This is a genomic window from Paraburkholderia dioscoreae, from assembly GCF_902459535.1.
Taxonomy (GTDB): Bacteria; Pseudomonadota; Gammaproteobacteria; order Burkholderiales; family Burkholderiaceae; genus Paraburkholderia; species Paraburkholderia dioscoreae.
Window position 1 is genome coordinate 395,362 of record NZ_LR699553.1, and the last position, 230,686, is coordinate 626,047.

The 230,686-nt window shown below is 63.5% G+C and carries 198 protein-coding genes, 1 tRNA gene and 1 pseudogene (2 of these 200 running past the window's edge); 98 read left to right on the plus strand and 102 right to left on the minus strand.

The features are described from left to right. Both cydP and rpoH read right to left on the minus strand, forming a co-directional pair. Positions 1-67: the 5' portion of a cytochrome oxidase putative small subunit CydP gene (gene cydP / locus PDMSB3_RS01865; RefSeq protein WP_007179433.1), read on the minus strand. It extends 194 nt beyond the left edge of the window; the window shows 67 of its 261 coding nt (coding positions 1-67); its start codon is at positions 65-67; its stop codon lies off the left edge, out of view. A gap of 350 nt (positions 68-417) precedes the next feature. Continuing rightward, positions 418-1,353 (minus strand): RNA polymerase sigma factor RpoH, encoded by a 936-nt coding sequence (rpoH, locus tag PDMSB3_RS01870; RefSeq protein ID WP_007179432.1) that lies wholly within the window; start codon positions 1,351-1,353, stop codon positions 418-420. 363 nt (positions 1,354-1,716) lie between these two features. On the opposite strand from rpoH, the gene PDMSB3_RS01875 reads away from it, so the two are divergent. Together PDMSB3_RS01875 and PDMSB3_RS01880 are read left to right on the plus strand one after the other, a co-directional pair. Further along, positions 1,717-2,280, plus strand: a complete 564-nt coding sequence (locus PDMSB3_RS01875) for an acyloxyacyl hydrolase (RefSeq protein ID WP_007179431.1) — start codon at positions 1,717-1,719, stop codon at positions 2,278-2,280. 43 nt (positions 2,281-2,323) lie between these two features. Beyond that, positions 2,324-2,707, plus strand: a complete 384-nt coding sequence (locus PDMSB3_RS01880; RefSeq protein WP_007179430.1) for a nuclear transport factor 2 family protein — start codon at positions 2,324-2,326, stop codon at positions 2,705-2,707. A gap of 227 nt (positions 2,708-2,934) precedes the next feature. Here the strand turns inward: PDMSB3_RS01880 and ybiB are convergent, their stop codons facing one another. Continuing rightward, a complete protein-coding gene (gene ybiB / locus PDMSB3_RS01885) occupies positions 2,935-3,906 on the minus strand; it encodes a DNA-binding protein YbiB (RefSeq protein ID WP_165184383.1) in 972 nt (323 codons plus the stop codon). A 228-nt stretch (positions 3,907-4,134) separates the two neighbouring features. On the opposite strand from ybiB, the gene PDMSB3_RS01890 reads away from it, so the two are divergent. Together PDMSB3_RS01890 and maiA are read left to right on the plus strand one after the other, a co-directional pair. Continuing rightward, complete coding sequence (locus tag PDMSB3_RS01890; protein WP_007179428.1) at positions 4,135-4,833, plus strand: fumarylacetoacetate hydrolase family protein; 699 nt, start codon at positions 4,135-4,137, stop codon at positions 4,831-4,833. A 26-nt stretch (positions 4,834-4,859) separates the two neighbouring features. Then, positions 4,860-5,504 (plus strand): maleylacetoacetate isomerase, encoded by a 645-nt coding sequence (gene maiA, locus PDMSB3_RS01895; protein ID WP_007179427.1) that lies wholly within the window; start codon positions 4,860-4,862, stop codon positions 5,502-5,504. Between the two features lie 85 nt (positions 5,505-5,589). On the opposite strand, the gene ftsY is transcribed toward maiA, so the two are convergent. Further along, complete coding sequence (ftsY, locus tag PDMSB3_RS01900) at positions 5,590-6,747, minus strand: signal recognition particle-docking protein FtsY (RefSeq protein WP_165184386.1); 1,158 nt, start codon at positions 6,745-6,747, stop codon at positions 5,590-5,592. A 241-nt stretch (positions 6,748-6,988) separates the two neighbouring features. Between ftsY and rsmD the strand changes: the two genes are divergently transcribed. The 3 genes from rsmD to PDMSB3_RS01915 all read left to right on the plus strand — a co-directional run bounded on the left by rsmD (position 6,989) and on the right by PDMSB3_RS01915 (position 8,551). Next, positions 6,989-7,603, plus strand: a complete 615-nt coding sequence (gene rsmD, locus PDMSB3_RS01905; RefSeq protein ID WP_007179425.1) for a 16S rRNA (guanine(966)-N(2))-methyltransferase RsmD — start codon at positions 6,989-6,991, stop codon at positions 7,601-7,603. Positions 7,604-7,714: 111 nt separating this feature from the next. Next, entirely contained in the window at positions 7,715-8,230 is a 516-nt protein-coding gene (coaD, locus tag PDMSB3_RS01910; protein ID WP_007179424.1) for a pantetheine-phosphate adenylyltransferase, read from the plus strand. A gap of 63 nt (positions 8,231-8,293) precedes the next feature. Then, a complete protein-coding gene (locus PDMSB3_RS01915) occupies positions 8,294-8,551 on the plus strand; it encodes a YfhL family 4Fe-4S dicluster ferredoxin (protein ID WP_007179423.1) in 258 nt (85 codons plus the stop codon). A gap of 84 nt (positions 8,552-8,635) precedes the next feature. Here the strand turns inward: PDMSB3_RS01915 and hisC are convergent, their stop codons facing one another. The 8 genes from hisC to PDMSB3_RS01955 form a co-directional block, all read right to left on the minus strand. Beyond that, positions 8,636-9,715, minus strand: coding sequence for a histidinol-phosphate transaminase (hisC, locus tag PDMSB3_RS01920; protein WP_007179422.1), 1,080 nt, complete (start codon positions 9,713-9,715; stop codon positions 8,636-8,638). Positions 9,716-9,785: 70 nt separating this feature from the next. After that, on the minus strand, positions 9,786-10,388 hold the full coding sequence (pth, locus tag PDMSB3_RS01925; protein WP_007179421.1) for an aminoacyl-tRNA hydrolase: 603 nt from the start codon (positions 10,386-10,388) through the stop codon (positions 9,786-9,788). 147 nt (positions 10,389-10,535) lie between these two features. Further along, on the minus strand, positions 10,536-11,153 hold the full coding sequence (locus PDMSB3_RS01930) for a 50S ribosomal protein L25/general stress protein Ctc (RefSeq protein ID WP_007179420.1): 618 nt from the start codon (positions 11,151-11,153) through the stop codon (positions 10,536-10,538). 160 nt (positions 11,154-11,313) lie between these two features. Next, positions 11,314-12,270 carry a ribose-phosphate pyrophosphokinase gene (locus tag PDMSB3_RS01935; protein ID WP_006048037.1) on the minus strand — a complete coding sequence of 319 codons (957 nt, stop codon included), beginning with the start codon at positions 12,268-12,270 and terminating at the stop codon, positions 11,314-11,316. Between the two features lie 46 nt (positions 12,271-12,316). Beyond that, positions 12,317-12,393, minus strand: a tRNA-Gln gene (locus PDMSB3_RS01940). A 52-nt stretch (positions 12,394-12,445) separates the two neighbouring features. After that, the gene (ispE, locus tag PDMSB3_RS01945) at positions 12,446-13,327 is read right to left on the minus strand and encodes a 4-(cytidine 5'-diphospho)-2-C-methyl-D-erythritol kinase (RefSeq protein ID WP_007179419.1); all 882 of its coding nucleotides are present in this window, start codon (positions 13,325-13,327) and stop codon (positions 12,446-12,448) included. Between the two features lie 76 nt (positions 13,328-13,403). Continuing rightward, positions 13,404-14,039 (minus strand): lipoprotein insertase outer membrane protein LolB, encoded by a 636-nt coding sequence (lolB, locus tag PDMSB3_RS01950; RefSeq protein WP_007179418.1) that lies wholly within the window; start codon positions 14,037-14,039, stop codon positions 13,404-13,406. Further along, complete coding sequence (locus tag PDMSB3_RS01955; protein WP_007179417.1) at positions 14,039-15,880, minus strand: tetratricopeptide repeat protein; 1,842 nt, start codon at positions 15,878-15,880, stop codon at positions 14,039-14,041. The genes lolB and PDMSB3_RS01955 overlap by 1 nt, the downstream gene beginning before the upstream one ends. 87 nt (positions 15,881-15,967) lie before the next feature. On the opposite strand from PDMSB3_RS01955, the gene mutM reads away from it, so the two are divergent. Together mutM and mutY are read left to right on the plus strand one after the other, a co-directional pair. Continuing rightward, positions 15,968-16,798: a bifunctional DNA-formamidopyrimidine glycosylase/DNA-(apurinic or apyrimidinic site) lyase gene (gene mutM / locus PDMSB3_RS01960; protein ID WP_007179416.1), complete on the plus strand. Its 831-nt coding sequence runs from the start codon at positions 15,968-15,970 to the stop codon at positions 16,796-16,798. 7 nt (positions 16,799-16,805) lie between these two features. Further along, positions 16,806-17,933: an A/G-specific adenine glycosylase gene (gene mutY, locus PDMSB3_RS01965; RefSeq protein WP_007179415.1), complete on the plus strand. Its 1,128-nt coding sequence runs from the start codon at positions 16,806-16,808 to the stop codon at positions 17,931-17,933. A 26-nt stretch (positions 17,934-17,959) separates the two neighbouring features. Here mutY and PDMSB3_RS01970 read toward each other — a convergent pair whose 3' ends face one another. The 11 genes from PDMSB3_RS01970 to kdsD all read right to left on the minus strand — a co-directional run bounded on the left by PDMSB3_RS01970 (position 17,960) and on the right by kdsD (position 27,492). Further along, complete coding sequence (locus PDMSB3_RS01970) at positions 17,960-18,592, minus strand: LON peptidase substrate-binding domain-containing protein (protein WP_007179414.1); 633 nt, start codon at positions 18,590-18,592, stop codon at positions 17,960-17,962. A gap of 39 nt (positions 18,593-18,631) precedes the next feature. Continuing rightward, the gene (gene rapZ / locus PDMSB3_RS01975; RefSeq protein WP_035517717.1) at positions 18,632-19,525 is read right to left on the minus strand and encodes an RNase adapter RapZ; all 894 of its coding nucleotides are present in this window, start codon (positions 19,523-19,525) and stop codon (positions 18,632-18,634) included. A gap of 96 nt (positions 19,526-19,621) precedes the next feature. Next, positions 19,622-20,590, minus strand: coding sequence for an HPr(Ser) kinase/phosphatase (gene hprK, locus PDMSB3_RS01980; RefSeq protein ID WP_007179412.1), 969 nt, complete (start codon positions 20,588-20,590; stop codon positions 19,622-19,624). Positions 20,591-20,729: 139 nt separating this feature from the next. After that, the gene (gene ptsN / locus PDMSB3_RS01985; protein ID WP_007179411.1) at positions 20,730-21,245 is read right to left on the minus strand and encodes a PTS IIA-like nitrogen regulatory protein PtsN; all 516 of its coding nucleotides are present in this window, start codon (positions 21,243-21,245) and stop codon (positions 20,730-20,732) included. 291 nt (positions 21,246-21,536) lie between these two features. Next, complete coding sequence (gene hpf, locus PDMSB3_RS01990; protein ID WP_007179410.1) at positions 21,537-21,896, minus strand: ribosome hibernation-promoting factor, HPF/YfiA family; 360 nt, start codon at positions 21,894-21,896, stop codon at positions 21,537-21,539. A 248-nt stretch (positions 21,897-22,144) separates the two neighbouring features. Further along, positions 22,145-23,662 (minus strand): RNA polymerase factor sigma-54, encoded by a 1,518-nt coding sequence (locus PDMSB3_RS01995; RefSeq protein WP_007179408.1) that lies wholly within the window; start codon positions 23,660-23,662, stop codon positions 22,145-22,147. A 207-nt stretch (positions 23,663-23,869) separates the two neighbouring features. Next, on the minus strand, positions 23,870-24,655 hold the full coding sequence (gene lptB, locus PDMSB3_RS02000) for an LPS export ABC transporter ATP-binding protein (RefSeq protein WP_007179407.1): 786 nt from the start codon (positions 24,653-24,655) through the stop codon (positions 23,870-23,872). After that, entirely contained in the window at positions 24,652-25,323 is a 672-nt protein-coding gene (gene lptA / locus PDMSB3_RS02005) for a lipopolysaccharide transport periplasmic protein LptA (protein WP_007179406.1), read from the minus strand. Before lptA ends, lptB begins: the two co-directional genes overlap by 4 nt. Before the next feature lie 20 nt (positions 25,324-25,343). Beyond that, entirely contained in the window at positions 25,344-25,952 is a 609-nt protein-coding gene (lptC, locus tag PDMSB3_RS02010; RefSeq protein ID WP_007179405.1) for an LPS export ABC transporter periplasmic protein LptC, read from the minus strand. Then, entirely contained in the window at positions 25,949-26,509 is a 561-nt protein-coding gene (locus PDMSB3_RS02015) for a KdsC family phosphatase (RefSeq protein ID WP_007179404.1), read from the minus strand. The genes lptC and PDMSB3_RS02015 overlap by 4 nt, the downstream gene beginning before the upstream one ends. Continuing rightward, complete coding sequence (gene kdsD / locus PDMSB3_RS02020) at positions 26,509-27,492, minus strand: arabinose 5-phosphate isomerase KdsD (RefSeq protein ID WP_007179403.1); 984 nt, start codon at positions 27,490-27,492, stop codon at positions 26,509-26,511. Before kdsD ends, PDMSB3_RS02015 begins: the two co-directional genes overlap by 1 nt. Before the next feature lie 161 nt (positions 27,493-27,653). Here kdsD and PDMSB3_RS02025 point away from each other — a divergent pair, with 161 nt between their 5' ends. The 4 genes from PDMSB3_RS02025 to purU all read left to right on the plus strand — a co-directional run bounded on the left by PDMSB3_RS02025 (position 27,654) and on the right by purU (position 32,215). Further along, positions 27,654-29,654, plus strand: a complete 2,001-nt coding sequence (locus PDMSB3_RS02025) for a monovalent cation:proton antiporter family protein (protein WP_007179402.1) — start codon at positions 27,654-27,656, stop codon at positions 29,652-29,654. Positions 29,655-29,740: 86 nt separating this feature from the next. Beyond that, positions 29,741-30,307 carry an adenine phosphoribosyltransferase gene (locus tag PDMSB3_RS02030; RefSeq protein ID WP_007179401.1) on the plus strand — a complete coding sequence of 189 codons (567 nt, stop codon included), beginning with the start codon at positions 29,741-29,743 and terminating at the stop codon, positions 30,305-30,307. An 89-nt stretch (positions 30,308-30,396) separates the two neighbouring features. Next, on the plus strand, positions 30,397-31,245 hold the full coding sequence (locus PDMSB3_RS02035) for an NUDIX hydrolase (RefSeq protein ID WP_007179400.1): 849 nt from the start codon (positions 30,397-30,399) through the stop codon (positions 31,243-31,245). 100 nt (positions 31,246-31,345) lie between these two features. Further along, on the plus strand, positions 31,346-32,215 hold the full coding sequence (gene purU, locus PDMSB3_RS02040) for a formyltetrahydrofolate deformylase (RefSeq protein WP_007179399.1): 870 nt from the start codon (positions 31,346-31,348) through the stop codon (positions 32,213-32,215). 78 nt (positions 32,216-32,293) lie between these two features. Here the strand turns inward: purU and PDMSB3_RS02045 are convergent, their stop codons facing one another. Next, entirely contained in the window at positions 32,294-33,520 is a 1,227-nt protein-coding gene (locus PDMSB3_RS02045; RefSeq protein WP_007179398.1) for a PepSY-associated TM helix domain-containing protein, read from the minus strand. A 320-nt stretch (positions 33,521-33,840) separates the two neighbouring features. Here PDMSB3_RS02045 and PDMSB3_RS02050 point away from each other — a divergent pair, with 320 nt between their 5' ends. After that, complete coding sequence (locus PDMSB3_RS02050; RefSeq protein WP_165184388.1) at positions 33,841-36,009, plus strand: TonB-dependent siderophore receptor; 2,169 nt, start codon at positions 33,841-33,843, stop codon at positions 36,007-36,009. A gap of 60 nt (positions 36,010-36,069) precedes the next feature. Here the strand turns inward: PDMSB3_RS02050 and PDMSB3_RS02055 are convergent, their stop codons facing one another. Continuing rightward, positions 36,070-37,155 carry an AI-2E family transporter gene (locus tag PDMSB3_RS02055; RefSeq protein ID WP_007179396.1) on the minus strand — a complete coding sequence of 362 codons (1,086 nt, stop codon included), beginning with the start codon at positions 37,153-37,155 and terminating at the stop codon, positions 36,070-36,072. Between the two features lie 34 nt (positions 37,156-37,189). Continuing rightward, complete coding sequence (gene uvrA, locus PDMSB3_RS02060) at positions 37,190-40,063, minus strand: excinuclease ABC subunit UvrA (protein ID WP_165184391.1); 2,874 nt, start codon at positions 40,061-40,063, stop codon at positions 37,190-37,192. A gap of 331 nt (positions 40,064-40,394) precedes the next feature. Between uvrA and PDMSB3_RS02065 the strand changes: the two genes are divergently transcribed. Both PDMSB3_RS02065 and PDMSB3_RS02070 read left to right on the plus strand, forming a co-directional pair. Then, entirely contained in the window at positions 40,395-41,582 is a 1,188-nt protein-coding gene (locus tag PDMSB3_RS02065) for an MFS transporter (protein ID WP_041743926.1), read from the plus strand. Between the two features lie 135 nt (positions 41,583-41,717). Next, positions 41,718-42,257, plus strand: coding sequence for a single-stranded DNA-binding protein (locus tag PDMSB3_RS02070; RefSeq protein ID WP_007179393.1), 540 nt, complete (start codon positions 41,718-41,720; stop codon positions 42,255-42,257). Between the two features lie 135 nt (positions 42,258-42,392). On the opposite strand, the gene PDMSB3_RS02075 is transcribed toward PDMSB3_RS02070, so the two are convergent. Further along, positions 42,393-43,706 (minus strand): MFS transporter, encoded by a 1,314-nt coding sequence (locus PDMSB3_RS02075; RefSeq protein ID WP_007179392.1) that lies wholly within the window; start codon positions 43,704-43,706, stop codon positions 42,393-42,395. A gap of 132 nt (positions 43,707-43,838) precedes the next feature. Continuing rightward, the gene (locus PDMSB3_RS02080; protein ID WP_007179391.1) at positions 43,839-44,270 is read right to left on the minus strand and encodes a VOC family protein; all 432 of its coding nucleotides are present in this window, start codon (positions 44,268-44,270) and stop codon (positions 43,839-43,841) included. A 339-nt stretch (positions 44,271-44,609) separates the two neighbouring features. Here PDMSB3_RS02080 and PDMSB3_RS02085 point away from each other — a divergent pair, with 339 nt between their 5' ends. After that, complete coding sequence (locus tag PDMSB3_RS02085) at positions 44,610-45,350, plus strand: GntR family transcriptional regulator (protein ID WP_165184393.1); 741 nt, start codon at positions 44,610-44,612, stop codon at positions 45,348-45,350. Positions 45,351-45,426: 76 nt separating this feature from the next. Here the strand turns inward: PDMSB3_RS02085 and PDMSB3_RS02090 are convergent, their stop codons facing one another. The 4 genes from PDMSB3_RS02090 to PDMSB3_RS02105 all read right to left on the minus strand — a co-directional run bounded on the left by PDMSB3_RS02090 (position 45,427) and on the right by PDMSB3_RS02105 (position 49,591). Beyond that, positions 45,427-45,978, minus strand: coding sequence for a GlcG/HbpS family heme-binding protein (locus PDMSB3_RS02090; RefSeq protein WP_007179389.1), 552 nt, complete (start codon positions 45,976-45,978; stop codon positions 45,427-45,429). 105 nt (positions 45,979-46,083) lie between these two features. Further along, positions 46,084-46,821: an MmgE/PrpD family protein gene (locus PDMSB3_RS02095; RefSeq protein ID WP_165184395.1), complete on the minus strand. Its 738-nt coding sequence runs from the start codon at positions 46,819-46,821 to the stop codon at positions 46,084-46,086. Positions 46,822-46,823: 2 nt separating this feature from the next. Beyond that, positions 46,824-48,179 carry an MmgE/PrpD family protein gene (locus tag PDMSB3_RS02100; RefSeq protein ID WP_007179387.1) on the minus strand — a complete coding sequence of 452 codons (1,356 nt, stop codon included), beginning with the start codon at positions 48,177-48,179 and terminating at the stop codon, positions 46,824-46,826. Further along, a complete protein-coding gene (locus PDMSB3_RS02105; protein ID WP_007179386.1) occupies positions 48,176-49,591 on the minus strand; it encodes an MFS transporter in 1,416 nt (471 codons plus the stop codon). Before PDMSB3_RS02105 ends, PDMSB3_RS02100 begins: the two co-directional genes overlap by 4 nt. Before the next feature lie 215 nt (positions 49,592-49,806). Here PDMSB3_RS02105 and PDMSB3_RS02110 point away from each other — a divergent pair, with 215 nt between their 5' ends. The 8 genes from PDMSB3_RS02110 to PDMSB3_RS02145 all read left to right on the plus strand — a co-directional run bounded on the left by PDMSB3_RS02110 (position 49,807) and on the right by PDMSB3_RS02145 (position 58,237). Continuing rightward, positions 49,807-50,499, plus strand: a complete 693-nt coding sequence (locus PDMSB3_RS02110; protein ID WP_007179385.1) for a GntR family transcriptional regulator — start codon at positions 49,807-49,809, stop codon at positions 50,497-50,499. A 230-nt stretch (positions 50,500-50,729) separates the two neighbouring features. Beyond that, positions 50,730-51,230, plus strand: coding sequence for a MaoC family dehydratase (locus PDMSB3_RS02115; RefSeq protein ID WP_165184398.1), 501 nt, complete (start codon positions 50,730-50,732; stop codon positions 51,228-51,230). Positions 51,231-51,404: 174 nt separating this feature from the next. Then, a complete protein-coding gene (locus tag PDMSB3_RS02120) occupies positions 51,405-52,811 on the plus strand; it encodes an MFS transporter (protein ID WP_165184400.1) in 1,407 nt (468 codons plus the stop codon). 6 nt (positions 52,812-52,817) lie between these two features. Continuing rightward, positions 52,818-54,230, plus strand: coding sequence for an MmgE/PrpD family protein (locus tag PDMSB3_RS02125; protein WP_007179382.1), 1,413 nt, complete (start codon positions 52,818-52,820; stop codon positions 54,228-54,230). 10 nt (positions 54,231-54,240) lie between these two features. Next, positions 54,241-55,404, plus strand: coding sequence for an acyl-CoA dehydrogenase family protein (locus tag PDMSB3_RS02130; protein WP_165184403.1), 1,164 nt, complete (start codon positions 54,241-54,243; stop codon positions 55,402-55,404). Then, the gene (locus tag PDMSB3_RS02135; protein ID WP_007179380.1) at positions 55,401-56,591 is read left to right on the plus strand and encodes a CaiB/BaiF CoA transferase family protein; all 1,191 of its coding nucleotides are present in this window, start codon (positions 55,401-55,403) and stop codon (positions 56,589-56,591) included. The genes PDMSB3_RS02130 and PDMSB3_RS02135 overlap by 4 nt, the downstream gene beginning before the upstream one ends. Before the next feature lie 46 nt (positions 56,592-56,637). Continuing rightward, positions 56,638-57,390, plus strand: a complete 753-nt coding sequence (locus PDMSB3_RS02140) for a GntR family transcriptional regulator (protein WP_007179379.1) — start codon at positions 56,638-56,640, stop codon at positions 57,388-57,390. A 34-nt stretch (positions 57,391-57,424) separates the two neighbouring features. Continuing rightward, positions 57,425-58,237: an HpcH/HpaI aldolase/citrate lyase family protein gene (locus tag PDMSB3_RS02145; RefSeq protein ID WP_007179378.1), complete on the plus strand. Its 813-nt coding sequence runs from the start codon at positions 57,425-57,427 to the stop codon at positions 58,235-58,237. 45 nt (positions 58,238-58,282) lie between these two features. Here the strand turns inward: PDMSB3_RS02145 and PDMSB3_RS02150 are convergent, their stop codons facing one another. Further along, the gene (locus tag PDMSB3_RS02150) at positions 58,283-59,086 is read right to left on the minus strand and encodes a bestrophin-like domain (RefSeq protein WP_007179377.1); all 804 of its coding nucleotides are present in this window, start codon (positions 59,084-59,086) and stop codon (positions 58,283-58,285) included. Between the two features lie 298 nt (positions 59,087-59,384). Between PDMSB3_RS02150 and PDMSB3_RS02155 the strand changes: the two genes are divergently transcribed. Continuing rightward, entirely contained in the window at positions 59,385-61,034 is a 1,650-nt protein-coding gene (locus tag PDMSB3_RS02155; RefSeq protein ID WP_007179376.1) for a methyl-accepting chemotaxis protein, read from the plus strand. Positions 61,035-61,106: 72 nt separating this feature from the next. Here PDMSB3_RS02155 and PDMSB3_RS02160 read toward each other — a convergent pair whose 3' ends face one another. The 7 genes from PDMSB3_RS02160 to PDMSB3_RS02190 form a co-directional block, all read right to left on the minus strand. Further along, positions 61,107-61,916 (minus strand): c-type cytochrome, encoded by an 810-nt coding sequence (locus PDMSB3_RS02160; protein ID WP_007179375.1) that lies wholly within the window; start codon positions 61,914-61,916, stop codon positions 61,107-61,109. After that, positions 61,913-63,538, minus strand: coding sequence for a b(o/a)3-type cytochrome-c oxidase subunit 1 (locus PDMSB3_RS02165; protein ID WP_007179374.1), 1,626 nt, complete (start codon positions 63,536-63,538; stop codon positions 61,913-61,915). Before PDMSB3_RS02165 ends, PDMSB3_RS02160 begins: the two co-directional genes overlap by 4 nt. Next, positions 63,525-64,097, minus strand: coding sequence for a cupredoxin domain-containing protein (locus PDMSB3_RS02170; RefSeq protein WP_007179373.1), 573 nt, complete (start codon positions 64,095-64,097; stop codon positions 63,525-63,527). Before PDMSB3_RS02170 ends, PDMSB3_RS02165 begins: the two co-directional genes overlap by 14 nt. 2 nt (positions 64,098-64,099) lie before the next feature. Then, positions 64,100-64,276: a hypothetical protein gene (locus PDMSB3_RS02175; RefSeq protein WP_007179372.1), complete on the minus strand. Its 177-nt coding sequence runs from the start codon at positions 64,274-64,276 to the stop codon at positions 64,100-64,102. A 24-nt stretch (positions 64,277-64,300) separates the two neighbouring features. Further along, positions 64,301-65,698, minus strand: coding sequence for a c-type cytochrome (locus tag PDMSB3_RS02180; RefSeq protein WP_007179371.1), 1,398 nt, complete (start codon positions 65,696-65,698; stop codon positions 64,301-64,303). Beyond that, complete coding sequence (locus tag PDMSB3_RS02185) at positions 65,695-66,411, minus strand: c-type cytochrome (RefSeq protein ID WP_007179370.1); 717 nt, start codon at positions 66,409-66,411, stop codon at positions 65,695-65,697. Before PDMSB3_RS02185 ends, PDMSB3_RS02180 begins: the two co-directional genes overlap by 4 nt. A gap of 497 nt (positions 66,412-66,908) precedes the next feature. After that, a complete protein-coding gene (locus tag PDMSB3_RS02190; RefSeq protein WP_007179369.1) occupies positions 66,909-67,796 on the minus strand; it encodes a LysR family transcriptional regulator in 888 nt (295 codons plus the stop codon). Positions 67,797-67,891: 95 nt separating this feature from the next. Here PDMSB3_RS02190 and PDMSB3_RS02195 point away from each other — a divergent pair, with 95 nt between their 5' ends. The 8 genes from PDMSB3_RS02195 to PDMSB3_RS02230 all read left to right on the plus strand — a co-directional run bounded on the left by PDMSB3_RS02195 (position 67,892) and on the right by PDMSB3_RS02230 (position 79,422). Further along, positions 67,892-69,211, plus strand: coding sequence for an MFS transporter (locus PDMSB3_RS02195; RefSeq protein WP_165184405.1), 1,320 nt, complete (start codon positions 67,892-67,894; stop codon positions 69,209-69,211). A 358-nt stretch (positions 69,212-69,569) separates the two neighbouring features. After that, positions 69,570-70,235, plus strand: a complete 666-nt coding sequence (locus PDMSB3_RS02200; RefSeq protein ID WP_007179367.1) for a response regulator transcription factor — start codon at positions 69,570-69,572, stop codon at positions 70,233-70,235. A gap of 139 nt (positions 70,236-70,374) precedes the next feature. Beyond that, on the plus strand, positions 70,375-71,064 hold the full coding sequence (locus PDMSB3_RS02205) for a response regulator transcription factor (protein ID WP_007179366.1): 690 nt from the start codon (positions 70,375-70,377) through the stop codon (positions 71,062-71,064). Positions 71,065-71,170: 106 nt separating this feature from the next. Continuing rightward, positions 71,171-71,815: a response regulator transcription factor gene (locus PDMSB3_RS02210; RefSeq protein WP_165184408.1), complete on the plus strand. Its 645-nt coding sequence runs from the start codon at positions 71,171-71,173 to the stop codon at positions 71,813-71,815. A gap of 253 nt (positions 71,816-72,068) precedes the next feature. After that, complete coding sequence (gene aqpZ, locus PDMSB3_RS02215; protein ID WP_007179364.1) at positions 72,069-72,815, plus strand: aquaporin Z; 747 nt, start codon at positions 72,069-72,071, stop codon at positions 72,813-72,815. Positions 72,816-72,836: 21 nt separating this feature from the next. Further along, positions 72,837-77,309: an ATP-binding protein gene (locus PDMSB3_RS02220; RefSeq protein WP_007179363.1), complete on the plus strand. Its 4,473-nt coding sequence runs from the start codon at positions 72,837-72,839 to the stop codon at positions 77,307-77,309. Between the two features lie 595 nt (positions 77,310-77,904). Then, the gene (locus PDMSB3_RS02225) at positions 77,905-78,339 is read left to right on the plus strand and encodes a CHRD domain-containing protein (RefSeq protein ID WP_007179362.1); all 435 of its coding nucleotides are present in this window, start codon (positions 77,905-77,907) and stop codon (positions 78,337-78,339) included. A 126-nt stretch (positions 78,340-78,465) separates the two neighbouring features. After that, on the plus strand, positions 78,466-79,422 hold the full coding sequence (locus PDMSB3_RS02230) for an alpha/beta hydrolase (RefSeq protein WP_007179361.1): 957 nt from the start codon (positions 78,466-78,468) through the stop codon (positions 79,420-79,422). Here the strand turns inward: PDMSB3_RS02230 and PDMSB3_RS02235 are convergent. Further along, complete coding sequence (locus tag PDMSB3_RS02235) at positions 79,392-80,234, minus strand: EcsC family protein (protein ID WP_007179360.1); 843 nt, start codon at positions 80,232-80,234, stop codon at positions 79,392-79,394. The genes PDMSB3_RS02230 and PDMSB3_RS02235 overlap by 31 nt on opposite strands. Positions 80,235-80,372: 138 nt before the next feature. On the opposite strand from PDMSB3_RS02235, the gene PDMSB3_RS02240 reads away from it, so the two are divergent. Both PDMSB3_RS02240 and PDMSB3_RS02245 read left to right on the plus strand, forming a co-directional pair. After that, positions 80,373-81,968 (plus strand): MDR family MFS transporter, encoded by a 1,596-nt coding sequence (locus tag PDMSB3_RS02240; RefSeq protein ID WP_007179359.1) that lies wholly within the window; start codon positions 80,373-80,375, stop codon positions 81,966-81,968. Positions 81,969-81,998: 30 nt separating this feature from the next. Next, positions 81,999-82,511: a MarR family winged helix-turn-helix transcriptional regulator gene (locus PDMSB3_RS02245; protein WP_007179358.1), complete on the plus strand. Its 513-nt coding sequence runs from the start codon at positions 81,999-82,001 to the stop codon at positions 82,509-82,511. 143 nt (positions 82,512-82,654) lie between these two features. Here the strand turns inward: PDMSB3_RS02245 and PDMSB3_RS02250 are convergent, their stop codons facing one another. Then, positions 82,655-83,932: an amino acid deaminase gene (locus PDMSB3_RS02250; protein ID WP_007179357.1), complete on the minus strand. Its 1,278-nt coding sequence runs from the start codon at positions 83,930-83,932 to the stop codon at positions 82,655-82,657. Positions 83,933-84,088: 156 nt separating this feature from the next. Here PDMSB3_RS02250 and PDMSB3_RS02255 point away from each other — a divergent pair, with 156 nt between their 5' ends. The 3 genes from PDMSB3_RS02255 to PDMSB3_RS02265 all read left to right on the plus strand — a co-directional run bounded on the left by PDMSB3_RS02255 (position 84,089) and on the right by PDMSB3_RS02265 (position 86,922). Further along, complete coding sequence (locus tag PDMSB3_RS02255; protein WP_007179356.1) at positions 84,089-84,976, plus strand: MurR/RpiR family transcriptional regulator; 888 nt, start codon at positions 84,089-84,091, stop codon at positions 84,974-84,976. Between the two features lie 3 nt (positions 84,977-84,979). Then, entirely contained in the window at positions 84,980-86,461 is a 1,482-nt protein-coding gene (locus tag PDMSB3_RS02260) for an N-acyl-D-amino-acid deacylase family protein (protein ID WP_007179355.1), read from the plus strand. A gap of 74 nt (positions 86,462-86,535) precedes the next feature. Next, on the plus strand, positions 86,536-86,922 hold the full coding sequence (locus PDMSB3_RS02265; RefSeq protein WP_007179354.1) for a RidA family protein: 387 nt from the start codon (positions 86,536-86,538) through the stop codon (positions 86,920-86,922). Between the two features lie 75 nt (positions 86,923-86,997). Here the strand turns inward: PDMSB3_RS02265 and queF are convergent, their stop codons facing one another. The 3 genes from queF to ilvA are packed head-to-tail and all read right to left on the minus strand — an operon-like array spanning position 86,998 to position 90,436. After that, complete coding sequence (queF, locus tag PDMSB3_RS02270; protein WP_007179353.1) at positions 86,998-87,822, minus strand: NADPH-dependent 7-cyano-7-deazaguanine reductase QueF; 825 nt, start codon at positions 87,820-87,822, stop codon at positions 86,998-87,000. Continuing rightward, entirely contained in the window at positions 87,819-88,721 is a 903-nt protein-coding gene (locus PDMSB3_RS02275) for a 5'-nucleotidase (RefSeq protein WP_007179352.1), read from the minus strand. The genes queF and PDMSB3_RS02275 overlap by 4 nt, the downstream gene beginning before the upstream one ends. Positions 88,722-88,750: 29 nt before the next feature. Then, positions 88,751-90,436 carry a threonine ammonia-lyase, biosynthetic gene (gene ilvA / locus PDMSB3_RS02280; protein ID WP_407670518.1) on the minus strand — a complete coding sequence of 562 codons (1,686 nt, stop codon included), beginning with the start codon at positions 90,434-90,436 and terminating at the stop codon, positions 88,751-88,753. Between the two features lie 341 nt (positions 90,437-90,777). Here ilvA and PDMSB3_RS02290 point away from each other — a divergent pair, with 341 nt between their 5' ends. The 19 genes from PDMSB3_RS02290 (at position 90,778) to PDMSB3_RS02380 (ending at position 115,375) form a co-directional block, all read left to right on the plus strand. Continuing rightward, positions 90,778-94,872, plus strand: coding sequence for a DUF3683 domain-containing protein (locus PDMSB3_RS02290; RefSeq protein ID WP_007179350.1), 4,095 nt, complete (start codon positions 90,778-90,780; stop codon positions 94,870-94,872). Between the two features lie 34 nt (positions 94,873-94,906). Further along, positions 94,907-95,335 (plus strand): HIT family protein, encoded by a 429-nt coding sequence (locus PDMSB3_RS02295; protein WP_007179349.1) that lies wholly within the window; start codon positions 94,907-94,909, stop codon positions 95,333-95,335. A 79-nt stretch (positions 95,336-95,414) separates the two neighbouring features. Further along, entirely contained in the window at positions 95,415-95,828 is a 414-nt protein-coding gene (locus PDMSB3_RS02300) for a gamma-butyrobetaine hydroxylase-like domain-containing protein (protein ID WP_007179348.1), read from the plus strand. 66 nt (positions 95,829-95,894) lie between these two features. Further along, positions 95,895-96,626, plus strand: coding sequence for a bifunctional demethylmenaquinone methyltransferase/2-methoxy-6-polyprenyl-1,4-benzoquinol methylase UbiE (gene ubiE / locus PDMSB3_RS02305; protein ID WP_007179347.1), 732 nt, complete (start codon positions 95,895-95,897; stop codon positions 96,624-96,626). Between the two features lie 38 nt (positions 96,627-96,664). After that, on the plus strand, positions 96,665-97,657 hold the full coding sequence (locus tag PDMSB3_RS02310) for a Tim44 domain-containing protein (protein WP_007179345.1): 993 nt from the start codon (positions 96,665-96,667) through the stop codon (positions 97,655-97,657). 153 nt (positions 97,658-97,810) lie between these two features. Next, a complete protein-coding gene (locus PDMSB3_RS02315) occupies positions 97,811-98,455 on the plus strand; it encodes a ubiquinone biosynthesis accessory factor UbiJ (RefSeq protein ID WP_165184410.1) in 645 nt (214 codons plus the stop codon). A 15-nt stretch (positions 98,456-98,470) separates the two neighbouring features. Then, complete coding sequence (ubiB, locus tag PDMSB3_RS02320; RefSeq protein WP_007179343.1) at positions 98,471-100,048, plus strand: ubiquinone biosynthesis regulatory protein kinase UbiB; 1,578 nt, start codon at positions 98,471-98,473, stop codon at positions 100,046-100,048. A 23-nt stretch (positions 100,049-100,071) separates the two neighbouring features. Then, on the plus strand, positions 100,072-100,695 hold the full coding sequence (locus PDMSB3_RS02325) for a class I SAM-dependent methyltransferase (RefSeq protein ID WP_007179342.1): 624 nt from the start codon (positions 100,072-100,074) through the stop codon (positions 100,693-100,695). A 182-nt stretch (positions 100,696-100,877) separates the two neighbouring features. Next, positions 100,878-101,279 (plus strand): FmdB family zinc ribbon protein, encoded by a 402-nt coding sequence (locus tag PDMSB3_RS02330; RefSeq protein ID WP_007179341.1) that lies wholly within the window; start codon positions 100,878-100,880, stop codon positions 101,277-101,279. A 75-nt stretch (positions 101,280-101,354) separates the two neighbouring features. Then, on the plus strand, positions 101,355-102,008 hold the full coding sequence (locus PDMSB3_RS02335) for a DUF502 domain-containing protein (RefSeq protein ID WP_007179340.1): 654 nt from the start codon (positions 101,355-101,357) through the stop codon (positions 102,006-102,008). 76 nt (positions 102,009-102,084) lie between these two features. Beyond that, positions 102,085-103,884, plus strand: coding sequence for an aspartate--tRNA ligase (gene aspS, locus PDMSB3_RS02340; RefSeq protein ID WP_007179339.1), 1,800 nt, complete (start codon positions 102,085-102,087; stop codon positions 103,882-103,884). Positions 103,885-104,065: 181 nt separating this feature from the next. After that, positions 104,066-104,569: a dihydroneopterin triphosphate diphosphatase gene (gene nudB / locus PDMSB3_RS02345; RefSeq protein WP_035518411.1), complete on the plus strand. Its 504-nt coding sequence runs from the start codon at positions 104,066-104,068 to the stop codon at positions 104,567-104,569. After that, entirely contained in the window at positions 104,566-105,825 is a 1,260-nt protein-coding gene (gene clsB / locus PDMSB3_RS02350) for a cardiolipin synthase ClsB (RefSeq protein ID WP_007179337.1), read from the plus strand. Before nudB ends, clsB begins: the two co-directional genes overlap by 4 nt. 356 nt (positions 105,826-106,181) lie before the next feature. After that, entirely contained in the window at positions 106,182-107,816 is a 1,635-nt protein-coding gene (locus PDMSB3_RS02355; RefSeq protein WP_165184413.1) for a tetratricopeptide repeat protein, read from the plus strand. A gap of 387 nt (positions 107,817-108,203) precedes the next feature. Next, a complete protein-coding gene (locus tag PDMSB3_RS02360; RefSeq protein WP_007179335.1) occupies positions 108,204-108,803 on the plus strand; it encodes a TetR/AcrR family transcriptional regulator in 600 nt (199 codons plus the stop codon). Between the two features lie 100 nt (positions 108,804-108,903). Then, positions 108,904-110,691 carry an acyl-CoA dehydrogenase C-terminal domain-containing protein gene (locus PDMSB3_RS02365; protein ID WP_007179334.1) on the plus strand — a complete coding sequence of 596 codons (1,788 nt, stop codon included), beginning with the start codon at positions 108,904-108,906 and terminating at the stop codon, positions 110,689-110,691. A 114-nt stretch (positions 110,692-110,805) separates the two neighbouring features. Continuing rightward, complete coding sequence (locus PDMSB3_RS02370) at positions 110,806-113,241, plus strand: 3-hydroxyacyl-CoA dehydrogenase/enoyl-CoA hydratase family protein (RefSeq protein WP_165184415.1); 2,436 nt, start codon at positions 110,806-110,808, stop codon at positions 113,239-113,241. Positions 113,242-113,261: 20 nt separating this feature from the next. Continuing rightward, entirely contained in the window at positions 113,262-114,461 is a 1,200-nt protein-coding gene (locus PDMSB3_RS02375; RefSeq protein WP_165184418.1) for an acetyl-CoA C-acyltransferase, read from the plus strand. Between the two features lie 143 nt (positions 114,462-114,604). Then, positions 114,605-115,375, plus strand: a complete 771-nt coding sequence (locus PDMSB3_RS02380) for an enoyl-CoA hydratase (RefSeq protein WP_035517709.1) — start codon at positions 114,605-114,607, stop codon at positions 115,373-115,375. Positions 115,376-115,508: 133 nt separating this feature from the next. On the opposite strand, the gene fdhD is transcribed toward PDMSB3_RS02380, so the two are convergent. Then, positions 115,509-116,348, minus strand: coding sequence for a formate dehydrogenase accessory sulfurtransferase FdhD (gene fdhD, locus PDMSB3_RS02385; protein ID WP_007179330.1), 840 nt, complete (start codon positions 116,346-116,348; stop codon positions 115,509-115,511). Between the two features lie 148 nt (positions 116,349-116,496). On the opposite strand from fdhD, the gene PDMSB3_RS02390 reads away from it, so the two are divergent. Together PDMSB3_RS02390 and PDMSB3_RS02395 are read left to right on the plus strand one after the other, a co-directional pair. Then, a complete protein-coding gene (locus PDMSB3_RS02390) occupies positions 116,497-116,973 on the plus strand; it encodes a nitrate reductase associated protein (RefSeq protein ID WP_007179329.1) in 477 nt (158 codons plus the stop codon). Between the two features lie 173 nt (positions 116,974-117,146). After that, entirely contained in the window at positions 117,147-120,257 is a 3,111-nt protein-coding gene (locus PDMSB3_RS02395; protein WP_007179328.1) for a sensor domain-containing protein, read from the plus strand. A 19-nt stretch (positions 120,258-120,276) separates the two neighbouring features. On the opposite strand, the gene PDMSB3_RS02400 is transcribed toward PDMSB3_RS02395, so the two are convergent. Further along, positions 120,277-120,891, minus strand: a complete 615-nt coding sequence (locus tag PDMSB3_RS02400; RefSeq protein WP_007179327.1) for a glutathione S-transferase — start codon at positions 120,889-120,891, stop codon at positions 120,277-120,279. Between the two features lie 159 nt (positions 120,892-121,050). Between PDMSB3_RS02400 and PDMSB3_RS02405 the strand changes: the two genes are divergently transcribed. Next, positions 121,051-121,983 carry a LysR substrate-binding domain-containing protein gene (locus PDMSB3_RS02405; RefSeq protein WP_007179326.1) on the plus strand — a complete coding sequence of 311 codons (933 nt, stop codon included), beginning with the start codon at positions 121,051-121,053 and terminating at the stop codon, positions 121,981-121,983. Between the two features lie 188 nt (positions 121,984-122,171). Next, positions 122,172-122,504 carry a DUF4148 domain-containing protein gene (locus PDMSB3_RS02410; RefSeq protein WP_007179325.1) on the plus strand — a complete coding sequence of 111 codons (333 nt, stop codon included), beginning with the start codon at positions 122,172-122,174 and terminating at the stop codon, positions 122,502-122,504. Between the two features lie 119 nt (positions 122,505-122,623). Here PDMSB3_RS02410 and PDMSB3_RS02415 read toward each other — a convergent pair whose 3' ends face one another. Next, on the minus strand, positions 122,624-123,019 hold the full coding sequence (locus PDMSB3_RS02415; RefSeq protein WP_007179324.1) for an acyl-CoA thioesterase: 396 nt from the start codon (positions 123,017-123,019) through the stop codon (positions 122,624-122,626). Between the two features lie 284 nt (positions 123,020-123,303). Between PDMSB3_RS02415 and PDMSB3_RS02420 the strand changes: the two genes are divergently transcribed. Continuing rightward, positions 123,304-125,193 carry an ABCB family ABC transporter ATP-binding protein/permease gene (locus PDMSB3_RS02420; protein ID WP_007179323.1) on the plus strand — a complete coding sequence of 630 codons (1,890 nt, stop codon included), beginning with the start codon at positions 123,304-123,306 and terminating at the stop codon, positions 125,191-125,193. A gap of 137 nt (positions 125,194-125,330) precedes the next feature. Here PDMSB3_RS02420 and murU read toward each other — a convergent pair whose 3' ends face one another. Next, positions 125,331-126,056: an N-acetylmuramate alpha-1-phosphate uridylyltransferase MurU gene (gene murU, locus PDMSB3_RS02425; protein WP_007179322.1), complete on the minus strand. Its 726-nt coding sequence runs from the start codon at positions 126,054-126,056 to the stop codon at positions 125,331-125,333. Between the two features lie 3 nt (positions 126,057-126,059). Then, a complete protein-coding gene (locus PDMSB3_RS02430; RefSeq protein WP_007179321.1) occupies positions 126,060-127,139 on the minus strand; it encodes an aminoglycoside phosphotransferase family protein in 1,080 nt (359 codons plus the stop codon). 222 nt (positions 127,140-127,361) lie between these two features. Between PDMSB3_RS02430 and PDMSB3_RS02435 the strand changes: the two genes are divergently transcribed. From PDMSB3_RS02435 to rsmA, 4 genes are all read left to right on the plus strand, one after another. Next, complete coding sequence (locus tag PDMSB3_RS02435) at positions 127,362-129,731, plus strand: LPS-assembly protein LptD (RefSeq protein WP_007179320.1); 2,370 nt, start codon at positions 127,362-127,364, stop codon at positions 129,729-129,731. 67 nt (positions 129,732-129,798) lie between these two features. Next, positions 129,799-131,160, plus strand: coding sequence for a peptidylprolyl isomerase (locus tag PDMSB3_RS02440; protein WP_165184420.1), 1,362 nt, complete (start codon positions 129,799-129,801; stop codon positions 131,158-131,160). Positions 131,161-131,165: 5 nt separating this feature from the next. Next, positions 131,166-132,176, plus strand: coding sequence for a 4-hydroxythreonine-4-phosphate dehydrogenase PdxA (pdxA, locus tag PDMSB3_RS02445; RefSeq protein WP_007179318.1), 1,011 nt, complete (start codon positions 131,166-131,168; stop codon positions 132,174-132,176). Between the two features lie 170 nt (positions 132,177-132,346). Then, the gene (rsmA, locus tag PDMSB3_RS02450; protein ID WP_007179317.1) at positions 132,347-133,180 is read left to right on the plus strand and encodes a 16S rRNA (adenine(1518)-N(6)/adenine(1519)-N(6))-dimethyltransferase RsmA; all 834 of its coding nucleotides are present in this window, start codon (positions 132,347-132,349) and stop codon (positions 133,178-133,180) included. Positions 133,181-133,290: 110 nt separating this feature from the next. On the opposite strand, the gene PDMSB3_RS02455 is transcribed toward rsmA, so the two are convergent. Beyond that, the gene (locus PDMSB3_RS02455) at positions 133,291-134,226 is read right to left on the minus strand and encodes a DMT family transporter (RefSeq protein ID WP_007179316.1); all 936 of its coding nucleotides are present in this window, start codon (positions 134,224-134,226) and stop codon (positions 133,291-133,293) included. A 353-nt stretch (positions 134,227-134,579) separates the two neighbouring features. Here PDMSB3_RS02455 and PDMSB3_RS02460 point away from each other — a divergent pair, with 353 nt between their 5' ends. From PDMSB3_RS02460 to PDMSB3_RS02470, 3 genes are all read left to right on the plus strand, one after another. Next, on the plus strand, positions 134,580-135,701 hold the full coding sequence (locus PDMSB3_RS02460; RefSeq protein WP_007179315.1) for a porin: 1,122 nt from the start codon (positions 134,580-134,582) through the stop codon (positions 135,699-135,701). A gap of 87 nt (positions 135,702-135,788) precedes the next feature. Further along, a complete protein-coding gene (gloA, locus tag PDMSB3_RS02465) occupies positions 135,789-136,175 on the plus strand; it encodes a lactoylglutathione lyase (protein ID WP_007179314.1) in 387 nt (128 codons plus the stop codon). Positions 136,176-136,202: 27 nt separating this feature from the next. Further along, positions 136,203-136,601 carry a hypothetical protein gene (locus tag PDMSB3_RS02470; protein ID WP_165184423.1) on the plus strand — a complete coding sequence of 133 codons (399 nt, stop codon included), beginning with the start codon at positions 136,203-136,205 and terminating at the stop codon, positions 136,599-136,601. A 122-nt stretch (positions 136,602-136,723) separates the two neighbouring features. Here PDMSB3_RS02470 and PDMSB3_RS02475 read toward each other — a convergent pair whose 3' ends face one another. The 5 genes from PDMSB3_RS02475 to glyQ are packed head-to-tail and all read right to left on the minus strand — an operon-like array spanning position 136,724 to position 142,157. Continuing rightward, on the minus strand, positions 136,724-137,626 hold the full coding sequence (locus PDMSB3_RS02475; protein ID WP_165184425.1) for a M48 family metallopeptidase: 903 nt from the start codon (positions 137,624-137,626) through the stop codon (positions 136,724-136,726). Between the two features lie 44 nt (positions 137,627-137,670). Then, positions 137,671-138,429 (minus strand): lysophospholipid acyltransferase family protein, encoded by a 759-nt coding sequence (locus PDMSB3_RS02480; RefSeq protein ID WP_007179311.1) that lies wholly within the window; start codon positions 138,427-138,429, stop codon positions 137,671-137,673. Positions 138,430-138,469: 40 nt separating this feature from the next. Then, a complete protein-coding gene (gene gmhB / locus PDMSB3_RS02485; protein ID WP_007179310.1) occupies positions 138,470-139,024 on the minus strand; it encodes a D-glycero-beta-D-manno-heptose 1,7-bisphosphate 7-phosphatase in 555 nt (184 codons plus the stop codon). Between the two features lie 10 nt (positions 139,025-139,034). After that, positions 139,035-141,134 carry a glycine--tRNA ligase subunit beta gene (glyS, locus tag PDMSB3_RS02490; protein ID WP_007179309.1) on the minus strand — a complete coding sequence of 700 codons (2,100 nt, stop codon included), beginning with the start codon at positions 141,132-141,134 and terminating at the stop codon, positions 139,035-139,037. Positions 141,135-141,149: 15 nt separating this feature from the next. Continuing rightward, positions 141,150-142,157, minus strand: a complete 1,008-nt coding sequence (gene glyQ, locus PDMSB3_RS02495; RefSeq protein ID WP_007179308.1) for a glycine--tRNA ligase subunit alpha — start codon at positions 142,155-142,157, stop codon at positions 141,150-141,152. Between the two features lie 523 nt (positions 142,158-142,680). On the opposite strand from glyQ, the gene PDMSB3_RS02500 reads away from it, so the two are divergent. Continuing rightward, entirely contained in the window at positions 142,681-142,920 is a 240-nt protein-coding gene (locus tag PDMSB3_RS02500; RefSeq protein WP_007179307.1) for a hypothetical protein, read from the plus strand. A 280-nt stretch (positions 142,921-143,200) separates the two neighbouring features. Here PDMSB3_RS02500 and PDMSB3_RS02505 read toward each other — a convergent pair whose 3' ends face one another. From PDMSB3_RS02505 to PDMSB3_RS02515, 3 genes are all read right to left on the minus strand, one after another. Next, positions 143,201-144,811, minus strand: coding sequence for an FMN-binding glutamate synthase family protein (locus PDMSB3_RS02505; RefSeq protein WP_007179306.1), 1,611 nt, complete (start codon positions 144,809-144,811; stop codon positions 143,201-143,203). A gap of 231 nt (positions 144,812-145,042) precedes the next feature. After that, positions 145,043-146,188: a tRNA 2-thiouridine(34) synthase MnmA gene (mnmA, locus tag PDMSB3_RS02510; protein WP_165184428.1), complete on the minus strand. Its 1,146-nt coding sequence runs from the start codon at positions 146,186-146,188 to the stop codon at positions 145,043-145,045. A 69-nt stretch (positions 146,189-146,257) separates the two neighbouring features. Next, positions 146,258-146,737 carry an NUDIX hydrolase gene (locus PDMSB3_RS02515; RefSeq protein WP_165184430.1) on the minus strand — a complete coding sequence of 160 codons (480 nt, stop codon included), beginning with the start codon at positions 146,735-146,737 and terminating at the stop codon, positions 146,258-146,260. Between the two features lie 241 nt (positions 146,738-146,978). Between PDMSB3_RS02515 and PDMSB3_RS02520 the strand changes: the two genes are divergently transcribed. From PDMSB3_RS02520 to PDMSB3_RS02530, 3 genes are read left to right on the plus strand one after another with little or no spacing between them, the layout of a single operon-like run. Further along, positions 146,979-148,121: a Re/Si-specific NAD(P)(+) transhydrogenase subunit alpha gene (locus PDMSB3_RS02520; protein WP_007179303.1), complete on the plus strand. Its 1,143-nt coding sequence runs from the start codon at positions 146,979-146,981 to the stop codon at positions 148,119-148,121. 11 nt (positions 148,122-148,132) lie between these two features. Further along, the gene (locus PDMSB3_RS02525; protein WP_007179302.1) at positions 148,133-148,465 is read left to right on the plus strand and encodes an NAD(P) transhydrogenase subunit alpha; all 333 of its coding nucleotides are present in this window, start codon (positions 148,133-148,135) and stop codon (positions 148,463-148,465) included. After that, the gene (locus PDMSB3_RS02530) at positions 148,465-149,919 is read left to right on the plus strand and encodes an NAD(P)(+) transhydrogenase (Re/Si-specific) subunit beta (protein WP_007179301.1); all 1,455 of its coding nucleotides are present in this window, start codon (positions 148,465-148,467) and stop codon (positions 149,917-149,919) included. Before PDMSB3_RS02525 ends, PDMSB3_RS02530 begins: the two co-directional genes overlap by 1 nt. Before the next feature lie 51 nt (positions 149,920-149,970). On the opposite strand, the gene PDMSB3_RS02535 is transcribed toward PDMSB3_RS02530, so the two are convergent. The 8 genes from PDMSB3_RS02535 to PDMSB3_RS02570 all read right to left on the minus strand — a co-directional run bounded on the left by PDMSB3_RS02535 (position 149,971) and on the right by PDMSB3_RS02570 (position 158,809). Beyond that, positions 149,971-150,711, minus strand: a complete 741-nt coding sequence (locus PDMSB3_RS02535; protein WP_007179300.1) for a helix-turn-helix transcriptional regulator — start codon at positions 150,709-150,711, stop codon at positions 149,971-149,973. A 66-nt stretch (positions 150,712-150,777) separates the two neighbouring features. After that, positions 150,778-151,161 carry a VOC family protein gene (locus PDMSB3_RS02540; RefSeq protein WP_007179299.1) on the minus strand — a complete coding sequence of 128 codons (384 nt, stop codon included), beginning with the start codon at positions 151,159-151,161 and terminating at the stop codon, positions 150,778-150,780. A gap of 237 nt (positions 151,162-151,398) precedes the next feature. Continuing rightward, positions 151,399-152,691: a THUMP domain-containing class I SAM-dependent RNA methyltransferase gene (locus PDMSB3_RS02545; protein WP_007179298.1), complete on the minus strand. Its 1,293-nt coding sequence runs from the start codon at positions 152,689-152,691 to the stop codon at positions 151,399-151,401. A 131-nt stretch (positions 152,692-152,822) separates the two neighbouring features. Next, on the minus strand, positions 152,823-154,988 hold the full coding sequence (locus PDMSB3_RS02550; RefSeq protein WP_007179297.1) for a site-specific recombinase: 2,166 nt from the start codon (positions 154,986-154,988) through the stop codon (positions 152,823-152,825). Position 154,989: 1 nt separating this feature from the next. Further along, on the minus strand, positions 154,990-155,748 hold the full coding sequence (locus PDMSB3_RS02555; protein WP_007179296.1) for a PqiC family protein: 759 nt from the start codon (positions 155,746-155,748) through the stop codon (positions 154,990-154,992). Further along, positions 155,745-157,403 carry a PqiB family protein gene (locus PDMSB3_RS02560; protein WP_007179295.1) on the minus strand — a complete coding sequence of 553 codons (1,659 nt, stop codon included), beginning with the start codon at positions 157,401-157,403 and terminating at the stop codon, positions 155,745-155,747. The genes PDMSB3_RS02555 and PDMSB3_RS02560 overlap by 4 nt, the downstream gene beginning before the upstream one ends. Continuing rightward, on the minus strand, positions 157,396-158,046 hold the full coding sequence (locus PDMSB3_RS02565) for a paraquat-inducible protein A (protein ID WP_007179294.1): 651 nt from the start codon (positions 158,044-158,046) through the stop codon (positions 157,396-157,398). The genes PDMSB3_RS02560 and PDMSB3_RS02565 overlap by 8 nt, the downstream gene beginning before the upstream one ends. A 7-nt stretch (positions 158,047-158,053) precedes the next feature. Then, a complete protein-coding gene (locus PDMSB3_RS02570) occupies positions 158,054-158,809 on the minus strand; it encodes a paraquat-inducible protein A (protein ID WP_007179293.1) in 756 nt (251 codons plus the stop codon). 417 nt (positions 158,810-159,226) lie between these two features. Between PDMSB3_RS02570 and PDMSB3_RS02575 the strand changes: the two genes are divergently transcribed. The 4 genes from PDMSB3_RS02575 to PDMSB3_RS02590 all read left to right on the plus strand — a co-directional run bounded on the left by PDMSB3_RS02575 (position 159,227) and on the right by PDMSB3_RS02590 (position 162,550). Next, positions 159,227-159,787: a cytochrome b gene (locus PDMSB3_RS02575; RefSeq protein ID WP_007179292.1), complete on the plus strand. Its 561-nt coding sequence runs from the start codon at positions 159,227-159,229 to the stop codon at positions 159,785-159,787. An 8-nt stretch (positions 159,788-159,795) separates the two neighbouring features. Continuing rightward, complete coding sequence (locus tag PDMSB3_RS02580) at positions 159,796-160,359, plus strand: YceI family protein (RefSeq protein ID WP_007179291.1); 564 nt, start codon at positions 159,796-159,798, stop codon at positions 160,357-160,359. Between the two features lie 66 nt (positions 160,360-160,425). Next, positions 160,426-160,995, plus strand: coding sequence for a YceI family protein (locus tag PDMSB3_RS02585; RefSeq protein ID WP_007179290.1), 570 nt, complete (start codon positions 160,426-160,428; stop codon positions 160,993-160,995). A gap of 277 nt (positions 160,996-161,272) precedes the next feature. Then, positions 161,273-162,550, plus strand: a complete 1,278-nt coding sequence (locus PDMSB3_RS02590) for an MFS transporter (RefSeq protein ID WP_007179289.1) — start codon at positions 161,273-161,275, stop codon at positions 162,548-162,550. Positions 162,551-162,679: 129 nt separating this feature from the next. Here the strand turns inward: PDMSB3_RS02590 and secF are convergent, their stop codons facing one another. From secF to queA, 5 genes are all read right to left on the minus strand, one after another. Then, positions 162,680-163,630, minus strand: a complete 951-nt coding sequence (gene secF / locus PDMSB3_RS02595; RefSeq protein ID WP_007179288.1) for a protein translocase subunit SecF — start codon at positions 163,628-163,630, stop codon at positions 162,680-162,682. A 20-nt stretch (positions 163,631-163,650) separates the two neighbouring features. After that, positions 163,651-165,705, minus strand: coding sequence for a protein translocase subunit SecD (gene secD, locus PDMSB3_RS02600; RefSeq protein WP_165184433.1), 2,055 nt, complete (start codon positions 165,703-165,705; stop codon positions 163,651-163,653). A 118-nt stretch (positions 165,706-165,823) separates the two neighbouring features. Next, positions 165,824-166,153: a preprotein translocase subunit YajC gene (gene yajC / locus PDMSB3_RS02605; RefSeq protein WP_007179286.1), complete on the minus strand. Its 330-nt coding sequence runs from the start codon at positions 166,151-166,153 to the stop codon at positions 165,824-165,826. A 209-nt stretch (positions 166,154-166,362) separates the two neighbouring features. Continuing rightward, a complete protein-coding gene (gene tgt, locus PDMSB3_RS02610; RefSeq protein WP_007179285.1) occupies positions 166,363-167,553 on the minus strand; it encodes a tRNA guanosine(34) transglycosylase Tgt in 1,191 nt (396 codons plus the stop codon). 118 nt (positions 167,554-167,671) lie between these two features. Further along, entirely contained in the window at positions 167,672-168,730 is a 1,059-nt protein-coding gene (gene queA, locus PDMSB3_RS02615; RefSeq protein WP_007179284.1) for a tRNA preQ1(34) S-adenosylmethionine ribosyltransferase-isomerase QueA, read from the minus strand. Between the two features lie 148 nt (positions 168,731-168,878). On the opposite strand from queA, the gene recG reads away from it, so the two are divergent. The 7 genes from recG to ubiA all read left to right on the plus strand — a co-directional run bounded on the left by recG (position 168,879) and on the right by ubiA (position 176,175). Beyond that, positions 168,879-171,263, plus strand: coding sequence for an ATP-dependent DNA helicase RecG (recG, locus tag PDMSB3_RS02620; protein ID WP_165184435.1), 2,385 nt, complete (start codon positions 168,879-168,881; stop codon positions 171,261-171,263). Between the two features lie 110 nt (positions 171,264-171,373). After that, entirely contained in the window at positions 171,374-172,333 is a 960-nt protein-coding gene (locus tag PDMSB3_RS02625) for a LysR substrate-binding domain-containing protein (RefSeq protein ID WP_007179282.1), read from the plus strand. Between the two features lie 183 nt (positions 172,334-172,516). Then, positions 172,517-172,654: a hypothetical protein gene (locus PDMSB3_RS02630; protein WP_007179281.1), complete on the plus strand. Its 138-nt coding sequence runs from the start codon at positions 172,517-172,519 to the stop codon at positions 172,652-172,654. A gap of 91 nt (positions 172,655-172,745) precedes the next feature. After that, on the plus strand, positions 172,746-174,200 hold the full coding sequence (locus PDMSB3_RS02635; RefSeq protein ID WP_007179280.1) for a catalase: 1,455 nt from the start codon (positions 172,746-172,748) through the stop codon (positions 174,198-174,200). A gap of 85 nt (positions 174,201-174,285) precedes the next feature. Beyond that, positions 174,286-174,447 (plus strand): hypothetical protein, encoded by a 162-nt coding sequence (locus PDMSB3_RS02640; RefSeq protein WP_007179279.1) that lies wholly within the window; start codon positions 174,286-174,288, stop codon positions 174,445-174,447. A gap of 152 nt (positions 174,448-174,599) precedes the next feature. After that, positions 174,600-175,097, plus strand: coding sequence for a Dps family protein (locus PDMSB3_RS02645; RefSeq protein WP_011486838.1), 498 nt, complete (start codon positions 174,600-174,602; stop codon positions 175,095-175,097). Positions 175,098-175,311: 214 nt separating this feature from the next. Further along, positions 175,312-176,175 (plus strand): 4-hydroxybenzoate octaprenyltransferase, encoded by an 864-nt coding sequence (ubiA, locus tag PDMSB3_RS02650; RefSeq protein WP_007179220.1) that lies wholly within the window; start codon positions 175,312-175,314, stop codon positions 176,173-176,175. A gap of 95 nt (positions 176,176-176,270) precedes the next feature. On the opposite strand, the gene proC is transcribed toward ubiA, so the two are convergent. The 6 genes from proC to PDMSB3_RS02680 all read right to left on the minus strand — a co-directional run bounded on the left by proC (position 176,271) and on the right by PDMSB3_RS02680 (position 183,333). Then, a complete protein-coding gene (proC, locus tag PDMSB3_RS02655) occupies positions 176,271-177,086 on the minus strand; it encodes a pyrroline-5-carboxylate reductase (protein WP_007179219.1) in 816 nt (271 codons plus the stop codon). Positions 177,087-177,143: 57 nt separating this feature from the next. Continuing rightward, a complete protein-coding gene (locus tag PDMSB3_RS02660) occupies positions 177,144-177,842 on the minus strand; it encodes a YggS family pyridoxal phosphate-dependent enzyme (protein ID WP_007179218.1) in 699 nt (232 codons plus the stop codon). A 37-nt stretch (positions 177,843-177,879) separates the two neighbouring features. Further along, complete coding sequence (gene glcF / locus PDMSB3_RS02665; protein ID WP_007179217.1) at positions 177,880-179,106, minus strand: glycolate oxidase subunit GlcF; 1,227 nt, start codon at positions 179,104-179,106, stop codon at positions 177,880-177,882. Between the two features lie 8 nt (positions 179,107-179,114). Continuing rightward, positions 179,115-180,203 carry a glycolate oxidase subunit GlcE gene (glcE, locus tag PDMSB3_RS02670; RefSeq protein ID WP_007179216.1) on the minus strand — a complete coding sequence of 363 codons (1,089 nt, stop codon included), beginning with the start codon at positions 180,201-180,203 and terminating at the stop codon, positions 179,115-179,117. A gap of 149 nt (positions 180,204-180,352) precedes the next feature. Next, entirely contained in the window at positions 180,353-181,846 is a 1,494-nt protein-coding gene (locus PDMSB3_RS02675) for an FAD-linked oxidase C-terminal domain-containing protein (RefSeq protein ID WP_007179215.1), read from the minus strand. Between the two features lie 71 nt (positions 181,847-181,917). After that, positions 181,918-183,333 carry an FAD-linked oxidase C-terminal domain-containing protein gene (locus tag PDMSB3_RS02680; protein WP_007179214.1) on the minus strand — a complete coding sequence of 472 codons (1,416 nt, stop codon included), beginning with the start codon at positions 183,331-183,333 and terminating at the stop codon, positions 181,918-181,920. 239 nt (positions 183,334-183,572) lie between these two features. Here PDMSB3_RS02680 and PDMSB3_RS02685 point away from each other — a divergent pair, with 239 nt between their 5' ends. Further along, a complete protein-coding gene (locus PDMSB3_RS02685) occupies positions 183,573-184,127 on the plus strand; it encodes a cob(I)yrinic acid a,c-diamide adenosyltransferase (RefSeq protein WP_007179213.1) in 555 nt (184 codons plus the stop codon). A gap of 75 nt (positions 184,128-184,202) precedes the next feature. Here the strand turns inward: PDMSB3_RS02685 and PDMSB3_RS02690 are convergent. The 5 genes and pseudogenes from PDMSB3_RS02690 to PDMSB3_RS02710 all read right to left on the minus strand — a co-directional run. Continuing rightward, a pseudogene (locus PDMSB3_RS02690) lies at positions 184,203-184,388 on the minus strand (helix-turn-helix domain-containing protein); the annotation flags it as partial. Between the two features lie 104 nt (positions 184,389-184,492). Continuing rightward, a complete protein-coding gene (gene aroG / locus PDMSB3_RS02695) occupies positions 184,493-185,566 on the minus strand; it encodes a 3-deoxy-7-phosphoheptulonate synthase AroG (RefSeq protein WP_165184438.1) in 1,074 nt (357 codons plus the stop codon). Positions 185,567-185,944: 378 nt separating this feature from the next. Further along, a complete protein-coding gene (gene tldD / locus PDMSB3_RS02700) occupies positions 185,945-187,411 on the minus strand; it encodes a metalloprotease TldD (RefSeq protein ID WP_165184441.1) in 1,467 nt (488 codons plus the stop codon). 120 nt (positions 187,412-187,531) lie between these two features. Continuing rightward, positions 187,532-188,383, minus strand: a complete 852-nt coding sequence (locus tag PDMSB3_RS02705) for a carbon-nitrogen hydrolase family protein (protein WP_007179210.1) — start codon at positions 188,381-188,383, stop codon at positions 187,532-187,534. 125 nt (positions 188,384-188,508) lie between these two features. Next, the gene (locus tag PDMSB3_RS02710; protein WP_035517670.1) at positions 188,509-192,699 is read right to left on the minus strand and encodes a YhdP family protein; all 4,191 of its coding nucleotides are present in this window, start codon (positions 192,697-192,699) and stop codon (positions 188,509-188,511) included. A 183-nt stretch (positions 192,700-192,882) separates the two neighbouring features. Between PDMSB3_RS02710 and glnE the strand changes: the two genes are divergently transcribed. Continuing rightward, positions 192,883-195,678 carry a bifunctional [glutamate--ammonia ligase]-adenylyl-L-tyrosine phosphorylase/[glutamate--ammonia-ligase] adenylyltransferase gene (glnE, locus tag PDMSB3_RS02715; RefSeq protein WP_007179208.1) on the plus strand — a complete coding sequence of 932 codons (2,796 nt, stop codon included), beginning with the start codon at positions 192,883-192,885 and terminating at the stop codon, positions 195,676-195,678. 54 nt (positions 195,679-195,732) lie between these two features. Here the strand turns inward: glnE and recN are convergent, their stop codons facing one another. Further along, a complete protein-coding gene (gene recN, locus PDMSB3_RS02720) occupies positions 195,733-197,403 on the minus strand; it encodes a DNA repair protein RecN (protein ID WP_007179207.1) in 1,671 nt (556 codons plus the stop codon). 71 nt (positions 197,404-197,474) lie between these two features. Next, positions 197,475-198,377 (minus strand): NAD kinase, encoded by a 903-nt coding sequence (locus PDMSB3_RS02725; RefSeq protein ID WP_007179206.1) that lies wholly within the window; start codon positions 198,375-198,377, stop codon positions 197,475-197,477. Between the two features lie 330 nt (positions 198,378-198,707). Between PDMSB3_RS02725 and hrcA the strand changes: the two genes are divergently transcribed. The 8 genes from hrcA (at position 198,708) to pabB (ending at position 208,474) form a co-directional block, all read left to right on the plus strand. Further along, positions 198,708-199,727, plus strand: coding sequence for a heat-inducible transcriptional repressor HrcA (gene hrcA / locus PDMSB3_RS02730; protein WP_011486855.1), 1,020 nt, complete (start codon positions 198,708-198,710; stop codon positions 199,725-199,727). Between the two features lie 174 nt (positions 199,728-199,901). Then, on the plus strand, positions 199,902-200,972 hold the full coding sequence (hemH, locus tag PDMSB3_RS02735; protein ID WP_007179204.1) for a ferrochelatase: 1,071 nt from the start codon (positions 199,902-199,904) through the stop codon (positions 200,970-200,972). Positions 200,973-200,980: 8 nt separating this feature from the next. Continuing rightward, positions 200,981-201,388 (plus strand): RNA-binding S4 domain-containing protein, encoded by a 408-nt coding sequence (locus tag PDMSB3_RS02740; RefSeq protein WP_007179203.1) that lies wholly within the window; start codon positions 200,981-200,983, stop codon positions 201,386-201,388. A gap of 521 nt (positions 201,389-201,909) precedes the next feature. Next, entirely contained in the window at positions 201,910-202,494 is a 585-nt protein-coding gene (gene grpE / locus PDMSB3_RS02745; RefSeq protein ID WP_007179202.1) for a nucleotide exchange factor GrpE, read from the plus strand. Between the two features lie 44 nt (positions 202,495-202,538). Further along, the gene (locus PDMSB3_RS02750; protein WP_007179201.1) at positions 202,539-202,997 is read left to right on the plus strand and encodes a thioredoxin family protein; all 459 of its coding nucleotides are present in this window, start codon (positions 202,539-202,541) and stop codon (positions 202,995-202,997) included. A 153-nt stretch (positions 202,998-203,150) separates the two neighbouring features. Next, positions 203,151-205,112 carry a molecular chaperone DnaK gene (gene dnaK, locus PDMSB3_RS02755; RefSeq protein ID WP_007179200.1) on the plus strand — a complete coding sequence of 654 codons (1,962 nt, stop codon included), beginning with the start codon at positions 203,151-203,153 and terminating at the stop codon, positions 205,110-205,112. Between the two features lie 271 nt (positions 205,113-205,383). Next, positions 205,384-206,526, plus strand: a complete 1,143-nt coding sequence (dnaJ, locus tag PDMSB3_RS02760) for a molecular chaperone DnaJ (protein ID WP_007179199.1) — start codon at positions 205,384-205,386, stop codon at positions 206,524-206,526. Between the two features lie 25 nt (positions 206,527-206,551). After that, a complete protein-coding gene (gene pabB, locus PDMSB3_RS02765) occupies positions 206,552-208,474 on the plus strand; it encodes an aminodeoxychorismate synthase component I (RefSeq protein WP_165184443.1) in 1,923 nt (640 codons plus the stop codon). A gap of 217 nt (positions 208,475-208,691) precedes the next feature. On the opposite strand, the gene panB is transcribed toward pabB, so the two are convergent. The 7 genes from panB to PDMSB3_RS02800 form a co-directional block, all read right to left on the minus strand. Further along, on the minus strand, positions 208,692-209,507 hold the full coding sequence (gene panB / locus PDMSB3_RS02770; protein ID WP_007179197.1) for a 3-methyl-2-oxobutanoate hydroxymethyltransferase: 816 nt from the start codon (positions 209,505-209,507) through the stop codon (positions 208,692-208,694). 38 nt (positions 209,508-209,545) lie between these two features. Further along, positions 209,546-210,226 carry a deoxynucleoside kinase gene (locus tag PDMSB3_RS02775; protein ID WP_007179196.1) on the minus strand — a complete coding sequence of 227 codons (681 nt, stop codon included), beginning with the start codon at positions 210,224-210,226 and terminating at the stop codon, positions 209,546-209,548. Next, a complete protein-coding gene (folK, locus tag PDMSB3_RS02780; protein WP_007179195.1) occupies positions 210,223-210,771 on the minus strand; it encodes a 2-amino-4-hydroxy-6-hydroxymethyldihydropteridine diphosphokinase in 549 nt (182 codons plus the stop codon). Before folK ends, PDMSB3_RS02775 begins: the two co-directional genes overlap by 4 nt. A 48-nt stretch (positions 210,772-210,819) precedes the next feature. After that, entirely contained in the window at positions 210,820-212,406 is a 1,587-nt protein-coding gene (pcnB, locus tag PDMSB3_RS02785; protein ID WP_165184446.1) for a polynucleotide adenylyltransferase PcnB, read from the minus strand. Beyond that, positions 212,403-213,089 carry a histidinol-phosphatase gene (locus PDMSB3_RS02790; protein ID WP_007179193.1) on the minus strand — a complete coding sequence of 229 codons (687 nt, stop codon included), beginning with the start codon at positions 213,087-213,089 and terminating at the stop codon, positions 212,403-212,405. The genes pcnB and PDMSB3_RS02790 overlap by 4 nt, the downstream gene beginning before the upstream one ends. Next, positions 213,082-213,852, minus strand: coding sequence for a DnaA regulatory inactivator Hda (gene hda / locus PDMSB3_RS02795; protein WP_007179192.1), 771 nt, complete (start codon positions 213,850-213,852; stop codon positions 213,082-213,084). Before hda ends, PDMSB3_RS02790 begins: the two co-directional genes overlap by 8 nt. A gap of 73 nt (positions 213,853-213,925) precedes the next feature. Continuing rightward, complete coding sequence (locus PDMSB3_RS02800) at positions 213,926-215,002, minus strand: AI-2E family transporter (protein WP_007179191.1); 1,077 nt, start codon at positions 215,000-215,002, stop codon at positions 213,926-213,928. 99 nt (positions 215,003-215,101) lie between these two features. Here PDMSB3_RS02800 and purM point away from each other — a divergent pair, with 99 nt between their 5' ends. After that, on the plus strand, positions 215,102-216,169 hold the full coding sequence (purM, locus tag PDMSB3_RS02805) for a phosphoribosylformylglycinamidine cyclo-ligase (RefSeq protein WP_007179190.1): 1,068 nt from the start codon (positions 215,102-215,104) through the stop codon (positions 216,167-216,169). Positions 216,170-216,240: 71 nt separating this feature from the next. Here the strand turns inward: purM and miaA are convergent, their stop codons facing one another. Continuing rightward, entirely contained in the window at positions 216,241-217,188 is a 948-nt protein-coding gene (gene miaA, locus PDMSB3_RS02810) for a tRNA (adenosine(37)-N6)-dimethylallyltransferase MiaA (protein ID WP_007179189.1), read from the minus strand. A gap of 33 nt (positions 217,189-217,221) precedes the next feature. Further along, on the minus strand, positions 217,222-219,285 hold the full coding sequence (gene mutL / locus PDMSB3_RS02815; RefSeq protein WP_165184448.1) for a DNA mismatch repair endonuclease MutL: 2,064 nt from the start codon (positions 219,283-219,285) through the stop codon (positions 217,222-217,224). A 206-nt stretch (positions 219,286-219,491) separates the two neighbouring features. Here mutL and PDMSB3_RS02820 point away from each other — a divergent pair, with 206 nt between their 5' ends. Further along, complete coding sequence (locus PDMSB3_RS02820) at positions 219,492-220,163, plus strand: DedA family protein (protein ID WP_007179187.1); 672 nt, start codon at positions 219,492-219,494, stop codon at positions 220,161-220,163. A 157-nt stretch (positions 220,164-220,320) separates the two neighbouring features. Here the strand turns inward: PDMSB3_RS02820 and PDMSB3_RS02825 are convergent, their stop codons facing one another. The 5 genes from PDMSB3_RS02825 to PDMSB3_RS02845 form a co-directional block, all read right to left on the minus strand. Beyond that, positions 220,321-221,133 (minus strand): mechanosensitive ion channel family protein, encoded by an 813-nt coding sequence (locus PDMSB3_RS02825; RefSeq protein WP_007179186.1) that lies wholly within the window; start codon positions 221,131-221,133, stop codon positions 220,321-220,323. Between the two features lie 222 nt (positions 221,134-221,355). Further along, on the minus strand, positions 221,356-221,730 hold the full coding sequence (locus PDMSB3_RS02830; RefSeq protein ID WP_165184451.1) for a hypothetical protein: 375 nt from the start codon (positions 221,728-221,730) through the stop codon (positions 221,356-221,358). A 276-nt stretch (positions 221,731-222,006) separates the two neighbouring features. Then, complete coding sequence (locus PDMSB3_RS02835) at positions 222,007-223,806, minus strand: chloride channel protein (protein ID WP_165184453.1); 1,800 nt, start codon at positions 223,804-223,806, stop codon at positions 222,007-222,009. Between the two features lie 48 nt (positions 223,807-223,854). Next, the gene (locus tag PDMSB3_RS02840) at positions 223,855-224,268 is read right to left on the minus strand and encodes a MarR family winged helix-turn-helix transcriptional regulator (RefSeq protein ID WP_165184456.1); all 414 of its coding nucleotides are present in this window, start codon (positions 224,266-224,268) and stop codon (positions 223,855-223,857) included. Between the two features lie 85 nt (positions 224,269-224,353). Beyond that, complete coding sequence (locus PDMSB3_RS02845) at positions 224,354-225,517, minus strand: HPP family protein (RefSeq protein ID WP_165184458.1); 1,164 nt, start codon at positions 225,515-225,517, stop codon at positions 224,354-224,356. Between the two features lie 231 nt (positions 225,518-225,748). On the opposite strand from PDMSB3_RS02845, the gene PDMSB3_RS02850 reads away from it, so the two are divergent. Beyond that, positions 225,749-226,600, plus strand: a complete 852-nt coding sequence (locus PDMSB3_RS02850; RefSeq protein WP_232064240.1) for a Crp/Fnr family transcriptional regulator — start codon at positions 225,749-225,751, stop codon at positions 226,598-226,600. A 58-nt stretch (positions 226,601-226,658) separates the two neighbouring features. Here the strand turns inward: PDMSB3_RS02850 and PDMSB3_RS02855 are convergent, their stop codons facing one another. The 3 genes from PDMSB3_RS02855 to PDMSB3_RS02865 all read right to left on the minus strand — a co-directional run. Further along, on the minus strand, positions 226,659-227,966 hold the full coding sequence (locus PDMSB3_RS02855; protein ID WP_007179180.1) for an NRAMP family divalent metal transporter: 1,308 nt from the start codon (positions 227,964-227,966) through the stop codon (positions 226,659-226,661). A 294-nt stretch (positions 227,967-228,260) separates the two neighbouring features. Beyond that, positions 228,261-229,391 carry a PAS domain-containing sensor histidine kinase gene (locus PDMSB3_RS02860; protein WP_165184461.1) on the minus strand — a complete coding sequence of 377 codons (1,131 nt, stop codon included), beginning with the start codon at positions 229,389-229,391 and terminating at the stop codon, positions 228,261-228,263. Between the two features lie 674 nt (positions 229,392-230,065). Then, positions 230,066-230,686, minus strand: the 3' portion of a protein-coding gene (locus PDMSB3_RS02865; RefSeq protein ID WP_165184463.1) for a porin. Its footprint extends 429 nt past the window's final position; only the last 621 of its 1,050 coding nucleotides appear in the window; its start codon lies off the right edge, out of view; the stop codon is at positions 230,066-230,068.

Consider the following 230,686-nt stretch of genomic DNA (forward strand, 5'->3'; position numbering starts at 1 on the left):
CCCAGCCGTCGAACCTTTTACGCAGGCTCGGGCGGCGGATGGTATTGCGATTGAGGGCTAGGGTCATGATCGGTAGAAAGCAGCTTCACACCGGTGAATCCGGCTGGCGCCAGGCCGCTTCAACGGTCTGGCGAGTGCATCCCGATTCTAGGAGCAGAACCTCGCGCGTAACGGTTCGCTACTGCGGCATTGGGTCGCGAGACTTGCCCCGTTTGGCCTGTATTGCCAGGTGGTTTGTGTTACGTCAAGAAACGCGTTGACCGTGCATCCCGGTGTACGAAGGTGTGCGAACGTGCGTGTGCGATCAACGCGCGGCGCGGCGTGGGCGAAAAAAAGCCCCGCCGTCTTTCGAAGGCGAGGCTTGGCGGCGTGGCTACCGCGCGCCGGACAAACCGGCGTGCTGAAACGCTTCAGGCTTTACGCATACTCGGTGAGTGCACCGCGCATCTTCTTCATTGCGCTCGCCTCGATCTGGCGAATACGTTCGGCGGATACACCGAATTCGTCGGCCAGTTCGTGCAGCGTGGAGCCGCCTGAACCGTCGTCTTCCACCTTCAGCCAGCGTGCCTCGATGATACGGCGGCTGCGGGCGTCCAGTGCGTCCAGCGCGCTCGCAATACCGTCGCTTTGCAGCTTGTCGCGCTGACGCGAAGCCAGCACGGCGGTCGGTTCGCTATGCGAGTCGGCCAGATAGGCGATCGGCGCGTACGACTCTTCGCCGTCTTCAACCTGGCCTTCCAGCGCGATGTCGCCGCCCGAGAGGCGCGTTTCCATTTCGGAGACTTCTTCGCGCTTCACATTCAGCTCTTTGGCGAGACCTTCGATCTCGTCCGGCGTGAACGCGCCCAGCCCTTGCTTGTGGCTGCGCAGGTTGAAGAACAGCTTGCGCTGCGCCTTGGTCGTGGCGACTTTCACCATCCGCCAGTTGCGCAGAATGTATTCGTGGATCTCGGCCTTGATCCAGTGCATGGCGTACGACACGAGGCGCACGTTCTGCTCCGGATCGAAGCGCTTCACGGCCTTCATCAGGCCGATATTGCCTTCCTGAATCAGGTCGGCGTGCGGCAGTCCATAGCCCAGATAGTTGCGCGCGATCGACACGACCAGCCGCAGGTGCGACAGGACGAGGCGGCGCGCGGACTCAAGGTTGTCCTGCTCGCGAAATTCGGTGGCGAACTGGCGTTCTTCCGCCGGCGTCAGCATCGGAATCCGATTTACGGCCTGGATGTAGGCGTCGATATTGCCCAGTTGGCCGGGCAGCAGCGAGGAATGCGAGAGCGCCAGTGCACCTGCCGAAGCGGCCTTAGCCGACGACGGGCTCAAAGTACTCGGAAGGGTCATTGCGTGGCTCACGTAGGAAACTCCTTTGGAATCAGACAAAAGCTTGTTCAGGTAACGACTCCAGCGTTGGATGTTAGCACTCTGATTTGCCGAGTGCTAATGCTTAGAGGCCGTAAGGGCATCTAGGTTCCGTAAATCCCTATTGAAATTCACGATTCAATAGCCATGGTACGCCTTCTTGGCTATCTTTGTGCGCGACGTAGAAGTTACCTGACAAATCGCCTTCGTGATGCAAACTGCCCGATTTTTGCCACTTTTGAAGTGACTAATTGCGAAAATTGAGAATCCTTCATACGATCCGCCAAATCGAGATAGACCTTAGAATACGTAGAACTGTTACTAATTGTTCAACGTTCGACGGAACTCGGGTGTTAGATGAACAACAAAAAGAATACTTTGCGTGGCCTGGCGCTAAAAATTACGGCTGGAGCCGTGCTGGCGGGAGCGTCGGGATTGACGTCGGCCGACCAGTTTGGCGTGCAGGTGGCCGGTGGACTGGGTGATCGCCACGTCAAGAAGCTTGATCTCGGCTTCGTCTGGGATCCGGATCTGAACTGGTGGCAGATCGGCGACTGGCATTTCTCGCTGATCGGCGAAGCGCACGTGGCATGGTGGCACACCAATGAAGGCAACGTGCACGACAATATCGGCGAAATCGGCGTGACGCCGATCATCCGCTTCATCAAGGAGTCAGGGCCGATCCGTCCGTATGCCGAACTGGGCGCGGGCATCCGCCTGCTCTCGAGTCCCCGTATCTCTTCGACCTTTACGCTAGGCACCGCGTTCCAGTTCGCCGACATGGCGGGCGTGGGCATGCAGTTCGGCAACCGCCAGCAGTATCAGGCGGGCTATCGCTTCCAGCATATTTCCAACGGCGGTATCAAAGAGCCGAATCCTGGTATAAATTTCCACCAGCTATATCTGCAATATAACTTCTGACGACCGTGGCCACGTTCGGCTCACCGGTGCGAGGGGCTGAGCGATGGCGGCAAAGATAATCGAAGCGATTCGCGGGCTCGAGCGAGAGCGTTTCCGGGCGATGGTCGACGGCGACGGCCCATCGCTCGACACGCTGCTCGCGGAGAACGTGAGTTACGTTCACACGAACGGCAAACGGGAAACGAAGCGGCAGTTCATCGACGGGATTGTTGCGGGTCGCCGCCGCTACCGTCAGATCGAGGTGCAGTCGCAAGACGTGTTGCCGGTTGGGCGGGAGACCTGCGTGGTCACCGGCAGGGCGCTGATCGAAATGGAAGCGAACAACGGGGCGCTGCTGTTTCCGATCGCCTACACGGCGATCCATACGCAGGAAGACGGGCAATGGCGTCTGATTGCCTGGCAGGCCACGCGTTGCGCAATCGAGTGAGCCTTTGGAGGTCACTCCAACCACCCGGTTGCGCGTTGTGGGCATCTGGATGCCACGAGCATGCGGGTTACGCGCTGGTGGTTCGCGTGTGCCTCGCCTAAGCGTTCGCTCATGCGTCACCGCGGCCTGATTCTCAGGCCGCGACGCTCTTCCGATCTATACGAGTTCTACTCGCGACTATCCGCCGCACCGGTTCGGGCCAGACTACTGGCTCCCGCACCGCGCCGTCACACCGGCGTTTTCGCGACGTCCACGATCAGTTCGACCTGCCGTTCAATCGCGCTCGGCACGGGCGCTTCGCCGCGCAGTACAGCGCTGATCCAGGCGGCGGTCGTCGGCGCATCTTTGGCTTCAGGCAAGTCGACTTCCGGCGCATCGGGCGACGAGCGTTCGTGCGGCACACGCGTTTCGCAGATGCCGTCGTGCAGCCAGTCGACCTGCACCTGACGGCGCGTGTCGGCCACCGCTTCGCCTTCGGTGCCGCGCGCGAGCAGGGCGCCGCCGGCGGCCGCGTCCGGATGCGTGTTGAACAACTGCGTCAGACTGTCGCGATACGGTGGGTGCGTGTAATTCACGAGGCGCAAGCCCGCCGGCGCGAACGGTTGCAGAATTTTCACCAGTGTGTGCGTCGAATTACGCACGCCCATGCGCCGACGCAGCCCGAGAAGGCGCGCAAGCTTCGGCGCGAGCACGTCGATCGGCGCAAACGCAAGACGGCGCTCGGCGAGACCGTCCTCGATGTCGGCGTGCGATTGCGCGTGAGGAATCTGCAAATGCGTGAAGATTTCCGCGCTCGTCACGCGGCCCGGATCTTCGGTTACGCCATGCACCAGCACCGGCACGCCTTCGCGCGCCAGCAGCAGGGCGAGCAGCGGCACGAGATTCGGCTGCTTGCGCGCGCCGTTGTAGGTGGGTATCGACACGGGCCGAAACGCGCCGTGCGGCAGATGCACCGGCTCGAACGACGCATGCGCGCCGGCCAGCATTGCCGCGAGTTCGTCGGCGGTTTCGCCCTTCACGCGGTATGCGAGCAGCACCGCACCGAGTTCGAGATCGGCCACGCGGCCGTCGAGCATGGCGGTGTAGAGCGCGCGCGTATCCTCGGCGGTCAGCGCGCGGGCGCCGTTCGGGCCGCGGCCGATTTCCTTGATGAAGCGGGCGCAGGGGAAGGGATTGGCGGTGTCGGCGGAGTCGGTCATCGGGTGCAGAGGGACGTATTGGCACGCCGCCTCAGAGCGGTCAGCCACGGTATTCAAGGGACGCTATCCGGTGTGAGTATCGCATCTATAGCGATCCGGCGAGACACCGCACTCGCGGCGCCAACCTTGCCGGCCCACGTGGAACTGCCGCGCGCGGGGCTTTGCTGCGCGTTACACTCGATGTTTTATCGCCGCGCTGGCGGCACACATCAAGGAACGGAGAACGGGATGAGTTACGTATTTGCACCCGCACCGGTGGTCGCGGTGCCGGTTGTGGGGTCCAGCGAGCAGTTCGCGGTGCGTCGCATCTACTGTGTGGGCCGCAATTACGAGGCGCACGCGCGGGAGATGGGACACGATCCTGATCGCGAACCGCCGTTCTTCTTCACCAAGCCGGCTGACGCGGTGCTGTACGTCGCGCCCGGCGCCACCGGCGAGTTTCCTTATCCGCCGCAGTCGAAGAACGTCCACTTCGAGATGGAAATGGTGGCGGCGATCGGCAAGGGCGGCAAGAACATTCCGGCCGAAAGCGCGCTCGATCACGTCTACGGTTACGCGCTCGGTCTCGATATGACCCGCCGCGATCTGCAGGCTGAAGCGAAAAAGCTCGGCCGCCCGTGGGATACCGCGAAGGGCTTCGATCACTCGGCGCCGCTAGGCCCGATTCATCCGGCAGCGACGGTGGGCCATGTCGACAAGGGTGCGATCTGGTTGTCGGTGAACGGCGAGGAAAAGCAAAGCTCGGACGTGTCGCAACTGATCTGGTCGGTGGCCGAGACGGTTGCGTATCTGTCGACGCTGTTCGAACTGCAACCCGGCGATCTGATTTTCACCGGCACACCGGAGGGCGTCGGCGCGGTGGTGCCGGGCGATCTGATGAAGGGCGGCGTGGACGGGCTCGGCGAGCTCAGCGTGCGCGTCGTCTGACGGCTGGTTTGGGGGAGACAGACAACATGAAGCTCTACAGCTATTTCCGTAGCTCGGCGTCCTATCGCGTGCGCATTGCGCTGAACGTGAAGAATCTGCCGTACGACTACGTGCCGGTGCACCTCGTGCGCGACGGCGGCGAGCAGCTGAAGCCCGAATACCGCAAGGTGAATGCGGACGGCATCGTGCCGACCTTCATCGACGGCAATGAGGTGATGCCGCAGTCGCTCGCGATCATCGAATATCTGGAAGAGACGCATCCTGAGCCGCCGCTTCTGCCCAAAACGCCGGTCGATCGTGCCTATGTGCGGGCGCTGGCGTTGCAGGTGGCGTGCGAGATCCATCCGCTGAACAATCTGCGCGTGCTGAAGTATCTGAAGCACACGCTGGGCGTCGACGACTATGCCAAGGACGCGTGGTACCGGCACTGGGTGGAAGCGGGTTTCGCCACGTTGGAAGCGCATCTGGCCGGCGATTCGCGCACCGGCAAGCTGTGTTTTGGCGATGCGCCGACAATCGCCGATACCTGTCTGATTCCGCAGGTGTTCAACGCGCAGCGCTTCAAGGTCGACACGGCGAAATTTCCGACGATCCAGCGCATCTACGATCACGCAATGCAACTCGACGCGTTTGACCGCGCGGCGCCGGGAGCGCAGCCCGACGCAGAGTAAGCTGGCCTCACTTGCCAGGCAGGATGCAAAAAGGGCACTCCGCGGAGTGCCCTTTTTGCCGCCTGAACCGCAAACGCCGTGGCGTTCAACCGCCCAGTAATGCGTCGGAAAACTCTTCCGCGCTGAACGGCTGCAAGTCCTCGACCTTTTCGCCGACGCCGATGAAGTACACCGGGATCGGACGCTGCCGTGCGATCGCGGCCAGAATGCCGCCTTTCGCCGTGCCGTCGAGCTTGGTCACGATCAGGCCGGTGAGGCCGAGCGCGTCGTCGAAAGCCTTTACTTGCGCGAGCGCGTTCTGGCCGGTGTTGGCGTCGATCACCAGCAGCACCTCGTGCGGCGCGCCTTCTTGCGCCTTGCCGATCACGCGCTTCACCTTGCGCAGTTCTTCCATGAGATGCAGTTGGGTCGGCAGGCGGCCGGCCGTATCCGCCATCATCACGTCGATTTTGCGGGCCCGTGCGGCGCCGACCGCGTCGAAGATCACCGCCGCCGGGTCGCCGCTTTCCTGCGACACCACGGTCACGTTGTTGCGCTGGCCCCAGATGGCCAGTTGCTCGCGCGCGGCGGCGCGGAACGTGTCGCCCGCGGCCAGCAGTACCGACTGATCGAAGCTTTGCAGATGCTTGGCGAGCTTGCCGATACTGGTGGTTTTGCCCGCGCCGTTGACGCCGGCGATCATCATCACGAGCGGCTGGGCGCGGCCCAGCATCAGCGATTTTTCCAGTGGCCTGAGCAGGTCGACGAGCAGTGTGCGCAACGCCGCTTTGACCTGTTGCGGATCGGTGAGGCGCTCGGCGCGCACTTTTTCGCGCAGCGCTTCGAGCAGGTATTCGGTGGCGTCGACCCCCGCGTCCGACATGAGCAGTGCAGTTTCGAGTTCTTCGTACAGGTCTTCGTCGATCTTCGCACCGACAAAGATGCCGGTCAGGCTCGAACTCGTCTTCGACAAGCCGGTTTTCAGGCGCGTCAGCCACGAGCGCTTTGCGCCCACGTCCGGCCGCGGCGGCGGAACGATTTCGACGGTCTCGGGCGCGGATTCTTCCGGCTCGGGCTCGATTGCGGACGGAGCGGGTGTTTCGACGCGAGCCGGAGCAGCCGCGGGGCGCGGGGTGGCCGGCGCGACAGGCGCAGGCGCCTGCACGGCGGCTCCGGGCGTCGAGCCTTCTGGCGCGGTTTGCGACTCTTCGGGCGCGTTATCGGACTCTTTCGAACCCTTGAATCGTTTGAAAAAGCTGAACATGATCTGGCGTGGTGAGAGCGCGCGCCGATGCGCGCAGCCGGCACAAGACCGGCGGGAGCGGCAGGCAGCGTTGCGATGCGGGATGCAAGGCGCTGGAAGCCGCACATTTTATCAGGCGCGCCGCTGCCCGTCGTATCGGCCGAACGGCCAGGCTGGACGCGCGGCGTCGCTGTGGTAACGTTGGCGCTCCGGCCCTCACGTATCGACGTCGCGGGCGCTTTCAAAACGTAATCGAAACTGCATGCCCCGTTCCGCACCTTCGCGCGCCCAAGGCGCTTCATCCAAAGGCGGCAAGCCGCACGCCATCCGCATCATAGGCGGCGACTGGAAACGCACGCCGTTGCCCGTGCTCGATCTCGACGGTTTGCGCCCCACGCCCGATCGCGTCCGCGAGACGCTGTTCAACTGGCTCGGCCAGAATCTGGCGGGCCAGCGCTGTCTCGATCTGTTCGCCGGCAGCGGCGCGCTGGGCTTCGAGGCGGCGTCGCGCGGCGCGGCCCGGGTATTGATGGTGGAGCGCAATGCGCGGGCCGTCGGCCAGTTGCGCGCCAACCAGGAACGCCTGTCGGCGCGCACGATCGAAATTGCTGAAGCCGACGGTTTGCGCCTTGCCGCGAGTCTCGCGCCCGGATCGTTCGACGTGGTGTTTCTCGACCCGCCGTTCGGCGCGGATCTGCTCGGCAAAGCGCTTGCGCTGGCAGTGCCGCTAGTGAGCGCTGACGGATTTCTGTATGTGGAAGCAGGCGAGGCGCTCGAACTCGAGGACAACGAGACGCTCGCCGGCTGGGAAATCGTGCGGCAAGGTAAAGCGGGCGCTGTCCACTTTCATTTGCTGCAGCGCGAAAATAAGGAATAATGCGCGTTCCAAAACAAGCGCCGGGCGGTGTGCCGTCACGCGCGCGGTCGGTGCCAAATGCGTCGCGTGGACGCTTTGACGTGCCCTTTGTCTGAAGAGAGGAGAAATCTCATGGTAGTCGCCGTGTACCCGGGCACGTTCGATCCGCTGACACGCGGTCACGAAGACCTCGTTCGGCGCGCGTCGAGCATTTTCGACACGCTGGTGGTGGGCGTTGCCGACAGCCGCAACAAGAAACCGTTTTTCACGCTGGAAGAGCGCCTCGACATCGCTCATGAAGTACTTGGGCACTATCCGAACGTTCAGGTCATGAGTTTCAAGGGGCTGCTGAAGGATTTCGTACGCAGCAATAACGCGCGGGTGATCGTGCGTGGCCTGCGGGCCGTGTCGGACTTCGAATATGAGTTCCAGATGGCCGGCATGAATCGCTATTTGCTGCCCGACGTCGAAACCATGTTCATGACGCCGTCCGATCAATACCAGTTCATTTCGGGCACGATCGTGCGCGAAATTGCGCAGCTAGGCGGCGACGTCAGCAAGTTCGTGTTCCCGTCGGTCGAGCAATGGCTGAAGGAGAAGGTTGCCGCGCTGGATCCGGCCAACGGTGCTTCGGCGGCGCAACCGTAACCGGCGTAAACTGTCGGTTTGACGGATCAAAGCCGGCTGCGGCCGGCGTGAAGTGAGAGAAGTATGGCCTTGATGATTACCGACGAGTGCATCAATTGCGACGTCTGCGAGCCCGAGTGCCCGAACAACGCGATTTCGATGGGCCCGGAAATCTATGTGATCGACCCGAAGAAGTGTACCGAGTGTGTCGGGCATTTCGACGAACCGCAGTGTATTCAGGTGTGCCCGGTCGAGTGTATTCCGCGCGATCCGGAGCATCTGGAGACACCCGGTGAGTTGATGGCGAAGTACCACGCGCTACAGGCTGCGAAGGGCGAGTGAGGTGCGAAGTCTGGAAAAACGGCGAGACCTTTTGGCCTCGCCGTTTTTTTGCCGCAACGTTTCTGCGCTGCGCTGTTCGTCGTGTTAACCGACGTACGCGCTGAAGATGTCCCGCAGCGCGTCCAGAAGAATGTCGCATTCGGCGTCGGTGCCCACTGAGATCCGCAAATGCTGGTCGATTCGCGGAGCCTTGAAATGGCGCACGAAAATTTCCTTGTCCCTCAACCGCAATGCGAGCGTTGCGGCGTCGTAACCTTCGTGGCGTGCGAACAGCAGATTGGCCGCCGACGGCAGCACCTCGAAGCCCAGCGCCGTCAGTCCCGCGGCCAGTCGTTCACGGCTTGCAACGACCTTGGCGCAGGTGTCGCGAAACCATGTGTCGTCTTCGTACGCCGCCGCGGCGGCGGCCTGCGCGAGGCGGTCCAACGGATAGGAGTTGAAACTGTCCTTCACGCGGTTCAGTGCGCCGATCAGATCCGGATTGCCAAACGCGAAGCCGACGCGCATTCCCGCTAGCGAACGCGACTTCGACACGGTCTGAACGACCAGTAGATTCGGATAGCGATCGATCAAACCGATGGCCGACTGGGCACCGAAATCCACGTACGCTTCGTCGATCACCACCACGGACTCGGGACTGCTCGCCACCAGTCGCTCGATATCGGCAAGCGGCAGCGGACGGCCGGTCGGCGCATTCGGATTCGGGAACAGGATGCCGCCGTTCGGCGACATGTAATCGTCGACGTTGATCGCGAAGCTATCGTCGAGCGGGATGGTCCGGTAGTCGACTTCGAAAAGCCGCGCATACGTCGGATAGAAGCTATAGGTAACGTCCGGAAACAGCAAAGGTTTGTCGTGCTTGAGTAGTGCCTGGAACGTGAGCGCGAGCACTTCATCCGAGCCGTTGCCCGCAAAGACCTGCTCGGCGCGGATGCCGTGGTACGCGGCAACTGTTTCGCGGAGCTTCTGCGCCGTAGGATCGGGGTAGCGGCGCAGCGATTCGGCTGCGTCGCCCAATTCCTGCCGGATCGCTTCGAGCACACGGGGCGACGGCGGATACGGATTCTCGTTGGTATTCAGTTTCACCGGATGCGCAACCACGGGCTGCTCGCCAGGCACATATGGCGTCAGACGGTGAACGATGTCACTCCAATAGCGGCTCAAGCGATTCTCCCCATGCAAGAAAGTTACGGTCGATGGCGGCACAGCAACCCGGTTCCCGCAGCGGGGCGGTCTACGGATTGCGGTGCAGTTGCATCATCGCCCGTTCGAGCTCGCCTTTGATGACTTGCGGCATCACGGCGAGTGCACGTTCGATCGAGGCATCGATCACGTCTTGCTCTTCCCGTCGCGGCGGTTTCAGCACGTAGTTGGCGACGTCCGGCTTGGCGCCGGCGCGCGCGCTCTCGGGAATCAGGTCACGCGGATGGCCGATGCCGATCCGCAACCGCCAGTATTGCTGTGACGACAGATGCGCGGTGATGTCCTTGAGCCCATTGTGGCCGCCGCTGCCACCGCCCAGCTTCAGCTTGACGCTGCCGGGCGGCATGTCGAGTTCGTCGTGCGCGACCAGAATTTCGTCGGGGAGAATCTTGAAGAACTGTGCAACCGCTACGACCGACTGGCCCGAGCGGTTCATGTACGTTTGCGGTTCCAGCAAGTGCACCTCCTCGCCGTGAAGCCGTGCCTTGGCGTAGAAACCGTGGAAACGCCGCTCGTCGCGCAGCGTTGTGCCGGCTTCGCGCGCCAGTTGATCGACCAGCCAGAAGCCGGCGTTGTGGCGCGTCGCGGTGTATTCGGCGCCCGGATTGCCGAGGCCAACGATCAGCTTGATCATGATTGCGTAGGTCCATCTGGCCCGGAAGCGGAACGCGGCCGAGCCGAAAAAAACCAAAAAAAACCCGCCGGGGCGAACCGCGGCGGGTCACATCGACCGTTTCATGGAAACGGATCGAGAGGATACTTGCTCAGTGCCTCGTGGCGCTCAAGCAGCCGGCGTTTCGCCTTCAGCAGCAGCGGCCTCGCCTTCGGCGATCGCACCAGCCGGGATCGTTGCAGCTGCGATCACCGGGTTTTCTGCTTCGACGTGAGCGACCAGCGTCACACCTGCCGGCAGCTTGATGTCCTTGGCGTGAACCGAGTGACCCGCTTCGATGGTCGCCAGATCGACTTCGAGGAATTCCGGCAGTGCCGACGGCAGGCACTCGATTTCGATTTCGTTGATGACGTGCGAGATCACTGCGCTCGCCAGCTTCACTGCCGGGTTCGATTCCTGGTTCAGGAAGTGCAGCGGCACCTTGGTGTGCAGCTTCTTCTTCGCGTCGACACGTTGGAAGTCCACGTGCAGCACGAGCTGACGGAACGGGTGGTATTGCACGTCGCGCAGCAGAACCTGTTGCGACTTGCCTGCCACTTCCAATTCGAGGATCGACGAATGGAAAACTTCTTTCTTCAGCGCGTGCCACAGCGCGTTGTGGTCCAGTTCGACCAATTGCGTTTCAGCACCCGCGCCATATACGATGCCCGGGGTCTTGCCCGAGTTACGCAGGCGGCGGCTCGCACCCGTACCTTGCAAAGAACGCTCGAAAGCGACTACTTTCATGTTGAATCTCCATTGCACTGCCCGCGACCAGGCAGTAAAAACGGGGCCTCCAAGCCAGATGGCTGAGGCCCCAGAGCTGCGGCACGAACCTTCGTTCGTTCATGCCGATTGTGCAAAAGCGCAGTGTGCCGCCTGAAGCGGCGCGCGCCTTCGCAAATACTTAACTTTCAGCGAACAGCGACATCACCGAATCGCCGCGGCGAATCCGCGAGAACGTTTCGGCTAGCAGACCGGCGCTCGTCAACGAACGGATCTTCGCGCACGAGCGGGCTTCTTCGCCGAGCGGGATCGTGTCCGTGACAACGAGTTCGTCGAGTGCGGAAGCCGCGATACGCTCGCCTGCGCCGCCCGACAGAACCGGGTGAGTGGCGTAAGCGAACACCTGCTTCGCGCCGCGTTCCTTCAGAACCTGAGCTGCCTTGCAGAGCGTGCCGGCGGTATCGACCATGTCGTCCATGATCACGCAGGTACGGCCTTCGACTTCACCGATGATGTTCATCACTTCGGCAACGTTGGCCTTCGGGCGGCGTTTGTCGATGATCGCGAGATCGCAATTCAGCTGCTTGGCCAACGCCCGGGCACGCACCACGCCGCCGACGTCCGGCGAAACGACCAGCAGGTTCTCGTAGTTCTGCTTGCGCAGATCGCCGAGCAGCACGGGCGTAGCATAGATGTTGTCGACCGGAATGTCGAAGAAGCCTTGAATCTGGTCGGCGTGCAGATCCATCGTGATGATCCGCTCGACGCCGGCGATTTCCAGCATGTTCGCCACGATCTTCGCCGAGATGGCGACGCGCGCGGAACGCGGGCGGCGATCTTGACGGGCATAACCGAAGTAGGGGATGGCTGCGGTGATCCGGCCGGCGGATGCGCGCTTGAGCGCATCGACCATGATCATCAGTTCCATCAGATTGTCGTTCGCCGGTGCGCACGTGGACTGCAGGACGAAGACATCCTTGCCACGCACGTTTTCCTGAATCTCGACCTGGATTTCACCGTCCGAGAAACGGCTAACCATTGCTTTGCCGAGGGGAATACCGAGGATTTTGACGACTTCCTGTGCAAGCGCGGGATTTGCGTTGCCAGTAAAAACCATCAGGCCGTCATGGCTGCTCATCGTGCACCTACTTCAGGCTGGGGGCGAGGGGAAATGCGAGAAATTTTGGCAGGGGAGAAAGGATTCGAACCTTTGCATGCCGGAATCAAAATCCGGTGCCTTAACCAGCTTGGCGACTCCCCTACACTAACTCTGAGCTCCGCCGAACGTGGAGTTTCGTTCGACGATGCAAAACTTACGACGCGAAAGTAAAGAGTGGATGCTGATCGAGACTTGGGGCCGCTGCGCTGTTCCATTCGGCTGGCAGTTTGGCTTGCACCGCTTCTGCTTCAGCTTTACTACGGAACGCTGCAAAGACACTTGCACCTGATCCAGACATCCGCGCTGGCGCGACATTTTCAAACCATCGCAGCACTTGCGCTACTTCCGCGTACTTTCCTACGACAACCTGCTGCATGTCGTTCCGGCCGAAACTTTCTGGCCATTCAGTGTTGCAGCTAAGTTCTGCAGGAAAGTCCGTAATTGTGAGGGGTTTTGAATCTCTTGTCAACGCTTTTTCAGAGAAAATCGCTGCAGTCGGAACATGAACCCTCGGCGTCACTACCAGGAAATGGCGCGGCGGCAATTGTACAGCGTCTAAAGCCTCTCCGACACCCTGGGCGAACGCATTTTTTCCAAACACAAAAAACGGTACATCCGCACCGAGTTTCAACGCCAGCGCCTGCAATTCGAGGCGAGGCAGGTCGAGCTTCCACAGACGGTTCAGCGCGAGCAGTGTCGTCGCTGCGTCGGAGCTGCCGCCGCCGAGACCGGCGCCCATCGGCAGGCGTTTGTCGATTTCGATATCGACGCCTTCCGGCGAGCCCGTATGCGTTTTGAGCAGCGTCGCGGCGCGCACGGTCAGGTCGTGTTCCGGCGGCACGTCGGCGATCTCGGTGCGGCGCGTGATGAGCCCGTCGTCGCGCCGCGTGAAGTGCAGCGTGTCGCCCCAGTCGAGCAGCTGGAACACCGTTTGCAGCGTGTGATAGCCATCCGGCCGGCGGCCGGTGATGTGCAGGAAGAGGTTGAGTTTCGCGGGCGCGAGGCAATCGCGCAGCGAATCGGTCGTTTCAATCATGAGTCGGGGCTACATGCGCCAGGTGGCGCTGAAGAAGCGGCAAGGTCGCGCGAAAAGGTGCGTGAAGCGGCGCGGGTTACTGATGATCCAGGACGAGCTTGATGTCGAGCGGCGGCTCAGAGCGCGTCAGGTTGACGCGCTTCACGCCGGTGGCCGGTGCCTCGGCATACGCCAGGTAGTCGATCGTCCAGCCGTCTTGCGTGATCTCTTTCAGCCGCGACGGTTGGTCGGGATCCTTCTCGGTCCTGGCGCGCGAAGTGGGTGCCGGCGACGGTTGCAGCCAATAGCGCAGCCCCTCGACCGGCAGTGCGAAGCCGAGCGCATTCTGCATCAGTGTGGAGACGTTATCCGCTGTGAGCGGCTGGCGATTCGGCAACTCCAGCGTGGCCGAAGCCGGCGACGACGTCACCACCGCCAGCGTCTGGCCGAGCGGATTGCGCAACTCCAAGGTCACTGTGTCACCGGTTTCCTGCCAGCTGAAATTGCCGTAGGCGTTGCGCTGCTGGCCGTTCTGATCGTCGTACTGGACCGCGAAACGGCCTTGGTAAGAACGGCTCGTCTGCGCGGTGACGGAGGTTGCGGCATTCGACGTGGACGGCCCCTGCGGTTTCACCGACGCACAACCGGCCAATGCGACAACCACCGCCGCTGCGAATCCGAGCGCCGCGCCACGCGGCGCCCGGGGAAAGGAAATCAGACGGGAAAGACGCATCAAAGATCGTTCACCTGAAGACGTTGGAGCGTTTTGACCAGCGTATCGTTGTCCGGTTCGAGCTTGCGCGCATCGCGGAACGCGGCGCGGGCCTGATCCTGATTGCCCGTTTTCCACAATACCTCGCCGAGGTGCGCGCCGATTTCGGCGTTCGGCTGCATGTCGTAGGCTCTGCGCAGCAGCTTGATCGCATCCGACGTATCGCCCATCCGGTATTTGACCCAGCCGACGCTGTCCATGATGAACGCGTCGTTCGGTGCCAACGAGGATGCCTTCTCGACCAGCTTGTCCGCCTCGGCGAGGCGCTGATTGCGATCGGCCAGCGAGTAGCCGAGCGCGTTATACGCTTGCGGATTGTCGGGCTGCGTCTGGATCAGCTTGCGCAACTGCGCTTCCATCACGTCGTAATGGCCGGTTTTTTCGGCGGACATTGCGTAGTCGTAGGTCAGATCGGGGTCGTCGGGGAACTGCGCCGTGGCTTGCTGCAGGCGCGTTTCGGCCTCGGGGTAACGCCTGGCGTCGAACAGGATCGCCGCGTCCGTGCGCGCGATCAGCGCCTGGTCGCGCGGGTCCGGCGCCGACAGATTGGCGAGCAGCTTGCGCGCGTCGTCGGCCTTGCCCTGCTTGGCGAGCAGTTGCGCGCGCGTGATCTGCGCGGGCACATATTGCTGGCTCGACGGCGAGATTTTGTTCAGCCAGTCGCTCGCGGCCGCGTCGTTCTTCTGTTCGAGCGACAGTTGTGCAAGGTAGATATACGCCTGACCGGGATCCGCGCCCGGCGTTTTTTCGGCTTGCTGTGCGTACTGGGTCAGGTACGTTTGCGCTTCGTTGAAATTCTTCTGCTGGATCTTGATCAGCGCCAGCGCCATGAGCGGCGTGAGATCGTTCGCGTTGTTCCTGTGCATGATCTCGAACTGCTTCTGCGCGTCGTCCAGACGGTCGCTCGCAAGATACATCTGGGCGAGCGCGAGACGGGCGTCATGCGATTTCGGATTCTGCTGCACGTACTTTTCGAGCGAGGCGATGCCTTCCTTGCGCTCTTCCGGGCCCATTTGCGACAGCATCAGCGCGGCCGGCAAATAGTCGGGCTTGAGCGCGAGCGCCTGTTCGAGCGACTTGCGCGCACCCGGCGCGTCGTCCGATACGAGCTGCTGGCGTGCAAGTGCCAGTTGCGCTTCCGGCCGGTTCATGTCGTTCTTGAGCAGATCCTGCAGCACGTGCAGGCCGCCGATCCGGTTTGGGCCGCGCGAGAGCAGCAACTGGAGCGCCAGAATCGCGCTGCCGCGATTGTCGGCGGGCACCCGTGCGAGTTCGCGGGCGAGGATCTGCTCCGCGTCGTCAGGCCGGCCGGACAGCACGAGCAGCGACGCGTCGAGTTGCGCGGCGCGTTCCGAGTTCGGTGCATACTGCTGCCACAATTGCGCGGCGGCCAATGCGTCAGACGGGCTCTGCGCGGCCAGCGCGATTTCGGTGGCGCGTTGCGCCATGCGCGGATCGTGCGTGTCGCGTGCAAGGGCGAGGTAGGTCTGATAGGCCGGCGCCGGCTGGTCGCGCTGCAGTGCGACTTCGGCGGCGAGCACCTGGAATACGATCTGGCTCGTCAGCGGCACACCGGGCAGCGACTTCTGATCTTCCGCCGAGGCCGGGCCGAGCGGGTCCGGCAGGGTGACGGAGGTGTCATCCGAGTCCGGCGATGAATCCTGCGCGTGCGCGGGAACGGCAGCCAGCGCCCAGACGGCGAGTGCCGCCGCGCCGAGCATCCGGCGAGCGGACACGGCGTGCGGTACGCGGAATGCGCTAGCCGGGCGCTTCAAAAACAGCTTCACGAAGGACAAGTTCATGGAAATCCGTTCAATGTTTCGGACGATTGTAACGCGCTCGCTACAATACGCGCACAACCACTCACGCAAGTTGCAGACCAGTTAGACATGCCAGAGTTGCCAGAAGTTGAGGTTACCCGACGGGGAATCGAACCGTATGTGTCCGGGCGCAAGGTTGAACGCGTCGATGTGCGTACGCCCGCGCTGCGCTGGCCGATTCCGGCGGATCTTGCGAAAACCTTGCGCGGCCGCGTGGTGCGCAAGGTCGAGCGGCGCGGCAAGTACCTGTTGTTCGAGATCGACGCGGGCTGGTTCATTGTGCATCTTGGCATGACTGGGACGCTGCGGGTGCTGCGCCATGTACCGCATCCGCCGGCCGCGGCGAAACACGATCACGTCGACTGGATCTTCGACGAGTTCATTTTGCGCTATCGCGATCCGCGGCGCTTCGGCGCAGTGCTGTGGCACCCGCGCGAAGCGGGCGACGTGCTCGAGCATCCGCTGCTCGCGGGCCTCGGCGTCGAACCGTTTTCGCCTGCGTTCTCCGGCGCGCTGATGCACCGGCTCACGCGCGGGCGCAAGGTGTCGGTGAAGCAGGCGCTGCTGGCCGGGGAAATCGTCGTGGGCGTGGGCAATATCTATGCATCGGAAAGCCTCTTTCGCGCCGGCATCCGGCCGACTACCGCGGCAGGGCGCGTTTCGCTCGTGCGCTATGATCTGCTGGCGGACGCCGTGCGCGTGACGCTCGCCGCCGCGATCGAGAAGGGCGGCAGCACGCTGCGCGATTTCGTCGGCAGCAATGGCGAGAGCGGCTACTTCCAGCTCGACTATTTCGTCTATGATCGCGCGGGGCTGCCGTGCCGCGTGTGCGGAACGCCGATCAAACAGATCGTACAGGGGCAGCGTTCAACGTATTTCTGTCCTACCTGCCAGCGCTAAACCGTCAATGCCTTCTCGCTTAACTCCGCGTTCAACCTCGTCCGGCCCACCTGCGGCGGCTGCTTTTCCGGCCATGCCCGATTTTTCCTCGCGTCTGATCGCATGGCAGCGTCAGCATGGCCGCCATGATTTGCCGTGGCAGAACACGCGGGATCCGTACCGCATCTGGCTGTCGGAAATCATGCTGCAGCAGACCCAGGTGTCGACGGTCATTCCCTACTATGCGAAGTTCCTCGCGCGTTTCCCGACCGTCGCCGCGCTCGCCGCCGCGCCGTCTGACGACGTGATGGCGTTGTGGGCCGGCCTTGGCTACTACACGCGCGCGCGCAATCTGCATCGCTGCGCGCAAGTCGTGGTCGAGCAGCATGGCGGCGCGTTTCCGGCATCGGTCGAGGAACTGGCCGAGCTGCCGGGCATCGGTCGTTCGACGGCGGCGGCGATTGCATCGTTCGCATTCGGCGCACGCGCGACGATTCTCGACGGCAATGTAAAGCGCGTGCTGGCGCGCGTGTTCGGCGTCGAAGGTTTCCCCGGCGAAAAGAAAGTCGAAAACGCAATGTGGACGCTGGCGGAGTCGCTGCTTCCGTCGAATGCATCGGATGCCGAAGTCAGCGCGTACACGCAAGGCTTGATGGACCTCGGCGCGACCCTCTGCGTGCGCGGCAAGCCCGACTGCCTGCGTTGCCCGTTCGCCGTCGACTGCGTTGCGAACGTGACGGGACGTCAGCGCCTGCTGCCCACGGCACGTCCGAAAAAGACCGTGCCGACGCGCCGAACATGGATGCTGGTGCTGCGTGACGGCAACGCGGTGATGCTTGAGAAGCGGCCGCCGTCGGGTATCTGGGGCGGCTTGTGGAGCCTGCCCGAAGCCGCCGACGAAACCTCGCTCGCCGAGCGTGCGCGCGCTTTCGGCGGCGACGGTGCGGTCTCGCCACTCGCGCCGCTCACGCATGTGTTCACGCATTTCAAACTGGATATCGAGCCGCGGCTCGCGGAACTGGATCGCGGCGTGGGCGCGCTGGGTGCGTTAGGCGATGCGGACACGGCGTGGGTCGCGCTGAGCGATCTCGATTCGTTCGGTGTGCCCGCGCCGGTGCGCAAACTGCTGGACAGTTTGCAGGGTTCGCTGATCTGAGCAATCCGGCCGGATTGCGGCCGCCGTCAGAGCAATTGATGTTGCTGCATGTAGTGGTGAACGACATCGATCCGCGCGCCGGCGTCCTGCAACTCCATCAACTTCTGGCGAGCGCGCAGCGCAATCGGCAGCACTTCGGCGAGACGGTTCGACACCCACGAGGGATCTTCGAGCCTGAACGGTTCTGCAAACGGCAGACTTTCCGGATCACGTTCGCGGATCGTTGCGATGATCCGTTCGAGCACTTCCGCGCATGCGCCGAATCTGGCCAACTGCTCGTTGCCTTCGAGCGGTCTGTCTTCGCCGAGCGGTTCCGCCATGCCGACCAGCAAGCCGCTCGATTCGACACGGTGCGAAAGCAGGCGAAATCGCCGCGTGCCGCGTGCGCGAATCAGCAGCATGCCGAACGCTTCGACATCGCACTCCTCGATTTCGGCGAGGCAGCCGATTGCTTCGGGCACCGAAGGCTCTTCTTCGCGCGCCACTTCCGCGCCGCTTTTCAGCAGACACACGCCGAACGGAGTTTTTTCACGCAGACAGTCGCGCGCCATGTCGAGGTAGCGCGCTTCGAAAATCTTCAGCGGCAGCAGTCCGCCGGGAAACAGCACCGTATGCAGCGGAAACAGCGGCACATCGGCAAGCACAGTAGAAGAAGACATGGCGCAACGCTTCGAGTTGAGGCCGCGCGGTGCGGCCGGTTAAGCCACTAACTTCGATGATTCGCCGGCTTCGACCGGCGCATCGCGGTGTCGCACAATGACATTCGCCGACGCCGCGAGACGCGCGGCGAGCGTCTCCGCAATGAATACCGAGCGGTGCTGGCCGCCCGTGCAACCGATCGCGACGGTGAGATAGCTGCGGTTGTCTTCGCGGAAATGCGGAAGCCATTTGGCGAGAAATTTCTCGATGTCGTCGATCATTTCATGCACCACCGGCAGCGCATCGAGAAAATCTATCACCGGTTTGTCGAGGCCCGTGAGCGGCCGCAACTCATGATCGTAGTACGGGTTCGGCAAGGTGCGCACGTCGAAGACGAAATCCGCGTCGAGCGGCACGCCGCGCTTGAAGCCGAACGACTCGAACATCAGCACGAGCCCGGAATCCTTCTGCTCGATGAAGCGTTTGACCCAGGCGCGCAGCACGTTCGCGCGCAGATTGCTGGTGTCGATCTGATGGCCGAATTCGGCCAGCCCCGCCACGAGTTCGCGTTCGCGTTCGATCGCCTCGGCAAGCGAGTTGAGCAACCCGACATCCGCGTCGTGCGAGGTGGAACCGGACAGCGGATGGCGGCGGCGTGTTTCGGAAAAGCGTTGAATCAGCGACTGTGTGCTCGCGTTCAGGAACAGCACCCGCACGTCGTGAGCACGCGACAGGTCGCGAATCATGGCAGGCATTTCGTCGAGCGAGGCGCTCGAGCGCGCGTCGATCGCGACGGCAAGGCGATCTTGCCCGTCCTCGGCGAGATAGGAAGCCAGCTGCGGCAGGAAACGCGGCGGCAGGTTGTCGACGCAGTAGTAGCCTGCGTCTTCAAGCGCGTTCAGGGCAACTGATTTGCCGGAGCCGGATATACCGGTGATCAGGATTATGCGCATGGAGTCGTCGAAACCGTAGATTTCATCATAGCATCTGGTCCCCATGCGCGTACCCGCACCCGCCGCTGGCCGCAGTCACGGCATGGTCTTATCGACTCAGATCAGTTTGCCCGGAAACTGGCTGTCGGGGTCTTGCATCGCGAGGCGCTGGCGATCCATGAAGTCGCGCAGCGTGTCGATGCCGCGCAGTTGCAGGATCGTATTGCGCACGGCGGCTTCGACCAGCACGGCGAGGTTTCGGCCGGCAGCCACCTGAATCGTGACTTTGCTGATGGGCAAGCCGAGCACGTCCACAGTCTGGCTCTCCAGCGGCAGCCGCTGGAATTCGCCATCGGGACGGCGGACCAGTTGCACGATCAGCTTGAGCTTCATTTTCCGGCGTACCGCGGTTTCGCCGAAAATCGTCTTGATGTCCAGCAGGCCGAGGCCGCGCACTTCCAGCAGGTTTTGCAGCAGCGGCGGGCAACGCCCTTCGACGAAGTCGGGACCGAGGCGCACGAAGTCCACTGCGTCGTCGGCCACGAGACCGTGGCCGCGGCTGATCAGCTCCAGCCCGAGTTCGCTCTTGCCGAGGCCCGAGTCCCCGGTGAGCAGCACGCCCATGCCGAGGATGTCGAGAAACACGCCGTGCAACGTGGCGCGCGGCGCGAGAATGCGCGACATGTAGAGGCGCAGGCTGTCGATCACCGCGGCGGCGGACATCGGCGTGGTGAATAGCGGCGTGGACGAGCGCGTGCAGCGCAGCACCAGCTCCGGCGGCGCGGCAACGCCGCCCGCCACCACCAGAAACGGCGGTTCCAACGCGATCAGCTCGGCCATGTGGCGCGAGCGGTCTTCGTCGGTTTGGCGCTTGTAGTAGTCGATTTCGGCGTCGCCGAGCACCTGGATCCGGTTCGGGTGGATCAGGTTCAGGTGGCCGACGAGGTCGGCGCTCGACGTGGCATTGGCGACCGATTCCGAGGAAAAGCCGCGCTCCCAGCCTTCATGCCCCGTCAACCAGCTGAGCTTCAGCGTGGCGGCGTTATCGTCGAAAATGCTCTGGGCGTTGATGCTGGACGTATCCATGAGTCAGTGACTCCAGTGTGGGCCGCTTGCCGGGCAACATGACGGCCGCGCTAGCGCGGGCCGTTTGCGTTGCCGGACTGTATCCGCATGCGGGTTGATGACCGGGCGGATAACCGGCGTGCGGATAACCGCCGATGCATCAAGGTTGCCACTGAGTGAGCAGGCGATGCAACGTTTCGCGGTCCTGTTCCGTGTGCAGGCGCTCGCGGGTTTCGCGATCGGACAGCAACTGGGCGATTTCCGAAAGGATTTCGAGGTGTTGCTGAGTGGCCTGTTCAGGCACGAGCAGGAAGATGAGCAGCGAGACCGGCTGACCGTCGGGCGATTCGAAGGGAATGGGTTCGGCAAGGCGGACGAATGCGGCGAGCGGCTGCTTCAAGCCTTTGATCCGGCCATGCGGAATCGCCACGCCTTCGCCAAGGCCCGTCGATCCGAGGCGCTCACGCGCGAACAGATTGTCAGTGACCGTGCTACGGGCGATGCCGTTCTGGTTCTCGAAGATCAGGCCCGCTTGCTCGAACACGCGTTTCTTGCTGGTGACCGATAGACCGACGACGACGTTCTCGAGGGGAAGAAATTTGGCTAAACGATTCATGTTGACAGGCGAAAACGTGGCCTGGGTTCTCCTCGCAGGGGCATTTGAGTGGCGTTCCATTCGTTTGATGCTCACGACGGCGAGCGTGTAAGTCCAAAAACACAGGACTCCGGCCGACCGATTTTCCGCTTGAGCTAACTTTGACCCCGATGGTAACCGGAACATTATAGAACAGGGCAGCCACGGATGGTGCGACGCGCCATCAATGCGCAGTGAGTTCGTTCAGGCATGGGCATATGCTGCGCCGCCGTGGGGGCAACGGCGCCCGGAAACAAAAAACCGCCCGGTTTCGGGCGGTTTCGCTGGCTAAGGGAAAACGAAGATCTGCGGAAGAGAACCTTCTGATTTCCCTTATTGCGGCGGCACGTCGAGTTGCGGCGCCGGTTGATACTTGATCGCCTCATGCGCATGGCCTTGCAGGCGATCCTTGTGGCGAATGACTTGCCGGTCGAGCTTGTCGATCATCAGATCGATCGCAGCGTACAGGTCGCTGTCACAGCTCTCGACAAAGAGATCCTTGCCCTTGAGATGCAGGTTGATTTCAACCTTTTGACGCTTTTCCTTTTCCTTGTGGTTGTTGTCGACCGAGAGGACCACACTGCCGTCGATGACCTGATCGAAATGTCTTAGCACCCTATCCAGTTTGGTGATCACGTATTCGCGCAACGCAGGCGTTACTTCGAGGTGGTGTCCACTGATCTGCAGATTCATAGTGCTTCTCCAAGCTAATGGCCGCTTGTTCCGCACGATGACGAAGGTCCGGTCGATCTGTCGGCTTGCCTGAGTCGCCCCCCGGTGACTGACTTCTGGCAGGTCGCATCGGCCGGCCTGTCCGCCAACTGCGGAGCGGCCGGTAAATGCCCGCCACGGAAGGCGACGGGCTCAAGACAAACGCCGGGCCGCCCCAAGTTGTCTTGCCCCTTGAGGGGCTGGCGCGAAGCAACAGCTTTGGGGGCGCGCTATAAAGACTTGCGCAGGTTGACTGCCGGAATCTTGAGCGCTTCACGATATTTCGCGACGGTACGCCGTGCGACCACGAAGCCCTGTTCCGCCAGCAGTTCGGCTATGCGGCTGTCTGAAAGAGGAGATTTCGGGTTTTCCGCTCCTATCAGTTGCTTGATGAGCGCACGGATCGCCGTTGAAGACGCCGCGCCGCCCGTGTCAGTCGAAACGTGTGATCCGAAGAAGTACTTAAATTCAAGCGTCCCGAATGGGGTCAGCATGTATTTACCGGTTGTCACACGCGAGACAGTTGACTCGTGTAGGCCCAGCGTATCAGCAATTTCCCGCAAAACCAAGGGGCGCATGGCAATTTCGCCGTGCACAAAAAAGCTCTTTTGACGCTCCACAATAGCTTGCGCCACTCTGAGGATCGTCTCGAAACGCTGCTGGATATTTTTGATCAGCCAGCGCGCTTCCTGCAGTTGCTGGCGCAACGAACCGCTGCCCGGGTCGCCCCGGTTATTGCGCAGAATATTCGCGTAAAGATGGTTGATACGCAGCTTCGGCACGACTTCGGGGTTCAGCTCGGCCTGCCAGCCCTGTGCCGTTTTACGCACCATGATGTCCGGCACGACATAGTCCGCTTCGGCCTTGCCGTAGGCGGCGCCGGGGAACGGTTCGAGCGAGCGGATCAGCACGTGTGCGTCGCGCAGATCGTCGTCGTTGGCCTTCAGATGCTTGCGCAGACGCGTGAAGTCGCGCGCCGCGAGCAATTCCAGGTGGTGCGCAACGATTTCGAGCGCGAGCGTGCGGGTAGGTGAGGCATCGAGCCGCAGCAATTGCAGCTTGAGACATTCCGACGCGGAGCGCGCGCCGACCCCGGCCGGGTCGAAGCTATGCAGCAGCGCAAGCGCGGCATTCAGTTCGTCGAGATCCACTTCGAGCTCTTCGGGCAGGTCGGCCAGCACTTCTTCGAGTGTGGCGGCAAGGTAGCCGTCGTCGTCGAGCGATTCGATCAGGAAGGTGACCAGCGCGCGGTCGCGCGGACTCGCCTGGGTGACGCGCAATTGCGCCATCAGGTGATCGCGCAGCGAGGTGCTCGATTCGTGGATTTGCAGCGGCGGCAGGTCGTCGTCGTCCGAGGCGTTGCCCGAGCGGCCGTAGTCGTCGAGATTCCATTGCGACGCGTCGCCGTTACTGTCGCCCGCGAGGCCGTTGTATTCGTCCACGCCCTGCGGCTCGCCGTTCTCGGCGCGCTCGCTGCTGCTGCTGGACGATGACGACGTGCTGCCGCCCATCTGGTCGGGCGGAGCGGAAGAATTGGGCGCCTGGGCGATCAGCGAGCCGTCGGCCGCCACGCGCAGCGGGCTCGCGATCCAATCGTCCTCGTTCTCGAGGAGCGGATTCTGCGAGATCGCCATTGCGACTTCCTGCTGCAATTCGAGCGTAGACAACTGAAGCAGCCGGATGGACTGCTGCAGTTGCGGCGTCAGCGCAAGATGCTGCGATAGGCGGAGTTGGAGGCTGGCTTTCATGGCAAGTTGAGATTCATTGTAGAGAGTTTGCCACGACCGCGATACATTGCGACATTCGCAATTACACGTGCGCCTCTCGCGTGCGCCCTGCATGAGTTCCTTCAGGCGGCGCTGGGCGCGAAGCGGCCCGGGTCAAAACGGGGTGTGCGGTTGCCGCACAAGGAGCCGGCGGGTGCGCGCTCGCACAGCCGGCAATCCTTTGTGCGCTTACATGCGGAAGTGCTCGCCCAGATAGACGCGCCGCACGCTTTCGTTTTCGATGATTTCGCCCGGTGCGCCGGCCGCCAGCACACTGCCGTCGCTGATGATATACGCGTGATCGCAGATGCCGAGCGTTTCGCGCACGTTGTGGTCGGTAATCAGCACGCCGATATTGCGCTGCTTCAGAAACTTGACGATCTTCTGGATTTCCAGCACGGCGATCGGGTCGACGCCGGCGAACGGTTCGTCGAGCAGAATAAAGCTCGGATTGGTGGCCAGTGCCCGGGCAATTTCGACCCGGCGGCGCTCGCCGCCCGAGAGCGACAGCGCCGGATTCGCGCGCAAGTGCGCAATCTGCAATTCGTCGAGCAAGGCTTCCGTGCGGCTCGTGATGGTGTCCTTGCTGAGCCGCTTGCCGTTGTCTTCGTGCTGCAATTCCAGCACCGCGCGAATGTTTTCTTCGACGCTGAGCTTGCGGAACACCGAAGCTTCCTGTGGCAGATACGAGAGCCCAAGCGAAGCGCGCTTGTGGATAGGCAGCAGGCTGATCGACTTACCGTCCAGATCGATTTCACCGGCGTCGAGCGGCACGAGGCCGACGATCATATAGAACGAGGTGGTCTTGCCCGCGCCGTTGGGGCCGAGCAGACCGACCACTTCGCCGCTTTTCACGTCGAGCGACACGTCTTTGACGACCGTGCGCGAACCGTAACGCTTTTTCAGGTTGCGCACCACCAGTGAACTACTGGTGCCGGCGGGCTTGCGATTGGGGAGAGACGCAGAGGTGCTCACTGGTTCGGCGCTCCCTGGATCGTCGTGGACGGCGCGAGCGTGGCCGATGCGCCGTTCAGCGGCGCAGCGCCGCCGTTGCGCGGCGCCAGCATGGCGCGTACTCGACCGGTGGGGTTGCCGGGGCCGGCGACGTCCTTGCCTGCCTTCGCGGTATAGAAGTCGCTCTGGCCGTCATACGTAATGACGCTGCCGTGCACCTGGTCCATCACCGTGGAGAGGCCTTGCAGGCGTTTCACCGTGGCGTTGGTGGTGAGCGTGGTCAGATCCTGCTTGCCGTCGTAGTCGATACGAATGGCCGTGCCTTCGATGTATTCGTCGAGGCCTTCGCGCTTCTGGCGGAAATACGACAGATTGCCGCCGCTCGACGTGCCGGTGGCGTACTGATAGCCCTGCGGGTCTTGCGTCACTTCGACGCGGTCGGCCTTGATCACGATCGTGCCTTTGGTCGCAACCACATGGCCCGTGAAGATGTTGACCTGCTTGAGGTCGTCGTAAGTCATGTTGTCCGCTTCGATGTTCAGCGGCTTGTCCTTGTCGGCGCGGTCCGCGTGCGCGAGCGGCGCGAAGCCGGCGAGAGGCAGCGCGACGATCAGCGCGGCGAGTCCGGCGCGGCACGCGGACAGGGAGCGCGAGCGGCCGGTGTCAAAACGGGGGAACGATTCGTTCATGCAGTCACGCCTGGAATGGATTACCCGGGTTGCTTGGGCGAGCTGCCGCCTGCTTCGGACGGGGCGATCGAGCCTTTTACGTTGCCGAACAGCTGCATCACCCGGGTGACGTTGTTGTAGTTCATGCCGCTGGCAGTCATCACCGACATGCCGCGCTGAAGTTTAACCGGCTTTTCGGTCTCGATCACATCGTCGTTGACCAGCACCCTAAAATGCTGGGAATCCGCCTGCATCTGCGGATCTCCGTAGCCGGGCGCCCGCAGGATGCGCGCGTTGTCGTACAGATCGACGATGGACGCGTCGCCGTTCACCTTGCCGGTGTCGCCGGTTGCGGTGACGATCGGCTTGCCGGGCTGGAACGCGCGCATGGCCGGCTTGACGAGGTCGCTCAGTTCGTCGTCTTCGTAGTGGATCAGCGACTGGGCGGTCAGCCGGTATTGCGTCGAGCCCGACTGGTCGAGTTCGGAAATCGAGAAGTTGTCGGCGAAGTAGTCCGGCGTGTGTTCCTTGGGACGCACCACGCCTTCGTTCTGCCGGGGCAGGGTAGCTTGCAGCAGCCACCACGTGATACCGGCGAGCGCGGCCATCGCGACCAGCGGAATCAGCGAAGTCAGGCGAAACTGGTTCATCCGACGAGGCCCCGCTGTTCGCCGCTACAGGCGGCCGCCAGCAACGCCTCATACTTATGTTGTGCACGCAGCAGCGTGTCGCAGACTTCGCGCGCCGCGCCGTGGCCGCCGCGCGCTTCGCTGACCCAATGGGCCCGCGCGATCACTTCAGGATGCGAGTTGGCCGGCGCCGCCGCAAAGCCGACCTTCAGCATCACGCCGAGATCGACCCAGTCGTCGCCCATATAGCCGCATTCTCCCGCCGTCATGCCGGTTTGCTGCAGCAGGTCCGCGAACGCCTGGGGTTTGTCCTGCACGCCCTGATAGACGTGCGTGATGTTCATTTCCTTCGCCCGTGCCGCCACGATGCCCGACTTGCGCCCGGTGATGATCGCCGTTTCGATGCCGGCCTGGCGCAGCAGCTTCATGCCGTGGCCGTCCATCGAATTGAAGCCCTTCATCGTGTCGCCTTCCGCCGTGAACAGCAGGCCGCCGTCGGTCAGCACGCCGTCGACGTCGAAAATCATCAGCTTGACGCGGCTTGCGCGCTCGGTCGCGGTAGCAGGGGCGAGGGCCATCAGATCACCTTCTTCGAGAACAGGTCGTGCATGTTGAGTGCGCCGATCAGCTTGCCTGCTTCGTCGACGACCAGCATCTGATTGATGCGGTGGCGCTCCATCAGTTCCACGGCTTCGACCGCCAGTTGATCCGGGCCGATGGTGCGCGGGCCGGCGGTCATCACGGAGGAGATCGGCAACTGACGGAAATCGCCGTCGCGTTCGAGCACGCGGCGCAGGTCGCCGTCGGTGAAAATGCCGGCCACGTGGTCGTCGTGATCGACGATCGCGGTCATGCCCATGCGCTTGGCGGTCAACTGGAACAGCGCGTCGCGCACGGTGGCCTCAGGTGTGACCTTCGGCAGATCGTCGCCGGTGCGCATCACGTCGCGTACATAAGTGAGCAGACGCCGGCCGAGCGCGCCGCCCGGATGCGAGCGGGCAAAGTCGTCGCGGCCGAAGCCACGCGCGTCGAGCACCGCGAGCGCGAGCGCGTCGCCGAGCGCGAGCGCGGCGGTCGTGCTGGCGGTGGGCGCGAGGTTCATCGGGCAGGCCTCTTTCGCCACGCCGGAATTCAGGTGCACGTCGGCCAGTTGTGCGAGACTCGAAGACGGACGGCCTGTCATTGCAATCAGCTTCGCGCCGAGCCGCTTGATGAGCGGCAGGATCGCCATCAGTTCTTCGGTTTCACCGGAGTTGGACAGCGCGATGAACACGTCTTCGGCGGTGACCATGCCGAGGTCGCCATGACTGGCTTCTGCGGGGTGCACGAAGAACGCCGGCGTGCCGGTGCTGGCGAGCGTGGCCGCGAGCTTGCGGGCCACGTGGCCGGATTTGCCGATGCCGGAAACGACTACGCGCCCGCGGCAACCCAGGATGAAGTCGACCGCCCCGACGAAGCCGTCGTCGAGTTGATCGCGAAGCGCGCGCACGGCGTCCGCTTCGATGTCGAGCACGTCGCGAGCGAGCGCGAGTGCCCGGTCGCCATTGATTTTCGCTATCATTCGCGAAGTATAGCAAAGGCGCCTGTTCGCCGCGCCGGGCCTGCTGTGCCAAGCCGCTGTCTTTATTGCTGACTTTAACGGCCCCTCAACCTTGTCGCACGGCGTTTGGCGTGCGCGGTTCCGCTGACGAACGAGGACGCTTTACCCATGCGTTTTTGCCGATGATTTCCCCGCTCGAAATGACGCTGTTCCTGCTGCTGGCATCGGTAGCGGGCGTGGTGACCTTTCGCTTTCTGAATCTTCCGCCAATGCTCGGCTATCTGACGGTGGGCATCGTCGTCGGGCCGCATGCGTTCGGTTTGATTCCCGACTCGGCGGGCGCGCAGAACCTGGCGGAATTCGGCGTCGTGTTCCTGATGTTTTCGATCGGGCTGGAGTTCTCGCTCGCCAAGCTGCGTTCCATGCGCCGCCTCGTGTTCGGTCTCGGCCTGCTGCAGGTGCTCGGCACGATCGCGGTGGCGGTCACGCTCGGCTTCGTGCTGGAGCGCTGGGTGCATATCACGTGGCAGGCGAGCGTGGCGCTGGGCGGCGCGCTCGCCATGTCGTCGACGGCGATCGTCAGCAAGATGCTGGCGGAGCGGCTCGAGATCGAGACCGAGCACGGCCGCAATATCTTCGGTGTGCTGCTGTTCCAGGATCTGGCGGTGGTGCCGCTGCTGATCATCATCGCGGCGCTGGGCGGCAGTTCCAGGGATCTCGTGAGCTCGCTCGGCGTGGCGGCCATCAAGATCGTCGTGGCGCTGTCGCTGCTGCTGATCGTCGGGCAGCGCTTCATGACGCGCTGGTTCAACGTGGTGGCACGGCGCCGTTCGCAGGAATTGTTCATTCTGAACCTGTTGCTGGTGACGCTCGGTTGCGCGTTCATCACCGACAAGTTCGGGTTGTCGCTCGCGCTCGGCGCGTTCATCGCCGGCATGTTGATCGCCGAGACGCCTTACCGGCATCAGGTGGAAGAAGATATCAAGCCGTTTCGCGACGTGCTGCTCGGGCTCTTCTTCATCACCACCGGCATGCTGCTCAATCCGCGTGTGATCTGGGAGCATCCGCTGATCGTGCTCGGCTTCCTGGTTGGGCCGATCCTGCTGAAAGCAGTCATGGTGACGGGCCTCTCGCGGCTCTTCGGCGCGTCGCCGGGCGTCGCGATGCGCACCGGCATCGGCCTCGCGCAAGCGGGCGAGTTCGGCTTCGTGCTGCTGAATCTGATTCTCGACAAGCATCTCGTCGACGCCACCCTGCTGCAGGCGATTCTCGCCGCCATGCTGCTGTCCATGCTGGCCGCGCCGTTCCTGATCCAGAACGCGGACCGCATCGTGCTGCGCCTGTCGTCGACTGAATGGATGATGCAGTCGTTGCAGATGACGCGCATCGCCACGCAGAGCCTGAAACAGAGCGGCCACGTGATCATTTGCGGCTATGGCCGGGCCGGGCAGAATCTGGCGCGCATGCTGGAGCACGAAGGGTTGTCGTACGTCGCGCTGGACCTGGATCCCGACCGCGTCGCGGCGGCGGCGGCGGCGGGCGAGTCGGTCGTATTCGGCGACGCCGGGCGCCGCGAGTCGCTGCTCGCCGCCGGTATCCACCGCGCGGCCGCCATTGCGATCACCTACGCGAACACGCCGTCGGCACTGCGCGTGCTGCACAACATTCACGAACTGGAACCCACGCTGCCGGTCATCGTCCGTACCGTCGACGACTCCGATCTGGAAAAGCTGCTGGCCGCGGGAGCGACCGAAGTGATTCCGGAAATCGTCGAAGGCAGTCTGATGCTCGCCTCGCACACGCTCGTGGTGATGGGCGTGCCGATGCGGCGGGTGGTGCGCCGGGTCGAGGAAATGCGCGATGAGCGCTACGCGCTGCTGCGCGGCTATTTCCATGGCGCCGACGACGTGGACGACGACGACGGTCACGAACAGGTGCGGCTACAATCGGTGCCGGTCGACGAAAACTCGGACGCCGTGGGCCGCACGCTCGCGGAACTAGGCCTTTTCGAGGTGGGCGTCGAAGTGACGGCGATTCGCCGGCACGGCATTCGCGGCGTCGAGCCGGATCCGTCCACCAAGCTGCGCTCGAGCGATATCGTGGTGTTGCGCGGTTTGCCCGAACAGCTGGCGGAGGCCGAGGAACGGCTCTCGAAGCATCGGCGCGCGGGCGCCGCCGCCTAGCGCCTGTACCCCGGCGGGGCGCGTTCCTGCCGTGGCGTCCTGGTTTGGTTTTTCATCGGACCTGTCGAGGTCCATCCGGAGACATCATGTCCAACGCGCTTCCGAGCGCGCCGCTCGATGCGGCCGATTACATCAAAAGCCACATTCGCACCGTGCCTGACTGGCCGGAGCCGGGCGTGCAGTTCCGCGATATCACACCGCTCCTGCAGGAGCCGAAGTCGCTGCGCGTGCTGATCGATCTGTTCGTACAGCGCTATATCGAGGCGAAGCTCGACTACATTGCCGGGCTGGATGCGCGCGGTTTCATTATCGGGCCGATTCTCGCGTATGAACTGAACCTCGGCTTCATTCCGATCCGCAAGGCGGGCAAGCTGCCCTACAACCGGCTCGCGCAATCCTATGAGCTCGAATACGGCTGCGCAACCGTCGAGATTCACGAAGACGCCTGCAAGCCGGGCGACCGCGTGGTCATCATCGACGACCTGATCGCCACGGGCGGCACGATGATGGCCGGCAAGATCCTGCTCGAACGGCTCGGCGCGGTCGTGGTGGAAGGCGCGGCGATTATCGATCTGCCCGAACTCGGCGGCTCGAAGCTGCTGCGTGACGGTGGCCTGGCGCTCTATACGGTGACCGGATTCGAAGGGCATTGATCATTGGCGGTCAATCCGCTGTGAACTCGTTCTTTATGCCCACCGAGCAGTGCTCACCCGCCAGGACCGCGAACAGTTTGGAGCTTTACATGACTTTGCCTTGCATCACCGCCGCGCGCCGCTTCGACGTGCAGGCCCACGTGCCGTTCTGGATCGACACCGGACAGGTCGGCTGGATCCGCGCGAGCGACGTGCCGTCACTCGCGCGCTGGCCCGACGTGTTCGACCTGGACAATGCCCGTGTGACGCTGACGCCCACGTTCAATACGGTGGATTTGCGCAGCGCCGCGCTCGGTTCCGTGATCGGCGCGCTCGCCGCCGAAGGCCGCATTCCGGGCTGGCGCAACGAAACCTACGCGATCCGCAATGCGTTCGATGCGCCGCCGCTCGCGTATATCGAACGCGCGGCTTCGCGCTTCTTCGGCACGATGACCTACGCGGTGCATCTGAACGGCGTCGTAGAATACGTAGATGGCGCACCGCAATTGTGGATCGCGCGCCGCAGCGACACCAAGGCGACCGACCCGGGCATGCTCGACAATGTCGTGGCAGGGGGGATTGGCTGGGGCTTTGGTGTCGAGGCGACGATCATCAAGGAGTGCTGGGAAGAAGCCGGCATTCCCGAGGAGATCGCCGCCCGCGCCGTGGCCGGCCGCACCGCGCATGTGCTGCAGTCGTTGCCGGAAGGCACGCAGGCCGAGCAGATTTTCATCTACGACCTCGCGCTGCCGGCGGATTTCGCGCCGCGCAATCAGGACGGCGAAGTGGGCGAGCACCGGCTCGCGCGCATCGACGAAGTGGCGCGCTGGATCGAGGAGGGCGCGATGACGGTCGACGCGAGCCTGGCCACGCTGGATTGCCTGTTGCGCCGCCGCTGGATCGATGAAGACGCATGCGCCGGGATAGAGGTTCTGTTCGTGCCGCCGGTGTTCGCCTGACCGCCGTAAAGGTGCGCATGCAACGAACTTGCCGAAACGCGCTGCATCGAACCATGCACACTGAACAAACCACGCATTGAAGAAGGGAGTCACCCAGGTCATGTCGACCGATCACAGCTTTATCCTCAAACTGTCGTGCGCCGACCGGCCCGGCATCGTTCACGCCGTGTCGGGCTTTCTGTTCGAGCGGGGCAGCAACATTCTCGACTCCGCGCAGTTCGGCGACAGCCGCACGGGCGAGTTCTTCATGCGCGTGCATTTTCAGCAGGTGGGCGGCGATCCGGGTCTGGAGGCGTTGCGCACGTCGTTCGCGACGCTCGCAGAACAGTTCGGCATGCGCTGGGAGTTGCACGACGCGTCGGTCAAGCCGCGCGTGGTGATCATGGTGTCAAAGATCGGCCATTGTCTGAACGATCTGCTGTTCCGTTACCGCACCGGCCAGCTGGGTATCGAGATTGCGGCGATCATCTCGAACCACAAGGAGTTCTATCAACTCGCCGCCAGCTACGACATTCCGTTCCATCACTTCCCGCTGATGGGCGCCACGCCCGACGCGAAAGCCGCACAGGAAGCGCGCGTGCTCGAAGTGATCGACGAGCATCAAGCCGACCTCGTGGTGCTCGCGCGCTACATGCAGATTCTGTCGCCGAAGCTGTGCGAAGCGCTGGCCGGCCGCGCGATCAACATTCATCACTCGTTCCTGCCGAGCTTCAAGGGTGCGAAGCCGTATTACCAGGCGTTCGACCGCGGTGTGAAGCTGATCGGCGCGACGGCCCATTACGTGACGACGGATCTCGACGAAGGTCCGATCATCGAGCAGGAAGTGGAGCGCGTCGACCACAGCATGACGCCGGAGCAATTGACGGCGATCGGCCGCGACGTCGAATGCGTGACGCTCGCGCGCGCGGTGAAGTGGCACGTGGAGCATCGCGTCGTATTGAACGGCAGCAAGACGGTGGTGTTTCGCTAAAGCGGTTGATCGCTTTGCAGTAGAGGGTTGAGGGCAAATGGCGGCGGCCGGATCACTCCGGCGCCGCCATTTTGCCAACTAGGGTCGCGCCGCGGACCGGCCCGCATCCCGCGCGGCACCCGCGTTTTGCGCGGAACGGCGGCGCGCGTTCAGCTTCTTTAGCCAGATCAGCAGTCCGGTCGCGCTCAGCACGGCGACCGCAACGCCGACTGCACTAATCAGAATCCGTCCGCCGAGACCGAGGATACGTCCCGAGTGCAGCGGGAATTGCACCTGCAGGAAGACGTCGCCCGCCGTGCCCTTGCCGGGGATCTGCGCGGCGAGCTGCCTGCCGGTGGCCGCGTCCCAATACATCCACGGATTGCCGAGACCGATGTCGCCGTGGTCATTGCCGGTCGCGTAGAAACCGACGCCATACGCATGCATGAATTCAGCGTAGTAGATGCCGCCCGGCGCGACGCCGAGGTTCCGCGCTTTGCCGGCCTGCTCGGCCAATTGCACGATGCGCTCGCGGCTCAACACCGTGTCGCCGGGTTGCGGCGCGCGGCGGATTTCAGGGTTGTTGACCGGATCCGGCGTGAGCTTCGAGAACAGCGACACGATGGGGCGCACCACCGGCGCTGAAAGATTCATCGATATCGATGTCAGCGCAACGATCATCAGCAGGCCCCAGATCCATACGCCGCCTGAGCGGTGCAGATCGAAAGTGAGCGCATAGCCGCCGCGCCCAAAGCGGAACGCGAACGACTTGCGCCACACCTTGGCGCTCGGAAACGACAGCCACAGCGCGATCACGCTGTCGAACAGCCAGACGATGCCGACGATCCCCATCAGCCACGTACCGATATCGACGCCGCTCGTGAAGGGCAGTTGCAGTGTGTAGTGGAGCTTGTAGATGAACGGGATCAGATTGAGCCGCGCGAGCGAGACGGCGCCCCATTCGCGGCGCCCCTGGATTTCGCCGGTGGCGGGGTCGACGGCGATCTGATTGAAGTCGAGCGGATAGGGTTGCCGCGTGGCCGGGTCGGTACGCGGCAGCACCATCATTTGCAGCGTGTGGCCCGGTTCGGCCGCGAGCGGCAGATAGGTCACCTGCAGACGCGGATCGGCGGCTTCCACGCGGCGCGCCAGTTCCAGGCCCGACAGCGCCGTGCCGGCGGTGCGCGCCTTGAAGAACGACGGGTTCAGCGCCGCATCGAGCTCATGGTCCCACGCGATGACCGCGCCGGTGAGGCCGGCGATGAACAGAAATAGCGCTGTGGCAACACCGAACCAGCGATGCAGGCGGACGAGCTGCCGCCTCATGGGCGAGCCGACGGAGCGGAATTCGAATGGCGTGTCACGACAGAGGCTTGATGTAAATGGGAATTGTTCGCATCTTATGGAATCATGCCACGCGCTGCAAGTTTGTCGTAAGTGCGGCGTAGCGACGCAACACTCCCCAAGCCTTGCGTTTTTCCAGGAGGTCCGGCCAGCAAGGCTTTCCTCACAGATAGGGCAAGCACATGCGACAAAATGTCGCATATCAAAGTTTACAATTCGCATAAATCTTCGGCATCATCGCGGCTCGGTGAATGGGAATTATTCTCATTTGATTGAGGATTCAGGGACTGCGGGGATCAGCGATGAACGTAGAAAACGGCCTGCGAGCGCCGAAGAAAAGAATGACAGTGCGACCATTGCAATGGGCGGCGTGTCTGGCATTTGCCGCGAGTCATGCGGCGTGGGCACAGCAGGCGTCGGGTACGCCGGTGTCGGAGCCGGCCGGCGAAGAAGCGCTGCCGGCCGTCAAGGTCACGGCGGCGCAAGACACCGCGCAGCATCTGAAGGAAGACGTCAGCAGCGGTGCGCTCGGCACGCGTTCCCAACTCGACACGCCGTTCTCGACCACTGTAGTTACGAGTGAAGACCTGCAGGATCGCCAGCCGTCCAAACTCGGCGACGTGTTCGCCACCGACGCTTCCGTCTCCGACAACGGCAACGCCTACAACGCATGGGCCACCTATCTGACGGTGCGCGGCATGCAGCTCGACTGGCAGTCGGGCTTCAAGATCGACGGCATGCCGTTCAACAGTTACGGCATCACGATGCCGTACGAACAGCTCGAGAAAGTGGAACTGCTCAAGGGGCTGACCGGATTCATGTACGGCTTCGGCGCCCCGGGCGGCGTGGTCAACTACGTGACGAAAAAGCCGCCGGTCTCGACGACGCCGGTGCGCAGCGTCGACATCGGCTATTTCACCGACGGCGTGTGGACCGAACATGCGGATCTCGGCGGCCGCGTCGGTCCGGCCGGCATGTTCGGCTACCGTCTGAACGCGACGCACGAAGAAGGCAAGACGTATAACGACGGCAACGTGCGGCGCGACTCGGTGTCGGTCGCGCTCGACGCGCGTATCACCCGCGACCTCACGGCCACATTCGGCGCGCTGTATCAGGAGCGTCATTCGAGCGGCATTACCGGCGCGATCTCGACGGCGCAATATCCGGGCACAGTCCTGCCGCATACGATGAGCGGCGGCACCGGCGACCTCTCCGGTCCCGACCAGCATCTGAACACGAACGTCCAGCTCTATACCGCGGGCTTCCAGTACAACCTGGGCCCGGACTGGACGCTGAATGCGAACTACAGCTACAGCAAAAGCTCACGTGATCGCAACGAGAGCACCTATTACCTTCAGAACAGCGCCGGCGATTACACCGACAGCCGCTTCGCCGGCAAGGAAGGGCATCAGTTGAGCTTGTGGCAAGTGTCGGCGCAAGGCAGCGTGAAGACGGGACCGTTCCAGCACCAGCTCGTGATCGGCGCGGCGTATCAGCGTCAAACGAACGACTACGGCGCGAACAGTTTCTTTGGTGACATCGGTAGCGGCAACCTCTATCAGCCGAACACCAATACCTTCTACAGCGTGCCGAACTACTACACCTATCGCGACAGCGACATCACGCAAAAAGCGCTGTTCGCGAACGATACGATCCAGTTGACGCAACGCTGGTCGGTACTCGGCGGCGTGCGTTACACGAACTACGAGCAGCACGGCTATTCCACCACTGGGGCGACCACGTCGACTTATAGCCAGAACGGCGTCGTGACGCCGACGGTGGCACTGATGTTCAAGCTCGCGCCGACCACGACGCTGTACACGAGCTACGTCGAGTCGCTGGAAGCGGGCACCGTGGTGGGCGACACGTACGCGAACCGCGGTGAACTGCTCAAGCCGTTGCGCAGCAAGCAGTACGAAGTCGGCATCAAGAGCGAGCATGAGCACTGGAGCGCGACGGCCGCGCTATTCCGGATCGAACGCGGCTCGGCTTACGCGAACAGCGCCAACGTCTATACGCAGGACGGCGAGTCGATTTTCCAGGGCGTGGAGCTCGGCGGCGACGTGCGCCTCGGCGCGAGCTGGAACGTCGGCGGCGATCTCATGTGGATCAACACCAGGTACGAGAAGGGCGCGGCCAATAACGGTAACCGTGTGGCCGGCGCGCCGCAGTTCGTGGTGGCGGGTCACGCAACCTACTCGGTGCCGTATGTGCCGGGGCTGCGCATCGGCGCCGACGCGAAGTTCACCGGCAACACCGGCATACGTCCGGCAGGCAATCTGGATGCGCCCGGCTACATGCTCGTCAATCTCGGTGCGAGCTACGCCACGCGTATAGGCGGCTACGATGTGACGTTCCGCGCGGCGATCGACAACCTGCTCAATCGCCGCTATTGGGAGTATCAATACGCGGATTATGTGACGCCGGGCGATCCGCGCACGTTGTCGCTGAATGCGCGCATCGACTTCTGAGCATGAAAAAAGCGGCACCGAAGTGCCGCTCTGGTTCGCCTGGCCGCTCCGCCTGCCGGCTCAAACCAGCCGCAAGTAGATCAATTCCCGCTTGATGTACGCATAGAAGATCGGCGCCGCGACCACGCCGGGAATGCCGAACGCCGCTTCCATGATGAGCATGGCGATCAGCAGTTCCCAGGCGCGCGCCTCGATCTGTCCGCCGACAATGCGCGCGTTCAGGAAGTATTCGAGCTTGTGAATCAGGATCAGGAACACGAGCGACATGACCGCCGCCGGAAAGCTCACCGAGAGCGCCACCGCGACGATGATCGTGTTCGAGATCAGATTGCCGACCACCGGCAGCAGGCCGACGATGAACGTGACCAGCACCAGTGTCTTCGACAACGGCAGCGTGTCGTGGAAGATCGGCAGGATCACCAGCAGGAAGATGCCCGTGAAGACCGCATTGATCGCGGAAATCTTCACCTGGGCGAACACGATACGGCGGAATGCATCGGCGAAACGTGTCACGCGCGTGACGAAGGCCGTGGACAGCGGCAGCCGCTGCATATGCTTTTGCGCGCCGACCGCAATGATCGCGCCGATGATCATGCCGATCAGGATATGCGTGAACGCGCGCGCCGCGGTCTTGCCGCTTTGCTGCAGCATGTTGGCGTGCGTCTGCATCAGCTCCGCCGCCTTGGCCTTCATCTGCTCGGTATCGACTGGCAGATAGTTGGCGACGAATTGCGGAATCCGGCCGCGCGCCTGGTCGATCAGCTGCATGGCCTGATCGAGCAGCTTCTGCACGCTCGGCACGTCGTTCTCGAAATGCTCGATGATGCCGAGCGTGAGCCCCGTCAGCGCGCCCACGATCACCGTGGCGAGAATGACCACTGCGAGCCAGCGTGCCCGCCTGCTCGACATGTGACGCTCGATGCGCGGCGCGATGGTGTGGACCAGCTGGAACACCAGCAGCCCGGCGAGCAACGCGCCGAGCAGTTTGAGTTCGATGACCGCCCACATGCCGAACAACATCACGACGTAACTGCCGATTTCGACTGCCGACAACCTCGGCAGGCTCATGTCGCTAGTCAGCCTGACCGGGCGTGGGCGCAGATCCTGCACTTGCCCGTCTTCGCTCGCCTGATTCCGCTTGGTCATGGCTTATTCCGTCCCCAACCCGAGTTGTGCCGCGTTACTTTTTGCTGGCCGCGCGTTTCAGCAGAGGCGCCAGGTATTTACCGGTAAAACTTGCTTTCGACTTCGCCACCTGTTCCGGCGTGCCTTGGGCAATGATCTGTCCGCCGCCCGCTCCGCCTTCCGGTCCGAGGTCGATGATCCAGTCCGCGGTTTTTATTACATCGAGATTATGCTCGATGATCACGACGGTATTACCCTGGTCCCGCAACCTGTGAATCACTTCGAGCAGCAGCGCGATGTCGTGAAAGTGCAGGCCGGTAGTCGGTTCGTCAAGTATGTATAGAGTGCGACCGGTATCACGCTTGCTCAGTTCCAACGATAGTTTGACGCGCTGCGCTTCGCCGCCGGAGAGCGTGGTGGCCGACTGGCCCAGCCGGATATAGCCCAGACCGACGTCCAGCAACGTTTTCAGCTTGCGCGCGACGACCGGCACCGGCTTGAAGAACTCATAGGCGTTCTCCACCGTCATGTCGAGCACTTCGCTGATGTTCTTGCCTTTGTACTGAACGTCCAGCGTTTCGCGGTTGTAGCGCTTGCCGTGACAGACGTCGCACGGCACGTACACGTCCGGCAGGAAGTGCATCTCGACCTTCAGCACGCCGTCGCCCTGGCAGGATTCGCAGCGGCCGCCCTTCACGTTGAACGAGAAGCGGCCGGCTTCGTAGCCGCGCTCCTTCGCCGCCGGCACACCCGCGAACAGTTCGCGGATCGGCGTGAAGAGTCCGGTGTAGGTGGCCGGATTCGAGCGCGGCGTGCGGCCGATCGGCGACTGGTCGACGTTGATCACCTTGTCGAAGTGCTCGAGACCCTCGATCGACTCGTACGGTGCCGGCTCCGTGGCCGAACCGTACAGGTGATGCGCGACCGCGTGATACAGCGTGTCGTTGATGAGCGTGGACTTGCCCGAACCGGACACGCCGGTCACGCAGGTCAGCAAGCCGACCGGCAGATCCAGCGACACATGCTTCAGATTGTTGCCATATGCCTCGACGATACGCAGACGCCGCTCGTCCGGCGCCTTGCGTTCGTCCGGGAACTCGATGTTGCGCGCGCCGGACATGTACTGCCCGGTCATCGACGCTGCGTTCGCCTGCACCTGTTTGGGCGTGCCTTCGGCGATCACCATGCCGCCGTGTTCGCCCGCGCCCGGTCCCATGTCGACCACGTAGTCGGCCATGCGGATCATGTCTTCGTCGTGTTCGACGACGATCACCGAATTGCCCAGGTCGCGCAGATGCTTGAGCGTGGCGATCAGCCGGTCGTTATCGCGCTGATGCAAGCCGATGGACGGTTCGTCCAGCACGTACATCACGCCGGTCAGGCCCGAGCCGATCTGCGAGGCGAGGCGAATCCGCTGCGCCTCGCCGCCCGACAGCGTTTCCGCGCTGCGCTCCAGCGACAGATAGTCCAGCCCGACATTGTTCAGGAACATTAGCCGCGCGACGATTTCCTTGACCACCTTGTCGGCGATCTCGCGCTTCGAGCCTTCCAGACGCAGCGTCTGGAAATAGCCGAGCGCGTCGCGCAACGGCCAGCCGCTGATTTCGAAGATGCCGCGCGCGTCGCCGTCCGTGCCGATCCGCACGAAGCGCGCTTCGCGGCGCAGCCGCGTGCCGGCGCAGGCCGGGCAGGGCTGGTTGTTCTGATACTTGGCGAGCTCTTCGCGCACCGCGACCGAATCGGTCTCGCGATAACGCCGCTCCAGATTCGGGATGATCCCTTCGAATACATGCTCGCGCACCGAAGTGCGGCCGCGTTCGTTGATATACGAGAACGGGATCTCCTGCTTGCCCGAGCCGAACAGCAGGATCTTGCGGACCTTCTCCGGCAGGTCTTCGACGGCGGTGTCGATATCGAACTCGTAAAACGCCGCGAGACTTTGCAGCATCTGGAAGTAGAACTGGTTGCGCCGGTCCCAGCCTTTCACCGCGCCCGCCGCGAGCGACAGCGACGGATGCGCGACCACCCGCTTCGGATCGAAGAAGGTGATCTGGCCGAGGCCGTCGCATTCCGGGCACGCGCCCATCGGATTGTTGAACGAGAAGAGGCGCGGCTCCAGTTCCTGCAGCGAGTACGAGCAGATCGGGCAGGCGAACTTCGAGCTGAACAGATGCTCCTTGTCCGTATCCATTTCGAGCGCGATCGCGCGGCCGTCGGCGAGACGCAGTGCGGTTTCGAACGATTCGGCGAGGCGCTGCTTCATGTCGGGGCGCACTTTCAGGCGGTCCACGACCACGTCGATGGTGTGCTTGTCGTTCTTCTTCAGCTTGGGCAGCGAGTCGACTTCATAGATTTTCGCGACGCCTTCATTGGCGGTGCCACCGCCCGAGCGCACACGGAAACGGATAAAGCCTTGCGCCTGCATTTCCTCGAACAGTTCGACGTGCTCGCCTTTGCGGTTCGCCACCACTGGCGCGAGGATCATCAGCTTCGTTTCATCCGGCAGGGCGAGCGCCGCGTCGACCATTTGCGAGACGCTTTGCGCTTCCAGCGGAATTTCGTGGTCCGGACAGTAGGGCGTGCCGACCCGTGCGAACAGCAGACGCAGATAGTCGTGAATTTCGGTGACGGTGCCGACCGTGGAACGCGGATTGTGCGAGGTCGCTTTCTGTTCGATCGAGATGGCCGGCGACAGGCCTTCGATCAGATCGACGTCCGGCTTCTCCATCAATTGCAGGAACTGGCGCGCATAGGCGGAGAGACTTTCGACGTAGCGCCGTTGTCCTTCCGCATAGAGCGTGTCGAACGCCAGCGACGATTTGCCCGAGCCTGAAAGGCCCGTGATGACGACGAGCTTGTGACGGGGTAGGTCGAGGTTGACGTTCTTCAGGTTGTGGGTGCGAGCCCCACGAATACGGATTTGTTCCACGGATTTATTCCATGAACTGGCGGAAAGAGGAAGAGGCTAAACCTGCTACTATAACGACTTTTCAAGACCGCCGTTACGGCTTCCTGACAGCCTGAAGAGGCGTCGAAGCGAGCTGTAAGGCAGCGATCCAGCGTCGCGGGCAAGGGGTCTAACTGGGGCCGTTTTCCGCGAGTACAAGGCACCGTGAGGCGTCAGCGGGAATGCCGGTCCGCCCGCCCAACGCCGCGCCGCATGCTGGCCCGCCGTCCTGCGGCAAGCCGCGCGGTCGTGGCCGCCTTGCCGCTGTGCCCGCCCGCGGTGTGCCGCCCAGCTCATTCAAAGAACGCTCCCGATGTCCAATCCGTCCGCCACTTCCTCACGCATGAGCGCGCCTGAACTGCGCGCGACCGTGTCGCTTGCCGCGATCTTCGCGCTGCGCATGCTGGGTCTGTTCATGATCATGCCGGTGTTCTCGATCTACGCGAAGACCATTCCCGGCGGCGACAACGTGCTGCTGGTGGGTATCGCGCTGGGCGCGTACGGCGTGACGCAGTCCATGCTGTACATCTTCTACGGCTGGGTCTCCGACAAGGTCGGCCGCAAACCGGTCATTGCGACCGGCCTCCTGATCTTCGCGCTCGGCAGCTTCGTGGCGGCGGGCGCGCACGATATGACGTGGATCATCGTCGGCCGGGTGATTCAGGGCATGGGTGCGGTGTCTTCCGCGGTGATCGCATTTATCGCCGACCTGACCGCCGAAGAAAATCGCACCAAGGCGATGGCGATGGTGGGCGGCAGTATCGGCGTGTCGTTCGCGGTGGCGATTGTCGGCGCGCCGATCGTGTTCCAGTGGGTCGGCATGAGCGGCCTGTTCACGCTGGTCGGCATCTTCTCGATTCTGGCCGTCGGCGTGGTGCTGTGGATCGTGCCCGATGCGCCGAAACCGGTGCACGTGCGCGCGCCGTTCGCCGAAGTGCTTCACAACGTCGAGTTGCTGCGTCTGAATTTTGGCGTGCTCGTGCTGCACGCGACGCAAACCGCATTGTTCCTCGTCGTGCCGCGCATTCTCGAAGCCGGCGGCCTGCCGGTAGCATCGCACTGGAAAGTGTATTTGCCGGTGATGGGCCTCTCGTTCGTGATGATGGTGCCAGCGATCATCGCCGCGGAAAAGCGCGGCAAAATGAAAATCGTGCTGCTGTCGGCGATCGCTCTTATCCTGATCGGACAGTTGTTATTGGGCGTCGCTCCGCATACGATTCTGAGTGTGGCGGCGATCCTTTTTGTGTACTTTCTCGGCTTCAATATTCTCGAGGCTTCGCAGCCTTCGCTGGTGTCGAAGCTGGCGCCCGGAACCCGCAAGGGCGCGGCCGCCGGTGTGTACAACACCACGCAGTCGATCGGTCTTGCGCTGGGCGGGGTGGTCGGCGGCTGGTTGCTGAAAGCGGACGGTCAGAGCGCCGTGTTCTTCACTTGTTCGGGGCTCGTCTTTTGCTGGCTTATAATCGCCGCAAAGATGAAACAGCCGCCGCGCAAAGCGTAATACGGCGCATCCCGAACTCATCCAGAACTCACCCGGCGGCGGGCAGAGGCGCAGTTCCGGTCTCGGGCCCGCCGGCCCTGAAACGCGAACCGTGTATTGCCGCGCCGCCCGTAACGGAATCAACAGGAGAAACTCATGGCATCCGTGAACAAGGTCATTCTCGTCGGCAATCTCGGAGCCGATCCGGAAGTCCGTTATCTTCCGAGCGGCGACGCAGTGGCGAACATCCGCCTTGCAACGACGGATCGGTACAAGGACAAGGCGTCCGGCGAAATGAAGGAAGCGACTGAATGGCACCGTGTGTCGTTCTTCGGTCGCCTCGCGGAAATCGTGTCCGAATATCTGAAGAAGGGCTCGTCGGTGTACCTGGAAGGGCGCATCCGTACCCGCAAGTGGCAGGCGCAAGACGGCACCGACCGTTATTCGACCGAAATCGTCGCTGAGCAGATGCAAATGCTGGGTGGCCGCGGCGGCTCGATGGGCGGTGGCGGCGACGAAGGCGGTTACAGCCGGGGTGAGCCGTCGGAGCGTAGCGGCGGTGGTGGTGGCGGTCGCGCGGCGTCGGGCGGTGGCTCGCGTGGCGGCAGCGGTGGTGGTGCCGGCGGCGGCGCGAGCCGTCCGAGCGCGCCGGCTGGCGGCGGGTTTGATGAGATGGATGACGATATTCCGTTCTAAGCCTTTGCAGCCGAAGAACGTGAACATCAACCCCGCCTTCGTGCGGGGTTTTTTTTCTATCCGCTCAACACTCGCGGCAAGCGGGCTCGAACACCCCATCCAGCCATCGAACGCGTCGTCCTAACCGGTGTGCCTTCAATAAGCGTCCATCGGCGCCGCAAAACCACCCGCTTCTTCCGTCTCCGCCTCAGGCTCGCCGAGATAAGGACGGTCAGGGCGAATCCAGTGCGCGGCAATCGGTCCGAGCACGAGAAAGAACATCGACAGCGCAAACACCGGCTCCCATGAATGCATCGTATCGACCAGCCAGCCGACGAGCGGCGGCGAAACCGATGCCGCAATCCCAAGCCCGGTGTTCATGATGCTGCTCGACGTTGCCGCGTGATTGGGTGCGAGGTCCATCGCGACGGCCCACAGCGGCGCGGTCACGAGTTCGGAGAGAAACAGCGCGGCAGCCAGCGAGAACGCAGCGAGCGTCGACGACGGGTGCAGGAACATCGGCACGAAGAACACGATCGGTGCGAGAAACCCGATGGTGATCAGCGTCTGGCGCGATCGGCGGATGTTGCCGGTCTTCCTGAACATCAGATCGCTGAGCCAGCCACCCAGCGTGGTGCCGACAACGCCGCTCAGGAAAATTCCCGAACTGAAGACGGCCGAATGCCGGATATCCAGGTGATACGCCTGCGCAAAGAACGACGGCATCCAGTTCAGAAAGAACCACAGAATCCAGCCGTGACAGAAGCTCACCACAGTAGCCGGCCAAAGCGCGCGCAATAGCGGCGCCCAACGCATCGGCACGCGCGTCTTGCCGACCTTCGCGGGCAGCCGCGCAATATCTTCGGGCGTGATACCCGGATGATCGGCGGGATTGTCGCGGTAATACCAGACCCATAGGACGACCCACGCAAGACTCGCCGCACCGAGCAGGATGAACGCGATGTGCCACGAAAACGCGGTGATCAGGCCGGCGACGAGAATCGGCGTGGATGCGTTGCCGAGCCGGGCGCACGCATGCGTGATGCCTTGCGAAAATCCACGGCGCTCGGGCTCCATCCACGCGGTCAGCGCGCGGGCCGATGCCGGCACGATCGGGCTTTCACCCAGCCCGACGACGAAGCGCGCGAGCAGCAGCGTCGCCAGGCCGCCGGCGAAGCCGGTCAGGAGCGTGCCCAGACCCCACAGCACGCCGCACACCGCAAGCATCTTGCGGGCGCCGAGGCGATCGCCGATAAAGCCGCCCGGAATCATCGCGAGCGCGTAGGTCAGTGCAAAAGCGGAAAACACGACGCCAAGCTGCGAGTTGCTCAGATGCAGATCGCGACGGATCGCGAGTGCGGCAGTAGAGATATTCGTACGGTCCACGTACATCAGGAACGACATGATGCACAGGACAACCAGTACGCCTGTGGTCGCGGAAAAGCGGCTGCGCCGGCGGATCGATTCCATCGTGTCTCCTTCTTGCGACTACGCAACGACACGTGCCGTTGCGTCTTGTGTCGCGGCGTCGCGGGAATGGCGTCCGCGCCGCCGTACGTCGAACAGCTCGCTATGAATTGGTTTAATGCGAGCCGGAACGTCTTACTCGAGTACTTCGCCGTGCACGCCGGCCGCGAGCGTCTTCTTTTCCCAGCGCTGCATCGGCACGACTTCGGCAACCGGGCCGTTCGGCGAGCGGAACTTGACCGGCAGATGACCCGGCGCCGTGAGGATCTCGCCGCCGTTTTCCTTGATCTGCTCGATGAACGCGTCGAGGTCTTCCACTTCCATGCCGATGTGATGAATGCACGGCGCCGGACCGGCGAAATCGGCTTCATCGGAATCCGACGACTCATAGTGAATCAGCGTCAGATCCATATAGCCGTCGGTCAGGTGATGCGAAATGTGATCGCCGCTCTTGCCCTTGCGGCGCACCGTATTCACATGCTTGTAGCCAAATACGTTCTCATAAAACGCGCGTTCTTTCTCGACGTCTTCGACCTTGAATGCGATGTGCTTGATGAAATTCGGCATGGTCCATCTCCTTTGATGTAAGCGCGAGCCTGCGCGATGAAGATCAGTCTAGGACGACCCGCGTTTTCAGTCAATCGAATCATTCGAATGATTCGAATTAATGGATAGGTTCGGGTTGATCCCGATTGATTCCGATTGCCGCCGGGCGCCGCTTCCGATGGCGTCCCGGCACGGTCGCGGTGACGCATATAGGTGTCGATCCTGTATCCTTCGGAGAATTCGCCGTGGGGCTGCGAATCGGGGCGGGGCGGCGCATGTCGTACGTGCGCTCGCGGCCATTTCATCGCGGTTCGAGCGGCTCGTTCCGACTTCTTTCTCTTCACTCTGACACTGACCTGAATGCCAGGATTTCGTACTCCGGGAGAGCAACCGCTCTATGAAATCGTCCGCGCCCGTATTCTCGAGCGCCTGCGTACCGGCCAATGGACGGCCGGCGACAAGATCCCCGCGGAGCCGCAACTGGCCGAAGAATTCGGCGTGGGCATCGGCACGATCCGCCGCGCCGTCGAAGAACTGGTGGCCGAGCGCCTGCTGATTCGCCGCGCGGGGCGCGGCACGATCGTCGCGAAGTTCGCCGACGAACACGCGTTCGACCAATACTTCAGCTTTGTCGATACGACCGGCGAGTTGATGAAGGTGACCGCGCGCCTGCTGCGCTTCGGCAAGGAGCGCGCGAGCCCGGCGCTCGCCTCGACGCTCAGGCTCGAGCGCGGCGCACGGCTTGCCACTGCGGATAATCTTCGGCTGCATGACGACGTTCCGGTCATGCTCGATCGCTTGTGGATGCCGCTCGACGTGTTTCCGGACCTCGACGCAGGAAAGTTCGAAGCGCGGCGCGGCTCCATCTACGGTTTTTACCAGGAGCACTTCGGGATTTCAGTCGTGCGCGTGGTGGAAGACCTGGGCGGCGCGGCCGCCGACGAAGAAGCGGCGCGCGCGCTCAACATCGAAGTGGGCGCGCCGGTGCTGCGCATCGAGCGCACGGCTTACACGTTCAAGGACCAGCCGGTCGAATTTCGCGTGCGCCTTGCCGATTCGAGCCGCTGTTCTTATCGGAACGTGCGCGGCTTGCAGGACTGATCGCATACGCGGCCCAGCCGCGTCGCGCGCATACAGGAACCGTCGCGCCTGGCAATCCGCGCGCGTCTCCACGCGCCTACTTCAGCGCGTCCGCGCCCGCCTTGCAGATATCCGCATCCTGATCGCCGCTGCCGCCGCTGCATCCGATCGCGCCGACGATCTTGCCGCCGATCATGAGCGGATAGCCGCCGGGCGAGGCGACCACCGAAGGATCGAGCGTCGCCGAATAGGTGTGGCCGGCTTCGAAGCCGTTATAGAACGTGCGCGTGTCGCGGCGGAAACGCGCGGCGGTCGCGGCCTTGCGCAGCGCGATGTTCGGCGACGAGTTCTGCGTGTCGTCCATCTTCGCGAACGCGACGAGCTCTCCACTCGGATCGGTCACCGCGATGGCTTCGGGCCAGCCGTGCCGGGCGGCTTCGGCTTCAGCGGCCTGGAGCGCCTGATTGGCGTTTTGCAGGCTGATCGGCATGCCGTATGGAATGTCGAACGGCGAGCGCGCCGGCAGGCCGCCGGCCGAAGGCTGGGAGGCGGGCGTCTGCGCGTTGGCGTCGCCCAGTGCCCCGCCCAGTGCGGCGCCGAGCGAGAACAGCGCGAGCAGCGAGGCTTTGATCATTCGCTTGTTGGTCATATTGGGTTTTCCGTGTTGTGGCCGGTCAGGTGTCGAGCGCGTTCAGCAAGACGGCTGGTGAAAACTTCGCCCGCCGTGTCCGGCACACCGGGCGAAGCGCGTCGCTCAGTCGAGCGAAGTCCAGCGCGTGCCCAGCGCGTCGGTAATGGCGGAGGCGTCGAAACGATACGCCATCAGCGCGGCAAAGCCACGCCGTCCGTCGATCGACGCGGCCGCGCTCGTGAACCCGTGCTTCGCGATCATCGCGGCTTCGAGCGCGTCCGCTGCGGCCTTGCCGATCTCGATCGCCTCCATCGCGTGGTCCGCATTGTGCGCGAGTCCCGCTGCCTGGGTTGCCGCGATGCCGAGCGCGTGACGCGTATGCGCTTCGTCGAGTCGCAGCAGGCGCGATACCGCCAGCACCGCACCCAGCAAGCCCACCGACGACGCCACGTTCCAGCGCGCGCGGAACTCGTCGCTATCGACCGCGGCGAGAATGCGCGTGGCGGCTTCGGTACCGATCGCGACGGCGGCGATCGCATCGCTTTCGGACGAACCGAGCTTGTCGCCGGTGGCGATCACGGCGGCGAGCACCGGCATTACCGGCGACGCGGCGGCCTGCGTCGCGAGCGATGTGCCGAGAATCCATGCGCGGGTGCGCGAGTCGGTCGCCGCGCTGCCCTGCGATTGCAGCAGCGCGGTGATCTGCGCGGTGGAGCGCGTCGCCGGATCGGTGAGCAGGCGGGCGTGCGTGAGCGCGTCGCGCGCGGCGCCGAGTGCAGACTCGGCCGAAGCGGGCAGCGCGGCGACGGCGAAGCCGGCGAGCGCGTCGGAGACGACGGAATGTTGAGCGGCGTTATGCATGATCAGTTTCCATTGCGAGAGCGTGTCGGCGCGCACAGGGCAAAGAGCGTGTCGAGATTGGCGGCGGTGTCCAGCGTCGCCACGGCGGCGGCAAGCTGCGCGGCGGTGCCGTCGCCCAATTGCGAATCCACCAGCAGACGGACCTTGTGCATCAGTTCGTCGTTGGTCAACGGGCGCGCAAGGCTGCCGCGCGCATGTTCGACGTGATGTTCGACGACCGTGCCGTCTTTCAGCGTCGCCGTGATAAAGACTTCGTCGCGGTTGACCGCTACGTCGGGCGCCAGCTTCGTCAGCGCGCGCACTGCGGTGACGTCGTCCCGCACCACGCGCGCGTCTTCGTATTGCGCGAGACCCACCTGGCCGTCGCACAGCGCGGCCGCCACGCCGTGAATCGCGCTGAAGCGCGCCTGCAGCCCGTCTTTCGGCTGCGGGTTGCCCATCAGCTCGGGCACGAGCGGATGGCAGCGCAGCGTGATCGACTGGATCGACTGCGCGTCGGCGATCCGCGGCGCGAGCGCGAGGCCCGCATCGATCGCCGGATGCGCGACGATCCCGCACGGATACGGCTTGTACGTGTTGAAAAGCAGTTCCCAGCGCTCACCGAACGCGCCGTTCATCAGATCGAAATCGACCTTGGTCGACAGCGAATGCGAATAGCCGCCGGCGGCTTCGAAAATGTCGGCGGCGGCGCGCTGGCCCTGCTGTGCGAGACGCGCGGCCGCAATGCCGTTCGCCGCCGCCTTGCCGGGGTGATAGGGCTTGGTCATCGTGCCGAACGCTTCGCGCTGGCCGACGAACATCGAGGCGGCGATCGACACCGCTTGCGCCAACTCCGCTTCGTCGAGACCGAGCAGCAGCGCGGCCGTCACCGAGCAACCGATCACGCCGCACGTGCCGGTGATGTGCCAGCCACGGTCGTAGTGTTCCGGCGAGATCGATACGCCGACCCGCAACTGCGCTTCGCAGCCGAGCGTGAACGCCGTCAACGCGGCCGCGCCGGTGGGCCGTGTTGACGGCGCGAGAGCAGTCAGCACGGCGAGCACCGAGGCGGCCGGATGGATGACGGTCGCGAGATGCGTGTCGTCGAAATCGTCGAGGTGGCCGGCAAAGCCGGTCGCGAGTGCCGAAAAATGCAGGTCGACCTTTTCGCTGCGGCCCGGCACCGGCGCGACCGGGGCCACGCCCAGTTCCGCGGCTGCGGCGAGGATCGCGTCGACCCCCGGATGCCGCGACGCACCGATCGAGGTGCCGATGACATTGATCAGCGAACGCCTGGCTTCCTCTGCGACCGGAACCGGCAGCGGACGCTGCGCCAGTGCGAAAAGGCCGTGCGCGAATGCGGCGGCGATGGAACTCATTGAGACAACTCCTCCAGACGAATGCCGTTGGTCTTCGGCCCTAGCAGCCCGACCATCACGACGATCACGAACATGGCTGACGAAATCAGCACGAACACGGCGGGCACGCCCGAATGCTTGAGCAATGCCGCCACCCAGAAACCGACGAAGATCGAACTCAGACGGCTCCAGCTAAACACGAAACCGACGGCGCGAGCGCGAATCCGGGTCGGATACAGCTCGGCCTGATAGGTGTGAAAGATGCCGATCAGCCAGTTGTTCGCGATGGTCACGGCGCTGCCGAACAGCAGGATCAACACCGGCTCGCGCACCATGCCGAACAGTACGCCGGCCACCGCCACGACGATCGCGCAGCCGACCAGTTGCCACTTGCGCTGGATGCGCTCGGCGCACGCCATCGCGCCGAGCGCGCCAAGCGGTGTCGCGAACGCGATCACCATCGTGTAGAGCAGCGAATGCGTGATCGTGATGCCCTTCGTGTACAGCAGCACCGGCACCCACGCGCCGAAGCCGTACACGCCGAAGGTCTGGAAGAAGTTGAAGAACGACAACATGATCGTGCGGCTCAGATAGCGGCCTTTCCACATCTCCGACCAGGAACCGCCGTGCTCTCCGGCCGGCGGTTGCGGCGCACGTTGCGCCGGGGCCTGTAACGCGCGGCCGGTTTCCGCGACCACGCGGGCTTCGATCGCATCGACGATCGAGCGCGCTTCGTCGAGCCGGCCTTTGCTTTCGAGCCAGCGCGGCGACTCCGGCAGGCCGCGCCGCATGAACCAGATCAGCACGGCGCCCGCCGAGCCGATGATCATCACCCAGCGCCAACCCTCGAGCCCGAGGATGGTGTGCGGCACGAGCAGAAACGACAGCACGGCGACGGTCGGCACGGAAGTCAGGATCACGAGGATGCTGAACGCGCTATATCGGCCGCGGGTGTGATGCGGCGTGAGCTCGGAAATATAAGTGTCGACAGTAATGAGCTGCACGCCGATGCCGAGGCCCGCGACGAAGCGCCAGAGATCCATCGCTTGAGGCGAATGCTGGAACGCGGCGGCGAAGGTCGCGACCGAATAGATCAGCATCGCGCAGGTGAACACGGCGCGGCGTCCGAGGCGGTCGGTGAAGCCGCCGAGCGCCACCGTGCCCACGAACATCCCCGCAAAAAACGAGCCGAGAAAACTGGCGAACCCGTCGACGTCGAACAGGCCGGCCGTGGTGGCGCGATACAGGCCGCTGCTGATGAGTCCCAGTGAGATATAGGCCGCCATGAACATTTCATAAAACTCGAACCAGCCGCCGATCGCAATGCGTGCGACGAGGCCGCTGAAATAGCGCGTCGGGGGCAGGCGGTCGAGCCGCGCCGAAACGCTCGCTTCCACGCCGGCGGTGCCGGCGATCTCCTTTTCCATATACATGCCGTCTCCTGGCTGGACTGATGTCCTATATTTATAGTGTCGACACTTTATGTAAGTGTAGGGCGAATGATCGATATATTTCAAGAGAAATTCAATTAACTGTACACACTTAGTGGAATTGAGCGGGGAGCTGGACGGATCTGGCTGGGCGGCGGTTTGCTAGAATCCGTCCACGCAGCGAGGCGGCACGCCAACGGATATCGAGGAATAACGGGATGGACGAAACTGTCGACACACGCGACGACGAGGAGCAGGGCGACGCATCGCCGGTCGGGGAGATCGTCGACTGGGTGGCGCGCGGCATTATCGAAGGCCGGCTGCAGCCGGGCGACGACCTGAATTCGGTCGATCTGGCAAAACGCTTCAACGTCAGCCGCACGCCGGTACGCGAAGCGCTGTTCGTGCTGAACCGCGAACGTCTGGTCGACTGGTCGCCGCGACGGCGACCGCGCGTGTCGTCCATGAGCCTCACGGAAGTGCGCGAGATCTATCAGCTGCGTGTCCTGCTATACGGCCAGGTGTCGCTTGCGATCGCCGAGCATGCCACCGCCGAGGACATCGATTCGTTATGGCGCGCTCACGCGCGTCTCGCCGACGCGGCCGCGCGCGCTGACGTGGACGGCTATTTCTGGGCCAACGTCGCATTTCGCGATGAAGAGCTGCGAGTAAGCCGCAACGGCATCTTCAAGGAAGTGCTCGATTCGATGCGCATGCGCACCAACCGGCTGCGGCACCTCAGCACGTCGCTGCCCGGCCGGATGCAGCGCTCGTGCTCCGATCATCAACGGCTGTGCGAAGCGTATGCGGAGCGCGACGGCACGCTCGCGGCGGCGCTGAACCGCTCGATCGTGCTGACTGCGTTACAGGCGATCGAGCAGGTGTGGGAGTCGGAATCCGGCAACGGTTGATGCACTTGCGGCGGCGCCGCGCGCATCGCTTCTTCTGCACCCGAAACGTCTGCCAGGGATAAACCTGGTCATCAGTCCTGGCGTGCCTCAGCGGCACGTTTGACCGCCCTCACCAATCGGTTCGACGAATGTCGTCTTGACATTCGTCCGCTCGCCGACAATACTCGCATCACAGTTTGTACGGACAAAGTAACAAATAGAGATAAAGTTGGTCGATACAGGAGACAGGCATGGAATCTGACGTCGCAGTCAAAACCCGCATTCGCGCCAGTTACGGGCGCTATCTCGAAGATTTCCAGGTGGGCGATATCTACGAACACCGCCCCGGGCGCACTATTACCGAAGCCGACAACATCCACTTCTCGCTGCTCACGATGAATTTCCATCCGATGCATTGCGATGCCGCCTACGCCGCCAAAAGCGAGTTCGGCCGTCTGCTCGTGAATAGCGGTCTGACGGTTGCCGTGGTGCTCGGACTCTCGGTGAACGACGTCAGCGGCAAGGCGATCGCCAACCTCGGCTGGAAAGAAATCCGCCTGACCGGCCCGGTGTTCTGCGGCGACACGATCTATGCGGAGTCCGAAGTACTCGACAAGCGCGAATCGAAGTCGCGTCCGGGGCAGGGCATCGTCACCGTGCAGACCCGCGCGTTCAAGCAGGACGGCACGCCGATCATGGACTTCGTGCGTAGCGCGCTGGTGCCGGCACGCGGGCATGGCGTCGGCGATTGATTGAAGCCTGGACGCTGCATCGTGCCGATCGCCGCATGAGCGGGCTGAGCGCTCGGGCAGTGTGAAAACGACAAGCAGCACATAGCGCGCAGCTGCCGGCAAGAGCAGTCCGCGCGCGGATTCCGGCGGCGCCCGAACAGGCGCCGCGATGCGGCAAGCGCCTACGCGCACCGCATGCACACCAAGGAGACAAAGGTGGCTATCGGTATCGTCAACTCGGGCGCGCGACTCGATCGCCTGCCCATCGCGTCCTTTCACTGGAAGATTCTCGGGCTCATCAGCGCGGGCGCCTTTCTCGACGCCTTCGACATCTATCTCGCGGCCGGCGCGCTCGGCGCGATGGTGAAAGCGGGCTTTTCGGATCTGAAGCTGAACGCGCTGTTCATCTCGGTGACGTTTCTCGGCATGCTGATCGGCGCAGGCCTTGCCGGTTATCTCGGCGACCGCTTCGGCCGCCGCTCGTCGTACCAGACCAATCTGCTGATCTTCGGTATTGCGTCGATTGCCGCGTGCTTCGTGCCGAACATGATGTGGCTGATCGTGCTGCGGCTGATCATGGGCGTCGGCCTCGGCGCCGAACTGGTGGTCGCGGCCGGCACCTTGTGCGAATTCATCCCGCCCGCATCGCGCGGACGCTGGACGGCCTTGCTCGCGCTCATCATCAATTCCGGCCTGCTGGTGTCGACGGCGGTGGGTTACGTGGTGATTCCGCATCTGGGCTGGCGCTATATGTTCGCGATTGCCGGCATCGGCGCGATTATCGTGTGGGTGCTGCGGCACCGTATGCCGGAGTCGCCGCGCTGGCTCGAATCGGTCGGGCGCAGCGACGAAGCCGAGGCCACCGTTTCCACCATCGAGCATGAGGTGCAGCGACAGAAAGGTCCGTTGCCGCCGGTCGAGCGCATCGAAAATCTGGAAGTGCCGAAAGCGCCGTTCTCCGCATTGTTTTCTCACGCCATGCTCGGCCGCACGCTGGTCGCCATTCTCACGGCGGTTGCCGTGAATATTTCGGTGTACGGCTTTGTTGCATGGCTGCCCACCTTCTTCGTCAAGGAAGGTCTCACCATCGTGCAATCGCTCGGCTTTACGACGCTGATGGCGTTCGGCGCACCGGGCGGCGCGTTGATCGGCTTTCTCTGCGCGGATCGTGTGGGCCGTGCGCGTGGTCTGGTGATCTTCGCGATCGCCACGATCGTGGTCGGCTTCATCTATCCGAACATGCATGCGGGTTGGGCGATCAGCAGTGTCGGCTTCGTGCTCGTCACCTGCATCTATACGGTCACTACGCTCGGCCTGTTCGCCTACATCCCCGAGCTCTTTCCGACCGAACTGCGCCTGCGCGGCACGGGCACGGCGGGCGTATGCGGCCGCGCTGCCTCGATGACCACGCCGTATCTCGCGGTGGTGCTCTACAACTCGTTCGGTGTATCCGGTGTGCTGGCGATGGTGAGCGGTGTTCTCGCGCTGCTGGTGCTCGGCATTCTGCTGCTGCGCGTGGAAACCAATCAGCACGCGCTCGAACGGATCTCGCCGAGCCTCGACACCGATTCCGATCCGATGCCCGCTACCCAGCAAGGTTAAATCACCATGACTTCACTCGACTCCTCCGTCACGCTGTCCGGTCAGTACGCGCGCTTCGGCGTCGGCCTGCAATTGCGCGACGTTCCGCATGCGGTGCAGACGCGCGCCAAGCATCTGATTCTCGACGCCGTAGGCATTGCGCTCGCGTCGCGTGGCTATCCGTATGCGGATGTCTCGTTCGCCGCATTCTCCGAGTTCGGCAACGGCAGCTCGCCGGTGATCGGCTACGGCCGGCGGCTCGGCCTGCGCGATGCCGCGATGATGAACGGCGTGCTGATTCACGGTCTCGACTTCGACGACACACATTCGCGCGGTGTCATCCATTCGACCTCCAGCGCCTTGTCGTGCGTGCTCGCGCTCGCCGATCGCGACGCCGTGAGCGGCGCGGATCTGCTGGCCGCGTACATCGTCGCAATGGAAGTGTCGACGCGCGTGGCGTCGGCGGCCAGGGGCGGATTCCACGACGCCGGTTTTCATCCTACAGGCCTAGTCGGCGCGTTCGGCTGCGCGGTTGCCGCGGCGCGTCTGTTGCAACTGGACGAGGCGCGGGTCGCGCACGCGCAAGGCATCGTGTTGTCGATGGCGGCCGGCAGCCTCGAATTCCTCGAAGACGGCGCGTGGACCAAACGCGCCCATCCGGGTTTCGCGGCCGCCTCGGCCATCACCGCAGCGACGCTCGCGAAGCACGGCTTCACCGGCCCGCGTCTGGCCTATGAAGGACGCTTCGGGCTTTACGCAAGCCACCTCGGCAAGCCGCTCGACGCGGCCGATCGCGAGATCGCCAGCGAAGGCCTCGGCAGCTCATGGCAGATCGATGAAGTGGCGATCAAACCGCTGCCTGCCTGCCACTTCACGCATGCGGTGGCCGATGCGGCGATGGCGCTGCATCGCGAGCATCGTTTTTCCGCCGAATCGCTCGACTCGATCCGGCGCATGGTCGCCAGGGTGCCGCGCGGTACGGTCGAGATCGTGTGCGAACCGGTCGATGCGAAGCGCAAACCGGTTACCGCCTACGACGCGCAATTCAGCGTGCCGTACATCGTCGCCACCGCATTGCTCAAAGGCCGCTTCACGCTCGACGAACTCGAGCCGGCCGCGCTCGCCGACCCCGCGGTGCTGGCGCTCGCTGCACGGGTCGATTACGAAATCGACCCCGACACGACCTTCCCGCGCCACTACACCGGCGAAGTCGTGGTGGAGCACAGCGACGGTTCGCGCGTCGCGCATCGCGAGGCGATCAATCGCGGTTGCGCGGACCGGCCCGTCAGTAACGACGACATCGTCGCCAAGTTTTACGCGAACGCGCAACGCAGTGTTTCGCGCAGCGCCGCCGAACAGATCGCCCGTGCCGTATTGCAACTCGACGAACGGCCGGCCCGCACGCTTGCCGACACGCTCGCCGGACACACCGCATCCTAAGGACGTCATCATGACCGCAACTGAACTCGACACGCTGGAAAACGATCAACTGATTCTCGACATGCTGGACCGCTTCCTCGAAACCGAGGTGCGCCCATACGTCCACAAGTTCGATCACGACGATATCTACCCGGCGGAGATCGTCGAGAAGATGAAGGAGATGGGCCTGTTCGGCTGCATTATCGATCCCGAGTATGGCGGGCTGGGTCTGTCGACGCGGACCTACGCGCAGATCATCGTGCGCATCTCGCGGGTCTGGATGTCGGTGAGCGGCATCATCAATTCGCATCTGATTCTCGCGATGCTGGTGCAACGCAACGGCACGCCGGAGCAGAAAAGCAAATATCTGCCGAAGTTCGCCACAGGCGAGTGGCGCGGCGGCATCGGCCTCACCGAGCCCGATTGCGGCACCGATCTGCAGGCGATTCGCACCACCGCGAAACGCGTGGGCGACGAATACGTGGTGAACGGCAACAAGACGTGGATCACCAACAGCAAGCATGGCAACACTCTGGCGCTGCTGGTGAAGACGGATACGACGGCGCAGCCGCGGCATCGCGGAATGAGCTTGTTGCTGGTGCAGAAAGGGCCGGGATTCGAGGTCAGCCGTCAGTTGGAGAAGCTCGGCTATAAGGGTATCGATACCTGCGAGTTGTCGTTCAACGATTACCACGTATCGACCGACGCGTTGATCGGCGGCGTGGAAGGCCGTGGCCTGCAGCAGATACTCGGCGGCCTCGAACTCGGCCGGATCAATGTCGCGGCGCGCGGCGTCGGCGTTGCGCAAGCCGCGCTCGACGAATCCGTCAGTTATTCGCAGCAGCGCAAAACCTTCGGCAAACCGATCTGCGAGCACCAGGCTATCCAGCTGAAGCTCGGCGAGATGGCGACGCGCGTCGAAGCGGGCCGCCTGCTGGTCGATGCCGCCGCGCAGAAATACGACCGCGGCGAGCGCTGCGATATGGAAGCGGGCATGGCGAAATACTTCGCGACCGAAGCCGCGCTGGAAAACAGCATCGAGGCCATGCGCATTCATGGCGCGTACGGCTATTCGAAGGAGTACAACGTCGAGCGCCTGTATCGCGATGCGCCGCTCCTCACCATCGGCGAAGGTACCAACGAGATGCAGCGCATCATCATCGCGAAGCAACTGATCGAACGGAGTCCGGTATGAGTTTGCCTCTTTCGGGGGTGCGGGTGCTCGCCATCGAACAATATGGCGCAGGGCCGTTCGCTACCCAGCATCTCGCAGACCTCGGCGCGGAGATCATCAAGATCGAGCATCCGACCACTGGCGGCGATGTCGGCCGCGCAGTCGGCCCGTACTTTTTCGGCGACGGCGATAGCCACTTTTTCGAAGCGTTCAATCGCAACAAGTGCAGTCTCACGCTCGACCTGAAGAAGCCCGAAGCGCGCGCGGTACTGCTCGACCTCGTCGCGAAGAGCGACGCGGTGTTCAACAATCTGCGCGGCGATCTGCCGGCGAAACTCGGGCTCACGTACGAGCAACTGTGCGAAGCGAATCCGAAGATCGTGTGCGGGCATCTGTCTGCCTACGGACGCACCGGCAGCCGCGCGGCATGGCCTGGCTACGACTATCTGATGCAAGCCGAGGCCGGCTATCTGTCGGTCACGGGCGAACCCGACAGCCCGCCGGCGCGCTTCGGCCTGTCGATCATCGATCTGATGACCGGCACGACCGCGGCGATGGCGCTGCTCGCCGGACTCGTCGATGCGAAGACCTCGGGCAAGGGACGCGACATCGACGTGAGTCTCTTCGACGTCGCGCTGCATAACCTCGCGTATGTCGCGACGTGGTATCTGAACGGCGGTGTGGTGACGGGGCGCGAGAACCGCTCGTCGCATCCGTCGCTCACGCCGAGCCAGTTGTACAAGACGCAGGACGGCTGGATTTTCCTGATGTGCAACAAGGAAAAATTCTGGGGCGTGCTTGCCGAAGTGCTCGACAAACCGTCGTGGGTGACCGACCCGCGCTTTTGCAACTTCCAGGCGCGTCTCGCGAATCGCGAGCTGGTGCAGACCGAACTCGACGCGGTGCTCTCCGGCGCCACCACGGCGCAATGGCTCGAACGCTTCGGCGGCCGCGTACCGGCGGCGCCGGTGTTCAACGTGAAGGAGGCGCTGGAGAATCCCTTCGTGGTCGAGCGCGAATGCGTGGTGAACGCCGAACATCCGCGTTTCGGCACGGTACGCGGCGTGGCCGCGCCGGTGCGGATCGACGAGCCCTTGCCGACGCGCGCCGCGCCGGATCTCGGGCAGGACACGCAGCGTCTGCTCGACGAGCTGGGCTACGGTGCGGAAAGGATCGCTTTGCTGAGAGAGGCGGGTGTGGTGCAATAAGGCCGGGCGGGCAACCGTCCGCTCTTCCACTTTTTTGCACACCAAGATGGCCACGACAGTCCTCGGGCAACAGCCGCGCTACATGCAACTGGCACAGACGCTCCTCAACGAGATTCAGGGTGGGCAGTTTCCCATCGGCACGTTGCTGCCGACCGAGTTCGAGCTATGCGAGCAGTTCGGCGCGAGCCGCTTCACCGTGCGTCAGGCGATCAAGCAACTGGAGCAGCGCGGTCTGGTGGACCGGCGGCCCGGCATCGGCACCCGCGTGAAGGCCACGCAGAGCGAGACCGCGTACCGTCAGGTGATGGAGCGCCTGAGCGATCTGCACCGCTATACGTCCGACACGGAGCTGGAAATCGCATCGACGCAGACCGTCGAGATCGATGACCCGGATCTGATCGGGCGGCTCGGCGCAAAGCCTGGCGAAACCTGGCTGCTGGCCGAGGGCATTCGTCTCTCACCGGGGAGTGTCGAACCGATCTGCCATACCGAAGTGTATATCCACCCGGCGTTCCGTTCGTTGACGGGTTTGAGCGGCCGGACGCACGTGCCGATCTACACGCTGATCGAAAAGCAGTTCGGCGAGCAGATCGCCGAAGTGCAGCAGGAAATCCGCGCGGTCGCGCTGCCGGCGGCGTTGGCGCAGCGTTTGAACGCAAAGCCGCGTTCGCCCGCGCTGTGGTTGTGCCGCCGTTATCTGAACCGGCGGGGGCAGGTGGTCGAACTGACGATCAGCGTGCATCCGGCGGATCGCTACAGTTATTCCGAAACGTTTCAACGCGACTGGCACGCGAACTAGCAATATCGCGCCGCGTGCCGTTCAGGAGAACAACATGGACGCACGCAGTTATCTGTTCGTGCCGGGCGACCGCCCCGAGCGCTTTGCCAAGGCGCTCGACACTGGCGCCGACGCGGTGGTGATCGATCTCGAAGACGCGGTTGTGCCGGCGGCGAAGCTTGCCGCGCGCGACGCCCTGCAGCGCTGGCTGCCAAAGGTGGGTCCGGCGCGGCTGATCGTGCGCGTGAACGCGGTCGGCACACCTTGGCATCTCGGCGATATGGAGATGGTGCGGGCTTCGGGCGTCTCCGTGATGATGCTGCCGAAGTCGGACAGCGCGCGGCAACTCGCCGAGGTCGCCGCGCGGCTGCCATCAGCGGTCCGGATCGTGGCGCTCATCGAAACCGTAGCGGGCGTGGTGGCGATGCGGGAAATTGCCGGCGTGCCGTCGGTTGCGCGGTTTGCCTTCGGCACGGTGGATTTTTGCGGCGACGCCGGCATTGAAGGGCTCGGCGTGGAACTGAATTATGTGCGTTCGCAGATGGTGATCGAATCGCGCTATGCGGGCCTCGCCGCGCCGATCGACGGTGTGACGCTGGAGCTCGACCATCTGGAGCGCCTGACGGAGCATGTGGCCGGCGCGCGGCGTTTCGGCTTCGGCGGCAAGCTGTGCATTCACCCGCGGCAGGTGGATCCGGTCAACCGCGGTTTCGCGCCCAGCGAGGACGAACGCCGGTGGGCGGCGCGGGTTCTCGCTGCTTGTAGCGAGCATCCGGAAGGCGCGTTCGCGGTAGACGGCAAGCTGGTCGACCGGCCGGTTATCGAGCGGGCGAAGAAGATCGCGGAATTCGACACGCTCATCCACTGACAATGTGGGGCGTTTGGGCCGGCGGCAAGGCGAGCCATGCGGTGCTCACCGGCTTAAGTGGTCCAGCGCATCTCTCATGGGCGAACTGGAGATTACTAGCGGCCCGGTAAACGGCGTATCCAGATCGACGATCACATAGATCGCCGAAGCAATCGACACCGCGCCCAGCGAAATGGTGACCAACGCCAGCGCGTTGCGCGGCGCGATCAGGCCGAAACTCAGAAAAATCACGCCCAGCCAGAATGTCAATGTCTTGAGGAACGGCTGGGAAATCGAGCTGTGCGCTTCCTCGATGAGCTTCCACCGCGCGTCCACCACGCGCCGGTATTGCGCCAATCCGTCGTTGAGCGCGCGCTGTTGCAGCGGGTCATGCGCCCGTAGTTGCCGCAACTCCCTGCCCACGGCGGTCAGCATGTCGCCGAGCCGCGTGTTCTCCAGTTTCTGCGAGTTGCCCTGCGATGGTCCGATGTCTTTCGGATACTCGCCAGTGGGCGGCGTTTCGGTGGGCCACGTCGAGGCAATCGCCGCCGCGGTGTACTGGCGCAACAGGCGCCGGGCCGGATCGGTATCCGTGCCGTATTCGCGCAAGGTCGTGTCGAATTCGATCAGATCGGCCGCGTAGCTGCGCAGATCATTCGATGCCGTGTCGAAGCTGGACTTCGCGGACGCCGTCATCAAGCCGAGTACCAGCGCGGCAAACGTCACCAGCATGCCGATCACCAGCTGGATCAACTGCACGGTTTCATGCGCCTTGTGCTCTTCGGGCAACAGCGGCCGCACCCACACGCCGACACCGGTCGCGGCGAGCAATAGAACGAAAACCACCAGGGTCGAGCCGACTTCAGACATATGAATGCTCCGCAGACGAACCCCCGTCACTTTCCATCAACCGCCTGCCGCTGAAAACCGGGGTAGTCCCGCCACGCCCGGCGCGGGTCGCCGTTCATGTTGGCTCGTATGTTGATGTATCACAAGCGTCGGCGTTATCGACCATCAAGTTTTCGATTATCGCGCCGTAGTCCTTACATGTGGCATTCACTTACATTCGGACAATAGTTGCGGACCTGGTCGATTCGGCTTGGGCGCAGCACGCGTGGCCGAGGCTTTTATCGAGCGTTCGGTCAGGCAGCCCAACGGAGACAAGCCGATGTTGAAAAATCTGTCGATTCGCACCTGTCTGACCATGCTGATCGTGTTCTTCGGTCTCGCGCTGCTGGTCGGCGCCGCCGCTGGCCTGCTGTCGCTGCGTTCGAGCAACGCCTCGCTGCAGCAGATGTACACCGTCGACACACCCGCTGTTGCCGACCTCGAAGGCAGCGCCGGGCAGTTGTTGCGCCTGCGTCTCGCGCTGGCGACATATGCTTCGCTCGTCGACCTGAACGATCAGGACGGCGCGAACGCCGTGCTCAAGCGTTTCGATCAGTACCAGCAAGCCTCCAACGACCGCCTTGCCCACTTTGTGAGCCGCGCGGGCACGGACGCCGACGAACAGCGTCTCATCAAGGACATGCAGGACAAGCGCGATGCCTTTCTGCATGAGGGCGTCGATCCGGCTCTTGCCGCGCTCAGGTCGAACGACAGGACGGCCTTCCAGCAATTGCAGGCGCACAAGCTGCCGTCGCTCTATAGCGGGTACGAAAAGGCCATGCTCGCGCTCGAACAGTTGCAACTCGATCACGGCGCGCAACGCTATCAGGCTGCGCAGGATCTGTTCTACGTGATCTGTGTCGTGGTGGCGGTCGGCATGGTCGTATCGCTGCTCGGCTCGTTGATCGGCCGCGCGGTGCTGGTGCGCGCGATCGTCAGTCCGGTCGACGCCACCATCGCGCAGTTCCAGCGCATGTCCAATGGCGACCTGACGGGCCAGATCGTCGTGAGCAGCAATAACGAAATGGGCCGTCTCGCGGCCGCGTTGCAAAAGATGCAGGAATCGCTGATCGCGACGGTGAACTCGGTGCGTCAAGGCACGGAATCCATCGACACCGGCGTGAGCGAGATTGCCGCGGGCAATACCGATCTGTCGCAACGTACCGAGGAACAGGCCGCGTCGCTCGAAGAGACGGCGGCAAGCATCGAACAGCTCACGTCGACGGTCAAGCAGACGGCGGATAACGCGAAGCAGGCCAGCTCGCTCGCGCAGGGCGCATCCAGTCTGGCCGCGCAAGGCGGCGATCTCACCGGGCAGGTGGTGGGCACGATGCATGGCATCGTCGACGACTCGCGGCGGATTGCCGACATTGTCGGCGTGATCGAAGGGATCGCGTTCCAGACCAATATTCTGGCGCTGAACGCCGCAGTGGAAGCCGCGCGCGCCGGTGAGCAGGGACGCGGCTTCGCGGTGGTGGCGAGCGAAGTGCGCTCGCTCGCGCAGCGTAGCGCAGCGGCGGCGAAGGAGATCAAGGGTTTGATCGACGAATCGACGGCGCGCGTGCAGGCCGGCTCGCAACTGGTTGAACGCTCGGGCTCGACGATGACCGAGATCGTCGACGCGATTGCACGCGTGAGTTCGATCATGGGTGAAATTGCGGCGGCGGCCATCGAGCAGAGCACCGGCATCGATCAGGTCAATCTCGCGGTCGCGCAGATGGACGAGGTGACTCAGCAAAATGCCGCACTGGTGGAGCAGGCCGCGGCGGCGGCGAGTTCGCTGGAGGAGCAGGCACGGCGGTTGACTGCCGCCGTCTCGGTGTTCCAGACGGGGAGCGGCGCGGTGTCGTCTTCTGGGTCTGCCGGGCGGCGTAGCGGCTCGGCGGCCACGCCGAAGACGGCCGATACGGGTGAGTTCGCTACGGCCTGATATGGATGGATGTTCGGCGTTGCGACGCATTTCGTGTCTGGAACATGCGCCGCAGCGCGGCCGATACATCCGTTACTGCATGGCCGCGTAGTACCTGGCCAGGCTGTCGATCTCGGCGGGCGTCATCTGCCGCGCGACGTTGCGCATCTGTTCGTTGATATCGTTGTGTCGTGCGCCGGAAGCAAAGGCGCGCATCTGCGCCGCCAGATAGACCGACGACTGTCCGCCCAGCCACGGCGCCGCACCCTTGCGATCCAGTTGCCCGTGGCATGCGGCGCAAGGCGCGATATTGCGCTGCGGATCGCCCTGCATGGCAAGCTTCACGGCGTTCGCATCCGGTTCCGTGCCGGTGGCCGGCACCTCCGCCGCGGGCGCTCTTGGCAGGGACGCATAGTAAGCGGCCAGATCGTGCAGATCCTGGTCGCTGCGCGCCGCGATGATCGGTTGCATGATCGCGTTCTGGCGCACACCGTTCTGGTAATCGCGCAATTCTTTGTAGACCACGTCGGCATACTGCCCGGCGAGTGCGGGCGCCGTCACCTGCACCGTGCCCAGCACGCCGTGACACATCGAGCAATTTTGCGTGGCAATGGTCGCGCCGCGGCCGATTGAAATCGCGTCGGCGCGCACGCGCCGCAAAGGCGGCAGGACCACCACTTCGCTCGGCGCGGGGCCCGTGAGATTGGTGCCCCCATACCAGCTCGACGGCGCGCCCGCGGCGCTGCAGATCGTCGCCCACAGGCCGCGGTCGCCGAATGCGTTGCTCGCCGAAGGCAGCCAGATGAAGCCGATCAATATCGACACGACGGCAATCGCAATCGTGCCGCCCACGCTCAACGTGAACCACGGGTTGCGCAAGCTGAAGACGCGTTCCTGATTCATCGCTGCGCTCCGACGACGACTGCCGGCACGGAGGTCTGCGGCAATCTGAGCAACTGCACGATCGGCACACTGTAGTTGACGACCGTGAGGCCGATCATCAGCGCCACCCATAAACCGAAGCTGTTGAGCGCGGCCGGCACGCGCTCCACCGGCTGCGTCGCGCTGGCAAAGCGGAAGCTTTGCTGCTGCACCACCGGGCCGAATTGCGACCTGGCGAGGATGTAGACGAACAGCACGCCGGACACCACGAGGATCAATCCGCCCACCGCCGACATGCCGACCCAGAACGCCTGGGATTGCATGCCCGGCGTGTTGTAATCGTAATAGGCCATGCGGCGTGGTGCGCCAAGCAGCCCGACGTAGTGCCACGGCAGTGTCACCACCAGCATGCCGATGAACCACAGCCACAGTTGCGTGCGCACCAGCTTCACTGAAGCGAGCGCGCGGCCTGTCAGTTGCGGCCACAATTCGTAGGCGATCGCGAAGTACATGATCACGATCGCGCCGCCGAAGATCAGATGGAAGTGCCCGGTCACCCACTGCGTGTTGTGCACGGTCGAGTTCAACTGATAGCTCATGTTGATCAACCCGCCCGCGCCGCCCAGACCGAGCATCACGAACGAGAACGCGAGCACGAGCATCATCGGGTTCTGCCAGGGCAGCGCGGTGAGCCAGCCGAACGCGCCTTTGCCGCCGCGCAGCCTGCCGGCGATTTCAACCGACGCGCAGATCGTGAACACCGTGAGCAGCGTCGGCACCGACACCATGCCGGTGAACACCGCATGCAGGAACTTGAAGCCGGAGCCGACCTGCGGATCCGCGAACAGATGGTGGATGCCGATCGGCATCGCGAAGACGAGGAACAGGATGAACGACACCCGCGCCATCGAATCGCTATAGAGCCGTCCGCCGATCGCGCGCGGCACCAGCGTGTAGTACGCGATATACGCGGGAATCAGCCAGAAGTAGACGATCGCGTGCAGCGTCCAGGAGAACAGGATGCGCGACAGGCCGGCGTCGATCGTGTTGGTGAGGCCGAACGCGACCGGCAGGATCTGGAACAGGATTTCCAGCGCAGCGCCGATGGCGGTCCATGCCCACAGATACGCGCCCGCCACGTTGGCGAACATCGCGAGCGGCACCGGCTTGCCGGGGTTGGCGCGTTTCCAGATGCGCAGATTCACATGCATCAGCGCGACCCAGATCCACGAGCCGACCACCACCAGCACCACGCCGAGGTAATAGAAGGGACTGCCGATCATCGGCGGATAGAAGGTGTAGAGCACCGAGGCCTGGCCGAGCGCCACCGGCACCATTGCCATCACCGCGCCGACCGCCAGCATGATGAAAGCGGCCCATGCCCATTTGAGACCCACGAGGCGCTGCGCGAGCGCGAGTTCGACGATTGCGTAGCCGAAGCCCATCGACACCAGAGTGGGCAACACATAAGCCATCACCGTGCCGTGCGCGGTCACCGAACGATAGTAGAGCTCGGGGTCGCCGACCCACGGCAGCAGCGGGCTGCGCACCAGCATCTGCCAGGCGCCGAGCAGCAGCGCAATCAGAAACGCAATGAAGGCGAGCCAGAAATGCGCGAGAACGAGTCGCTTAGCGTGAAACACAGCTCAGCCTCCGTGATTGTCGGGCTTGCTCGAAGAAGGTGGCTTTGTCGATGACTTTCACGTGTGCCCACATGGTCTGATGTCCGAAGCCGCAGAACTCGTGGCACGGCATGGTGTGATCGGCGGGCGCGTCGAAGCGCGTGTTCAGCGTGGCGACGTAGCCCGGCACGACCATCGTGTTGATGTTGGTGTCGGTGACGAGCAGGCCGTGCACGACATCCGCGCTGGTGGTGCGGATCGTGATCGGCGTGTCGGCCGGCACCAGCAGGCATTGCGGCGTGAACGAGTATTGCTGTGCGATGAAGCGCACCACGACCGAACCGTCCGGCTCGACCGCGCTGCCCAGGTTGTCTTCGACGAATTCGCCGGACAGTTGCAGGCGCGACGGGTCGATCGTTTCGACGCGCGAGGGCGGCATCATCGCCCAATGAAGCCCGGAGTACACGATCACGGCCAGCATCAGCACGATCAGCGCGACGGCGAAAATGGCCCAGCGGCGCTCGGCGCGTAAGGCGACTGCGTGGCCGCCGCCCGATTGATGATTGGAATCAGTCGACATGATCAGTGAACGACGCCGCGTGGCAGAAACACGAGAAAGTAGAAGCCGAACCAGATCGCCATGACGATCAGCGTGGCGACGCCGGCCACGGCGATCGCGCCATGCGGGCCGGCCGCGACGACGCGTTCCACTTCGTCGTCCGTGGGTGGGGCCGCGCTACCGGTATCGTTTGCTTCCATCTAAAGGTTCTCCAGTGCGGCGGCTCAATGCAGCGGTGCGTTGCGCAACTCGTTGACCTCGCGGGGCGTCACGGGCTGGCCGTGATTGCCCCACGCGGTGCGGATATAGGTGACCACGGCGGCGGCGTCGGTGTCGTTCAGTTCCTGGCCGAAGGGCGGCATGCCGTACGGTTCCGGATTGCGCATCGTGCCCGGCGGAAACCCGCCGTTCAGCACGATGCGAATCGGGTTGACCGAGGAGTCCATTTCGATTGACTGATTGCCGGCGAGCGGCGGGTAGTGCTGCAACTTTCCTTCGCCCTTTGCGCCGTGGCAGAGCGCGCATTTGTCGGCGTAGATTTTTTCGCCCAGCGCGAACACGTTGGTGTTGGTCGGCGCCGACGGCCCCGACTTACGGCCGCTCTTGTCCGGCAAGGTCTTCAGATAAACGGCCATCGATTTGACGTCCTCTTCCGTCATGTACTGAAGGCTGTGGTACGTGACTTCGGCCATTGGGCCGTACACGGCGCCGCGATCGGAAATGCCCGCTTGCAGCAGATCGACGATGTCCTTGATGCTCCAGTCGCCGAGGCCGCCGTCCTTGTCCGAAGTCAGCGACGGCGCGTACCAGTTCTGCACAGGGATCAGGCCGCCGGCAAACTGTTCGCTTTGCGACGAACCGCCGAGCATGTTGATCTTGGTGTGGCACATCGTGCAGTGACCGAGCCCTTCGACCAGATACGCACCACGGTTCCATTCGACCGATTTGGTCGGATCGGGCTGGAATTCGCCTTCGCGGAAATACAGCGTGCGCCAGCCGTACAGCAGGTTGCGCTGATTGAACGGGAAACGCAGCGTGTGCTTGCGGTTCGGCTCGCGCACCGGCGCGACGGTTTGCAGATAGGCGAAGATCGCGTCCGAGTCCTGGCGCGTGACCTTGGTGTACTGAGCGATCGGCATGGCCGGATAGATGAGCGTGCCGTCCGGCGTGCGGCCGGTGCGCATCATCTTGAAGAATGCGTCCTGACTCCAGGTGCCGATGCCGTACTGCGCGTCCGGGGTGATGTTCGGTGAATACAGCGTGCCGAACGGCGTTTCCATGGCGAGGCCGCCCGCGAACAGTTTGCCGCGCGGCGCCGTATGGCAGGCAACGCAGTCGCCGGCGCGCGCCAGATACTCGCCGCGTTTGACGATGTCGGAGCGCGTGTCGGCGCTGGCGCCCGGCGCGGATGCTGCGGTGTCGGCGGCGCGTGCTTCGGCGATCAACGGTGTATGCGATGCGCGCAGAAGCGCGGCGCTGCCGGCCACGATCACGCCGGCTATCAGCAGGCCGGACACGAACGGTGCTCGCGTGCGTCGGCTCTTCGTCGTGGCGAGCCAGGTGTTGAGCAAAGTGGTGCGCAGCGCGCGCAAAGAACCCGGAGAGCGAAGTGTCGGCTTCATTGCGGTTGGCTCCCGCATGCGAGAGGCAGCCGCTCTCCGGAGGCCGGCGCGGGCCGAGGATCAGCCGGACGCGGCTGACGCGCGAGCCAGCTCGATACGGCGGTGATGTCCTTGTCGGAGAGCTTGACCGCGATCGAATGCATGCAGTCCGGCGCGAGCGCGTGCCGCGTGCCCGAGCGCCAGGTGCCCATCTGCCCGGCGATATAGCTCGCGTGCAGACCCAGCAGGCCGGGGATGCCCGGCTGCGTGCCGGTCATGCGCGCGCCGTGGCACGCAATGCACGCCGGTATCTTGCGGGCCGGGTCGCCTTGCGTGACGAGGCGCTGCCCGGCGGCGAGCACCGCAGGCGCGACGTTGCTTTGATCGGCGTTGGGGTAAGGCGGTTGCAGATCGGCGAAATACTGGCTGATCTTGCGCAGATAGTCGTCGGGCAGGAAGGCGAGCAGATAGCCCATCGGCGGATAGGTACGGCCGCCGTCGCGGAACGCGGTTAACTGATTGAACAGATACTCGGCCGGTTTGCCGGCAATGCGTGGAAAGTAGTCGTTGTTCAGGCCTTGGCCCTGCACGCCGTGACATGAGGTGCAGGCACGCACGCGTTCGTCCATTGCCGAAGGCATGGCACTGGACGCGTCGGTGGCGGCAAGCGCCACGCCGCTCCACAGGACGTAAAACACTAACAGAACCGACGATCCGATAGTTCTACGATGCACGCCAGGCCTCTATTGGGAACGTTCTTTCTTTTCGATTATTTCTCGCGCATTCGCTCGTGGATTTGCTCCTGAATCCGCGTGCGGCGCGTGGCAACTCCGCCAGTTTTTTTCTCGTATAACAACTGCAAAAAGAGCAAATCGAAAACGGACTTATTCTTGAATGGCGAGTGTTGATTTGCTGCGGCGATGCGATTGCTTTCTAGAACGATGATCTGCCTGAATGCACCAGTGGTGGCGGCTTTCGGGCTGCGGGATTAACGCTTGAAACGTTGAGCAGCGTGTGTGAGGTTGCAGGAATTCATTCGGCGCGTCAACAACAAACCAAAGCTTGCTTGACCTAACTCATGTTCATGATAGGCGTCGGCCGGAGGGCTTTCAACGTTTCATTGCAGATCGTCTTGCCCGCCGGCGGTATCTTGCGAATGTGATTGTTTGATGATGGATCACGGGCCTCGGCGAAACTGCGTGGGCCTTGTCGTCCGCGCGGTCGATCGCCGTCAACTGAAGAGCCGCATCAAAGCCGTGCGAGCATTGCTCACACGTTCGCTTTCGCCGATCCGTCCAGGCAACAGATGAAACTCCACGGCGGGTAACGTGGGCAAACCCTCGCTTGCTGGACAGGCCACGACACCGCCGCCGATCGACGAGTCGTTCAGACAGGAAATGCCGAGCCCGGCTTTCAGCGCGAGTTGCAAGCCGGCGACGCCGGAAGCTGAATGCGACACCACATACGGCACTTTGTGCTCGTCCAGCAACTTCACGACGAAACGCTGCAACTGGCAGCTCGACGGCAGCAACACAAGCGGATAAGGCGTAGCGGGCCGCGGAGCTAAATCGGCTGCACTGACCCACAGCAGTTTTTCGCGCCGTACCACAGTACCCGGCGCACCGGTGCGCCGGCCGGCGGCGCGTGTGTTGTGCGTGACGAGGCGCAGCGAGAGACCGATGTCGAACGACGCATCGTCGCCCGCACTGCTGTCGATCACCGCGCTCGGCAACACGGTGACGTGCAGCTTCAGGCGCGGGTGCTGTTCCGAGAACGTTTTGAGAATGCGCGCGATGTCGTGCGGACGGTAGTAGTCCGTAATGGCGATGCGCAACTCGCCGTCGAGCGAGCGGCCTTGCAGGTCTTCGAACGCGGCTTCGCTCATCGCGATGATGCGCCGTGCATGGTCGAGCAGGCGGGTGCCGGCGGGTGTGGCGCTGACGCCCTGCTTGCTGCGTATGAAGAGCGGCTGGCCAGCGCGCTCCTCGAGTTTCTTCAACTGCTCGCTGACGGAAGACTGCGACAGGAACACGCGCTCCGCGCCCGCCGAGACGCTGCCCGATTCGGCGACCGCGACGAAGGTCCGCAACTGCGTCAGATCGAATCCGCGTTGGCTCATGATTCGGTATATCCGATGGACGTCATCTGGATTTCCGGCTTTTCCGATAGAAGGCCCAGCCGTAGGATACCTCCAGATTCTTTGCGGAGGGTGAGATGGGAAACGAATCAATGGCGGCCGTAGGGTTATCCGGCGGGCGTACGGCAAGGCATCGGTGGAAAGTGCTCGGAGTCGGTTTCGCTGCTAACGCGAGCTTTTCGGCGGCATTTTCGGGAATTCCGACTACGGCGGTTTTCCTGCGCTCGGGCTATCACCTGGGCAACGACGGGTTGGGTCTCGTGCTCGGCATGCTCGGCCTCGGCATCGCGGTCAGCGAATTGCCGTGGGGACTGCTGACCGACCGCTGGGGCGATCGGCGCGTGCTGCTGCTCGGACTGCTTTCGACCGCCGCCGCGCTGGCCGGGCTGGCGCTGTTCGTCGTGCCGTCCGCTACGCATGTGCCGGGCGTGACCACGCTCGCGCTCGGCCTGTTGCTGGTTGGATTGCTCGGCGGCAGCGTCAACGGTTCGAGCGGCCGCGCGGTGATGGCCTGGTTTCGCGAAGGTGAGCGTGGGCTCGCCATGAGTATCCGGCAGACCGCAGTGCCTGCGGGCGGCGGTCTCGGTGCGTTGCTGCTGCCGGTGCTCGCGTCGCACTTCGGTTTCGCGAGCGCTTATGCCGTGCTCGCGCTCGCATGCGCGATGACCGCGGCATTCGCGTGGCGCTGGCTGCACGAACCTTCTCATACGGACGCGGACGGCGCGCGTGAAATCCACGACACGGCAGCGGCGAGCGGCGGGCGTACGAGGGTCTCGCCGTTGCGTGACATCGGCATCTGGCGTGTGGCGCTCGGCGCCGGAGCGTTGTGCGTGCCGCAACTTGCGGTGGTGACGTTTGGAACGGTGTTTCTTCACGACTTCAGCCGCGCCGGGGTGCTGGCGATCAGCGTGACGATGGCTGCGGTGCAAGCAGGCGCCGCGATTGCGCGGGTGTGGAGCGGCGGTTGGACCGACCGCCGCGGCAACCGGCGCGCTTACATGCGCGCCTGTAGCTTGCTGACGGCGGTGCTGTTCGCCTCGCTCGCGCTGCTAACGGGTCTCGCCAGCATGCATCGCGCGGCACTGACCGCGGTGTTTGCGCTGACGGTCGTGCTGGGCGGCGTGAGCGCGTCGGCATGGCACGGCGTCGCCTTTACGGAACTCGCCACGCTGGCGGGGACGAACCGCGCGGGTACGGCGCTGGCGATCGGCAACACCTGTGTCTTTCTCACGCTGTTCGTGACGCCGCTGGCGATTCCGCCGCTGTTGACCGCAGGTTCGTGGCCGATGGTGTGGGCCGTGGCCAGCGTGTGCGCATTGATCGCGTTACCGGTGTTTCCGCGTGCAGCGCGTGAACGCAAGCTGAGCGCGGCGCGCATTGGCGATGCAACCCGATGAAATCACGGCGCCGCCTGGCGATATGGCGTGCGGCGCGCTTTTCTCACGCGAGGGGCGCTGCATCGAACTTCGGCGATGAGTGCTGAGCCGTCGAACTTAGGACGGAAATGGGTCGTTTGAAAAACAAAAAAATATCCATTTTGCGTATTTATTCACTGGTTCCTTGATAAATCCGCAATGGGCAATTGGTTTTCTACCGGATTCGGAACGTTCCGATTTTCGTGAAGTTGTGGTGATGGTTTTATGGCCGCCTTGGCACGCCACGCCTCGTCAAGGGGCCGTCGAAGAATGCGTAAAGGGTGTCAGATTTTTTCCGCGCATTTGAAAATAATCCTACAACAAACGAGAGAAAATCCCGGTGAAACTTCGAATTATCCTGGCGGACGATCATCCATTCGTTCTGCTTGGCATTCGCGCGACGCTAAAAATGCATGCCGGCGTCACCATTGTCGATGAGGCGACGAGTCCCGATTCGCTGCTCGAACGCTTGCAGAACACGCCCTGCGATGTACTCGTCACCGACCTCGCCATGCCGGAGCACACGGGCGCGATCGAGGACGGCCTTGATCTTGTCCGGCGAATCCGCTGCGACTGGCCGCAGTTGCGCATCGTGGTGATGACGACGCAGACCAACGCCGCGATTCTTCGCGCCATTGTGTCGGACGGCGCCGTGAGCATGCTCGGCAAGGCTGAATCGATGGACGAGCTTTGGCAGGCGATCGCCGCGGCCCGGCACGGGGAAGCCTACCTCGGACGTTCCATCATCGAAGCGCTGGCGCGCCCGCAGGACCGCGCGTGCGAACGACCGTCAGCGCCGCGTTTATCGGGCATTCATGCCGAAGTCGTCAGGTTGCTTGTAGACGGCCAGTCGATTGCTGAAATCGCAGCGGCGCTCGGCTGCCATCGTCGCACGGTCAGCCGGAAAAAACGCGAAGCAATGGCCCGACTCGGTGTCACCAACGACCCCGGTCTTTTCTCTTACGTTCGTGCATATGGAATTCTTAGTTTTGAATCGTATATCTAAGCAATTTACTTTTTGAATGGAATGAGGTTGTTTCGGACCGATCTTATGTCCATTTTCTGAAAAATGTTTAATGATCGGCACAAGAGCTGGTTTCACTGAAAAGGGCGGCAGCAATCAAGGTATGGAGGAAAAATAGAAGATGCGCGACACCGCAGAGGTAAGCACGCCCGTCCGAGCCATCATCGCGGACGATCATCCCCTGGTGTTACTGGCGATCGAAAATCTGATGGGCGGTTATCCGAATATGCAGATTGTCGGCCGCGCAGCCGACGCCACCGAACTCTTCACGGAAGTCGACCGCAGTTCATGCGATCTGGTGCTCATGGATCTCTACATGCCGGGCGGTTCCGACGGCAGCGGACTGGAAGTCGTCAGGCAGTTCAAGATGCGCTACCCCGGCATTGCGCTCGTCGTGCTGACCATGGAAACCGTGGCGGCCGAACTTCAGAAGGTGATTTCGCTCGGCGCCGACGCCCTGGTGAGCAAGCGCGACCGGATCGATCTGATTCACGTAGCCGTTGTCACGGCGCTGGCACGCGAGTGCTATGTCGGGCCGGCAGTGCGTGCATTGATCGCTGACGCAACGGTGACCCAGCGGCTCGATTTTGTCCGGCAGATGCTGTCGCGCCGCGAACTCGAGGTGTTCACCCAGTATGCATCAGGGTACGGGGTGACCGAGATCGCCGCGCGCCTGGGGCGCAGTGTCAAAACCATCAGCGCGCAGAAATGCACCGCAATGCGCAAGCTTGCCCTGCACAGCGACGCGGAGCTGTTCCGCTTCGCCGTCGAGTACGGTGTGGTTCCAGAGGAGCGCGTGCAGAACCGGTGATGAGCCGGCGGCGTGTCGCGCCGTGGCGCGACGAATATAAGATGCATTGGCACCGCCTGGGGACGCACATCTCGTGCAGGGCATGCCAATCGATAAGACAACAAAAATGAGACAAAAGATTCGCGTCATCGTGGCGGACGATCACGACTGCGTTCGTGTCGGCGTCAAGCAAATGCTGCAATCCGTGCCGCACATCGAATTCATCGGCGAGGCGGCCGACACCCACGGCCTCGCTGAATTGCTCGACGCCTGTGCGTGCGACGTGGTCATTTCGGATATCAACATGCCGGGCATTCACGGCGGCAGTAACGCGGTGCCGTTTCTGCGTCGCCTGTTGCGGGGCCGGCCGCACCCTTGCGTCGTGGTCCTCACCATGATCTGTCATGCGCACATGCTCTCCGGTCTCTTGCATATCGGCGTGGGCGGCATCGTCGATAAACGCGAGACCGTCACCGCGTTGATCGACGCGATCGAGGCAGCCTTTAGCGGCCGCGTCTATTTGTCGGAGTACGCGCGTGCCGCGATCGAGACGGCGGACGCGCCGCCGCAGCTTCGCGCCGGCATGTTGAGCGCGCGCGAGTGGGAGATCTTCCAGCTTTATGTGCAAGGTCTCGCCGTTCACCAGATCGCGGCGCGTTTGCAGCGCAGCGGCAAGACCATCAGCACACAGAAACGTAGCGCGATGCGCAAGCTCGGGCTCGAAACGGAAGCTGACCTGATCGACTATGCACGGCAGATCGGACTGACCTGAAAACACGTGAGCGTATTGCATCGCGCCGCCGAAAAAAAAGGTTTCGGAGAGCGGCGAATTTAAGAGTCTTCCGATTGGTTGCGAGACGTTGCCGTCTCATAGTTCTGAGTTCACTGCGGCTTTATTCCATGCTCCTGTGACGAACGCAGACATTTCGTCGCACTGAGCAATGCCCGAGCCGAGAGAATTCAGGCAGATGTCTTATGGCAGCCATGCAATGCCGTCTGCCCCGTAGACAGAAACAGGAGGCGGGATGGTCGCGTTAGGTAAACGGTTGTTGGTCGAGAGTGCGGGCACGGCGTGGCTGGTCTTCATCGGTTGCGGGAGCATTGTGTTGAACGTCGGTGTGATCCCGCAGGCGGGCGGCGTGCTGGAAGCGGCGTTGGCGTTCGGCCTTGCACTCGCCACGGCCAGCTACTGCGGCGGCAGTCTGTCCGGCGGTCACTTCAATCCCGCCGTCACTGTGGGCTTTACCGTCGCGCAACGTTTTCCGGTCAGGGATCTGCTCCCCTACATTGCCTCGCAGATTCTGGGCGCGATCGTTGCCGCAGCGCTACTCCTATATGTGGCGGGCGGCCGTCCCGGTTTTGACCTGCACGCGACCGAGTTCGCGGCGAATGGCTTCGGCGACCATTCTCCGGCTGACTATCAACTGCATTCGGCGCTGGCAATCGAGTTCGTGCTGTCCTTCTGCTTTGTAATGGCGATCCTCAGGATTTCCCGTCGGCCCGACATGGAGCCGATTGCGCCGCTGGTAGTCGGCGCCTGCATGGCGCTCGTCTATCTGGTGTCGATCCCGGTCACCAACGGCTCCGTCAATCCCGCCCGCTCCACCGCCCAGGCGCTGTTCGTCGGAGATTGGGCGCTGGATCAACTCTGGCTGTTCTGGGCTGCGCCTCTATCGGGTGGCGTTGCTGCCGGCGCTCTGTTTTCGTTTCTGCACGATAAGCCCGACCACAATACCGCCGCGCTCGCAGACGGGCGAGGCGAAGTTGTCTGAGTGTTGCCGGGTGTCATTGTCATGTCTTCCGTCAATTTGCCGCCGGGCGTTGCGATGAGGCGCGCGCTTGAACGCGTGCGGCTCTGTCTGCTCGCATGGTTCCTGTTTGCCGCCGCCCAGACGGCAACGGCAGTCCAACTTTTCGACAATCGTTCGAACAGCCAGGCTGTTGCGGCTTTTCCCGCGAAACTGACTGTCGGCATTCTCGCCGGCGGCTGGATGCCGCTCGACGCACTGCAAGACGGCCGTCTCACCGGTATGAGTGTCGACTATTTGCGCGCACTCGTCGGGCCGAATGTCGTCATCGAAGCCAGGGCGTTTCCAGACGTGTCGCAATTGCTCGCCGCCGCATGCGCCGGAAACGTCGATCTGTTGACGAGCGTTGCGCGCACACCGGAGCGTGAGCGGTGCCTGAGTTTTACCGCACCGTATTTCCGCTCTTCGTCGTCGGCCGTAGTTCGCCGGGACGGCGACAGTTACGCGAGTCCCGCTCTGGTCGCCGGAGCTCGCATTGCGGTAGAAAAGGGCTTTGCGCTCGAGCGCGTGGTACGCGAGCGTTTTCCGCATGCACAGATCAGCGCGTTCGCCACGACGCACGCGGCACTCTCCGCCGTGGTCCGAGGCGACGCCGACGTCTATCTCGGCTTCACCCCGGCTGTGCAATACGCGTTGGCCACCGAGGAGTTTCGCGGCCTGCACGTCGCCTTCGAAGAGAGCAGCCGGGCCGCCAACCTGCGCTTTGCGGTGCCACGCGGTCACGCCGCATTGCGGGACCAGCTCGACGAGGCGCTCGCGTCGATGAACCCGGCCGACGACGCGGCGATTCGTGTGCGCTGGCTATCCGGCAACTTCGACGCGAAGCCCGTGCCCACCGCGCCGCGTCTCGTGCTGACGCCGCAAGAGCAGGCCTGGCTGCGTTCATTGCCGCCGTTGCAGATCGGTTTCGACAACGGCTGGTCGCCGTTCAGCTACGTCGACAGCTCCGGTCGGCCTGCCGGCATTGCCGCCGACTATCTGGCGTATCTGAGCCGCACACTCGGCGTCGTATTCAACCGCGCCCGCACGGCCGACTGGCCCGCCGCTATCGAAGCATTTCAGCGCGGCGAACTGGCCATTCTCGCCACGGCATCGATTCACGATCCACGACTCAAGGGGGCGCGGCATACCGTCGCCTACGAAAGCTATCCGCTGGTGATCGTCGGGCGTGAGGACGAGCCGGCGGCCAGATCGCTGAGCGATTTCGCGTCACGCCGCGTCGTCGTTTCTTCGCACGTCGCCGGTTCGATTCCGCTCGCGTTCGAACGAATTCCGGCAGACCACATTGTTGTCGCGCCCAGTCTCGATGACGCGTTCGAGATGGTCGCGGCCGGCGAGGCGGACGTTCTGGTGGGCAACGTGGCCGCTATCGACGTTCTGCTCAAGCAACGGTACGACGGCGTCCTGAAAATCCTCGGCACGGTTGGCGAATCCGACGCGCTCGACTTTGCCGTGCGCGCGGACCTGATGCCGCTTGCCGGGCTGATCGACCGCGCGTTGCTGGCCATGCCGCCCGCGGAAAAGCAGCGCATCCGGCAGAAGTGGGTCACCGGCAGTGCGCCGGAGTCCGGCATATGGAGCGTTACCGCGGTGCGTCTGCTGCCTTTGCTTATCGGTATCGGCGTCGCGCTGCTGATCACCCTGCGTGCCTATCTGCTGCTGCAACGGGAAGTCAGACTGCGCAAGAAAACCGAACTCGAACTCGAATTGCAACTGAATTTCCAGGAAACCATGATGAAGATGGTGCCGTATCCGCTTGTCGCCATGGACCTCGACGGCCGCTATATCGCCGTCAACGAGGCCTATGAGCAAGCCTGCGGAATGAGTCGCGAGGCGGTGATCGGACGAAACACCATGGACGTTCAGACATGGGGCGAGGCCAACAGCCGGATCCTGACCGACATGACTCGCGAGATGCTGAACGGCCGGGAGACCGCGCAACTGGAGTTGCAGTTCGAGCGCGGTGCGGGCAACGTGCGGCATGGCCTTTTCTGGGCCAGTGTCTGCCGCGGCAGCGACGGTCAACCGGTGTGCGTGCTCGGCACAGTGGTCGATATCACGGATATCCGGCGCGCCGAGATGCGCGCGCGCGAAACCGAACGGCGCCTCTTCGACGTGACGCGCTCGCTGCCGGCGGTGGTGTTTCAACTGCGCCGCACTTCGGACGGCGCGTATTCGTTTCCGTATATCGGCGGTGATACGCGCCATCTGCTCGGCGGGAAAGACGGCTCGTTGAGCAGCAGCGACCACGTCGATTTCCAGCGCGTGTGCGAGGAAGACAGGGCGTTCGTGCTGGCGGAGCTCGAACGCTCGGCTCTTTGCGAGACACCGGTGAACATGGAGTTCCGTTTCGAAGGCGACCAGGAGATCAAGTGGGCGCGCGCGGAACTGGTGCCGCGTCGGGAACCGGATGGCAGCGTCGTTTGGAGCGGCTACTGGGTGGACGCCAGCGTTGAGCACGCCCGCTCCGACGAGCTTGCGCGAGCCCGCGACCTCGCTGAGGCCGCAGCGCGTGCCAAAGACGACTTCTTCGCGATGATGAGCCATGAAATCCGCACGCCGATGAACGGAGTGCTCGGTCTCGTGGAGGTGCTGGAGCGCACGCCGCTCAACACGGACCAGGGTGAAATGCTCGGCATGATCCACGAATCGGCGGGCGCTTTGCTGCAGATCCTCGACGACTTGCTCGACTATTCGAAAATCGAAGCGGGTCGGTTGACGATCGAGGCCGAATCCATCGACATACGTGAGCTGGTGGACAACGCTGTTGGCCTGCTGGCTGGCCGGGCCCACGAGAAGGGTCTGAAAGTGCGCGTGGATATTGCGCCGGATGTTGCAGCCGCCCTGCGGGGCGATAGCGTCCGGTTGCGGCAGATTCTCTTCAATCTGCTTGGCAATGCCATCAAGTTTACGCCGCAAGGCGAGGTCGACGTGCGCGTGTCGGTGTTCGCAGAGGCCGATGACGTCCAGACGCTCGAAATGACTGTCGAGGACACCGGCATCGGTATCGCGCCGGAGGTGCAGAACAGGCTGTTCGAGCCGTTCGTGCAGGCGGAGTCGTCCACCACGCGCCGGTTCGGCGGTACGGGCCTTGGCTTGACGATCTGCCGCAAACTGATCGACCTCATGGGCGGTTCGCTGGCGTTGCACAGCGAACCGGGCCGCGGCACGCGCATGATCGTGCAACTGAGCATGGCTGTCGAGACTCAGCGTTATTCTGTCAACGGTTTGCGTGGCAAGCGCGGGCTCGTGGCAACCGGCGACGCACGCATTGCTCAGGCTCTGATGCACTTCGGCGAGGCGCTTGGACTCACGTTGCGCCGCGTGTCGCCCGACGCGCCCGAACTGCGCGATCGCGTCGCGTTGGCGGATCTGGATTTGCTGTTCGTGAACGAGGACGTGACGTTACCTGCGGGCGTGCGCCCGCGCACACGCGTTATCTGCCTGACCGAGAAGCCGAAGCCGACGGGCTACCGCATTCTCGACGACAACGTGCGCGTCAGCATCAACCCCATTTCATGGCGCGGCCTCGGTGCCGCGTGCGCCGCCGCGATGACAGGGCTGCCTTCGGTGCCGCGCTCGGCGGCCACGCCACGTGCGCCCGAGGGCGGCGCTCCGCCGCCGGACCGCGAGCGGGCAATCGCGAGTGGCCGGCTGATCCTTGTGGCGGAAGATCATCCGGTCAATCAGGAGTTGATCCGGCACCAGCTCGCGTTGCTGGGTTTCGCCTGCGACGTGACGAACGACGGAGCGGAAGCGCTGGCTGCATTGCAGCGCACGAGCTACGGTTGTCTGATCACGGACTGTCACATGCCGAACGTGTCGGGCTATGAACTCACGCGGCGTATCCGTGAAGGTGAAGAGGGGGGCGCGCATCGGCTACCCATTCTGGGTATCACGGCGAATACCGCACCCGAAGACCTGAATCTGTGTCGCGACGCCGGCATGGACGACAGCCTCGTGAAACCAACCCGGCTGGCCACGCTGCGCGACTATCTGAGCCGTTGGTTCGGCTCCGACAGCGCGGGGCACGCCGCGCCTTCGGAGGTCGCCGGAGCGCCGGTGCTTGCCACACCGGATGTTCAAGGTGGCGCCGACCCGTTCGTCCCGGTCGACCTGGGGCACATGACTCAACTGTGGGGTAGTGAATCGACCGTCAAGGCGTTGCTCGACTCGTTTGTGTCGTCGGTGCGCGAAGACGTGCAGTCCTTGTCGCCGTTGCTCGAGCGCGTCGGCTCCGAGCGCACGGAACTGGAGCGCGTGCGCGAGTGGCTTCATCGCGTGGCGGGGGCGGCGAGCGTCCTGCAATATCCGCCGCTGCTCATGGCGCTTGAAGATTACCGTCGCGAAATCAATGTCAAGCCGCCGGAACGTGTGCGCAATGACGGGATAGTTTTAATCAACAAGTGCAACGCCATGCTGGACGGAATCGAACAGCAGGCCGCATTGCTCGTATAACGGTTCGCCGTTCGTCGACTGTTCGAAAGACGAGCCGCATCTATTCCGCATAAATATGACCGCTTCGCAGCGGAGCGGTCCAATGTGGACGCGAACGAGAGGTTCAAACGAAAAAAAACGCGGCCGAAGCCGCGTTAAAGATTTGGAGACATCCTTCGATGAAGGAGTCACTTCTCGCAGTCGGAAGCATAACCGGGATAGTGCGATTGATTCATTACGAAATCCACAATTAACTGTTTGAGAAAATCGCTTAAAACGCCTCCGACGTATCACGTCGGTGTCACGTTTTCATGGGCACTCGTCAGTAGCGACTTCCCGCTGCGGCACTTTCCGAGCGATATCGTGAACGTTTTCTGCTCGTCGGCAGCCTCCAGAGTCACTATGGACAACTACGAAGTCGCCGCGTTTCATTGCCCGAAGGTAGCGCAACCGCACCGCAAGTGGTTCCACGGGCCGAAGCGCGGAGCGTCCGCGCTGGCCATGCATGGTCCCTGCTCACCCCGCTACAAACAGGCTCAACGGATTTGAACTAGTATGTGGTGGCTCCGCGCGACCGAAGTGTCGGTACGGTGGGGCATCAAGTCCGGAGAAGACCATGATTGCGCTTCGAAAAATGAATCTCGCGGTGGTGCTGTGGACATTGGCATCGGGCGTCGCTTTCGCGGATACGGTGGCCTTGAAGGCGGATCTCGAACCGTCGAGCGAAGTACCTCCACGCGTGAGCCACGGACACGGCATGCTGAACGCCACTTTCGATACATCGACCAAATCCCTGCAATGGACGGTCACCTATGAAGGCTTGAGCGGCCCGGCAACCGCCGCGCATTTCCACGGGCCGGCGCCGGTAGGCCAGAACGCGAAGGTTCAGGTGCCGATCGACAAGGGGGCGCTTGCCAGCCCGATCAAAGGATCGGCGGCGCTCACCGAGCAGCAGGTGACGGATCTGATGGCGGGGCAGTGGTACTTCAACGTGCATACCGCACAGAACCCGATGGGTGAAATTCGTGGGCAGGTTTTGCCGGCGAACTAGCGCGGAAAGTCTTACCGGGGCGGCGCCAACCTTTTTGAGATCTTTTTGAGATTAGAAGCCGACGTCCACCGGCGCTGCCGCGAACGCACGTAACATGACAGGACACATTCGAAGGAGCGTGTCCTGATGAGCTGGCAAAGCGCACTCGCGTGCTGGTATCTGCGTAGGCAGTTTCGACCCGAGACCCTCAAGCCGGGCATTAATGTAGAAAGAGCGCGCGCGTTGACCTCCAAACGCGTCTGGTCGCCGCGCGTACCTCGCGGCTGGCATCTGCGTGAGCTGTATGGCCCTGACGATGCGCCGTTACGCGGCGAATGGATCGAGCGCGCGGACGGCGCGCCAGTCGCGGGCACCGGTCCGACCGTGTTGTACTGCCACGGCGGCGGCTACTACTTCTGTTCACCTCGCACGCATCGCTCGCTCGTGTTCGGTCTGGCGACGCGCGCCAACGCGGCAATCTTTTCGCTCGATTACCGCCTCGCGCCCGAGCACCGCTTCCCGGCTGCGTTGAACGATACGACCGCGGCCTATCGTCGGTTGATCGGCGGAGGGATCGCGCCGGAGTCGATCGTGATAGCGGGCGATTCGGCTGGCGGCGGCCTTGCGCTTGCCACGCTCGTCGCACTGCGCGACGCCGGCGACCCCTTGCCGGCCGGCGGCCTGCTGTTCTCGCCGTGGACCGATCTGGCCGCGACCGGCGCCAGCATCCGCACCAACGACGGTTTCGATCCGATGTTCAGCGGCCCCGCGATCGCGCTGGCGGGAAAAATCTATCTAGGTGACACGCCGGCCACGCATCCCTACGCCTCGCCCGTTTATGCCGACCTTCACGGCTTGCCGCCGCTCTTCATCATGGCCGGCAGCACGGAGGTGTTGCTCGACGACTCGCAGCGCGTGGCCGACAACGCGCGCGCGGCAGGCGTCGACTGCGAACTGGAAGTGTGGAAGAAAATGCCGCACGTCTGGCCGATCTTCGCGCCGTTCATCCCGGAAGGAAACCGCGCGCTCGGCCGTGCCGCCGGCTTCGTGCGGCGTGCGACGAGCCGCGCGGCTCAGCCGTCGAGCGCGATGTCGATGGTCTGATACGCGGCCTCGACCGTTTGCTGGCCGTATTGCCGCTCCAACCGCCGCACGGTGAAGTGCGCGTGCGCGACCTGCTGGAAGTGGTCGATGAAAACGGTATTGACCATCGCGCCGAGCACTGCGCCGATCGCCGGAATCGACTTGGCGGCGATCTGCTCGCTCACCTGCACCGAAAAGCGCGCCGCGATCGTGTTGACGAGGCGCAGCAAGGCCGCGGAGCCGTGTGTGGTGAAACCTTTGGTGGCGATCTCGGACGACGCTTTCGACACCGCCTGCGCCAGCGCGCCGCGCATGATGAAGTAGCCGAAGTCGGCGTCGTCGTCGGCGCTCGACGTGCTGCCCATGCCGAGCACCGTCAGACATTGCAGTTGCGTGTCGATCGAGCTCAGATCCTCACCCTCGCTGCGCGCGATGTCGCAGATCGAGCGGAACATCAGCGTGGTCGTGACCGGCAGTTCGACGGGCAGCGCGAACAGTCCGAATGCGCCGCCGGCCGCGCCGGTGGTCGCCACGGCGAACTTGTGCAGCAGGTTGCTCGGCCTCTCGGGCGCCACGAGCGGAAGCGCGCTGTCCCTTCGCCCCAGCGTGCGCAGCGCGATCGCCAGGCATTTGCGCAATGCCAGCTCGGTCGCGTCCGCGACTTTTTCGTTGGCGAACGCCGGCATGCGCGAAAGCAGCTTTTCCAGCGGCGCGCCGACGATGCTGGCCAGTTTCATCGCCAGCGCGGGGCTCTCCAGTTCATGTTTCGCGCGCCGCAGCGCCTTCAGGTCGTCGTCCGATAACGATTGTGCTGCGAGCGAACTCGGCTCCATGTGCCTCCCTGGCGTCATGTGATGTGTGTTCTTCAGTTGTTGCCGCGACGGCGTACCACAGCGGTATGTGCCGATTAGAGCGTCTCGCCGTGGTATGATTCCCGATCGTTTGACGAGTCAACAGTTGCACTATCAAAAATGGCTGTCCATACCGCGGCCCATCACTCGAGTGGGCAAGTTTTACCTTTCCGTGAATCGCTGCTGGCGATGCTCGGCATCTCCTTCGTCACGATGCTGGTCGCGCTCGACCAGACCGTGGTCGGCACCGCGTTGCCCACCATCGTCGCCGAACTCAAGGGTTTCGAGCTGTACGCGTGGGTCGCCACGTCATATTTGCTGACCTCGGTGATTACCGTGCCGATTTTCGGCCGGCTTGGCGATTATTACGGGCGTAAGCCGTTCGTGATCGCATCGATTATCGTGTTCACGGGCGCCTCGGTGCTGTGCGGCGCGGCCAACAACATGCTGTTCCTCGTGCTCGCGCGCGGCCTGCAGGGCATTGGCGGTGGCATGCTGGTCGGCACGGCGTTCGCGTGCATTCCCGATCTGTTTCCCGACTCGGTCGTGCGTTTGCGCTGGCAGGTGTTGATGAGTTCGGCGTTCGGTATCGCGAACGCGGTGGGGCCGTCGCTCGGCGGTTTCCTCACGCAGTACTACGGCTGGCGCTCGGTTTTCTATGTGAATCTGCCGGTCGGTCTGCTGTCGCTGTTTTTTGTCTGGCGCTTTCTGCCGCATCTGCGCCATGTCGAACACGAAGGCAAGATGCGGCTCGACTGGCCCGGCGCCGTGCTGATCGCCGTGGCACTCGGCTCGCTGCAATTGTTCGTCGAGTTGCTGCCCAAGCATGGCGTGACCTTGAGCGTGGCTGCGCTGCTCGCGTTGAGCGCCGCGTCGGCTTACGCGCTGTGGCAGTGGGAAAAGCGCTGTCCGACGGCGATCCTGCCGGTCGACATGTTCCGCAATCGCAGTCTCGCCGCGCTCTTCACGCTGGCCGTGCTGGGCGGCTTCACGATGTTCTCGCTGCTGTTCTACGCGCCGCTGCTGTTCCAGGGCGGCTTCGGCATGTCGCCGAAAGAGGCGGGGCTCGTCATCACGCCGCTGGTCGTATTCATTACGATCGGCAGTATCGCCAATGGGCGCATCGTCTCGCGCGTGCGCAATCCGAATCTGATGCTGTACGTGGGCTTTACGCTGCTCGCGCTGGCGTGTCTGGGCGTGGTCGTCGCGACGCGCGCCATGCCGCAATGGCTGTTGATGTCGTTCATGGTCGTCGGCGGATTGGGACTCGGTTTCGTCATGCCGAACCTGACGATCTTCGCGCAGCAAACGGCCGGCCGCGAGCACCTCGGCATTGCGACGGCGTTGCTGCAGTCGCTGCGGATGATCGGCGGCATGCTCGGCACGGCGCTGACCGGCACGCTGGTCAGCCACATGTACGCGAGCGGCGTGCGCAGCGCGCTCGAAAACGATCACGCGTCGCACTGGTTCGCGGATCTCGGCGACCCGCAAATCCTCATCAATCGCGACGCGCAGACCACCTTGCTTGGCCAGTTGGCGCACGCGGGCCATAACGGCGCGATGCTGCTCGAAAGCGCGCGCGAAGCGCTCGTGTCGGCGATTCATCTGGGACTCGCTATGGCGGCGATCATCGCCGTAGTATCGGTCTGGCAAAGCCGCCGTGTGCCGCCGATCAAGCTCCAGCGCAAGCTCGAACCCGTGATTCACGCGGACTGATTCTTGGACTTATCGTTTTACTGACAGATCATGGAAGAACAGGATCGCGTCGCCGTCATGCAGCAATTCGGCCGCACTTATCGGACGTTCATGTCGGCCTTCGAGGCGCACGTCGGCCACCCGCTGCCGCGCTGGCGCATTCTGCTCGCGTTGCACGAGCAGGGCGGCGAGTCGTCGCAGAAGCGGCTGGTGGAGCGCTTGCGTGTCGACCCGGGCGCGCTGACGCGGCAACTGAAAACGCTGGAAGGTATGGGCTGGATCGCTCGCAGCATGGACACGCGCGACAACCGCGTGACCAACGTGCGGCTGACCGAAGCGGGGCAGTCGGCGACCGAGGCCAGTTTGCCGCGTCGCAATGCGTTTCTGCACGACACGATGGCAGGGTTGCCGGACGAGGCGTTGGGCGCGCTGTCGGAGGCGTTGACGTTGCTTGAGGTGAGAATTGGCGAAGTGGCGGCGATGGCTGGCGCCGCCGGAGCAGGCTCCGCTGATATTCCGCCGCTACCCGGGGCGATGGCGGCCGAAGCACCGCGCCAGCCTTGACTTGCTGCTGGATGCAGATGAACACGGGCGGTTCTTTGGGACCGCTGCGCGATCATTCGCTCCGCGCGTGACGCCACGAAATGCCACAAAATGCCACGAAAGGCGCGCCCCGCTCCCTCAGAGCGTACCCTTCGCAAGAACAATCAGAAAAACGTTTCGATCACTTCCGTGACCCGATACGCCGGATCGACCACCAACACCTGACGCCACTTGTCGAACGTCAGACACGGATGCGAGATGTCGAACGCGATCATGTCGCCCACTTTCAGATCAGCGCCCGCGGGAATCCGCAGATATGCATGCTGATCCATCAAGCCGAAAATCTCCCAGCCTTCGCTCGCCGCGATATCGCGCGGTGCTTCGTTACCCGGACGATAGTGGCGTGCCGGCTCCGGCATGCCCGCATCAAACGCGGAATCGCGCTTGCCCAGACCGATGATCGCGCGATCCGGTTCGGGAATCGACTGCACATACGCCCACAATTGCAGCGCGGGAAGCAGCCCTTCGCCCATTTTCTTCGCGACCGGATTGCGCGCGAAGATGTCCGTCTGCGCCTTGCGATAGATACCGACGTCGTGTGTCAGATAGCAGCCTGGACGCAGCACGACCTCGACCTTGCCGGTCTCCGAGCCCTTCACGAATTCCTCCGCAACCACGTCGTACCAGGCCGACCCCGCGCCTGACAGCACGGCCGGTGTACGCGCAAAGCGCCCTTGCTCGACGAGTTCGCGCGTAACCGCGACCGCGCTTTGCAGGAACTCGCGCACCTCGTGCTCTTCCTTGAGCACGCCTTCATACAACTCGACGCCGGCGAGCTTCAGCGTATCCGGATAGCGTGCAATCTCCTCTAGCACGGCATTGCGTTGCGCGGCGTCGCGCACACCCGTGCGGCCGCCCGGCACGCCGAGTTCGAGCAGCACCTGCAACTGCTTGTTCACCGACTTGAAAAACTCGCCCAACTGCTCGACGCCTTCGACCGAATCGACGAGACAGAAGAATTCGAATTCCGGATCGCTCAGCAACTCGGCGACCATCATCATGTTGCGGCGGCCGACCAGCTGATTGGCCATCAGCACGCGCGAGACGCCGCCGTGATAAGCCGCGCGCACCTGATGCGCGGTGGCGAGCGTGATGCCCCACGCGCCGGTTTCGAGCTGGCGGCGAAACAGCTGTGGCGCCATCGTAGTCTTGCCGTGCGGCGCGAGTTTGACGCCGTATTCCGCCACGAATGCCTGCATCCACTTCAGGTTGTGTTCCACCCGGTCTGCGTACAGCACGGCGGCCGGCAGGCTCACGTCTTCGTTCAGCAGGTTCCACTCCAGGCGCGCGGCATCCGTGAGCTGGATGCTGGTGCCCGGAACCATGCCCAAGCCCTTGCTATAAGGATCAATCGTCGCGCCCTGATAGTTTGTAACTTTCATGTCTCCTTGCTCCATCGTCCAGTTAAATTGAATCAAAGTTGACTTTACCATGTTACAGAAAGTACGATGGATGAAGAAATGTTATTTAGTACCACGGTTTGCCGAAGGCGCGTTGTTAGCCTTTGTTCAGCCTTCGCGCCACATCCACAGTCTGCAATGAATTCAACCGCCGAACCGCTGGCTTTCGATATCGTCGCGCGCATTGCCGAATGCGCGCCCGAGCTACGCTCGGCCGAACGCAAGGTCGCCGCGCTGATTCTCGACGATCTGACCGGCGCCTCGCGCGCCAGCATCGGCGCGCTCGCGCAGCAAGCCGAGGTGAGCGTTGCGACCGTGACGCGCTTTGCCAAGGCGGTAGGTTGCCGCGACGTGCGCGAGCTCAAGCTGCGGCTGGCGCAGGCCGCGGCGGTCGGTCAGCGCTTCCTGCAGCCAGGCCCGAGCGACGCGCCCGAGTCGATCGCGACCCGGGTGTTCGACGAATTGCAGACCACGCTGGCGCACAACCATCAATTGCTGCGCCAGGCGCCGCTCGGCGAAGCGGCGGCCGTCTTGCGCGCCGCGCGCATGATCTACGTGTTCGGCATGGGCGGCGGTTCCACCGCGCTCGCCGACGAGATGCGCTTCAGGCTCGTGCGCCTCGGCCGGCCTGTCGCGACCTATCAGGACGGCTTGCTGCAACGCATGGTGGCCAGCACCGTATCGCGTGACTGCGTGGTGATCGCGCTGTCCACCACCGGGCGTGTGCCCGAGATGGTCGAGAACTGCAAGATCGCGCGCAGCTACGGCGCGACCGTGATCGCGCTGACCGCGCCGGCTTCACCGCTCGCCAGGCTTGCCGATTGGGTGATCCCGATCGTCGCGTTTGAAACCGATTTCATTTACAAGCCGTCGTCGTCGCGCTACGCGATGATGATGGCGCTCGATGTGCTCGTCACCGAACTTGCCGTCAGTCAGGGCGACGAGAGCCGCGAACTGTTGCGCCGCATGAAGCATGCGCTCGACACGCACCGCGGCGGCGGCGATCGACAACCGTTAGGAGACTGATCCATGCATTCGCATCCCGAAGCCGCCGATACGCTGATCGTCGGCGCGCAACTGTATGACGGCACGGGCGAGCCGCCAGTCGAGCGCGATGTCGCGGTTCGTGACGGCCGCATCGTCGCGATCGGCAATCTGTCGAACTGGCTGGCCGAAGAGGTGATCGAGGCCGAAGGCCGCGCGCTGGCGCCGGGCTTCATCGACGTTCATACGCACGACGACACGCACGTGATCCGCTCGCCGCAAATGCTGCCGAAGATCACGCAAGGCGTGACGACGGTGATCGTCGGCAATTGCGGCATCAGCGCATCGCCGGTTGCGCTCAAGGGCGAACCGCCCGATCCGATGAACCTGCTCGGCGAGCGCGACGCGTTCCAGTATCCGACCTTCGCCGCGTATGTCGCAGCGGTCAATGCGGCGCGGCCGGCGGTGAACGTCGGCGCGCTGATCGGACATACGGCGTTGCGCAGCAACCAGATGGACCGGCTCGATCGCGCGGCGACCGGGCAGGAAATCGAAGGCATGCGCGCTCAACTTGAAGAAGCGTTGGCCAACGGCGCGCTGGGTCTGAGTTCGGGGCTTGCCTACGGCTCGGCGTTCGCCGCGCCAACTGAAGAAGTGATGGCGCTGGCCGAACCGCTCGCCGCCGCCGGCGCGCTGTACACCACGCATATGCGCACCGAATTCGATGCGATTCTCGACGCAATGGATGAAGCGTATCGCGTGGGCCGTCACGCGCACGTGCCGGTGGTGATCTCGCATCTGAAGTGCGCGGGGCCGTCGAACTGGGGCCGCAGCGTCGAAGTGCTGAAGTCGCTGGAAAGCGCGAGCCGTTTGCAGCCGATCGGTTGCGATTGCTATCCGTACGACCGCAGTTCGTCGACGCTCGATCTGAAACAGGTGACGGGTGATATCGACATCACGATTACGTGGTCGGAGCCGCATCCGGAGATGGCGGGCAAGCTCGTGAAGGAGATTGCCGCGCAGTGGGGCGTCACGCAGCAGGAAGCGGGCAAGCGCCTGCAACCGGCGGGCGCGGTGTATCACAACATGTCCGAAGACGACGTGCGGCGCATCCTTTCGCATCCCGCGACCATGGTCGGCTCGGATGGTTTGCCGAATGATCCGCTGCCGCATCCGCGCTTGTGGGGCGCATTCCCGCGCGTGCTCGGCCACTATGCGCGCGACGCGGGTTTGCTGCCGCTCGAAGAGGCGGTGCGCAAGATGACCAGCCTGTCGGCGCGGCGCTTTGGGCTGGCGCAGCGCGGCGAGGTGCATATCGGCTATTACGCTGATCTGGTGTTGTTCGACCCGGCCAAAGTGCGCGATGCGGCGACGTTCGAAAAGCCGCAGCAGGCCGCCGACGGTATCGACGCGGTGTGGGTGAACGGCGTGCTGTCGTACCGCGATGGCGAAGTGACGGGCGAGCGCGCCGGTCGCTTCGTGGCGCGTGGGGCGGCGTCGAAGGGTGACGCGCACGGCGCGTTCTGAATTTTTGATCGATTGATTGCGGCGCGCGGGGCGATTCTGCCGAACGCGCGTCGGACCATTTAAGGAGTGGAGTGATGAAGCGATATGGTGTTGAAGGCGGGAAGGGAACGGGCGGTCAGCATATGCCGTTTGCACGTGCGGTCGAAGCGGACGGCTGGCTGTTCGTGTCCGGCCAGACGCCGATGGAAAACGGCGAAGTGATCAATGGCGGCATCGTCGAGCAATCGCACAAGGCGATTCAGAACGTGTTCGCGATTCTGAAGGAAGCCGGCTATGGCGCGGAGCATGTGGTCCGCTGCGGCGTGTGGCTGGACGATCCGCGCGACTTCGCGTCGTTCAACAAGGTGTTCCGCGAGTACTTCGGCGAGAACCCGCCGGCGCGCGCCTGCGTGGTTTCTTCGATGGTGATCGATTGCCGGGTCGAAGTGGATTGCGTGGCTTATAAAAAGCCCACGGCGTGACCCTGAAGATTTAACTGGTTTTCGCTGTTCGCCGCGGATTTGCACCGGCATCCGCGGCGAACAGCCTGCTGCTTCTTACTGTCGAGCCAGCCGCATATTGTCCGGCATCGGCAAGTTGTAGTTCGTGCGGAACGGATTGATGTCCAACCCGCCGCGACGCGTGTAGCGCGCATACACCGCAAGCTTCACCGGCTTGCAGGCCTTCAGCACGTCGACGAAAATCCGTTCGACACACTGCTCGTGAAACCCTGTGTGATTCCGGTACGAGATGATGTAGCGCAGCAAGCCCGCGTGATCGATCTGCGGGCCCACGTAGTGAATCTGCACGCTGCCCCAATCGGGCTGCCCCGTTACCGGGCAATTCGATTTCAGCAAGTTGGAGAACACCGTTTCTTCGACCGGCGCTTCATGCAGCGCCGCTTTCAGCAAAGACGCGTCCGGCTGATAGATATCGGTATCCAGATCCAGCCGGTCCAGCGACAAGCCTTCGAATTCTTCCATTCGCAATTTGCCAAACTCGTACGGCGCCGCCAGATGAACGGAAACCGTCGCGCCGCACGACGCGGACACGTCGCGCCTGATCGTGTCGCGCACCGCGTCCATCGACTCGAATGCGGTCTGCGCGAACGAACCGAGATACAGCTTGAACGACTTCGACTCGACGATATTCGGCGAATCCGCCGGCACGAAGAAAGTCGCCACCGCGATTTGCGGCTTGCCGCGCGCGTTCAGCCAGGACAGCTCATAAGCATTCCAGATGTCCGTGCCGAAGAACGGCAACTGCGCGCCGATGCCGATCGCCTCGCGCGCATTTTTTCGCGCGATCGGAAACAGCAGCGACGCGTCGTATTGTTCGGTGTAAGTGGAGGCCTTACCCAGCGGGGATTGTTCGGGTGTCATGATGCGTTCACGATGCCACTCATCACATGCCCCGTCGCCGTCACGACGCGGGCCGATTCGCAGTGGCCAATTTGGTCGTCGAAGAAAAAGTCCGGCTCGAACTCGCGCAGAAATGCGCTCTTGTCGAGGCCGCCGAGGAACATCGCTTCGTCGATTTCGATGTTCCACGCCATCAGGGTACGGATCGCGCGCTCGTGCGCGGGCGCCGAGCGCGCCGTCACCAATGCCGTACGAATATGCATGGGCGCGGCTTCGTCCGCGAGTTTTTGCAGCCGGTGCAGTGCTTCGAGCAACGGCTTCAGAGGGCCGTCCGCGAGCGGCAGATCCTTGTTGTGAATCTCGTGGCCGACAAAGGCGCGCAAACCGTCTTTCTGGAACACGCGCTCGGCCTCGTCGGAAAACAGTACGGCGTCGCCGTCGAAGGCAATGCGGATCTCGTCCGGATACTTGCTCGCCATTTTCGCCGATTCCGGCAATACGCGCGCGGCGGGAAATCCGGCGGCGAGCGCGTCGCGCACGTCCTGCTGATTCGCCGATAGAAACAGCGACGCGTTCAGCGGCTTCAGGTAGCCGAACGGCGCGCGCCCACGCGTGAACACGCCGCGTTCGATGGCAAGCCCATATTCGCGGCACGAATGGAACGCGCGCAGTCCGCTGATCGGATCGCTGCGCGAGAGAATCACCACTTCGACGCGGTGGCCGCCCGCGTTCAATGCCAGCAGCTTGCGGATTAGCGGGAATGCCACGCCCGGTTTGGCGGGTACGGCGAGGCGGTCGCGCTGCAGCGCTTCATAGGCTTGCAGGTTGCCTTCCTCGTACACGCTGTTCTCTTCCTCGAAGTCGAACAGCGCGCGCGACGAGATTGCCACCACCAATTTGTCGACAAGCGAAAGAGCCATCTGCGCGTTTCAGTCCTAAGTGCGGTTAATCAAGCGAGAAACAGGCGATACACCGGATTCCGCGTCTCTTCCCAGTTCGGATAACCGAGCGTGGCGAGAAACTGTTCGAACGCCGCGTTCTCGCTCTCCGGCACCTGGATGCCGACCAGAATCGAGCTGTAGTCCGCGCCCTGGTTGCGGTAGTGGAACAGGCTGATATTCCAGTTCGGCGCCATCGACGAAAGGAATTTCATCAGCGCGCCCGGACGTTCGGGAAACTCGAAGCGGAACAGTCGTTCGTCGTGCGCCAGAGGCGAGCGGCCGCCGACCATATAGCGGATGTGCTGCTTGGACAGTTCGTCGAACGTGAGATCGACGGTGGCGAAGCCGTGCGCTTCGAACGCACCCGCAATCTGCGCGGATTCGCTGCGATTCCTGATCTGCACGCCTACGAAGATATGGGCGGAATGCGCGTCCGCAATGCGGTAGTTGAACTCGGTGACGCTGCGCGTGCCCACCAGTTCGCAGAAGCGCCGGAAACTGCCGCGCTCTTCGGGGATCGTCACGGCGAACACCGCTTCGCGTGCCTCACCGACTTCGGCGCGCTCGGCCACGAAGCGCATGCGGTCGAAGTTCATGTTCGCGCCCGACGTGATCGCGATCAGCGTCTGGTTCTCGATGCCTTCGCGCTCCGCATACTGTTTCGCCCCGGCCACCGCGAGCGAGCCGGCAGGTTCCAGCACGCTGCGGGTGTCCTGGAACACGTCCTTGATGGCGGCGCATAGGGCGTCGGTATTCACGAGCAGCACGTCGTCGAGATATGCGCGGCAGAGGCGAAAGGTCTCTTCACCGACCAGCTTCACCGCCGTGCCGTCCGAGAACAGACCGACCTCAGTCAGCGTGACCCGCTCGCCGGCTTTCAGTGACGCGGCCATTGCGCACGAATCGTCGGTCTGCACGCCGATCACCTTGATCTCCGGGCGCACCGATTTCACGTATGCGGCCACGCCTGCCGCGAGTCCACCACCGCCGATCGGCACGAAGATCGCGTGAATCGGACCCTGATGCTGGCTCAGGATCTCCATTGCCACCGTGCCCTGGCCGGCGATCACATACGGATCGTCGAACGGATGCACGAAGGTCAGGTCGCGCTCTTCCTGCAGTTTCACCGCGTGGTCATACGCGTCGCTATACGATTCGCCGAACTGCACGACTTCGACGGTCGGGCCGCCGTGCGCGCGCACCGCATCCACTTTCACCTGCGGCGTGGTGACCGGCACCACGATGATCGCCTTCACGCCCATGCGCGCGGCCGAAAGCGCGACGCCCTGCGCATGATTGCCCGCCGACGCGGTAATCACCCCGCGTTCCAGCGCCCCGGCCGGAATATGCGCCATCTTGTTGTACGCGCCGCGCACCTTGAACGAGAACACCGGCTGGTTGTCCTCGCGCTTCAGGTAGACCGGATTGCGCAGACGCGCCGACAGATTCGGCGCGCGTTCGAGTTCGGTCTCGCGGGCCACGTCGTAGACGCGCGCGGTCAGGGTTTTCTTCAGGTAGTCGTGGGAAGCCATGCGGGTGGCGCGGAGCGCTTTGTGAGACGGGAAAGGGTCAATGATAGCGCCAACGGTATGCGCCGAGGCCTTCGGCTTATGCCCCGGAGCCGTGCCGCAAAGCCTCGCCCGACCGTTCGGTCGGTCAATCCGGCATATGGGCTTTGTCACGCGATTCGCCATGAAAGTGGCCAAAGTCCGGCCGCAGCTCCGATTTCAGGCGTCAACGCGTGGCGGGATCATGCGGTAGAATTCCGTTTTGGAATAAGGATCGGAAGATGCACTGGCAGCCTCGGATCGCCCACCTGATGCCCGCCCCGCGTGAGTCTTGCCCCGCGGCGGAGCGTCACGTCCGCCACGCACGATCGTGTAGCTGTATCTGAGCGCCGCGAAGCGACCGATGTGAGTTGGCCGTCGGTCGTGCTTCGCTCCCCTAGAAGATTTCCAGCATTGCGCCCCACGCGCACCGTCAGCCGGCGCCTCGTCGATGAGCGCGTCGGGCTGACCCACCGAGTCGTCCAAACATGAACGCACCTCAAGTTTTCGATCCGCACGGGGCCGCCGCTGCGGTGGCCGCCGATCCCGAAGCGCGTCTGCGCGAAATTCCTTATAACTACACGTCGTTTTCCGACCGTGAAATCGTCATCCGCCTGCTAGGCGACGCCGCCTGGGCCGCGCTTGCCGAACTGCGCGCGGAACGCCGTACCGGCCGCTCGGCACGGATGCTGTACGAAGTGCTCGGCGACATCTGGGTGGTGCGCCGCAATCCGTATCTGCAGGACGATCTGCTCGACAACCCGAAGCGCCGGGCAATGCTGATCGAAGCCTTGCACCACCGTTTGAGCGAGATCGAGAAGCGCCGCCGCGCCGATCTGACCGAACACGGCGACGAAGCGGGCGTGGACCGCGCCGCGCGCGTCGAAACGCTGGTTCAGGCCGCGCGCCGCGCCGTCGACGAATTCGCGAGCGAATTCCAGAAGACCTACGATCTGCGCAAGCGTGCGACCAAGGTGCTCGGCAAGGTCACGGAAAAGGACAACATCAAGTTCGACGGCCTGTCCCGCGTCTCGCACGTGACCGATGCGACCGACTGGCGGGTCGAATACCCGTTCGTCGTGCTCACGCCGGATACCGAAGCCGAGATCGCCGGCATGATCAAGGCGTGTTTCGAGCTCGGCCTGACCGTGATTCCGCGCGGAGGCGGCACGGGTTACACGGGCGGCGCTGTGCCGCTTACGCCGTTCTCGGCCGTCATCAACACCGAAAAGCTCGAACAACTGGGTGCGGTCGAAATGACCGAGCTGCCGGGCGTCGACCGTAAAGTCGCGACGATTTTCTCCGGCGCGGGCGTGGTCACGCGCCGCGTGACCGAGGCGGCCGAGCAGGCCGGCTTCGTGTTCGCCGTCGATCCGACCTCGCTGGATGCATCCTGCGTGGGCGGCAACGTCGCGATGAACGCGGGCGGCAAGAAGGCGGTGCTGTGGGGCACGGCGCTGGACAACCTCGCCTGGTGGCGCATGGTCGACCCGGAAGGGAACTGGCTCGAAGTCACGCGGCTCGAGCACAACATGGGCAAGATTCACGACATCGAAGTGGCGCGTTTCGAGCTCAAGTGGTTCGACGGCAACTATGCGCCGGGCGAAAAGCTGCTGCGCACGGAAGCGCTCAATATCAAAGGTCGTGTGTTCCGTAAGGAAGGCCTCGGCAAGGACGTCACGGACAAATTCCTCGCCGGTTTGCCGGGCGTGCAGAAAGAAGGCTGCGACGGGCTGATCACGTCCGCGCGCTGGGTGCTGCACAAGATGCCCGCGCATACGCGCACCGTCTGCCTCGAATTCTTCGGCCAGGCGCGCGACGCGATTCCGAGCATCGTCGAAATCAAGGATTATCTGTTCGAGACGTCGAAGCAGGGCGGCGCGATTCTCGCGGGCCTCGAACACCTGGACGAGCGCTATCTGCGCGCGGTCGGCTATGCGACCAAGAGCAAGCGCAACGCGTTTCCGAAGATGGTGCTGATCGGCGACATTGTCGGTAATGATGCGGACGCGGTCGCGCACGCTACCTCGGAAGTCGTGCGCATGGCCAACGGCAAGAGCGGCGAAGGCTTTGTCGCGGTCAATGCCGAGGCGCGCAAGCGTTTCTGGCTCGACCGCAGTCGCACGGCGGCGATCGCCAAGCACACCAACGCGTTCAAGATCAACGAAGACGTGGTGATTCCGCTCGACCGCATGGGCGAGTACACGGACGGCATCGAGCGCATCAACATCGAACTGTCGATCAAGAACAAGCTGCAACTGGTCAACGCGCTCGAAGCGTTCTTCCAGGCCGGCAAGCTGCCGCTCGGCAAGAGCGACGACGCCAATGAAATCCCGAGCGCCGAGTTGCTCGAAGACCGCGTGCAGCAGGCGCTCGATCTGCTCAAGCGCGTGCGCACGCGCTGGGAATTCCTGCGCGACAAGCTCGATCTGTCCTTGCGCGAGGCGCAGCATTATCTGGTCGGTCTCGGCTACGAAGCGCTGGCGGAGAAGTTCGCCGACCGCGCGGATGCGCAGCCCGACGCCACCGTGTTCCATATCACGCAGGACCGTACGATTCGCGTGTCGTGGAAACAGGAGATCCGCGCCGAGCTGCGGCAGATCTTCAACGGCGGCGAGTTCAAGCCGATCCTCGAGGAAGCCCAGGCGATCCACAAGCAGGTGCTGCGTGGCCGCGTGTTCGTCGCGCTGCACATGCACGCGGGCGACGGCAACGTTCACACGAACCTGCCGGTCAACTCCGACAACTACGAGATGCTGCAGGACGCCCACACGGCGGTCGCGCGCATCATGAAGCTGGCGCGTTCGCTCGACGGCGTGATTTCCGGCGAGCACGGCATCGGCATCACCAAGCTCGAATTCCTGACGGAAGAGGAGATCAGCGAGTTCCGCCAGTACAAGCAGCGCGTCGATCCGCATGGCCGCTTCAATGCGGGCAAGCTGCTCGAAGGCGCCGACCTGCGCAACGCCTACACGCCGTCTTTCGGCCTGATGGGCTATGAATCGCTGATCATGCAGCAGTCCGACATCGGCGCGATTTCCGAGTCGATCAAAGACTGTTTGCGTTGCGGCAAGTGCAAGCCGGTGTGCGCGACCCACGTGCCGCGCGCGAACCTGCTGTACAGCCCGCGCAACAAGATTCTCGCCACCTCGCTGCTGGTGGAGGCGTTCCTGTACGAAGAGCAGACCCGCCGCGGCGTGTCGATCAAGCACTGGGACGAATTCAACGACGTCGCGGATCACTGCACTGTCTGTCACAAATGCGTGACGCCGTGCCCGGTGAAGATCGACTTCGGCGACGTGACCATGAACATGCGCAATCTGCTGCGCAAGATGGGCAAGAAGAAGTTCAATCCGGGCAATGCGGCCGGCATGTTCTTCCTCAACGCGACCAACCCGCAGACCATCAACCTCGCGCGTACCGCGATGATGGGCGTCGGCTACAAGGCGCAGCGGCTCGGCAACGAAGTGCTGAAGAAGTTCGCGAAGAAGCAGACGGCGCACCCGCCGGCAACCGTCGGCAAGCCGCCGGTCACGCAGCAGGTGATCCACTTCATGAACAAGAAGATGCCGGGCAACCTGCCGAAGAAAACCGCGCGCGCGTTGCTCGATATCGAAGACAACAAGATCGTCCCGATCATCCGCAATCCGAAGACGACCACCGCCGACACGGAAGCGGTGTTCTACTTCCCGGGCTGCGGCTCCGAGCGGCTGTTCTCGCAAGTCGGTCTCGCCACTCAAGCCATGCTGTGGGAAGCGGGCGTGCAAACCGTGCTGCCGCCGGGCTATCTGTGCTGCGGCTATCCGCAACGCGGGTCGGGCCAGTTCGACAAGGCCGAGCAGATCGTCACGGATAACCGCGTGCTGTTCCACCGCGTCGCCAATACGCTGAACTACCTCGACATCAAGACGGTGGTGGTGTCGTGCGGCACATGCTATGACCAGCTCGCCGGCTACGAATTCGAGAAGATCTTCCCGGGCTGCCGGATCATCGACATCCACGAGTTTCTGCTGGAGAAAGGCATGAAGCTCGAAGGCGTGAACGGTGTGCGCTACATGTATCACGACCCGTGCCACACGCCGATCAAGACGATGGACCCGGTCAAGCTGGTCAATCAACTGATGGGTTCGGAGAAGGACGGCTACCAGATCGAGAAGAACGATCGCTGCTGTGGCGAATCCGGCACGCTCGCGGTCACGCGTCCGGACATTTCCACCCAGGTGCGTTTCCGTAAGGAAGAGGAGATCCGCAAGGGCGCCGCGAAGTTGCGCGGCATCCCGCTCGTCGCCGAAGCGGGCGCGAACGGGATCAATCCGGCCAATGCATCGGCCGGCTCGGCGGGTGCGCCGGACGGCTCCGTGCTCAAGGCCGGCGACGGCCCGCAGCCGAAGGGCGCCACCGACGTCAAGATCCTCACGAGCTGCCCGTCCTGCCTGCAAGGCCTGTCGCGTTACAACGAAGATGCGGGCATCGAGGCGGATTACATCGTCGTCGAGATGGCACGTCACGTGCTCGGTGAAGACTGGATGGTCGACTACGTGCAACGGGCGAACAATGGCGGAATCGAGCGCGTGCTGGTTTAATGGCACGACCGACGATTTTTGCCTGAGGACGACGATGGACTGCGTTTTTTGCCGTGAAGACGGCGGCGATGTGCTGTGGCACGACGACACGTTGCGTGTCGTCCTCGCCGACGAACACGATTACCCGGGTTTCTGCCGGGTGATCTGGAACGGCCATGTAGCCGAATTTTCCGACCTCGACGGAAACGACCGCGATCGCGTGATGAAGGCCGTGTATGCGGTCGAGCGCGCGATCCGGCGCATCCTTCAGCCGGCGAAGGTGAACCTGGCGAGCCTCGGCAACCAGGTGCCGCACGTGCACTGGCATGTGATCCCGCGTTTTTCGAACGACGCCCATTTTCCGCTGCCCATCTGGGCGCCGCGCCAGCGCACGGTGTCCGAAGCCATGCTGTCTTCGCGCCGCGCGCAGGCTACCCTGCTGCGCGAAGCAGTGCGGCAGGAAATCGAACAGGCGCTGAGTTGAGCGCCCGCGAACCTGTCGCGTCGCGCCAGGCGTCCGAGGGAGCGGGAAGACTTGAGACGGCGTTTTCTATGAGGTCAATATGAGTGGTCTAACTCCCGACACCCCGGTTCCGACCGGTGTGGTCGTGCATTCCAAATCGCGCGTACTCGAATTGCAGTACGCAAATGGCGAATCGTATCGCCTGCCGTTTGAACTGCTGCGCGTGTATTCGCCGTCGGCGGAAGTAATGGGCCACGGGCCCGGCCAGGAAACGCTGCAGACCGGCAAGCGCGAGGTGACGATCACGATGATCGAAGGTGTCGGCAACTACGCGTTGCAACCGACTTTCTCCGACGGACACGCCACCGGCATCTATTCGTGGGATCTGCTGTACGACATGGCGGTGCGCCAGGATGAACTCTGGCGCGCGTATCTCGCCAAACTTCAGGCGGCCGGCGTCGATCGCGATACGCCCATGGTCCAGGCCGGCGCTGCGCACGGGCACTGTCACTGATACGATTCGCCCCATCGCCGCACTGATGCGGCGCAACATTTCAGAATACGCGAAAGGACGAGCGCGATGAGCAAAACCCACTTCGGCTTTCAATCGGTCGACGAACAGGACAAGGCGCAGAAGGTGGCGGGCGTGTTCCACTCGGTTGCCGCCAACTACGACTTGATGAACGACCTGATGTCGGGCGGGTTGCACCGGGCGTGGAAGATGTTCACGATCGCCCAGGCCAACGTGCGGCCGGGCTACAAGGTGCTCGATATCGCGGGCGGCACGGGCGACCTGTCGAAGGCGTTCGCGAAGCAGGCCGGCGAGACTGGCGAAGTCTGGCATACCGACATCAACGAATCGATGCTGCGGGTGGGCCGCGACCGCTTGCTGGACAAGGGCGTGATCACCCCGGCGCTGCTCTGCGACGCCGAGAAAATTCCCTTTCCGGACAATTACTTCGACGTGGTGACGGTGGCATTCGGCTTGCGCAACATGACGCACAAGGACGTCGCCCTGGCGGAAATGCGGCGCGTGCTGAAACCGGCCGGGCGTCTGCTGGTGCTGGAATTTTCGAAGGTGTGGGATCCGCTCAAGAAGATCTACGACGTCTATTCTTTTAAGGTGCTGCCGTGGTTGGGCGAGCACTTCGCGAAAGATGCCGAGAGCTATCAATACCTCGCGGAATCGATCCGGATGCATCCGGACCAGGAAACTTTAAAAACAATGATGGAACAAGCGGGCCTGGACGGCGTCAAATATTACAATTTGTCAGCTGGCGTGGTAGCTTTACATGTGGGGACCAAATACTAGGGTCCCTAACCCGTCGATTTTTAAAGGAAAGCATGAAAATGTCCGATTCAGGTGCGTTATCTCCCCGTAAGGTTAAGCGGTCGTTGGTGAGAAGAATCGGACTGATCGCGATGGTCGGCCTGATCATGGCCGGCTCCCTCGCTTCGCTCGATGCGGAAGCTCGCCGCATGGGCGGTGGCCGTAGTATTGGCCGTCAGTCGAATAGCGTGACGCAGCAGTCCGCGCCGTCGCAACCTTCCCAAGGCAGTCAGGCCATGCAGCAGCGCGCGCAGCCTGCCCCGGCGCCCGCGCCGACTCCTGCCGCGCAACCTAACCGCTCGCGCTGGCTGGGGCCGATCGCTGGTCTGGCGGCCGGTCTCGGCATCGCCGCGTTGCTGTCGCACTTCGGCTTGGGCGGCGCGTTCGCCGGCGCAATGGCCAATATCATCGTGATTGCGATCATCGCGATGATCGGCGTCTGGCTGATCCGCCGCTTCATGGGCCGCAAGCGCGACACGGCGCAACCGGCGTACGCGGGCGGCTCGCCGTCGCTCAACTCGGGCGGCATGGGCTACTCGCAGGAACCGCGTTATAGCGCGCCGCCCACCGGCTCGTACCTCGAACCGCAAGGCAATCCGCTGAGTACGCCGACCATCAACGCCGCGCCCGCCGTGCCGGCCGGCTTCGATTCGGAAGCGTTCCTGCGTAACGCCAAGGTCTACTTCGTGCGTCTGCAAGCCGCATGGGACGTCGGCAACACGGAAGACATCCGCGAATTCACCACGCCGGAAATGTTCGCCGAGGTGAAGGTCGATCTGTCTTCGCGGGGTGCGGAGACGAATCAGACGGACGTGGTGCAACTGAACGCCGAGTTGCTGGGCGTGGAAGAGCGCGCGAACGAATACTTCGCCAGCGTCCGCTTCTCGGGCCTGATTCGCGAAGCACCGGGCGCGGCGGCGGAGCCCTTCGTCGAAGTCTGGAACCTGTCGAAGGCGAACCGTGCCGGCGAAGGCTGGCTGCTGGCCGGCATCCAGCAGGTGGCGCAGCACTGAGACGAGAGCGCGCCGGGGTCGCGTGAGGACTGCGCGCCCTGACCTGGCTCATGACGTTGGCCGTTCGGCATAGCGAGCCGGGAAGCCAACGGACGTTACAATAGGAACCCGCGCGGGCACCTTGCTCGCGCGGGTTTTTTCTTGCCACTTTCAATGACCCTCGCCGCCAAGCCATTCGCTGCTGCTGTCAATCATCTGCTCGCCCGCGAAACGTGGGCTCGTGAGCGCCTCGCCCCCTACGCGGGCAAGACCGCGAAGCTGTCCTGCCCGCCGGTCGTGCTGATGCTGCTGGTGCAACCGGACGGCTATCTGAGCGCGGTCGCCGCCGCCGAGGCGCAACACTTCGACGTGACCATCGCGGTGCCGTCCGACGCGCTACCCGCTTTCGTGCAAGGTGGCCAGGCGGCGGTGATGAAGCACGTGAAGATCGAAGGCGACGCCGAATTCGCCACCGTGATCGCGAAGCTCGCCGAACATCTGCGCTGGGAGCCGGAAGAAGACCTGGCCAGGCTCATTGGCGACGGTCCGGCGTGGCGGGTGGCGTCGGTCGTGCGCACGGTGGGCGAACAGGTGCAGCGAACCGGGCGCAACCTGCTCGACACCGCCGCCGAATATCTGCTCGACGAGAATCCGCAGCTGGTGCGCCGCGCCGCGCTCGAGAACTTCAACGTCGAACTGGCCCGCGCGCGCGATGCACTAGCGCGCGTGGAAAAACGCATCGAGCGTCTTGAACAGAAGGTCGAAGCCTGCGGCGCCCAAGCGCCGGGCGGCGCCGCCATGTCGCGCGGCACGCGCTAGTCACCGGGCACAACTATGCGTTTTCTGCGTTTCCTCAAGATTTTTTTCACGGTCATCCGCTTCGGTCTCGATGAGATGATGCTCAGCCGCGTCAACGACCGGCGCGTGCGTCTGCTGTTGCGCATCACCACCATCGGCCGCAAGTTCGACGAGCCGCCTGGCGTACGTTTGCGGCTCGCGCTGGAAAGCCTTGGGCCGATCTTCGTCAAGTTCGGGCAGGTGTTGTCCACCCGGCGCGATCTGTTGCCGGTGGATATCGCCAACGAGCTGGCCAAGCTCCAGGATCAGGTGCCGCCGTTCGATTCGGCGGTGGCGATCGGGCTGGTCGAGAAGTCGCTCGGCGCGCCGGTCGACGTGCTGTTCGACGACTTCGAGCGGGTGCCGGTGGCGAGCGCCTCGATCGCGCAGGTGCACTTCGCCACGGTGAAGGCGGGGCAACACGCGGGCAAGGCTGTCGCCGTGAAGGTGCTGCGGCCGAACATGCTGCCGGTGATCGATTCCGACCTCGCCCTGCTGCGCGACATTGCCGTGTGGGCGGAGCGGCTGTGGGCCGACGGCAAGCGTCTGAAGCCGCGCGAGGTGGTCGCCGAATTCGACAAATACCTGCACGACGAACTCGACCTGATGCGCGAGGCGGCCAACGGCAGCCAGTTGCGGCGCAACTTCGCCGGGCTCGATCTGCTGCTGGTGCCGGAGATGTACTGGGAGTTCTGCACACCCACGGTGCTGGTCATGGAGCGCATGGTCGGCGTGCCGATCAGCCAGGTCGAGACGCTGCGCGCGGCGGGCGTGGATATTCCGAAGCTGGCGCGCGAAGGCGTCGAGATTTTCTTTACCCAGGTGTTCCGTGACGGCTTTTTCCATGCCGACATGCATCCGGGCAACATTCAGGTGAGCCTCGACCCGGCGCATTTCGGCCGCTATATCGCGCTCGACTTCGGCATCATCGGCGCGCTGTCGGACTTCGATAAGAACTACCTCGCGCAGAATTTCCTCGCGTTCTTCAAGCGCGACTACCATCGTGTCGCCACGCTGCATCTGGAGTCGGGCTGGGTGCCGCCGACTACCCGCGTCGAAGAACTCGAAAGCGCGATCCGCGCGGTCTGCGAACCGTACTTCGACCGCGCGCTGAAGGATATTTCGCTGGGTCAGGTTCTGATGCGCCTGTTCTCGACCTCGCGCCGCTTCAACGTCGAGATCCAGCCGCAACTGGTGCTGCTGCAAAAGACCATGCTGAATGTCGAAGGTCTTGGCCGCTCGCTCGATCCGGAGCTGGATCTCTGGAAGACCGCCAAGCCGTACCTCGAACGCTGGATGAACGAACAGATCGGCCTGCGCGGCTGGTACGAACGCCTGAAGATCGAGGCGCCGCAGTGGAGCAAGACGCTGCCGCAGTTGCCGCGCCTGATTCATCACGCGCTGGCCGAGCGCCACGACCACACGCGCGGTGCGAACGACGAAATGATCCGCCAGATTCTGCTCGAGCAGAAACGCACCAACCGGTTGTTGCAAGGCTTGCTGCTGTTCGGTGTGGCGGTCGGTGTCGGTGCGGCGCTGGCGCGGGTGTTTCTGGTGCTCGCTTACGGCGGTTGATTGCGATTTCCAGGAGGCATTTGATGAGCGACCCCATCCAACCTGCCGTGCCCGACTTCGAGACACGCGATCCCAACTCGCCTGCTTTCTGGGACGAGCGTTTCGAGCGCCATTTCACGCCGTGGGATCAGGCGGGCGTGCCGGCCGCGTTTGAGTCGTTCGCCGCTCGCCACAGGGGCGCGGCTGTGCTGATTCCGGGTTGCGGCAGTGCGTACGAAGCGGTCTGGCTGGCCGGGCAGGGCAACCCGGTCCGGGCCATCGACTTTTCAGCGGCCGCCGTCGCGGCGGCGCATGAGCAGTTGGGTGCGCAGCACGCGCAACTGGTGGAACAGGCGGACTTCTTCACCTATGAGCCGCCGTTCACGCCCGCATGGATTTACGAGCGCGCATTCTTCTGCGCGTTGCCGCTCGCACGCCGCGCGGACTATGCGCGACGGATGGCGGATCTGTTGCCTGGCGGCGCGTTGCTCGCGGGCTTCTTTTTCCTTGGCGCGACGCCGAAAGGGCCGCCGTTCGGCATCGAGCGCGCGGAACTCGATGCGCTGCTCGCGCCGTACTTCGAATTGATCGAAGACGAAGCCGTGCACGATTCGATTGCCGTTTTCGCGGGACGTGAGCGCTGGCTAAGCTGGCGCCGCTGCGCCTGAAAGTGCGGCAGTGGCGCATCACGGCGGCGCGGACGGGACTTGATTCGACAGCGGCCGCCCCCACTTGAGCGGACGGTGGCCGCGTCGGGCGCTCGTCCCCAAAATCCGGGGAACGGGTATCGTTTGCGGCTATAATTCAAGGCTTTGCAAGCGTTTACACGATTTCAGTAGGGAAAAGGATCATGCCGATCTACGCTTATCGTTGCGAATCGTGCGGCTTCGGGAAGGATGTGCTTCAGAAGATGAGCGACCCCCAGTTGACGCAGTGTCCCGAGTGCGGGAAAGACACTTTTCGCAAGCAGGTCACCGCTGCGGGCTTCCAGTTGAAGGGCTCCGGCTGGTACGTGACCGATTTTCGCGGCGGCAACGGCGGCACGAGCGCGCCTGCCAAGCCCGACGCCAATGGCGCCTCGAATGGCGCCTCCGGCGAGAATGCGGGTGCCGATAATGGCGCAGCGGCGCAATCCGTGGCCGCGGCGGGCGGTACGGCCGCCGCCGGTTCATCGAGCACGGTCGCAACGCCGTCCGCGCCTGCTGCCGCACCGGCCGCTTCGGCGAGTTCGAGCGGCTCCGGCAGCGCCTAGTGGGACTGCCGCCCTGCGGGGCGGCGCACACGCCGCGCGTTGGGCTTCGGCCCGTGCGGCTTTCTGGCGGTACACATGACGACGAAAAAAACGACGCTCAAATCGGTGTTCCTGACTGGCCTGCTGGTGCTGGTGCCTTTGGCCATCACGCTGTGGGTGCTCGGCCTGATCATCGGCACGATGGACCAGACGCTGTTGCTGCTGCCGGCAGCCTGGCAGCCGGAGCGGCTGTTTGGTTTTCGCCTTCCCGGTCTCGGCGCGGTGCTCACGCTGGCGTTCATCTTCGTTGTCGGGCTGTTGACGCAGAACTTCATCGGGCAGAAGCTCGTGAAGTGGTGGGAACTGCTGGTCGGTCACATTCCGGTGGTCGGCCCGATCTACACCAGCGTCAAGCAGGTGTCCGATACCCTGCTGTCGAGCAGCGGCAACGCGTTTCGCAAAGCGCTGCTGATCGAATACCCGCGCCGCGGCTCCTATACGATCGCGTTTCTGACCGGTATTCCGGGCGGCGACGTGCTCAACCATCTGAAAGAAGATCACGTCAGCGTGTATGTGCCGACTACGCCGAATCCCACGTCCGGCTTCTTCCTGATGGTGCCGAGGAGCGAAGTGATCGAGCTCGACATGACGGTCGACGCTGCGCTCAAGTACATCGTCTCGATGGGCGTCGTGGCGCCGTCCGCGCCGCCGGCGCCGGTGCGCCGCACGACAGTCGAGCCTCCGCTGTAATGCCGGCGCGCCACGTTTCACGCAGCGTTTCGCTGCAGCGCGCCGTTCAACCAATGCAAAACGAAAGACAAACATCATGTCGATGAGATCTGAATACTGCGGTCTGGTGACCGAAGAACTGCTGGGCCAATCCGTCTCGCTGTGCGGCTGGGTGAGCCGCCGCCGCGACCACGGCGGCGTCATCTTCATCGACCTGCGCGATCGCGAAGGCCTCGTTCAGGTCGTCTGCGACCCGGACCGCGCGGAGATGTTCAAAGCGGCTGAAGGCGTGCGCAACGAGTTCTGCCTGCAGATCAAGGGCGTGGTTCGTGCGCGTCCGGAAGGCACCACGAACGCTGCGCTCAAGAGCGGCAAGATCGAAGTGCTGTGCCACGAGCTGATCGTGCTGAACCCGTCGATCACGCCGCCGTTCCAGCTCGACGACGACAACCTGTCGGAAACCACGCGTCTCACGCACCGCGTGCTGGACCTGCGCCGTCCTCAGATGCAGCACAACCTGCGTCTGCGTTACCGCGTCGCTATCGAAGTGCGCAAGTATCTGGACGCGCAAGGCTTCATCGACATCGAAACGCCGATGCTCACCAAGAGCACGCCGGAAGGCGCGCGCGACTACCTGGTGCCGTCGCGTACGAACCCGGGCCAGTTCTTCGCGCTGCCGCAATCGCCGCAGCTGTTCAAGCAATTGCTGATGGTGGCGAACTTCGATCGCTACTACCAGATCGTCAAGTGCTTCCGCGACGAAGACCTGCGCGCCGACCGTCAGCCGGAATTCACGCAGATCGACTGCGAAACCTCGTTCCTGTCGGAACAGGAAATCCGCGATCTGTTCGAAGCGATGATCCGTCACGTGTTCAAGGAAACGATCGGCGTCACGCTGGACGAGAAATTCCCGGTCATGCTGTATTCGGAAGCCATGCGCCGCTTCGGTTCGGACAAGCCGGACCTGCGCGTGAAGCTCGAATTCACGGACCTCACGGACGCGGTCCGCGACGTCGACTTCAAGGTGTTCAGCACGCCGGCCAACACGAAAGACGGCCGGGTTGCGGCGATTCGCGTGCCGAAGGGCGGCGAGCTCTCGCGTGGCGATATCGACAGCTATACGGAATTCGTACGCATCTACGGCGCGAAGGGTCTGGCGTGGATCAAGGTCAACGAAGTCGCGAAGGGCCGTGACGGTCTGCAAAGCCCGATCGTCAAGAACCTGCACGACGAAGCGGTCAAGGCGATCATCGAGCGCACCGGCGCGCAAGACGGCGACATCATTTTCTTCGCGGCGGATCGCGCGAAGGTGGTGAACGACAGCCTCGGCGCGCTGCGTCTGAAGATCGGTCATTCGGAATTCGGCAAGGCCAATGGTCTGGTCGAAACCGGCTGGAAGCCGCTGTGGGTGATCGACTTCCCGATGTTCGAATACGACGAGGAAGACAACCGCTACGTCGCCGCGCATCACCCGTTCACGAGCCCGAAAGACGAGCACCTCGAGTATCTGGAAACGGATCCGGCGCGTTGCCTCGCGAAGGCCTACGACATGGTGCTGAACGGCTGGGAAATCGGCGGCGGTTCGGTGCGTATCCACCGTGAAGAAGTGCAGAGCAAGGTGTTCCGCGCGCTGAAGATCAACGCGGAAGAAGCGCAAGCCAAGTTCGGCTTCCTGCTCGACGCGCTGCAATACGGCGCGCCGCCGCACGGCGGTATCGCGTTTGGTCTGGACCGCATCGTCACGATGATGGCCGGCGCCGATTCGATCCGCGACGTGATCGCGTTCCCGAAGACGCAGCGCGCGCAGTGTCTGCTCACGCAGGCGCCGAGCGAAGTGGACGAGCGCCAGTTGCGCGAGTTGCACATCCGTCTGCGTCAGCCGGAACCGAAGGTGTAATCGAAGGCGCAATGGCCTGAAGCCAGTGAGTGCTGTCTGAAAGCGACAGCGGGAGCAACCGGAAAAGGCGCGTGATGCGCCTTTTCCGTTTTTTGCGTTACAGTCGATGCAACCACGTTCGACCGCTCGTCGAACACTCGCCGACATGTACCGCGCAAGCGTTGCGCCCAGCTTTTACGCCATGCCGAAACCGCCGAAGATTCCGCAATCCGTACTCGTCATCATCCATACGCCCACGCTCGACGTGCTGTTGATCGAGCGCGCCGATCACGCCGGTTTCTGGCAGTCGGTCACGGGCTCCAAAGATCAACTCGATGAACCGCTCGGCGCGACGGCGGCGCGTGAAGTCGCCGAAGAGACCGGCATCGTGGTGGGCAGCCAGTTGGTGCCGCAGCGCGCCTTGTTCGACTGGCAATATTCGATCGAATACGAGATCTACCCGGAGTTCCGGCACCGCTACGCCGAAGGCGTGATCCACAACACCGAGCATTGGTTCAGCCTGCAGGTGCCCGAGCAGCTTGAGGTCACGCTGGCGCCGCGCGAGCACACCGCATTCATGTGGCTGCCGTATGACGAGGCGGCGTCGCGCTGCTTTTCGTCGTCGAATGCCGATGCGATCCTGCAGTTGCCCAAGCGGCTGGATGGGCGTGCCGTGGTTGGGCAATCCGGGGAGCTTAACCGGTGAGCGTCGGCGGTGCGCGCCGTTTCGCCCGATTGCGGCAAGCGCTGCTCGGCCGCCGCTATTGGCAGCGTTACCGGTTTACCAGCGGCAACGACGTCAAGCTGCTGCGTTCCGGCGACGAGTTCTTCCGCGCACTGATCGAGCGTGTCGATGCCGCGCAGAGCGACGTGGTGCTCGAAACGTATATCTTCTGCAATGACAACGCCGGCCAGGCGGTCAGCGCGGCGCTGCTGCGCGCCGTCGAACGCGGCGTCAAAGTGCGGGCCATCACCGACGGCATCGGCACCGCGCGTTTGCCGATGTTCAACGAGTGGGCCGCCGCCGGCATCGACCATCGTATCTATAACCCGCACCTGTTCGGCCGCTTCGGCTTTTCGCGCACGCACCGCAAACTGGCGGTGATCGACGATCAGTTCGCGTTCTGCGGCGGGATCAACATCGTCGACGATTACGAGAATAACGGCGAGAAGCTGCCGTACCGGCGCTGGGACTTCGCGGTCGAATTGCATGGGCCGGTGGTCGGCGATATCCGCCAGGCGTTCGAGGTGCAGTGGCGGCGGATTCGCCTCGGGCATCGGCCGCTGGAGTCGATGGCGCCGGATCTCGGGCCGCAGACCGCGGCTTCGCTCGGCAGTCTACGTCGCCGGCGCCGCCGCCGTAACGAGGCGCTGTGGGCGGGCGGTCAGCCCTGCGTGGCGTTCGTCGCACGCGACAACCTGATCAACCGGCGCGCTATCGAGAAAGCGTATCTGGCCGCGATTGGCCAGGCGCGCAATGAAGTGCTGCTCGCCAATCCTTACTTCATGCCGGGGCGCAAGCTGCGGCGCGCGCTGGTGTTCGCGGCGCGGCGCGGCGTCGTGGTGAAGCTGATTATCGGGCGCAAGGAATTCAAGGCGCTCGATTATGCGGTGCCGTTTCTGTATCGCTCGCTGCTCAAGGCCGGTGTGCAGATCGCGGAGTACGAGAAGACGCTGCTTCACGGCAAGGTTGCGGTGGTGGATTCGAACTGGGGGACGGTCGGCTCGTCGAACCTCGACGCGCTGAGCCTGATGCTCAACAACGAAGCCAACGTGGTGCTGGTGAACGATCCCGCGATCGACGCGCTGCGCGAAGCGATCCTCGTCGCCTTCAAGGACTCGCGCCGCATCGACGAGGCACGCTACGACGCCCGCCCGGCCGGCGAACGTGTGCTCAACTGGCTCGCCTACACCACTTATCGGGCTGTGATGAAGCTGCTGACGGTCGGCGGCTACGACTGATTCGCGGTGATGCGCTGACGCGCGGACAAACGCCGGCCACGCGCGGCCGGTGCAAGTGCAACTCAGGTGCAACGCTTGAGCCGCGTTGCTCGCCTTGCGTCACGCATCAAGCCACGGCACACGCAACACGCAACACGCCACACGCAGCACGCCACACGCCACACGCCACACGCCACACGCCACACGCCACGTTTCGGAACGCTCCTAGAGACGGGCCGCCACCCTGGCAAACATAATCTGCGCTCGTCATAGAACGGGCGGCCGGGCGAATTGCACGCGCCACTCCAACCTCTTCCTCTCGTCAAGCCTCGCTGCCGTTTCGACTGCGCGCTCACGGCAACCGGATCGGCGGCGTCATGCTCACGCATCCGGATACGCATTCGCCAACCATGCCCACTTTCCCTTCCTCGCAGGCTCTCGACCATTCAAGTCTCCATGACGAGGCTGTGCAGGCCTATCAAGCCGGCCGCCATGACGTAGTGCGAACACTCGTCGAGCGGATTCTGGCCGGGGACGCGGAGCATGTCGGCGCCATCCACTTGCAAGGCCTGCTCGCACTGGCGTCCGGCCATGCGCAAGAGGCGCTGCGCTGGCTCGAACACGCGATCCAGATCCGGCCGGAGCCGATTCTGTTCAACACGCTCTATGCGATTCGCCTCAACCTGGGAGACTTCGCCGGGGCCGTTCAGAGTATCCGGCAGGGACTCGCGATCCAGCCGGACTTTGCAGCGTTCCACTACAACCTCGCGTTGACGCTGCAACATCTCGGCCATATCGAGGACGCCGCGCTCGGCTATCGGCGCACGCTCGAACTCGATCCGGACAACTCGGCGGCGCATAACAATCTCGGCCGCGTTTGCGCGGACCTCGGCGCAATGGAAGAGGCCGGGCGGCATTACCGGCGCGCTATCGAACTGTCGCCCGCCAATCTCGTCGCGCGTAACAACCTGGCGATGGCTTTGCTTGCGACCGGCCGCTACGACGAAGCGTGGCCGTATTTCGAGGACCGGTGGGTCAGTTTCAAGCTGGCCGATGGCTGGCCCGCACCAGCGCCGGTGGACGTGCCGCTGCCGCGCTGGCTGGGCGAAGACGTCTCCATCGCCCAGGGCGCGCAAGCGACGCGTGCATCGGCGCCATGTCTTCTCGTGCTTCACGAGCAAGGCCTCGGCGACAGCTTGCAGTTCGTACGCTATCTCCCGCTGGCGCTCGCGCACTTTGCTCAGGTCGGCTATGTGTGCCCGCCGGCCTTGCGGCGCCTCTACGAGCAATCGTTGCATTCACGCTGGCCGGGCCTCGTATTGCTCGACGCCGTGCCTACCGATCTGGCCAGGTGGGACCGGTATATTCCGCTGATGTCGCTGCCAATGGCATTCGCCACGCGAGTCGCGACGATCCCTGCCGCGCTTCCTTATCTGTACGCCGACGTCGGGCAAGCCGCCGCCTGGCGCGCGCGGCTCGAAGCGCTGCCGGCTCCGCATCTGCCGCGCGTCGGCGTGGCGTGGGCGGGCGGCCATTCGGGTATTGCCGTGGACCGGCTGCGCAGCCTCGCCGCCGCGCAAATCGCGCCGTTGCTGGCGTTGCCTCACGTGCGCTGGATCAGCCTGCAAAAAACCGACGACCCGGCCAAGCTTCCCGACGCCGCCACCCGGACGCATCTGACCGACTGGACCGACGAAATCGGCGACTTCGCCGACACTGCGGCATTGATCGAGAACCTCGATCTGGTGATTTCCGTCGATACTTCGGTCGCCCATCTTGCCGCGGCGATGGGCAAGCCAGTCTGGCTGCTCAACCGTTTCGCGGGTTGCTGGCGCTGGCTGTATGGCCGGGACGACAGCCCGTGGTATCCCGGATTGCGTCTTTTCACCCAGACGCGGCGTTCCGATTGGCATGACGTGCTGGAGCGGGTCGCCGTTGCCCTTACGCAAACTTTTCCAATGCACGACAACGCGTCCTCTCTCTTGCCGCGCGTCGCTGTCAAGCGCCCTTGAGCGGGCAGTGAACAGCGGGCAGCGTCGGCAGCCCTTTGTCAGCCCTGCATCTCAGGGAGCGAACGAGCGCCGTCCCGGGCTGGAATCCACGGTGCCACTGCGACCTTCCCCTACGCGCAATACGCCAAATCCTCCTGGATTTGCGCCGACTTGCTGCACTATGTCTGCCGGCCACGCTAATCAGAGAAAGGTGCACTTCGGCAGGCAACCGCTGTCTTAAGGCAAGCGCCTCTAAAAAATCTCAATCCTCTGATTGACGGATGCCGCAGAATTGAAACCAGGTTAGAAACCGGTTTCTAATAAAGTCCTTGTTTCGCGGACGGCAGCACTCAATAATAGTACGGCCGTTCGATTTTCTTTCGGTCACATTAGAACGGTAAAAAAGCTATGCGAAAAGGCGAACAGACGCGAGCCGCAATTCTCGACGCAGCACTTGATCTGGCAAGCCGCGACGGACTTGAAGGTCTGACGATCGGGTTGCTGGCCGAGCGTATGCAGATGAGCAAAAGCGGTGTGTTCGCGCATTTCGGGTCGCGCGAGGATTTGCAGGTCGAAGTCGTGCGCGAATATCACCGTCGTTTCGAAGACGAGGTGTTTTTCCCGAGTTTGCGCGAGCCTCGTGGATTGCCGCGCTTGCGCGCGATGATTTCCCGCTGGATCGAGAAACGCATTCAGGAAGTCACTACCGGCTGCATCTATATCAGCGGCGCCGTCGAATATGACGACCGCGCGGATAACCCGGTGCGTGAACAACTGGTGTCGAGCGTGACGATCTGGCGTGCGGCGCTCACGCGCGCGATTTCGCAGGCAATGGAAGAAGGGCATCTGCGTGCCGACACCGATCCGCAACTGATGCTGTTCGAACTGTACAGCTTCACGCTCGGTCTGCATCACGACGCGCGCTTCCTGCATTTGCCGGATGCGGTGCGTCTCACGTGGGCCGCGCTGGAAAAACTGATTGTTTCGTATCAAAGCGAAAGCCGTTAGCAGCGTCGCCGCCAGACAGGCGGATTCAGCGGCGCAGAAAGTTCCGATCCACGGACTCGGCTAACAGCCTGGCTTCTTGTCAAACTTGGGAGAGAGAGTCATGGGACAGTACGCCGCGCCGCTGCGCGACATGCAATTCGTGTTGCACGAACTGCTTAACGTCGAAGCCGAAATCAGGCAGATGCCGAAGCACGCGGATCTCGATGCCGACACGATCAACGCGGTCCTCGAAGAAGCCGGCAAGTTCTGCTCCGAAGTATTGTTCCCGCTCAACCACAGCGGCGATCAGGAAGGCTGCACGTACGCCGGCGACGGCGTCGTGACCACGCCGAAGGGCTTCAAGGAAGCCTATGCGCAATATGTCGAAGCCGGCTGGCCCGCACTGGGCTGCGACCCGGAATACGGCGGCCAGGGGCTGCCCGCGTTCGTCAACAACGCGCTGTATGAAATGCTGAACTCGGCAAATCAGGCGTGGACCATGTATCCCGGCCTCTCGCACGGCGCGTACGAATGTCTGCACGCACACGGCACGCCGGAGTTGCAGCAGCGCTATCTGCCGAAGCTCGTCGCCGGTGTCTGGACCGGCACGATGTGTCTGACCGAACCGCATTGCGGCACGGACCTGGGTATTCTGCGCACCAAGGCCGAACCGAACAGTGACGGCTCGTACGCGATCAGCGGCACGAAGATTTTCATCTCCAGCGGCGAACACGATCTCGCGGAGAACATCGTCCACCTGGTGCTTGCGCGTCTGCCGGATGCACCCAAGGGCACCAAGGGCATTTCGCTCTTCATCGTACCGAAGTTCGTACCGAACGAAGCGGGCGAACCGGGCGAGCGCAACGGCGTGAAGTGCGGCTCCATCGAACACAAGATGGGCATTCACGGCAACGCGACCTGCGTGATCAATCTCGACAACGCCAAGGGCTGGCTCGTCGGCGAGCCGAACAAGGGCTTGAACGCCATGTTCGTGATGATGAACGCCGCGCGTCTCGGCGTCGGCATGCAGAGCCTGGGCCTGACCGAAGTCGCGTATCAGAATTCGCTGGTGTACGCGAAAGAGCGTCTGCAGATGCGTTCGCTGACCGGCCCGAAGGCGCCGGAAAAGGCGGCCGATCCGATCATCGTGCATCCGGACGTGCGCCGCATGCTGCTCACGCAAAAAGCCTACGCCGAAGGCGCACGCGCTTTCTCGTACTGGTCGGCGCTGCATATCGACAAGGAACTGTCGCACGCTGACGAATCGGTGCGCAAGGAAGCCGCCGACCTCGTCGCGCTGCTCACGCCGATCCTGAAAGCGTTCCTGTCGGACAACGCGTTCGAAGGCACCAATCACGCCATGCAGATCTACGGCGGCCACGGCTTCATCGCCGAATGGGGCATGGAGCAGTACGTGCGCGACGCGCGCATCAACATGATCTACGAAGGCACCAACGCGATCCAGGCGCTCGACCTGCTCGGCCGCAAGATCCTCGGCGACATGGGCGCGAAGATGAAGAAGTTCGGCAAGCTGGTGTCCGATTTCGTCGAAGCCGAAGGCGTGAAGCCGGAAATGCAGGAGTTCATCAACCCGCTCGCCGACATCGGTGAAAAGGTGCAGAAGCTGACGATGGAAATCGGCATGAAGGCCATGCAGAACCCGGACGAAGTCGGCGCTGCGGCGGTGCCGTATCTGCGCACCGTCGGCCACCTGGTGTTCTCGTACTTCTGGGCCCGCATGGCACGCGTCGCGCTCGATAAGGAAGCCTCGGGCGATCCGTTCTACAAGGCGAAGCTCGCAACGGCTCGCTTCTACTTTGCGAAGCTGCTGCCGGAAACGGCCATGACGATCCGTCAGGCCCGCGCCGGCTCGAAGTCGATGATGGAAGTCGACGAAGCGCTGTTCTAAGCCACATCGCGGCAAGCGCCACGCGCGGGATAGCGCGTGGCGCTTGCGTCAGCCACCTGTCGCGAAGCGTCCAACCAGGCTTCGCGACCTCGCATAACTCCCCGGAGGAACGACGTGAGCAATCTGATCATTCGCAAGGTAGCCGTGCTCGGCGCCGGCGTGATGGGCGCGCAGATCGCCGCGCACCTGATCAACGCCAAGGTGCCCGTGCTGCTGTTCGATCTGCCTGCCAAAGAAGGCCCGAAGAACGCGATCGCGTTGAAGGCGATCGAGAATCTGAAGAAGCTGTCGCCGGCGCCGTTCGGCGTGAAGGACGACGCGCAATACATCCAGCCCGCGAACTACGACGACGACATCGAAAAGCTCGCCGAATGCGACCTCGTGATCGAAGCGATCGCCGAGCGCATGGACTGGAAGCACGACCTTTACAAGAAAGTCGCGCCGCATCTCGCGCCGAACGCGATTTTCGCGACCAACACGTCGGGTCTGTCGATCACGGCGCTCTCGGAAGGTTTCTCTGACGAACTGAAAGCGCGCTTTTGCGGCGTGCACTTCTTCAATCCGCCGCGCTACATGCATCTGGTCGAACTGATCCCGACCGCGACCACGCGCCCGGAAATTCTCGATCAACTCGAGTCGTTCCTGACCAGCGTGGTCGGCAAGGGTGTCGTGCGTGCGAAAGACACGCCGAACTTCATCGCCAATCGCGTGGGGATTTTCTCGATTCTCGCCGTCGTCACTGAAGCCGCGAAATTCGGCCTGCGTTTCGACGAAGTGGACGACCTGACCGGCGCACGTCTGGGCCGCGCGAAGTCGGCCACGTTCCGCACGGCGGACGTGGTCGGTCTCGACACGATGGCGCACGTCATCAAGACGATGCAGGACACGCTGAAAGACGACCCGTTCTATCCGGTCTACGAAACGCCTGCCGTGCTGGCCGAGCTGGTGAAGAAGGGCGCGCTGGGTCAGAAGACCGGCGGCGGCTTCTACAAGAAGGAAGGCAAGGCGATCAAGGTGCTCGACTCGAAGACCGGCGAGTACGTGGACGGCGGCGCGAAGGCGGACGAACTTGTCGGCCGCATTCTGAAGCGCCCGCCGGCTGAGCGTCTGAAGCTGCTGCGCGAATCCGAGCATCCGCAGGCTCAGTTCCTGTGGGCGATTTTCCGCGACGTGTATCACTACATCGGCGTGCATCTGGAATCGATCGCCGACAACGCGCGCGACGTCGATCTGGCGATCCGCTGGGGCTTCGGCTGGAACGAAGGCCCGTTCGAAGGCTGGCAGACGGCCGGCTGGAAGCAGGTCGCCGAGTGGGTGCAGGAAGACATCGCGGCCGGCAAGGCGCTCTCGAACGTGCCGCTGCCGTCGTGGGTGCTGGAGGGACCGGTGGCCGAGAAGGGCGGCGTGCATACGAACGAAGGTTCGTGGTCGCCGGCTTCGAATACGTTCGTGCCGCGCTCGTCGCTGTCGGTCTACGACAGGCAGGTGTTCCGTGCGCCGCTGGTCGGCGAAACCGCGGCTGATCCGAAGACCTACGGTAAGACGTTGTTCGAAACCGACGCCGTGCGCGCATGGGTCGACGATCGCGCCGGCGAGAACGACGTACTGATCGTGTCGTTCAAGAGCAAGATGAACACGATCGGACCGTCGGTGATCGACGGTCTCACGCAGGCGATCGAACTGGCCGAAAAGGACTACAAGGGTCTGGTGGTATGGCAGCCGACGTCGCTGAAACTCGGCACGCCGGGCGGCCCGTTCTCCGCGGGCGCCAACCTCGAAGAAGCGATGCCGGCCTTCATGATGGGCGGCGCGAAGGGCATTGAGCCATTCGTGAAGAAATTCCAGCAAGGCATGCTGCGCGTGAAGTACGCGAGCGTGCCGGTGATCTCGGCCGTGTCGGGCATCGCGCTCGGCGGTGGTTGCGAACTGGCGCTGCATAGCGCGAAGCGGGTCGCGCACATCGAAAGCTATCTCGGTCTGGTGGAAGTCGGCGTGGGTCTCGTGCCGGCGGGCGGCGGCCTGAAGGAAGCGGCATTGCGCGCGGCGGAAGCGGCGACCCAAGTGGGCGCGACCAACGACCTGCTGAAGTTCGTGCAGAAGTCGTTCGAAAACGCGGCGATGGCCAAGGTCTCGGCCTCCGCGCTCGACGCTCGTGCGATGGGCTACCTGAAGCCGTCCGACACGATCGTCTTCAACGTGTTCGAACTGCTCGACGTCGCGAAGAAGGAAGCGCGCGCGTTGTCGGCGGCGGGTTATCGTCCGCCGCTGCGTGTGACGCAGGTGCCGGTGGCTGGGCGTTCGGCGATTGCGACCATCAAGGCGTCGCTCGTCAACATGCGCGACGGCCGTTTCATCAGCGAGCACGATTTCCTGATCGCAAGCCGTATCGCGGAAGCGGTGTGCGGCGGTGATGTGGAAGCGGGCAGTCTGGTCGATGAAGAGTGGCTGCTGCAACTCGAGCGTCGTGCGTTCGTCGATCTGCTCGGCACGCAAAAGACGCAGGAACGGATCATGGGCATGCTGCAAACCGGCAAGCCGGTGCGTAACTGAGCGACCAGGGAGATTTCCAAATGGCAAAGCAATTGCAAGACGCATACATCGTCGCCGCGAGCCGCACGCCGATCGGCAAGGCGCCGCGCGGGATGTTCAAGAACACGCGCCCGGACGAACTGCTGGTCCACGCGATCAGGTCGGCCGTGGCGCAAGTGCCAGGTCTCGACACCAAGGTGATCGAAGACGCGATCATCGGCTGCGCGATTCCGGAAGCGGAACAAGGCCTCAACGTGGCGCGCATGGGCGCGCTGCTGGCCGGCCTGCCGAATACCGTCGGCGGCGTGACGGTGAACCGCTTCTGCGCGTCGGGCCTGACGGCGCTGGCGATGGCGGCGGACCGCATCCGCGTCGGCGAGTCGGACGCGATGATCGCGGGCGGCTGTGAATCCATGAGCATGGTCCCGATGATGGGCAACAAGCCGTCCATGTCGCCGCATATCTTCGATCGCAGTGAAGACATCGGCATCGCTTACGGCATGGGCCTGACGGCCGAAAAGGTCGCCGAGCGCTGGAAGATCAGCCGCGAAGCGCAGGACGCATTCTCGGTCGAATCGCACCGCCGCGCCGTCGCCGCACAGCAAGCCGGCGAGTTCAACGACGAAATCGCCGCGTACACGATCACCGAGCGCTTCCCCGATCTCGCCACCGGCGAAGTCCGCGTGAAGACCCGCGAAGTCTCGCTCGACGAAGGTCCGCGCGCGGAAACCTCGCTCGAAGGTCTCGCCAAACTGCGCGCAGTGTTCGCGAACAAGGGTTCGGTGACGGCGGGCAACAGCTCGCAGACCTCGGACGGCGCGGGCGCGCTGATCGTGGTGTCGGAAAAGATGTTGAAGGAATTCAACCTGACGCCGCTCGCGCGTTTCGTCAGCTTCGCCGTGCGCGGCGTGCCGCCGGAGATCATGGGCATCGGTCCGAAGGAAGCGATTCCGGCCGCGCTGAAGGCCGCCGGCCTGAAGATCGACGACCTCGACTGGATCGAGCTGAACGAAGCGTTCGCCGCGCAATCGCTGGCGGTGATTCAGGATCTCGGTCTCGATCCGGCGAAGATCAACCCGCTCGGCGGCGCGATCGCCCTCGGCCACCCGCTGGGTGCGACGGGCGCGATTCGTGCGTCGACCGTGGTGCATGGCTTGCGCCGCCGTAACTACAAGTACGGCATGGTGACGATGTGCGTCGGCACGGGGATGGGCGCAGCGGGCATCATCGAGCGCCTGTGAGCGTGATCGCCCCGGTGTTCAGCCCGGCGTTCGCTTCGGTCCACACGGCGAGCCTCGGGGCGACCCGTTAAGCACCGCACAACGGTTCGCAGGCCTTCCGGCTTGCGAACCGTTTTTTACATTCTGAGCAGAAGTACGAGGAGATGACAATGGATATTCTGGTCGAGCGCGCCGACGGCGTGCTGACGATTGCCTTCAACCGGCCCGACAAGAAAAACGCGATCACGGCCGCGATGTACCAGACGATGGCCGACGCGCTGGTTCAAGCGCAAGGCGACGCGGCGGTACGGGCGATCCTGATTCGCGGCGGCGCGGGTATTTTCAGCGCCGGCAACGATCTCGAAGATTTTATGAAGACGCCGCCGATGGGCGAAAACGCGCCGGTGTTTCAGTTCCTGCGCGCGATCAGTTCGGCGGAGAAGCCGGTGGTGGCGTCGGTGGCGGGGCCGGCGGTGGGCATCGGCACGACCTTGCTGCTGCATTGCGATCTGGTCTACGCGGCCGACACGGCGAGCTTCTCGCTGCCGTTCGCGCAGCTCGGCTTGTGCCCGGAAGCGGCGTCGAGCCTGCTGTTGCAGCGGGTGGGCGGCTATCAGGCGGCGGCGGAGAAGCTGCTGCTCGGCGAAGCGTTCGACGCCGCCGAGGCGCAGCGCATGGGCTTCGTGAATCGCGTGCTGCCCGCCGCCGAGGTGGATGCGTTCGCCGCTTCGCAAGCCGCGAAGCTGGCAGCGCTGCCGGCCTCGTCGCTGCGTGTGACGAAAAGCCTCATGAAGCGCGCGAGCCACCAGGAACTGCAAACGCAGATATCGGAAGAAGCCGTGCATTTCGGCAAGATGCTGCTCGCGCCGGAAGCCCGCGAGGCGTTCAAGGCATTCTTCGAGAAGCGCAAGCCTGACTTCAGGCAGTTCGACTGAGCGGCGGGCCTGAGCGCTTGAACCACTTCGGGCGCGAGCGCTCTGGCGTAAAGCGGACTTGCCAGCTTGTGCGGGCTCCAGCTGTTTGCATAGCTGGACGTTCCGCCCGCTCGCAGGTCAGGCGCGCCGCCGTTCAAAGCTGCGCCGGCTGCAACGTGTCGTAGTCGACGTAGCTCTTTTCGCGGCAGAAGCTCACCAGCCGCACGCCTGCTTTGCGGGCAATCGCAATAGCCAGCGAAGACGGCGCCGAGATCGTGGCGACCATCGGCACGCCGACGCGCGCGGCCTTGCGCACCAGCTCGTAGCTGGCGCGGCTCGACAGAAACACGAAACCCTCTTGGGTGTCCACGCGATCGAGCACGAGCTGGCCGATCAGCTTGTCGAGCGCGTTGTGGCGACCCACGTCCTCGAACGCGTAGCGGATCGCGCCCGCCGCGTCGCACCATGCGGCGGCGTGCAAACCGCCGGTCAGCCGCGTCAACGCCTGATGCTCGGGCAACTCGCGGGCGGCGCGCGCGATCGCGTCCGGCGCGAGCCGTTGCAGAAAGCCGGTGTCCGGCACACGTTCGGGTTCCAGATCCAGCAGATCGATGCTTTCGATGCCGCACACGCCGCAACCGGTGCGCCCGGCAAGCGCGCGGCGCTTTTCCTTGAGTGCGACGAATGCCTGCTGCACCACCTGTAGCTGCACTTCGGCGTGCGGCAATTGGTCGTCGTCATGCAGTTCGACCTCGATATCCTGAATGTCGCTGCCGCGCTCCACGATCCCCTCGGAAATGGCGAATCCGACCGCGAATGCTTCCAGATCGCGCGGCGTGCACATCATCACCGCGTGCGAAATGCCGTTGAAGACGAGCGCCACCGGCCATTCCTGACCGACGTGGTCGGTGACGGTTTCGACCTCCGCGCCGCGATGCCGGCGCACCTGGCGCTCCACCGCGCCCGGCTGCCCGGCTGTTTCCAGTTCGTTCAAGCTAGTACTCCTTTGCCATGCTGCGCCCGCGTGAGCGGCCGGCGGGCTCGTGCGTTGCCGCCAGACCGCGCCGCCGTCGCGCGAATAAGGTTCTAAAATACCTCAAGCCGGGCTTGCGCGTTGCCCGCCATCCACGAGGGACACTGTCATGGGACTCAACGAAGCGCCGCTTCTGTTCAACTTCGAGGTCGAGTCTTCGGAGAATTTCACGTTTATCCCGATGTCGGTGCGCTTCAACCTCGACCGGTTCGGGCTGCGCATCTCGCTCCAGCAATGGCAGCAACTGCCGCTCGAAGACCGCAAGCTGCTGGCGCGCTTCCCCGTCGAGGAAGACGCGGAAATCGAGCCGAACTTCGATCATGCCCTGTTCGAAATGCTGCGCACCCACGCGAACGTCGAGCCGGAGTGGTTCACGCCCGAGGAAGCGCCGGCCTGGCGTCGCACGGATAGCGTGCCGGAGGGCATCGCGCATCAGGCGCAACTGGCCGGCATCGCCGCGCCGGGCGTGGCCCGCTGGGCCGAACTGGCGCCGTTCAAGCGCTACGTGCTCGCCAAGCTGTCGCGCAAGCCGGAGGCCAACCACGACTTCGTCCCGGCCATGAAGGAGTTCGGTGCGGTCGGTTAGGTGCAGCCGGCCAGGTGCTGCCGGACACGTTTTTTTCATCCACTACCCTCAACCTGTTCCGAACCCTGCCGTTATCCAAGGGTTGGCGCGTAAAGAAACTCGTATCGATGCGGCCCGATGCATCGAAAGCGACCGCGCGCTCCCGCCGGCAGAACGATTGACGTTCGGAATCCATGACTCCTTTTCTATCGAAGCGGCTGCTGATCAATATAGCGGTCGTCGCCGCGGCGGTCGGCGCGAACGCGTTCGTCGCCTACACGCAGATTTGCGGCCAACGCGATGCCGACGCGCGCATGCTGCGGTCCACGAGCGTGCGCCAGAACCTCGACGCCTACCAGTCGGCGCTCGACGGCGGCCTTGCCGCGCTCGGCCGCTTCGAGACGTCGGGCGAGTCCGCGCCGGCCGGCGCTGCGACCGGCATGGCCGCGACGCTCACGCGTCTGGAGCGCGACCTGCGCAGTGAACTTGCCGGCGAACCCGCCATGCTCGACGCGCTCGCCAAGCTGAGTGCGGACAGCCATGCGTTGCAACACGACATCGACCACGCGCTGCTAAGGAGCGCCGACTCCGGCGCGAGCGCCTCGCGCGCATGGGCGGCCTCGACCTACACCCATCTCGGGCTCGGCCTGGATCGCGTCGAAGCCGCGCTGGCCGCGCTGCGCGGCGAGGAGAACCGCGCCTTGCGGGCCTCGCTCGCGGCGTCGGCGAGCGAAACCCAGCGGGCGATGTTCCTGCTGATCGTGACGATGCTGGCCGGCAGCGTGCTGCTGATCTACACGTTCGGCGCCCGTGAAAACAGCGCGCGCGAGAAGCTGCGCACCGTCCGCGCGCTCGGCCGCAACGACGAACGTTTTCGCGGCCTGTTCGACGATCATCCGGTGCCGATGTATATCGTCGATCGCGAGACGCTGCGCTTTCTAGCCGTCAACGCGGCGGCGATCCAGCAATACGGCTATTCCGAAAGCGAATTTCTCGGCATGACGGTTCGCGCGATCCGGCCGAAAGCCGAAATCCCGCGTCTCGAATCGCATCTGCAGCGCAGCGACGCGACCCACCACGGCCGAACGATGGCGGGTATCTGGCATCATCGGCGCAAGGACGGCTCGACGATCAGTGCCGACATTTCGTATCACGCGCTGAACTTCATGGGCCGCGCCGCGTTTTTCGTGCTGGCCGACGACGTCACCGACCAGATCAACGCGGAAGCCGAAGCGCAGCGTTCGAACCAGATGCTCGAAGCGGTGATCGACAATATTCCGCAGCGCATTTTCTGGAAGGATCTGGAGTCGCGCTACCTCGGCTGCAACATGGCGTTCGCGCGCGATGCGGGACTCGCGTATCCCGAGCAGGTGGTGGGCAAGAGCGACGCCGACATGCCGTGGCGCGACTTCTCCAGTCTGCTGAACGACCACGACAGGGAAGTAGTGAGCACCGGCGTGCCGAAGATGAATTTCGAAGTCGATCTGATGATCGACGGCGTGCACCGCACCACGGTCACGAGCAAGCTGCCGTTCACCGACGGCGAGGGCCGCGTGATCGGCGTGCTCGGTTCGTACACGGATATCACCGAGCGCAAGCGCGCCGACCTTGCCTTGCGCCTGCAAAGCCGTGCGCTCGATGCGAGCGTCAACGCGATTCTGATCACCGCGCCGTCGCCGGCCGGCAACCTGATCGAGTACGTGAACCCGGCGTTCATGCGCATTACCGGCTACGACGCAGCCGAGGCGATCGGCCACGATTGCCGCCTGCTGCAGCGCGACGACCGCGACCAGGAAGGCGTCGCGCTGATCCGCCAGGCGCTCGCGGCGAACCGTGAAGTGAGCGCGGTGGTGCGCAACTATCGCAAGGACGGCGCGTTGTTCTGGAATCAGCTCTTCATCGCGCCGGTGCCGAATCAGGACGGCGTGATCACTCACCACATCGGCGTGATCAACGACGTGACCGATCTGATGCGCTATCAGGAACAGCTGGAATATCAGGCCAACTACGACAGCCTGACGCGTCTGCCGAACCGCAATCTGCTGCGCGACCGTCTGCAGCACGCGTTGATCGTCGCGCAACGGCAGCACAAGGGCGTCGCGGTCGTGTTCATCGATCTGGACGGTTTCAAGAACGTCAACGACAGCCTCGGCCACAGCGTGGGCGACCGGCTGCTGAGCGTGGTTGCCGAGCGCCTGGCACGTTGCACGCGCACGAGCGATACGGTGGCGCGGCATGGCGGCGACGAGTTCGTGATCGTGATGACCGATACCGTCGACGAACAGTCGTTGATCGCGTGGATGGAGCGCGTGCGCGTGTCGATCTCCGAACCGGTCTGGCTCGACGGCACCGAGCTGTACGTCGGCTGCAGCATGGGCGCGAGCCTCTTCCCGCAAGACGGCGAAGATGCCGAAACGCTGATGAAGAAGGCCGATCTCGCGATGTACCGCGCCAAGGACATGGGCCGCAATACGTTCCAGTTCTATCAGCCGGAAATGAATGCGAGCGCGGGCACGCGTCTGAATCTCGAGCGGCGCTTGCGCCGCGCGCTGCGCGACAACCAGTTCCTGCTGCACTACCAGCCGCAGGTGGATATTGTGAGCGGACAGATCGTCGGCACCGAAGCGCTGGTGCGCTGGCGCGATCCGGAAGTCGGACTGGTGCCGCCGTCGTCGTTCATTCCGGTCGCGGAAGAAAGCGGGCTGATCGGGCCACTCTCGGAGTGGGTGCTGCGCGAGGCGTGCCGCCAGAACAAGGCCTGGCAGGATGAAGGCTTGCCGCCGGCGCGCGTCTCGGTGAATCTGTCGGCGCGCGTGTTCCAGCAGCGCGATATCGCCAAGCTGGTCATGCAGGTGCTGGACGAGACCGGCCTCGAGCCGCAATACCTTGAACTCGAACTGACCGAAAGCACCATCATGCGCAACGCCGAAGAAGCCGTGTCGATGCTCAACGAACTGCACGCGCTCGGCATCGGCCTTGCCATCGACGACTTCGGCACCGGCTATTCAAGTCTCAGCTATCTGAAGCGCTTCCCGGTGGACCGCCTGAAGATCGACCGCTCGTTCGTCTCCGACATCGGCGTATCGGGCGACGACGAAACGATCACCTCGGCGATTATCGCGCTCGCGCACTCGCTGAAATTGCAGGTGATCGCCGAAGGCGTGGAGACGTCCGCGCAGCTCGACTTCCTGAAAGAGCGCGCCTGCGACGAGATGCAGGGCTTCTACTTCGCGAAGCCGTTGTCGACGGACGCGATTTCCGAACTGCTGCAGGGCGGCGTGGGGCGCGAACTGGCAACGGTGTGAGCGTTTGCGCCCGGTATGCTCATTGCGCCGGCGTGCTCAGGAAAACCGGCAACGCTTCCGCCATTTCGGAGAACGACTGCAGAACGGGATGCGCCGTCTTGCTGACCATTCCCGGCAGCATCATTTGCGTAAATTGCCAGGCCACCGCTACGGTGACGTCGGCCGCGTCGAACTGATTGGCCGCGACCGGCAGCGTCGCCGCCGCGAGGTCGCGTTCGAGCTCGGCGTAAGCGGCGAACAACTGCGTGCTCACGCGCTCGATCCACGGCTCATGCTGCTTCTCCTCCGGCCGCAGATTGCGTTCGTAGACGATCTGCACGGTCTTCTCGCACGCGGCAAGCGCGAGGCCCGTGAGACGGGCGGCGCGCAAGGCGGCGTCGGGCCGTGTCGGGAAAAGCCGCTGGTCCGCCCCGGCGAGCGTGGCGAGGTACTGGAGAATCACGGTCGAATCCATCACGGTCTGGCCGTTGTCGGCGATCAACGTGGGCGCCTTCACGACCGGGTTGATTTTCGCGAACTGGTCGTAGGTGCTGAACACCGAGATCGCATCGTGCTCGAATTCGAACTTCAGCAGTTTGAGGCAGATAGCGACCCGGCGTACGTAGGGCGAATCCAGCATTCCGATCAGTTTCATCTCATTCCCGTTAGAACATCTATCATGGCGCGCCCGGGCCGCGGTGCTCTCGCGGTTCCCATGCCGGCACGGACCTGGGCGCTTTGAACCGATAGATTAAGCATCTCCGTACATCAAAAAAAGCGACAATTAACGACGATTTACGTCAGAATTTCTTACATGAAACCGATCCCGCCTTTGACCGCGCTGCGCTGCTTCGAGGCCGTCGCCCGCCTGGGCGGCGTGACGCAGGCGGCGCGCGAGCTGCATGTTACGCACTCGGCGGTGAGCCAGCAGATCAAGGTGCTGGAAGAGTCGATGGGTGTCGCACTGTTCATGCGCGAGGCGCGCGGGCTGCGGCTGACCGAGGAGGGCCGGCTTTACGCGCTCGACATCCGCATGGCGCTGCGCGATATCACGCATGCCACGCGCCGCGCGCAGGCGCGACCGCACGAGAGCGAACTGGTGATCACGACCTTGCCGTCGTTCGCTCAGCATTGGCTCGTGCCGCGTCTCGCCGGCTTTCGCGACGCGCATCCGTACTACCGGATCCGCTTGCTGACGAGTTTGCAGGTCGAGGACTTCCGCCAGGGCGTGAGCGATATCGGCATTCGCATGGGCCAGGGGCATTGGCCCGACGTCGCGCAACAGAAGCTGTTCGACGACGAGATGGTGGTGGTCGCGGCGCCGCATTTCGCGCTCGCGCCAGATGGGCGCCTTCCCGTCACCGCCCGGGACGTGATGGCCTGTCCGCTGATTTCGAGTCCCGATACACCGTGGCATGACTGGTGTCAGGCGGCACAGGTGGCAGAGCCGGCCGAAGGTGCCGTGGTGTTGTCGGCGAACGATTCGAATCTCGTGATCGCCGCCGTGCTGCAAGGCCAGGGCGTCGCGCTCGAACGGCGCAGTCTCGTCGCGTATGCGCTCGCGCGGGGCGAACTGCTGCAGATCACCGATATTCGGGTGCCGTACCCTTATCCGTACTGGCTGGTGTGGCAGCAACGCGAAATCCTCAATGCCGCGCAGGCGCATTTCGCGCAGTGGATAGAAGGTGAGGTCGACGCCTATCTGCGCAACGGCAGCGCACCTGTGACGGCGATTCGTGCGGGGTAGCCCGTGCCGGTTCGCATAAACCGTTTTTCGAAAAACGCTTCGGTCGGATATATTCGTGGTTCCCATCTCAGACTGCGCTGGGAACCACGAAGCACCGATTCACGTGGCGTTGCGCCCGCTTTTCGCTGCTCGCACCGGGTCATGGGCGTTTCGCTGTCGACTATTCGCCAATCCGACTGGAGAGAACAATGACGTCGTCACCTGCAAAGAAACTGTCTGTGTTGCTGGCATTGGTTGTACTGAGCGTGGCGTGTGCTGCGCCGGCGTTTGCGCAAAGCGGCGGCGGTGGCCCGGCGGGGAGCGATTCTGACGCGGCCATTCCGTCGGCCGCATCGAAGGCTGCTCCGAGCACCAAGGCTCAGCGCAAAGCCGCGCGCAAACAGGCGCGGGCGAAGAAAAACGCCGAGTTGAAAAAGTTGGAGGCCAACGGCTATCAGCCGTCGCGTAACGATCCGAACTATCCGAGCGACATTCAGAACGCGCAGAAGAAGGCGGGAATCGGCACGGCGGCGAGTCAGTAAGGCATAGCGCCGAAGAAGCCGAAGCCGAAGCCGAAGCCGAAGCCGAAGCCGAAGCCGAAGCCGAAGCCGAAACACAACGAGGCGCCTGAGCGCCTCGTTTTTCGTTTACCGCGAGCCGCTCAATCCAGCACCGGCAGCGCGCGCGGACGCCGGTCGCTGTCCGTGGCGACATAGGTCAGGGTGGCTTCGGTGACTTTCACGAGGTCTTCGGTGAGGCTCATGCGTTGCGCGTAGACCTCGACCTCGACGGTGACCGACGTATTGCCCGTCTTGACGATATCCGCGTAAAAGCTCAGCAGATCGCCGACGAACACCGGCTGCTTGAACACGAACGAATTGACCGCGATGGTCGCCACCCGCCCGTTGGCACGGCGGCTTGCCGGAATCGAGCCGGCAATGTCCACTTGCGCCATGATCCAGCCGCCGAACACGTCGCCGTGGACGTTCGCATCCGAGGGCTGCGGCACCACGCGCAGCGCGCAGTGCTTTGGCGGGAGTTGAAGAAGATCGGTCATCGGGGCACCCTTGAGAAACGTGTTGGTTCGGTCGGCTGGACCAGCAGGCGGGGCAATTCACGACAACGGTACGGCACGAACCGCGCGGCCAACGTGCCACCCACGGCGGGACAACCCATGAAAAGCGGCGCCAGCCGGCTTCTGCGACAATAGAAAGATCAGGAATTGTACGGGAAAGCGCCCAGCCGGGTCGCGCGACAAAATGCAGTGTGCCGGGCCGGCATGCCGCGGTCGGCGCGCCGCTGCGAACTCCGGCACTTCCACACTCTCCCCCAGCCGATCCCATGCGCCGCACGCCCTCGTCCGAACTCTCCCCGATCTCCACCCAGCCGCGCAACGACTGGCAGACGATTCTGTCGCTGCTGCCGTATCTCGCCACGTATAAATGGCGGGTCGGCTTCGCGCTGAGCTGCCTGATCGGCGCGAAGGTTGCCAACCTGGGTGTGCCGATCGTCATGAAGCGGATCGTCGACAGCCTCGCCTCGGTGCAGCATCTCACCGCACTCGGCCGCACCAACGATTCGCCGGGCATCGTTCTGCTGGGCGGCGTCGGCCTGATGGTGGTCGCGTATGCGGTGGTGCGGCTGTCCACGTCGCTGTTCACCGAACTGCGCGAGATTCTGTTTTCGAAGGTGACCGAAAGCGCGGTGCGGCAACTGGCGCTGAAAGTGTTCCGCCATCTGCATGCGCTGTCGCTGCGCTTTCATCTCGAACGGCAGACCGGCGGCATGTCGCGCGATATCGAGCGCGGCACGCGCGGCATCACGCAACTGATCTCGTATTCGCTGTACAGCATTCTGCCGACGCTCGTCGAAGTCGGGCTCGTGCTCGGCTTTTTCGTCGTCAAATACGAGGCGTATTACGCGGTGGTCACGTTCATCGCGCTCGCGGTGTATATCGTTTTCACGGTGAAGGTCACGGAGTGGCGCACGCATTTTCGCCGCACCATGAACGATCTCGATTCGAAGGCGAATTCACGCGCGATCGATTCGCTGCTGAACTACGAGACGGTCAAGTACTTCGGCAACGAAGAGTGGGAAGCGAGCCGTTACGACGAAAACCTGAAGCGCTATCGCACGGCGGCGATCAAGTCGCAGCGCTCACTGTCGGCGCTGAACTTCGGCCAGCAGGCGATCATCGGCACCGGGCTCGTGTTCATTCTGTGGCGCGCCACGCAAGGCGTGATGGCCGGGCGTCTCACGCTCGGCGATCTGGTGCTGATCAACACCTTCATGCTGCAGCTTTATATTCCGCTGAATTTTCTCGGCGTGGTGTATCGCGAGTTGAAGCAGAGTCTCACCGATATGGACCGCATGTTCACGCTGCTCGGCGCGGCGCAGGAAGTGCCCGACCTGGAAGGCGCGCCCGCGCTGCGCGTGAGCGGCGCGCAGGTGCGCTTCGAGCATGTGAACTTCGCGTATGAACCGGCACGCCAGATTCTGCACGACGTGAGCTTCACCATTGCGGCGGGCACCACGACGGCGGTGGTCGGCCATAGCGGCTCGGGCAAATCGACCCTCGCGCGGCTGATGTTCCGCTTCTACGATCTGGACCGCGCGACGGGCGGCGCGATCATGATCGACGGTCAGGATATTCGTGACGTCACGCAGGATTCGCTGCGCGCTTCGATCGGGATCGTGCCGCAGGACACGGTGCTGTTCAACGACTCGATCTATTACAACATCGCTTACGGGCGCCCCTCGGCGTCACGCGACGAAGTGATAGCGGCGGCGCGTGCGGCGCATATTCACGAGTTCATCGAGGGGTTGCCGAAGGGCTATGAGACGCCGGTCGGCGAGCGTGGCCTGAAGTTGTCCGGCGGTGAGAAGCAGCGCGTGGCGATTGCGCGGACCCTCCTCAAGAATCCGCCCATTCTGCTGTTCGACGAAGCGACTTCCGCGCTCGATTCGCGTTCCGAGCGCGCCATTCAGCACGAGCTGGATCAGATCGCCCGCGAGCGCACCACGCTGATCATCGCGCACCGGCTTTCGACGGTCGTGCATGCGCAGCAGATCATCGTGATGGACAAAGGACGGATCGTCGAGCGCGGCACGCATGCCGAACTGTTGCGCGCGAACGGGCTGTTCGCGCAGATGTGGGCTTTGCAGCAGCAGCGCGCGACCGAGGCGCCGGAGTCGGCGGAAACGGTCGGCGCGGGAGACGTTGGGCGATAGACTGGTGCGGCGATTTTTGGGTGGTCGCGTGGTAATCGGTGCGGCGTTAAACTCAGGCGCCGGACGCCGGACGCCGGACGCCGGACGCCGGACGCCGGACGCCGAGGCTCGAGCCTTGAGCGCCGGGCACCCCACGCCTAGCTCCCGGCTCCTGCCGTGCGCAAGCGCTGATCCAACTCCCCCAACTGCGCGGGCGTGCCGACGTTCTCCCACAAGCCTTCGTACAACTCGCCGCTCGCCAGACCGCGTGCAATCGTCTCGCGGTAATACGGCGTCAGCGCGCGCCGCGTGCCGCGCGGCAGATCGCGGAACATGCGGGTGTCGTAAAGACCGATGTTGCCGAACGTGAAGCGCGGCTGGGTCTCGAGCGACAGCGCGCCTTCAGCCAGACCGAAGTCGCCTTCCGGATGGAACGCCGGATTGGGCACCATCACGAGATGCATGCCCGGCTCGGGCAACGCGGCGAGCTTCCTTGCACGCGCATTCAACGTGGCGTAATCGAAGTCCGCGTACACGTCTCCGCTCACCGCGACGAACACTTCGCTCGCTCCGTTATCTTCGAGCAGCGGCAACGCCTGCACGATGCCGCCCGCCGTCTCCAGCGCCTCGCGCTCGGGCGAGTAGCGCAACGCCACCTGCCAGCGCGAGCCGTCGCCGAGCGTGGCTTCGATCTGCTCGCCGAGCCACGCGTGGTTGATCACAATGGTACGAAAGCCCGCCAGCGCGAGCCGTTCGATCTGCCAGACGATCAGCGGCTTGCCGCCCACTTCGAGCAAAGGCTTGGGACGCGTGTCGGTCAACGGACGCATGCGCTCGCCGCGGCCCGCGGCGAAAATCATCGCTTTCTTCAGGTGCATCGTCATCGGTCAGAAGGTGTAGCCGACTTCATTCGCGCGGCCTTCGAGATCGTCGAGCAGCCTCGCGAACGGACGCAGCGGCGCATAGCGTTCGGCGACCTTGCGCGCATAGCCGATGAAACGCGGCAGATCCTTCATGTAGTGCGGTTTGCCGTCGCGGTAGTTGATCCGGCAAAACAGGCCCAGCACCTTGATGTGCCGTTGCAGACCCATCCATTCGACCTGGCGGTAGAACTCGCCGAAATCGGGATCGACCGGCAGACCGGCCTTTTTTGCCCGCTCCCAGTAGTACACGAAGCAATCCAGCTCGAACTCTTCGTCCCAGCTCAGGAACGCGTCGCGCAACAGGGAGGCGACGTCGTAGGTGATCGGGCCGTACACCGCGTCCTGGAAGTCCAGCACGCCCGGGTTGACCGGCGCAGGCTCGGCGGCGACCATCAGGTTGCGCGGCATGAAGTCGCGCAGCATGAACACCTGCGGCTGCGCGCGGGCGCTCGCGATCAGCAGCGCGAACGTGCGGTCCAGCACGCCACGGGTCTTTTCGTCGGCCTCGCGGCCCAGATGCCGGCCGAGAAACCACTCCGGCATCAACTCCATCTCACGGCGCAGGAAGGCTTCGTCGAAGGGCGGCAGCACGCCTTCGCGCGAGGTGAGTTGCCAGCGGATCAGCGCGTCGAGCGCGTCGCGCATCAGCGTGCGGGCGCGGCGCGGGTCATCCCGGTTTTGCGCTTCGGTCAGCGCGCCGAGGTACGAAGCGGCGCCCAGATCCGTGACGAGCATGAAGCCGGCCTCGAAATCGACCTCCAGCACGCGCGGCACGTGCACGCCGGCGGCTTCGAGCAATTGCGCGACCTGCACGAATTCGCGGCACTTTTCGGGCGGCGGGGCGTCGACGGCGATCAGCGTGCCGACGCTTTCGCCTTCCGCCGCCTTACCGGCGAGCCGGAAATAGCGGCGGAAACTGGCGTCGGACGAAGCCGGAACGAGGGTGTCGAGCTCGAGCGCATAGCGCGCCGCGTGGCCTTGCAGCCAGGCTTTGAGCAGTTCGAGACGGGTGTCGGGAGAGTCTTGGAGTGGGGGCAGCGTCATGAAAACCGGCGGCAAATTCAGAGGGGCAACGTCTTGCCATATAATACCCCACGACTTTTTTGACGCGGCTCACGCCGGCTTTCGCGTATTCCGCTTTACCGCCCGCCTCATCGTTCTACAGATTGTAAATATTGATGTGCAGCCGACTGTCACGGTCGGGGTGTGCAGGCGGTGGACCGTGACTGCAGAAGCTGACGGACGAGCCGATTCGCCAAACGATACATGCCGCCTAGACAGCTTTCCCAAACGATTCCCTCTTGTGCCGTAGTGCCGCGCAAAAGGCGGCTCGTCGCGGCGTTGATCGCCGCTCCGGGCCTGATGCCCGCGCTTGCGCACGCCCAGCTGGTGGGGGAAGCTGCGCAGCCGCAACCGATCGACGCGCCTTGGGGCATGCAGCTCGCTCCGCAGCTCGAAGAACGTCCGCTGCAGCCGGGCCAGAAGCCGGCCACGTTCGTGCTCGGCGACACGACGAGCGGCACCACCGACCAGGACATGGCCGCCAAGGGCTCGGCCGAGGTGCGCCGCAATACGGTCGTCATCAAGGCCGACGCGCTGCATTACGACGAAGACACGGACATGGCCGACGCGTACGGCTCGGTCCACGTGGTCAACAACGGCAACTCGTTCGTCGGGCCCGAAGCGCATATGCGCGTGGATTCGAGCGAAGGCTTCATGACCGCGCCGAAGTACCACTTCAACGTGACGGGCGGCTCGGGCAGCGCGGAGCGCGTCGATCTGCTCGACAACGAGCGTTCGGTCTTCACGAAGGGCACGTACACGGCCTGTGCGTGCGCGGACGATCCAGCCTGGTACATCAAGGGCAGCGAGTTCGATTTCGACACCGGCGCGGACGAAGGCGTCGCGCACAACGGCGTGCTGTTCTTCCAGGGCGTGCCGGTCTTCGCCTCGCCCTGGCTGTCGTTCCCGCTCTCGGGTGAACGGCGCAGCGGGGTTCTGCCGCCCACGTTCTCGCTGAGTTCGTCGAACGGCTTCGAACTGTCGGTGCCGTATTACTTCAACATCGCGCCGAATCGCGATCTGACGCTGACGCCACGTCTGATCTCCAAGCGCGGTGTGCAGTTGCAGTCCACGTTCCGCTATCTGTCGCCCACGTATTCCGGCTCGATCACCGGCGAATTCCTGCCGGACGACCATCTGACCAAGACCAACCGCTACGCGCTGTACATCCAGCACAACCAGAACTTCGGCAACGGGTTCGGCGGCTACATCTACTACAACAAGGTCTCGGACAACACCTATCCGGAAGACCTGTCGTCGTCGGTCAACCAGTTCATGAACGGCACCCAGCTCCTGTATCAACAGGAAGCCGGGTTGACCTACAACAACGGCCCGTGGTCGGTGCTCGCGCGCGAACAGCACTGGCAGACGCTCACGCCGTCCGTGGCGCCGTACGGCCGCGAGCCGCAGTTGAACGTGAAGTACGCGAAGTACAACGTCGGCGGCTTCGACTACGGCGCGGAAGCCGACTACTCGAATTTCCGCATCACCACCGCGGACATGACTCAGGGTCAGCGGGTGATGTTCAACCCGTACCTTTCGTATTCGGTGGTCGGGCCGGGTTACTTCGTCACGCCGAAGGTGCAATGGCACTTTGCGTCGTACAACCTGAACCACCTGAGCGCCGCGGACGCGGCGGCCGGCACGCCGAAAAACTTTACCGAATCGATCCCGACGCTCTCCTTCGATACGGGACTGATCTTCGACCGCTCGGTGCGGATCTTCGGTCAGGATTACATCCAGACGCTCGAACCGCGCCTGTACTACGTGTACACGCCGTATCGCAACCAGCAGTCGGCCCCGCTGTTCGACACCGCCGATTCGGACTTCGGGCTGGCGGAAATCTTCACGCCGAACACCTTCGTCGGCAACGACCGGATCGCCGACGCGAACCGCCTGACGGCCGCCCTCACCACGCGTTTCATCGACGCGGCCACGGGCGACGAACGGGCGCGTTTCGTGATCGCGCAGCAGTACTACTTCCAGGATCAGCGGGTCACGCTGCAATCGACTCAAACCAGTGCGCAGGCCACGCATTCGGACCTGATCGCGGGTGCGTCCTTCAAGCTCGGCGCCGGTTTCGCTTCGGAAACGGCGTTCCAATATAATGCCGACAACAACCAGTTGGTGAAGACGAGCATCGGCTTCGGGTTCAGTCCGGCCACCGGCAAGGTGATCAACGTCGCGTATCGCTACACCCGCGCGAACACCACGCTGGACAACACGCCGATCAATCAGGTGCTGATTTCGGGCCAATGGCCGCTCACGCACCGGGTGTACGGGGTCGGCCGCTTCAATTACGACCTGGGCGGGCATCGGATCGTCGACGGCCTGATCGGCCTGCAGTACGACGCGGACTGCTGGACGCTCGGCGCCGGGATTCAGCGCTATGCGAACGGCCTGAACACGTCGGGGCAGAATCAGTCGAGCACGCGGTTTCTCGCGCAGTTGACGTTCAAGGGCTTGTCGAGCGTCGACAACGGGCTGATGACCGCATTCCGCAGCAGCGTGGCGGGTTATACGCCGTTGCCGCCGCCGCCGCCGCCGGAATCGCGTTTCACCAATTACGAATGACGCTCGCCCGATCATTTATAAAGTGCGAAAAGACGGGCCAGGCGCGCCCGACATCATTGGAGTATCTGTGGCAATCATGAAAAAGCTTCGCTTGGCAACGCTTGCGGCCGGTCTTGCGGCCGCGGCGTCTTTCCTGTCGGTTGCGCCGGTGCAGGCGCAGGCGCTCTCCGGCAGTAGCGGCCAGACGGTCGACACCATTGCCGCAGTGGTCAACAACGGTGTCATCACGCGGCGGGAACTCGACGAACGCATGGGCCTGATTACCCGCCGCCTGAACCAGCAGAACGCGCCGGTTCCGCCAATGGACCAGCTGCGCCAGCAGGTGCTCAACCAGATGGTGCTGGAACGCATCCAGTTGCAGAAGGCGAAAGAAGACGGCATCAATATCGACGACGCCACCGTGCAAAAAACGCTCGAACGGCTTGCCGCGGCGAACAACCTGACACTCGACGTGTACCGCTCGCGGATCGAGGCGCAAGGCGTGCCCTGGAGCACGTTCACCGGCGACGCGCGGACCGAACTCACGCTCTCGCGCCTGCGCGAGAAGGAAGTGGATAGCAAGGTCACGGTCTCGGACGCCGAAGTCGCGAACTACATTGCCAGCCAGCGCGGCCCGAACGCCGGCCTGACGAGCGACCTGCATCTACAGCACATTTTCCTGAAGGCGCCGCTGAACGCGTCGGAAACCGATATCGAAGCGGCACAGCGGAAGGCTCAGGCATTGCTCGCCGAAGCCAAGGGCGGCGCCAACTTCGAAAAGCTGGCGAAGTCGAATTCGCAAGCGCCGGATGCATCGAAGGGCGGCGATACGGGTTTCGTTTCGCCGTCCAAACTGCCGCCTGAATTCGTCAAGGCTGCGTCGACACTGCGTCCGGGCGAGATCAATCCGGATCTGATCCGCACCAACGACGGTTTCGAAATCGTGCGTCTGGTCGATCGCCGCACGGGCCAGGGCACCAGCTCGGATGCGCCGAAGCTCGTGCAAACGCACGTGCGTCACATTCTGCTGCGCGTCGGCGACGGCATGTCGGAGCCGCAAGCGCGTCAGAAGCTGCTCGAAATCAAGAACGAGATCGCCGCGGGCGGCGACTTCGCCAAATTCGCGCACACTTACTCGCAAGACGGTTCGTCGTCGCAAGGCGGTGACCTCGGCTGGATCAGCCCGGGCGAGACGGTGCCGGAATTCGAGCGCGCCATGAACAGCCTGCAGGACGGCCAGATCAGCGACCCGGTCCGCAGCGAATATGGCTACCATCTGATTCAGGTGCTGGGCCGCCGTGAATCCGAAGGCTCGGTCGCGCAGCAGATGGATCTGGCGCGCCAGGCCATCGGCCAGCGCAAGGCGGAACAGGCCTACGCCGACTGGTTGCGCGAATTGCGCGACACCGCATACGTAGAAGTGAAGCCCACGCTGTCCAGCACGCAATAACCGTCATGACAACCGCTGCCCAGTCCGCCCGCCCACCGTTGCAGATCGCGATCACGACCGGCGAGCCCGCCGGCGTCGGCCCCGAACTGACGGCGCAGGCACTCGCCGGCGCGGCGGCGCATTGGCCCCACGCGCAGTTCATCGTGCTGGGCGACGCGGACCTGCTGGCCGAACGCGCGCGCGCCGTGGGTGTCGATTGGAGCGCGCTGGTGGCGGACGGCAAGCGCGTGCGCCTGCAACACCGGCCGCTTGCGGCGCCTGCGGTCGCGGGCAAGCTGAACGCGGCCAATGGCCGCTACGTGCTCGATCTGCTCGACAGCGCGATAGACGGAGCGGTGGCCGGCACCTTCGACGCGATCGTGACCGCGCCGCTGCAAAAGAGCACCATCAACGATGCCGGCGTGCCGTTCACCGGCCACACCGAATATCTGGCCGAGCGCACGCATACACCGCGCGTGGTAATGATGCTGGCCGGCACCGGCAAGCGCCCGTTGCGCGTCGCGCTGGCAACCACGCATCTGCCGCTCAAGGATGTTTCCGCCGCGCTGTCGATCGAAGGCATTCTCGAGACGCTGCGCATTATCGATCACGATTTGCGGCACCATTTCGGTTTGCCGGCGCCACGTATTCTCGTGACCGGGCTGAACCCGCACGCGGGCGAAAACGGTTATCTGGGCCGCGAGGAAATCGAGGTCATCACGCCCGCGCTGAAGCTCGCGGATGCTCAAGGCATCGACGCGCGCGGCCCGTATCCGGCCGACACGCTGTTCCAGCCGCGTTACCTGGAGCAGGCCGACTGCGTGCTGGCCATGTTCCACGATCAGGGTCTGCCGGTGTTGAAGTACGCCACCTTCGGCGAAGGCATCAATATCACGCTCGGCTTGCCGATCATCCGCACCTCGGTCGATCACGGTACCGCGCTCGATCTGGCCGGCACGGGCCGCGCCGATGCGGGCAGCCTGATCGCCGCGATCGATACGGCGGTGTCGATGGCGCAGCATCGCCGCGCGGGCTGAATCGGCGCCGCGGCGGCGCAACTCCTTGTGGGTTCGTTGCGCGTTTTTTACCGTGTACGCTGCCGCTGCCGCTGCCGCTGGGCGGGTGTGGCACGGCGCGTTCGTGCCACAAAGCGCATCGAGCAGCAGGTTCTTTTTCTCAAGCAGTTCTCTTTCTTAGCGTTTCTTCGATGTCCACCAGCAGACAGCAACAGGGCCGGCACCAAGGTCATATCGCGCGCAAGCGTTTCGGTCAGAATTTTCTGGTCGACATGGGCGTGATCGATTCGATCGTCGACGTCATCCGGCCGCAGCGCGGCGAGCGCATGGTCGAGATCGGGCCGGGCCTCGGCGCGCTCACCGAACCGCTGATCGAGCGTCTGGCGACGCCGGAAGCGCCGTTGCACGCCGTCGAACTGGATCGCGATCTGATCGGCCGCCTGAAGACGAAATTCGGCGACCTGCTCGAACTGCATGCGGGCGACGCGCTCGCATTCGACTTCGGTTCGCTGGCCGCGCCCGGCGACAAGGCGTCGCTGCGCATTGTCGGCAATCTGCCGTACAACATTTCGAGCCCGCTGCTGTTTCATCTGACGGCGTTCGCGCATTGCGTGATCGATCAGCACTTCATGCTGCAGAACGAAGTGGTCGAGCGGATGGTGGCGGAGCCGGGCACCAAGGCGTTCAGCCGTCTCTCGGTGATGCTGCAATACCGCTACGTGATCGACAAGCAACTCGACGTGCCGCCCGAAGCGTTCAACCCGCCGCCGAAAGTCGATTCGGCGATCGTGCGGATGATCCCGTACGAATTGCATGAACTGCCGGCCGTCGACGAGCGCGTGCTCGGCGAACTGGTGACGGCCGCATTCTCGCAGCGCCGCAAGATGCTGCGTAACACGCTCGCCGCATATCGCGATTCGGTTGATTTCGAAGGGCTGGGCTTCGACTTGCAGCGCCGCGCCGAAGACGTTCCGGTGTCGGAATACGTGCGCGTCGCACAGATCGTGGCGGCCAACAAGGCTTGAGCGGTGGGCGCCGAGGGTTGAACTCCGAACTGGCAGCTTTGACACGCTGGCGCTCGAAGTCGTCCACCGCTGTGGCGGTGCCCGAATTTGTTACCCGTTTCGGCGCGGCCCTAAATCGTCACCCGCTTTGCCGGCGCGTTGACCAGCGCAATGCCGGCCAGCACCAGCACCGCGGCCATCAGAAAACGCAGACTGAACGACTCGCCGAGCAGCAGCACGCCGAAGGTCACGCCGAACAGCGGCGTGAGGAACGAGAACACCGACAGGCGCGACGCGATATAGCGCGTCAGCAACCAGAACCACACCAGATAGCTGACGAACGCCACCACCACGGCTTGATACGCGAGGCTCACCACCGCCAGCGGCGTGACGGTTTCCACGCGCGCCTGGCCGAGTGCGAGTGCAAGCGCGAGCAGGACCGCCGCCGAGACTGTCAGTTGGTAGAACAGCGTCTTGCTGGCGCTCGAATGAGCGAGGCGCGTGGCGCGCACCACCACGGTGGTCGCGGCCCACGCAATGCCGGCCAGCACGCCGAGCACGTCGCCGGCGACACCCGTGAATACCGACCCTTGCGCGGCGTGGCCATGCAGGAAGCCGTCCGCGAATGCGAGCGCCATACCCGCGAACGCCACGAAGATGCCGAGCCACTGAATGCGCCGCATGCGCTCGCCGTCGACGAACCAGTGCAGGCCAAGCGCCGTGAAGCACGGCGCGGTGTACAGAAAGACCGCCATGCGCGACGCGCTGGTCAGCGTCAGGCCGAGAAAAATGCACACGAACTCGCTGGCGAACAGCACGCCCGCGAGCAGGCCGGCGCCAAGGGTGCCGTCGTCGCGAAAGAGCGGCGTGCCGCGTGAGCGCGCCCAGCCCCATACGAGCAGTGCCGCGATCGCCGAGCGCAGGCCGGCCTGAAAAACCGGTGGCAGCGCCACGTTGGTGCTTTTGATCGCGACTTGCTGGAGACCCCAGATCGCGCACAGGCCGATCATCAGGAGGATGGCGACGCTATCCGGGGCGCGGCGTGCGGGCAGTGCAGAGGTGCTCATTGGACGGAGTCGGATCGGGAACAGGTCGTACGATAGCAAACCTGTCCACCTCGCCAACCGATGACCCCACCGCCTACGCGTGCTTCTTACAGGCAGCAAGTTTTTTGCTGATTTCACAACACCCGCGCAACACACCGTCAGACTAATTTCGCACTCTTGCCGTTTCGCGCTAAGGTTCAGCCACAAACGTTTCGTCAGGATATTCGTACCGGCTGCATCCGGTGCGGTGCAAGGCTTCTCAGTACGAAGAATGCGAAGTATAGGCGGACAGCAGCGTGCCGGTTTCGCTGAGGGATCCGCCACGGCAGACGAACCCAAATCCGCGCAATGCGGAGCCTGTACGAGGAAAAGCGATGAAGAACGTAGGCAGGTGGGCCGCGGCGGCAGTGCCTGCGGCGTTGGCGTCGTTGGGGTGTCAGATGGCGCACGCGCAATCCAGCGTGACGCTGTACGGCGTGGTCGACGAGAGTGTGCGCTATCTGACTCACGCCAACAAGGCCGGCGACTCGTCGATCGGACTCGGCAACGGCGGCATGACGCAGAGCCGCTGGGGACTGAAGGGCGTCGAGGATCTGGGCGGCGGATGGTCTACCTTCTTCAAACTCGAAAATCGCATCTATATCAACAGCGGCCAAAGCGATCCCACGCTGCCGTTCTTCAATGAAGCGCAGGTCGGCGTGCGTTCGGATTCCTACGGCCAGATCATTCTCGGTCGTCAGTACAACGTCGTGATCGAAGGCGTCACGGTGGCCGGTTACGGCAGCAATTCCTGGATCCCGTACGACTTCAGCTTTCAACCTGAAGTGACGATGACGGGTGGCATCTGGACCAGCAACCAGGTGCAGTATCAGGCGAAATATAACGGTTTCACGTTCGCGGCCGGTTACGCATTCGGCGGCAATGCGGGGAATTCCTACGGCAGCCAGATCGGCGCGGCCGCGGCTTATAAACCGGAAGGCGGTCCGTTCAGCCTGGGCGGCGCGTATGAAGAGTCGAAAGATTCCGTCAACGGCGCGGCCGCGAAGACGTGGACCTTCGGCGGCGCGTACACGTGGAATCTCACGCGCTTTTCCGCCGGCTACATCGTCAATCAGAACGATGCGGGCTTTTCGAATTTCGCCAACGGGCCGTTCACCGCGCCCGTGCTGGCGGCCCTCAAGTACACGGACTTTGCGCGGCGCCGCATGATCATGGGCGGCATCACGCAACAGGTCAGTAACAAGTGGCACTTTGCCGCGAACATCTGGCGTACGCTGCAGGACGGCAAAACGGCGGCGCAGGACGGCTCCGCCTGGCAGTACCAACTGGTGGCGGACTACAACCTGTCCAGACGCACCGATATCTATCTGGAAGGCGACTATTCGATCTATCGCGGCGATCTGATCGGTGCGCAACTGCAGGGCGTCAACGGCGTCGGGCTTGCGCAAAAGGGCTCGCAGATCGGGTTGATGGCAGGCGTGCGGCATCAGTTCTGAGTACGGCTTTCCGTTTGGCACGCTCTGCAGCGGCGCGTGATTCCGGGTACATTTACGGTCTCGCTATCACGCAACAGGGAGTGCACAATGCGCCTGCTTCACACCATGCTCCGGGTCGGCGACCTGGATCGCTCGATTGCCTTTTACACCGAACTGCTCGGCATGAAACTGCTGCGCCGCGACGACTATCCGGACGGCAAATTCACGCTGGCATTCGTCGGTTACGAAGATGAGCGCGACGGCACCGTGCTCGAACTCACCCACAACTGGGACACGCCTTCTTACGACCTCGGCACCGGTTTCGGCCACCTCGCCGTCGAAGTGGACGACGCCTACGCCGCATGTGACAGAATCAAGGCACAAGGCGGCACGGTCGTGCGCGAAGCCGGCCCGATGAAGCACGGCACGACCGTGATCGCTTTCGTCACGGATCCGGACGGCTACAAGATCGAGTTCATCCAGAAGAAGAAATAAAGCAGGGCGGCGGGGCGAGATCAGATCATGAATAACAGCAATCCCTACTTCAAGGAACTCGACGAGATCCACGTCGAACTCGCGGCCCTGTTCGACGGCTCCGCGGATGAAGGCGCGCTGCAACGAATCATGGCGCGCTTCGCTCCGCAATTCACGCTGGTCATGACGTCAGGCATCGCACTGGATCACGCCGGCTTGCGTGAGACATTCTCGAAGCTGCGCGGCGCGCGTCCAGGCTCGCAAATCAGCATCCGCGACAAGGAGATCGTTGCCGAATATCCGTCAGGGGCGGTGGTGAAATATCGCGAGTATCAGCGCGACAACACCGGCAACGCGAATGTGCGGCGCTCCACGGCGGTGATGGATCGCGACGCGCACGGTAAGGTGACGTGGCGTCATCTGCAGGAAACGTTCTGCTCGGAATGAGCGGGAGAGTGTGACAAGCCGGTGCTTCAGTTTGAAATTGAAGCGCCGGTTTCAAGGCGCGAGGTGCCAGGTGCCAGGTGCCAGGTGCCAGGTGCCAGGTGCGAGGCCCGAGGCCCGAGGCCTTAAAGCGTCGGCAGTAATTCCGGCGGATGCGACTTCAATGTCTGCCGCGCTTCGCGGAATTCCGGAAAAATCGATTCGACGGTTTGCCAGAAACGCGGGCTGTGATTCATTTCACGCAGATGCGCGAGTTCATGAGCAACCACATAATCGATGATGGAAAGTGGAAAGTGAATCAACCGCCAGTTCAGGCGGATCTTGCCGTCACTCGAACAACTGCCCCAACGCGTCGCCGCTGAAGAAAGCGCGTACGCACGATAGTTCACGCCCAGTTTCTCCGCGTAAATCGCGAGCCGCTCGCCGAACAGGCGCTTTGCTTCGCCCTGCAGCCAGCCTTGCACGCGGTCCTTGATCTGCTGCGGGTCCGCTTGCAACGGCAACGGTACTTGCAGTGCCGCGTCTTCCGCGCTGAACGCGAGGATGCCCTGCGGCGAGCCGAGCTTTACGCGCACGGGCTGACCGAGATACGGCACTTCGGCGCCATCTTTCCAGTCGACCTTCGGCAATGCGCGCTGCTCGACACGCGTTTGCCACTCGATCAGCTTCGTGAAAATCCAGCGCTGCTTTTCGGTGATCGCGGTTTCGATATCGGCGAGCGTGACCCAACGCGGTGCGGTGATCGTCAGACCGGTGCTGTCGATCGCAAAGCCGATCGAGCGTCGCGCCGAACGCTTGAGGACGTAATGGAGCGTGCGTGAGCCGATCGCGAGGCTGCGCAGCTTGCTGCCATCCGGTGCGAGCGGCACGGCCGGTTGCTGGCTTCCCGGCGAACTCTGCAACGAGCCAGGCGAAGGTGCGGAAGGTGAAGGGGACGACGACGTCGACCCCGGCTCGGCAAAGAGCGGGAGATCGAGTTGCCGGTTATCGAGCGCCGCGGCGGGCTGCGGCGTAGGAGACTTCTGCATCGGATTCGGCTTCGCGCTAATACGCTTTCGAGGGCGTGGGCGCGTCAGATTGGTGCGGCGGCGGAACTGCTTTCCGCCGCGCGGTACGCGGTAGGATCGATGCGACGCATTTCAGCTTCGATCCACCGTTCGACGCGCGTGTTCACTTCATCGGGCGTGAGCCCCGTCGTCTCGATCGGCTTGCCGATCGACACTGTGACTATACCCGCATATTTGAGAAACGAGTTGCGAGGCCATACACGTCCTGCGTTGTGCGCGATCGGTACGACCGGCGCACCGGTGGCTATCGCGAAACGCGCGCCGCCGGTTTTGTATTTGCCTTGCGTGCCGGTGCGGGTGCGTGTGCCTTCCGGAAACATGATGACCCAGGCGCCTTCCGCCATGCGCGCCTTGCCTTGCCTGATGACGGATTCGAACGCGTACTTGCCTTCCTTGCGATCGATATGAACCATCTTCAGCAGGCCGAGCGCCCAACCGAAAAACGGCACGTACAGCAATTCGCGCTTGAACACGTAGCACAGCGGCCGCGGCATCAACGCCGGAAACGCCAGCGTTTCCCATGCCGATTGATGCTTGGAGAGCAACACGGCGGGGCCGTCGGGGAGGTTCTCCATGCCCTCGATCCGGTAGCGGATACCGTTCAGCCAGCGCACCGTATGCAGCGTGGCGCGACACCAGCCGGCCGCCATCCAGTAGCGGTTGTCGGCGCGCATGAACGGAAATGCGATGAAGCATGCAGTCGCGTACGGCACCGTGAACAGAACGAAGTAGATCAGCAGAAGCAAAGAACGGATGAAGCGCATCGGCGTGGTCAGTGAGGGATGGGGACGCGCTCGGCGCGCGTCACTCTTGAGCGTCGGCGAGGAAGTCGAGCGCGAACGCACGCAGGTCGTCGTGCACAATCGTGCCTTCTGGCAGACCGCCGGCCGCAAGCGTTTTGCGGCCCTTGCCCGTCAGCACCAGGTGAACCGGATGGCCGAGCGCCGCGCCGGCCTGCAGATCGCGCATGGCGTCGCCCACTACCGGCGTATTTTCCGGATCGACCTCGAAGCGCTCGGCGATCATCTTCAGCATGCCGGGCTTCGGCTTGCGGCACTCGCAGTGGTCTTCCGCCGTGTGCGGGCAGAAGAACACCGCGTCGATGCGCCCGCCGACCGCGGCCGCCATGCGATGCATCTTCAGATGCATTGCATTGAGCGCGTTCATGTCGAACAGGCCGCGGCCGATGCCCGACTGGTTGGTCGCGATCGCCACGCGATAGCCAGCCTGGTTCAGACGCGCGATGGCTTCCAGTGCACCGGGTAGGGCAACCCATTCGTCCGGCGACTTGATGAACGCGTCGGAGTCGACGTTGATCACGCCGTCGCGGTCGAGGATCACCACTTTTTTGGTCGGCATGGCGCGGGGCTCAGGCTGCGAGTCGGGAAATGTCGGCGACGCAGTTCATCTGCTGATGCAGTGCGCCGAGCAAGGCCAGACGGTTGGCGCGCAACGCGGGATCTTCGGCGTTGACCATCACGTCGTTGAAGAACGTGTCGACCGGTTCGCGCAACGCGGCGAGCGCGGTCAGCGCACCCGTGTAGTCGCGCGCGGCCAGTTGTGACTGCACGCGCGGCGCGACCTGTTCGAGCTGTGCATGCAAGGCTTTTTCCGCCGCTTCGACGAGCAGCGCGACCTGCACCCCGCCGGTCGCCGCGCCTTCCGACTTCTTCAGGATGTTCGAGATGCGCTTGTTGGCCGCCGCGAGCGAAGCCGCTTCAGCCAGCGATGCGAATTCGCGCACGGCATCCAGACGCGCGACGATATCGTCCAGACGCGTGGGGTTCAGCGCCAGCACCGCGTCGATTTCACCCGGCGCATAGCCGCGCTCGCGCAGCAGGCCGCGCAGGCGGTCCATGCTGAACTCGTAAATGGCCTGCGTCGAATCGACGACGTTCGGCACCGCGGCGAATTGTGCGTAAGCGGTGCGCAGCAGTTCGACGAAGTCGACCGGCAGTTGCTTCTCGACGAGAATGCGCAGCACGCCGAGCGCGTGACGGCGCAGCGCGAACGGGTCTTTTTCACCGGTGGGTTGCAGACCGATGCCCCAGATGCCGACCAGTGTTTCGAGCTTGTCGGCCAGCGCGACGACGGTGCCGGTTGTGGTAGTGGGCAATGCGTCGCCGGAGAAACGCGGCTGATAGTGTTCCGAGCACGCGAGCGCGACTTCTTCCGGCTCGCCGTCGTGGCGCGCGTAGTACGTGCCCATCGTGCCCTGCAGCTCGGGGAATTCGCCGACCATGTCGGTGATCAGATCGGCCTTGGCGAGGCGCGCGGCGCGCTTGGCGAGCGCCACGTCCGCGCCGATCAGTTCGGCAATCGCGCCGGCCAGCGCTTCGACGCGCTCTACGCGTTGCAGTGCCGAGCCGAGCTTGTTGTGATACACGACGTTCGCGAGCAGCGGCACGCGATCGGCGAGCGTCTTCTTCTTGTCCTGCTCGAAGAAGAACTTCGCGTCGGCCAGACGCGGACGCACCACGCGCTCGTTGCCTTCCACGATATCGCCCGGCGTGGACGTTTCGATATTCGACACGATCAGGAAGCGCGAACGCAGCTTGCCGTTCGCATCGGTCAGCGCGAAGTATTTCTGGTTCGTCTGCATGGTGAGGATCAGGCATTCCTGCGGCACTTGCAGGAATTCGTCCTCGAAACGGCACGCGTAGACCACCGGCCACTCGACCAGCGACGTCACTTCGTCCAGCAGCGATTCCGGCATCACGACCTGGTCGCCGTTTGCTTGCGCGAGCAGATGCGTGCGGATGGTCTCCTTGCGATCGGAGAAATTCGCCACTACGCGGCCTTTGTGCAGCAGCGTCTCGGCGTACGAATCCGCGTGCTGGATCTGCACGAAACCTTCGGAGAGGAAACGATGGCCGAGCGTGGTGTCGTCGGCGTCGATGCCGAGCGCGCTCACCGGCACGATCTGTTCGCCGTGCAGCGCGGTCAGCCGATGCGCCGGACGCACGAACTGCACATTGGTGCCGTCCGGGCGCTGATACGTCATGACCTTCGGAATGGGCAGCTTGGCGAGTGTTTCGTCGAGCGCGCTTTGCAGGCCTTCGGCGAGCGTCGCGCCGGGCGCGGCATAGCGCAGGAAGAACGCTTCGGCCTTACCGTCCTGTGCGCGCTCCAGGTCGTTCACCGAGAAATCGGGGAAGCCGAGCGCAGCGAGTTTCTTGGCGAGCGGCGCGGTGGGCTGGCCGTCTTTATCCAGCGCGACGGAAACCGGCAGCACTTTTTCGCGCACGTGTTTTTCCGGCGCAACCGCGCGTACGTTTTTGATCGTGACGGCGAGGCGGCGCGGCGTGGCATAACGTTCGAACGACAATTCGCCTTCGACCAGGTCGCGCGCCGCGAGGCGCTGCGCAATGCCTTCAGCGAAGGCGTCGCCAAGACGCGCGAGCGCTTTAGGCGGCAGTTCTTCGGTCAGCAGTTCGACGAGCAGAGTAGCTTGATGGGGTTGAGTCATTTCTTGATGTTCTCGTCAGTCCTGGTCGATCTTGCGTTCGACTTTCAGCGGCGGCGCCCATGCGGGCATGGCGGCGTCCTGTTCGTCAGTCGTGAGGCCGGGCACGCCGTGCACCGGATTGCCGAGCATCGGGAAACCGAGCTTCTCGCGCGAATCGTAGTAGGCCTGCGCGACCAGCTTCGACAGCGCGCGAATGCGGCCGATGTATGCCGCGCGTTCCGTGACCGAAATGGCGCCGCGCGCGTCGAGCAGGTTGAACGTGTGGCCGGCTTTCAGCACTAGTTCATAGGCGGGCAGGGCGATCTGCGCTTCGATCATGCGCCTTGCTTCGGCTTCGTAGCTGTTGAAGATCGAGAACAGCAACTCGACGTTCGCGTGCTCGAAGTTGTAGGCGGACTGTTCGACTTCGTTCTGATGGTAGACGTCGCCATAAGTCAGGCGACGCAGTTCGGGGCCGTTCGGGCCTTGCTCTTCCCACTCAGTCCAGACCAGGTCGTAGACGTTTTCGACCTTCTGCAAATACATGGCGAGGCGCTCGAGGCCATACGTGATTTCGCCGAGCACCGGTTTGCAGTCCAGACCGCCAACCTGCTGGAAGTAGGTGAACTGGGTCACTTCCATGCCGTTCAGCCACACTTCCCAGCCGAGACCCCAGGCGCCGAGCGTGGGGTTTTCCCAGTCGTCTTCGACGAAGCGCACGTCGTTCTGCTTCAGGTCGAAGCCGAGGGCTTCGAGCGAGCCGAGGTACAGGTCGAGGATATTTTCCGGCGCAGGCTTGAGCACCACCTGGTACTGATAGTAATGCTGCAGACGGTTCGGGTTCTCGCCGTAGCGGCCGTCTTTCGGGCGGCGCGACGGTTGCACGTACGCCGCGCGCCACGGCTCGGGGCCGATCGCGCGCAGGAAAGTATGGACGTGGGACGTGCCCGCGCCGACTTCCATGTCGATTGGCTGGAGCAACGCGCAACCCTGCTTGTCCCAGTAGGACTGCATTGTCAGGATGATTTGCTGAAACGTGAGCATGAAGTGCCTTTCGGGCATGGGGCCGCGCCGTGAACGCCGAAGCGCGCCGGGGTGGCCGTGGAGCGAAGTGCTAAACCAGAGATTTTAACGGAAAGGGAGGGGGGTGTCCGTTTTGCGGGGTGATGAGGTTGATGGGAGCCGTCGAGCGCCCACTTTTTCATTCGGCCAGGATCTGGGTCCAGTCGGTTGTCCCTGGTTGCTCTTTCAGCACTTCCCCTCGTCTGACCGGAAGGCACGGGTGCTGTATTTGTCGTTCTCGTTGTCGCTATCGAAATCGGGTGATATCTGACGGGTGCGTGCGCGGTTTCCTAATGCCGTGAGGGCGACGTGCCGGGCAAAATGTTCGAATAGTTCATTGCCGAGCGGCGATTTCGGATTCAGGTTCTGGAATTGCGTCAATGACTGTGCGGAGCTTAGCGGCTGCCCGAGAATCTAGAGCGCATCTTGCTCCGCATCTGCTTGCCGGGAAGCACGGTGCCCGGCTGTGAAGTGCGAGCCGAATGAATCCGAAGGAGTGAAAAGTATGTTTCAAGATAAAGCAGTGGCACTGGAAGTGAGCAAGCGAATGTTGAAGATAAACGGTTCACTAGACGAGACGATCGCCTTTGTTCAGGCACACTGCTCGAATGAAGAGCTTGAAGATTTCAAACATGCTATGGGAGAGGTCATGTACATGGTGTTCGAAAAGGTACTCATCCCCATATACAAGCGGCACCCGGAACTCATTCCTGAGGGGCAACGGGTAAGCGGAATTACCGACTGAGATATGGAAGGCGTGGTGAGGGGCGATGAGATCCCTTTGCGCCCGGAGCAATGCAGGTCCCTCCGTTACGATGGGAGGGCGCGCTGGACCGACAAGCTGCCCGGCTAAAAGGATGACGAGACGTCCTGGTCCCCAAAGGGGCCAGGACCGAATTGAGACAGGCCGGTCAATACGATCCCGCCAGCCGCCGGAGAACGTCAGTTGGCGCAGAAAAGACCGTGCAAATATATGGTTCGCTAAAGTGCCCGTATGGAGATATGGGGCGAATTCTCGAGCGGAATCACGTCGCCGCCAACTCCACCTTCGGCGAGAACGAATCGCTTTGCGCCACCGGCCAGTACTTCTCGAACAGCGAGTAGCGATAATTGCCGTTGAGCAGATCGTTCGGATCGAGATACTTCAGCAGCTCCGACATCAACTGCACCTCATGCGACGACACGCGCCGCACGATGTGATGCGCGCGCAGTTCAGCCGGATGCTTCAACCCCGCGGCCTGAATGATTTCCTTCAGCGCATGCAGTGTGTTGTGATGGAAATTGAAGACGCGGTCTGCCTTGTCGGGAACCACCAGAGCGCGCTGGCGCACCGGGTCCTGCGTCGCGACGCCGGTCGGGCAGCGCCCGGTGTGGCAGGTCTGCGCCTGAATGCAGCCCACCGCGAACATGAAGCCGCGCGCCGCGTTGACCCAGTCCGCGCCGATAGCGAGCGTTTTGGTGATGTCGAACGCGGTGATCATCTTGCCGCTCGCGCCAATGCGAATACGTTGCCGCAAGCCGATGCCCACCAGCGTGTTATGCACCAGCAGCAGGCCTTCCTGCAACGGCACGCCAACGTGATCCGTGAATTCGAGCGGCGCCGCGCCCGTGCCGCCTTCCGCGCCGTCCACCACGATAAAATCAGGCAGGATGCCCGTTTCCAGCATCGCCTTCGCAATGCCGAAAAATTCCCACGGGTGCCCGATACACAGCTTGAACCCGGTCGGCTTGCCACCCGACAGCGTGCGCAGACGGTCGACGAATTCCAGCAGGCCGCGCGGCGTGGAGAACTCCGAGTGCGTGGCCGGCGAGATGCAGTCGCGGCCCATCGGCACGCCGCGCGTCTCGGCGATTTCCGGCGTGATCTTGGCGGCCGGCAGGACGCCGCCGTGACCCGGCTTCGCGCCTTGCGAGAGCTTCACCTCGATCATCTTCACTTGCGGCTCGGCGGCCTGCTTCGCGAACTTCTCCGCGCTGAAGGTGCCGTCTTCGTTGCGGCAGCCGAAGTAGCCCGAGGCGATTTCCCAGATGATGTCGCCGCCGTGCTCGCGGTGATACTTCGACATCGAGCCTTCGCCGGTGTCGTGCGCGAAGTTGCCTTTTTTCGCGCCGAGGTTCAGCGCCATGATCGCGTTCGCCGACAGCGAGCCGAAGCTCATTGCCGAGACGTTGAAGATCGACATCGAATAAGGCTGCGCGCGATCCGGTCCGACTACGATGCGGAAGTCGTGACTATCGAGCCTGGTCGGCGCGAGCGAGTGGCTGATCCATTCGTGCGCAACGGCCTTGACGTCGAGCTCCGTGCCGTACGGGCGGCTATCGACGTCGTTCTTCGCGCGCTGGTAGACGATGCTGCGCTGGGCGCGCGAGAACGGCTTTTCGTCAGTATCGCCTTCAACGAAATACTGGCGGATTTCCGGCCGGATGAATTCGAACAGGAAACGGAAATGGCCCCACAGCGGATAGTTGCGCAGGATCGCGTGACGCTGCTGTGTCAGGTCGAACAGCCCGAGCGCGACGAGCGCGAGCGGCACGATGATCCAGAACCACGAAATGTGATGCGTGGCGGCGAACGCCGCACAGACCGCGAACAGCGCGGCTGCACACCACATGGCGAGATAACGTCGAGAAAACATGGGAACTCCGGTGCAGTGAGGATCGTCACGGCGGGACCGCCAACGCCGCTGGCGCCAGCGGAATCCGTCGTGAAGGAAAACGGGCGACGGCCTGTCATGGTGACGCGAATGGTGACGCGAGTTGCCGCTTGAAGAGCGAACGCATGGACGCCGCCGAGCAGGTTCAGGCGTGCACGCACAGCGGTGCGCTGCATTGCCGCTCACGGCAATGCTGATCGATTGAATGCATGGTCAACGGGCGGTCAGCAGCGCCGCTTTCTGAGGCTGGCGTGTGACCGGCTGACCGGTCACCGCATGTTCGATGATGCCGCCGCCCAGGCACACGTCGCCATCGTAGAGCACGGCGGATTGCCCTGGTGTGACAGCCCATTGCGCAGTGTCGAAATTCAGTTCGAACAGGCCTTCGCCGGCTCCCGCCGAGCTGAACGTGCACGGTGCATCCGCTTGCCGGTAACGGGTCTTCGCGCCGCAGGCGAAGCCGTCCGCTGGCGGCTCGCCCGCCACCCAGCTCGTGTTGCCCGCGGACAGCGTATGGCTGAGCAGCCACGGATGATCGTGGCCTTGCGCGACGTACAGTGTGTTCGACGGGATGTCCTTGCCGGCCACGAACCACGGCTCGCCGCTGCCGTCCTTGCTGCCGCCGAGGCCGATGCCCTTGCGCTGTCCAAACGTGTAGAACGCGAGGCCGATATGTTCGCCGACCACTTTGCCCTCGGTGGTTTTCATCGGGCCGGGCTTGGTGGGCAGATAGCGATTCAGGAAGTCGCGGAACGGCCGTTCGCCGATAAAGCAGATGCCGGTCGAATCTTTCTTCTTCGCATTGGGCAGCGCGATCTGTTCGGCGATTTCGCGCACTTTGGTTTTCGGAATTTCGCCGAGCGGAAACAGCGTTTTCGACAACTGCGCCTGATTCAGCCGATGCAGGAAGTACGACTGATCTTTCGTATGGTCGAATGCCTTCAGCAGTTCGAAGCGGCCGTTGTTCTCGCGCACGCGCGCATAGTGGCCGGTCGCGATGGTTTCCGCGCCGAGCGATATGGCGTGATCGAGGAACGCCTTGAACTTGATCTCGGCGTTGCAGAGCACGTCCGGGTTCGGCGTGCGGCCGGCCGAATATTCGCGCAGGAATTCGGCGAACACGCGGTCCTTGTATTCGGCGGCGAAGTTGACCGCTTCGACGTCGATGCCGATCAGGTCCGCCACCGAGACCACGTCGATCCAGTCCTGCCGCGTGGAGCAGTACTCGCTGTCGTCATCGTCTTCCCAGTTTTTCATGAACAGGCCGACCACGTCGTAGCCTTGTTCCTTCAGCAGCCACGCGGTGACCGACGAATCGACGCCGCCCGACATGCCTACTACGACTTTCTGCTTGCTCATAAGGTGCTCACTGGGTGCTGCATGACTTCATGGATCGTGGGTGGCCGCTCGTGACGGCTGCCGCGATATTTACTGTTTGGGCCCGACCGAATGCGTGTGCACGAAGTCGAGCGGGAAACGCCGGCCCGCGAGGTAGTCGTCGAGACATTGCATGACGAGCGGCGTGCGGTGCCGTTCTGGACAGGCGCGCAATTCGTCGGCGCTCATCCACAACGTGCGGACGATGTCGGGGTCGAGCGCGCGCTCCGGGTCGGGGCCGCCGCCTGCGCCGCAATAGGTGAAGCGCAGGTAGGTGACACCCTCATTGCCGGGCCGCTCGAAGTGGGTCATGTACAGGCCCACCAGCGCCTCGGGCGCGAACGGATGGGCGGTTTCCTCGAGCGTTTCGCGGATCACTGCTTCGACCAGCGTTTCGCCCGCTTCCAGATGGCCTGCGGGCTGATTCAGGCGCAGGCCGTCGGCGGTATGTTCTTCGACCACGAGAAAGCGCCCGTCACGCTCGACGATGGCCGCGACGGTGACGTGCGGCAGCCAGGTTTCCGGTTTCATGGGTGCGCATTTTACCGTTTATAGGCCTCGCCTGCCGGGAAGCGGGTCGGCGCGGCGCCCTGGTCTGCCGCCTCGCCGGCCCGTCACGACGCAGCCTGCGTCCGCCAAGGCCCCCCGCATTGTCCCCGATTTCGACGCCGCGCCCGTTTCGGTTAAAGTGAGGCGTTAGCCGTTGCACTTGCAAGCCGGCGTGCCTCGTCGGCGGATCTGTCGTAAAACAGGAAGTCGAGGAGGAACAACGATGCACATCGGAGTGCCAGCCGAGACGCGCGCGCACGAAACCCGCGTCGCCGCGACGCCCGAGACGGTCAGGAAGTATGTGAGCCAGGGCCACCGGGTCGCGATCCAGAGCGGCGCCGGCACCGGCGCAAGCTTTCCTGACGACGCCTTTACGGCCGCCGGCGCGGAGATCGTCGACGCCGCGACCGCTTTCGGCGCCGATCTCGTTCTCAAGGTGCAGTCGCCGACCGACGCCGAACTGCCGCTTCTGAAGCGCGGCGCGGTGCTGGTCGGCATGCTCGATCCTTTTAATACCGAAAACTCATCAAAGCTGGCGGCAGCCGGCGTCACCGCGTTCGCGCTCGAAGCCGCGCCGCGCACCACGCGTGCGCAAAGCCTCGACGTGCTGAGCTCGCAGGCCAACATTGCCGGGTATAAGGCGGTGCTGCTCGCCGCCACGCTTTACCCGCGCTTCATGCCGATGCTGATGACCGCCGCCGGCACGGTGAAAGCCGCGCGCGTGCTGATTCTGGGCGCGGGCGTGGCGGGCTTGCAGGCGATTGCGACTGCGAAGCGTTTGGGCGCCGTGATCGAAGCATCCGACGTGCGTCCCGCGGTCAAGGAACAGATCGAATCGCTCGGCGCGAAGTTTCTCGACGTGCCCTACGAAACCGACGAGGAGCGTGAAGCCGCCCAAGGCGTCGGCGGCTATGCGCGGCCGATGCCGCCATCGTGGCTCGCGCGTCAGTCGGCGCTGGTTCATGAGCGCGCCAAACAGGCCGACGTGGTGATTTCCACCGCGCTGATTCCGGGCCGCGCCGCGCCGACCTTGATCTCGGTGGAAACCGTGCAGGCGATGAAACCCGGCTCCGTGCTGGTCGATCTCGCGGCGGGACGCGGCGCGGAGTACGAAGGCCGGCGCGGCGGCAACTGTCCGTTGACCGAAGCGGACCAGGTGGTGATCAGACACGGCGTGACTATCGTCGGCTATACAAATCTGGCCTCGATGGTGCCCGCCGACGCGTCGTCCCTCTACGCGCGCAACCTGCTCGATTTCCTCAAGCTGATCATCACGAAGGAAGGCGCCCTGAACATCGATCTCGCAGACGACATCGTCGCGGCCACGCTGCTGGCCCGCGACGGCGAAGTCGCGCGCAAGGCTTAAGGAGAATGGCGATGGAAGTCATCAACCACACCGTCATCAACCTGATCATCTTCGTGCTGGCGATCTACGTCGGCTACCACGTGGTCTGGAACGTCACGCCCGCGCTGCACACGCCGCTGATGGCCGTGACCAACGCGATCTCGGCGATCGTGATCGTCGGCGCGATGCTGGCCGCCGGCCTGACCCTGGGTGCGCCGGGCAAGTTCTTCGGCACGCTCGCCGTCGCACTCGCGGCGGTCAACGTGTTTGGCGGCTTTCTCGTGACGCGGCGAATGCTGGAGATGTTCCGCAAGAAAGAGCCGAAGAAGCTGATCGCAGATAAGACGGCAAAGGAGAACGCGTAATGAGTCTGAACCTCGTCACGCTGCTTTATCTGGTCGCGTCGGTCTGCTTCATTCAGGCGCTCAAGGGGCTGTCGAATCCGAAGACCGCGCGCATCGGCAATACCTTCGGCATGGCCGGGATGGCGATCGCGATCCTCACCACCATCGCGCTGATCGTCAAGCAGGCTAACGGGCTCGGTTCGAACCTCGGTTTGGGGCTCGGTCTGCTGCTGGTCGCGCTGGTGATCGGCGGCGCGGTCGGCGCGTTCGTCGCCGCGCGCGTGGAAATGACCAAGATGCCGGAGCTGGTCGCGGCGATGCACTCGCTGATCGGTCTGGCCGCCGTGTGTATCGCGTATGCGGTGGTGTCGGAGCCGGCGGCGTTCGGTCTGGTCGATCCGGAGAACACCGCGCCGGGCTTCCTGCCGTATGGCAATCGCGTCGAGCTGTTCATCGGCACGTTCGTCGGCGCGATCACGTTCTCCGGTTCGGTGATCGCGTTCGGCAAGCTGTCGGGCAAGTACAAGTTCCGCCTGTTCCAGGGCGCGCCGGTCGTGTATGCCGGGCAGCATCTGATCAACCTGCTGCTCGCGCTCGCGATGCTCGGCTTTGGCGTGATCTTCTTCCTCACGCAGTCGTGGCTGCCGTTCATCATCATGACGATCATCGCTTTCGTGCTCGGCGTGCTGATCATCATTCCGATCGGCGGCGCGGACATGCCGGTGGTGGTGTCGATGCTGAACTCGTACTCGGGCTGGGCGGCGGCGGGCATCGGCTTCTCGCTGAACAATCCGATGCTGATCATCGCGGGCTCGCTGGTGGGTTCGTCGGGTGCGATTCTTTCGTACATCATGTGCCGCGCGATGAACCGCTCGTTCTTCAACGTGATTCTCGGCGGCTTCGGTAATGAGGCGGGGGCGGCGGTAGCGGGTGGGTCGGCGGAGCAGCGTCCGGTGAAATCCGGTTCTGCAGACGATGCGGCGTTTATGCTCGGCAATGCTGAAACCGTGGTGATCGTGCCGGGGTATGGTCTCGCCGTGGCACGTGCGCAGCATGCGCTGAAGGAGCTGACCGACAAGCTGGTGGAGAAAGGCATCGAGGTGAAGTACGCGATTCACCCGGTGGCGGGCCGGATGCCGGGCCACATGAACGTGCTGCTCGCCGAAGCCGAAGTGCCGTACGACATGGTCTACGAAATGGACGACATCAACGGGGAGTTCGGCCAGGTCGACGTGGTGCTGGTGCTCGGCGCAAATGACGTGGTGAATCCGGCGGCGAAGAACGATCCGAAGTCGCCGATTGCGGGCATGCCGATCATCGAGGCGTACAAGGCGCGTACGGTGATCGTGAACAAGCGCTCGATGGCGGCGGGGTACGCCGGGCTCGACAACGACCTGTTCTACATGGACAAGACGATGATGGTGTTCGGCGATGCGAAGAAGGTGATCGAAGATATGGTGAAAGCGGTCGAATAAACCCGCCTGGAACAGGATCGCGGTTTGCCTCGCAACGGCAAACCGCGATCCTCACTTCGGCCTGGCATTCACATGCCGCAACAGATCCGCAAGGCGCCTGCCTTCCTGATCCGGATACTGTTCGAGCACCTGCAGATTCTGGATCTTCTCCAGTCCGAAATTGCGGAAATCGCTACGCAATTCACACCACGCGCCAAGCGTCCAGCGCGCGCCCCAATAGGCGAGCGCAAGTGGCCAGACGCGTCGTTCGGTCGCCGCGCCATTCACGTCGACGTAAGCAAAGCTCACCACATGCCGCGTATCGATCGCGCGATGCAGCGCGTCCAGTTGCGCCGAAAAATTCCCCTTGATGTGAAACGACGGCGCGAAAACCGCCAGCCTTTCCAGCGCCGCGCGCTTGTCGGCGGGCATGGCCGAAGCGATTTTGGCGAGCGCGCCGCGCGCGCCACCGGCAAAGGCGGCGCCTCCCCACGACTCGAGCATGCGTGCGCCCGCGGCGAGCGCGGCCAGTTCGTCGGCGGTGAAGGTGAGCGGCGGCAAACTCGCCGTGCGGCTCAGCCGGTAGCCGATGCCGGCTTCGCCCTCGATCGGCACCCCTGACAGTTGCAGATCACGCACATCGCGATAGACCGTGCGCAGCGAGATGTTCAGCCAGTCGGCGAGTTGCTGCGCGGTGGTCAGACGCCGTCCGCGCAGCAGTTCGGCGATCTGGAACAGGCGGTCGGCGCGGCGCGTCATCGTGGGCGTGGTGTAGAAGAGGACCGGGACAGTCCCGCGATGATAGCGCCGCATGCCGCGCTCCGGTCAGCGTTCGTGCGCGGTGTCTGGCGCCCGCCGCGCATGAGCGTCGTGACGCGTTTAACCGTTGGTCTGCGAATGCAGGCCGAGGCGGTTGCCTTCCGTATCGGTGAAGAACGCGATATAGCCGATGTCCTTCGGCAGCTTGATCACCGGGCCGTCGGTCTTGCCGCCGGCTTTCTCCACGCGCGCGAGGGTGGCGTCGACGTTCGGCTGCGCGTTCAGGTAGACGAGCACGCCGTCGCCGGTCGGCGTCATCGACGGGCTGTGGACGATCGCGCCGCCGGTGGCCGGTTCTTCGTAGCCGAACACGGCGATCGGCTGGCCGCCGATTTCCTGCACGTTCAGTTTGACGTCGAGCGCGGCTTCGTAGAAACGAACGGCGCGAGCGAAATCGACGGACGGAATCTCGAACCATGCAACAACTTTGGATGATGTGGACATGTCACTCTCCTGGGGATGGCGGGGTAAGCCGTGCAAAGCGCCGGATGGCGTGAGAAGGAGTGTGCGGGGGTGCTGCTGACAGCGTGGTGTCAGTAGGGCGTGGCAGCAGCGATGAAAGAAGCGATGAGAGAAGCGAAGGGGGCCGAAGCAGACAGCAGGCGAAAAAAAAACCGCGAGGCCGGTTCGCGGCTCGCGGTTCTTATCGCCTTGCAGCGGCGGCGCTGAAAGCGCTGTGCGTCAAGCCGCAGGCGTATCAGTTTGCGGCCGCTGCCGCACGCTGCCTGCGATCAGGTCGAAGCGGAACAGCCGGCATTCGAGCGCGCCGTTAAAGAGCGGTGTCTTGGTCGATTCACGCAGGCGCAACTGGCCAGGCAGCTTGCGGTCCGACGTCAGGATAAACGCATGCCAACCGGTGAAGCGTTGCTTGAGCGCGTCGCCTAGCGACTGGAAGAATTCGCTGTCCGGCGTTTCCTCCTGGGCGCGGCGAAAGCCGTCGTCTTCGCGGCTGTCACGATTGCCGCGGCCTTCGCGAAGCTCGCCGCGCGCATTGCGTCCGCGCACTTCGATCCGTTCGCCATAGGGCGGATTCGCGACGAGAATGCCCGCCGCGGACGAGGGCGGCGTCATGTTGCGCGCGTCGAGCTGCTTGAGCGGAATAGACGGCAAGCCGGCACGCTGGAAGTTGGCGCGCGCCTTGTCGAGCATGTCGCCGGAAATATCGCTACCGAAGATCTGCAGATCGGCACGCGAACTGCGCGCGGCGTGTTTCGCGTCGAGCGCGGCGGCCTTGAGCGTTTGCCAGGTCCTGGCTTCGTACTGCTTGAGCTTCTCGAAGCCGAAGCGGCGTTCCGCGCCCGGCGCGATATTCAGCGCCACCTGCGCGGCTTCGGCGAGGAACGTGCCGCTGCCGCACATCGGGTCGTACAGGGGCGTGCCGGCGGTCCAACCGGTCAGACGCAGAATGCCCGCGGCCAGATTCTCGCGCAGCGGCGCCGCGCCCTTGTCGAGGCGCCAGCCGCGCTTGAAGAGCGGGTCGCCCGAGGTGTCGAGATACAGCGTGCAGTCGGTGGCGGTGAGAAACGCGAACACGCGCACGTCGGGCATGGCGGTGTCGATACTCGGACGCGCACCGCTGACTTCGCGCAGACGGTCGCAGATCGCGTCCTTCACGCGCAGCGTGGTGAATTCCAGGCTGCGCAGCGGCGATTTGATTGCGGTGACGTCCACCCGCAGCGTTTCGTTTGCCGAGAACCATTGTTCCCAACGCTGTTCGACCGCGAGCGCGTAAATGTCCTGTTCGCTGCGATACGGACGATGCGCGATTTTCAGCAGCACGCGGCTCGCGAGGCGCGAGTGCAGGTTGGCGGCCATGCCGGCGGCCCAGCCTCCACGGAAATGCACGCCGCCCGGCACTTGTGCGCCGGCCGTGAACGGCGCGCCGTTCAGGTGCTGGGCGGCAATTTCGGCGAGTTCGGCCGCGAGCGAGGCTTCAAGGCCGCGTGGGCAAGGGAGGAAGAAATCGAAGGACATTGAGGTTGCCGGAAGGCGTTGGATAAGGCGCTATTGTACGCGGTCGGGGTGAGCGGCCATGCGCGATTGCCTGGCGGCAAGCCGCGCCCGCCTGCGCGGGCGGTGCGGCGAGCGGTTGCCGCCGCAGGCCGCTACCTGGCTGCGCGTGCCGCTTTTGCCGGCCAGACGAGTTCCAGCGGATGCCGGAACAGCCGTTGCCAGATCGCGCCACGCAGCGAGCGCACCGCGTTGCGCCGCAAGTCGCGCGATTTCACCGCCATGTAGAAGGCGAGCGCGAAACTCACGGCCACGTTGAGTATCGCCATGCTGCCGACACCGGCCACCGCCCACCACAACTCCGGCAGTTTCAGCGCGTCCTTGCCGAGCACGCCGAGCGCGACGCCGATCGAACCGGCGCTGAGCGTGACGTGACGCACTTCGAAGGAAAACGCAAACGCGGTGAGAATCGCCGGCACCAGGCCGAGCATCAGCCCGAGCGTGATATTGCCGACCACCCCCGCCACATTCGCACGGCAAAACCGCGCGATCCGGTCGGCACCGGCCGCGCCCAGCGTCATGCGCAGACGGCGGTTATAGGTGAGCGCGTCGGCAACGCGATGCAGCACGAACCAGTTGTCCGCCCAGCCCGCAAGCAGGCTGGACGACCACAGCAGCACGCCGGTCAACGCGGCGTAGAACGGTGTCGGCCCCCAGAGCGAGAAGGAGTGCAGCGTGGCGTGCGCCTTCTCCGGCGAAATGATGTTGGCGCGAAACAGCGCGTGCCACAGCAATTGCACGCCGAAGCACACGGGAAACACCAGCAGAACGTTGCCGAGCACCGCGGCGGCCTGGGTGCGCATCAGCGCGGTCACCGAACTGACGAAGCTGTCGACCCCTGCCGGCGTGCCGACACCGTCGAGTTCCCGCGCGAGCGTCGGTGCGGTCATGGCCGGCTGCTTGGTGGCGAGCGAGAAGTGCAGGAAGTGCATCAGCAGGAAACTCGCCGCGTAGTTGATGCCGGCCAGCAGGCCTTCGAACATCGCCTGAAAATGCGCGCCGGTAATGGCGAATTTCACGCACACCGTGACGACGGTGACGAGACCGCCGCCGGCCGCCATGCGCAGCATCTTCAGATATTCGGCGCGATCGCGGGCGATGTAGTGCTCGCCGGTATCGGCGCTGTATTCGACGACCTTGCGCGCCAGCAGCGAAAAGTTGCTGCGTACCAGGTGCGCGACGCTCTGGCTCGCATGGTTTGCGTTGACGAGTTCGGCGGTGAGACGCGCGCCGGCGTGCGGATCGTCTTGCGCCATCCATGCATTCAGCAGATGCTCGGCGCGCACGATCCGCATGCGCATCCGTTCGACCTGGAACACGATGTCGACGCTCACGCCGTTGCGATAGAGATGCGCGAAGACGTCGTCCGTCGCGCCGCGGCATTCGTCGAGCAGCAGCCGCAGATAGTTGACCTCGTGCAGCAGCGGTTCCTGCGGGCCGCCGGCCACGAACGCCTGGTGCGCGGCTTCGACGGCGAGCATCGCGCGTGTGAGCCGGTAGAACGGTTGCTTTTCCATCGCGACGCGCACGTCGCTGGCTTCGTGCGTGGCATGGCCGTCGCGATCGCGGTGCGCGTGAGCGAAGCCGCAGTCGTCCGGATCGGCTCGGCCCAGACGGCTGCGCACGGTTTGTGACAGGCCCGTGGAACTGATCTGGCAGGTCAGGTTATGCAGCGCCGCCAGCAGGTCGAGCGAAAACGGTGTGGTGTCGCGCTGTTCGTCTTCGTCCGCCGCGTAATCGAAAAGCACGTGGATGCGGATCAGCAGGTCGGTGGGAAGCGCGCCGATCCATTCGGCGTCCCGCTCCGAGCTGAACATGAGCGTGACGATCGCGGTGAGGTCGCGCCGGTTTGGCGCGGGCGGAATCAACGCGGCTTCGAGCCGTTCGAACAACGCACCGAAGAAGCCCGAATGCACGGGCATGCCGGCGTCGCACAGCAGCGAGAGGCCGTCGCTCTCGCGCAGCAGTGCACGCAGAATACCGGCGACGTTCGCCTTCCAGACGGGGTTGCGGTCGAGCACATGGAGGAGATAGCGGATTCGCGTGTGCGCCGGCGTGGAGTGATGGGCGTTGCCTTCAGCGGCGGCGCCGGCCTGGACTGCGTGGCCCCGGCGAATCCAGTGGGCGAGTTCGATCAGCCACGCGCTGCGCTCCGGATACGGCGCGGTCCGGTCGGCGATCGCCAGCAGCGCATCGAGCTGGTGACCGCCGTCGCGCGAAGCGCGCCATTTCCTGATGAATCGTTTGAGCGAGTCGAACACTTCAGGCGCCGGCTCCCGCAGTGCTGTCCGCTGAAGGACAGGGTGGCACGGCCACACTCACCGCCGTCCCTTTGGTCGAAGCCGAAGAAGCTCCCTTGGGGTTCGGGCTTTGACCTTGCGGAGCAGCGGCAGCCATTGCCTGCACGGCGGAAGCCATCTGCACGGAAATCCGCTGCAGCGCCCGCCGATGCCCGTCGACCAGCGCGTCATACCCGCCGCTCACCGGTTCGCTGACCACGCTGCGGCACGTCATTACCGCGTTGCTGCGTACCGAACGGACGCTCCACACTGCATCGATCAACGCATGCGAGCCGGGCCATGACTCGAAGCGCTGCACGTTCATGCTGACCCGATACACCGGCGTGGCATCCGGTCGCGCGGTGCCGTACACGTCGATGGTGTTCAACTGCTGCGTCAGACTCGTCGACAACGCGCGCCGGATCTCGTCGCCGGGCAGCGAGGCCCAGCGCTCTTCTTCGAGCACTTGGACCTGTGTCGGCCCCGTCTGTATCACCAACTGATTCTTCGACACCTGCGGCGGCACGTCGATCGGCGCGACTTCGATCAGCCACGCCGGCGCAGCCGAGGTCCGGCCGCTGACCGGCGCCGCCGCTGCGGCGGTGCTATCCGATCCCAACGTATAGAAGCGGCTCGACGGCGACGAGCACGCCGCCAGCGCCACCAGTCCGGCCAGCGCGCCGGCAAGAACAGCACCACGCGCGAGCCCGCGCGGCGGACGGGGGAGCCGGGCAAACATCATGGTTTATCTCCTGATTTACCGCGCAACAGCGATTCGGGATGGCGCTCCAGATAATCCGACAGCGCATTCAGCGACTGCAACGTGCGCGTCAATTCCTGCAACGCCTGATGAACATCGGACTGCAACGGCGAATCCTGCTGCAAGGTCGCCTCGGCCGAACCGAAGGTCTGCTTCGCCGCTGCGAGCGTGTCGCGCGCCTGCGGCACCACTTCCTTGTCGAGTCGCGTGAAGAGCTGATCGGCGTTCTTCAGCGCGCTGTTCAGGTTGTTGCCGATCTGGTCGAACGGCACCGCGTCGAGCTTCTTCGCAATGTCGGCGACCTGGAGCTGCAACTCGTCGAGCGTGTTCGGAATGGTCGGCAGTTCGAGCGGATCGCTCGCCACGTCGACGGTTGCCGGCGGCGCCTTCGGGAAGATGTCCACCGCCACGTACAGCTGGCTCGTAATCAGATTGCCGGTGCGCAACTGGCCGCGCAGACCATGTTTGACGAGCTGTTGCAGCATGGTTTGACCCGCCAGGCTGCCCGGTGCCGGCGCGGTCTCGCGGAAGCGTCTGCCAAGCCGGTCCGGATAGAGGTTCATCGTTACCGGCATGGTGAAGCTGCGCGACTTCGGATCGTAGTCGATGCCGATGTTGGTCACCTGGCCCAGCACGATGCCGCGGAAATCGACCGGTGCGCCGATCGACAGGCCGCGCAGCGACTGGTTGAAGTTCATCACCACGCGCAGCGGCACGCCGTCCGGTTCGCGCATCGCATCGGCTTCATCCGAACCGAGGCGGAAGGTCATGTTGTTCGGCGCCTGCGCGCCTACGCCCTGACCCGGCGGCGACTGGAACGACAGGCCGCCTACGATCACCGTTGCAAGCGACTGGGTGTTCAGCTTGAAGCCGCTGGAATCGAGCCGCAGATCGACACCGCTCGCATGCCACCAGCGCGAATTGGTGCCGACATACTGGTCGAACGGCGCGGACACGAAGACCTGCATGGTCACGCCGGTGCCGTCCTTGTCGAGCGAGAAGCCGACCACCTGGCCGACCTGCACGCGCCGGTAGAAGATCGGCGAGCCGATGTCGATCGAGCCGAGCGAGTCGCCGTGCAGGACGAACTGGTGACCCTTCTGGTCGCCGGTAATCGGCGGCGGCGTTTCGAGGCCAACGAAGTCCTTCTCGGTATCCGGCGAATGCCCGGCATCCGCGCCGATATACGCGCCCGAAAGCAGCGTGGTGAGACCGGACACGCCGCTCGCGCCGACGCGCGGCCGCACCACCCAGAAACGCGAATCCTTGACCGCGAAATCTTCGCCTTCCTTGGTCAACTGGACCTGCACCAGCACGTGCGACAGATCTTTCGACAGCGTGATGGTCTTCACGGCGCCGACGTCGACGTCCTTGTACTTCACCTTGGTCTTGCCCGGTTCGAGGCCTTCGGCGCTGACGAAACTGATCGTGATGGTCGGGCCTTTCGCGGTGACGGATTTGATCACGAGCGCGATGCCGATCAGCGCGGCAATCAGCGGAATCACCCAGACGAGCGAAGGCAGCCAGCGGCTGCGCGGTTCAATGTCAGGGTCGGGGAGTTGGGGCGGCAGCTTCGGTCCGTTCGAATCGTTGCGCGGCGCATCGGGAGCGGGCGTCGGTTCTTGCGGGCTAGTCATGTTTGAGATCCTGAGGTTTTGGGGTGCTGCCTTCCACGTGGTCCCAGATGAGGCGTGGATCGAACTGCATGGAGGCCATCATGGTCAGAATCACGACCGAGCCGAAGGCGATGGCTCCGGGGCCCGCCGTAATGACGGCAAGCGATTTGAAGCGCACCAGCGCGACGGTCAGCGTGACGACGAACACGTCGAGCATCGACCAGCGCCCGATCCGTTCGACCATCCGGTAAAGCGTGATGCGCTGATCGGGCCGCCAGCGCGAGCGGCGCTGCGCCGTGATGGTGAGCAGCACCAGCACGCTCAGCTTGAGCATCGGCACCATGATGCTGGCGACAAACACGATCACCGCGAGCGGCCAGTCGCCCGAGGTCCAGAAATAAACGACGCCGCTCATGATAGTGTCGTCTTCGGAACCGAGCAGCGACGAGGTGTGCATGACGGGCAGCAGATTCGCGGGAATATACAGCAGCGCGGCGGCGATCAGCAGCGCCCAGGTGCGCATGAGACTGTCGGGGTTGCGCGAGTGAAGGTGCGCGCCGCACCGTGAACAGTGCTGCGCCGTGACGGAGCGAATGCGCGGCTCGACGCGTCCGCACGCATGGCAACTGACGAGACCCGCGCTTCTCGCGGTAACGTATTTCATGGTGTGCTCACCCTCGACGTGGCGCCGGTGGCACGACCGGCGGCAATGCGGACGGCTCCGCGCCACGCACCTCGGGCGGCGCGGGTGGTCCCGCGACCGAGCTGACTGCGGCCGCCGCGCTGTCTGCTGAAGTGCGCGGCAGCGGCCGTTCGCCGCGGGCGCCCAGTTCGTCGGCGAGATCCCACAGAATGCGCGGATCGAACGTGACCACCACGGCGAGCATCAGCGTGAGCACGCCGAACGCAAACAGCGCCGCTTCGGGAATCACGCGCGCGAGACTCACCATCTTCACGATGGTGATCAGTATCCCGAGCATGAAGACTTCGATCATGCCCCACGGGCGTACGAATTGAATCGCGCGCAGCACGCGGTTGAAGGCGTGCGGCACATAGCCGGCGCGCAGCGGGATCAGCACGTAGAGCAGCGCGACGAGTTCAGTCAGCGGGAACAGAATGGTCGAGCAGAAGACCATGACAGCGACGATCTGCATGTCCTCGTCCCATAGCGCGATGAGCGCGCCGAACAGCGTGGTCTGCGAGGTGATGCCGTTGGTTTCGAGTTCGACGATCGGGAAGCCTTGCGCGATCAGGAAGGTGATCAGCGCGCCGAGCGTCATGGCGCTAATGGCGTCCAGCTTGCGGGAGATGCCGCGGTAAAGCGTGGCCCCACAGCGCGGACAGCGCGCGACCGTGCGCCCGACAAGCCGGGGTTTGCGGAACAGCGTATCGCACTCATGGCACGCAATCAGGTTGTCATGTTCCATAGGGCAAAGGGCTGACAGTGTGAGGGGAAGCGTGCAATGCCCGTTTCTTTGGCAGGTCTGATCAAAGTGTGGAGCAATAGTACCAAACGCGCCCGGCGGTCGCACCGGCCATTGCGCTGAAGCTGGATTGTGAGCCGTGGCGGGCGTTGGCGGACGGTTAATGCTACATCGAATCGCTATAACTCTGACAACCTCCGTCCCTAATTGTTCAATGCGCGCGGCATGTGCGGCGAAAACGCCAGGGGCGGGATCTCTGGCGACCTTCTGCCAGTTTTTTCCGATTGGGGTAGCATGGCCGCCTTGGTGCGTGCCACGGCAGGCATGGTCCGGCCGTCTGCGCTGATGCCTTACGCATCGGCGGCCGGAATATCCGCGCGGGCTGCGCCGTTAACCTCTCTTAGCTTGCGGCGACCTGTCATGGCACTCAATCCTTCATTCGGCAGCAGGGAGTCGTACACGCGGACTGCCATTGCCTTGCACTGGCTGATCGCGTTGCTGATCGTGTGCGGCTTCGCGCTCGGTTGGGTGATGACCGATATTCCGGGCTTCACGCCCACCAAGCTGCGCTACTTCTCGTGGCACAAATGGATCGGCGTGACGGTGTTCGCGCTCGCCGTCCTGCGCATTCTGTGGCGCGCCACGCACTCGGCCCCTGTAATGCCGCGCCGCATGCCGGGCTGGCAGCGCGGCGCCGCGCATCTCGTGCATCTGCTGCTGTATGTGCTGATGATCGCGATTCCCGCGTCGGGCTACCTGTACAGCTCGGCTGCCAACGTGCCGGTGGTCTACCTCGGGCTGATTCCGCTGCCGCGCCTGATCGCGCCGGACCCGCACCTCAAGGAACTCCTGAAGAACGTGCATATCACGCTCAATTACACCTTGCTCGTGCTGGTCGCGCTGCACGTCGCGGCTGCGCTCAAGCATCAATGGCTGGATCGCGACGGCCTGCTTTCGCGCATGCTCCCTTTCCTCAAATAAGGACAACCATGAAGGTCTCGTTTTATCGCTACATGCTCGCCGCCTTCGCCGCGGCCTCGTTGACCGCGGCCGGGAGCGCCGTCGCGCAAGTCGACGTCGCGAAAAGCTCGGTGACTGCCACGTCGAAGCAGATGAACGTGCCGGTGGAAGGCAAGTTCGGTAAATTTACCGCGCAGGTCAGGTTCGATCCGGCAAAACCGGCCGAGGGCGCGGCGCAATTCAGCATCGACGTGGCCAGCTACGATCTCGGCGACGAAAGCTACAACGACCAGGTGCGCGGCAAGGACTGGTTCGACGCCAAGACGTATCCGACCGCCACCTTCGTCTCCAGCGCGATTGCGCCGGCCGGCGGCAACCAGTTCAAGGTGACCGGCAAGCTGACCATCAAGGGTAAATCGCAGACGGTGGTGGTACCGGTCGCGGTGTCCCAGCAGGGCGCCGTGCAAACCTTCGACGGGTCGCTGCCGATCAGGCGCTCGCAATTCGATATCGGCACCGGCGAATGGAAGGACACCTCGGTGGTCGCCGATGAGGTGGTCATCAAGTTTCATATCGTTGCAGCACGTAAGTGACGCTTGCCGCGCCACTCGGGCGCGCGGCTTTTTTCAGGAACCTGGGAGCACGAATTGAAAACATCCATGTTGATCGCCTTCGGCGCGCTGGCTTCTTCTTTCTCATTGGGCGCGTTCGCGGCTGCTGATACCTATCAGCTCGATCCGACCCACACGTATCCGAGTTTCGAGGCGGATCACTTCGGCGGCCTTTCGGTGTGGCGCGGCAAGTTCACCAAGAGCTCCGGCATGGTCACGCTCGATCGCGCGGCGAAAACCGGCACGGTCGACGTGACGGTCGATCCCGCCTCGGTCGATACCGGCAACGGCAAGCTCGACGAGCATCTGAAGTCGGACGCGTTCTTCGACGTCGCCAAATATCCGGCGGCGACTTACAAGGGCACCGATATCAAGTTTGACGGCGACAAGCCGGTCGAGGTGGTGGGCAGCCTGACGATGCACGGCGTTACCAAGCCGCTGAATCTGAAGATCGAGTCGTTCAAGTGCATGCAGCACCCGGTACTCAAGCGCGAGGTGTGCGGCGTGGAAGCGAGCGCGCATTTCAATCGCGCCGACTACGGCATGGATTTCGGCGTCAAATACGGCTTCAGCATGGATACCAAGCTGCATATTCAATCTGAAGGCATCAAGCAATAGGCGCTTAACGCGTCCATCGGGTTCGGCTATCGGGTCGCGCGGCCGTTGCGTCGCAACAAAAAACCGCTTCGTTCGCTCTGGCGACGAAGCGGTTTTTTTATCGGCCGTCTGAAACGCCGGAAGCCTTATGCAGCGGCGCAGCGCAATTTCGCACTCGCGCCGTATTAATTTTTCGGGTACATAGAGCGCAGGCACCGCATTGGTTGTGCGCGCATCCAGTCGGGCATTCAGGCGTGAAGCCGACATCAATAATATTTCGCGCGAATCGGAGATCTGCATGAACGCAACGACAGCAGCAAGCCTCACGGGGAGCCGGCAGAGTTCGTGGCGCGCGGTGGTCGCGGCCTCGATCGGCAACGCGTTGGAATGGTTCGATCTGGTGGTGTACGGTTTTTTCGCGGTGGTGATCGCGAAGCTGTTTTTCCCGGCCGGTAACGACACGGTCTCGCTGCTCCTCACGCTCGGCACGTTCGGCGTGTCGTTCTTCATGCGGCCGCTCGGCGCGATCGTGATCGGCGCCTATGCCGACCGTGCCGGCCGCAAGGCGGCGCTCACCCTGTCGATCCTGCTGATGATGGCCGGCACGCTGATCATCGCGATTCTGCCGACCTACCAGAGCATCGGTCTTGCCGCGCCGGTGATCCTCGTGTTGGCGCGTCTGATGCAGGGCTTTTCGGCGGGCGGCGAGTTCGGTAGCGCTACCGCCTTTCTCGCGGAACACGTGCCGGGGCGGCGCGGTTTTTTCGCCAGCTGGCAGGTGGCAAGCCAGGGGCTCACCACGCTGCTCGCCGCCGGCTTCGGCGTGCTGCTCACTGGTCAGCTCTCGCCGCAGCAGATGGGTTCCTGGGGTTGGCGTGTGCCGTTTTTCTTTGGTCTGCTGATCGGGCCGGTCGCTTGGTATATCCGCACGAAGCTCGACGAGACGCCTGAATTTCTCGCGGCCGAAACGACCATGACGCCGCTGCGCGATACCTTCACCAGCCAGAAATTGCGCCTGCTGATCGCCATCGGCGTGGTGGTGCTTGGGACGGTGTCGACCTATCTGGTGCTGTTCATGCCGACCTTCGGCGTGAAGCAATTGGGACTGGCGCCCTCGGTGGCGTTCGCGGCGATTGCACTGACCGGCTTGATCCAGATGGTGTTCTCGCCGCTGATCGGCCATCTGTCGGACCGGCATGGGCGCACCACGATCATGCTGGCCTCGGCGTTGCTGCTGCTCGTCCTGATCTACCCGGCTTTCGTGTATCTGGTTGCGCATCCGACCTTCGGCACCTTGATCGTTATGCAGATCGTGTTCGGCTTTCTGATGACCGGCTATTTCGCGGCGCTGCCGGGTCTGCTTTCGGAGATGTTTCCGGTGCAAACGCGCACGACCGGCATGTCGCTGGCTTATAACGTCGCCGTAACGATTTTCGGTGGTTTCGGGCCGTTCATCATTGCGTGGCTGATCAGCGTGACGGGCTCCAAAGCCGCGCCGAGTTATTACCTGATTTTCGCCGCGCTGGTGAGCCTCGTCGCGCTGATCGCGGCGCGGCGCAAGCTCGGCTTTCGCTGAAGCTGGCGCCGTCCGTTGCCGCCGCGAGATAGCGCAGCGCGACGGCGGAGCAGGGCGGCGGTAAACGCAAAAGGCCGGTTCGTGATTGAACCGGCCTTTTTTGTTGCGAGGTCTGACGCTACGACAGGATCAGACTTGCGCGCCTGCGTTCGGATCGTCCGCGTCGGGGCGTTCCTTCTTGTCCTTGATCAGATCTTCGCGCTTCACGCCGAACCACATGGCGAGCGCCGCGGCGACGAACACCGACGAGTAAATACCGAACAGAATACCGACCGTCAGCGCGAGAGCGAAGTAGTGCAGCGTCGGGCCGCCGAACAGGAACATGGACAGCACCATCATCTGCGTACAGCCGTGGGTGATGATGGTTCGCGACATCGTGCTGGTGATCGCGTGGTTGATGACTTCGATCACGGTCAGCTTGCGTTCGCGGCGGAAGGTCTCGCGAATCCGGTCGAAGATAACGACCGATTCGTTCACCGAGTAGCCGAGCACCGCGAGCACGGCGGCCAGCACCGACAGCGAGAACTCCCACTGGAAGAACGCGAAGAAGCCGAGAATGATCACCACGTCGTGCAAGTTCGCAATCACGCCGGCCACCGCGTACTTCCATTCGAAACGGAACGACAGGTAGATCACGATACCGGCCACCACGCAGGCCAGCGCGAGCAGGCCGTCTGTAGCGAGTTCCTTGCCGACCTGCGGGCCGACGAACTCGACACGCTGCAGTTGCACCTGCGGGGTGTCGGCCTTCAGCGCGGTCATCACCTGATCGCTCTGCTGCGCGGACGTATAGCCCTTTTTGAGCGGCAGACGGATCAGCACGTCGCGCGAGGTGCCGAAGTTCTGCACCTGGGCGTCGGCGTAACCGAGTTTGCCCAGCGTGCCGCGTACAGGCTCGAGCGGCGCGGTGCCCGGATACTGCACTTCGATAACCGTACCGCCGGTGAACTCCACCGACAGATGCAGCCCGCGATGCAGCAGGAAGAACACAGCAGCAAGGAACGTCAGCAGCGAGATGGCGTTGAAAATCAACGCGCGCTGCATGAACGGAATGTCTTTGCGGAAACGGAAAAATTCCATGGTCTTGTTTTCTCCGGGACTCAGCGGGATGAACCCGGTTTCTGCGGCGTATTCGAAGAACCCGGCCCGTTGCGGCGGCGCACGGTCGGCTTGCCGGCACGTGCCTGCGCAACCGCTGCCTTGGCCTTCGACGGCTTGGCGGCGACCGCGGCGACGGCTTGCGCGGTGTCGGTGGAGGCGTCTTCGCTACCGAGGTAAGCGGCCGAGCCTGCGGGCGCCGTATCCGGACGCCACACCTGGCCGATGGCGAGCGACTTCAGCTTCTTCTTGCCGCCGTACCAGAGGTTGACGATGCCGCGCGAGAAGAACACGGCCGAGAACATCGACGTCAGAATGCCGATACAGTGCACGATCGCAAAGCCGCGCACCGGCCCTGAGCCGAACGCGAGCAGCGCGATACCGGCGATCAGCGTGGTGACGTTCGAGTCGAGAATCGTTGCCCAGGCGTGCGCGTAGCCGTTCTGGATGGCCAGTTGCGGCGGCGCGCCGTTGCGCAGTTCCTCGCGCACCCGCTCGTTGATCAGCACGTTGGCGTCGATCGCCATACCGAGCGCGAGCGCGATAGCGGCGATACCCGGCAAGGTGAGCGTGGCCTGCAGCATGGACAGCACGGCGATCAGCAGCAGCAGGTTGACCGACAGGCCGATCATGGAGATCACGCCGAACAGCATGTAGTACGCGATCATGAAGACGGCGATCGCCGCGAAGCCCCACACCACCGAGTGGAAGCCCTTCCTGATGTTGTCCGCGCCGAGGCTCGGGCCGATCGTGCGTTCTTCGATGATGTCCATCGGCGCGGCCAGCGAACCGGCGCGCAGCAGCAGCGCGAGGTCGGCGGCGCCTTGCGGCGTGGCCTGGCCGGTGATCTGGAAACGGTCGCCCAGTTCAGACTGGATGGTCGCCACCGTCAGCACTTCGCCCTTGCCCTTTTCGAACAGCACCATGGCCATCGGCTTGCCGATGTTGTCGCGCGACACGCTGGCGACGGCACGGCCGCCGGCCGAATCCAGACGGATGTTGACGGAAGGACGTTGATGCTCGTCGAAGCCCGCCGACGCGTCGATAATCCGGTCGCCCGTGAAGATGATCTGCTTGCGCAGCAGCACCGGCGTCTGGTTGCCTTGCGTGAACAGTTCGTCGCCGGGCGGCACCGGATCGGACGGATTCGGATGTGTGTTGACCGGATCGGCGAGGCGCGCTTCGAGCGTTGCCGTACGGCCGATGATGTCTTTTGCCTTCGCCGTGTCCTGCACGCCCGGCAGTTCGACCACGATACGATCGGAGCCTTGTTGCTGGATCACCGGCTCGGCCACGCCGAGTTCGTTCACGCGGTTATGCAGCGTGGTGATGTTCTGCTTGAGCGCGGCGTCCTGCACGGCTCTCTGCACTGTCGGCGTGAACGTGCCGACCAGTTGCACGCCGCCGTCCGGGCTGGTTTGCGAGGCCCACTGGAGCTCGCTGATGCTGCGGCCCAGTTGCTTCGATGCGTTGTCCGCCGTCGCCTGGTCGGCGAAATTGATCACCACCGTCTGGTTGACGCGATTCACGCCGCCGTCGCGGATGTTGTTGTCACGCAGCAGCGTGCGCGCGTCCGAAGCGTCCGAATCGAGCTTCTTGTTCAGCGCGCCGGCCATGTCGACCTGCAGCAGGAAGTGGACGCCGCCGCGCAGATCGAGGCCAAGGTACATCGGCAGCGCATGCAAGGCGGTCAGCCAGCGCGGCGACGCGCTTTGCAGATTCAGCGCGACGATGAACTGCGGGTCGCTCGGGTCGCTGTTCAGCGACTTCTGCAGCAGATCCTTCACGCGCAATTGCGTGTCGGTGTCCGGCAGACGCACGCGGATGTTCGCGTTGGTCGCCGAGTTGTCGAACGTGACGTCGTCCGGCTTGATCTGATTCGCGGCGAGCGCGGCTTCGACAGCCGACAGCGTGGTCGAGTCGAGCTTGACCGTTGCCTTGCCGCTCGACACCTGCACCGCCGGCGCTTCGCCGAACAGGTTGGGCAGCGTGTACACGAGGCCGATGACCAGAGCCACCAGCATCACGGCATATTTCCAGAGGGGGTAACGATTCATGAGTGGTCCAACGGGAAGGTTGGCTTGGAAGCGATGCGTCCGGCGATGAGCGCGGGCGATTCGGCGTTGTTCCGCGAGAACCGCCGGCGAGGCCGCGCCGGACGCGAGAGAGCAGGCCTTACAGCGACTTGATCGTGCCCTTCGGGAGAATCGTCGTGACCGACGCTTTCTGCACGGTGATTTCCGTGCCTTCCGAGATTTCGACGCCGACGTAAGCTTCGCCCACCTTGGTCACCTTGCCGACGATGCCGCCGTTCGTCACCACTTCGTCACCCTTGGCCATGGCGGCGAGCATGTTGCGATGTTCCTTCTGGCGCTTCATTTGCGGGCGAATCATGATGAAGTACAGCACGCCGAACATCAGGATCAGCGGCAGGAAGCTCATCAGGTTCGATTCAATGCCACCTGTTGCTGTGCCTTGGGCGAAGGCATTGGAAATGAACGACACGTTGGTCTCTCCGTTATAAGTCAAAACGATCAAAAAAATCAGCCGGTTATTCTACCACCGGCCTGACGCGCGTCGGCGCGGCGAATCGGCTTTGCGATCAACCGTTTAAAGCCTGCTTTGCCATCTTTACCGCCGTCCGCGAAAGTGAATTGTAAGGTTTTCTTGGCGAGGCCGACGGATTCTTCGGCTGAATCCTTTACCCCGCGCCGTCACGGCGCCTCGGCGGTGCCGCGCGCGCGGTTCTCGTGAAAGCGTTTGCGGAAGGGCTCGAACATTTTCGCGTCGATCGCGTCGCGGATTTCCTGCATCAGTTCCAGGTAGTAGTGCAGGTTGTGGATCGTGTTCAACTGCGCACCGAGGATTTCCCCTACACGATGCAGATGATGCAGGTAGCCGCGAGTGAAATTTCGACACGTGTAGCAGCCGCATTGCTCGTCGAGCGGGCGTAGCGAATTCTTGTGCGCGGCGTTGCGGATCTTGATGTCGCCGAAACGCGTGAAGAGCCAGCCGTTGCGCGCGTTGCGGGTCGGCATCACGCAGTCGAACATGTCGACGCCGGCGGCGACGCCCGCCACCAGGTCTTCCGGCGTGCCGACGCCCATCAGGTAGTGCGGCTTGTTGGCGGGCAGCTTCGGGCCGATGTGGTTCAGCACGCGCATCATGTCTTCCTTCGGCTCGCCGACCGACAGGCCGCCGATCGCCAGACCGTGGAAATCCTTCTCCGCGAGCCCCGCCAGCGACTCGTCGCGCAGGTCTTCGAACATGCCGCCCTGAACGATGCCGAACAGCGCGTTCGGATTGCCCAGCCGGTTGAATTCGTCGATGGAGCGCTGCGCCCAGCGCATCGACATACGCATGGAATCGGCCGCTTCCTTGTGCGAGGTCGGCACGTTATTGGTCGCGTACGGCGTGCATTCGTCGAATTGCATGACGATGTCCGAGTTCAGCACTTTCTGGATCTGCATCGACACTTCGGGCGACAGGAAAAGCTTGTCGCCGTTGATCGGCGACGCGAACGTGACGCCATCTTCGGTGATTTTGCGCAGATCGCCGAGCGAGAATACCTGGAAGCCGCCCGAGTCGGTGAGGATCGGCTTTTTCCAGCCCATGAAGCCATGCAGGCCGCCGTGCGCCTCGATCGTTTCCAGACCCGGACGCAGCCACAGGTGGAAAGTGTTGCCGAGGATGATCTGCGCATGCATTTCTTCGAGCTCGCGCGGCTGCACGGCCTTCACGGTGCCGTAGGTGCCGACCGGCATGAAGATCGGCGTTTCCACTACGCCGTGGTTCAGGGCGACGCGGCCACGGCGGGCCTGGCCGTCGACGCCGAGCAGTTCGAATTTGAGGCCGTTTTCGGGACGCTCGTGGGTCGCGTCTTGCGACAGATGACCGTCGGTCATGAAATAACTCCTGTGCAACCGGAGAACAGTCCGGCGCAAATGTTGAACGCCGCCGGCAGGTTCGCGGCGGCAGAGGGAACGACGAAAACCTCGAGGCGGCTTTGACCTGTGTCGCGCGTCACGCGTCACGCCGCGTAAGCAGCATTGCGTCGCCGTAACTGAAGAAGCGGTAACGCGCTTCGATCGCGTGGCGGTACGCCTCGCGAATCGTCTCGACGCCGGCGAACGCCGATACCAGCATCAGCAACGTCGACTTGGGCAAATGGAAATTGGTCACCAGCCGGTCGACCACGCGGAATCGATAGCCCGGCGTGATGAAAATGTCGGTTTCCGTGCTGGCGGCGGCAAGCGGCCGGCCTGCGGCTTCGGCGTCGCGCGCGGCGGCTTCGAGCGCGCGCATCGAGGTCGTGCCCACCGCGATCACGCGGTTGCCGCGCGCGCGGGTCGCCCCGATCTTGTCGGCGAGCGATTGCGGCAGGTGATACCACTCGCTATGCATCTTGTGCTCGGCGAGGTTTTCAACCCGCACTGGCTGGAACGTGCCAGCGCCGACATGCAGCGTCAGCGTCGCGCGCTCCACGCCGCGGGCGTCGAGGCGCGCGAGCAGCGCCTCGTCGAAATGCAGGCCGGCGGTCGGCGCTGCGACGGCGCCGGGATTTTGCGCGAATACCGTCTGATAGCGGGTTTCGTCGGTCGCGTCGGGATCGTGCTCGATGTACGGCGGCAGCGGCAGGCGGCCGAATTGCTCGATCAGCGTCAGGCAGTCGCCGGGGAAATGCAGCGTGTAGAACGGCTCGACGCGCTCGCCGATCGTGACGTCGAAAGCATCCGCCAGCCGGATCGTGGCGCCGGGCTGCGGGCTCTTGCTCGCGCGAATCTGCGCGAGCGCCGTGCGCTCGCCGGTGAGGCGCTCCACCAGCACTTCGATCTTGCCGCCACTAGCCTTCTGGCCGAGGAAGCGGGCTTTCAGGACTTTGGTATCGTTGAAGACCAGCAGGTCGCCGGCTGCGATGCAGTCGGGCAACTCGGCAAAGCGGCGGTCGATCAGGCGCGCCGGGCCGGTGGCGCCGGCCGGGTTGTCCACCTCGAGCAGACGGCTGGCGCTGCGCTCGGGCAGCGCGACTTGCGCGATCAGCTCGGGAGGTAGATCGAAATCGAAATCGGAAAGCGTCAACATGCGAACGACTGGAAGCGAATTGAGACTGAATTGAGCCGAAGCCGGAGCCGGGCGGCTATGATTGCGGGACGCCTGAGCGGCCCGCGAGAGTGCGCGCCGTATGGCGGCGAACCCTTTGACAGCCGATATTGTACTTGCGAAGCAGCCCATGCCTTTGTCCGACCGCCGATTGCCCTCCGCCAACGATGAAGTGAGCGCCGAGCCCAGGCGCCGCGTCTCGCGAGGCAAGACGGTCGCGGCGGAGGCGGGCGACGTTGGCGCGGGTGTGGTGGTGGACGGCGAAAAGCCCGCGCGTGAAGGTGACAAGTTCGGCATCCAGCCGGCCGACAAACCGGCTGACGAACCGGTGGCTGCCAAGCCGGACAACATATTCGGCGACAAACCCGCCGGCAAATCTGCCGCCAAAGCCGCCGCGAAATCGGCGACCAAGCCCGCAACGAAGTCCACAGACAAGCCGGCCGCCAAACCCGCCGAAAAAACCGCCGACAAGCTCGCCAAACTCGGCCTGACTCGCGACATCGATCTGGTTCTGCATCTGCCCATGCGTTACGAGGACGAGACCTCGCTGACGCCGATCGGGCATCTGCTGCCCGGCGGCATTGCGCAGACCGAGGGCGTGGTGTTCGACAACGAGATCGCCTATCGTCCGCGCCGCCAGTTACTGGTGAAGTTGCGCGACGACGCCGGCGACGAACTCGTGCTGCGCTTCCTGAATTTCTATGGCTCGCAGGTCAAGCAGATGGCGATCGGCGCGCGGCTGCGGGTACGCGGCGACGTGCGCGGCGGTTTTTTCGGCATGGAGATGGTGCATCCCGCCGTGCGCGTGGTCGACGAAGACACGCCGCTTCCGCAGGCGCTGACGCCGGTCTATCCCAGCACGGCGGGCGTGACGCAGGCGTATCTGCGCAAATCGATCGACAACGCGCTGTCGCGCACCTCGCTGCCGGAGTTGTTGCCCGAGCCGGTTGCGCGTACGTGGTTGGAACCGCTCGGCGTGCCGTCGCTGATGGACGCCGTGCGCACGCTGCATCATCCGGGCGTGCGGTCCGACGAGACGGCGTTGATCGACGGCACGCATCCGGCCTGGGTGCGCATCAAGTTCGAGGAACTGCTTGCGCAGCAGATGTCGCTCAAGCGCGCGCACGAGGAGCGCCGCACGCGCGCGGCGCCGGCCATGCCGCGCCGCAAGCTCGGCGACGAATCCGCGCTGGTGGCGCGCTTGCTGAAGGCGCTGCCGTTTTCACTGACGGCGGCGCAGGAGCGTGTGGGCGGCGAGATCGCGCTCGACCTGACACAGCCTCATCCGATGCAGCGGCTGTTGCAGGGCGACGTCGGCAGCGGCAAGACGATCGTCGCCGCGCTGGCCGCGGCCCAGGCTATCGACGCCGGCTATCAGGCCGCGCTCATGGCGCCGACCGAAATTCTCGCCGAACAGCACGCACGCAAGTTGCGCGGCTGGCTGGAGCCGCTTGGCGTGAGCGTCGCGTGGCTGGCCGGCAGTCTGAAGACCCGGGAAAAGCGCGCCGCGATCGAAGCCGCCGCGCTCGGCACGGCGCAACTCGTGATCGGCACGCACGCGATCATTCAGGACGCGGTGGAGTTCGCGCGCCTCGGGCTCGTGATCGTCGACGAACAGCACCGTTTCGGCGTGGCGCAACGGCTTGCCCTGCGCGCCAAGGCGCAGAACGCCGCCGACGGCGCGCGCGACTTCCAGCCGCATCAATTGATGATGTCGGCCACGCCGATTCCGCGCACGCTCGCGATGACGTATTACGCCGACCTCGACGTTTCGACCATCGACGAATTGCCGCCCGGGCGCACGCCGATCCTGACCAAGCTGGTGTCCGACGCGCGGCGCGAGGAGGTGATCGGGCGTGTACGCGAGGCCGCATTGACGGGGCGCCAGGTGTACTGGGTGTGCCCGTTGATCGAGGAAAGTGAGACGTTGCAGTTGCAGACCGCGGTCGAAACTTACGAGACGCTGGTGGCCGCGTTGCCCGAGCTGAATGTCGGTCTCGTGCATGGGCGGCTTGCGCCGGCTGAAAAAGCGGCTGTGATGGATGCGTTTACTCGCAACGAAGTGCAGTTGCTGGTGGCGACCACTGTGATCGAAGTGGGCGTTGATGTGCCGAATGCGTCGTTGATGGTGATCGAGCATGCCGAGCGGTTTGGGCTTGCGCAATTGCACCAGTTGCGCGGGCGGGTGGGGCGCGGGAGTGCGGCTTCGGTTTGCGTGCTGCTTTACACCGGGCCTTTGTCGATGACTGCGCGGGCGCGGCTTCAGACCATGCGTGAGACGACCGATGGTTTTGAGATCGCCAGGCGGGATCTGGAGATTCGTGGGCCGGGGGAGTTTTTGGGGGCGCGGCAATCGGGCGCGGCTATGCTCAGGTTTGCGGATCTCGAGAATGATCAGTGGCTGATTGAGCCTGCGCGGGAGGCGGCGGCTGCTTTGCTGGAGAAATATCCGGAGGTGGTGATGCAGCATCTGGCGCGGTGGTTGGGGGCGCGGGAGCAGTATTTGAAGGCGTGAGGTTTGGGGGCTCTTTTACCTGCGCCCCCCACTCCCCAAAAAGTTGGCGAACCGACCCTATAGGTGTATAACTAGAACCTATCAAACTCATCGCACTGATTGGTCCCCCAATGACCCTCACCGAACTGAAATACATCGTCGCGGTTGCCCGCGAGCGGCACTTCGGCCGGGCCGCCGAAGCGTGTTTCGTCAGCCAGCCGACTTTGTCGGTGGCCATCAAGAAGCTCGAAGACGAGCTCAACGTCCAGATCTTCGAGCGCGGCACCAGCGAAGTGAGCGTCACGCCGATCGGCGAACAGATCGTCACGCAAGCTCAACGTGTCCTCGAACAGACGCTCGCCATCAAGGAAATCGCCAAACAGGGCAAAGACCCGCTGGTCGGGCCGCTGCGCCTCGGCGTCATCTACACGATCGGGCCGTACCTGCTGCCCACGCTCGTCAAGCAGATGATCAGGCGCGTCCCGCAAATGCCCCTGATGCTGCAGGAAAATTACACGCTCAAGCTGATCGAGCTGCTCAAACAAGGCGAAATCGACGTCGCCATCATGGCGCTCCCGTTTCCGGAAACCGGTCTGATGCTGCGCCCGCTGTACGACGAACCCTTCGTGGTCGCGCTGCCGTCCGGCCACGCCTGGGAAAACCGCCAGAAAATCGACGCCGACGATCTGAAGCAGGAAACCATGCTGCTGCTCGGCAGCGGTCACTGTTTCCGTGATCACGTGCTGGGCGTCTGCCCGGAACTGATGCGCTTTTCGCAAAACGCGGACGGCATCCAGAAGACCTTCGAGGGCTCGTCGCTGGAAACCATTCGTCATATGGTGGCAAGCGGCGTCGGCATTACCGTGCTGCCGCGCATGTCGGTGCACGAAGTCAAGCCGCACGCCGGCGGCATCGACGCCGGGCTGCTCAGCTATGTCGCTTTCGACGAACCCGTGCCGGATCGCCGCGTTGTGCTGGCCTGGCGCAAGAGCTTCACGCGCATGCCCGCTATCGACGCCATTTGCGACGCCATCAACGCCTGCGATCTGCCGGGCGTCAGGAAGCTCGACTTGCCCGTCGCCGTCAATTAACGGTCGCACCTGCATCCGGCCGGTTCGCTGCGTATCCCCAGGCAGCAACCGGTCCGGCGCCCATTAGGCGTCGATAGTCGCAACCCCTATCGAATAGATAAAATTAATCAAACACGTCACATCAATAGTGTTGTTATAGTGTCCTCCATGGATCGCCCGATCCCACAAGACCCGGAGGAAATCATGACGCAATCGAACCCGCAGCAAGTCCAGGCTCTCGCCGCTCAACCGGCCGCCGCGTCCGGTGGCTTCGCCATGTCGATGCTCAGTGTGCGGACCGTCGCGTTGTCCCTGCTGGTCGATCGGGCCTTGTCCGCATGATGCGTCACGCTTGACGCGTGAGCCTCTGACATCAGTGCGCCGCGCCTCTCCCAACACTCTGTTCCCACAAAAAGCCATCCAGGAGTCACGCATGTCCGAACGTAAGCTCACCAATGCCGCCGGTGCCCCCGTCGCCGACAACCAGAATTCGATGACCGCCGGCGCGCGCGGTCCGGTTGTTCTGCAAGACGTCTGGCTGCTCGAAAAACTCGCTCACTTCGACCGCGAAGTGATTCCGGAACGCCGTGTTCACGCCAAAGGCTCGGGCGCTTTCGGCACGCTGAAGGTCACGCACGATATCTCGCGCTACACGAAGGCGAAGGTGTTCGCGCAAGCCGGCAAGGAAACACCGCTGTTCATGCGCTTTTCGACGGTTGCCGGCGAGCGCGGCGCGGCCGACGCCGAACGCGACGTGCGCGGCTTCTCGATCAAGTTCTACACGGAAGAGGGCAACTGGGACGTGGTGGGCAACAACACGCCGGTGTTCTTTATCCGCGATCCGCTGAAGTTTCCGGACTTCATTCACACGCAAAAACGCGACCCGTACACCAACATGCGCAGCAATGTGGCCGCGTGGGATTTCTGGTCGCGTCATCCGGAGTCGCTGCATCAGGTGACGATTCTGATGAGCGACCGCGGGATTCCGCAGAATTTCCGTCAGATGCACGGCTTCGGCTCGCACACGTACTCGTTCATCAACGCCAAAAACGAGCGTTTCTGGGTGAAGTTCCACTTCAAATCGATGCAAGGCATCGAGAACTTTACCGATGCGGAAGCGGCACAAGTGGTCGCGCAAGATCGTGAAAGCGCGCAACGCGATCTGCTCATGAACATCGACCAGGGCAACTTCCCGAAATGGCGCTTCGCCATTCAGGTGATGCCCGAAGCGGAAGCCGCCACGTATCGCTTCAATCCGTTCGACATCACGAAAGTATGGTCGCAGAAGGACTATCCGTTGATCGACGTCGGCACGATCGAGTTGAATCGCAATGCGGCCAACTATTTCGCAGACGTGGAGCAGGCGGCGTTCACGCCGGCTAACGTGGTGCCGGGTATCGGCTTCTCGCCGGATCGTCTGTTGCAAGGGCGTCTGTTCTCGTATGGCGACACGCAGCGCTATCGCCTTGGCGTGAATCACCACCAGATTCCGGTGAACGCGTCGCGTGTGGCGAGCCCGCATTCGTTCCATCGCGACGGCGCGATGCGCACGGACGGCAACCTCGGCGGCAATGTGAATTACGAGCCGAATCGCTTCGGTGACTTCGCGCAGGACGCCAACGCATCCGAACCGCCGCTCGCGGCGGGCGCGGTGGATCGCTACGATCATCGTCTGGACGACGACTACTACACGCAGCCGGGCATGCTGTTTGCGCTCTTCGATGCGGCTCAGCGCGAGCGTCTGTTCGGCAACATCGCACGCCATATCAACGGTGTGCCGCAGGAGATCGTGGCGCGTCAGATCGAGCACTTCCGCCGCGCCGATCCGGCATACGCGGAAGGCGTGATCGCCGCGATCGCCAGGCTCGCGGAAGGCGAGAGCAAGTAAGCCGCATCGAGCAGTTGAACTGATGCAGCAAAGCGGGGCGCATCTGCGTCCCGCCGGTATCGATATGAACCGAAGGAGCACAATCATGATGCAGATGATGATGGCCACGCTGGGCGGCACTTCAGCCGCACGCGGCGCGCAGCAGCAGTACGCTTTGATGGCGCGTAAGGCAGTGGGTTTTGCGATCGTCACGAGCGGGCTCGCAGTGATCGCCGCGCAAGCGCTGCAACACGCACTGGGCGGTTGATGCAGGCGATGCCGCGGGTGCGGCAAGTGGCCACGCGTCATACGGGCGCGGCAGCTTTCTAAGCTAAACTGTCGGGCGTTCGATATGCCGGGTTTGCTATCCGCAGACCGTCACTTGCCGACCGGTTCGTATCACTCTTCAAAGGAGTCATCATGGCCAAAAAAGAAGCCTCAGCAGCGGTACAGCACGTCAATATCGGGATCAGCGACAAGGATCGCAAGAAGATTGCAGAAGGTCTGTCGCGCCTGCTCGCCGACACCTATACGCTGTACCTGAAGACCCATAACTTCCACTGGAACGTGACGGGTCCGATGTTCAACACGCTGCACCTGATGTTCGAAACGCAGTACAACGAGCTGGCGCTCGCGGTCGATTCGATCGCTGAACGGATTCGCGCGCTGGGCGTGCATGCGCCGGGCAGCTACAAGGAATTCGCCAGGTTGTCGTCGATTCCGGAAGCGGACGGCGTGCCGGCGGCGGAAGAAATGATCCGCCAGCTGGTGGAAGGTCAGGAAGCCGTGGTGCGTACCGCACGCGCGATTTTCCCGTCGACGGAAGCCGCCAACGACGAGCCGACCGCCGACCTGCTGACGCAACGCATGCAAACGCACGAAAAGACCGCGTGGATGCTGCGCTCGATGCTGGCTTAAGCATCAAGCGTATCAAGCGCACCGGGCGCCTCGCCCGGATTTCAGCGTAGCGCGTCGTTCCGGCGGCCGGCGTTGAGATGTCATGCAAACAGAGCCTCCCTGCGCGGGAGGCTTTTTTTCGGCGCAGGCTTTCCGACTTGCTTGCGTCGGGGCTGGCCGCCGCCCGCATCCCGTAAAATAGCCGCACCGTCTCGCACTTTCACCGACTCCGCCCATGTTCGCCCGACTTCCCCTGTATCTGCGCCTCGTGCGCATGGACAAGCCGATCGGCAGCCTGCTGCTGCTATGGCCGACGCTCAACGCGCTGTGGATCGCGTCGGACGGTCGCCCGTCGTTGCCGCTGCTGGTGATCTTCACGGTGGGCACGGTGCTGATGCGCTCGGCGGGTTGCGCGATCAACGACTACGCCGATCGCGATTTCGATCGCTATGTGAAGCGCACGGAGAACCGTCCGATCACCTCGGGTAAGATCAGGGCGTGGGAAGCGGTGGCGCTGGCGGCCGCGTTGTCGTTGCTGGCATTTCTGCTGATCCTGCCGCTGAATACGCTGACCAAAGAGCTCTCGGTGGCGGCGCTCTTCGTTGCCGGTTCGTATCCGTTCACCAAGCGGTTCTTCGCCATTCCGCAAGCTTATCTGGGCATCGCGTTCGGTTTCGGCATTCCTATGGCGTTCGCCGCGATTCAGAACCACGTGCCGATGCTCGCGTGGGTGATGCTGCTGGCCAATGTGTTCTGGTCGGTGGCGTACGACACCGAATACGCGATGGTCGATCGCGACGACGACATCAAGATCGGCATCCGCACTTCGGCGCTGACGTTCGGCCGCTTCGACGTGGCCGCGATCATGCTCTGCTACGCGGTGACGCTGGGGATCTACGTGGGTATCGGCGTGCTGCTCGATTTCGGCGTGCTGTACTGGCTAGGATGGGCGGCTGCTGCGGGCTGTGCGATCTATCACTACACGCTGATCCGCAATCGCGAACGGATGGCGTGCTTCGCCGCGTTCCGGCATAACAACTGGCTCGGCGGCGCGCTGTTCGTCGGCGTCGCCGCGCATTACGCGGCGACTTGGTTCTGATTTTTCCGCGGGGCTTTGCGTTTCTTTATCGCTAACGCCGCAGCGGCCTGAATCGAAGCGCCGCGGCGTTCAGTTCTACTGTGCTGCCTGCGCGCTTACTGCTTGCCGAATTCGTCGCCCATTTCCCGCGCGCGAGCATCGGCGGCGAGCGCGCCGCGCACGATCGCATCCTTGATGCCGCTCGCGTCGAACGACGCCAGCGCCGCCGCCGTCGTGCCGCCCTTCGACGTCACGCGTTCGCGCAGCACGCCCGGTGGCTCGTCGGAATTCGCCGCCAGTTGCGCCGCGCCGGTGAAGGTCGCTACGGCGAGCGCACGGCCCTGCGCTTCATCCATGCCGAGCTGGCGGGCGGCTTCCTGCAACGCTTCGATGAAATAGAACACGTAGGCGGGTCCGCTGCCCGAGATTGCGGTGACGGCGTCGATCTTCGCTTCGTCGTCGAACCAGACCGTTTCGCCGACCGCGCCCAGCACTTGCGACGCGAGCGCGCGGCCCGCGTCGTCCACGCTGCCAGTTGCCACGAGACCGGTCACGCCCATGCCGATCAACGCCGGCGTATTGGGCATGACGCGCACGATACGGCTGTGACCGTTCAGCCAGCGCGACATGTCGCCCATGCGAATACCGGCGACGATGCTCACGACCAGTTGTGACGCGCTCAGATGCGGCGCCACCGCCTCCGCAACGCTCTTCAGGATCTGCGGCTTCACCGCCAGCACGACCGCGTCGTACGCGGCCAGCGCGGCATCCGCGGCAACGCCGGTCCTGATGCCGAATTGCTGCTCATTGCGCTTGCGCGCCTCTTCGTTGGGATCGATTGCGTAGAGGTCAGCGGGTGCGACGCCACGTTTGATGAGGCCGCCGATCAACGCGGCGGCCATGTTGCCACCGCCGATAAAAGCAATTTTCATGATGTTCCGGATGAAGTGCCGTGAAGAGCCTACGGAGCCTGAAAAGGTTCGCGAAGCTCAGTTAGAGTAATCTCGCGCGCCGAAGATCGCGGTGCCCACGCGCACGATGGTCGCGCCTTCCAGCACGGCGGCCTCGAGGTCGCTCGACATGCCCATCGACAGCGTGTCGAGCGCGAGTCCGCCGTCGCGCAGGCGCTCGAACAGCTCACGCAACTGTCGATGCGGCACGCGTTGCTCGTCGATGCTGCCGGCCGGTTCGGGAATCGCCATCAGGCCGCGCAGGTTCAGCTTCGGCAGTGCGGCGATCGCCTGCGCGACCTGCGCCGCCTCGGCAATGCCCACGCCGCTCTTCGACGCCTCGCCGCTGATGTTGACCTGCAGACACACGTTCAGCGGCGGCAGATTGTCCGGGCGCTGCTCCGAGAGCCGCTGCGCGATCTTCAGCCGATCGACCGAGTGCACCCAGTCGAAATGTTCGGCGACGGGGCGCGTCTTGTTCGATTGCAAGGGGCCGATGAAATGCCATTCGATCGTGGCGCGCAGATCGGCGAGCGCCTCGATCTTGGTGATGGCTTCCTGCACGTAGTTCTCGCCGAACGCGCGCTGGCCGGCACCGTAGGCGGCGCGCACGTCTTCGGCGGGGAAAGTCTTCGAGACTGCGAGCAGATGGATCGAGCGCGTATCGCGTCCGGCCACGTGCGCGGCCGTGGCGATGCGCTGCCGCACCGCTTCGAGGTTGTGAATCAGATCGGGCATGACGGATCCGGAAGTCCAGCGAAAGTCGATTGCCCGATTATACGGACAGCATGTGCTCGACCAGTTCGATCCAGTGCGCAACCGGCGTGGACGTGCCGCTTTGCAGATGCGCAATGCAGCCCACGTTCGCCGACACGATCACCTGCGGCTCCTGCGCCTGCAGCCGTTCGAGCTTCTGATCCCGCAACGCATACGAGAGCTTGGGCTGCGTCAGCGAGTAGGTGCCGGCCGAGCCGCAGCATAGATGATTGTCGGCGGGCAGGCGCACTTCGACACCCAGCGCGCCCAGCAGGTGCTCGACTTTGCCGCGTATCTGCTGGCCATGCTGCAACGTGCAGGGCGGATGAAACGCGACCGTATGTACCGAGCGGCGTCGCGTGACGGAGACCAGCGGTTCTTCGAACTCCGGCAGGATCTCCGCGATGTCGCGCGTCAGTTCCACCACGCGGCGCGCTTTTTCCGCATACGCCGGATCGTGGCGCAACAGGTGCGCGTATTCCTTGACGGTCGCGCCGCAGCCGGACGCGTTCATCACGATCGCTTCCACGCCCTGTTCGACGTACGGCCACCATGCGTCTATGTTGGCGCGCAGGTCGTCGAGGGCGTCGTCGTTGTAGCCCAGATGCAGGCGGATCGCGCCGCAGCAGCCGGCATCCGGCGCGATCAGCGTTTCGATGCCGAGCGCGTCGAGCACGCGCGCGGTCGCGACGTTGACGTTCGGCATCATCGACGGTTGCACGCAGCCCGCCAGCAGCAGCATCTTGCGCGGATGCTTCGCGGTCGGCCATTCGAGCGGACGCTGCCGCGCGGGCACCTTGTCGCGCAGCTTCTTGGGTAGCAACGGCCGAAAATGCTGACCGATACGCATGGTCGGCGTGAAGAGCGCGCTGTTCGGCACGAAGCTCGCGAGCAGCCGGCGCATCAGGCGCTGACCGAGCGGACGCGTGACTTTTTCTTCGGTGATCTTGCGGCCGATTTCCACCAGCCGGCCATATTGCACGCCGGAGGGGCAGGTCGTTTCGCAGTTGCGGCAGGTCAGGCAGCGGTCGAGGTGGACCTGGGTGCTGCGCGTGACCGGCGCGCCTTCCACCATCTGCTTGATCAGATAGATCCGTCCGCGCGGGCCGTCGAGTTCGTCGCCGAGCAGCTGATAGGTCGGACAGGTGGCCGTGCAGAAACCGCAATGCACGCAATTGCGCAGAATGCCGTCGGCTTCGTCGCCATCGGGCGTGTTGCGCATGAAGTCCGCGAGGTTGGTTTGCATCGCGTCGCTCAGAAGTCGGGGTAGAGACGGCCGCGATTGAAGATGCGGGCCGGGTCGAAAGCGGTTTTCAGGCCGCGATGGATTTTCATGAGCGGCGCGGGAAGCGGGGTGAACACGCCAGCGCCGCGGTCGTAGCCGTGACCGGTACGGAATATCGTAGCGTGGCCGCCCGCCTGCTTGGCGCTGATGCGCACGGTTTGCGCGTCGGTGTCGGTGATCCACCAGCGCTGGCCGCCGCCCCATTCCATGAGCTGCGCGCCGGGCAGTTGCAGCGGCTCGGTGATGGATGGCAGCGCGAGGCGCCACAGCGCGGCTTTCGGCGGAATGGCGGAGAAAAACGAATCGGTCTGCTCGCGCAGGCCGGCCCAGAAGCGTTCTGCTTCGACCGCATCGACCACTTCGCCGCCCAGCGACGTACGTGCCGACTTGACCGCGGCCTCGGCGCCCGCGAGGCGCACGGCCAGCGTGCCATGACGCCAGGCACTCGCGGTAATCGGCAGCGGCCGGCCGCCCCATTCGTTGAGCTTGCGGACCGCGTCGGTGCCGTTCATGTCGAATTTGAGCGTGGCTTCGGCCTGCGGCAAAGGCAGCACCTTGATCGACAGTTCGAGAATCAGCCCAAGCGTGCCGAGCGAGCCGGCCATCAGGCGCGACACGTCGTAGCCGGCGACGTTCTTCACCACCTGGCCGCCGAAATGCAGCGTTTGCCCCTGGCCGTTCATGATCACGGCGCCGAGCACGAAGTCGCGCGCCGCGCCAGCCGACGGGCGGCGCGGACCGGCAATGCCCGCCGCGATGCAGCCGCCGAAGGTGGCCTGCGGCCCGAAGTGCGGCGGCTCGAAGGCGAGCATCTGATGGTGGTCGGCGAGCGCGGCCTCGATCTCCAGCAGGGGCGTGCCCGCGCGCGCGGTAATGACCAGCTCCGCCGGATCGTACGCAATGATGCCGCGATAAGCGCGCGTGTCGAGGATGTCACCTTCCAGCGTCTGGCCGTACCAGTCTTTGGTGCCGCCGCCACGGATGCGCAACGCGCGCCCTTCGGCGCTGGCCGAACGCACACGTTCCGACCACCCGGCGACGATGTCGTCCTCTTCCATGGTGTCCTGCTTCGTTGTGTTTCGGTTGATTGTACCGGGCGGGGGCGCTCTGGCAACCCGGAGCGGACCCGCATCGGGTAATCAGGGTGAAAGCAGGAAAAGCGGCGCCCGCGCGGGTTATGCGCGATGCGTCGGCGGGCACAAAAGTACTAGAAACGCGGCAGTTCCGGATGCGGCAGCAAGCCGCCGCGCACGTGCATCTTGCCGTATTCGGCGCAGCGGGCCCGCGTGGGAATGCCTTTGTCGGGGTTGAGAAGGCCGGGCGCGTCGAAGGCGCGCTTGACCGCGTGAAACGCGTCGCGCTCTTCGGGCGAAAACTGCACGCACATGGAATTGATCTTCTCGATGCCGACGCCGTGCTCGCCGGTCACCGTGCCGCCCAGCTCCACGCATGCTTCGAGAATGTCGCAACCGAACGCCTCGGCCCGGTGCCACTCGTCCCGGTCGTTGCCGTTGAACAGGATCAGAGGATGCATGTTGCCGTCTCCCGCATGGAAGACGTTGATGCAGCGCAGGTTGTAGATCTTCTCCATCGCCTCGATGCGCGTGAGCAGCGGCCCGATACTGCGACGCGGCACGGTGCCGTCCATGCAGTAATAGTCGGGTGAAATGCGCCCGGCGGCCGGAAAGGCGTTCTTGCGCCCCGACCAGAAGCGCAGCCGTTCGTTCTCCGAGCGGGAAATCTGGATGCGCGTGGCGCCCTGTTCGCGCAGCACCGCGGTCATGCGCACGATCTCGTCGGCGACTTCTTCGGGTGTGCCGTCCGATTCGCACAGCAGGATCGCCGCTGCGTCGAGATCGTAGCCCGCGTTGACGAATTCCTCGACGGCGCGGGTGGCCGGCTTGTCCATCATTTCCAGACCCGCCGGGATGATGCCCGCCGCAATGATGCCGGCAACCGCGTCGCCGCCTTTCACGACGTCGTCGAAACTGGCCATGATGACCTGCGCGGTTTGCGGCTTGGGGATCAGCTTGACGGTGACTTCGGTGACGATCGCAAACATGCCTTCGCTGCCGATCAGCACCGCCAGCAGATCGAGACCGGGCGCATCCGGCGCGAGCGAGCCGAACTCGACGATTTCACCCTCCATCGTGACGGCGCGCACGCGCAGCACGTTATGCACCGTCAGACCGTATTTGAGGCAGTGAACGCCGCCGGAATTCTCCGAGACATTGCCGCCGATCGTGCAGGCAATCTGCGACGACGGGTCCGGCGCGTAATACAGCCCGTAAGGTGCGGCGGCTTCGGAGATGGACAGGTTGCGCACACCGGGCTGCACCGTGGCGGTCCGCGCGTACGAATCGACTTCGACGATCTTGCGGAAGCGCGCGAGCGACACCACCACGCCGTGGCGGATCGGCATGGCGCCGCCGGACAGGCCGGTGCCCGCGCCGCGCGGGACGATCGGCACGTCGAGGCGGTGGCAGATCTGCACGATGCGCTGCACCTGCGATTCCGTTTCCGGCAACGCGACCGCGAGCGGCAGACGCCGGTAGGCGGCGAGACCGTCGCATTCGTAGGCGACGGTGTCTTCTTCGCGATACAGCAGACAGTGGGTCGGCAATACGGCCATCAACGCCTGCACGACTTCGCGCTGGCGCTGGGCGAGTACTTCGGCCGTCAGTTCAGCGGGTGCGTTCATGTGACTTGCCTCCTCATGCCTTTCAAGTCCAGCGCGGCTGGCTTGCTCATGCAGCCGCGCCTGAAGACGCCTCAAGCCGCCCAGGAGAAGATCTTGCCCGGGTTCATCAGATTGTGCGGATCGAGCGCGTGCTTGATCGAGCGCATGGTGTCGACCGCGACTTCACCGTGTTCTTCGAGCAGGAAGCCCATCTTGTGCAGGCCGACGCCATGCTCGCCCGTACAGGTGCCGTCCATGCGCAGCGCGCGCTCCACGATGCGATGGTTCAGGCGCTCGGCTTCGGCCAGTTCTTCTGGCTTGTCGGGATCGATCAGGATCGCAACGTGGAAGTTGCCGTCGCCGACATGGCCCACGATCGGGCAGGGCAGCGGCGACGCCTTCAGATCCTGTTCCGTTTCCTCTACACATTCCGCGAGGCGTGAGATCGGCACGCAGACGTCGGTCGTGACCGCGCGGCAGCCGGGCTTCAGTTGCAGCATGGCGAAATAGGCGTTGTGGCGCGCGTTCCACAGACGGCTGCGGTCTTCCGGACGCGTGGCCCATTCGAAGCCTTCGCCGGCATTCTGCGCGGCGATCTCCTGGACGAGTTCGGCCTGCTCTTTCACGCCGGCCTCGGTGCCGTGGAACTCGAAGAACAACGTGGGCGCTTCACGCAGCGTCAGATTCGAGTGGCGATTGATCGAGCGGATGGCCAGCGAGTCGACGAATTCGACGCGCGCAATCGGTACGCCGATCTGGATCGTTTCGATGACCGCGCGAACCGCATCGCCCATTGACGGGAACGTGCATACCGCCGCGGACACCGCTTCCGGCTGCGGATACAGGCGGACCGTGATTTCCGTAATCACGCCGAGCGTGCCTTCCGAACCGACGAACAGGCGCGTGAGATCGTAACCTGCGGACGACTTGCGGGCCCGCGTGCCGGTTTTGATCACGCGGCCGTCGGCCAGCACCACGGTCAGTCCGAGCACGTTTTCGCGCATCGTGCCGTAGCGCACGGCGTTGGTACCCGACGCGCGCGTGGCCGACATGCCGCCGATGCTCGCGTCCGCGCCGGGGTCGATCGGGAAGAACAGACCCGTGTCGCGCAACGCCTCGTTCAACTGTTTGCGCGAGATGCCGGGCTCGACGGTGACGGTCAGGTCTTCGGCGTTGATCGACAACACCCGGTTCATTTCCGACAGATCGATCGATACGCCGCCTTGCACCGCGAGCAGATGCCCTTCCAGAGACGAGCCGTTACCGTAAGGGATGACCGGGACGTTGTACTGGCCGCACAGTTTGACGACGTTCTGCACGTCTTCGGTGGTGCGTGCGAACACGACGGCGTCAGGCAGTTGGGGATCGAACGGCGATTCGTCGCGGCCATGATGGACGCGCACTGCTTCGGACACGGACACGCGATCGGTGAACGCGGCCTTGAGCGCGCTCAGCAGCTCGGCGGGAAACGGACGGCGCAACGGGGCCGGCGGCACGGGATGATTCACGCATGTCTCCTGATATGTAGGGCGATGCTGGTTTGCAGCAGGTGTTTCATTTTACGCCGATCGCCCGCGGGCCGGCGTTGGAGCCGGTCGACGCTCCTATAATGGCGGCGACTTCACGATGCGCGCAATATGGATAAACGCGGTGCCGGATGAGCGGCGCCGGGCCACGGTGGGCCTGCGCGTTGGGCCGCCTCGGCCACATTGGGCCGCGCGTCATCACTGAATGCATGGGAGACATGATGGGCAATCGCTTGAGCAAAATCGCCACCCGCACGGGTGATGACGGCACCACGGGCCTCGGCGACGGCAGCCGTGTGCGCAAAGACAGCGCGCGGATCGCCGCGATCGGTGACGTGGACGAACTCAACTCGAATGTCGGCGTGCTGCTGTGTGAAACCTTACCGGACAAGGTACGGGCAGCGCTGGTCACGATCCAGCATGACCTGTTCGACCTGGGCGGAGAGCTGTGCATTCCCGGCCACACGATGATTACCGACCGGCAACTCGGACAACTCGACGACTGGCTGGCCGACTACAACGCGGCGTTGCCGCCGCTGAAGGAGTTCATCCTGCCGGGCGGCTCGCGCGCGGCCTCGCTCGCGCATGTGTGCCGCACCGTGTGCCGGCGTGCTGAACGGGCGATCGTTGCGTTAGGCGAACACGAGACTATTAATGCCGCACCGCGCCAGTATGTGAACCGGCTGTCCGATCTGTTGTTCGTGCTCGCGCGCGTGCTCAACCGTGTGGACGGCGGTACTGACGTGCTGTGGCAACACGAGCGCCGCGCAAGCTAGCGCGGAGCCGTGGCAAGACGCGCGTGATAGCGCGACGACGCATGCACGATCACATGCATTGGTGAGTCTTGCATGTTAGCCGACTGCCAGCGTGACCGGCTTGCCGATCCGGCTCATCATTTCCACGAGCGTGTCGATGGTGAACTTGGTGGTCTTCTTGTTGACCACGTCGGACACGCGCGGGCGCGACACCATCAGAATCTCGGCCGCCTCGGCCTGCTTCAGATGATGCTGTTCGATCCAGGTGGACAGTTCCGTCATACGGTACAGAGGCGGTTAAGGGCGCGCCATTTGTCCGTTCGGCCAATAAAGAAACCCGGCTTTAGCCGGGTTTCTTTGCATCCACTGCTGCAATCAGCGCGGCTTCAGTTGCCGCTGCCGCGTGCCACACGGCGCTGCTTCACCGCGTCGGCGAGGCCTTCCAGCACGGCGACACTTTCATCCCAGCCGATGCATGCGTCGGTAATGCTCTGGCCGTACGTCAGCGCGCAGCCTTCCTGCAGATCCTGGCGGCCTGCCACCAGATTCGATTCCACCATCACGCCGACAATCCGTTCGTCGCCCGAAGCAATCTGGCGGCCGATATCCGCACACACCGGAATCTGATTCTCGTGCTTCTTCGAGCTGTTCGCGTGGCTCGCGTCGATCATCAGACGCGCGGCGAGACCGGCCTTGCCGATGTCCGCGCACGCGGCGTTGACGCTGTCCGCGTCGTAGTTCGGCGTCTTGCCGCCGCGCAGAATGATGTGGCAGTCCTCATTGCCCGCGGTCGACACGATCGCCGAGTGGCCGCCCTTGGTGACCGACAGGAAATGGTGCGGCTGCGAGGCGGCCTTGATCGCGTCGACCGCGATTTTGACGTTGCCGTCCGTGCCATTCTTGAAGCCGACTGGGCACGACAGGCCCGAAGCCAGTTCGCGGTGCACTTGCGATTCGGTGGTGCGCGCGCCGATTGCGCCCCACGAGATCAGGTCGGCGATGTACTGCGGACTGATCATGTCGAGGTATTCGGTGCCGGCCGGCAGGCCGAGTTCGTTGATGCGCAACAGCAACTCGCGCGCGGTGCGCAGGCCTTCGTTGATCTTGAAGCTATTGTCCATGTTCGGGTCGTTGATGAGACCCTTCCAGCCAACAGTTGTGCGCGGCTTTTCGAAGTACACGCGCATCACGATTTCGAGCTCGCCGGCAAAGCGCTTGCGCTGCTCGACCAGACGGCCGGCGTATTCCATCGCCGCTTTCGTATCGTGAATCGAGCACGGTCCGATGATCACGATCAGGCGATCTTCCATGCCGTGCAGAATGCGATGCATCGCGGTGCGCGAGTTGTAGATCACGTTGGACACCGTTTCGTCGCAGGCGAATTCACGGATCAGGTGAGCGGGCGGCGTGAGTTCTTTCAATTCGCGGATGCGGACATCGTCGGTGTTGTGCGGGGGCATGTTGTTCTCCAATCGGTTCGTAGCGTGTTCGCGCAGGCAGTCAGGATTGCGATGAAGCGGCGATGCCAGAGCGGACAACCATCAAAAATAAAGTTTCAAAGGCATGAGGCGAAAAAAAAACCGCCAGACTGGCTGGCGGTTTTTCGGGAATTCTCGGTGTTCTGCGTGCACTAACACCCCTCTCGATCCGCCAGCGGTCTGAGATGCCAAAAAAAGTAAAAATAAAACTTGGCGGACATGACGAATGAGGTCGCAGGTCAAAAAGGGTGAGTGACTTTATAACCCGGTCAGGCTGCACTTGCAAGCTACCGGGCATAAAAATGCGGGAAATCCGCATACTTCGCGCAATGTGTGCGCGAAGTATGCGTTTGTAACGAATCAGGCAGTGCCGCCAACCGTCATCCGGTCGATCCGCAGCGTGGGCTGGCCGACGCCCACCGGCACGCTCTGGCCTTCCTTGCCGCACACGCCCACACCCGAATCGAGCTTCATGTCGTTGCCGATCATGCTGACGTATTTGAGCGATTCCGGACCGCTGCCGATCAGCGTTGCGCCCTTCACCGGATACGTGACCTTGCCGTCTTCGATCATGTACGCCTCGGAAGCCGAGAACACGAACTTGCCGTTGGTGATGTCGACCTGGCCGCCGCCGAAGTTCACCGCATACAAGCCGTTCTTCACGGAGGCGATGATTTCCTGCGGATCCTTGTCGCCATTGAGCATGTACGTGTTGGTCATGCGCGGCATGGGCAGCGCGGCGTACGACTCACGGCGCGCATTGCCCGTGACCGGCATCTTCATCAGGCGCGCGTTCAGCGTGTCCTGGATGTAGCCCTTCAGGATGCCGTCTTCGATCAGCGTGGTGCACTGGGTCGGATTGCCTTCGTCGTCGATATTGAGCGAGCCGCGGCGGTTCGGCAGCGTGCCGTCGTCCACCACGGTCACGCCCCTGGCGGCCACCTGTTCGCCGATGCGCCCCGCGAATGCCGACGAACCCTTGCGGTTGAAGTCGCCTTCCAGACCGTGGCCGATCGCTTCGTGCAGCAGCACGCCGGGCCAGCCCGGTCCGAGCACGACGGTCATCGCGCCCGCCGGCGCCGGACGGGCTTCGAGGTTCACCAGCGCCGCATGCACCGCGTCGTCGACGTAGCCTGACAGCACGTCGTCGGTGAAATAGGCGTAGTCGAAGCGGCCGCCGCCGCCGCCGCTGCCGATTTCGCGGCGGCCGTTCTGCTCGGCGATCACCGTGACCGACACACGCACCAGCGGACGGATGTCGGCCGCGAAGCCGCCGTCGCTGCGCGCGACCAGCACCACGTCGTATTCACCGGCGAGGCCCGCCATGACTTGCTGGATGCGCGGATCGCGGCCGCGCGCCATCTTTTCGATGCGTTCGAGCAGCTTGACCTTGGCGGTGGCGTCGAGCGAATGGAGCGGATCGGCCGGCAGATAAAGATCGCGCCCGGCAATGCCGGTCAGCGACGAGGCCACCTTGATCTTCTGCTTGCCGCCGCCCGCCTTGGCGATCGAACGGGTGGCGAGCGCCGCCTGACGGATCGCTTCGGGCGACAGGTCGTCCGAATAGGCGAACGCCGTGCGGTCGCCCGACACGGCGCGCACGCCGACGCCCTGGTCGATGCTGAAGCTGCCGGACTTCACGATGCCTTCTTCGAGACTCCACGCTTCGCTGCGCGTGTACTGGAAGTACAGGTCGGCGTAGTCGATCTTGTGCGTGAAGATTTCGGCGAGCGTGCGGGTGAGCAGGGCTTCGTCGAGACCATAGGGCGTCAGGAGGATGTCCTTGGCGGTGGCGAGATTACGGATACCGGGTTCGATGATGTTCATGCGAAGTGTGTTCTGCTCGATACGAAGGATTCAGTTAGCGCCTCAATCACTCACCAGATGAGTACAGGGCGCCGCAGTTTCAATGTCACGCGAGTGGGTTTATCAACTGGATCAGGTGAGTCAACTGAGCACACGATGACGCCAGGCGGGCAGACTCTGTCGCACTTCGTCGATGCGCGCACGCTCGAGATTGCCGGCGACCACGCCTGCGCCTTCGTCGCGCACCGCGACGATTTCGCCCCACGGGTCGATCAGCATGCTGTGGCCCCACGTACGGCGGCCATTTTCATGTTTGCCGCCTTGCGCCGCGGCCAGCACGTAACACTGATTTTCGACCGCCCGCGCGCGCAGCAGCATTTCCCAATGCGCGCGGCCGGTCGTGTAAGTGAACGCCGACGGCACCACGATCAGCGTGCAGTCGCCCATGCGCCGGTACAGCTCCGGAAAGCGCAGATCGTAGCAGACCGACAGGCCCACGCGGCCGAACGGCGCCTCGAAGCTGCGCACTTCGCCGCCGGGGCAGATGGTGCGCGCTTCGTCGAACGATTCCGCGCCCTTTTCGAAGTTGAACAGATGGATCTTGTCGTAGCGCGCGGCCTCGTTGCCCTGCGGGTCGAACACCAGCGTGGTGTTCAGCACGCGCGAGGCTTCAGGCGACATCAACGGCAGCGTGCCGCCGATTACCCAGACGTGGTGGCGGCGCGCGGCGTCGGCGAGAAAGCGCTGGATCGGTCCGTCCTGATAGGGCTCGCGCACGGCGAGCTTGTCCGTGTCCTTGAAGCCCATGAAGCAGAAGTACTCAGGCAACAGGACGAGTTGCGCGCCTTCGGCGGCGGCTTCGGCGATCAGACGCGCGGCTTCGGCGAGATTGCGCTCGCGATCCGGTGTGCTCACCATTTGCAGCGCGGCGACACGGAAGGCGCTTTCCAGGGAACCGCTGGACACGGTTGAAGAGACCTGTGTTTCGCTCATGAGCGTTCGGAAAACTCCCGGCAAGGCGGCGCGATTCGCTTGCGCCGCATACGTCGTTCAAGACTGGCTGGGGCCGCTCGTGCCGCACGGCGCCTGTCTGACCGGGGAAAGGGTCGGATACAGGCTCAGTGCGCTTCCACGGTCGAAGCCGGAGCGTCCATCTTACCGCGATCGCTCTTCACCCGCTCGACGTGCGGTTTCGACCACGAGCCGGTGATCGCATACTCCCGCGCGAACGCGTGCGAGATCGACTGGCTGAACGCCAGATCGGCCACCAGCGCGCCCAGTCCGAGCAGCGGATTGATGACCGTCGCAGCGATCACGGCGGCGCCGGCGCTAACCGTCGGCACGATCTGGACGTGCAGATTCTGGGTTTCCTGGGCGAGATCCACCGAGCCTTTCATCTCGGCGCGCGCCGGCGCGGTGACCATCTCGAAGTTCTCGGTGCGGCCAATGCCGTTATGAATCTGCGCGGTGCCGGTAACGTGCTCGAACGGCAGGCCTTCGCCGATCACGTCGCGAAAGTTCAGGGTGGCGAAGCGAGCGAGGCTTTGCAGGCTGAGCACGCCCAGCAGCTTGGCGACACCCGGATCGACCTTGAGGATCTGGCCATGGCGCAGATCGACGGCCAGATTGCCGTTGAGCGTCGGATAGTCGATCCGGGTCGGGCCGCCTTGCCACACCATCTTGCCCGAAAGCGAGCCGGCGCCCGCCTTGAGCGTGCGCGGCTGGCCGAACCGTTCGAGCAGCGCGCCGGCGTCCTTGATGTCGAGCTTGAAATCGAACACGGTGCGCCGCGGCGTGGCTTCGTCGGTGCTGTTGCCGAATTCGGTCGAGGTGCGCCAGTTCGCGGTGGCACTGAGCGTGGCGGCGGGGTTGGCGATGTCGAGCTTGTCGAGTTGCCAGACCGGCACGCCGTCTTCGTCGAAGTTGTGCGCGTCGACTTCGAGACGGCCGACGTTGTGGTCGCGCACGATCAGTTCGTTGACGACCAGATCGATGGACGGCATGTTCTGCGCGGGCGCCGACATGGCCTGGCCGAGCAGATCCTTGTCGGTGGCCGACGGAATCACCACCCGGGCAAAGCGCGCCTGCAGCGTACCGGGCGACTCCCTGGTCGGGCCCGGCAGCCAGGACACGTGGCCGGACACCTGGTTCGAAGCGATGTTCGCCTGCCACGTGCGATCCGCATGCGACGCGCCGACGATCACGCTGTCCCAGTGGCGCTTTAGCAGCGTCAGCGTGCCGATATGCACCGCGAAACGGCTCGGCAGGAATTGCGCGACGGTGGGGTTCGGTGCGGCCGGCGTTGCCGCGGCGGGTGCGGGCGTATCTTTACCGCGCAATTGCGTGACCAGCGCGCGCCAGGCGTCGGCGTCGAATGCGTCCAGGTCGACGGCGGCGATCACGCCTTCGGACGGCAGGTCGGCGGGCCGGTTCACGCCGACCGCGCCGCGCACCACGGTCGGCGGCGTTTTCGGCTGGTAACGCAGCAGATAGGTGGCGGCGAGCGGGCCGAAGGTGAGGTCGGCGCGCTCCAGTCCCGCTTCGCCCGGCGCGGCGGACGGGCCGACGGCGAAGCGCAGCGGCATCGGCGTGCCGACCGGCTTGTTGAACGGCGCGGGGAAGTCGAGCGCGAGGCCGGTCAGATCGGAGTTCGCCGTCACTTCGGGCAGCCGTCCCTTCGCGCCCCGCACGTTGAGCGCGTAGGGCGCGCTGCCGCTCATGCGCGTCAGCACCTGCGCGCCCGGGCCATGCAGATCGAGTCCGCGCGCCGCGTCGACTGCGATATGGCCGCCCAGGTCAAGTGCGTACGTGCCGTCCTGCTTCAGACCGCCGTTCGCATGCACGTCGCCGCCGAGGAATTGTCCCGAGAGCCGGTCCACCTGCGCCGTGTGCTCGGTAAACCGCACCTTGCCCTTCAACTGCGACAGCGGCGGCACGTTCTCGACGCTCAGGCGGTTGCTCTGGAAGCCGACCGCGCCCTCCACGCCGATATGCGGCTTCGGCGTACGCGGTACCGTCAGCTTGAGCGCGAGCGACGCCGGCCCTTCGGCGCGCACCTTGTCGGTCTCGTGCTTCGCCATGATGCCGAGCGAGCTGGCGTTCACGTAGTCGAGCATGTCGGCGAGCGGCCCGTGGCCGTCGCCCTTGATGACGAGGCTCGACGCCCTGGTGCCGAGGTCGTCGATCCTGCCGTTGACGCCGGTGAGCGCGACCTGCTTGTAATGCGCCCGGTCGATGTCGAAGCGCATCACGTTCTGCCTGAGTTCGAACACGCCGTCGATGCCGTCGAGCGCCGGCCATACGTTCGGCGTGCCGTTCCTCATCTTGCGCGGCGGGTACGGCGTCGGATCGAACTTGCCGCCCCTGAACGGAGCGACGATGTGGAACAGTCCGGCGCTCGGGTCGCGCGAATAGGGGAATTTGGTCAGGTCGCCGTGCACCTCGATGGTCGCGCCGTGCGACATGCCGGCCTGCAAGCCGTGGCCCAGATAGATGCGCAGCTTTTCGCTGATGCTGGTCGGCAGATAGCGGGCGATGCGCGTCACCTGCGCGCGCTGGAAGTCGGCTTTCAGATCGAGCGAACCGCGCCCGTGGCCCGGGTTGCTGTAGTCGGCGGTGGCGGTGGCCGCGACGTCGGCGTTCGAAACGCCGAAATCGGCCAGCTTCACGGTGAAGGCCGGGTGGTTCTCGCCCGGCGCTTTCGGCGTGATGGTCCAGTCGGCGCGGCCATGCAGACGGTCGAGCTTGAGGCGCGGATCGTCGAACACGCCCGGCAATGTAATGGCGACGTTGGAGGTATCGAGCAGGGCGGTGCCGTGGGTTTCGTCGGCGTCCACGCTGCCCCACAAATTCTCGATGCCGGGAATGCCCGCGCGCGGGTGATTCAGCGGCGTGAGCCCCGGCGGCGGTTCCTGGGCGGCGACACTGATGCCTTGCAGATCGCCCTTGAAGCGATAGCGCTCGATCGGCTCGGCGCCGCTCGGGTGATGGTCGTTGCCCGCTTCGCCCGACTCCGGTTTGGCGCGCTCGACTTCGATCAGGTAATTGGCCACCAGGCCGCGTGGGTTGTAGCGCACGAGATTGTTCAGCAGACGCCGCGACAGCGGCAACGCCCGGCTGAATTCGGCGAGGATGCCCAGGTCGACACGATCGCCGCTCACACTGACCAGTTGCCCGTGTTGCTGCGAGGCGGTCCGGTAGCGTCCGTTCAGCGTGGTGAGCGCGAGCGTGCGCGTGAGCGGCGTGCCGTCGTCGAGTGGCGGCTGGCCGAGTTCGGCGTGAAACTGGCTCAGTTGCAGCTTGTAGTCGCCCTCTTCGGCTTCGAGGCGCCACATGAAATTGGCGACCGGCACGAGCAGCTTAGGTTGGGTCGGACGCACCCGCATGGCGACGTCGGCGCCGGCGAGTTGCCCGCTTGCCGATTTCATGCGGCCCTCGGCGAAGTCGATCCAGATTGCATTGTCGATGCGGCCGGCAAACGTCTCGATCGGGAAATTGACGTAGCGCGCGAGCGTCGGCAGATCGACCGGGCCGGTCGACACGTACACCTGGCCAGTCCAGTTGATCGGCTTGCCGATTGCGGAGAGCGGCGCGTGTCTGAAATGCGTGCGGAAATCGAGCGGGCCGTTCAGAACATGCCCCTCGGCGGGCGCCTGCAGCGCCAGCCGGTGATCGTAGCCGTCGTTGAGAATCGCGATCCGGATATCGCGCAGGGCCAACTCCGGCGCGGCGTGCTGCGCATCGCGCCAGCGCAGTACGCCGCCGCGCACCACGATTGCCTGTTGGCGCAATAGCCAGGTGGTCAGCACGTCGTTGCCGCTGTGGCGTGTGGGCACCGGCACGCCCGCCACCGAGAGCACGCCGTCGCTGCTGCGTGCCACCAGCACGTCCGGCTGATCGACGATCAGGCTGGACAGCGCCGGATGAAACTGCCAGAGCGACTTCCACGAGAGCGTGGCGGTGGCGTGCGGAATCGTCAGCGCGGTCTTGCCGTCGCGGTCACGGATCACGAGATTGGTGACGTCGAGGCCCGGCTGGAAGCCGCTCCAGTACGGCGCGAGCTTGCCGATGCTGAACTGCGCGTGCAGTTTCTCCGAGACGATGGCTTCGATGCGCGGGCGGAACGAGTCGGCGCGCGGCAGCACCACGTAGCGCAACGCGAGAAACAGCCCGGTCGCTACAAAGTACAGCACGAGCGCGATCGCGAGGACCACGTGAAAGGTCCGACGCAGCACGATGTGGTCGCTTCCGCTCACAGGCCGGCTCTGCCCGGTTTCGTGAGGGTCGGCGGATTCGTTTCGCTCGGACATGCTGCGGCGGGTGGGCGTATGGTAGTTTTGCGAATTAACGACGAAATGTAACACACGGGAAAGCGTAGACGGACTTCCTGCAAACCCTGTCTGCATGCCGTCTCGCGACCTGCGCGAGGCTGCCGCGCCGATGTGCTACTGCGAATTGAATAACGCTTATCAAGCAACGAGCGAGCCAGACCCTTGAAGACTGACGCCACTCTCCTGAGTTCCACCTATTCACACTACGCGGCGCGTGCCGCCGCCGCCCGCCCGCAACTCGTGGCGCAGGTGGCGGCGCTCGCGTCCGTGCCGCTGACCCGCGAGCGTATCGACGCGCGCTTCGACGCGTTGTGCGCCGAAGCGGCCGGCGCGAGCGGTGCGCCATTGAGTGAAGATGCACTCAAACGGGCGCTGCGCCAATTGCGCACGGAGGTGTTTTGCGCCGTGATGGAGCGCGATCTGGCGGGCGAGGCGGACGTCGCCGAAGTGACCGGCGCGATGACCGATCTGGCGGAGACGACGATCCAGCGGGCGCTAGCCGTGCTGTCCGCCGAACTCGAAGTGCTGTACGGCGAACCGCGCGGACCGCACGGCGAACGGCTCTCGCTCGGCGTAGTGGGGATGGGCAAGCTGGGCGGGCGCGAACTGAATGTGTCGTCGGACATCGATCTGATCTTCATTTATGAAGAGGATGGCGAGACTGCGGGCGGCCACCGCTCGCCGATCGCCACGCAGGAGTTTTTCACACGCCTCGGCAAGCGCCTGATCGCCGCCCTCGCGGAAGTCACCGCCGACGGCTACGTGTTCCGGGTCGACATGCGGCTGCGGCCGAACGGCGACTCGGGTCCGCTCGTCTGCAGCCTGGGCATGCTCGAAGAATATTTCTACGTGCAAGGCCGCGAGTGGGAGCGCTACGCGTGGATCAAGGGCCGTCTCGTGTCCGAAGGCGCGAGCGACGCGGCGCAGCGGCTGCAGAAGCAGCTCGACGCGATCGTCACGCCGTTCGTCTACCGCCGCTATCTCGACTTCGGCGTGATCAGCGCGATTCGCGCGCTGCATCTGCAGATTCGCCAGGAGGCGCAGCGCCGCGCTTCCATGCGGCCCGACAAGGCCGACGACATCAAGCTCGGACGCGGCGGCATCCGCGAAATCGAATTCAGCGCGCAGGTGTTCCAGTTGATCCGCGGCGGCCAGGACGCGGGCTTTCGCGTGCGGCCGACGCTCGCCGTGCTGCGGCATGCGGCCACGCACGGGCTGATCGACACCTCGGTCTGCGTGAAGCTCTCGCAGGCCTATCGCTTCCTGCGCGAACTCGAACACCGTCTGCAATACCGTAACGACGCGCAAACCCATGCCATGCCGGTCGATCCCGAAGAGCGCGTGGCGCTCGCTTACGCAATGGGTTGCGACGACTACGCGGCGCTGATGGCAAAGCTCGATGCGCATCGCGAATTCGTCGAACAGCAGTTCGATCAGATTTTCGCCGACAAGGTGAGCGGTCGCGACGGCTGCGGCGCGCCCGAAGACGGCGCCGCCGCGTGGGTGTGGAGCAGCGCGCTCGCCGACGACAGCGCCGACGATGTCCTGCAGGCGCGCCTTGTCGAACTCGGCGTGGCCGAGCCGGGCGAACTGCTCGCGCGGCTGCGCGCGGTGTGGCAGTCGTCGCGTTATGCGGGGCTGGCCGAGCGCAGCCGGCAACGTTTCGACATCGTCGCGCAACGCGCGCTCGAAGCCGCGCGCACGCTGGAGCCCGCCGAGCGGCGCGGCGATACGGTGGCGCGCTTCTTCGACCTGCTCGAAGCGGTGAGCCGGCGCGGCGCCTATCTGGCGCTGCTGACCGAATATCCGCAGGCGCTGCACCACGTGCTGTCGGTGCTCGGCGGCTCGCGTTGGGCGGCCGGCTATCTGATCCGCCATCCGCAACTGCTCGACGAACTGCTCGACGACGAAGCGATGGACAGTCCGTTCGACTGGCCCGAATTCAAGCGCACCTTGCGCCTGCGTCTGGCCGCCGCCGACGGCGTGGAGCAGCAGATGGATCTGCTGCGCCACGCGCACCAGGCGGAAGTGTTCCGCATTCTGCTGATCGATCTGGCGGGCAAGCTGAGCGTCGAGCATGTGAGCGACCGCCTGTCCGAACTCGCCGACGCCGTGCTCGACGTCACGCTCGAAGCCGTCTGGAGGCAATTGCCCAAGCGCCATCGCGACGTGCCGCGTTTTGCGGTGATCGCGTACGGCAAGCTGGGGGGCAAGGAACTGGGTTACGCATCCGACCTCGACGTGATCTTTCTCTACGACGATACCGACGATGCCGCAGCCGAGGTCTACTCCACCTACACCCGCCGCCTGATCACCTGGCTCACCACCGCGACCGGCGCCGGCACCCTGTTCGACGTGGACTTGCGCCTGCGGCCGAACGGCGAATCGGGCCTGCTCGTCACCGATCTGGACGCGTTCCGCCGTTACCAGTTGCGCGAAGGCGACGCGGCCAATACGGCGTGGGTGTGGGAGCATCAGGCATTGAGCCGGGCCCGTTACTGCGCGGGCGACACCGAGATCGGCGTGAAATTCGAGGCCATCCGCGAACAGGTGCTGACCACGCCGCGCGAGGCGGCGCCGCTCGCGAAGGAGATCGTCGAGATGCGCGAGCGCGTCGAGGCCGGACATCCGAACCATACGGCGCTGTTCGATCTGAAGCACGACCGCGGCGGGATGGTGGATATCGAATTCACCGTGCAGTACTGGGTACTGTTGCACGCGGCAAGCGACCCCGAACTGATCCGCAATACCGGCAACATTGCGTTGCTGCGCGAAGTGTCGCGCTTCGGCCTGATGAGCGAGGCGGAGGCGGAGACGGTCGGCGCGGCGTATCGCACCTACCGCAAGCTGCAGCACAAGCTGCGGCTGGACGGGATGGAGAAGGCGCGGGTCGAGCCGGCGCTGGTGGCCACGGAACGCGAGGCCGTGCTGGGGTTGTGGAAGCGCGTGTTCGGGTGAAGGCGCGGGTTGATCCGCGCTCGGGTGGCGAGGATCAACCCGCCTGGTGAACAACTAGGCCGCCAGCATTTCCTTCGCGTGCTTGCGGGTGGTCGGAGTGATCTCCAGGCCGCCGAGCATCCGCGCCACTTCTTCGATGCGGCTCGCCTTGTCGAGCGAGGTCACGCTGCTGACCGTGCCGCCTTTGCCGTTGCCCGCCTTGGCGACCTGGAAATGATGGTCGCCGCGCGCGGCGACTTGCGGCAAGTGCGTCACGCACAGCACCTGGCGCTGCTGGCCGAGCTGATGCAGAAGCCGTCCGACCACTTCGGCGACGCCGCCGCCGATGCCCGTATCCACTTCGTCGAAAATCAGCGTGGGCGTGGGGCTGGCGGCGCTCGCGATCACTGCGAGGGCGAGGCTGATCCGCGCCAGTTCGCCGCCCGAGGCGACTTTGGCGAGTGGCCGCAGCGGCACGCCGGCATGACCGGCGACGCGGAACTCGACCTGTTCGAGCCCATGCGCGCCACCTTCGGGCAGCGGCACCAGCGCGACTTCGAAGCTGCCGCCTTTCATTGACAGTTCCTGCATGCCCGTGGTGACCGCCGCGCCCAGCGCCTTGCCGGCCTTGGCACGCGCTTTCGAGAGTTTCTTCGCCTCGGTCAGGAAGTTTTCTTTGGCTTTGGCTTCGGCGGCGTGCAGGCTGTCGAGGTCGGCGGCCGCGTCGAGCGCGGCCAGTTGCGCGCGGCGCGCCTCGTGTTCCTCCGGCAGCGTTTGCGGCTGCAGACGGAATTTGCGTGCGGCCGAATGCAACGCGTCCAGACGCTTTTCGACCTGCGCCAGCCGGTCCGGATCGAGTTCGAGCTTTTGCGCGTAATGGCTCAGCGAATAGGCCGCTTCCTGCAACTGGATTTCGGCCGGTTCGAGCGCGGCGAGTACATCGTTCAAGGCCGGATCGATCTCCGCCAGATCGCGCACCTTCGAGACGATCGAGGACAGATGCGTGATCATCGCCTCGTCCGATTCGGACAGCGCGCCGAGTGCGCCTTGCACGCCGTCGATCAGATTGGCCGAATGCGACAGCCGCCGGTGCTCCGAATTGACCTCTTCCCACTCGCCGGGCTGCGGCGCGAGTTTGTCCAGTTCGGTGAGCTGCCAGGCGAGGCGCTCGCGTTCCAGTTGCAGCTCACGGTCACGCGTTTGCGCATGCTCGACCGCCTGAACCCTCTCGCGCCATGTGCGCCATGCCCGCGTGACGGTAGCCGCCGTGTCGGACAGTCCGGCGTGAGTGTCGAACAGTTCGCGTTGCGCGTCAGGGCGCATCAGCAACTGGTGCGCGTGCTGGCCGTGAATATCCACCAGCATCTCGCCGACCTCGCGCAACTGCGCGAGCGTCGCCGCGGTGCCGTTGATGAACGCCCGCGAGCGGCCGTTGCCATCCACCACGCGCCGCAGCATCACGGTGCTGCCGTGATGACCGTCGCTGCCCGTCGTGCCGAGCGCCTGCTCGTCGAGCCATTGCTCGACCTGCGCATGGGTCTCGAATTCCGCCGTGATGTCCGCGCGGCTTTCGCCGGTGCGCACGACGTTCGCATCGGCACGGGCGCCGAGCGCGAGCGCCAGCGCGTCGATCAGGATCGACTTGCCGGCGCCGGTTTCGCCGGAAAAAACAGTGAAGCCGGTGTCGAATTCGAGATCGAGCGCGGCGACGATGACGAAGTCGCGTATCGAGAGGTGGCGAAGCATGGAGGTCGTCTGATGAGCTTGGTGGTCAGGGTTCGGCAGCGGCGGCGTTCGCGTTCCGGTGGCCTCGCCGCTCAGGGCTTGGGGTCTTCTTCGTGCGACGGGTATTCGTTCCAGTGCAGCTTCTTGCGCAGCGTGGCGAAATAGCTGTAGCCGACGGGATGCAGCATGGGCACCGTATGACGCGAGCGGCGCACTTCGATCGTGTCGCTCAGTTCGAGCGAGGTGAACGACTGCATGTCGAAATTGACGTTCACTTCGCGCCCCGAGACGATCTGGATGCTCACCTTGGAATCGTCCGGCAGCACGATCGGACGGTTCGACAGCGCGTGCGGAGCAATCGGCACCAGCACGATGCCCTGCAATTGCGGATGCAGAATCGGCCCTTGCGACGACAGCGCATAAGCGGTAGAGCCGGTGGGCGTGGCCACGATCAGGCCGTCCGAGCGCTGGTTGTACATGAAGCGGCCATCTACCGAGACATGCAGCTCCGCCATGCCTGAGAAACCGCTGCGGTTGACCACCACGTCGTTGAAGGCCAGCGCGTGATAGATCGGGTTGCCGTCGCGCATGATGCGCGCTTCGAGCAGCACGCGTTCTTCGCGTTCGAAATTGCCGGCCAGCATTTGCGGCACGATCTCGCGCATGTCGGAGATCGGAATGTCGGTAATGAAGCCAAGCCGCCCGTGGTTGATGCCGATCAAAGGCGTACGGTACGGCGCGAGCTGACGGCCGATGCCGAGCATGGTGCCGTCGCCGCCCAGCACCACGGCCACGTCGGCGCGCGCGCCGATCTCGGCGGGGCGCAGCGCCGGGTAGTCGGTGACGCCGATCTCGGCGGCGGTATCGGCTTCGAACACGACCTCGAAGCCGCGCTTCGCGATGCACAAGGCGAGCGCGGTCAACGGCTCGGCGATACCCGGCGTATTGTTGCGCCCGACGAGCGCGACGGTCTTGAACTGGCTGGTCACTTGCATGCCGGCATTACACCATAGGTGGGGCCTGAAAAGAACCGTGGGCAGACCCGGTGGCGAGCCGACGTGCGCGGGCCGCCAGCGCGTCTCGCGATTATCGTTAGAATGGTGAAGCCTTGATGACATGCGCGCCGGTTAAAGTGCGGCGGGGTGCCGGCAGCCGGGCCGCCCGGAAGGCGGCCCGCGACGTGGTCCGCAACGCGCCGGGCTGAACGCCGGCCAACGTGCCGGGCCGGAGGCAACGTGCCGCAGCGGCAAGCGGCGGCGCGTTCGTCAGGGATGGGCGCCCCTAGCGCTCGCGGTAGTCGTGCCATTGAGCTAAAATTTTCCGTCATGCTAGATCCTCGCGCACAAACCCTCCTCAAAACGCTGATCGAGCGCTACATCGCCGAAGGTCAGCCGGTCGGCTCGCGCACGTTGTCGCGCTATTCGGGTCTCGAACTCAGTCCCGCAACGATCCGCAACGTGATGTCCGACCTCGAGGATCTGGGGCTCGTGATCAGTCCGCATACTTCCGCGGGCCGCATTCCCACGCCGCGCGGCTATCGTCTGTTCGTGGACACCATGCTGACGGTGGAGTCCGCCGCTGACGAAGAAGCGGTGATGCGTACCGTCAAGACCACGCTGCAGGCGGGCGAGCCGCAGAAAATCGTCGCCGCGGCGGCCAGCGTGCTGTCCAACCTCTCGCAGTTCGCCGGCGTGGTGCTCACGCCGCGGCGCAGCCATGTGTTCAAGCAGATCGAGTTCATGCGCTTGTCGGACAAACGCATTCTGCTGATCATCGTCACGCCGGAAGGCGACGTGCAGAACCGCATCATGGCGACCCAGCGCGATTTCTCGCCGTCGCAACTTGTCGAGGCCTCCAACTACATCAACGCACACTTCGCGGGCCTCTCGTTCGACGACGTGCGCCGCCGCCTGCGCGAAGAAATCGACGAACTGCGCGGCGACATGACCACGCTGATGCATGCCGCCGTCACGGCCAGTACGGACGAAGCCGACACGGGCGAAACCGTGCTGATTTCGGGCGAGCGCAACCTGCTCGAAGTGGCCGACCTTTCGTCGGACATGGCGCGCTTGCGCAAGCTGTTCGATGTGTTCGACCAAAAGACCAGTCTCCTTCAGTTGCTCGACGTGTCGAGTCACGCGGCGGGCGTGCAGATTTTCATTGGCGGCGAGTCGAATCTCGTGCCGATCGAGGAAATGAGCGTGGTCACCGCGCCTTACGAGGTGAACGGCAAGATCGTCGGCACCTTGGGCGTGATCGGACCGACCCGCATGGCCTACAACCGCGTGATTCCGATTGTGGACATTACCGCGCGCCTGCTTTCGCTGACCCTCAGCCAGCAGTAAATAGCTTCGGCTTCCGGTGTTGGCTGTTCCAGCCACGAATAATGCGTGACGGCGCACGGCTTGCCAATTGGCCGAATGGCCAGGGGTGTCCGGCGGACCGGTGCATGCACCACGCCGCTATAATGGTTCTCACCTGAACCGACACTCCGCCTGAGCGGGTTACCTCTGCTGCCTATGCGCTTCGACCTCGAGCGGCCTTCACAGAACGCCACGTCACACCGTGTCGCTGTGCTGCTGATCAATCTCGGCACACCCGACGCGCCGACGCCGCGTGCGGTCCGCCGCTATCTCGCGCAGTTTCTATCCGATCCGCGCGTGGTCGAAATTCCGGCGCTGCTCTGGCAGATCATCTTGCGTTTGCTGATTCTGCCGTTTCGGGGCGTCGCTTCCGCCAAGAAGTACGCCGCGGTGTGGATGCCGGAAGGTTCACCGCTGCGCGTCCATACTGAGAAGCAGGTGGAGGGCTTGCGCCATCTGCTGCAACTGAACGACTACACGGTGCTCGTCGATTACGCGATGCGCTACGGCACGCCGGGTATTCCGGCCATGCTGAACCAGCTCAAGCTGGCGGGTGCCGAACGCGTGCTGCTCATGCCCATGTATCCGCAGTATTCGTCGTCCACCACCGCTACCGCTTTCGACGACGCCTTTTCGGCGCTCAAACGCATGCGCAATCAGCCGGAAATCCGCACGGTGCGCCAGTACGCCGATCATCCGGCCTACATTGCGGCGCTTGCCGCGCAGGTGCATCAATATTGGCATCAGCACGGCCGGCCGGATTTCGCCGCGGGCGACAAGCTGGTGCTGAGTTTTCACGGCGTGCCCAAACGCACGCTGGATCTCGGCGACCCATACCACGAGCAATGCCAGCAAACCGGCGCGCTGCTGATGCAGGCGCTCGAACTGACGCCGGTGGAATGCCGCATTACGTTCCAGTCGCGTTTCGGCAAGGCCGAGTGGTTGCAGCCGTACACGGCGCCCACGCTCAAAGAATTGGGCGCGGCGGGCGTGCGGCGCGCCGATGTGTTCTGTCCGGGCTTCACTGCCGACTGCCTTGAAACCATCGAGGAAATCGGCATGGAAGTGCGCGACGAATTCCTGCATGCGGGCGGCAAGGATTTCCATCGGATTGCCTGCCTGAATGCGTCGCAGGCGTGGATTGCCGCGTTGGGGGAAATCGTCGCGCAGAATCTGCAGGGCTGGCCGGTGCAGGCGCTGCCGGTGCCGCATACGACAGGAGCTTGAACAGGCTCATGAATTACGGGATTTCAACCGAAGCGGGCGCGAAACTGCGCATCGACAAATGGCTTTGGGCGGCGCGCTTCTTCAAGACGCGTTCGCTCGCGGCGGCGGCCGTCGAAAAAGGGCATGTGCGCATTGACGGCGCCAGCGTCAAGCCGGCCAAAGACGTGCGCGTCGGCGACCTGGTCGAGATCGAGATAGAGCGGATTGTGTGGCAAGTGGCGGTGCTGGGCATGTGCGACGTGCGCGGCCCGGCGAGCGTCGCACAAACGCTTTATGCGGAAACCGAAGAGAGCAGGGTGAAGCGGCAGGTCGAACAGGAGCGGCGCAAGACGTATCGCGAACCGGCGGCCGCATTGCACGGCCGGCCGACCAAGCGCGACCGGCGCACTATCGACAAACTTTCAGGTGGGGGTTGAACAGCTGTTCCATGGTTGCGTGCACACCGCCGTATTCGGTAGTGTGATCGTTGACAGCCCCGGACATGCAGATGGTCGTGGTGCCCGCAATCAGTACCAATGCGACCACCGAGATTGCAAAGGTCAGTTTCACGGTGCTCCCCTAGGGAAGGTTCAGGAGAAAGACGGGCGAATCGGGTGGAATTGCAATATGTCGGAAAGGCTTACGTCAGATTAGGGTTAACGCGTCTTTTCCGATGCTTTATTGGAGCATAGGCCACTTGCAGTCCGCACTCAATCTCAATCTGATTGCGCCGCAATAATGGTTGTAACCGGGCGTTTCCGCCGTTCGGCCATGATACGAAAAGATCCGGGAGAGCCGCTTGAAATGGTTATTTCCGGCCTCATCTGCCGTGTTGATTTGCGGTGGCTCGCGAAGTTGTCTGTCGCGATTTTGCAACGCACAAACCGCGCCAGGTTTTTTGCGCTGCCGTCACCGCCGGCTTTTACCTCGCTTTCACTTTTTAACGACTTTCAGCGACATGGAAAACACGCAAGAGAACCCGACGAGCCAGAATCCTAAGCCCGCCGAAGAAACCGCGCGCCAGGCCGCCGAGGCCGCGGCACCTCAACAGGAAGCAGCGGCGAACGCGGCGACCGACTCGCCGGCGAGCGCCGAGCAGGCTGCACTCGCCGAGGCTCAGGCAAAGATCGCCGAGTTGCAGGAAAGCTTCCTGCGGGCCAAGGCCGAGACCGAGAACGTGCGCCGCCGCGCTCAGGAAGACGTCGCCAAGGCGCACAAGTTTGCGATCGAGAGTTTTGCCGAGCATCTGCTGCCGGTGATCGACAGCCTCGAAGCAGCCGTCGCGCACTCGTCCGACGATCCTGCGAAGGTGCGCGAAGGCGTCGAACTCACGCTGCGCCAGCTCACCGGCGCACTGGAAAAGGGCCGCGTCGTCGCCCTGAATCCGGTGGGCGAGAAGTTCGACCCGCATCGCCATCAAGCCATTTCCATGGTGCCGGCCGACCAGGAGCCGAACACCGTGGTGGCCGTGCTGCAAAAGGGCTTCGTGATTGCCGATCGGGTGCTGCGTCCGGCACTCGTGACCGTCGCGGCCCCGAAGTAAGCACCGCCGGGCTTCGTAAGCCGTTTCGTCCGGCAGGCGCCGTCATGGCCAACATTCCCGTCGACGCCACCGCGTTCGCGGTCTTCGGCATGCAGGAGTTGAGCGCCGCGTCATTCGACGCGGCGCTCGCCGAAGCCGGGGATGAACTGGCCGTGGTGTTTTTCTGGGGTTTCGACTGCTTCAATTGCGAGATCGCCAAGAAGGCGATGCTGGCGCAGCCGGACGCGATTCGCGCACTCGGCCTCAAATGGTTTCACAGCAACGTTTACGAGCATCGCGAGCTGGGCCGGCGCTTCATGCTGCACGGGGTGCCAACATGGTTCTTCTTTTACCGCGGCAAGCGGCTCGGCCGGGCAACCGGCTGGCACGGCCTCGGGCAGTTCCAGGCCGCGGTCGCGGCCGCGCGGGAGAAGATCCGGGCAGGTAATGCTGAGAAAAACGCTGCAAAAACCGCCGGCGCGCAAGCTGATGGAGTAAATCTGGGCAAAAGTTCGCCCGATTGAAAAAAATTAAAGACCGCATCGCAAAAGAGGTCTTGAAAACGATGCGGACGCACTTATGTTGAGTGCAGGTAGGAATTGAGAGCGGATCGCCTTACCGCCAGCTAGGCAAACAAGGCGATTCCCGCAGCGATCAAAGTCAGGAGATTAGTAAAAATGGGCAAAATCATCGGCATCGACCTCGGCACGACCAACTCGTGCGTGGCGATCATGGAAGGCAATTCGGTCAAGGTGATCGAGAACTCGGAAGGCGCGCGCACCACGCCGTCGATCATCGCTTACATGGAAGACGGCGAGATTCTCGTCGGCGCGCCTGCGAAGCGTCAGTCGGTCACGAACCCGAAGAACACGTTGTACGCAGTCAAGCGCCTGATTGGCCGTCGCTTCGAAGAAAAAGAAGTGCAGAAAGACATCGGCCTGATGCCGTACAAGATCATCAAGGCCGATAACGGCGACGCATGGGTCGAAGTGCGCGACCAGAAGCTCGCTCCGCCGCAAATCTCCGCGGAAGTGCTGCGCAAGATGAAGAAGACCGCTGAAGACTATCTCGGCGAGCCGGTCACCGAGGCGGTGATCACGGTTCCCGCGTACTTCAACGACAGCCAGCGTCAGGCAACCAAAGATGCAGGCCGTATCGCCGGTCTGGAGGTGAAGCGGATCATCAACGAACCGACCGCGGCTGCTCTGGCTTTCGGCCTCGACAAGAACGAAAAGGGCGACCGCAAGATCGCGGTGTATGACCTGGGTGGCGGTACGTTCGACGTGTCGATCATCGAAATCGCGGATGTCGACGGTGAAAAGCAGTTCGAAGTGCTGTCCACGAACGGCGATACGTTCCTCGGCGGTGAAGACTTCGACCAGCGCATCATCGATTACATCATCGGCGAGTTCAAGAAAGAGCAGGGCGTCGATCTGTCGAAAGACGTGCTCGCGCTGCAACGCCTGAAGGAATCGGCTGAAAAGGCCAAGATCGAGCTGTCCTCGAGCCAGCAAACCGAAATCAACCTGCCGTACATCACGGCCGACGCGTCGGGTCCGAAGCATTTGAACCTGAAAATCACGCGTGCGAAGCTGGAAGCGCTGGTTGAAGAGCTGATCGAACGCACCATCGAACCGTGCCGCGTGGCGATCAAGGACGCAGGCGTGAAGGTCGGCGAAATCGACGACGTGATTCTGGTCGGCGGTATGACCCGCATGCCGAAGGTGCAGGAAAAGGTCAAGGAGTTCTTCGGCAAGGATCCGCGCCGTGACGTGAACCCGGACGAAGCCGTGGCCGTTGGCGCCGCGATCCAGGGTCAGGTGTTGTCGGGCGACCGCAAGGACGTTCTGCTGCTCGACGTGACCCCGCTGTCGCTCGGCATCGAAACGCTCGGCGGCGTGATGACGAAGATGATCAACAAGAACACCACGATCCCGACCAAGCACGCGCAGGTCTACTCGACGGCTGACGACAATCAGGGCGCCGTGACGATCAAGGTGTTCCAGGGCGAACGCGAAATGGCAGCCGGCAACAAGCTGCTGGGCGAGTTCAACCTGGAAGGCATTCCGCCGGCACCACGCGGCACGCCGCAGATCGAGGTGAGCTTCGACATCGACGCGAACGGCATTCTGCACGTCGGCGCGAAAGACAAGGCGACCGGCAAGGAAAACCGCATCACGATCAAGGCGAACTCGGGTCTGTCCGAAGCCGAAATCGAGAAGATGGTGAAGGACGCCGAAGCGAACGCCGAAGAAGATCACAAGCTGCGTGAGTTGGCCGATGCCCGCAACCAGGGCGACGCGCTGGTCCACAGCACGAAGAAGGCGCTCACCGAATATGGCGACAAGCTGGAAGCCGGCGAGAAGGAAAAGATCGAAACCGCGCTGAAGGATCTCGAAGAAACGCTGAAGAGCGGTTCGAGCGACAAGGCCACGATCGAAGCCAAGATCGAAGTGGTCGCCACCGCCTCGCAGAAGATGGGCGAGAAGATGTACGCCGACATGCAGGCTGCGCAAGGTGCTGAAGCCGCGGCAGCAGGCGCGGCGGGTGCGGGCGGCGCGGGTGCATCGGCTGGTGGCGCGAGCCAGCAGCAGGACGACGTGGTCGACGCCGAGTTCAAGGAAGTCAAGAAAGACTAAAGCCAGGTCGCATTTCGACCGTAAAGCCGCACACAGCAATGTGTGCGGCCCGGCTGCACAAGGGATTGCGTCCAACCGGGCGACATGAACGTGCGAAAGCGGTTATCGCGCCTGGCGAGCCTTTCGGGGCTCTCCGGGCACATTTGTTTTATGGAGGGCGTTGTTTTCAGGCCGTGTTGAAGGGGCATGAAACAGCGGCCGGACGAGTCGTGAGACTCCAGCATTCAAGAGGAGCCACCGCGTCGCATTGCGCGAGTGGCGTTGAACCGATATGGCGAAACGGGATTACTACGAGGTTCTGGGCGTCGCAAAGAACGCGAGCGACGACGAAATCAAGAAGGCTTATCGCAAGCTGGCGATGAAGCACCACCCTGACCGCAATCCGGGCAACAAGGATGCGGAAGGGCATTTCAAAGAGGTGAAGGAAGCCTATGAAATGCTCTCGGACTCGCAAAAGCGTGCCGCGTACGATCAGTACGGCCACGCGGGTGTCGATCCGAACATGGGCGGTGCCGGCGCACAAGGTTTTGGCGGTTTTGCCGATGCATTCGGCGATATTTTCGGCGACATCTTCGGCCAGGCGGCCGGTGGCGCCGCACGCGGCGGTGGCGGCCGCGCGGGCCCGCAGGTGTATCGCGGCGCCGATTTGCGCTACAGCATGGAAATCACGCTGGAACAGGCCGCGCACGGCTACGACACGCAGATTCGCGTGCCGAGCTGGGTGTCGTGCGAGGTCTGCCACGGTTCGGGCGCCAAGCCCGGCACCAAGCCGGAAACCTGCCCGACCTGTAGCGGTTCGGGTTCGGTGCGGATGTCGCAGGGCTTCTTCAGCATTCAGCAAACCTGCCCGAAGTGCCACGGCACCGGCACCTACATTCCCGACCCGTGCGGCCATTGCCACGGCGCGGGCAAGGTGAAGGAAACCAAGACGCTGGAAGTGAAGATCCCGGCAGGAATCGACGACGGCATGCGGATCCGTTCGGCCGGCAACGGCGAGCCGGGTATCAACGGCGGGCCGTCGGGCGACCTGTACGTCGAGATTCACATCAAGCAGCACTCGGTGTTCGAGCGCGACGGCGACGATCTGCACTGCCAGATGCCGATTCCGTTCACCACCGCGGCACTCGGCGGCGAGATCGAGGTGCCGACGCTCGCGGGCCGCGCCAGCTTTACCGTGCCGGAGGGCACGCAGTCGGGTAAGACGTTCCGTCTGCGTGGCAAGGGCATCAAGGGGTTGCGTTCGAGTATTGCCGGCGATCTGTACGTGCACGTGCAGGTCGAAACGCCGGTCAAGCTCACCGAGCCGCAGCGCGATCTGCTCAAGCAGTTCGAGAAGGCGCTCGTTGAGGGCGGCTCGCGGCATAGCCCGCAAAGCAAAAGCTGGTTCGACCGGGTGAAGAGCTTCTTCGATTAATGACAGTTTGAACTTGGCGGTCGGTATGACGGCAGATGAGCACAGCGCGGTTTTTGCGTTGCTCGACGATTGCGACGCAACGGCGGCGCGCCCCTCGAGTCGTCTGTACACGGGTTTTGTGCATGAGCGGGTGTGTACGCAAGCCGCGCAACTCGAAGCCGTGTGCGAGAGCGTGGCTGCGCAAACGCGGCGTGGCTTGCATGCCGTCGTGCTCGCCGACTATGAGTTCGGCCGGAATCTTCTCGACATAAAGTCGCACCGGTCTCTGAAAACGCAGCGTGGCGATGCCACGCTGCGTTTTTTATTGTTCGAACATTGTGAAAAGCGTTCGCGAGAACAGGTCGGCGCGTGGCTAATGGCGCGCGACGAAGGCGCGGTCGAACCTTCGGTGGCGGGCACGGCCAACGTGCGCGCGAGCGTCGATCCGGCGCAGTTCAACGCGGCGATCGGCGCGATCCACGCGGCCCTGCAGGCGGGCGAATCGTATCAAGTCAACTACACGTATCGGCTCGGCTTCGATGTGTTCGGCTCGCCCACGGCGCTGTATCGGCGGCTGAGAGCGCGTCAGCCGGTACGGTACGGTGCGCTCATCGCATTGCCGGCTGGTGATTGGGTGCTGTCGTGCTCGCCGGAACTCTTCGTTGAAAAGCAGGGCGCGATGTTGCATGCGCGGCCGATGAAAGGCACGGCGCCGCGCTCGGACGACCCGGCGGTTGACCGGAGCGCGGCCGAATTCCTCGGCCACGATCCGAAAAACCGCGCCGAAAACGTGATGATCGTCGATCTGTTGCGCAACGATCTGTCGCGCGTGGCCCAAACCGGCTCGGTCAAGGTGCCCGCGCTCTTTTCGGTCGAGCCCTATGCGACGGTCTGGCAGATGACCTCGACGGTGCATGCGATGCTGCGGCCCGGCACCTCGTTCGCCGGGCTGCTGCGCGCGCTGTTTCCCTGTGGATCGATCACGGGTGCGCCGAAGCATCGCACGATGCAATTGATCGATGAACTCGAAAGCACGCCGCGTGGGCTCTATACCGGCGCCATTGGCTGGCTGGATGCGCCCTCAGCGACCGCCGACGCCACGGGTGCGGACACACCCGCCTCCGCTGCGAACGAAACCGCTTGTGGCGATTTCTGCCTCTCCGTCGCGATTCGCACGTTGACGTTGAGCCGCTGGGCGCAAAACGGTCAACTGAAAGGCAGGATGGGCATTGGTGCGGGCATCGTGCTCGACAGCGTCGCCGCCGACGAATACGCGGAGTGTCAATTGAAAACCCGCTTTCTGACCAACGCCGAGCCGGGTTTCGAGCTCTTCGAAACGATGTATGCAACGCGCGAAGAGGGCGTGCGGCATCTATCGCGCCATCTGGCGCGACTCGCGTCGAGCGCTGCGGCGCTCGGCTTCAAACTCGACGACGCAAACGTCATTGGCGCCGAGGTCGCGGCGAAGTGTGCGTCGCTGCCCGCAAATACTCCGCATCGTATGCGGCTTGCGCTGGGCAAAAACGGCACGGCGCGAATCACCGCGGCGGTGCTGGCGCCGTTAGCTGAATCGACTGTCGGCGTGTTGCTTGGGCCCGATCATGCTTTCCCTGCAACCGACGCCGGCGACCTGCTGCTGCGCCACAAAACCACACGTCGCGCCGAATACGATCGTGGCTGGCGCGAAGCCGAAGCGAAGGGCGCGTTCGACACGCTGTTCTTTAACGCGCAAGGCGAGTTAACCGAGGGCGGCCGGTCGAATGTCTTCGTGAAGTTGGCGGGGCGCTGGTGGACTCCGCCGCTTGCGTCGGGCGTATTGCCCGGCGTGATGCGCAGCGTTCTGCTTGACGAAGCGTCGGGCCTGCAAGCGGCCGAACGTGTGCTGACCCGCGCCGATCTGCAAAACGCCGAAGCGCTGATGGTGTGCAACGCGCTGCGAGGCGCCGTGCCGGCGCGGCTCGTGGACTGAGCGATTAGACGCTACGGGCGGGCGGGAAGGCTTTGCCTCGCCCCGCCGGCATTTCAGCCACGAAGAACATGCAGCAGTCGGTCCATCCAACCGGTCCAGTGCCGCGTCAAAAGGTAGACGAAGAAAGACGGCCGGCTTTGCATGAGATGAGATCCCGGATGCAAACCAAAATGGGTGCGAAAAGGCCCGTTTTGTCCGATTTCCTATCGGTTGAAATTCAGAACGTGTGCTCCGGTCCGGGAAACGAACCGTCCTTCACCGCGGCGACATACGCTTCCACGGCCGCCAGAATACTCGGTTGCCCCTGCATGAAATCCTTCACGAAGCGCGGGCGTTTGCCGGGGAAAATGCCCAGCATGTCGTGCAGCACCAGCACCTGACCCGAGCAATCCAGACCCGCGCCAATGCCGATCGTCGGAATGCGCAGTTGCTTCGTGGCGTCGCTTGCGAGCAGCGTCGGAATTGCTTCCATCACGATCAGTTGCGCGCCGGCCGCCTGCACGGCGAGCGAGTCGCGCAGCAACTGCGTCGCACCAGCCTCGGTCTTGCCTTGCACCTTGAAGCCGCCGAATGCATGCACGGATTGCGGCGTAAGGCCGACGTGCGCGCACACGGGAATCGAGCGCTCCACCAGGAAGCGCACTGTGTCCGCGAGCCATTCGCCGCCCTCGAGCTTCACCATCTGCGCGCCGGCACGCATCAATTCGGCCGAGCTTCTGAAGGCATCTTCCGGCGTGCCGTAAGTGCCGAACGGCAAGTCGGCCACGATCAGCGCCGCGGGCCGCGCGCGCGCCACGCTAGCCGTGTGATATGCGATGTCGGCAAGCGACACGGGCAGGGTAGTGGTCTGGCCTTGCAGCACATTGCCGAGCGAATCGCCGATCAACAGCACGTCGACACCCGCGCGATCCAGCAGCGCGGCAAAGCTCGCGTCGTAACAGGTGAGCATGGCGATTTTTTCGCCGGCGTCGCGCATTGCCTGCAGTTTCGGCACGGTGACGGCGTTCCGGCTCGCTTCCTGCAAATAGGTCATGGGTCAATCCGTTGAGAAAAAAGAGGTGGCCGCGCCGCTCAGAGCGACGTGCCTTTGACAAAGAATTCCTTGCGGCCGCGCATGGTTTCAATGCGTTCGGCAAGCAGCGCAAGGTCCGCGTCCGAGTCGAGCGGATTCAGGTGTTCGGCGTTGACCGTCAGCACGGGCGTGCGGTCGTAGTGATAGAAGAACTCGTTGTACGCGTCGCACAGCGCGTGCAGATAGGCGTCGGAAATCTGTAGCTCCATAGGCACCGCGCGCTTCTGGATGCGCGCAAACAGCACCTCGGGGCTCGCCTGCAGATAGACCACGAAGTCAGGCGCGGGCGCGCTGACTTCGAGCCGCGCGGCAAGCGCGCGATACAGTTGCCACTCGTCTTCCTGCAGCGTCAGACGCGCGAAGATGTCGTTCTTCTGCGTCATGAAATCGGCGATCAGCGGCGTGCCCGACAGGTGCGCCGCGCTCACGTCCTGAGCCTGCTGCGCGCGCTGCAAGGCGAAGTGCAATTGCGTGGGCAACGCGTAACGCGCGGTGTCGCGGTAAAAGCGTTCGAGAAATGGATTGTCTTGCGGGCGTTCGAACAGTTCCTGCATCGACCAGCGCTGCGCAAGGCGCCGTGCGAGCGACGTCTTGCCGACGCCGATCGGCCCTTCGATCGCGAGATAGCCGAACGGCGGCCGCAACTGCGGCGCCGTGACGGTGAGCGGCGATGAATTCATTCGCAGCGGCCCTTGCCGGCAGCGTCTTCACCGGCGGTCAATGCATTGAGCATAGGACACTGGCAAGGTCCTTTCACCTTCTCGATGCGTTGGTCGCTCACCTTACTGAGCAGCGCCTCGACGCGGCCGTGTTGCGGAATGATCAAGGCGGAGTCGATCTCGACGAGCGGCACGAGCGCAAAAGCGCGTTCGATCAGGCGAGGATGCGGCACGATGAGATCGGCTTCGTCGATCGATTGATCGCCGAATAGCAGGATGTCCAGGTCGAGCGTGCGCGGCGCGTTGCGGAACGGCCGCTCGCGGCCGAACTGGTGCTCGATCTTGTGGCATAGCGCAAGCAGATGCCGCACGGGGAGCGTCGTATCGACCTTCACGACGCAGTTGAAATAGTCGTCACCGCCCGCGTCGATCGGGGCAGTGCGATACAGGCTCGACTTGGCGAGCACGGTGATGGTGTGCTGTTGTGCGAGGCACACCACCGCGTCTTTCAGGGTCTGGCGCGCGTCCCCGAGATTCGCGCCGAGGCCGAGATAAGCAACCGTCATGGCATAACTTCCTGCAACTGTCGTTCGACGGCTTCAGTGAACGCTGTGTCAGTCTTCGCGCGGGCCGTCATGGCCTGCTTCGTCGGCTGTGCGTTCGGCTGGCGTGCCGCCCTCCAATCCGTCGCCCGGTTTGCGGTTTCTGGCGCCACTGCTGCGCCGCCGTCGTTTTCTGGGGCTTCGGTCCTTCCCGCCTTGCGTGAGCAATGTCTCACGGGCGGCGATGTCTCCTTCTATGAACTCCGTCCACCACGCACCGACCGACTCATCGAGTTCGCCTGATTCGCAGCGCAACAGGAGGAAATCATACCCCGCTCTAAATCTTTGGTGTTCCAGCAGCTTCACCGCACTTCTTCCGGAGCGTTTCTCGAGACGCAATTGCAGCCCCCAGATCTCGCGCATGTCCGACGAGAAGCGCTTGTGGATCGCGAGTTTCTCCGTTTGCATGTCGAGGACTTCGTCCATCGCACGATGCAGGGCGGGCACGGGATATTCGCCGTTCGCTTCAAATTTTTGCCAGCGCTGCTGCACGTCGTGCCACAACAGCGTGGCGAACAGGAAGCCCGGCGACACTGGCTTGCCGGCGCGCACGCGGGCATCCGTGTTGTTCAGCGCGAGCGTGATGAATTTCTCGCCGATGGGCTGTTCGAGCACCACGTCGAGCAGAGGCAGCAGGCCATGATGCAGGCCTTCCTGGCGCAGACGTTTCAGACACGCGAGCGCATGGCCCGAGAGCATCAGCTTCAACATCTCGTCGAAGAGACGCGCGGCGGGCACGTTGTTGATCAGATCGGCCATGCCGGCGATCGGCTCGCGGGTGCTGTCCTCGATCTCGAAGTCGAGCTTCGCCGCGAAACGCACCACGCGCAGCATGCGCACCGGATCTTCGCGGTAGCGCGTGGCCGGGTCGCCGATCATGCGCAACAGGCGTGCGCGCATGTCGGCCATGCCGTTGTGATAATCCAGCACGGTTTGCGTGGCCGGATCGTAATACATCGCGTTGATCGTGAAGTCGCGGCGCGTAGCGTCTTCGTGCTGTTCGCCCCACACGTTGTCGCGCAGCACGCGGCCGCTTGCGTCCACCGCATGCGTGCGGCGGTCGAGCTCGTCGCGTTTCAGGCGGCGCGGCGGCGCGGCGTCTGCCGCAGGCGGATCGACCAGCGCGCGGAACGTGGAGGTCTCGATGATCTCCTGGCCGAACTGCACGTGCACGATCTGAAACCGGCGGCCGATGATGCGCGCGCGGCGGAACAGCTTCTGCACCTGTTCGGGCGTGGCGTCGGTCGCGACGTCGAAGTCTTTCGGCTTGATGCCGAGCAGTAGATCGCGCACCGCACCGCCGACGATGAACGCGCGGTGCCCCGCCTGTTGCAGACCCTCGGTCACGCGAATCGCGTTCCTCGAGATCAGCGCCTGGTCGATGCCGTGCACGTCGTGCGGAATGATGACCGGCACGTCCGGGTCGCGCACCGCTTTCGCGGGCGCGCTGGAGCGGGCCGGCTTGCGGCGCGCTCCAGCGCCTGACGGAGTGCGCGCCGGTGCGTGGCCGGTTTGGTCTGCTTCGGCTTCGGCGGGCAGGGTGTCGTCAGCGGGTGCCGTGTCCTGGCCGAATAGCTTGCGGATAAATTTTTTGATCACGAGGGTTGGAAGAGTTCGAGGATGCGCCAGCCTTTGGCCTGCGCATGGGCGCGCAATGTGTCGTCGGGATTGGTCGCGATCGGGTCCGTGACTTTTTCGAGCAGCGGGATGTCGTTGCGCGAATCGCTATAGAAATAGCTGTGCTCGAAGTCGCTCCACGTCTTGCCGAGCGAGGCGAGCCACGCTTCGGTGCGCACGATCTTGCCTTCCTTGTAGCTCGGCGTGCCGGTGGGGCGGCCGGTGTACGGCGAATGCGGCTCGCCGTCGACGGTTTCCGCTTCGCAGGCGATCAGCGTGTCGACGCCGAATGCCTGCGCGATCGGCCGGGTGATGAATTCGTTGGTGGCGGTGACCACGCAGCAGAGGTCGCCGGCTTCGCGGTGCTGCTTCACCAGTTCCAGCGCGGCGGGGAAGATTGCCGGCTTGATGACTTCGTGCATGTACTGCGCGTGAAAGTCGGCGAGCTGCGCGCGCGTGTATCTGGAAAGCGGCGTGAGCATGGCGATCAGATAGGCGTGAATGTCGAGCTTGCCGGCTTTGTAGTCGGCGAAAAAGCGGTCATTTTCACGGGCGAAGTTTTCGGCGTCGACCATGCCGTGTTTCACCATGAAGCGGCCCCATTCGTGGTCGCTGTCGGTGGGGATGAGCGTGTGGTCGAGATCGAAGAGTGCGAGGTTAGCCATGGGGGCCTATTTTACTTGAAGCGGCGGGTGAGGCGGATGAAGCGGATGAGGCGGGCCCGCCGCGCCGTTCTTCGGCGTCGGGCGAAGCCAGCATGGTGCGCAACAGCGGCAGCGTGACCGCGCGTTTCTGTTCGAGCGAGAAGCGGTCGAGCGCGTCGAGCAGCGCCATCAGGCTCGGCATGTCGCGGCGAAAGTGCGTGAGCAGGTAGGCCGGCACGTCGTCGGCGAGCATGATGCCGCGCTCGCGCGCCGCGTGTTTGAGCACCGCGGCCTTGTCTTCGTCCGGCAGCGGCGTGAGATGGAACACGAGGCCCCAGCCGAGGCGCGTGCGCAAATCCTCGCGTACCGTCATGCCGATGGGCGGCGCGTTGCCCGCGGCGACCAGTGCGCTGGTGGGATGCGCGCGCACTTCGTTGAACAGGTTGAAGACGGCGATCTGCTGCGCGGCCGACAGGGCGTCGCAATCGTCGATCGCATAGAGGGCGACGCGGGGGTCGAAGCTGAAGGCGGCGAGGCTGCTCTGCGGGCCGGCGAAGCGTGCGTGCCCCGGCGGCGCTTCGTGCACGAGCGCCTGCAACAGGTGCGTGCGGCCGCTGCCGGACTCGCCCCAGATGTAGAAAGTGCGATCGGCGACCGGCCCGGCCGCCAGCGCGTTGTCGAGCTCACGCAAGCGCGTGACCAGCTCGGCGTTGGCGCCGGCGAAGAAATTGTCGAATGTCGATGGCGGCGGGGTGCCGAGATCGAGCGTCAGTTGACGAAGCACAGTAGGTTAATGCCGAAAATGAGGCTTGGGCCGCAAGCGGCCCGCAGCACGGGCCGGAATAGTCAACAGGCAGTCAGTTCTTATAAAGCGAGCTCGCCAGATAGCTTTGCCGCAACTCGCGCGTGGCGACCGACAGAATCGCGCTGACCGGCAGTGCCAGCAATACGCCGAAAAAGCCGAACAGCTGCCCGAACGCGAGCAACGCGAAGATCACCGCGAGCGGGTGCAGGCCGATCCGTTCGCCTACGAGGCGCGGCGTGAGAAAAAAGCTCTCCAGGATCTGGCCGACACCGTAGATCAGCGCAACCGCGCCGAAGCCGTACCAGTCGCCGAATTGCAGCAGCGCCGCGAGGAGCGCCAACGCGAGACCGGTCGCAAAACCGATGTACGGGATGAACACCGCGAGTCCTGTAAAGATGCCGACCGGCAACGCGATCTCGAAGCGCGCGAGGCTCAGCGCAATTGCGTAGTATGCGGCGAGCACGCCCATCACGAGCAACTGGCCGCGCAGGTATTGCGACAGCATCTGGTCCATGTCGTGCGCGAGTTGCAGCGTCTTGTCGAGCCAGCGGCGCGGCACCACGGTCTGCATGCGGGCGAGCATGCGGTTCCAGTCGTACAGCAGGTAGAACAGCACGAGCGGCACCATCACCACGTTGCCGACCACCGTTATCATCACATTGCCGCTCGTGCGGATGGAGGTCCATGCATACAGCGCGACGGTCTGCGCGCTGCCTTCGAGCTGCCCCATCACGAGATCGCGGATGCTGGCGAAATCGAGCGAATCGGCCAGTCCCAGCAAGGCCAGCTTGGGTTGCAGCCACGCGTTCACATGCGCGAACAGCACCGGCACCTGCTGCCGCAGCTGCGGCCCTTCTTTCTGCACGACGGCCAGCACCAGCAGGACGAGCAGTGTCATCAGCAGCGTGAAGAGCAGCATCATCAGCAAGGCGGCCAGACCGCGCGGCACGCGCCGGCGCACCATCCACGCGACGCCCGGCTGCAGAATGTACGCGAGAATCGCACCGAGCAGAAACGGCGTGAGGACCGGACTCAGCAGCCAGAGCAGAATGCCGATGCCTAGCGCAATGGCTAGCCAGGTGAAGGCGCGGCGCTGGACAGGCGTCAGAATCGAGGAGTTTTCTTGCAAGGTTGTTTCCCAGGTGTCGTCGGACCGGATGATTCAAATTCCAGCCAGAGGGCCGGCATCGGGTAAAATCGCATTTTACCGACCTTCGAGCTCGTCCCCATGAATCAACCGAAATCCGCCCCGAATTCAACTGATTCGGCCCAAGGTTTGTCGTATCGCGACGCCGGCGTGGACATCGACGCGGGCGACGCCCTTGTCGACGCAATCAAGCCCTTTGCCAAAAAGACGATGCGCGACGGCGTGCTGGGCGGCATCGGCGGGTTCGGCGCGCTGTTCGAAGTGCCGAAGAAGTATAAGGAGCCGGTGCTCGTGTCCGGCACCGACGGCGTCGGCACCAAGCTGCGCCTCGCTTTTCAGCTGAACAAGCACGACACAGTCGGCCAGGACCTGGTGGCGATGAGCGTGAACGACATTCTCGTGCAGGGCGCGGAGCCGCTGTTCTTCCTGGATTACTTCGCCTGCGGCAAGCTGGACGTCGGCACGGCGGCAACGGTGGTGAAGGGGATCGCGTACGGCTGCGAACTGTCGGGTTGCGCGCTGATCGGCGGCGAGACGGCGGAAATGCCGGGCATGTACCCGGACGGCGAGTACGATCTGGCCGGTTTCGCGGTCGGCGCGGTGGAAAAGAGCAAGATTATCGACGGCAGCACGATCGCTCCCGGCGACGTGGTGCTGGGCCTGGCTTCGAGCGGCATTCATTCGAATGGTTTTTCGCTGGTGCGCAAGATCATCGAGCGTGCGCAGCCTGATCTGAACGCGGATTTTGACGGCCGCTCGCTCGCCGACGCGCTGATGGCGCCCACACATATTTACGTGAAGCCGCTGCTGGCGCTGATGCAGCAGATCGCGGTGAAGGGCATGGCGCACATCACAGGCGGCGGGCTGGTCGAGAACATTCCGCGCGTGTTGCGTGAAGGCCTGACGGCTGAGCTGGATCATCGTGGCTGGCCGTTGCCGCCGCTGTTTTCGTGGCTGCAGAAACACGGTGGCGTGGCGGACGCGGAAATGCACCGCGTGTTCAACTGCGGGATCGGCATGGCCGTGGTGGTGTCGGCTGCGGATGCCGATGCGGCAATCGGTCTGCTGTCCGCAGCCGGCGAGCAGGTCTGGAAGATCGGCGTGATTCGCGAAAGCGCGGCCGGTGAGGCTCAGACCGTAGTGGTCTAAAGGCTTGTTAGACCGCGTGGCGTGCGATTAGCCGGCGCCGCGCGGGTTTAAAGCTTCAACGCAGCAAAGTTTCAAAGCAACGCTTCAATCGCTTCAAGCACCCGCCCCGTCGCGTGCGGATCGCAGCAGTCCACCACCACTCGCTCTGTCATGCTTCGCAGCCATGTGAGCTGCCGCTTGCACAACTGCCGGGTCGCAAAGACACCCTTATCGCGCATGGTCGAATAGTCGACGGCGCCGTCCAGATATTCCCAGACTTGCCGGTAGCCCACGCAACGCATGGACGGCATCTCGGGCGATAAGTCGCCGCGTTCGCGCAACTTCACCACTTCATCGACGAAACCGCTGGCCAGCATCGCATCGAAGCGTTTCTCGATGCGCGCGTGGAGCACGCCGCGATCGGACGGCTCCAGCGCAATCGGCACGAAGCGCCACGCGGCTGCGGCGTCATCCACTCGGGCAGGCGCGGCCAGCAAGGCGGACATGGCTTGCCCGGTCAGCATAAAGACCTCAAGCGCCCGCTGAATCCGCTGCGAATCGTTCGGCGCGAGGCGCGCAGCCGTCACGGGATCGACAGCGGCAAGCCGCGCATGCATGGCCGGCCAGCCCTCGCGTGCGGCGTCGGCGTCGAGTGTGGCGCGCAGGTCGGCGTCGGCGGCCGGCAGATCGTTGAGTCCCTGGGTGAGCGCCTTGTAGTACAGCATGGTGCCGCCGACCAGCAACGGCAGGCGCCCGCGCGCGTGGATCTCGCCGGTCAGCCGCAAGGTGTCGGCGCGAAACTGCGCAGCGGAATAGCTGCCGGTGGGATCGACGATATCGATCAGATGATGCGGCGCCACCGCACGCTCTTCGGCGGTCGGTTTGGCGGTGCCGATATCCATCTCGCGATAGACCAGCGCCGAATCGACACTGATGATTTCCACCGGATGCCGTGCGGCGAGCGCCAGCGCAGCGGCGGTTTTGCCGGATGCGGTCGGGCCGAGCAGGCACGGGATTGTCGTGGCTATGCGTGAAGTCATAGGCAACCCGGCGCGCGTTGCAGCGGCGTCACGTCACTGACCACGCATGAACAGCCGATCGAGATCGGACAGCGTCAACTGATACCACGTGGGACGTCCGTGATTGCATTGATCGGCGCGCTCGGTGGCCTCCATCTGACGCAGCAGCGCGTTCATTTCGTCGAGCGTCAGACGCCGGTTAGCGCGCACCGCGTGATGGCAGGCGAGCGTGCCGAGCAGTTCGTGCTGACGTTCGGTCAGTACGCGCGAGCCGCCGAATGCATGCAGGTCGGAGAGCACCGCGCGCGCCAGCGCCTGCAGATCGGCGTCTTTCAGCAGCGCCGGTACGGCGCGGATGGCGAGTGTGGTCGGCGACAGCACGGCGAGATCGAAGCCGAGTGCGTCGAGCGTGTCGCGTTCTTCTTCCACCGTGCCGATTTCGATTGGGTCGGCCTGCATCGACTGCGGGATCAGCAGCGGTTGCACGGCAATCGTGCGATCGGCCAGCGCATTCTTGAACTGCTCGTACAGAATGCGCTCGTGCGCGGCGTGCATATCGACGATCACCAGACCGTGCGCGTTCTGCGCCAGCACATAGATGCCGTGGATCTGGCCGAGCGCGAAGCCGAGCGGTTGCTCGTCGGCGGCATGGAAAGCGGGCGCCGGGTAGGGTGCGGACGCGTTGTACGGCGAGGGTGCTTCGGCGGCCGAATCGCGCGCCTCGAAAAGCGTGGCGCCTTCGGCCGTGCCCGCGTTCGTCTCTTTGCGGCCGAAGAGCGCGTCGTAAAACGCGAGCGGTTGGGCAACCGGCAGCGTGCCTTGCGTCATGCGCGCCTGGCGCATCCAGGTATTGCCAGGCTGCTGCGACGACGATCCGAAGCCGCCGCCCGATGCGCCACCCAAGCCGCCACCGAGGCCGCCACCGAGGCCGCCTGCACCGTTGCCAGCACCGAAGCCGACGCCCGCGCCGCCCAGCGGCGTCGCGCCAAACGAAGCCGGCCCGCCGACGGACGGCTCCAGATGCGCCGCATGCCCGCCCGCCGTCGTTTCCGGCGAGGCGCCCGCATGCCGCGCCAGCGCGCGCTGCACGGCGTGGAAGACGAACTGGTGGATCGAGCGCGAATCGCGGAACCGCACTTCGATTTTCGACGGATGCACGTTCACGTCTACTGCCTCAGGCGGCAGATCGAGGAACAGCACATAGGACGGATAGCGCTCGCCATGCAGCACGTCTTCATAAGCGGCGCGCACGGCGTGCGTGAGCAGCTTGTCGCGCACGAAGCGGCCGTTGACGAAGAAATACTGCTGATCGGCACGCCCGCGGCTCGCGGTCGGCAGACCCGCGCAACCATAGACGGCAAGCGGTCGCGCGGATTCGTCGAGCGGCAGATGGGCCGTGGCGAACGTGTCGCCGAGAATCTTCGCGACCCGCACGGGAGGCTCGCTGGCGTTCCAGTGTTCGACCGCCTTGCCGTTATGCAGCACCGAAATCGCGACATCCGGCCGCGCCAGCGCGGCGCGGCGGATCTGTTCGAGACAATGGCCGAGTTCGGTCTGCTCGCTCTTCAGAAATTTGCGGCGCGCCGGTGTGTTGAAGTACAACTCGCGGACTTCGATCGTGGTGCCCTGCGTGCCGGCTGCGGGGCTCAGCACGCCCGTTTGCGCATCCACGCGCACCGCGTGCGCCGCGTCGGCCGTGCGGCTCGTGATGGTCATCTGCGCGACCGAGGCGATCGAGGCCAGCGCCTCGCCGCGGAACCCCAGCGTAGCGACCGCTTCCAGTTCGGCAAGCGAGCGGATTTTGCTGGTTGCGTGACGCATCAGCGCCAGCGCGAGTTCGTTCTCGGGGATGCCGCAGCCGTCGTCGGTGATCGAGATGCGTTTGACGCCGCCTTCGTCGAGCAGGATGCGCAGCGACTGCGCGCCCGCGTCGAGCGCATTTTCCAGCAGTTCCTTGACGACCGAGGCGGGCCGCTCGACCACTTCGCCGGCGGCGATCTGACTGATCAGCTGATCGGGAAGGGGCTGGATCGCGCGCAACGGGCGCAACGCGGGCGCTGCGGCGGAGACCGCGGGCGCGGCGTCGAGGTCGGCAGGCGTTTCGGAGAATTCGGACATGGCGAAATTATAGCGATTCGGCGCGGCGAGCTCGCGGCGCGCGCAAGCGCCCCGGAGCGCGGGAGATTTTTAAATGCCGCCGGGCACTTTCTGTATCATGACGCGGTCAATTTCCGGCGGCGAGTGAGCGCTTGCCGCCCTCGCTAACGGGTCCGCTGGTATGGCCGTTTTCGCCACCGTCACATTCGCTTAATAAAGGATTCTCTTTGGACACGTTGCTACACTTCGTCAACCTTGTCTTGCACATCGACAAGTTCCTCGGAGACTTTATTCACGTGTACGGCGCCTGGGTCTACGCGGTGCTGTTTCTGATCGTGTTCTGCGAAACCGGGCTGGTGGTTCTGCCGTTTTTGCCGGGCGATTCTCTGCTGTTCATCGGCGGCGCTTTTTGCGCGACCGGCGAAATGAACATTGGTTTGCTGATCGTGTTGCTGCTCGTGGCGGCCATTAGCGGCAATACCGTCAACTATATGATCGGGCGAGCCATCGGGCCGCGGGTGTTCAATTCGCACATTCCTTTTCTCGAACGCTTTCTCGATCGCAGCGCACTGCAGAAGACCCACAATTTCTATGAGAAGCATGGCGGCAAAACCATCGTGCTGGCGCGTTTCATTCCGGTGGTGCGCACCTTCGCGCCGTTCGTTGCGGGCGCATCTGAAATGACCGTGAGCCGGTTCCAGCTGTTCAACTTTGTCGGCGCGCTTTTCTGGGTGTTGCTGCTGACGTTGCTCGGTTATTTCTTCGGCAACATTCCGTTTATCCGCCAGTATCTGAATGTGATCGTGCTGGTGGGTATCGGCGCGGCGGTGGTGCCGGTCGTGCTCGGCGCGTTGTGGAAGATGATGCGCAAGAAAGCGCCGAATGCAGATAGCCGCTGACGTTTCACCGCAATACTTAGCCACATGAAAAAACGGCGTCGTGAATCTGAACGACGCCGTTTTTGCTTTGTACTTGTGAATCTCATGAATTTGACAATTGACGACGCGATAAAGCCGCGTCGTTCCGCCGGGCGCGATTCCCGTTACCCGACAACACTCAGCTCACCGCACGCGGCGCCAGCGGCGTTTCCGGCGTCGGGTAGCCTGCTTCCTTGAACGTCTGGATGATCGCGCGATTGGTGTCGAAATAGACCTGCCAATAGTTCTCATTGTGCGCATAGGGCCGCACGCAAAGCAGCGGGCCTTCCGGCGTGAAGCTCAGCACTTCGATGTCCGGTGCGGGACTTTCGGCCACGTTCGGAATCTGCATGACGGCCGCTTTCAACCGGTTCATCGCATCTGTCGGATCGACGCCGTTGGCGATCTTCGCCGTCAGCTCCACGCGGCGCACGGGCAGGAGGCTGTAGTTCGAGATCGTGTCGGAAAAGATCTTGTTATTGCCGACGATAGTCGTCACGTTGTCCGGCGTCACGATGGTGGTGCCGAACAGACCTAGTTCCGAGACCGTGCCGGTAACGCCGCCCGCGGTGACGAAATCGCCGACCTTGAACGGCCGTAACACCTGCATGAATACGCCCGCGGCGAAGTGAGCAAGCAGGCCGCCCCAGGCGGTGCCGATGGCGAGGCCGAGGCCGGCGAGCAACGCGGCGAACGAAGTGGTTTGTACACCGAACACCTGCAGGATTGCGAGGATCAGGAGCAGGTTCAGCAATGCGCCGAGAATCGAGCCGAGATAATGCGCCAGCGTGGGATCGACCCGGCCGTTGCGCGACAACACCTTACGCAGCAAACCGGTGATCATGCCGATGAGCCAACGGCCGACGATCCACAAGACGATCGCCCCGACGACCTTGGTGCCGAGGTCGATGCCTCGGGTCATGATGAAGACGCGTACGGTTTCGAGATCCAAGATGTTCCTCGTTGGGTTGTTGCCTTCGACTGATTGGACTGCGGTGGTGCAATACAGCGGCAAATGCCCGGCGACGGGCGCAAACGGTAACACTCGGTCTTCGGAAGTTATAGGCGACGGCGCGCGCATGCGCAAGGACCGTTCCCGTTGCCATGACCGCTTGTCCGATGGTAAAAGTCAGCCGCCTGGCGCGGGCATTCGAACGGTGGCGATTGTTCTGCCTTACATGGGTAGATGCGATTTGGAATACGGCGAAGTGTGGATGACGAGGGGTTCGCTACTACAGACTTTCGCGTGGCGCGAGCGGCGCGCCGCACGACGCCAGGCGAGCGCGGCGATGATCGCAAGCCAGTACGCGCAGGCGCGCTCGAAGAACGCCATTGATGTGCTGAGGTGGCCGTAGCGGTTCTGCGAGTCGGCGAACACCAGAAAGGTCAGCGCGGCATCGAGCACGAATGCGATGCACGCCAACGCGGCGAAGATATGCGAACCATTGAGCGGAGCGCCGGGGATGCGGCGATTGCACAGACGACATGCGGCCAGCACGAAGCCCAGCAAAGCCAGGTTCGAGAAGAGATCGAACAGAAAATTGGTCATATTGATGGAATGAAAGCGCGGGGGCTGCGGCGTTGCCAAAGCGTCTGCTCACGCAGAGTCACAGTGCGTCTTGCTGGACCGGCGGCGATCATTGCACGTCTGTATGTCTCAATAAATGTTCAGCTTGGGAATCCGTTGTTTCCTGTCTATTCGGGTGAGGTTGGCTTGGGAAATTGCCGATCGGGTCGGGTGAAATGATGGAAAACGTTGCGGGAAAAATCTGTGATTTACGTTTTCCTATGCAGTGTGGATCGATACCGCGCTTCCCGATTCATGTCAGCCGGTGCGGCGGAGCGGCGAAAGGCGACGCTTCGCGGCGCGCGTGCCGAGACGCCGGAAGCGCTCCTTCTTATGCTCTTCGTCGAAATGCGCGAGCGACGGCTTCACCAGATCGCTGCGCGACACGATGCCGACGATTCGCCGCGTGTTCACGTCGTCCACCACGGGCATGCGTTCCAGGCCATGGACCGCGAGACGCGTTGCAACGAGCCGGCAAGTCTCGCAGGGCAAGGCGACGACGGACGCGCGCGTCTGCATCAGTTCGAGCAAGGTAGTCGCGGCGCCCTCGCGGTCGGGAGCGGTACTCATGCGTTCGAGAGCCGTGCGATCGATAACCCCGGTCAACACGCCGTCCCGAATCACGGGATACGCGCGATGCGTTTGCAGCGGGCCGAAGTACCGCGCCAGCGTTTCGTCGATTGTCGAGTGTGCGTCTATCGTTTCGACGTCGCGTGTCATGACTTCGTCGACGTAATGGCGCTCCAGCGGATCGACGCCGTATTCGCGGTAGATGTGATATCCGCGGCGTGCGATTTTCTCCGTCATGATCGAGCGGCGCATCACGACCGTCGCGAAGCCGTGTGCGACCAGCGTTGCGGCGAGTAGCGGCAATAACGCGTTGCTGTCATGCGTCAGGCCGAACGCGAACACGATTGCGGTCAGCGGCGCCCCGAGCGTCGCGCCGAGCGTGGCCGCCATGCACACGAGCGGCCACAGCGCCGGATCGTTGCCCGGCATCAGATGGCTCAACACCACGCCGAGACCGGCGCCCAGCATCAGCAATGGCGCAAGCACCCCGCCCGACGTACCCGAGCCGAGCGCGACGACCCACATGACGGCCTTGACGAGCAGCAACGCAAGCGCAACCTGCAAGGCCAGATGCAAATGCAGCAGATCACCGATGACGTCGTAGCCCACGCCGAGCGCGCGCGGTTCGATAAACCCGCCAATGCCGACCACGAGTCCGCCGAGCGCGGGCCACCACATCCAATGGATCCTGAGTTTGCCGAACAGATCTTCGGTCTTGTAGAGCGCGGCGGAGAGGCCTGCTGCCAGCGCTCCCGAGAGTAAGCCGGCAATCACGCAGGTGAACAGCGAGAGCGCGCCAGGCGGCACCGTTTCGAGCGGAAACAACGGTCCCGCGCCGAACAGGGCGCCGCGCGCGAAACCCGCCACCGCACAGGCGAGCGCGACCGGCAAGAAGCTGCGCGGCCGCCATTCGAACAACAGCAGCTCGACCGCGAGGAGCACTGCCGCGACCGGCGTGCCGAACACCGCGGTCATGCCGGCCGCGGCGCCGGCGACCAGCAGCGTTTTACGCTCCGCGGCGCTCACGCGTACGCACTGCGCAATCAGCGAACCCAAGGCACCGCCCGTCATGATGATGGGGCCTTCCGCGCCGAATGGCCCACCGCTGCCGATCACGATGCCGGAGGACAGCGGCTTGAGGATCGCTACCTTCGGCGACATGCGGCTCTTGCCGAACAGAATGGCTTCGATGGCTTCCGGAATGCCGTGGCCGCGAATTTTCTCCGAGCCGAAGCGCGCCATCAGTCCGACGATCAGACCGCCCGCCACCGGCACCAGCACGACCCAGGCGCCGAGCGTGTTCTGCGCCGGCGAGCGTTCCGCGAAGGAAAGCGCGCCGAAGAAAAACAGGTTCGTGAACAGGTGGATCAGATTCAGCAGCACGAAAGCAGCCAGCGTGCTGATGACGCCGATGCCCGCTGCCAGCAAAGCGATGCCGGGCAGCCGGCGGTTTTCGGCGAAGTCGCGCTTATGGGTATCGGCTGTCATGATCGAGGCAATGTTGAGGTGAGTAGCCAGTGAGCGGCGTGCCGCGCACTAGCGGTCGATTTGCGGCACATTGAACGCGCCTTCGAGCGACTTCAGTTCGGCACGGTGCAGCGTTGCCAGTTTGGCCAGCGTCTTTTCGCCGGGCTTTTGCAGGTGCACTTCCACCTGGCGGCGATCGGTCTCGCTGACTTTGCGTTTGACGAGGCCAAGCGCTTCGCAACGCGACACCAGCGCCACGACGCCGTGATGCTGGGCCTGCAGCCGTTCGGCCAGTTCGCCGATGGTCGCCCAGTCCCGCTGCGGGTAGCCTTTGATGTGCAGAAGCAGCAGATATTGCAAAGGCGTGATGCCTTCGGTTTGCGCTGCCTGTTCCGAGAAGCGTTCGAATCGCCGCATCTGATAGCGGAACTCGGACAACTGCTCGAAATCGGACTTTTCCAGTTCGCGGCGTTGGGTTTTCATTGGGGCTTGCATGAGAGAAACGTCATTTATATCACAACATGATGTATTTGGATGTGGCGACGCCTAATGGAATCGGGATGACTTTTCAGGCCGCGCGCTGCGACGCTCGCGTTGGCGTGGTGGGCTGGCGGTATAACCCGGCGATCAGATTCGCCTGAGTCACCATTCCCGCAAGTTGCCTCGTTCGGCTGTCGAGCACCGGGATGTGGTGGTGTCCAAAGTCGGCGAAGAGCGGCACCAGGTCCGCGATAGGCGTGGTGGTGTCGACCGTGCGGACGTGGGTGGTCATCAGCGTGCCGACGGTAGGCTCGCTGGCGCGGCGCAGGCCGAGCAGCAGGTGCCGCAGCCTGGCGAGCACGCCTGGTTGCCGGCCACCGCCGAGGTCGGCCCGCGTGATGATTCCGACCACGTGCCTTTCCTCGTTCGTGACCGGAAGCGCCTTCACGCCGTGGCGTTGCAGAATGCTCCATGCGGTTGCCGCCCGCGTGTGCGCCGACACGGTGATCACGCCATGCGACATGATGCTCGCACAGGTGAGCTCGTCGAAACTGCGCGCGTAGGTTTGCAACTGCAAGGCGCGCAGCAGGGATTCGAGGTCGTCGGGGGCAATGTCGAGCAGTTCGCTTTGCCGTTTGAGCACGGCGTCGAGATCCGCGCGCGTGAATCCAGGCCGCGGTTGAGCGGCCGGGTCCGATTCGCTTGCGATTTGCCGTGCCGAGTGCGGATAGCGGTGGCCGGTGACGGCGTGATACACGATTGCGGCGCCGAGGAGCGCCGCGGACTGAAGCGCGATCGGCTCAAGCACGAAGCGGTAGCCGAGCGAATGCACGGCCGGGCCGCCCAACACCGCCGTGAGCGCAACCGCTCCAGACGGCGGATGCACGCAGCGCAGCGCGAACATGGCGCAGATCGCGGCGGCGACGGCGAGCGGCGCGGCGTGTAGCGGATCGCCGACCCAGCTCGCGCAGGCAACGCCCACCGTCGCCGAAACGAGATTGCCGCCGATGATGGACCACGGCTGCGCAAGCGGACTCGCCGGCACCGCGAACAGCAGCACGGCCGAAGCGCCCATAGGCGCGACCAGCAACGGGATATTGCCGCTCGAACCCAGCAGCAGATGCGTGACGGCCCCGGTGAACGCAATGCCTACCAATGCGCCGACGCACGAACGCAACCGCTCCTTCCACGCAAGGGCGATGGGCGGCGGCACGCGGCGGGCGAGCCAGCGAGTGACGGCGGAGCGAGGCAAGATCGGGTCGAGTCGTGTGAGAGTTCGTGCGGTGGCGCGAAAGTTTCAATAGGCAGGCGCGAGACTGCTGCCGGGTGATTATATGTGATTGTGATATAAATTGCCGCGGGTGCGCGTTAGGGGTTCGAGTCGCGATGTGCGCTGCTGGTTGCCACAGGCCACGCTATATGACCTGCTTGAGGCAGATCAACGGAAGGGCCGGACCTTCCTTTAGTCTTGGCGTGACCATTGGTGCTGCAATTTGCCTGCCTGACGGCCCACAGCGCCGCTGAAGTCGTACCGGCCTGCCCGGTTTTGGCGAACGCTTGCCGAACCGGCTTTCCTGAGAAGACAAACCTCGAAAGAAAGAACATCATGAAGGATGACTTACCCGCTGCATCTCGCTACAGGCCTTCGATTTTTGCGGTGCCATTCCAGCGGCACGGCGACGGCACGGCAGTCGAATTGCTATCCACATCCGAACAGGACGCGCTGATCGCCATTTCGCGGCTCGTCACGGTCCGGCGGCATACGGTGCTTTATCCGGAAGGCGGTGATGCGCGTTTCGCCTACAACATCGTTAGCGGAGTCGCGGAAACCTATCAACTGCTGCCGAACGGAGACAAGCGGATTACCGCCTTTCTATTTCCGCGGGATCTGATGGGGCTCAGCGAAAACGGCGCCTATGTGGCGACCGCCCAATCGCTCACGCCCCTTGTCGCGTACCGGATACCGGTCGAGGCGCTCGCGGAGATTCTTGAACGCGATCCGCGTCTGGACATCGGACTGCTCTGCAAACTATGCCATGAACTACGGCGCTCGCAACATCACACGATAACCGTATCGAAAAATGATGCGCCAGCCAGGTTGGCCAGCTTTCTGATCTGGATTCAGCACGCCTACCCGGAGCAGGGGCGCATCGAGGGAGAAGTGATGCTGCCGATGTCCCGGCATGACATTGCCGATTACCTTGGCCTGTCAGTTGAATCCGTCAGCCGCGGCCTGCATGTTCTGGAGACCCAGGAGGCGGTGCGCCGCAAGGGACCAAGGCTCATAACGGTGCTGGATCCGGCGAAACTTCGCAGCATGGCGGGGCAGGATTGAGTTCGCCGTCCCCGGTTGCCGGTCGGCTCCCGACGGCAACCGCAGGGTCGACGCACGGTCAGAACGAAGTTGCCACCATCGCCAGGGTGATCAGCAGCATGACCGCGGTGGCGAGCCAGCCCAGTATGCGCAGGCTGCCGCCCGCGACGAAGCGGCCCATGATATCCGCGCGCGAGGCGATCAGCATCATGACAAACATGACCGGCACGGCGACCACGCCGTTGACCACGGCACTCCAGTAAAGCGCCTTGATCGGGTTGACCGAGGTGAAATTCACGATCATCCCGACAAGGGTGGCAATCGCGATCGTGGCGTAAAACGCCTTTGCTTCCTGCACTTTGCGGGTGAAGCCGACCGGCCAGTCGCGTGCTTCACCGATCGCGTAGGCGGCCGACCCGGCCAGCACGGGTACGGACAGCAATCCCGTCCCGACGATTCCGGTTGTGAAGAAAAGCGCCGCGAACGAGCCGGCTATCGGGCGCAGCGCCTGGGCCGCCTGTGCCGAAGTCTGGATATCGGTAATGCCGCCGACGTTAAGCGTGGCGGCCGTGGTGGCCAGAATGGCGAGCGCCACCAGGTTGGACAAGCCCATACCCACTACCGTATCGACTTCAATCCGGTGCAGCGCGGCCGGTCCCTGCTGCGGCGCGTCGAACAGGTCCTGGCGTCTCGGATGGACATTCATATCCTCGACTTCCTGTTCGGATTGCCAGAAAAAGAGGTAGGGGCTGATGGTCGTGCCGAAGACAGCGACGACCGCGGTCAGATAGTTCGATGTCCAGTGCAGGTGGGGAACGAAAAAGTGACGCGCGAGTTGGCCCCAGTCGATATGCACCACCGCGAGCACCGCGAAATAGGCGAACAGCGACAGCGTGAACCATTTGAGCACGGCGACATAGCGTGTGTACTGCAGCAGTAACTGCATGCTCACGCAGATCGTCGAGAACAGCAGCACATATAGCCACTTTGGGCCCGGCAGCAAAAGCGCCATTGCATCGGCCATCGCACCCAGGTCGGCACCCAGATTGATGATGTTGGCAATGAGCAGGAGCACCACAACCCATTGCAGCAGCCAACCCGGATAGTGCCGCCGCAGCACGCCTGCAATGCCATGCCCTGTGGTGCGCCCGATTCGCGCGCTGATGATCTGGATCGCCACCATGAGGGGGTAGCTGAAGAGCAGCGTCCACGAAAGGCCGTAGCCGAACCCGGCGCCAACCTGACTGTAAGTAGCGATGCCGCTTGGATCGTCGTCCGAGGCGCCGGCGATGAGGCCGGGCCCCAGCACGCCGAACAGCCGTGGTTTGGACGGCCCGACTACCGGGTCGGCCCCTTCGGGATCGTATTCTTCAGGAGCGCGTTCCATGATGGTTTGAGTGGATCATCCGGCGGAATTGAACAAGGCACCTGCGAGCACCGCGGCGACCCGACCGGTGACGCGATTGTAGCGAGAATGCCGGGCAGGCGTATACATACGGACGTCATCAGGCAGTGTGCCGAAGTGAGCGATGCCGGACGCGGCATCTCACTTTCACCACGCCGGTCATGATGGCATAGATACGAATGGAATATGCGGCGCCGTCGCATGTGATCGGCATTCTGTCCGCCTGAATTTACCCAGGATTCGGATCACGTCTCTTCTGAGAGGCGGAATCCGCAATTATGCGACTGCGTCCGGGTCCGGCGGCTTCCGTTCCACGGCGTCCAGTGGAAAGATGATGGTGAGACGAAAACCGCAGCCGGGTGCGCTGTCGATCGACATTGCGCCATTCAGGTGATGAACCCGCTCACGCATGCCCAGCAGGCCGAAAGAGGTCGGGCGCGGAGGCGCCGCCGGCGTCATTCCCCGTCCGTTGTCCGCGACGCGCAATACACAGGTTTTGCCGTCGCGCGCCAGATCGATCGTCACTTTGTCGGCATGTGCATGCCGGGCCACATTGGTCAGTGCTTCCTGGACGACATGGAACAGGCCTTCGTCAGCCGCCTCGCTCAGCCTCATGTCATCGGTCTCGATCCGTGCTTCGACGGCGATGTCGTACCGCTGCATAAAATCGTCGATGAGCCATTCGAGTGCCGGCGTGAGCCCTAGCGTTTCCAGCATGATGGGACGCAATCCGGCTGCGATTCGCCTTAGCGAGGCGACAGTCGCGTCGATCAGATGATGCATGTCCGCCGTATGAGCCGAGGTCCGCGCGGCGATGGCTCCGTTACCGCGAAGAACGCTTTCGAGATCGGCAAGTGCCATCTTGAGCGCGGTGAGTTGCTGCCCGATGTCATCATGAAGTTCGCGGGCGATGCGGATCTGTTCTTCCTCGCGAACGGCCTGAATGTGCGCGGCTAAGGCCCTGAGTTGTTCGAATTCTTCCAGCCGCTTTCGCTCGGTCAGGTCTTGCGTCACCTTTGCAAAACCGTGGAGGTCGCCGGAAGGGGCGCGAATGGTTGTAATGACAACGTTCGCCCAGAATTTCGAACCGTCCTTGCGGACCCGCCAGCCCTCGCTGACCACTCTGCCTTGCGCGACCGCCGCGGCGAGCAGAAGATCGGGCTGGCCTGCTGTTACGTCCTCCGGCGTGTAAAAGACCGAGAAGTGGCGGCCGACAATTTGATCGACCTCGTACCCTTTCATTTTCCGTGCACCGGCGTTCCAGTTCACGACGTTGCCTGATTCGTCCAGCATGAAGATCGCGTAGTCGTCGATTGCTTCGACTAACAGGCGGAAGCTTTCCTCGGTGTGAATGGAATCCTCGCGCGACGGGTTGCCCCGCAGTCCAGCATCTGCCTTGTCCGACATCGTTTTCTCCGACCCTGGAGCCCGACGGGCACGAACCGGAAGGTTGAACCCCCGACTTGTAGTTGAAAAGCCCGGACTCCCGAGGCGCCTTTGGCATCTCATTGCCGCGAGGGGGCTTTGCCTGCCATTGTCGTCGGATGAAACTTGAACCAACATTGATTCAAATCAAAATTGCCCTCATAGGATCGAGGGTTGGCCGTTTGGTGGGGGCTTGCTGCGTATTGCCGGCGGGCGTCGGGTCGGCATCATGTGGACGCCACGATTAGTCATTTGCGTTGTGAGGGCACTAGAGCGTGTCAATCTCGCCGGAACAGAAAACGTACGATAAGAATATTTGCATACATACGCCGAGTAATAGCTTGTAGGGCGAATTGGTGCGGAATAGTGGCGAAATGTCTTTATCCCGACTCACATGGAGGTCTTGGAGCCGCGCAGGTTGGCTGGTCGACTCTTCCTGCCGCCGGGATGTGCGGCAGTCGCTCGGCCACCTGTTGGATGCGGCGGTTCGAACTGTGCTTACAGCTGGACCATCTGATTGGAGTTTCATGTTTGGAGGATCGCAAACGGGATGATATCCGGCGAGGCCAGGGTTCACGTTAGCTGTGAGCGACCCGAAAATCGCCCACAGCCTTACACGCGCGTTCTGAACAAATCAGGCTACGCCGTGGTGTGTCTCAGAACCGGTGACGAATGCCGACCCGTACGCCCGACTGCACGTCGGAACTCGAAGGGTCGCCTAATGCCGCCTGTACCTGTGCGCCAAAAGCATGATCATGAGCGAGTGCCGCGACCGCATAAACGTCGGTACGCTTGGAAAGGCTGTAGTCCGCGGTCAGTGTCAACTGGTTTGCGCTAGCCAGATTGTTGTTTCGTTTCTGGAATTGCAAACCACCTCCAAACTGGAACGCGGGCGTCAGTCGGTAGGTCACACCCGTTTCCGCTGTCGTTGCACGTGGTCGATTTCCACCGCTCAGCCTGACATCCGTGACCAGGCCGAATAGCCGTGCTTGCCCGATGACGTAGGCGGCGCCGCCGGCGAACTCTTGCGAGTTGCCGCCGCCCGCGACATTGTGTTGCCCGTAATAGGCCAGTGACGCCATGAAGGGTCCATTCGCATAGTTGACGATGAAGCTGGATGTGCTGTTCGTGGCGACGGAGCCAGGCGTATTGCCAAAGCCGAACATGGCACCCGCTGAAAAGCCAGCAAATGTAGGTGTCATGTATTTGACCGCGTTATTGGTCTGGTCGCCCCATACGCGGTTATCCAATGCGTATCCCCCTGCCGCATAAGCCGG

Bases quoted from the DNA above. Each gene is read 5' to 3' on its own strand.
- PDMSB3_RS01875 (WP_007179431.1), top strand. From the start codon at position 1,717: ATGAACAACAAAAAGAATACTTTGCGTGGCCTGGCGCTAAAAATTACG.
- PDMSB3_RS01880 (WP_007179430.1), top strand. From the start codon at position 2,324: ATGGCGGCAAAGATAATCGAAGCGATTCGCGGGCTCGAGCGAGAGCGT.
- ybiB (WP_165184383.1), bottom strand. From the start codon at position 3,906: ATGACCGACTCCGCCGACACCGCCAATCCCTTCCCCTGCGCCCGCTTC.
- PDMSB3_RS01890 (WP_007179428.1), top strand. From the start codon at position 4,135: ATGAGTTACGTATTTGCACCCGCACCGGTGGTCGCGGTGCCGGTTGTG.
- maiA (WP_007179427.1), top strand. From the start codon at position 4,860: ATGAAGCTCTACAGCTATTTCCGTAGCTCGGCGTCCTATCGCGTGCGC.
- ftsY (WP_165184386.1), bottom strand. From the start codon at position 6,747: ATGTTCAGCTTTTTCAAACGATTCAAGGGTTCGAAAGAGTCCGATAAC.
- rsmD (WP_007179425.1), top strand. From the start codon at position 6,989: ATGCCCCGTTCCGCACCTTCGCGCGCCCAAGGCGCTTCATCCAAAGGC.
- coaD (WP_007179424.1), top strand. From the start codon at position 7,715: ATGGTAGTCGCCGTGTACCCGGGCACGTTCGATCCGCTGACACGCGGT.
- PDMSB3_RS01915 (WP_007179423.1), top strand. From the start codon at position 8,294: ATGGCCTTGATGATTACCGACGAGTGCATCAATTGCGACGTCTGCGAG.
- pth (WP_007179421.1), bottom strand. From the start codon at position 10,388: ATGATCAAGCTGATCGTTGGCCTCGGCAATCCGGGCGCCGAATACACC.
- PDMSB3_RS01930 (WP_007179420.1), bottom strand. From the start codon at position 11,153: ATGAAAGTAGTCGCTTTCGAGCGTTCTTTGCAAGGTACGGGTGCGAGC.
- PDMSB3_RS01935 (WP_006048037.1), bottom strand. From the start codon at position 12,270: ATGAGCAGCCATGACGGCCTGATGGTTTTTACTGGCAACGCAAATCCC.
- ispE (WP_007179419.1), bottom strand. From the start codon at position 13,327: ATGATTGAAACGACCGATTCGCTGCGCGATTGCCTCGCGCCCGCGAAA.
- lolB (WP_007179418.1), bottom strand. From the start codon at position 14,039: ATGCGTCTTTCCCGTCTGATTTCCTTTCCCCGGGCGCCGCGTGGCGCG.
- PDMSB3_RS01955 (WP_007179417.1), bottom strand. From the start codon at position 15,880: ATGAACTTGTCCTTCGTGAAGCTGTTTTTGAAGCGCCCGGCTAGCGCA.
- mutM (WP_007179416.1), top strand. From the start codon at position 15,968: ATGCCAGAGTTGCCAGAAGTTGAGGTTACCCGACGGGGAATCGAACCG.
- mutY (WP_007179415.1), top strand. From the start codon at position 16,806: ATGCCTTCTCGCTTAACTCCGCGTTCAACCTCGTCCGGCCCACCTGCG.
- PDMSB3_RS01970 (WP_007179414.1), bottom strand. From the start codon at position 18,592: ATGTCTTCTTCTACTGTGCTTGCCGATGTGCCGCTGTTTCCGCTGCAT.
- rapZ (WP_035517717.1), bottom strand. From the start codon at position 19,525: ATGCGCATAATCCTGATCACCGGTATATCCGGCTCCGGCAAATCAGTT.
- hprK (WP_007179412.1), bottom strand. From the start codon at position 20,590: ATGGATACGTCCAGCATCAACGCCCAGAGCATTTTCGACGATAACGCC.
- ptsN (WP_007179411.1), bottom strand. From the start codon at position 21,245: ATGGAACGCCACTCAAATGCCCCTGCGAGGAGAACCCAGGCCACGTTT.
- hpf (WP_007179410.1), bottom strand. From the start codon at position 21,896: ATGAATCTGCAGATCAGTGGACACCACCTCGAAGTAACGCCTGCGTTG.
- PDMSB3_RS01995 (WP_007179408.1), bottom strand. From the start codon at position 23,662: ATGAAAGCCAGCCTCCAACTCCGCCTATCGCAGCATCTTGCGCTGACG.
- lptA (WP_007179406.1), bottom strand. From the start codon at position 25,323: ATGAACGAATCGTTCCCCCGTTTTGACACCGGCCGCTCGCGCTCCCTG.
- lptC (WP_007179405.1), bottom strand. From the start codon at position 25,952: ATGAACCAGTTTCGCCTGACTTCGCTGATTCCGCTGGTCGCGATGGCC.
- PDMSB3_RS02015 (WP_007179404.1), bottom strand. From the start codon at position 26,509: ATGGCCCTCGCCCCTGCTACCGCGACCGAGCGCGCAAGCCGCGTCAAG.
- kdsD (WP_007179403.1), bottom strand. From the start codon at position 27,492: ATGATAGCGAAAATCAATGGCGACCGGGCACTCGCGCTCGCTCGCGAC.
- PDMSB3_RS02025 (WP_007179402.1), top strand. From the start codon at position 27,654: ATGATTTCCCCGCTCGAAATGACGCTGTTCCTGCTGCTGGCATCGGTA.
- PDMSB3_RS02030 (WP_007179401.1), top strand. From the start codon at position 29,741: ATGTCCAACGCGCTTCCGAGCGCGCCGCTCGATGCGGCCGATTACATC.
- PDMSB3_RS02035 (WP_007179400.1), top strand. From the start codon at position 30,397: ATGACTTTGCCTTGCATCACCGCCGCGCGCCGCTTCGACGTGCAGGCC.
- purU (WP_007179399.1), top strand. From the start codon at position 31,346: ATGTCGACCGATCACAGCTTTATCCTCAAACTGTCGTGCGCCGACCGG.
- PDMSB3_RS02045 (WP_007179398.1), bottom strand. From the start codon at position 33,520: ATGAGGCGGCAGCTCGTCCGCCTGCATCGCTGGTTCGGTGTTGCCACA.
- PDMSB3_RS02050 (WP_165184388.1), top strand. From the start codon at position 33,841: ATGAACGTAGAAAACGGCCTGCGAGCGCCGAAGAAAAGAATGACAGTG.
- PDMSB3_RS02055 (WP_007179396.1), bottom strand. From the start codon at position 37,155: ATGACCAAGCGGAATCAGGCGAGCGAAGACGGGCAAGTGCAGGATCTG.
- PDMSB3_RS02065 (WP_041743926.1), top strand. From the start codon at position 40,395: ATGTCCAATCCGTCCGCCACTTCCTCACGCATGAGCGCGCCTGAACTG.
- PDMSB3_RS02070 (WP_007179393.1), top strand. From the start codon at position 41,718: ATGGCATCCGTGAACAAGGTCATTCTCGTCGGCAATCTCGGAGCCGAT.
- PDMSB3_RS02075 (WP_007179392.1), bottom strand. From the start codon at position 43,706: ATGGAATCGATCCGCCGGCGCAGCCGCTTTTCCGCGACCACAGGCGTA.
- PDMSB3_RS02080 (WP_007179391.1), bottom strand. From the start codon at position 44,270: ATGCCGAATTTCATCAAGCACATCGCATTCAAGGTCGAAGACGTCGAG.
- PDMSB3_RS02085 (WP_165184393.1), top strand. From the start codon at position 44,610: ATGCCAGGATTTCGTACTCCGGGAGAGCAACCGCTCTATGAAATCGTC.
- PDMSB3_RS02090 (WP_007179389.1), bottom strand. From the start codon at position 45,978: ATGACCAACAAGCGAATGATCAAAGCCTCGCTGCTCGCGCTGTTCTCG.
- PDMSB3_RS02095 (WP_165184395.1), bottom strand. From the start codon at position 46,821: ATGCATAACGCCGCTCAACATTCCGTCGTCTCCGACGCGCTCGCCGGC.
- PDMSB3_RS02100 (WP_007179387.1), bottom strand. From the start codon at position 48,179: ATGAGTTCCATCGCCGCCGCATTCGCGCACGGCCTTTTCGCACTGGCG.
- PDMSB3_RS02105 (WP_007179386.1), bottom strand. From the start codon at position 49,591: ATGTATATGGAAAAGGAGATCGCCGGCACCGCCGGCGTGGAAGCGAGC.
- PDMSB3_RS02110 (WP_007179385.1), top strand. From the start codon at position 49,807: ATGGACGAAACTGTCGACACACGCGACGACGAGGAGCAGGGCGACGCA.
- PDMSB3_RS02115 (WP_165184398.1), top strand. From the start codon at position 50,730: ATGGAATCTGACGTCGCAGTCAAAACCCGCATTCGCGCCAGTTACGGG.
- PDMSB3_RS02120 (WP_165184400.1), top strand. From the start codon at position 51,405: ATGCACACCAAGGAGACAAAGGTGGCTATCGGTATCGTCAACTCGGGC.
- PDMSB3_RS02125 (WP_007179382.1), top strand. From the start codon at position 52,818: ATGACTTCACTCGACTCCTCCGTCACGCTGTCCGGTCAGTACGCGCGC.
- PDMSB3_RS02130 (WP_165184403.1), top strand. From the start codon at position 54,241: ATGACCGCAACTGAACTCGACACGCTGGAAAACGATCAACTGATTCTC.
- PDMSB3_RS02135 (WP_007179380.1), top strand. From the start codon at position 55,401: ATGAGTTTGCCTCTTTCGGGGGTGCGGGTGCTCGCCATCGAACAATAT.
- PDMSB3_RS02140 (WP_007179379.1), top strand. From the start codon at position 56,638: ATGGCCACGACAGTCCTCGGGCAACAGCCGCGCTACATGCAACTGGCA.
- PDMSB3_RS02145 (WP_007179378.1), top strand. From the start codon at position 57,425: ATGGACGCACGCAGTTATCTGTTCGTGCCGGGCGACCGCCCCGAGCGC.
- PDMSB3_RS02150 (WP_007179377.1), bottom strand. From the start codon at position 59,086: ATGTCTGAAGTCGGCTCGACCCTGGTGGTTTTCGTTCTATTGCTCGCC.
- PDMSB3_RS02155 (WP_007179376.1), top strand. From the start codon at position 59,385: ATGTTGAAAAATCTGTCGATTCGCACCTGTCTGACCATGCTGATCGTG.
- PDMSB3_RS02160 (WP_007179375.1), bottom strand. From the start codon at position 61,916: ATGAATCAGGAACGCGTCTTCAGCTTGCGCAACCCGTGGTTCACGTTG.
- PDMSB3_RS02170 (WP_007179373.1), bottom strand. From the start codon at position 64,097: ATGTCGACTGATTCCAATCATCAATCGGGCGGCGGCCACGCAGTCGCC.
- PDMSB3_RS02175 (WP_007179372.1), bottom strand. From the start codon at position 64,276: ATGGAAGCAAACGATACCGGTAGCGCGGCCCCACCCACGGACGACGAA.
- PDMSB3_RS02180 (WP_007179371.1), bottom strand. From the start codon at position 65,698: ATGAAGCCGACACTTCGCTCTCCGGGTTCTTTGCGCGCGCTGCGCACC.
- PDMSB3_RS02190 (WP_007179369.1), bottom strand. From the start codon at position 67,796: ATGAGCCAACGCGGATTCGATCTGACGCAGTTGCGGACCTTCGTCGCG.
- PDMSB3_RS02195 (WP_165184405.1), top strand. From the start codon at position 67,892: ATGGGAAACGAATCAATGGCGGCCGTAGGGTTATCCGGCGGGCGTACG.
- PDMSB3_RS02205 (WP_007179366.1), top strand. From the start codon at position 70,375: ATGCGCGACACCGCAGAGGTAAGCACGCCCGTCCGAGCCATCATCGCG.
- PDMSB3_RS02210 (WP_165184408.1), top strand. From the start codon at position 71,171: ATGAGACAAAAGATTCGCGTCATCGTGGCGGACGATCACGACTGCGTT.
- aqpZ (WP_007179364.1), top strand. From the start codon at position 72,069: ATGGTCGCGTTAGGTAAACGGTTGTTGGTCGAGAGTGCGGGCACGGCG.
- PDMSB3_RS02220 (WP_007179363.1), top strand. From the start codon at position 72,837: ATGTCTTCCGTCAATTTGCCGCCGGGCGTTGCGATGAGGCGCGCGCTT.
- PDMSB3_RS02225 (WP_007179362.1), top strand. From the start codon at position 77,905: ATGATTGCGCTTCGAAAAATGAATCTCGCGGTGGTGCTGTGGACATTG.
- PDMSB3_RS02230 (WP_007179361.1), top strand. From the start codon at position 78,466: ATGAGCTGGCAAAGCGCACTCGCGTGCTGGTATCTGCGTAGGCAGTTT.
- PDMSB3_RS02235 (WP_007179360.1), bottom strand. From the start codon at position 80,234: ATGGAGCCGAGTTCGCTCGCAGCACAATCGTTATCGGACGACGACCTG.
- PDMSB3_RS02240 (WP_007179359.1), top strand. From the start codon at position 80,373: ATGGCTGTCCATACCGCGGCCCATCACTCGAGTGGGCAAGTTTTACCT.
- PDMSB3_RS02245 (WP_007179358.1), top strand. From the start codon at position 81,999: ATGGAAGAACAGGATCGCGTCGCCGTCATGCAGCAATTCGGCCGCACT.
- PDMSB3_RS02250 (WP_007179357.1), bottom strand. From the start codon at position 83,932: ATGAAAGTTACAAACTATCAGGGCGCGACGATTGATCCTTATAGCAAG.
- PDMSB3_RS02255 (WP_007179356.1), top strand. From the start codon at position 84,089: ATGAATTCAACCGCCGAACCGCTGGCTTTCGATATCGTCGCGCGCATT.
- PDMSB3_RS02260 (WP_007179355.1), top strand. From the start codon at position 84,980: ATGCATTCGCATCCCGAAGCCGCCGATACGCTGATCGTCGGCGCGCAA.
- PDMSB3_RS02265 (WP_007179354.1), top strand. From the start codon at position 86,536: ATGAAGCGATATGGTGTTGAAGGCGGGAAGGGAACGGGCGGTCAGCAT.
- queF (WP_007179353.1), bottom strand. From the start codon at position 87,822: ATGACACCCGAACAATCCCCGCTGGGTAAGGCCTCCACTTACACCGAA.
- PDMSB3_RS02275 (WP_007179352.1), bottom strand. From the start codon at position 88,721: ATGGCTCTTTCGCTTGTCGACAAATTGGTGGTGGCAATCTCGTCGCGC.
- ilvA (WP_407670518.1), bottom strand. From the start codon at position 90,436: ATGGCGAATCGCGTGACAAAGCCCATATGCCGGATTGACCGACCGAAC.
- PDMSB3_RS02290 (WP_007179350.1), top strand. From the start codon at position 90,778: ATGAACGCACCTCAAGTTTTCGATCCGCACGGGGCCGCCGCTGCGGTG.
- PDMSB3_RS02295 (WP_007179349.1), top strand. From the start codon at position 94,907: ATGGACTGCGTTTTTTGCCGTGAAGACGGCGGCGATGTGCTGTGGCAC.
- PDMSB3_RS02300 (WP_007179348.1), top strand. From the start codon at position 95,415: ATGAGTGGTCTAACTCCCGACACCCCGGTTCCGACCGGTGTGGTCGTG.
- ubiE (WP_007179347.1), top strand. From the start codon at position 95,895: ATGAGCAAAACCCACTTCGGCTTTCAATCGGTCGACGAACAGGACAAG.
- PDMSB3_RS02310 (WP_007179345.1), top strand. From the start codon at position 96,665: ATGTCCGATTCAGGTGCGTTATCTCCCCGTAAGGTTAAGCGGTCGTTG.
- PDMSB3_RS02315 (WP_165184410.1), top strand. From the start codon at position 97,811: ATGACCCTCGCCGCCAAGCCATTCGCTGCTGCTGTCAATCATCTGCTC.
- ubiB (WP_007179343.1), top strand. From the start codon at position 98,471: ATGCGTTTTCTGCGTTTCCTCAAGATTTTTTTCACGGTCATCCGCTTC.
- PDMSB3_RS02325 (WP_007179342.1), top strand. From the start codon at position 100,072: ATGAGCGACCCCATCCAACCTGCCGTGCCCGACTTCGAGACACGCGAT.
- PDMSB3_RS02330 (WP_007179341.1), top strand. From the start codon at position 100,878: ATGCCGATCTACGCTTATCGTTGCGAATCGTGCGGCTTCGGGAAGGAT.
- PDMSB3_RS02335 (WP_007179340.1), top strand. From the start codon at position 101,355: ATGACGACGAAAAAAACGACGCTCAAATCGGTGTTCCTGACTGGCCTG.
- aspS (WP_007179339.1), top strand. From the start codon at position 102,085: ATGTCGATGAGATCTGAATACTGCGGTCTGGTGACCGAAGAACTGCTG.
- nudB (WP_035518411.1), top strand. From the start codon at position 104,066: ATGCCGAAACCGCCGAAGATTCCGCAATCCGTACTCGTCATCATCCAT.
- PDMSB3_RS02355 (WP_165184413.1), top strand. From the start codon at position 106,182: ATGCTCACGCATCCGGATACGCATTCGCCAACCATGCCCACTTTCCCT.
- PDMSB3_RS02360 (WP_007179335.1), top strand. From the start codon at position 108,204: ATGCGAAAAGGCGAACAGACGCGAGCCGCAATTCTCGACGCAGCACTT.
- PDMSB3_RS02365 (WP_007179334.1), top strand. From the start codon at position 108,904: ATGGGACAGTACGCCGCGCCGCTGCGCGACATGCAATTCGTGTTGCAC.
- PDMSB3_RS02375 (WP_165184418.1), top strand. From the start codon at position 113,262: ATGGCAAAGCAATTGCAAGACGCATACATCGTCGCCGCGAGCCGCACG.
- PDMSB3_RS02380 (WP_035517709.1), top strand. From the start codon at position 114,605: ATGACAATGGATATTCTGGTCGAGCGCGCCGACGGCGTGCTGACGATT.
- PDMSB3_RS02390 (WP_007179329.1), top strand. From the start codon at position 116,497: ATGGGACTCAACGAAGCGCCGCTTCTGTTCAACTTCGAGGTCGAGTCT.
- PDMSB3_RS02395 (WP_007179328.1), top strand. From the start codon at position 117,147: ATGACTCCTTTTCTATCGAAGCGGCTGCTGATCAATATAGCGGTCGTC.
- PDMSB3_RS02400 (WP_007179327.1), bottom strand. From the start codon at position 120,891: ATGAAACTGATCGGAATGCTGGATTCGCCCTACGTACGCCGGGTCGCT.
- PDMSB3_RS02405 (WP_007179326.1), top strand. From the start codon at position 121,051: ATGAAACCGATCCCGCCTTTGACCGCGCTGCGCTGCTTCGAGGCCGTC.
- PDMSB3_RS02410 (WP_007179325.1), top strand. From the start codon at position 122,172: ATGACGTCGTCACCTGCAAAGAAACTGTCTGTGTTGCTGGCATTGGTT.
- PDMSB3_RS02415 (WP_007179324.1), bottom strand. From the start codon at position 123,019: ATGACCGATCTTCTTCAACTCCCGCCAAAGCACTGCGCGCTGCGCGTG.
- PDMSB3_RS02420 (WP_007179323.1), top strand. From the start codon at position 123,304: ATGCGCCGCACGCCCTCGTCCGAACTCTCCCCGATCTCCACCCAGCCG.
- murU (WP_007179322.1), bottom strand. From the start codon at position 126,056: ATGACGATGCACCTGAAGAAAGCGATGATTTTCGCCGCGGGCCGCGGC.
- PDMSB3_RS02430 (WP_007179321.1), bottom strand. From the start codon at position 127,139: ATGACGCTGCCCCCACTCCAAGACTCTCCCGACACCCGTCTCGAACTG.
- PDMSB3_RS02435 (WP_007179320.1), top strand. From the start codon at position 127,362: ATGCCGCCTAGACAGCTTTCCCAAACGATTCCCTCTTGTGCCGTAGTG.
- pdxA (WP_007179318.1), top strand. From the start codon at position 131,166: ATGACAACCGCTGCCCAGTCCGCCCGCCCACCGTTGCAGATCGCGATC.
- rsmA (WP_007179317.1), top strand. From the start codon at position 132,347: ATGTCCACCAGCAGACAGCAACAGGGCCGGCACCAAGGTCATATCGCG.
- PDMSB3_RS02455 (WP_007179316.1), bottom strand. From the start codon at position 134,226: ATGAGCACCTCTGCACTGCCCGCACGCCGCGCCCCGGATAGCGTCGCC.
- PDMSB3_RS02460 (WP_007179315.1), top strand. From the start codon at position 134,580: ATGAAGAACGTAGGCAGGTGGGCCGCGGCGGCAGTGCCTGCGGCGTTG.
- gloA (WP_007179314.1), top strand. From the start codon at position 135,789: ATGCGCCTGCTTCACACCATGCTCCGGGTCGGCGACCTGGATCGCTCG.
- PDMSB3_RS02470 (WP_165184423.1), top strand. From the start codon at position 136,203: ATGAATAACAGCAATCCCTACTTCAAGGAACTCGACGAGATCCACGTC.
- PDMSB3_RS02475 (WP_165184425.1), bottom strand. From the start codon at position 137,626: ATGCAGAAGTCTCCTACGCCGCAGCCCGCCGCGGCGCTCGATAACCGG.
- PDMSB3_RS02480 (WP_007179311.1), bottom strand. From the start codon at position 138,429: ATGCGCTTCATCCGTTCTTTGCTTCTGCTGATCTACTTCGTTCTGTTC.
- gmhB (WP_007179310.1), bottom strand. From the start codon at position 139,024: ATGCCGACCAAAAAAGTGGTGATCCTCGACCGCGACGGCGTGATCAAC.
- glyS (WP_007179309.1), bottom strand. From the start codon at position 141,134: ATGACTCAACCCCATCAAGCTACTCTGCTCGTCGAACTGCTGACCGAA.
- glyQ (WP_007179308.1), bottom strand. From the start codon at position 142,157: ATGCTCACGTTTCAGCAAATCATCCTGACAATGCAGTCCTACTGGGAC.
- PDMSB3_RS02500 (WP_007179307.1), top strand. From the start codon at position 142,681: ATGTTTCAAGATAAAGCAGTGGCACTGGAAGTGAGCAAGCGAATGTTG.
- PDMSB3_RS02505 (WP_007179306.1), bottom strand. From the start codon at position 144,811: ATGTTTTCTCGACGTTATCTCGCCATGTGGTGTGCAGCCGCGCTGTTC.
- mnmA (WP_165184428.1), bottom strand. From the start codon at position 146,188: ATGAGCAAGCAGAAAGTCGTAGTAGGCATGTCGGGCGGCGTCGATTCG.
- PDMSB3_RS02515 (WP_165184430.1), bottom strand. From the start codon at position 146,737: ATGAAACCGGAAACCTGGCTGCCGCACGTCACCGTCGCGGCCATCGTC.
- PDMSB3_RS02520 (WP_007179303.1), top strand. From the start codon at position 146,979: ATGCACATCGGAGTGCCAGCCGAGACGCGCGCGCACGAAACCCGCGTC.
- PDMSB3_RS02525 (WP_007179302.1), top strand. From the start codon at position 148,133: ATGGAAGTCATCAACCACACCGTCATCAACCTGATCATCTTCGTGCTG.
- PDMSB3_RS02530 (WP_007179301.1), top strand. From the start codon at position 148,465: ATGAGTCTGAACCTCGTCACGCTGCTTTATCTGGTCGCGTCGGTCTGC.
- PDMSB3_RS02535 (WP_007179300.1), bottom strand. From the start codon at position 150,711: ATGCGGCGCTATCATCGCGGGACTGTCCCGGTCCTCTTCTACACCACG.
- PDMSB3_RS02540 (WP_007179299.1), bottom strand. From the start codon at position 151,161: ATGTCCACATCATCCAAAGTTGTTGCATGGTTCGAGATTCCGTCCGTC.
- PDMSB3_RS02545 (WP_007179298.1), bottom strand. From the start codon at position 152,691: ATGTCCTTCGATTTCTTCCTCCCTTGCCCACGCGGCCTTGAAGCCTCG.
- PDMSB3_RS02555 (WP_007179296.1), bottom strand. From the start codon at position 155,748: ATGATGTTTGCCCGGCTCCCCCGTCCGCCGCGCGGGCTCGCGCGTGGT.
- PDMSB3_RS02560 (WP_007179295.1), bottom strand. From the start codon at position 157,403: ATGACTAGCCCGCAAGAACCGACGCCCGCTCCCGATGCGCCGCGCAAC.
- PDMSB3_RS02565 (WP_007179294.1), bottom strand. From the start codon at position 158,046: ATGAAATACGTTACCGCGAGAAGCGCGGGTCTCGTCAGTTGCCATGCG.
- PDMSB3_RS02570 (WP_007179293.1), bottom strand. From the start codon at position 158,809: ATGGAACATGACAACCTGATTGCGTGCCATGAGTGCGATACGCTGTTC.
- PDMSB3_RS02575 (WP_007179292.1), top strand. From the start codon at position 159,227: ATGGCACTCAATCCTTCATTCGGCAGCAGGGAGTCGTACACGCGGACT.
- PDMSB3_RS02580 (WP_007179291.1), top strand. From the start codon at position 159,796: ATGAAGGTCTCGTTTTATCGCTACATGCTCGCCGCCTTCGCCGCGGCC.
- PDMSB3_RS02585 (WP_007179290.1), top strand. From the start codon at position 160,426: ATGTTGATCGCCTTCGGCGCGCTGGCTTCTTCTTTCTCATTGGGCGCG.
- PDMSB3_RS02590 (WP_007179289.1), top strand. From the start codon at position 161,273: ATGAACGCAACGACAGCAGCAAGCCTCACGGGGAGCCGGCAGAGTTCG.
- secF (WP_007179288.1), bottom strand. From the start codon at position 163,630: ATGGAATTTTTCCGTTTCCGCAAAGACATTCCGTTCATGCAGCGCGCG.
- secD (WP_165184433.1), bottom strand. From the start codon at position 165,705: ATGAATCGTTACCCCCTCTGGAAATATGCCGTGATGCTGGTGGCTCTG.
- tgt (WP_007179285.1), bottom strand. From the start codon at position 167,553: ATGACCGACGGTCATCTGTCGCAAGACGCGACCCACGAGCGTCCCGAA.
- queA (WP_007179284.1), bottom strand. From the start codon at position 168,730: ATGTTGACGCTTTCCGATTTCGATTTCGATCTACCTCCCGAGCTGATC.
- recG (WP_165184435.1), top strand. From the start codon at position 168,879: ATGCCTTTGTCCGACCGCCGATTGCCCTCCGCCAACGATGAAGTGAGC.
- PDMSB3_RS02625 (WP_007179282.1), top strand. From the start codon at position 171,374: ATGACCCTCACCGAACTGAAATACATCGTCGCGGTTGCCCGCGAGCGG.
- PDMSB3_RS02630 (WP_007179281.1), top strand. From the start codon at position 172,517: ATGACGCAATCGAACCCGCAGCAAGTCCAGGCTCTCGCCGCTCAACCG.
- PDMSB3_RS02635 (WP_007179280.1), top strand. From the start codon at position 172,746: ATGTCCGAACGTAAGCTCACCAATGCCGCCGGTGCCCCCGTCGCCGAC.
- PDMSB3_RS02640 (WP_007179279.1), top strand. From the start codon at position 174,286: ATGATGCAGATGATGATGGCCACGCTGGGCGGCACTTCAGCCGCACGC.
- PDMSB3_RS02645 (WP_011486838.1), top strand. From the start codon at position 174,600: ATGGCCAAAAAAGAAGCCTCAGCAGCGGTACAGCACGTCAATATCGGG.
- ubiA (WP_007179220.1), top strand. From the start codon at position 175,312: ATGTTCGCCCGACTTCCCCTGTATCTGCGCCTCGTGCGCATGGACAAG.
- proC (WP_007179219.1), bottom strand. From the start codon at position 177,086: ATGAAAATTGCTTTTATCGGCGGTGGCAACATGGCCGCCGCGTTGATC.
- PDMSB3_RS02660 (WP_007179218.1), bottom strand. From the start codon at position 177,842: ATGCCCGATCTGATTCACAACCTCGAAGCGGTGCGGCAGCGCATCGCC.
- glcF (WP_007179217.1), bottom strand. From the start codon at position 179,106: ATGCAAACCAACCTCGCGGACTTCATGCGCAACACGCCCGATGGCGAC.
- glcE (WP_007179216.1), bottom strand. From the start codon at position 180,203: ATGGAAGAGGACGACATCGTCGCCGGGTGGTCGGAACGTGTGCGTTCG.
- PDMSB3_RS02675 (WP_007179215.1), bottom strand. From the start codon at position 181,846: ATGAACGCACCCGCTGAACTGACGGCCGAAGTACTCGCCCAGCGCCAG.
- PDMSB3_RS02685 (WP_007179213.1), top strand. From the start codon at position 183,573: ATGGGCAATCGCTTGAGCAAAATCGCCACCCGCACGGGTGATGACGGC.
- aroG (WP_165184438.1), bottom strand. From the start codon at position 185,566: ATGCCCCCGCACAACACCGACGATGTCCGCATCCGCGAATTGAAAGAA.
- tldD (WP_165184441.1), bottom strand. From the start codon at position 187,411: ATGAACATCATCGAACCCGGTATCCGTAATCTCGCCACCGCCAAGGAC.
- PDMSB3_RS02705 (WP_007179210.1), bottom strand. From the start codon at position 188,383: ATGAGCGAAACACAGGTCTCTTCAACCGTGTCCAGCGGTTCCCTGGAA.
- PDMSB3_RS02710 (WP_035517670.1), bottom strand. From the start codon at position 192,699: ATGTCCGAGCGAAACGAATCCGCCGACCCTCACGAAACCGGGCAGAGC.
- recN (WP_007179207.1), bottom strand. From the start codon at position 197,403: ATGCTTCGCCACCTCTCGATACGCGACTTCGTCATCGTCGCCGCGCTC.
- PDMSB3_RS02725 (WP_007179206.1), bottom strand. From the start codon at position 198,377: ATGCAAGTGACCAGCCAGTTCAAGACCGTCGCGCTCGTCGGGCGCAAC.
- hrcA (WP_011486855.1), top strand. From the start codon at position 198,708: ATGCTAGATCCTCGCGCACAAACCCTCCTCAAAACGCTGATCGAGCGC.
- hemH (WP_007179204.1), top strand. From the start codon at position 199,902: ATGCGCTTCGACCTCGAGCGGCCTTCACAGAACGCCACGTCACACCGT.
- PDMSB3_RS02740 (WP_007179203.1), top strand. From the start codon at position 200,981: ATGAATTACGGGATTTCAACCGAAGCGGGCGCGAAACTGCGCATCGAC.
- grpE (WP_007179202.1), top strand. From the start codon at position 201,910: ATGGAAAACACGCAAGAGAACCCGACGAGCCAGAATCCTAAGCCCGCC.
- PDMSB3_RS02750 (WP_007179201.1), top strand. From the start codon at position 202,539: ATGGCCAACATTCCCGTCGACGCCACCGCGTTCGCGGTCTTCGGCATG.
- dnaK (WP_007179200.1), top strand. From the start codon at position 203,151: ATGGGCAAAATCATCGGCATCGACCTCGGCACGACCAACTCGTGCGTG.
- dnaJ (WP_007179199.1), top strand. From the start codon at position 205,384: ATGGCGAAACGGGATTACTACGAGGTTCTGGGCGTCGCAAAGAACGCG.
- pabB (WP_165184443.1), top strand. From the start codon at position 206,552: ATGACGGCAGATGAGCACAGCGCGGTTTTTGCGTTGCTCGACGATTGC.
- panB (WP_007179197.1), bottom strand. From the start codon at position 209,507: ATGACCTATTTGCAGGAAGCGAGCCGGAACGCCGTCACCGTGCCGAAA.
- PDMSB3_RS02775 (WP_007179196.1), bottom strand. From the start codon at position 210,226: ATGAATTCATCGCCGCTCACCGTCACGGCGCCGCAGTTGCGGCCGCCG.
- folK (WP_007179195.1), bottom strand. From the start codon at position 210,771: ATGACGGTTGCTTATCTCGGCCTCGGCGCGAATCTCGGGGACGCGCGC.
- PDMSB3_RS02790 (WP_007179193.1), bottom strand. From the start codon at position 213,089: ATGGCTAACCTCGCACTCTTCGATCTCGACCACACGCTCATCCCCACC.
- purM (WP_007179190.1), top strand. From the start codon at position 215,102: ATGAATCAACCGAAATCCGCCCCGAATTCAACTGATTCGGCCCAAGGT.
- miaA (WP_007179189.1), bottom strand. From the start codon at position 217,188: ATGACTTCACGCATAGCCACGACAATCCCGTGCCTGCTCGGCCCGACC.
- mutL (WP_165184448.1), bottom strand. From the start codon at position 219,285: ATGTCCGAATTCTCCGAAACGCCTGCCGACCTCGACGCCGCGCCCGCG.
- PDMSB3_RS02830 (WP_165184451.1), bottom strand. From the start codon at position 221,730: ATGACCAATTTTCTGTTCGATCTCTTCTCGAACCTGGCTTTGCTGGGC.
- PDMSB3_RS02835 (WP_165184453.1), bottom strand. From the start codon at position 223,806: ATGACAGCCGATACCCATAAGCGCGACTTCGCCGAAAACCGCCGGCTG.
- PDMSB3_RS02840 (WP_165184456.1), bottom strand. From the start codon at position 224,268: ATGAAAACCCAACGCCGCGAACTGGAAAAGTCCGATTTCGAGCAGTTG.
- PDMSB3_RS02855 (WP_007179180.1), bottom strand. From the start codon at position 227,966: ATGGAACGCGCTCCTGAAGAATACGATCCCGAAGGGGCCGACCCGGTA.
- PDMSB3_RS02860 (WP_165184461.1), bottom strand. From the start codon at position 229,391: ATGTCGGACAAGGCAGATGCTGGACTGCGGGGCAACCCGTCGCGCGAG.